191 protein-coding genes and 4 tRNA genes (1 of these 195 running past the window's edge) are annotated in these 230,686 nt (G+C 54.1%); 108 read left to right on the top strand and 87 right to left on the bottom strand.

Translation table 11 applies throughout. The features are described 5' to 3' along the window. The 5 genes from gcvPA to TURPA_RS14715 form a co-directional block, all read left to right on the top strand. On the top strand, window positions 1-1,085 hold the 3' portion of the coding sequence (gene gcvPA, locus TURPA_RS14735) for an aminomethyl-transferring glycine dehydrogenase subunit GcvPA (RefSeq protein WP_014804099.1). The gene continues 241 nt to the left of window position 1, outside the view; 1,085 of the gene's 1,326 nt are visible here — the last part of the coding sequence; the start codon falls outside the window, past its left edge; it ends in the stop codon at window positions 1,083-1,085. Between the two features lie 142 nt (window positions 1,086-1,227). Next, a complete protein-coding gene (locus TURPA_RS14730) occupies window positions 1,228-1,560 on the top strand; it encodes an arsenosugar biosynthesis-associated peroxidase-like protein (RefSeq protein WP_014804098.1) in 333 nt (110 codons plus the stop codon). Beyond that, window positions 1,557-2,546, top strand: coding sequence for an arsenosugar biosynthesis radical SAM (seleno)protein ArsS (gene arsS / locus TURPA_RS14725; protein ID WP_014804097.1), 990 nt, complete (start codon window positions 1,557-1,559; stop codon window positions 2,544-2,546). Before TURPA_RS14730 ends, arsS begins: the two co-directional genes overlap by 4 nt. Next, entirely contained in the window at window positions 2,543-3,838 is a 1,296-nt protein-coding gene (locus TURPA_RS14720; RefSeq protein ID WP_014804096.1) for an NAD(P)/FAD-dependent oxidoreductase, read from the top strand. The genes arsS and TURPA_RS14720 overlap by 4 nt, the downstream gene beginning before the upstream one ends. After that, window positions 3,835-4,554, top strand: coding sequence for a DUF547 domain-containing protein (locus TURPA_RS14715; protein WP_014804095.1), 720 nt, complete (start codon window positions 3,835-3,837; stop codon window positions 4,552-4,554). The genes TURPA_RS14720 and TURPA_RS14715 overlap by 4 nt, the downstream gene beginning before the upstream one ends. Window positions 4,555-4,608: 54 nt before the next feature. Here TURPA_RS14715 and TURPA_RS14710 read toward each other — a convergent pair whose 3' ends face one another. Together TURPA_RS14710 and TURPA_RS14705 are read right to left on the bottom strand one after the other, a co-directional pair. Next, the gene (locus TURPA_RS14710; protein ID WP_014804094.1) at window positions 4,609-5,058 is read right to left on the bottom strand and encodes a hypothetical protein; all 450 of its coding nucleotides are present in this window, start codon (window positions 5,056-5,058) and stop codon (window positions 4,609-4,611) included. 72 nt (window positions 5,059-5,130) lie between these two features. Further along, window positions 5,131-6,537 carry a hypothetical protein gene (locus TURPA_RS14705; RefSeq protein ID WP_041948550.1) on the bottom strand — a complete coding sequence of 469 codons (1,407 nt, stop codon included), beginning with the start codon at window positions 6,535-6,537 and terminating at the stop codon, window positions 5,131-5,133. 194 nt (window positions 6,538-6,731) lie between these two features. On the opposite strand from TURPA_RS14705, the gene TURPA_RS14700 reads away from it, so the two are divergent. Then, on the top strand, window positions 6,732-7,139 hold the full coding sequence (locus TURPA_RS14700; protein WP_014804092.1) for a hypothetical protein: 408 nt from the start codon (window positions 6,732-6,734) through the stop codon (window positions 7,137-7,139). Between the two features lie 8 nt (window positions 7,140-7,147). On the opposite strand, the gene TURPA_RS14695 is transcribed toward TURPA_RS14700, so the two are convergent. Both TURPA_RS14695 and TURPA_RS14690 read right to left on the bottom strand, forming a co-directional pair. Next, window positions 7,148-8,068, bottom strand: coding sequence for an SAM-dependent methyltransferase (locus TURPA_RS14695; RefSeq protein ID WP_014804091.1), 921 nt, complete (start codon window positions 8,066-8,068; stop codon window positions 7,148-7,150). Then, window positions 8,065-9,066 (bottom strand): alpha/beta hydrolase, encoded by a 1,002-nt coding sequence (locus TURPA_RS14690; RefSeq protein ID WP_014804090.1) that lies wholly within the window; start codon window positions 9,064-9,066, stop codon window positions 8,065-8,067. The genes TURPA_RS14695 and TURPA_RS14690 overlap by 4 nt, the downstream gene beginning before the upstream one ends. 95 nt (window positions 9,067-9,161) lie before the next feature. On the opposite strand from TURPA_RS14690, the gene TURPA_RS14685 reads away from it, so the two are divergent. Further along, a complete protein-coding gene (locus tag TURPA_RS14685; RefSeq protein WP_014804089.1) occupies window positions 9,162-9,617 on the top strand; it encodes a methylglyoxal synthase in 456 nt (151 codons plus the stop codon). A 1-nt stretch (window position 9,618) separates the two neighbouring features. Here the strand turns inward: TURPA_RS14685 and gatB are convergent, their stop codons facing one another. Together gatB and TURPA_RS14675 are read right to left on the bottom strand one after the other, a co-directional pair. Further along, a complete protein-coding gene (gene gatB, locus TURPA_RS14680; RefSeq protein ID WP_014804088.1) occupies window positions 9,619-11,052 on the bottom strand; it encodes an Asp-tRNA(Asn)/Glu-tRNA(Gln) amidotransferase subunit GatB in 1,434 nt (477 codons plus the stop codon). A 158-nt stretch (window positions 11,053-11,210) separates the two neighbouring features. Then, window positions 11,211-12,116: a metal-dependent hydrolase gene (locus tag TURPA_RS14675; RefSeq protein ID WP_014804087.1), complete on the bottom strand. Its 906-nt coding sequence runs from the start codon at window positions 12,114-12,116 to the stop codon at window positions 11,211-11,213. A 341-nt stretch (window positions 12,117-12,457) separates the two neighbouring features. Between TURPA_RS14675 and TURPA_RS14670 the strand changes: the two genes are divergently transcribed. The 3 genes from TURPA_RS14670 to TURPA_RS14660 all read left to right on the top strand — a co-directional run bounded on the left by TURPA_RS14670 (window position 12,458) and on the right by TURPA_RS14660 (window position 17,326). Beyond that, a complete protein-coding gene (locus tag TURPA_RS14670; RefSeq protein WP_014804086.1) occupies window positions 12,458-12,745 on the top strand; it encodes a hypothetical protein in 288 nt (95 codons plus the stop codon). Window positions 12,746-12,807: 62 nt separating this feature from the next. Beyond that, window positions 12,808-14,982 carry a carbonic anhydrase gene (locus tag TURPA_RS14665; protein WP_014804085.1) on the top strand — a complete coding sequence of 725 codons (2,175 nt, stop codon included), beginning with the start codon at window positions 12,808-12,810 and terminating at the stop codon, window positions 14,980-14,982. A 265-nt stretch (window positions 14,983-15,247) separates the two neighbouring features. Beyond that, on the top strand, window positions 15,248-17,326 hold the full coding sequence (locus tag TURPA_RS14660; protein ID WP_014804084.1) for an ATP-dependent helicase: 2,079 nt from the start codon (window positions 15,248-15,250) through the stop codon (window positions 17,324-17,326). A gap of 19 nt (window positions 17,327-17,345) precedes the next feature. On the opposite strand, the gene TURPA_RS14655 is transcribed toward TURPA_RS14660, so the two are convergent. Both TURPA_RS14655 and TURPA_RS14650 read right to left on the bottom strand, forming a co-directional pair. After that, the gene (locus TURPA_RS14655; protein WP_041948549.1) at window positions 17,346-17,813 is read right to left on the bottom strand and encodes a multiheme c-type cytochrome; all 468 of its coding nucleotides are present in this window, start codon (window positions 17,811-17,813) and stop codon (window positions 17,346-17,348) included. A 9-nt stretch (window positions 17,814-17,822) separates the two neighbouring features. Then, window positions 17,823-18,125 carry a hypothetical protein gene (locus TURPA_RS14650; protein ID WP_041948548.1) on the bottom strand — a complete coding sequence of 101 codons (303 nt, stop codon included), beginning with the start codon at window positions 18,123-18,125 and terminating at the stop codon, window positions 17,823-17,825. 89 nt (window positions 18,126-18,214) lie between these two features. On the opposite strand from TURPA_RS14650, the gene TURPA_RS14645 reads away from it, so the two are divergent. The 11 genes from TURPA_RS14645 to TURPA_RS14595 all read left to right on the top strand — a co-directional run bounded on the left by TURPA_RS14645 (window position 18,215) and on the right by TURPA_RS14595 (window position 30,167). Then, the gene (locus TURPA_RS14645) at window positions 18,215-19,432 is read left to right on the top strand and encodes a vitamin K epoxide reductase/DsbA family protein (RefSeq protein ID WP_041948547.1); all 1,218 of its coding nucleotides are present in this window, start codon (window positions 18,215-18,217) and stop codon (window positions 19,430-19,432) included. Then, complete coding sequence (locus TURPA_RS14640; RefSeq protein WP_014804080.1) at window positions 19,432-19,821, top strand: hypothetical protein; 390 nt, start codon at window positions 19,432-19,434, stop codon at window positions 19,819-19,821. Before TURPA_RS14645 ends, TURPA_RS14640 begins: the two co-directional genes overlap by 1 nt. Beyond that, window positions 19,818-20,756, top strand: a complete 939-nt coding sequence (locus TURPA_RS14635; RefSeq protein WP_014804079.1) for a shikimate dehydrogenase family protein — start codon at window positions 19,818-19,820, stop codon at window positions 20,754-20,756. Before TURPA_RS14640 ends, TURPA_RS14635 begins: the two co-directional genes overlap by 4 nt. Next, window positions 20,753-21,355 carry a shikimate kinase gene (locus TURPA_RS14630; RefSeq protein WP_014804078.1) on the top strand — a complete coding sequence of 201 codons (603 nt, stop codon included), beginning with the start codon at window positions 20,753-20,755 and terminating at the stop codon, window positions 21,353-21,355. The genes TURPA_RS14635 and TURPA_RS14630 overlap by 4 nt, the downstream gene beginning before the upstream one ends. Window positions 21,356-21,449: 94 nt before the next feature. Then, complete coding sequence (locus tag TURPA_RS14625) at window positions 21,450-22,940, top strand: helix-turn-helix domain-containing protein (RefSeq protein ID WP_014804077.1); 1,491 nt, start codon at window positions 21,450-21,452, stop codon at window positions 22,938-22,940. Beyond that, window positions 22,937-23,548, top strand: a complete 612-nt coding sequence (locus tag TURPA_RS22100; protein ID WP_014804076.1) for an RsmD family RNA methyltransferase — start codon at window positions 22,937-22,939, stop codon at window positions 23,546-23,548. Before TURPA_RS14625 ends, TURPA_RS22100 begins: the two co-directional genes overlap by 4 nt. A 76-nt stretch (window positions 23,549-23,624) precedes the next feature. Then, window positions 23,625-24,407 (top strand): enoyl-CoA hydratase/isomerase family protein, encoded by a 783-nt coding sequence (locus TURPA_RS14615; RefSeq protein WP_014804075.1) that lies wholly within the window; start codon window positions 23,625-23,627, stop codon window positions 24,405-24,407. A gap of 1 nt (window position 24,408) precedes the next feature. After that, a complete protein-coding gene (gene hslU, locus TURPA_RS14610; RefSeq protein ID WP_041948546.1) occupies window positions 24,409-25,776 on the top strand; it encodes an ATP-dependent protease ATPase subunit HslU in 1,368 nt (455 codons plus the stop codon). Then, on the top strand, window positions 25,776-28,661 hold the full coding sequence (locus TURPA_RS14605; protein ID WP_014804073.1) for a tetratricopeptide repeat protein: 2,886 nt from the start codon (window positions 25,776-25,778) through the stop codon (window positions 28,659-28,661). The genes hslU and TURPA_RS14605 overlap by 1 nt, the downstream gene beginning before the upstream one ends. 2 nt (window positions 28,662-28,663) lie before the next feature. Beyond that, window positions 28,664-29,389 carry a 5'/3'-nucleotidase SurE gene (gene surE / locus TURPA_RS14600; protein WP_014804072.1) on the top strand — a complete coding sequence of 242 codons (726 nt, stop codon included), beginning with the start codon at window positions 28,664-28,666 and terminating at the stop codon, window positions 29,387-29,389. Then, window positions 29,352-30,167, top strand: coding sequence for a tetratricopeptide repeat protein (locus TURPA_RS14595; RefSeq protein WP_014804071.1), 816 nt, complete (start codon window positions 29,352-29,354; stop codon window positions 30,165-30,167). The genes surE and TURPA_RS14595 overlap by 38 nt, the downstream gene beginning before the upstream one ends. A 3-nt stretch (window positions 30,168-30,170) precedes the next feature. Here the strand turns inward: TURPA_RS14595 and TURPA_RS22095 are convergent, their stop codons facing one another. Then, a complete protein-coding gene (locus TURPA_RS22095) occupies window positions 30,171-30,968 on the bottom strand; it encodes an AraC family transcriptional regulator (protein ID WP_053332207.1) in 798 nt (265 codons plus the stop codon). 215 nt (window positions 30,969-31,183) lie between these two features. Here TURPA_RS22095 and TURPA_RS14585 point away from each other — a divergent pair, with 215 nt between their 5' ends. After that, complete coding sequence (locus tag TURPA_RS14585) at window positions 31,184-32,611, top strand: aldehyde dehydrogenase family protein (RefSeq protein WP_014804069.1); 1,428 nt, start codon at window positions 31,184-31,186, stop codon at window positions 32,609-32,611. A gap of 156 nt (window positions 32,612-32,767) precedes the next feature. Here TURPA_RS14585 and TURPA_RS14580 read toward each other — a convergent pair whose 3' ends face one another. Both TURPA_RS14580 and rsmG read right to left on the bottom strand, forming a co-directional pair. After that, entirely contained in the window at window positions 32,768-33,616 is an 849-nt protein-coding gene (locus tag TURPA_RS14580) for a class I SAM-dependent methyltransferase (RefSeq protein WP_014804068.1), read from the bottom strand. After that, window positions 33,613-35,103, bottom strand: a complete 1,491-nt coding sequence (gene rsmG, locus TURPA_RS14575) for a 16S rRNA (guanine(527)-N(7))-methyltransferase RsmG (protein ID WP_157210511.1) — start codon at window positions 35,101-35,103, stop codon at window positions 33,613-33,615. The genes TURPA_RS14580 and rsmG overlap by 4 nt, the downstream gene beginning before the upstream one ends. Between rsmG and TURPA_RS14570 the strand changes: the two genes are divergently transcribed. Continuing rightward, on the top strand, window positions 35,088-35,873 hold the full coding sequence (locus tag TURPA_RS14570; protein WP_053332206.1) for an RluA family pseudouridine synthase: 786 nt from the start codon (window positions 35,088-35,090) through the stop codon (window positions 35,871-35,873). The two genes, rsmG and TURPA_RS14570, sit on opposite strands and share 16 nt — an antisense overlap. Window positions 35,874-35,904: 31 nt before the next feature. Further along, entirely contained in the window at window positions 35,905-38,385 is a 2,481-nt protein-coding gene (locus TURPA_RS14565) for an LPS-assembly protein LptD (RefSeq protein ID WP_041948545.1), read from the top strand. Here the strand turns inward: TURPA_RS14565 and nadC are convergent. Genes nadC through TURPA_RS14535 form a run of 6 tightly spaced genes read right to left on the bottom strand, consistent with a single transcriptional unit; the run spans window position 38,382 to window position 45,997 of the window. After that, window positions 38,382-40,043 carry a carboxylating nicotinate-nucleotide diphosphorylase gene (gene nadC / locus TURPA_RS22605; protein ID WP_014804064.1) on the bottom strand — a complete coding sequence of 554 codons (1,662 nt, stop codon included), beginning with the start codon at window positions 40,041-40,043 and terminating at the stop codon, window positions 38,382-38,384. The genes TURPA_RS14565 and nadC overlap by 4 nt on opposite strands. Window positions 40,044-40,049: 6 nt before the next feature. Then, a complete protein-coding gene (ttcA, locus tag TURPA_RS14555; protein ID WP_014804063.1) occupies window positions 40,050-40,865 on the bottom strand; it encodes a tRNA 2-thiocytidine(32) synthetase TtcA in 816 nt (271 codons plus the stop codon). Then, window positions 40,855-41,274, bottom strand: coding sequence for a hypothetical protein (locus TURPA_RS14550; RefSeq protein ID WP_014804062.1), 420 nt, complete (start codon window positions 41,272-41,274; stop codon window positions 40,855-40,857). The genes ttcA and TURPA_RS14550 overlap by 11 nt, the downstream gene beginning before the upstream one ends. Next, window positions 41,275-42,165 (bottom strand): ankyrin repeat domain-containing protein, encoded by an 891-nt coding sequence (locus TURPA_RS22090; RefSeq protein WP_014804061.1) that lies wholly within the window; start codon window positions 42,163-42,165, stop codon window positions 41,275-41,277. It abuts the gene before it with no gap. Between the two features lie 59 nt (window positions 42,166-42,224). Then, window positions 42,225-43,598 (bottom strand): DNA polymerase III subunit gamma/tau, encoded by a 1,374-nt coding sequence (dnaX, locus tag TURPA_RS14540; protein WP_014804060.1) that lies wholly within the window; start codon window positions 43,596-43,598, stop codon window positions 42,225-42,227. Continuing rightward, complete coding sequence (locus tag TURPA_RS14535; RefSeq protein ID WP_014804059.1) at window positions 43,595-45,997, bottom strand: penicillin-binding protein 1A; 2,403 nt, start codon at window positions 45,995-45,997, stop codon at window positions 43,595-43,597. Before TURPA_RS14535 ends, dnaX begins: the two co-directional genes overlap by 4 nt. A gap of 99 nt (window positions 45,998-46,096) precedes the next feature. On the opposite strand from TURPA_RS14535, the gene TURPA_RS14530 reads away from it, so the two are divergent. Further along, complete coding sequence (locus TURPA_RS14530) at window positions 46,097-46,438, top strand: Hpt domain-containing protein (protein WP_014804058.1); 342 nt, start codon at window positions 46,097-46,099, stop codon at window positions 46,436-46,438. On the opposite strand, the gene TURPA_RS14525 is transcribed toward TURPA_RS14530, so the two are convergent. After that, window positions 46,435-47,379: a creatininase family protein gene (locus TURPA_RS14525; protein WP_014804057.1), complete on the bottom strand. Its 945-nt coding sequence runs from the start codon at window positions 47,377-47,379 to the stop codon at window positions 46,435-46,437. The two genes, TURPA_RS14530 and TURPA_RS14525, sit on opposite strands and share 4 nt — an antisense overlap. Before the next feature lie 83 nt (window positions 47,380-47,462). Between TURPA_RS14525 and TURPA_RS14520 the strand changes: the two genes are divergently transcribed. The 7 genes from TURPA_RS14520 (at window position 47,463) to TURPA_RS14490 (ending at window position 51,927) form a co-directional block, all read left to right on the top strand. Beyond that, window positions 47,463-48,614 carry a PASTA domain-containing protein gene (locus tag TURPA_RS14520; protein ID WP_014804056.1) on the top strand — a complete coding sequence of 384 codons (1,152 nt, stop codon included), beginning with the start codon at window positions 47,463-47,465 and terminating at the stop codon, window positions 48,612-48,614. An 8-nt stretch (window positions 48,615-48,622) separates the two neighbouring features. Continuing rightward, on the top strand, window positions 48,623-49,276 hold the full coding sequence (gene rpe / locus TURPA_RS14515; RefSeq protein ID WP_014804055.1) for a ribulose-phosphate 3-epimerase: 654 nt from the start codon (window positions 48,623-48,625) through the stop codon (window positions 49,274-49,276). Window positions 49,277-49,283: 7 nt separating this feature from the next. After that, window positions 49,284-49,757, top strand: a complete 474-nt coding sequence (locus TURPA_RS14510) for a hypothetical protein (protein WP_014804054.1) — start codon at window positions 49,284-49,286, stop codon at window positions 49,755-49,757. Further along, window positions 49,757-50,557 carry an MqnA/MqnD/SBP family protein gene (locus tag TURPA_RS14505; protein WP_014804053.1) on the top strand — a complete coding sequence of 267 codons (801 nt, stop codon included), beginning with the start codon at window positions 49,757-49,759 and terminating at the stop codon, window positions 50,555-50,557. The genes TURPA_RS14510 and TURPA_RS14505 overlap by 1 nt, the downstream gene beginning before the upstream one ends. 76 nt (window positions 50,558-50,633) lie before the next feature. Continuing rightward, window positions 50,634-51,032, top strand: a complete 399-nt coding sequence (locus TURPA_RS14500) for a hypothetical protein (RefSeq protein WP_014804052.1) — start codon at window positions 50,634-50,636, stop codon at window positions 51,030-51,032. After that, entirely contained in the window at window positions 51,019-51,525 is a 507-nt protein-coding gene (locus TURPA_RS14495; protein ID WP_014804051.1) for an RNA polymerase sigma factor, read from the top strand. The genes TURPA_RS14500 and TURPA_RS14495 overlap by 14 nt, the downstream gene beginning before the upstream one ends. A gap of 54 nt (window positions 51,526-51,579) precedes the next feature. After that, complete coding sequence (locus TURPA_RS14490; protein WP_014804050.1) at window positions 51,580-51,927, top strand: hypothetical protein; 348 nt, start codon at window positions 51,580-51,582, stop codon at window positions 51,925-51,927. Window positions 51,928-51,966: 39 nt separating this feature from the next. On the opposite strand, the gene TURPA_RS14485 is transcribed toward TURPA_RS14490, so the two are convergent. The 4 genes from TURPA_RS14485 to tsaE all read right to left on the bottom strand — a co-directional run bounded on the left by TURPA_RS14485 (window position 51,967) and on the right by tsaE (window position 55,634). Continuing rightward, a complete protein-coding gene (locus TURPA_RS14485) occupies window positions 51,967-52,302 on the bottom strand; it encodes an STAS domain-containing protein (protein ID WP_014804049.1) in 336 nt (111 codons plus the stop codon). Window positions 52,303-52,364: 62 nt separating this feature from the next. Beyond that, window positions 52,365-54,572 (bottom strand): RNB domain-containing ribonuclease, encoded by a 2,208-nt coding sequence (locus tag TURPA_RS14480; protein WP_083847810.1) that lies wholly within the window; start codon window positions 54,570-54,572, stop codon window positions 52,365-52,367. Beyond that, window positions 54,562-55,215: a hypothetical protein gene (locus tag TURPA_RS14475; protein WP_014804047.1), complete on the bottom strand. Its 654-nt coding sequence runs from the start codon at window positions 55,213-55,215 to the stop codon at window positions 54,562-54,564. Before TURPA_RS14475 ends, TURPA_RS14480 begins: the two co-directional genes overlap by 11 nt. Next, the gene (tsaE, locus tag TURPA_RS14470) at window positions 55,212-55,634 is read right to left on the bottom strand and encodes a tRNA (adenosine(37)-N6)-threonylcarbamoyltransferase complex ATPase subunit type 1 TsaE (protein ID WP_041948543.1); all 423 of its coding nucleotides are present in this window, start codon (window positions 55,632-55,634) and stop codon (window positions 55,212-55,214) included. The genes TURPA_RS14475 and tsaE overlap by 4 nt, the downstream gene beginning before the upstream one ends. Before the next feature lie 126 nt (window positions 55,635-55,760). Here tsaE and TURPA_RS14465 point away from each other — a divergent pair, with 126 nt between their 5' ends. Next, the gene (locus tag TURPA_RS14465) at window positions 55,761-56,150 is read left to right on the top strand and encodes a Fur family transcriptional regulator (protein WP_014804045.1); all 390 of its coding nucleotides are present in this window, start codon (window positions 55,761-55,763) and stop codon (window positions 56,148-56,150) included. On the opposite strand, the gene TURPA_RS14460 is transcribed toward TURPA_RS14465, so the two are convergent. Both TURPA_RS14460 and TURPA_RS22085 read right to left on the bottom strand, forming a co-directional pair. Then, window positions 56,138-56,584, bottom strand: a complete 447-nt coding sequence (locus TURPA_RS14460; protein WP_014804044.1) for a MerC domain-containing protein — start codon at window positions 56,582-56,584, stop codon at window positions 56,138-56,140. The genes TURPA_RS14465 and TURPA_RS14460 overlap by 13 nt on opposite strands. Before the next feature lie 24 nt (window positions 56,585-56,608). Beyond that, window positions 56,609-57,547, bottom strand: coding sequence for a CE1 family esterase (locus TURPA_RS22085; protein ID WP_014804043.1), 939 nt, complete (start codon window positions 57,545-57,547; stop codon window positions 56,609-56,611). Window positions 57,548-57,626: 79 nt separating this feature from the next. On the opposite strand from TURPA_RS22085, the gene TURPA_RS14450 reads away from it, so the two are divergent. Further along, a complete protein-coding gene (locus TURPA_RS14450; RefSeq protein WP_014804042.1) occupies window positions 57,627-58,976 on the top strand; it encodes an adenylate/guanylate cyclase domain-containing protein in 1,350 nt (449 codons plus the stop codon). On the opposite strand, the gene TURPA_RS14445 is transcribed toward TURPA_RS14450, so the two are convergent. Next, window positions 58,964-59,440: a hypothetical protein gene (locus TURPA_RS14445; protein ID WP_014804041.1), complete on the bottom strand. Its 477-nt coding sequence runs from the start codon at window positions 59,438-59,440 to the stop codon at window positions 58,964-58,966. The two genes, TURPA_RS14450 and TURPA_RS14445, sit on opposite strands and share 13 nt — an antisense overlap. Before the next feature lie 135 nt (window positions 59,441-59,575). Here TURPA_RS14445 and purD point away from each other — a divergent pair, with 135 nt between their 5' ends. Both purD and TURPA_RS14435 read left to right on the top strand, forming a co-directional pair. After that, complete coding sequence (purD, locus tag TURPA_RS14440) at window positions 59,576-60,880, top strand: phosphoribosylamine--glycine ligase (RefSeq protein WP_014804040.1); 1,305 nt, start codon at window positions 59,576-59,578, stop codon at window positions 60,878-60,880. A gap of 9 nt (window positions 60,881-60,889) precedes the next feature. After that, complete coding sequence (locus TURPA_RS14435) at window positions 60,890-61,708, top strand: hypothetical protein (RefSeq protein WP_014804039.1); 819 nt, start codon at window positions 60,890-60,892, stop codon at window positions 61,706-61,708. On the opposite strand, the gene TURPA_RS22080 is transcribed toward TURPA_RS14435, so the two are convergent. Continuing rightward, window positions 61,656-63,818, bottom strand: coding sequence for an ATP-binding protein (locus TURPA_RS22080; RefSeq protein ID WP_014804038.1), 2,163 nt, complete (start codon window positions 63,816-63,818; stop codon window positions 61,656-61,658). The genes TURPA_RS14435 and TURPA_RS22080 overlap by 53 nt on opposite strands. A 30-nt stretch (window positions 63,819-63,848) precedes the next feature. After that, entirely contained in the window at window positions 63,849-65,846 is a 1,998-nt protein-coding gene (locus TURPA_RS14425) for a tetratricopeptide repeat protein (protein ID WP_014804037.1), read from the bottom strand. A gap of 90 nt (window positions 65,847-65,936) precedes the next feature. Here TURPA_RS14425 and TURPA_RS14420 point away from each other — a divergent pair, with 90 nt between their 5' ends. Together TURPA_RS14420 and nadA are read left to right on the top strand one after the other, a co-directional pair. Further along, window positions 65,937-66,662 (top strand): hypothetical protein, encoded by a 726-nt coding sequence (locus tag TURPA_RS14420; RefSeq protein WP_014804036.1) that lies wholly within the window; start codon window positions 65,937-65,939, stop codon window positions 66,660-66,662. Between the two features lie 37 nt (window positions 66,663-66,699). Beyond that, window positions 66,700-67,671: a quinolinate synthase NadA gene (gene nadA, locus TURPA_RS14415; protein WP_014804035.1), complete on the top strand. Its 972-nt coding sequence runs from the start codon at window positions 66,700-66,702 to the stop codon at window positions 67,669-67,671. Window positions 67,672-67,692: 21 nt separating this feature from the next. Here nadA and TURPA_RS14410 read toward each other — a convergent pair whose 3' ends face one another. After that, window positions 67,693-68,211 (bottom strand): PsbP-related protein, encoded by a 519-nt coding sequence (locus TURPA_RS14410; protein WP_014804034.1) that lies wholly within the window; start codon window positions 68,209-68,211, stop codon window positions 67,693-67,695. 160 nt (window positions 68,212-68,371) lie between these two features. On the opposite strand from TURPA_RS14410, the gene TURPA_RS14405 reads away from it, so the two are divergent. After that, entirely contained in the window at window positions 68,372-69,454 is a 1,083-nt protein-coding gene (locus TURPA_RS14405; protein ID WP_157210510.1) for a hypothetical protein, read from the top strand. Window positions 69,455-69,511: 57 nt separating this feature from the next. Here the strand turns inward: TURPA_RS14405 and TURPA_RS22075 are convergent, their stop codons facing one another. Both TURPA_RS22075 and lepA read right to left on the bottom strand, forming a co-directional pair. Then, entirely contained in the window at window positions 69,512-70,198 is a 687-nt protein-coding gene (locus TURPA_RS22075; RefSeq protein ID WP_014804032.1) for a purine nucleoside phosphorylase YfiH/LACC1 family protein, read from the bottom strand. 3 nt (window positions 70,199-70,201) lie between these two features. After that, window positions 70,202-72,013, bottom strand: a complete 1,812-nt coding sequence (gene lepA, locus TURPA_RS14395) for a translation elongation factor 4 (RefSeq protein ID WP_014804031.1) — start codon at window positions 72,011-72,013, stop codon at window positions 70,202-70,204. Between the two features lie 158 nt (window positions 72,014-72,171). Between lepA and TURPA_RS14390 the strand changes: the two genes are divergently transcribed. Continuing rightward, complete coding sequence (locus TURPA_RS14390) at window positions 72,172-73,275, top strand: aminopeptidase (RefSeq protein ID WP_014804030.1); 1,104 nt, start codon at window positions 72,172-72,174, stop codon at window positions 73,273-73,275. Window positions 73,276-73,322: 47 nt separating this feature from the next. On the opposite strand, the gene fusA is transcribed toward TURPA_RS14390, so the two are convergent. From fusA to TURPA_RS14315, 15 genes are all read right to left on the bottom strand, one after another. Then, window positions 73,323-75,434 (bottom strand): elongation factor G, encoded by a 2,112-nt coding sequence (gene fusA / locus TURPA_RS14385; RefSeq protein WP_014804029.1) that lies wholly within the window; start codon window positions 75,432-75,434, stop codon window positions 73,323-73,325. 128 nt (window positions 75,435-75,562) lie between these two features. Further along, the gene (gene rpsG / locus TURPA_RS14380) at window positions 75,563-76,036 is read right to left on the bottom strand and encodes a 30S ribosomal protein S7 (protein ID WP_014804028.1); all 474 of its coding nucleotides are present in this window, start codon (window positions 76,034-76,036) and stop codon (window positions 75,563-75,565) included. A 27-nt stretch (window positions 76,037-76,063) separates the two neighbouring features. After that, window positions 76,064-76,438: a 30S ribosomal protein S12 gene (rpsL, locus tag TURPA_RS14375; protein ID WP_014804027.1), complete on the bottom strand. Its 375-nt coding sequence runs from the start codon at window positions 76,436-76,438 to the stop codon at window positions 76,064-76,066. A 57-nt stretch (window positions 76,439-76,495) separates the two neighbouring features. Then, window positions 76,496-80,794 carry a DNA-directed RNA polymerase subunit beta' gene (gene rpoC, locus TURPA_RS14370; protein WP_014804026.1) on the bottom strand — a complete coding sequence of 1,433 codons (4,299 nt, stop codon included), beginning with the start codon at window positions 80,792-80,794 and terminating at the stop codon, window positions 76,496-76,498. Between the two features lie 28 nt (window positions 80,795-80,822). After that, complete coding sequence (rpoB, locus tag TURPA_RS14365; protein ID WP_014804025.1) at window positions 80,823-84,563, bottom strand: DNA-directed RNA polymerase subunit beta; 3,741 nt, start codon at window positions 84,561-84,563, stop codon at window positions 80,823-80,825. A 119-nt stretch (window positions 84,564-84,682) separates the two neighbouring features. Beyond that, window positions 84,683-85,057, bottom strand: coding sequence for a 50S ribosomal protein L7/L12 (rplL, locus tag TURPA_RS14360; protein WP_014804024.1), 375 nt, complete (start codon window positions 85,055-85,057; stop codon window positions 84,683-84,685). A gap of 54 nt (window positions 85,058-85,111) precedes the next feature. Next, window positions 85,112-85,639 (bottom strand): 50S ribosomal protein L10, encoded by a 528-nt coding sequence (gene rplJ, locus TURPA_RS14355; protein WP_014804023.1) that lies wholly within the window; start codon window positions 85,637-85,639, stop codon window positions 85,112-85,114. A gap of 1 nt (window position 85,640) precedes the next feature. After that, window positions 85,641-86,324 carry a 50S ribosomal protein L1 gene (gene rplA, locus TURPA_RS14350; RefSeq protein WP_014804022.1) on the bottom strand — a complete coding sequence of 228 codons (684 nt, stop codon included), beginning with the start codon at window positions 86,322-86,324 and terminating at the stop codon, window positions 85,641-85,643. Between the two features lies 1 nt (window position 86,325). Then, a complete protein-coding gene (gene rplK, locus TURPA_RS14345) occupies window positions 86,326-86,754 on the bottom strand; it encodes a 50S ribosomal protein L11 (protein ID WP_014804021.1) in 429 nt (142 codons plus the stop codon). Between the two features lie 60 nt (window positions 86,755-86,814). Then, window positions 86,815-87,351, bottom strand: a complete 537-nt coding sequence (gene nusG, locus TURPA_RS14340) for a transcription termination/antitermination protein NusG (RefSeq protein ID WP_014804020.1) — start codon at window positions 87,349-87,351, stop codon at window positions 86,815-86,817. Between the two features lies 1 nt (window position 87,352). Then, window positions 87,353-87,538, bottom strand: coding sequence for a preprotein translocase subunit SecE (gene secE, locus TURPA_RS14335; RefSeq protein WP_014804019.1), 186 nt, complete (start codon window positions 87,536-87,538; stop codon window positions 87,353-87,355). A 71-nt stretch (window positions 87,539-87,609) separates the two neighbouring features. Continuing rightward, a tRNA-Trp gene (locus TURPA_RS14330) sits at window positions 87,610-87,680 on the bottom strand. Between the two features lie 52 nt (window positions 87,681-87,732). Next, a tRNA-Thr gene (locus tag TURPA_RS14325) sits at window positions 87,733-87,805 on the bottom strand. A 159-nt stretch (window positions 87,806-87,964) separates the two neighbouring features. Continuing rightward, a tRNA-Ser gene (locus TURPA_RS14320) sits at window positions 87,965-88,053 on the bottom strand. A 57-nt stretch (window positions 88,054-88,110) separates the two neighbouring features. After that, window positions 88,111-88,197, bottom strand: a tRNA-Ser gene (locus tag TURPA_RS14315). Between the two features lie 148 nt (window positions 88,198-88,345). Between TURPA_RS14315 and TURPA_RS14310 the strand changes: the two genes are divergently transcribed. The 3 genes from TURPA_RS14310 to TURPA_RS14300 are packed head-to-tail and all read left to right on the top strand — an operon-like array spanning window position 88,346 to window position 91,965. Further along, window positions 88,346-89,329, top strand: a complete 984-nt coding sequence (locus tag TURPA_RS14310; protein ID WP_217157575.1) for an ABC transporter ATP-binding protein — start codon at window positions 88,346-88,348, stop codon at window positions 89,327-89,329. 16 nt (window positions 89,330-89,345) lie between these two features. Continuing rightward, window positions 89,346-89,783 (top strand): ribonuclease HI family protein, encoded by a 438-nt coding sequence (locus tag TURPA_RS14305; protein WP_157210509.1) that lies wholly within the window; start codon window positions 89,346-89,348, stop codon window positions 89,781-89,783. A gap of 7 nt (window positions 89,784-89,790) precedes the next feature. Then, window positions 89,791-91,965 carry an ATP-dependent DNA helicase gene (locus TURPA_RS14300; RefSeq protein ID WP_014804016.1) on the top strand — a complete coding sequence of 725 codons (2,175 nt, stop codon included), beginning with the start codon at window positions 89,791-89,793 and terminating at the stop codon, window positions 91,963-91,965. Window positions 91,966-92,029: 64 nt separating this feature from the next. Here TURPA_RS14300 and TURPA_RS14295 read toward each other — a convergent pair whose 3' ends face one another. Further along, the gene (locus TURPA_RS14295) at window positions 92,030-93,418 is read right to left on the bottom strand and encodes an MBL fold metallo-hydrolase RNA specificity domain-containing protein (protein ID WP_014804015.1); all 1,389 of its coding nucleotides are present in this window, start codon (window positions 93,416-93,418) and stop codon (window positions 92,030-92,032) included. 66 nt (window positions 93,419-93,484) lie between these two features. Beyond that, the gene (locus TURPA_RS14290) at window positions 93,485-94,522 is read right to left on the bottom strand and encodes an Lsa36 family surface (lipo)protein (RefSeq protein WP_014804014.1); all 1,038 of its coding nucleotides are present in this window, start codon (window positions 94,520-94,522) and stop codon (window positions 93,485-93,487) included. Window positions 94,523-94,765: 243 nt separating this feature from the next. Here TURPA_RS14290 and TURPA_RS14285 point away from each other — a divergent pair, with 243 nt between their 5' ends. The 3 genes from TURPA_RS14285 to TURPA_RS14275 all read left to right on the top strand — a co-directional run bounded on the left by TURPA_RS14285 (window position 94,766) and on the right by TURPA_RS14275 (window position 97,156). After that, entirely contained in the window at window positions 94,766-95,071 is a 306-nt protein-coding gene (locus TURPA_RS14285) for a flagellar biosynthesis anti-sigma factor FlgM (protein ID WP_014804013.1), read from the top strand. 97 nt (window positions 95,072-95,168) lie between these two features. After that, window positions 95,169-96,332, top strand: a complete 1,164-nt coding sequence (locus tag TURPA_RS14280) for an iron-containing alcohol dehydrogenase (RefSeq protein WP_014804012.1) — start codon at window positions 95,169-95,171, stop codon at window positions 96,330-96,332. Beyond that, complete coding sequence (locus TURPA_RS14275; protein WP_014804011.1) at window positions 96,332-97,156, top strand: adhesin OmpL37 family surface protein; 825 nt, start codon at window positions 96,332-96,334, stop codon at window positions 97,154-97,156. Before TURPA_RS14280 ends, TURPA_RS14275 begins: the two co-directional genes overlap by 1 nt. On the opposite strand, the gene lpxD is transcribed toward TURPA_RS14275, so the two are convergent. Beyond that, window positions 97,153-98,223, bottom strand: a complete 1,071-nt coding sequence (lpxD, locus tag TURPA_RS14270; protein WP_014804010.1) for a UDP-3-O-(3-hydroxymyristoyl)glucosamine N-acyltransferase — start codon at window positions 98,221-98,223, stop codon at window positions 97,153-97,155. The genes TURPA_RS14275 and lpxD overlap by 4 nt on opposite strands. 122 nt (window positions 98,224-98,345) lie before the next feature. Between lpxD and TURPA_RS14265 the strand changes: the two genes are divergently transcribed. Continuing rightward, on the top strand, window positions 98,346-98,528 hold the full coding sequence (locus tag TURPA_RS14265) for a hypothetical protein (RefSeq protein WP_014804009.1): 183 nt from the start codon (window positions 98,346-98,348) through the stop codon (window positions 98,526-98,528). Window positions 98,529-98,568: 40 nt separating this feature from the next. Further along, entirely contained in the window at window positions 98,569-98,853 is a 285-nt protein-coding gene (gene ppnP, locus TURPA_RS14260) for a pyrimidine/purine nucleoside phosphorylase (RefSeq protein ID WP_014804008.1), read from the top strand. Window positions 98,854-98,899: 46 nt separating this feature from the next. Here the strand turns inward: ppnP and TURPA_RS14255 are convergent, their stop codons facing one another. Then, a complete protein-coding gene (locus tag TURPA_RS14255; RefSeq protein ID WP_014804007.1) occupies window positions 98,900-102,454 on the bottom strand; it encodes a vitamin B12-dependent ribonucleotide reductase in 3,555 nt (1,184 codons plus the stop codon). 293 nt (window positions 102,455-102,747) lie between these two features. Here TURPA_RS14255 and TURPA_RS14245 point away from each other — a divergent pair, with 293 nt between their 5' ends. From TURPA_RS14245 to TURPA_RS14220, 6 genes are all read left to right on the top strand, one after another. After that, window positions 102,748-105,093, top strand: coding sequence for a glucosidase family protein (locus TURPA_RS14245; RefSeq protein WP_014804006.1), 2,346 nt, complete (start codon window positions 102,748-102,750; stop codon window positions 105,091-105,093). A 2-nt stretch (window positions 105,094-105,095) separates the two neighbouring features. Then, the gene (locus TURPA_RS14240; RefSeq protein WP_014804005.1) at window positions 105,096-105,959 is read left to right on the top strand and encodes an ion transporter; all 864 of its coding nucleotides are present in this window, start codon (window positions 105,096-105,098) and stop codon (window positions 105,957-105,959) included. Then, on the top strand, window positions 105,956-106,681 hold the full coding sequence (locus tag TURPA_RS22070; RefSeq protein ID WP_014804004.1) for a lipoate--protein ligase family protein: 726 nt from the start codon (window positions 105,956-105,958) through the stop codon (window positions 106,679-106,681). Before TURPA_RS14240 ends, TURPA_RS22070 begins: the two co-directional genes overlap by 4 nt. Before the next feature lie 66 nt (window positions 106,682-106,747). Then, window positions 106,748-109,081, top strand: a complete 2,334-nt coding sequence (locus tag TURPA_RS14230; RefSeq protein ID WP_014804003.1) for an alpha-hydroxy-acid oxidizing protein — start codon at window positions 106,748-106,750, stop codon at window positions 109,079-109,081. Window positions 109,082-109,126: 45 nt separating this feature from the next. Beyond that, window positions 109,127-113,053: a phospholipase D-like domain-containing protein gene (locus TURPA_RS14225; RefSeq protein ID WP_014804002.1), complete on the top strand. Its 3,927-nt coding sequence runs from the start codon at window positions 109,127-109,129 to the stop codon at window positions 113,051-113,053. Between the two features lie 67 nt (window positions 113,054-113,120). Beyond that, a complete protein-coding gene (locus tag TURPA_RS14220) occupies window positions 113,121-113,870 on the top strand; it encodes a hypothetical protein (RefSeq protein WP_014804001.1) in 750 nt (249 codons plus the stop codon). Window positions 113,871-113,918: 48 nt separating this feature from the next. Here TURPA_RS14220 and TURPA_RS14215 read toward each other — a convergent pair whose 3' ends face one another. Both TURPA_RS14215 and TURPA_RS23895 read right to left on the bottom strand, forming a co-directional pair. After that, a complete protein-coding gene (locus TURPA_RS14215) occupies window positions 113,919-115,016 on the bottom strand; it encodes a hypothetical protein (protein ID WP_014804000.1) in 1,098 nt (365 codons plus the stop codon). Window positions 115,017-115,025: 9 nt separating this feature from the next. After that, a complete protein-coding gene (locus tag TURPA_RS23895; protein ID WP_014803999.1) occupies window positions 115,026-115,715 on the bottom strand; it encodes a hypothetical protein in 690 nt (229 codons plus the stop codon). 133 nt (window positions 115,716-115,848) lie between these two features. Between TURPA_RS23895 and yidD the strand changes: the two genes are divergently transcribed. Next, entirely contained in the window at window positions 115,849-116,157 is a 309-nt protein-coding gene (gene yidD / locus TURPA_RS14205; RefSeq protein ID WP_245536791.1) for a membrane protein insertion efficiency factor YidD, read from the top strand. A gap of 1 nt (window position 116,158) precedes the next feature. Further along, window positions 116,159-117,124 carry a tetratricopeptide repeat protein gene (locus TURPA_RS14200; RefSeq protein WP_014803997.1) on the top strand — a complete coding sequence of 322 codons (966 nt, stop codon included), beginning with the start codon at window positions 116,159-116,161 and terminating at the stop codon, window positions 117,122-117,124. On the opposite strand, the gene TURPA_RS14195 is transcribed toward TURPA_RS14200, so the two are convergent. Together TURPA_RS14195 and TURPA_RS14190 are read right to left on the bottom strand one after the other, a co-directional pair. Continuing rightward, complete coding sequence (locus tag TURPA_RS14195) at window positions 117,121-117,534, bottom strand: hypothetical protein (protein WP_014803996.1); 414 nt, start codon at window positions 117,532-117,534, stop codon at window positions 117,121-117,123. The genes TURPA_RS14200 and TURPA_RS14195 overlap by 4 nt on opposite strands. 4 nt (window positions 117,535-117,538) lie before the next feature. Continuing rightward, complete coding sequence (locus tag TURPA_RS14190) at window positions 117,539-118,165, bottom strand: hypothetical protein (RefSeq protein ID WP_157210507.1); 627 nt, start codon at window positions 118,163-118,165, stop codon at window positions 117,539-117,541. A gap of 47 nt (window positions 118,166-118,212) precedes the next feature. On the opposite strand from TURPA_RS14190, the gene trxB reads away from it, so the two are divergent. The 8 genes from trxB (at window position 118,213) to TURPA_RS22060 (ending at window position 125,905) form a co-directional block, all read left to right on the top strand. Then, window positions 118,213-119,172, top strand: a complete 960-nt coding sequence (trxB, locus tag TURPA_RS14185) for a thioredoxin-disulfide reductase (RefSeq protein WP_014803994.1) — start codon at window positions 118,213-118,215, stop codon at window positions 119,170-119,172. A gap of 9 nt (window positions 119,173-119,181) precedes the next feature. Further along, window positions 119,182-120,105, top strand: coding sequence for a branched-chain amino acid transaminase (locus TURPA_RS14180; RefSeq protein ID WP_014803993.1), 924 nt, complete (start codon window positions 119,182-119,184; stop codon window positions 120,103-120,105). Between the two features lie 6 nt (window positions 120,106-120,111). Next, complete coding sequence (locus TURPA_RS22065; RefSeq protein ID WP_053332204.1) at window positions 120,112-121,062, top strand: hypothetical protein; 951 nt, start codon at window positions 120,112-120,114, stop codon at window positions 121,060-121,062. 98 nt (window positions 121,063-121,160) lie between these two features. Beyond that, window positions 121,161-122,219 carry an NADH-quinone oxidoreductase subunit NuoH gene (gene nuoH, locus TURPA_RS14170; RefSeq protein ID WP_014803991.1) on the top strand — a complete coding sequence of 353 codons (1,059 nt, stop codon included), beginning with the start codon at window positions 121,161-121,163 and terminating at the stop codon, window positions 122,217-122,219. A gap of 61 nt (window positions 122,220-122,280) precedes the next feature. Then, window positions 122,281-122,445: a hypothetical protein gene (locus TURPA_RS23470; RefSeq protein ID WP_014803990.1), complete on the top strand. Its 165-nt coding sequence runs from the start codon at window positions 122,281-122,283 to the stop codon at window positions 122,443-122,445. A gap of 46 nt (window positions 122,446-122,491) precedes the next feature. Continuing rightward, window positions 122,492-124,123, top strand: coding sequence for an NHL repeat-containing protein (locus TURPA_RS14165; RefSeq protein ID WP_014803989.1), 1,632 nt, complete (start codon window positions 122,492-122,494; stop codon window positions 124,121-124,123). 46 nt (window positions 124,124-124,169) lie between these two features. After that, window positions 124,170-125,429, top strand: a complete 1,260-nt coding sequence (locus TURPA_RS14160) for an argininosuccinate synthase (RefSeq protein WP_014803988.1) — start codon at window positions 124,170-124,172, stop codon at window positions 125,427-125,429. Window positions 125,430-125,449: 20 nt separating this feature from the next. Beyond that, complete coding sequence (locus TURPA_RS22060) at window positions 125,450-125,905, top strand: hypothetical protein (RefSeq protein ID WP_014803987.1); 456 nt, start codon at window positions 125,450-125,452, stop codon at window positions 125,903-125,905. 9 nt (window positions 125,906-125,914) lie between these two features. Here the strand turns inward: TURPA_RS22060 and murD are convergent, their stop codons facing one another. The 4 genes from murD to TURPA_RS23800 are packed head-to-tail and all read right to left on the bottom strand — an operon-like array spanning window position 125,915 to window position 129,778. Beyond that, window positions 125,915-127,330: a UDP-N-acetylmuramoyl-L-alanine--D-glutamate ligase gene (murD, locus tag TURPA_RS14150; RefSeq protein ID WP_014803986.1), complete on the bottom strand. Its 1,416-nt coding sequence runs from the start codon at window positions 127,328-127,330 to the stop codon at window positions 125,915-125,917. Between the two features lie 2 nt (window positions 127,331-127,332). Then, window positions 127,333-127,794 carry a PaaI family thioesterase gene (locus TURPA_RS14145; protein WP_014803985.1) on the bottom strand — a complete coding sequence of 154 codons (462 nt, stop codon included), beginning with the start codon at window positions 127,792-127,794 and terminating at the stop codon, window positions 127,333-127,335. After that, a complete protein-coding gene (locus TURPA_RS14140) occupies window positions 127,794-129,431 on the bottom strand; it encodes a CTP synthase (protein ID WP_014803984.1) in 1,638 nt (545 codons plus the stop codon). Before TURPA_RS14140 ends, TURPA_RS14145 begins: the two co-directional genes overlap by 1 nt. 32 nt (window positions 129,432-129,463) lie before the next feature. Next, window positions 129,464-129,778, bottom strand: a complete 315-nt coding sequence (locus TURPA_RS23800) for a hypothetical protein (RefSeq protein ID WP_169314424.1) — start codon at window positions 129,776-129,778, stop codon at window positions 129,464-129,466. Window positions 129,779-130,213: 435 nt separating this feature from the next. Between TURPA_RS23800 and fabG the strand changes: the two genes are divergently transcribed. Then, window positions 130,214-130,960: a 3-oxoacyl-[acyl-carrier-protein] reductase gene (gene fabG, locus TURPA_RS14130; RefSeq protein ID WP_014803982.1), complete on the top strand. Its 747-nt coding sequence runs from the start codon at window positions 130,214-130,216 to the stop codon at window positions 130,958-130,960. Between the two features lie 241 nt (window positions 130,961-131,201). Then, window positions 131,202-132,488 carry an FG-GAP repeat domain-containing protein gene (locus TURPA_RS14125; RefSeq protein WP_014803981.1) on the top strand — a complete coding sequence of 429 codons (1,287 nt, stop codon included), beginning with the start codon at window positions 131,202-131,204 and terminating at the stop codon, window positions 132,486-132,488. 37 nt (window positions 132,489-132,525) lie between these two features. On the opposite strand, the gene TURPA_RS14120 is transcribed toward TURPA_RS14125, so the two are convergent. The 4 genes from TURPA_RS14120 to TURPA_RS22050 form a co-directional block, all read right to left on the bottom strand. Further along, the gene (locus TURPA_RS14120) at window positions 132,526-134,049 is read right to left on the bottom strand and encodes an OmpP1/FadL family transporter (protein ID WP_014803980.1); all 1,524 of its coding nucleotides are present in this window, start codon (window positions 134,047-134,049) and stop codon (window positions 132,526-132,528) included. A gap of 29 nt (window positions 134,050-134,078) precedes the next feature. Beyond that, the gene (locus TURPA_RS22055) at window positions 134,079-140,306 is read right to left on the bottom strand and encodes a hypothetical protein (protein WP_014803979.1); all 6,228 of its coding nucleotides are present in this window, start codon (window positions 140,304-140,306) and stop codon (window positions 134,079-134,081) included. A gap of 155 nt (window positions 140,307-140,461) precedes the next feature. Continuing rightward, entirely contained in the window at window positions 140,462-142,606 is a 2,145-nt protein-coding gene (locus tag TURPA_RS14110; RefSeq protein WP_169314423.1) for an SBBP repeat-containing protein, read from the bottom strand. Next, window positions 142,494-144,287, bottom strand: coding sequence for an InlB B-repeat-containing protein (locus tag TURPA_RS22050; RefSeq protein ID WP_169314422.1), 1,794 nt, complete (start codon window positions 144,285-144,287; stop codon window positions 142,494-142,496). Before TURPA_RS22050 ends, TURPA_RS14110 begins: the two co-directional genes overlap by 113 nt. Window positions 144,288-144,633: 346 nt before the next feature. Here TURPA_RS22050 and TURPA_RS14100 point away from each other — a divergent pair, with 346 nt between their 5' ends. The 4 genes from TURPA_RS14100 (at window position 144,634) to TURPA_RS14085 (ending at window position 149,921) form a co-directional block, all read left to right on the top strand. Further along, on the top strand, window positions 144,634-146,496 hold the full coding sequence (locus TURPA_RS14100; RefSeq protein WP_014803976.1) for a hypothetical protein: 1,863 nt from the start codon (window positions 144,634-144,636) through the stop codon (window positions 146,494-146,496). Between the two features lie 51 nt (window positions 146,497-146,547). Continuing rightward, on the top strand, window positions 146,548-148,188 hold the full coding sequence (locus TURPA_RS14095; protein ID WP_014803975.1) for a GAF domain-containing protein: 1,641 nt from the start codon (window positions 146,548-146,550) through the stop codon (window positions 148,186-148,188). Between the two features lie 86 nt (window positions 148,189-148,274). Next, the gene (locus tag TURPA_RS14090) at window positions 148,275-149,207 is read left to right on the top strand and encodes a bifunctional 5,10-methylenetetrahydrofolate dehydrogenase/5,10-methenyltetrahydrofolate cyclohydrolase (protein WP_014803974.1); all 933 of its coding nucleotides are present in this window, start codon (window positions 148,275-148,277) and stop codon (window positions 149,205-149,207) included. Window positions 149,208-149,213: 6 nt separating this feature from the next. After that, a complete protein-coding gene (locus TURPA_RS14085) occupies window positions 149,214-149,921 on the top strand; it encodes a DUF2817 domain-containing protein (RefSeq protein ID WP_014803973.1) in 708 nt (235 codons plus the stop codon). Window positions 149,922-149,931: 10 nt separating this feature from the next. On the opposite strand, the gene TURPA_RS14080 is transcribed toward TURPA_RS14085, so the two are convergent. Beyond that, window positions 149,932-150,408 carry a Holliday junction resolvase-like protein gene (locus TURPA_RS14080; RefSeq protein WP_014803972.1) on the bottom strand — a complete coding sequence of 159 codons (477 nt, stop codon included), beginning with the start codon at window positions 150,406-150,408 and terminating at the stop codon, window positions 149,932-149,934. Beyond that, window positions 150,409-151,461 carry a M23 family metallopeptidase gene (locus TURPA_RS24160; protein WP_014803971.1) on the bottom strand — a complete coding sequence of 351 codons (1,053 nt, stop codon included), beginning with the start codon at window positions 151,459-151,461 and terminating at the stop codon, window positions 150,409-150,411. Window positions 151,462-151,575: 114 nt separating this feature from the next. On the opposite strand from TURPA_RS24160, the gene TURPA_RS14065 reads away from it, so the two are divergent. From TURPA_RS14065 to TURPA_RS14055, 3 genes are read left to right on the top strand one after another with little or no spacing between them, the layout of a single operon-like run. Next, window positions 151,576-153,252 carry a S49 family peptidase gene (locus TURPA_RS14065; RefSeq protein WP_014803970.1) on the top strand — a complete coding sequence of 559 codons (1,677 nt, stop codon included), beginning with the start codon at window positions 151,576-151,578 and terminating at the stop codon, window positions 153,250-153,252. 32 nt (window positions 153,253-153,284) lie between these two features. Beyond that, window positions 153,285-155,261, top strand: a complete 1,977-nt coding sequence (locus tag TURPA_RS14060) for a hypothetical protein (RefSeq protein ID WP_014803969.1) — start codon at window positions 153,285-153,287, stop codon at window positions 155,259-155,261. Beyond that, on the top strand, window positions 155,254-155,772 hold the full coding sequence (locus TURPA_RS14055) for a YqgE/AlgH family protein (protein WP_014803968.1): 519 nt from the start codon (window positions 155,254-155,256) through the stop codon (window positions 155,770-155,772). The genes TURPA_RS14060 and TURPA_RS14055 overlap by 8 nt, the downstream gene beginning before the upstream one ends. Here TURPA_RS14055 and TURPA_RS14050 read toward each other — a convergent pair. Genes TURPA_RS14050 through TURPA_RS14035 form a run of 4 tightly spaced genes read right to left on the bottom strand, consistent with a single transcriptional unit; the run spans window position 155,765 to window position 161,978 of the window. Continuing rightward, window positions 155,765-157,417, bottom strand: a complete 1,653-nt coding sequence (locus TURPA_RS14050) for a sodium:solute symporter family protein (RefSeq protein WP_014803967.1) — start codon at window positions 157,415-157,417, stop codon at window positions 155,765-155,767. The two genes, TURPA_RS14055 and TURPA_RS14050, sit on opposite strands and share 8 nt — an antisense overlap. Next, complete coding sequence (locus TURPA_RS14045; RefSeq protein ID WP_014803966.1) at window positions 157,417-159,132, bottom strand: gamma-glutamyltransferase family protein; 1,716 nt, start codon at window positions 159,130-159,132, stop codon at window positions 157,417-157,419. The genes TURPA_RS14050 and TURPA_RS14045 overlap by 1 nt, the downstream gene beginning before the upstream one ends. A gap of 45 nt (window positions 159,133-159,177) precedes the next feature. Next, window positions 159,178-161,040, bottom strand: coding sequence for a phosphoenolpyruvate carboxykinase (GTP) (locus tag TURPA_RS14040; protein WP_014803965.1), 1,863 nt, complete (start codon window positions 161,038-161,040; stop codon window positions 159,178-159,180). Window positions 161,041-161,096: 56 nt separating this feature from the next. Next, entirely contained in the window at window positions 161,097-161,978 is an 882-nt protein-coding gene (locus TURPA_RS14035) for an oxygenase MpaB family protein (RefSeq protein WP_014803964.1), read from the bottom strand. A 47-nt stretch (window positions 161,979-162,025) separates the two neighbouring features. On the opposite strand from TURPA_RS14035, the gene TURPA_RS14030 reads away from it, so the two are divergent. From TURPA_RS14030 to TURPA_RS14005, 6 genes are all read left to right on the top strand, one after another. After that, a complete protein-coding gene (locus TURPA_RS14030; protein ID WP_014803963.1) occupies window positions 162,026-163,264 on the top strand; it encodes a pirin family protein in 1,239 nt (412 codons plus the stop codon). Between the two features lie 293 nt (window positions 163,265-163,557). After that, entirely contained in the window at window positions 163,558-165,240 is a 1,683-nt protein-coding gene (locus TURPA_RS14025; RefSeq protein ID WP_014803962.1) for an ABC1 kinase family protein, read from the top strand. A 168-nt stretch (window positions 165,241-165,408) separates the two neighbouring features. Further along, entirely contained in the window at window positions 165,409-167,364 is a 1,956-nt protein-coding gene (rpoD, locus tag TURPA_RS14020) for an RNA polymerase sigma factor RpoD (RefSeq protein WP_014803961.1), read from the top strand. 75 nt (window positions 167,365-167,439) lie between these two features. Then, window positions 167,440-169,536, top strand: a complete 2,097-nt coding sequence (locus tag TURPA_RS22040; protein WP_014803960.1) for a 7TM diverse intracellular signaling domain-containing protein — start codon at window positions 167,440-167,442, stop codon at window positions 169,534-169,536. Then, window positions 169,526-170,176, top strand: a complete 651-nt coding sequence (gene nth, locus TURPA_RS14010) for an endonuclease III (protein ID WP_014803959.1) — start codon at window positions 169,526-169,528, stop codon at window positions 170,174-170,176. Before TURPA_RS22040 ends, nth begins: the two co-directional genes overlap by 11 nt. Window positions 170,177-170,231: 55 nt before the next feature. Then, complete coding sequence (locus TURPA_RS14005; RefSeq protein ID WP_014803958.1) at window positions 170,232-170,645, top strand: transmembrane 220 family protein; 414 nt, start codon at window positions 170,232-170,234, stop codon at window positions 170,643-170,645. Here TURPA_RS14005 and TURPA_RS22035 read toward each other — a convergent pair. Beyond that, window positions 170,583-171,257 carry a glycosyltransferase family 2 protein gene (locus TURPA_RS22035; protein WP_157210506.1) on the bottom strand — a complete coding sequence of 225 codons (675 nt, stop codon included), beginning with the start codon at window positions 171,255-171,257 and terminating at the stop codon, window positions 170,583-170,585. The genes TURPA_RS14005 and TURPA_RS22035 overlap by 63 nt on opposite strands. An 89-nt stretch (window positions 171,258-171,346) precedes the next feature. Between TURPA_RS22035 and TURPA_RS13995 the strand changes: the two genes are divergently transcribed. Next, entirely contained in the window at window positions 171,347-172,216 is an 870-nt protein-coding gene (locus TURPA_RS13995) for a fatty acid desaturase (RefSeq protein WP_014803956.1), read from the top strand. Here the strand turns inward: TURPA_RS13995 and TURPA_RS13990 are convergent. From TURPA_RS13990 to miaB, 4 genes are read right to left on the bottom strand one after another with little or no spacing between them, the layout of a single operon-like run. After that, on the bottom strand, window positions 172,213-173,193 hold the full coding sequence (locus tag TURPA_RS13990; protein ID WP_014803955.1) for a hypothetical protein: 981 nt from the start codon (window positions 173,191-173,193) through the stop codon (window positions 172,213-172,215). The genes TURPA_RS13995 and TURPA_RS13990 overlap by 4 nt on opposite strands. Window positions 173,194-173,208: 15 nt before the next feature. Further along, on the bottom strand, window positions 173,209-173,925 hold the full coding sequence (locus tag TURPA_RS13985; RefSeq protein WP_014803954.1) for an MlaD family protein: 717 nt from the start codon (window positions 173,923-173,925) through the stop codon (window positions 173,209-173,211). After that, complete coding sequence (locus TURPA_RS13980) at window positions 173,922-174,695, bottom strand: cell division ATP-binding protein FtsE (RefSeq protein WP_014803953.1); 774 nt, start codon at window positions 174,693-174,695, stop codon at window positions 173,922-173,924. Before TURPA_RS13980 ends, TURPA_RS13985 begins: the two co-directional genes overlap by 4 nt. Next, window positions 174,688-176,040 (bottom strand): tRNA (N6-isopentenyl adenosine(37)-C2)-methylthiotransferase MiaB, encoded by a 1,353-nt coding sequence (miaB, locus tag TURPA_RS13975; RefSeq protein WP_041949382.1) that lies wholly within the window; start codon window positions 176,038-176,040, stop codon window positions 174,688-174,690. Before miaB ends, TURPA_RS13980 begins: the two co-directional genes overlap by 8 nt. A 173-nt stretch (window positions 176,041-176,213) precedes the next feature. Between miaB and TURPA_RS13970 the strand changes: the two genes are divergently transcribed. Next, window positions 176,214-176,558, top strand: a complete 345-nt coding sequence (locus TURPA_RS13970; protein ID WP_014803951.1) for a hypothetical protein — start codon at window positions 176,214-176,216, stop codon at window positions 176,556-176,558. A 38-nt stretch (window positions 176,559-176,596) separates the two neighbouring features. Here the strand turns inward: TURPA_RS13970 and fliM are convergent, their stop codons facing one another. Continuing rightward, window positions 176,597-177,625 (bottom strand): flagellar motor switch protein FliM, encoded by a 1,029-nt coding sequence (fliM, locus tag TURPA_RS13965; protein ID WP_014803950.1) that lies wholly within the window; start codon window positions 177,623-177,625, stop codon window positions 176,597-176,599. Window positions 177,626-177,633: 8 nt separating this feature from the next. Beyond that, a complete protein-coding gene (locus tag TURPA_RS13960; protein ID WP_157210505.1) occupies window positions 177,634-178,641 on the bottom strand; it encodes a hypothetical protein in 1,008 nt (335 codons plus the stop codon). A 168-nt stretch (window positions 178,642-178,809) separates the two neighbouring features. Between TURPA_RS13960 and TURPA_RS13955 the strand changes: the two genes are divergently transcribed. The 8 genes from TURPA_RS13955 (at window position 178,810) to TURPA_RS13920 (ending at window position 192,204) form a co-directional block, all read left to right on the top strand. Next, window positions 178,810-180,525: a putative PEP-binding protein gene (locus TURPA_RS13955; RefSeq protein ID WP_014803948.1), complete on the top strand. Its 1,716-nt coding sequence runs from the start codon at window positions 178,810-178,812 to the stop codon at window positions 180,523-180,525. Beyond that, the gene (locus tag TURPA_RS13950; RefSeq protein ID WP_014803947.1) at window positions 180,512-181,312 is read left to right on the top strand and encodes a cobalamin-binding protein; all 801 of its coding nucleotides are present in this window, start codon (window positions 180,512-180,514) and stop codon (window positions 181,310-181,312) included. Before TURPA_RS13955 ends, TURPA_RS13950 begins: the two co-directional genes overlap by 14 nt. Before the next feature lie 5 nt (window positions 181,313-181,317). Further along, window positions 181,318-182,259 carry a prolyl aminopeptidase gene (gene pip / locus TURPA_RS13945; protein ID WP_014803946.1) on the top strand — a complete coding sequence of 314 codons (942 nt, stop codon included), beginning with the start codon at window positions 181,318-181,320 and terminating at the stop codon, window positions 182,257-182,259. A gap of 190 nt (window positions 182,260-182,449) precedes the next feature. Further along, window positions 182,450-189,817, top strand: coding sequence for a SpvB/TcaC N-terminal domain-containing protein (locus tag TURPA_RS13940; protein WP_041948534.1), 7,368 nt, complete (start codon window positions 182,450-182,452; stop codon window positions 189,815-189,817). 8 nt (window positions 189,818-189,825) lie between these two features. Further along, window positions 189,826-190,089 (top strand): hypothetical protein, encoded by a 264-nt coding sequence (locus TURPA_RS13935; RefSeq protein ID WP_014803944.1) that lies wholly within the window; start codon window positions 189,826-189,828, stop codon window positions 190,087-190,089. Between the two features lie 199 nt (window positions 190,090-190,288). Beyond that, window positions 190,289-190,786 carry a hypothetical protein gene (locus TURPA_RS13930; RefSeq protein WP_041948533.1) on the top strand — a complete coding sequence of 166 codons (498 nt, stop codon included), beginning with the start codon at window positions 190,289-190,291 and terminating at the stop codon, window positions 190,784-190,786. Window positions 190,787-191,344: 558 nt separating this feature from the next. Next, the gene (locus tag TURPA_RS13925; protein WP_014803942.1) at window positions 191,345-191,611 is read left to right on the top strand and encodes a hypothetical protein; all 267 of its coding nucleotides are present in this window, start codon (window positions 191,345-191,347) and stop codon (window positions 191,609-191,611) included. A gap of 380 nt (window positions 191,612-191,991) precedes the next feature. After that, window positions 191,992-192,204 (top strand): hypothetical protein, encoded by a 213-nt coding sequence (locus TURPA_RS13920; protein ID WP_014803941.1) that lies wholly within the window; start codon window positions 191,992-191,994, stop codon window positions 192,202-192,204. Here TURPA_RS13920 and TURPA_RS13915 read toward each other — a convergent pair. After that, the gene (locus TURPA_RS13915; protein ID WP_014803940.1) at window positions 192,199-192,657 is read right to left on the bottom strand and encodes a helix-turn-helix domain-containing protein; all 459 of its coding nucleotides are present in this window, start codon (window positions 192,655-192,657) and stop codon (window positions 192,199-192,201) included. The two genes, TURPA_RS13920 and TURPA_RS13915, sit on opposite strands and share 6 nt — an antisense overlap. A 61-nt stretch (window positions 192,658-192,718) precedes the next feature. Here TURPA_RS13915 and TURPA_RS13910 point away from each other — a divergent pair, with 61 nt between their 5' ends. The 9 genes from TURPA_RS13910 to TURPA_RS13865 all read left to right on the top strand — a co-directional run bounded on the left by TURPA_RS13910 (window position 192,719) and on the right by TURPA_RS13865 (window position 208,367). Next, complete coding sequence (locus TURPA_RS13910) at window positions 192,719-195,436, top strand: CHC2 zinc finger domain-containing protein (RefSeq protein ID WP_014803939.1); 2,718 nt, start codon at window positions 192,719-192,721, stop codon at window positions 195,434-195,436. Between the two features lie 113 nt (window positions 195,437-195,549). Next, window positions 195,550-197,532, top strand: a complete 1,983-nt coding sequence (locus tag TURPA_RS24155) for a tyrosine-type recombinase/integrase (RefSeq protein ID WP_083847805.1) — start codon at window positions 195,550-195,552, stop codon at window positions 197,530-197,532. Between the two features lie 50 nt (window positions 197,533-197,582). Then, window positions 197,583-202,295, top strand: a complete 4,713-nt coding sequence (locus tag TURPA_RS13900) for a peptidoglycan DD-metalloendopeptidase family protein (RefSeq protein WP_014803937.1) — start codon at window positions 197,583-197,585, stop codon at window positions 202,293-202,295. Window positions 202,296-202,300: 5 nt separating this feature from the next. After that, window positions 202,301-203,014: an SH3 domain-containing protein gene (locus TURPA_RS13895; protein WP_014803936.1), complete on the top strand. Its 714-nt coding sequence runs from the start codon at window positions 202,301-202,303 to the stop codon at window positions 203,012-203,014. A 264-nt stretch (window positions 203,015-203,278) separates the two neighbouring features. After that, entirely contained in the window at window positions 203,279-203,791 is a 513-nt protein-coding gene (locus TURPA_RS13890; protein WP_014803935.1) for a hypothetical protein, read from the top strand. Between the two features lie 255 nt (window positions 203,792-204,046). Continuing rightward, on the top strand, window positions 204,047-204,517 hold the full coding sequence (locus tag TURPA_RS13880; RefSeq protein ID WP_014803933.1) for a hypothetical protein: 471 nt from the start codon (window positions 204,047-204,049) through the stop codon (window positions 204,515-204,517). A gap of 102 nt (window positions 204,518-204,619) precedes the next feature. Next, window positions 204,620-205,282 carry a hypothetical protein gene (locus TURPA_RS13875; protein ID WP_014803932.1) on the top strand — a complete coding sequence of 221 codons (663 nt, stop codon included), beginning with the start codon at window positions 204,620-204,622 and terminating at the stop codon, window positions 205,280-205,282. 176 nt (window positions 205,283-205,458) lie between these two features. After that, on the top strand, window positions 205,459-206,340 hold the full coding sequence (locus TURPA_RS13870) for a glycine--tRNA ligase subunit alpha (protein ID WP_014803931.1): 882 nt from the start codon (window positions 205,459-205,461) through the stop codon (window positions 206,338-206,340). 8 nt (window positions 206,341-206,348) lie between these two features. After that, a complete protein-coding gene (locus TURPA_RS13865; protein WP_014803930.1) occupies window positions 206,349-208,367 on the top strand; it encodes a cation:proton antiporter in 2,019 nt (672 codons plus the stop codon). A 40-nt stretch (window positions 208,368-208,407) separates the two neighbouring features. On the opposite strand, the gene TURPA_RS13860 is transcribed toward TURPA_RS13865, so the two are convergent. From TURPA_RS13860 to TURPA_RS22025, 3 genes are all read right to left on the bottom strand, one after another. Further along, window positions 208,408-209,169, bottom strand: coding sequence for a hypothetical protein (locus tag TURPA_RS13860; protein ID WP_014803929.1), 762 nt, complete (start codon window positions 209,167-209,169; stop codon window positions 208,408-208,410). A 108-nt stretch (window positions 209,170-209,277) separates the two neighbouring features. Continuing rightward, window positions 209,278-210,174 carry an acetylglutamate kinase gene (gene argB, locus TURPA_RS13855; protein ID WP_014803928.1) on the bottom strand — a complete coding sequence of 299 codons (897 nt, stop codon included), beginning with the start codon at window positions 210,172-210,174 and terminating at the stop codon, window positions 209,278-209,280. A gap of 52 nt (window positions 210,175-210,226) precedes the next feature. Further along, window positions 210,227-210,550, bottom strand: coding sequence for a Sec-independent protein translocase subunit TatA/TatB (locus TURPA_RS22025; RefSeq protein WP_014803927.1), 324 nt, complete (start codon window positions 210,548-210,550; stop codon window positions 210,227-210,229). Window positions 210,551-210,670: 120 nt separating this feature from the next. Here TURPA_RS22025 and TURPA_RS13845 point away from each other — a divergent pair, with 120 nt between their 5' ends. Genes TURPA_RS13845 through TURPA_RS13820 form a run of 6 tightly spaced genes read left to right on the top strand, consistent with a single transcriptional unit; the run spans window position 210,671 to window position 217,424 of the window. Further along, window positions 210,671-211,129: a hypothetical protein gene (locus TURPA_RS13845; protein ID WP_014803926.1), complete on the top strand. Its 459-nt coding sequence runs from the start codon at window positions 210,671-210,673 to the stop codon at window positions 211,127-211,129. Window positions 211,130-211,132: 3 nt separating this feature from the next. Then, on the top strand, window positions 211,133-212,323 hold the full coding sequence (locus tag TURPA_RS13840; protein WP_014803925.1) for an AI-2E family transporter: 1,191 nt from the start codon (window positions 211,133-211,135) through the stop codon (window positions 212,321-212,323). Continuing rightward, window positions 212,320-213,135 (top strand): FtsQ-type POTRA domain-containing protein, encoded by an 816-nt coding sequence (locus TURPA_RS13835; protein ID WP_014803924.1) that lies wholly within the window; start codon window positions 212,320-212,322, stop codon window positions 213,133-213,135. Before TURPA_RS13840 ends, TURPA_RS13835 begins: the two co-directional genes overlap by 4 nt. Next, on the top strand, window positions 213,132-214,367 hold the full coding sequence (gene ftsA, locus TURPA_RS13830; RefSeq protein ID WP_014803923.1) for a cell division protein FtsA: 1,236 nt from the start codon (window positions 213,132-213,134) through the stop codon (window positions 214,365-214,367). The genes TURPA_RS13835 and ftsA overlap by 4 nt, the downstream gene beginning before the upstream one ends. 16 nt (window positions 214,368-214,383) lie before the next feature. Then, the gene (gene ftsZ / locus TURPA_RS13825; RefSeq protein ID WP_014803922.1) at window positions 214,384-215,547 is read left to right on the top strand and encodes a cell division protein FtsZ; all 1,164 of its coding nucleotides are present in this window, start codon (window positions 214,384-214,386) and stop codon (window positions 215,545-215,547) included. A 44-nt stretch (window positions 215,548-215,591) separates the two neighbouring features. Next, window positions 215,592-217,424, top strand: a complete 1,833-nt coding sequence (locus TURPA_RS13820; protein ID WP_014803921.1) for a ComEC/Rec2 family competence protein — start codon at window positions 215,592-215,594, stop codon at window positions 217,422-217,424. A gap of 92 nt (window positions 217,425-217,516) precedes the next feature. Here the strand turns inward: TURPA_RS13820 and TURPA_RS13815 are convergent, their stop codons facing one another. Together TURPA_RS13815 and map are read right to left on the bottom strand one after the other, a co-directional pair. After that, a complete protein-coding gene (locus TURPA_RS13815) occupies window positions 217,517-218,278 on the bottom strand; it encodes an SDR family NAD(P)-dependent oxidoreductase (protein ID WP_014803920.1) in 762 nt (253 codons plus the stop codon). Between the two features lie 53 nt (window positions 218,279-218,331). Beyond that, window positions 218,332-219,114: a type I methionyl aminopeptidase gene (gene map / locus TURPA_RS13810; protein WP_014803919.1), complete on the bottom strand. Its 783-nt coding sequence runs from the start codon at window positions 219,112-219,114 to the stop codon at window positions 218,332-218,334. Between the two features lie 185 nt (window positions 219,115-219,299). Between map and TURPA_RS13805 the strand changes: the two genes are divergently transcribed. The 4 genes from TURPA_RS13805 to TURPA_RS13790 are packed head-to-tail and all read left to right on the top strand — an operon-like array spanning window position 219,300 to window position 224,885. Next, complete coding sequence (locus TURPA_RS13805; RefSeq protein ID WP_014803918.1) at window positions 219,300-220,559, top strand: dihydrolipoamide acetyltransferase family protein; 1,260 nt, start codon at window positions 219,300-219,302, stop codon at window positions 220,557-220,559. Further along, window positions 220,556-221,437: an alpha/beta hydrolase gene (locus TURPA_RS13800; RefSeq protein ID WP_014803917.1), complete on the top strand. Its 882-nt coding sequence runs from the start codon at window positions 220,556-220,558 to the stop codon at window positions 221,435-221,437. The genes TURPA_RS13805 and TURPA_RS13800 overlap by 4 nt, the downstream gene beginning before the upstream one ends. Next, entirely contained in the window at window positions 221,427-223,550 is a 2,124-nt protein-coding gene (locus tag TURPA_RS22020; RefSeq protein ID WP_014803916.1) for an adenylate/guanylate cyclase domain-containing protein, read from the top strand. The genes TURPA_RS13800 and TURPA_RS22020 overlap by 11 nt, the downstream gene beginning before the upstream one ends. A gap of 51 nt (window positions 223,551-223,601) precedes the next feature. Continuing rightward, window positions 223,602-224,885, top strand: coding sequence for a protein-disulfide reductase DsbD family protein (locus tag TURPA_RS13790; protein ID WP_014803915.1), 1,284 nt, complete (start codon window positions 223,602-223,604; stop codon window positions 224,883-224,885). A gap of 18 nt (window positions 224,886-224,903) precedes the next feature. Here TURPA_RS13790 and msrB read toward each other — a convergent pair whose 3' ends face one another. The 7 genes from msrB to TURPA_RS13755 form a co-directional block, all read right to left on the bottom strand. Next, entirely contained in the window at window positions 224,904-225,371 is a 468-nt protein-coding gene (msrB, locus tag TURPA_RS13785) for a peptide-methionine (R)-S-oxide reductase MsrB (protein ID WP_041949376.1), read from the bottom strand. 147 nt (window positions 225,372-225,518) lie between these two features. Then, complete coding sequence (locus tag TURPA_RS13780) at window positions 225,519-226,502, bottom strand: NAD(P)H-dependent glycerol-3-phosphate dehydrogenase (protein ID WP_014803913.1); 984 nt, start codon at window positions 226,500-226,502, stop codon at window positions 225,519-225,521. 82 nt (window positions 226,503-226,584) lie between these two features. Next, entirely contained in the window at window positions 226,585-227,085 is a 501-nt protein-coding gene (locus TURPA_RS13775) for an NUDIX hydrolase (RefSeq protein WP_014803912.1), read from the bottom strand. Continuing rightward, complete coding sequence (locus TURPA_RS13770) at window positions 227,082-228,431, bottom strand: phosphohexomutase domain-containing protein (protein ID WP_014803911.1); 1,350 nt, start codon at window positions 228,429-228,431, stop codon at window positions 227,082-227,084. The genes TURPA_RS13775 and TURPA_RS13770 overlap by 4 nt, the downstream gene beginning before the upstream one ends. Further along, entirely contained in the window at window positions 228,428-228,745 is a 318-nt protein-coding gene (locus tag TURPA_RS23795) for a hypothetical protein (protein ID WP_014803910.1), read from the bottom strand. The genes TURPA_RS13770 and TURPA_RS23795 overlap by 4 nt, the downstream gene beginning before the upstream one ends. Beyond that, window positions 228,742-229,221 (bottom strand): hypothetical protein, encoded by a 480-nt coding sequence (locus TURPA_RS13760; RefSeq protein WP_014803909.1) that lies wholly within the window; start codon window positions 229,219-229,221, stop codon window positions 228,742-228,744. Before TURPA_RS13760 ends, TURPA_RS23795 begins: the two co-directional genes overlap by 4 nt. A gap of 120 nt (window positions 229,222-229,341) precedes the next feature. Further along, window positions 229,342-230,583: an acetyl-CoA C-acetyltransferase gene (locus tag TURPA_RS13755; RefSeq protein WP_014803908.1), complete on the bottom strand. Its 1,242-nt coding sequence runs from the start codon at window positions 230,581-230,583 to the stop codon at window positions 229,342-229,344. Window positions 230,584-230,686 lie beyond the last annotated feature (103 nt).

Raw genomic sequence — 230,686 nt, 5'->3', positions numbered from 1 at the left:
CGCTGAGCGTCGACCACCTCGGCAGCCGGCGCGAATTCGTGACGAGCTATACGCCTTACCAACCCGAGGTGGCGCAGGGCACGCTGCAGGCGCTATTTGAATACCAGTCGTTACTCGCCATCATGACGGGCATGCCCGTCGCCAATGCGTCGCTCTATGACGGGTCGACCGCGCTCGTCGAGGCGGTGCGCATGGCGATGCGCCAGAAGGGGCTCGGCAATGCCCGCATCTATTTTTCAGCCGGCGTCAACCCGAGATACGAACAGGTCTTTCAAAGTTACTTTCTCGATGCAGAGGGCAAACGTTTTGCCGAAACGATTCGTCTAGGTCACGACGCGAAAAGCGGCGTGACCGAATGGCCGACAGAGAGCGCCGACATTGTTGTCGTGCAAAATCCTCATTATCTCGGTGTTGCCGAACCCGTGCAGAATCTGGCGACGCTCTACCCTCAGGCAACGGTCATCTACCTCACAACAGAAGTGCTCTCGACGGTAATTCTCGATAACCCGGCTGCGTGGGGCGCTGAAATCGTCTGCGGTGAAGCGCAGTCACTCGGGCTGCCGGTGCATTATTCAGGGCCGGGGCTTGGGTTTATTGCCGCGACGAAAGACTACCTGCGCAACATGCCGGGTCGCCTGGTCGGAAAGACAACGGCGAAAGATGCGTTCGGGCGCGACACCGATGCATTTGTGATTACACTCGCGACCCGCGAGCAGCACATTCGCCGTGAAAAGGCGACGAGCAACATTTGCAGCAACCAGACGTTAATGGCAGTGCGCGCTGCGATCTTCATGTCAGCGCTCGGCTGGCAGGGCATGCAGAAGCTCGTCGCGCGCTCCATGGAAAAAGCCCATGCCTTTGCCGCAGAGCTCAGGGCAAAAAACCCCGCGGCGCTGCTTTTTCCCGAGGGTACGGTCTTTCACGAGGTCGCATGGCGCTCTGACAAGCTCGATGCCATTATTCAGCGCTGCGTGGCGCAGGGTTTTTACCCCGGGGTTCGCCTCGACAGCACCACCATGCTCTCGTACTTTCACGACGACTTCAGCGATTCGATGCTGAATTTTCTGACTGCTGAGTTACTCTGAAAAAACCAGAACCCGGTATGGGCGGCGATTCGCCGCCCGCACTGGGTTTTGAGCTCTAAATAGTCCGTAAGATCGGCGGATTTCAATCGACACAGCATATAGCCGCTGAGGCTGCACCTATACCATAACGAAGGACTGCAAAATGGCAAACTATTTCGAATCTGAAGACCTGAAAAAATTCGGCAACATCGGCCGGGTAAACAAAGAACTCGCCGACAAATTTTTCGATTATTACAATGCGACCATGAAGGCCGGCGCGCTGTCTGAGCGCGAAAAGGCGCTGATCGCGCTTGCCGTGGCACACGCGCAGAAGTGCCCTTATTGCATCGACGCTTACACGAACACCTGCCTCGAAAAAGGCGCCGATGAAGCGCAGATGGCCGAAGCGGTACACGTGGCCGCAACGATGCTGGCAGGCATTACACTGGTGCACAGCGTACAGATGATGAACCACATAGACGCCGTCAGCGTATGAAACTTTCGACGCAAGAGCAGCTGCACCTGCTCGGCGCCGCCGCCGAGCCCTTTAGCGCCAAAGCCGGTGCCGATGGTTCGCGCTACCTGAAGCCCGAATCGATCGCGACATTCCAGATCAACCTGGGGCGTTGGTGTAACCAGGCATGCCGGCATTGCCATGTCGATGCCTCACCAAACCGCACCGAAATCATGAACGACGAAGTGTTTGAAAAATGCCTCAATATTATCGCAGGGCATTCGTCGATTAAGACCGTCGACATTACCGGTGGTGCCCCCGAGGGGCATGCGCGTTTTCGCGAACTCGTCGAACGCTCGCGCGCGGCGGGTAAGCACGTCATCGACAGGTGTAACCTGACGATCTTGCGCGAAGAAGGTTATGGTGACATGGCAGAGTTTCTCGCCCGCCACCGAGTTGAAATCGTCGCTTCATTGCCGCACTTCGCAGAATCGCGCACCGACGCGCAGCGCGGCGCAGGCGTATTCAGCAAATCGATCGCGGCGTTGCAGCATCTGAATGCATTGGGTTACGGCGATTCACTCACGCTCAATCTGGTCTATAACCCTACCGGCATATTCCTGAGCGGCAACCAGGGGCAGCTCGAGCGTGAGTTCAGAGAGAAACTTCTGGCAGATTATAACATCAGGTTCAACAACCTCTTCTGCATAAACAATATGCCCATCAACAGGTTTTTGTTTGCTCTCGAAAAAGGCGGCAAGACCCACACCTACGTCTCGACGCTCGTGAACGCGTACAATCCTCAGACTTTGCCTGGTCTCATGTGCCGCTCGCAGATTTCGGTGGGTTATGACGGCAAAATTTATGACTGCGATTTTAACCAGATGCTCGAGATGACAGCTGAGCCTGTCGCGCATATCGATCAGTTTGATGAAACAAGATTTCTTGAACGCACGATACGCACTGCGAACCACTGCTACGGCTGCACCGCAGGCGCGGGGTCTAGCTGCGGGGGTGCCGTCGCGTGAAAAAAGCGCGTGTCGTTATCATCGGCAATGGCATCGCGGGAATCACGGCAGCGCTCAGCCTGCGCGCTGCGAATTCAGAAGCGGCGATTACTGTTATTTCAGACGAAACCGAACTCTTTTACTCCCGTACAGCGCTCATGTACGTTTACATGCGCGAGCTGCAATTTGCCGATACGGTCGTGCATCCGCGCGAATTCTATAAAAAGAAGAAAATAGACCTCGATTTTGCAACGGTGAAGCGAATCGACTGTAATGCGCGGCGGGTTGAAACGGCCACCCAGAATATTCACGAGTTCGATTACCTGCTCATCGCACCGGGGTCACGGCCGCGTCTACCGCAAATCGCCGGTGTGCAGCTCGCCGGGGTTCAAGGGCTCTACGGCAAAGAGCATCTGGCAAATCTCGAACAGCTCACCGCGAAACCTATACGGAGGGCGGTGGTTGTCGGCGGGGGGCTAATAGGCGTCGAACTCGCCGAGATGCTGGTGAGCCGCAAGATTCCCGTGACGTTTCTGGTGCGCGACGACCTCTATTTCAGGGGCGTACTGCCGGCAGCTGAAGCCGGGCTTGTGACGCATGAAATTCTGTGCCACGGCGTCGATCTGCGGCTTCGCACTGAGCTTGCGTCGCTCGGGGGAAACAGCGAGGGCCAGGTCACGGCAGCGATTACCGACAAGAATGAACGCATCGACTGCGACCTTGTCGGCCTGACAATTGGCGTCGAACCCCGCATTGAACTCGCTGTGCGCACACCGCTAAAGACATCGAGAGGATTTCTGACCGATACGTTTCTCGAAACCAACGTGCCGGATATTTTTGCCGCCGGCGACGCGGCTGAGGTGACTCTGCCCGACGGAAACGTCAAGGTGCAGCAACTTTGGTACACGGGGCGAATGCAGGGCCGTATTGCCGGGCAAAACCTTGCCCGCAAAATTGCCGGTGAACCCCTGCTGGCCTATGACCCGGGAATCTTCTTTAACTCTGCAAAATTCTTTTCGCTCGAATACCAGACGTATGGCATTGTGCCGCCGGGTGCCTCAGAAAAAGACAGTATTCTGTGGCAGAATACAGATGCGCAGAAACTGATACGTATTGCATTTGATGCATCGACGCCTGAACGCAAAGTCACAGGCTTCAACGTGCTCGGCATTCGCTACCGGCACGAGGTATGTGAAAAATGGATTCGCGAAAAAACTCCGTTGCAATCGGTGGTGGCATCGCTCGGCGACGCCAATTTCGACCCGGAATTCTATCCTCAATTCGAAAACGAAATAAAGAGGCAACTCGCATGAGACAAATCAGAATAGCGATACTCACGGCGCTGGCGCTTAGCGCCCCGATGGTTTATTCTGCCGAACCCGACTATTCGGCGCTGAATGCGCTGCTCGCGAAACATGTCAAACCCGGCAGCAAACAGGGAATCACAGCGAACCTCGTGAACTACCGCGCGCTCAAGAGCGACCCGCAGTATGCGGCCGCGCTGCAGAGCATTACCGATTTCGACATCAAGAAGCTCGCATCAAAGCGCGAGAAAATGGCGTTTTACATCAACGCCTATAACATCGGGGCAATCAAAAAGGTGCTCGAAAAATACCCGACGACGAGTATTCGCATCGCCGGCGACGGCGTCTGGAAAGAACCCGCGCTCACCATAGCGGGAAAACCGCTTTCACTCGACGCAATCGAAAACGAGATCTTGCGTAAGATGGGCGATGCGCGCATCCATTTTGCGATTGTCTGCGCGTCGCTGAGCTGCCCTGACCTGCGGCGCGAAGCCTACACGGCGGCAAAACTCGAGCAGCAGTTGCAGGCACAGACAAAACTGTTCTTGACCAACCCGGCGAAAGGGATTCGCGCAGAATCGAACCGCGTCTACCAATCGGCGATATTCACATGGTTTGCGGCTGATTTCAAAGACGTCGATGCCTTTCAGCGCCGCTACCGCAAAGACCTGCCCCAAGCTGCTGAGCGCGCAGAAATACCTTATAATTGGCAGCTGAACGAATAAGGCGGGCAAAAAAAAGGCGGCCCAGGGCCGCCATTTCAAACGAGCCGGAGCCCGTTATTTCTTTTCAATCGGCGTTACGGTCAATGTGCCGTCGCCGTTGAATGTGACCTTTTTGCTTTTGGCCGGCAGCACCACTTCTTTGGTCTGGTTTTTTGCCTGGTCTAGAGTCGCGTCACCGCGAACTTCTTTGCCGTCTTTATTGAAGACCTTTACGGTTTCTGGTTTGCCGTCTTTGAAGCTGACCGCCTTGGTCTTGTTGCCACTTTTGTCGTCGAAGTACTCGACATTGACGATTTTCTTGTCTTTGTACGAAGCCACGCGCTCGCTCACGCCGTTTTGGTTCGCGTCAAACGAAGCGCGCGCTTCGCTGTCGCTGAGCGTGTCGTAACGGCCGATCACTTTGCCCTGTGGGTCTTTGAGTACCTGGCTCTTTTCTGAAGTTCCGCATTGCATTGCGAAAACTGCTGCAGCTGCCAGCGCAGCGTATGTTGTTGATTTAACCATGGTCTAGCTCCTCTCTGCCTATTGTATCGTCAAGTCTTATGCCTTATATTTAACTGCAGGTGACAAAAGTGTTCAAAACCGGTATACCCACGCAACCGACCCCGTGAAAAAGAGTCCCGGTGCCGTCTTGTCGATCACGTACTGCGTGTACGAATTGATGCTGATGCCCCACTTGGGCGCGAGAAAGATGGTATACGCGACCCCAGCCCCGATGGTCGGCAGGTAGAAGCTGATATCCGCCGCGGTATTGCGGATAACCCCGGCGAACACGCCACCGAGTGCGTACGGCGTCAGCGCCATGCGCGAACCGGAGAAATAAAAAGTGTAACCGAGGCCCGCTGCGAGGCTGCCGCCGGCGAGAAAATTGACGGGTTCTTTTTTCAGAATGTAATAGCCCTCGAACCTGATCTGGGGCTGTAGCCATGGTTTCCAGACACGCATGCCGAATTGTGCGCTGACACCCGTCAGCACACCCAGGTTGTCGCCGGCGTCGAGAATGCCTTTGCCGCCGAGCAGGCCAATGTGCAGCAGATTGACCGAATCTTGCTTAAAGGTTTCTTTCTTAAGTTCGACTTTTTCTCCTTTAGGAGTGACTTCTTTCGAGGCCTTGGCGATACTTTGCTTTTTCTCTTCGGGTTTCGCATTTACCGCATACGTGACCTGCGTCGCGGGCTTACCCTGCGAAACGGGAGTAATGCTCACCTTCTTGTCGTTCACAAGAACGATAAAGGCATTTTTGACGCCATAACCTTCTAGCCAATTGATGATGCGGTCGCGCTCGCGGTTGCGGGCATAGCCTGTGGCTTTTTCCTGCTCTTCTTTGGTGACTTTGTACTCTTTGTAAAACTCGTAGATTGTCAGGTAGCGCCCGAGATAGGTGTCGCTGAGCTCATCTTTCAGCACTTCGAGCTCGCGGATAGCCGCCTTCTCTTCGTCGGCCGTCGCATAAGTCGGCACGAGCACCAGAATCTTGAGTTCATTGACTTTACCCTTTTCGCGTTCAGCGGCGAGTGCGAAGGCATAGATGCGTTCGACGATGCCCGCCGCCATGCGATCGATCGCCTTAAAAATTTTGGAATCGAGCGAAGTCGTGTCTTCGACGATACCAATAACTTTTTTGCCCTGCGCGTTGTAAATGACCGCCCGCAGAACGAGTTTGTCGCCGGTGTCATTGAGGCGAAAGTTGCCGAAAATCAGAATATCTGACTGCGACTCGCGGGCGATCTTGTCGGCATCGGCCTGCAAGTATTCGCCGTTGACCAGTTTGTATTTGCCGGCGACTGCTGCGACCTTGTTCTCGTCTTGCCGAATGAATTCGAACCGGGCTTTCATGGAATCGTTGATCGCATCGGGCAGGCTTTTTTCGACCCACTCATAGTTTGCGCTCTTGCTATCGTTTTCGAATTGCATGATCGCAACCCGGGCAAGATCTGACGCTGCAGGTGATTCTTTGGCAGCGGCGAGCGCTGTCGCAGACATTACAAAGAGGCAAAACAGGCGAACCATAAAGAAGGCACAGCCGTTTGCCGCCTTGATACAGCAACTCATATATAAGCACGGCGAGCTGAACCCGCGGGCCCGGTAGCGCGAAAGCCGCAGGCTAACCAATTGGTTAATATAAAAAGTCGACAGGTGGTTCGACTCTGTTTATATTACCAGCGTACAAAAGCCATATGGGTATCATCAAAAAGACCGCGAAAAAATCGGCCGTGAGCTCACCCAGAAAAGGCGCTGCCGAACCGCTCTTTCAGCCCAAATGCAAGAATTGCTCGGGTTTTGAAGAAAAACTCTCCGTCGTCGAAACCAACGAAGTTAAAGACGAAGTTTCGCTCATGCATAAGCATGAGATCATACGCCAGATGTCGGGCTTTATCGGCGAAGACGCCCAGTCGCTGATGCAGGCCGAAGAGCTCTTTGAACGCTTCAAATATATGATTTCTGAATACGTGCTCAAGCACGAATTCAACTGCGAAAGCAAACTTTCGGTGCAAATGGTGCTCTGGCTCGAGCAAAAGTGCGCGCCAGACGCAATGAACCCTCTGCACAACGTTATATCTCAATATCTGACAAAGCGCGCCTGAGGCATTGCCTATAGATTTCTGCGCTGCCATACCCATGTCAGCTCGTGCCCGTTATGAAACAGGTGAAAAATCTGTGAACCGGGTATATCCGCAAATTCTCTGATCAGCGCCTTGTCTGATACCCCGTGAAATTTCAGCGTACAAATGATTGCCCTCACCCCGCCGAGACCGAGCCAGCGCCGAATCGAATGCAATAACTTCTGCGGTTCGCATGCCATGTCACTCATGATAATCGTCGCCGTTGCCAGCTCATTTTCGGGGGGATTCAGACCGTCACCCGGCAGAAAGCGCAGCTGCCTGAATTTTTTCAGAAGTTTTGCATCAGGTTCGCTGCGGTCAATCATGAGCGCCGGCGTACCACACGAAGCTGCCACGTAGCTCCAGCCGCCGGGGGTCGCGCCCAGATCGATCACCCTGTCATCGGCCTCAAACCGCAGGCCCGTCAGCGTGAGCAGCTCCCACAGCTTGAGGTAGGCGCGGCTCGGCGGGCCAACTTTGTCCTCGACGAAGCGCAGGGTACCGCCGGCAAACTGTCCCTTCAGGGGGTTGAGGCTGTAAAAAAGTGAATTGCCGTCTTTCAGCGTGAAGGCAGCTGCAGTTTGTTTCGCCGGCGGCGGCGGAAAGACTATAGGTTTGGGTGGCCGTGCGCGCAGCTCTTCGGCAATCAGCTGACCGCGGCGGTAATTTTGTGATCCGGCATAGGCCCAGAGTTTTGCTTTCTGCCGTAATTTTTTTGCGGCGTCGCTGATCGAAACAAAATCGAGCGTATCGACCGGCCAGAAATCGAGCACCCAAAAGACACGTATCGCCTGTTCGCTGAAGATGATGCCGGGCGCAACCTCACGGCTCTTCAGATTCAGAAACCTGGCTTCGTCTGCAAACTCAGCTTTGAGCTCATCGCGAACAAAATAGAGCGCACCTGCACTCACGAGAAATAGCCGCGAAATTTTTTGAGTTTGTCAATAAAGCGGCTTTTGTCGCCGCCCGGGTTGAAGATTACGGGTTTCAGATCGAAGCCGCGCAGCGTGTCGTGCACGAAGCGCAGTATATACTGAAAAACCTTATCGCGTACCAACTGGTGCGTTACCAGAACGTGGTGTGTGCTCAGGTCTTCGTTGAGTTCAAAGACATACGCGCGTTTTTCAGTCGCCGATATTTTGCGAAAGATATAGTGCATGTTTTCAATGTGCACAGTTTTGTCGCCGGTCGCATGAATAAGGCAGGTGGGCTGGCGAATGCGGTAAAGCCGCGATTTGACTCTCTGTACGCCGAGCTTGAAAGAGTGCAGCGGCGCGAGCGTATACGCTTCGCTGTACCCCACCCAGGGTATCATGACGTTTTCGGCGACCGCCGACTGCACTTTGGGAATATGCGAAATAAAATTCTTGAGCAGCCCGGACAAAAAGAGCCTCGGGTCTTTGACGATCGGCCTGCCGTTCAGAATGCCGTTCAGCGCCACCGGCGCGGCGATCGAGATGATGCCGGTCGGCTGCGAATCGCGGCGCAGCTGGCTTGAAAGCGTGAGGCACAGATTGCCCCCCATCGAAAAACCAATCAAAAAGAAGTGCCTGAAGCGGGGCCGCTCGCGCGCATAGGTTTCACGCACGGCACTCAGCCAGTGCTCATAGCGCGTCTTGGCGAAATCTTTGATAGTCGTGCCATGCCCCGGCAAGAGAGGCGCGATCACTGTGTGCCCTTCGCGGTGCAGCAGTTCGCCGATATTGCGCATGGTGAACGGCGAATCTTCGAAACCGTGCACCAGCAAGAAACCGACGTCGGTCTTTCCCTGTAGCCGAAACGGCTCGGCCCCGCGCATGATCTTGATCGCCGATGGCGCCTCCTGGTAAGCCTGAGGATTTACCGTTTCGGGAAGCCCGTAATGCCCCAAAATGAGAATAATCGTAACGAGTGCGACGAGCCAGAGCATCTGCGGAAAAGAATCGTTTCAGATTACCTGCGTAAAGTAAAGAGAGTTCTTTCGCATTCAGTTGCCAGGCTGAGAGAGAATTTGGCTCTCAGTGTATGACCGAAAAGAAACGTATTGCGCTTGTGGCGCATGACAACTGCAAGGCAGACCTCATCGAATGGGTTAAGTATAACTGGCAGACGCTCGCGGCCCACGACCTCACGACAACGGGAACAACGGGCTCGCTGATTGAAAAAGCAGTTGCGGCAGACGGCCAGAAAGAGGTGAAACTCAGAAAGCTCAAATCAGGCCCGCTCGGTGGCGACCAGCAGCTCGGCGCGCTGATTACCGAAGAGAAAATCGATGCCATCTTCTTTTTCTGGGATCCCATGCACGCGCAGCCGCACGACGTCGACGTCAAGGCGCTCTTGCGCATCGGTGTGCTCTATAACGTGATTACCGCGTGCAACCGGGCAACCGCCGACCTCGTGATCTCGTCGCCTTTCTTTGCAGGCGCGTACGAGCGCCGCCGGCCCGATTTCAGCGCCTATTTGGGCCGAAAGATAATTTAAGCTACTTTTTTAGTTCTTCTTCGAGCAGCTTGTTCGCCACCTGCGGGTTCACCTTACCGCGCGTCTTTTTCATAATTTCGCCCTGCAGGTGCTTGAGCGCGCGGTCTTTGCCCGCCTTAAAGTCGGCAACCGACGCGGGGTGTTCGCCCATGACCGCGAGCACGATTTCGCGAATTGCACCCTCGTCGCTAATCTGCGACATGCCCTTCTCGTCGACGATCGCTTTCGGCTTCTTGCCGGTGGCAATCATGTCGGCGAAGACCTCTTTGGCGATCTTACCCGAAATGACGCCTGAGTCAATCAGCTGAATCAGCTCGGCTAGGTTCGTGGGGGGAAACAGTTCTGTCAGCGCCTTGTTCTTTTCTTTAACAATCGCAAGCATCTCGACCATCACCCAGTTTGAAGCCTTTTTCGCCGGGGCGCCTGCGCGAATGACATCTTCATAGTAGAGCGCTGTGCTGCGGTCGGCAGTCAGCACACCCGCGTCATATTCAGGTAAACCAAATTCGGCGACATAGCGCGCGCGTTTCTGGTGCGCGAGTTCTGGCAGGTCTTTACGAATCTCTTCGATGTCTGCAGGTTTCAGAATCAGCGGCACGAGGTCGGGGTCGGGAAAATACCGGTAGTCATGAGCCTCTTCTTTGCTGCGCATCGACTGCGTCGTATCGCGCACGGCATTATAGAGGCGCGTCTCTTGCACGATCTTACCGCCCGATTCGATGACTTCGGTATGCCGGCGGATTTCGTATTCAATCGCTGCTTTGACCGCTTTGAAAGAGTTCAGGTTTTTGATTTCAACGCGTGTGCCGAGTTTGTCTGAGCCTTCGGGGCGAATGCTCACGTTTGCATCGACACGCAGCGAGCCCTGCTCCATGTTGCAGTCAGAGACGTCGATGTATTCGAGAATTTTCTTGAGTTCTGTGAGATAGAGCACTGCTTCATCTGAATTGTCGATCTCTGGCTCTGAAACAATTTCGATGAGCGGGGTGCCCGCACGGTTGAGGTCGACATAACTTTCGTGCACCAGCGGATCTTCTGAGTGCATGAGCTTGCCCGCGTCTTCTTCGATGTGAATGCGCGTGATACCGATGCGCTTTTTGCCCGACTCGATTTCAATGTCGATCGCCGCTTTGGTGCAATAGGGCTCAAAGAACTGCGAAATCTGATAGCCCTTCGGTAAGTCTGGGTAAAAATAGTTTTTACGGTCAAATTTACTGCGTTCGTGAATCACTCCCCCCAATGCAAGGCCGGCTTTGACAGCTTTTCGTACCGCTTCGTAATTGAGAACGGGTAATGCGCCGGGAAGCCCGAGGCAGACAGTCTGCACTTCAGTATTGGCATCGGCGCCGAAAGAGGTGGCAGCGGTCGAAAAAAGTTTGCTGCGGGTGTTGAGCTGGCAGTGTACCTCAAGACCAATCGTGGGAATGAATTTCATGGTTCAGTTTTACTCGGCAGTCAGCACGTAAAAAAGAAAAGGCCTCACCCCGGCTAATGGCTTTGCTTGGCAAAGCCATTAGCCACCCCTCTCCTAAAGGAGAGGGGTTACCAACTCCCCCTTCTCCTTCAGGAGAAGGGGGCCGGGGGGTTGAGGCTCTACGCCACCTTTTCTATTCGTGAATCGATCAGATTCGCGAATTCGTCAAACAGCGCCTGATCGTCCATGTCAGAGGGGTGAAAGTTGGGCTTAAAGTACGTCACGAACGCTTCGGCGAACTGGCGGAACATGCCGTCTTTTTCGAACGATTCGTAGCGCAGCGCTTTCAAGAACTCTGGCCAGTCGATCTTGTCTTCTTGCTTCAGAATGTGTGCGAAACCCCAGATCGACAGCCCGCCGATGAGCGCGGTCGTGATCAGCATCGCGCCGGTGCGCAGAAAATAGTTCGGCGAGACTTCGCGCATCACGTCGAAGGCGACGTGCTTGTGTTCGATCTCTTCGATCGCATGCCAGTAAACGAGGTCACGAATGCTCTGGCTGTCGAATGCCGCAAACGAGGGGGATTTCAAAGCCGCCGCGCCCCAGGTCGCGGTAAAATGCTCCGCAGCCGCGGTTACAGCAACCTCAAGTTTACCGCCGCCGAAAGGCAGGTATTTTTCGGCAAAGTTCTCGAGAAAGCCGAATGCAAAGCCAGTCCACTGGTCGAGAAAACTTTTTACTTCATAACGCGAGCCAAATATCTGTTCGTTCAGAATCTCGTGCTGGCGGCCATGCTGCGCCTCTTGCGCGATAAAGCCTTTGACGTCTTTTTTGAGCTGCGGGTCTTTGATTTCGTTGGCGTAGCGTCTCACTGCCCTGATGAAGAAGCGCTCCCCCTCGGGAAACAGCAGGCTGAGCCCCACCAGGTAGGCGCGGCGAAACTGGTTGTTCTCGGTTGCATTGGGGTTAGGCGACGAAAAATGGAAATCGCTGAAATCCCAATTCGGTGAGCGCACTTTCGGGTGCGGCGATGCCTGCACGGGGCGGTCGGGGTTCTTTTCATTAAAAATTTTGGTTATGTCCATACGCCGAAGATCGTCAAAGTTGACGCAAGCGTCAATATATTTTTTGAGCACGGTTAGACGACGGGTGACTCGGCGGGAACTCGCGAAGCCAGAACAACGAGCAATTTTTTTTCGCAATTTTCGGCGCGATTTCGCCAAGAGGCGAAAAATCGGCGTGAATTCTGGCGTCTTCGCCACTTGCAGAGCGAATCGCTACCGATTCGCGGGGGAATTTGCGCCGATTAGCACCGAAAATTGCGGAAAAAATCGCACCAGCGAGTTCCCGCCGAGTCACACGGGGCAGGCGTCGCCGAGCAAGTTGCGCTTGTCGGATTGAAGGCAATCGGCTGTCCGTAACGCACATGCTGCGTTTGCTGCTGATTCTACAGGTTGCCGTCATGGTTATGCTGTGCTTACCGGCGAGCATTGCGGTAGAAGATATCGGCGCACCCGAGCAGCAAGCAGCAGAATCTGTCGCAGAAGAATTCGACCTCGCCGAAAGTGCAATGCACAGCAACCCTGCCTACAGCGGCCTTGAACGCACAACGCCATTTATGCGCATCATCAGCCAGACAACTGCGCACAGGCCACACGTTTGCCTGGCGTCACAGCACTGCGAAGACGTCTATACTCCGCCCCCACTTTCTTAACTCTTCATCTGGCACGCGGATGCAGAACGTCACAAGCGTGCACATTCGATTGAGGAGCTTTCATGTCATCAGCAATTAAACAAAATATACCATCTGCAATCGTACTCTTTCTCGTGGCTCTGCCACTCTGCCTCGGCATTGCGCAGTCTCAAGGGGCACCGCCCATCGCGGGATTAATCACCGGCATAGTCGGCGGCATCGTCGTCGGTGCGCTCGGCGCATCGCCGCTCAGCATTGCGGGCCCGTCAGCCGGGCTCTCGATGGTCGTGATTTCGGGTATCGCCGCGACCGGCGGCTTTCAGGCCTTTTCAGTCGCCGTGATCATTGCTGGCGCCATACAAATGGGGCTTGCGTGGCTCAAATTCGGCATGTTCAGCAAGTTCATACCGGGTTCGGTAATCAGGGGACTTCTGGCTGCAGTGGGGATTATCATAGTTCTGAAACAGATTCCGCACGTTTTCGGCTATGACGGCGACTTTATCGGAGACCTGCAGTTCACACAGGGCGATGGACGTAACACCTTCACCGAACTGTGGTTCATGACCGGTTATATGAATGCGACGACCTTCTTGATTTCTGCCGTTTCGCTGAGCGGCATGCTCGTCTGGGAAAAACAAATCGCGACACGCTATAAGAGACTGGCTGCTGTTCCCGGTGCGCTCGTGGCTGTCGTGTTGGGTATTGCCGTGAACGAGCTTGCCGGGCATGTCGCGTGGCTGAACCAGGTCGGCGAATCTCACCTGCTGCGCCTGCCCGGTAATATTGGGCCGAAAGATCTTTTTTCGCACTTTTATACGCTGAACTTTGCGCAGCAGCTGCAAAAACCTGAAATCTGGAAAACTGCGGTTGTCATCTCTCTGCTGGCGAGCACCAAATCGCTCATCGGACTCGAAGCGAGCGACAAAATCGACCCGCAGCGGCGTGTCTGCGACAAGAACCGCGACCTGCTGGCGCAGGGTATCGGTAACGTTCTCTGCGGTCTTTTCGGCGGCCTGCCGTTGACAACAGTCTTGATCGGCACAATCGCAAACGCAAAGGCCGGTGCGACAAGCCGCATCTCGGTGATTATACACGGTCTGCTGCTGCTCGCGGCGACTCTGCTGATTGCGCCATTTTTTAAACTGATTCCGCTGACAACCTTTGCGGTTATTATCGCAGTCGTCGGCTACCGCCTGACGAGCTATACTGTTTTCAAAGAACAATGGGTCGCGGGCCGTGAACATTTTCTGCCGTTTCTGGCGACATTCGTGGCGGTAATCTTCACCGACATTATCACGGGTGCGGCGATAGGCTTTTTGGTCGCCCTTGCCTTCATTCTGAAAGGGACGTATCAAAAAGGCTTCTACAGTTCTCAGCAGAACAATGTCTACACAATCCGCCTCGGCGATTCGATTAGTTTTATCCACAGAGCAGGCCTCAGCGAAGAGCTGCGCAAAATACCGAGCGGCTCCCGGGTGAACCTGATCGCCGACAGCACGCAGTCGGTTCACCACGATATCGCAGAAGTCATTAATGAATTTCAGGCGGGCGCGCAGAATCGCCAGATTTCGATCGTGAAGAATAACATTCCCTATATTCCAGACCGCAAAGATCTAAAGAGCCTGAAGAACGTTACCTATCGCAAGATGCTCTACGGCAACAGGCAGTGGGTTGAAGAAAGCCTGGCGCGCGACCGTCTCTATTTCGAAAAGCTCGCACGCGGCCAGGCGCCCCAGATTCTGTGGATAGGCTGCGCAGACAGCCGGGTGCCGCCGAATGAAATTACGAAAACTCAGCCAGGCGAAATATTCATGCACCGGAATATCGCCAATTTGGTTGTGCACACCGACCTCAACATGCTTTCTGTATTGCAGTATGCCGTCGAGGTGCTGCAGGTCAAGCAGGTCATCGTTTGCGGTCACTATGAATGCGGTGGCGTTGCGACCGCGATGAAAAATGCCGATGTCGGTCTCGTCAATAACTGGCTGCGGCAGATCAAAGAAGTCTACAGCGCCAATGTAGCCGAGCTCGAGCGCATCGGAGACACAAAAATGCGCGAAAGACTGCTCGTTGAACTGAATGTACGCGAACAGGTGAGAAATCTGGCGATGACCTCGATCATTCAAAAAGCGTGGAAAAAGCGCCAGCTCGAAATTCACGGTTGGGTCGTCGACCTCGGCACGGGATATATAAAGGAGCTTCCGATCAGCCTGAATGGCGCCTCAGATCTCGAACCGATATTCCGCTACAAAGTCTAAGGGACTCGGCGGGAACTCGCGAAGCTATAACATTGGGCGTTTTTTTTTCGCAATTTTCGGGGCGATTTCGCCGCGAGGCGAAAAATCGGCGTGAATTCTGGCGTCTTCGCCACTTGCAGAGCGAATCGTTACCGATTCGCGGGGGAATTTGCGCCGATTAGCGCCGAAAATTGCGGAAAAAAATCGCACCAGCGAGTTCCCGCCGAGTCACCTAACAGATGCCCACTTCTGATCGCCGCATTATGTCACATTAGTAAACTGGCCTGTGGCCTACCCGCTGAACGACATGCAAGCCGCCTGCGTCGACCACGGCGAAGGCCCACTTCTGGTGCTGGCCGGCGCGGGTTCTGGCAAAACCGGGGTCATTGTCAACCGTATCGTGGCCTTGATGCGCCGCGGGCTCAAACCGTCTTCGATCTGCGCAGTGACCTTCACAAACAAGGCGGCGCGCGAAATGCGCGAACGCGTGCGCGATCTCGTAGGCAAGTCGGCGCGCGGTTCAACCGAAAAAAAACCGCCTGGTCTAAGTACGCGGGGCATGTTCATCGGCACCTTTCACAGCCTGGGCCTGATGATTCTGCGCGAGAACATCGAGAAGGCCGGTGTCGGCAAAAACTTCTCCATTCTGGGACAAGACGACCAGCTGACGCTCGCGCGCGAAGTTCTTGTACAATCGGGCGTCGACACCGACATGTTCGATGAAAAAAAACTCATCAAGGCAATCTCAGACTGGAAAAACAGCGGCGAAGCGATGGGCGATTATTTCGCCGATGACATCTGGCGGCTGCGCGTGCCGGCGCGCCCGATCACCGAAATTGTCGACACATATGTTAACCGCGTCGTCGGCATGAACGCACTCGATTTTGACGATCTGATTCTCTTGCCCGAGCGACTGCTCAAACACGACGATGAGGTGCGCGGGCAATACCGCGCCCGGTTTTCGCATTTTCTGGCCGACGAGTTTCAAGACACGAATCCCCTGCAGTTTCGGTTTTTGAGCCACCTGATGCGCGAGCCTTTCAACCTGTGTGCCGTCGGCGACGATGACCAGTCGATCTATTCATGGCGCGGGGCCGATACGCGCATCATGCTTGAGTTCAAGCAGCGATTTCCGCAGGCTGATATTATCGCGCTCGAGCAGAATTACCGGTCAGAGCAATACATTCTCGACATCGCCAACAAACTGATCGAAAATAACACGGCCCGGCACCCGAAGCGCCTGTTCAGCGAAAGGCGCACGCCGAACCGGGCAATCGTCTTTGAAGCGGCCGACGGCCTTGCAGAGGCTGAGTACGTCGCCGACACAATCATCGCCGAAAAAGTGAGGCATCAGGGGGAGTACTCAGCGTTCTGCGTGCTCTACCGCACAAACTTTCAGAGCCGCTCTTTCGAAGAGGTTTTGCGGCAACGCAACATACCTTACCACGTGAGTGGCAGCTACCAGTTCTACGACCGTACAGAGATTAAAGACGTTCTCGCCTATTTGCGATTTTTTGCCAACCACGCCGACGACCGCTCGCTGTCGCGTATTCTCAACATGCCAAAGCGCGGCATCTCTGAAACTGCGATTCAGCGCTTATCTCAGTATGCCCAGCTGAACAAGAAACACCTGTGGGATATTCTTGCCGAAATCGAAATGTGCGAAATCGACATTAATGCCGCAACGCTTGCCGGCATCATGGAATTTAAGGAGTTTATCGCAGCGCATGAACATGAGATTCGCAAGACCGGCAACCTCGCCAAAGCGGCGCAAAACCTGATCGATGCACTACAGCTTGAACGCGAATATGTGCGCCAGGGAATCGACGCACAAAAAATCATCAATAAGCTGCTCAACGTGCGCGAGCTCATGCGTTCGATCGATGATTTCGAGAACAGCGATCGCCAGTTGCCGAATATGGGTGAAGGTGCTGAACGCAATATTTATACGTACCTGCAGTTTGTAGCGCTGCTCACCGCAGACGACAAAGAGAATGAATCAGAGACACCCAAGGTGCAGCTCATGACGATACACCAGGCCAAGGGACTGGAATTTCATACTGTATTCGTGACGGGGCTCGAAGACGGTATTTTACCGCACCAGCGGTCGATTGACAATGAAGTAGAAGCCAATGAAGTACAGGGTATTGAAGAAGAGCGCCGCCTGCTCTATGTTGCGCTGACGCGAGCCAAAGCAAGGTTGTACCTCACGCTTTCGCGCACGCGCAAGAATCGCGGGCTCATTACCGACTCAACGCCGTCGCGTTTTCTCGACGAGCTGCCAAAAGAGCTGCTCGAATGGGAGAGCACAACCGCCGAGGCGGGAGATCTCGCTGCACTGGAAAGTATGCTTTTGAACATCTGACCGGGCCACTGGGTGTTGCCTAGTAGCCGGTTTTTTTGGCAAATTTTGTGAGACGTTGAAACTCTTTGCCTGCGTTGCCGGGTATATGGCATGAACCGCATTGCAACGTTTTGCGCTTCTCGCGTTTGTACTTTCTCATGAATTTCATGTCCTGGTGAGTGCGCTCGCCCGCAGCCGTGAGCTCATTGCCGGCATGGCAATACGAGCACTCCACCTTGTATTTTGCGCTGATCGGAAACATCGCCTCATGTGCATATTCGCCTTCGCGGGTCAGAAGTGTGTAATCACCTTCTTTCAGGCCACGCTCAGCATCGCTGTGGCAATACTCACAGCGCACATCGAGCTGCTTCGAGATTTTTTTCATCTCGACGGCAATTTTTTCTTTTTCTTCAAATGTTTTGGGCGCCTCGAACTTTTTTGTTTGTTTGGCCGCTACCAGAGCACCCGCGAGCAAGAGCACCGAAGCAGCCAGATGAGCGTGGCGCACCTTGAGATATTAGCCTTCGCCGGCGATGCGGTTACTCAGCAGCGCCTCAAGCCGTGCGAGATGGTCTTGATTTCGCGCCTGTATGCGCGCAATTTCTTCTGAGATCAGAGCGTATTCTTCGGGCTTCAGTTTTTCGCCGGCGCTGAGCCTATCCATAAGGCGTTCGATCGGTAATGCGTGCTCGGCAAGGTTGTTGCGCGCAATCTGTTCTTCAAGCGCCCGGCGCAGAGCTTCTTCACGCTGCTCAGCCTCGCTGCGCTTGTTCTCGATGAAGCCCGGTGTCGAAGCCGACATGACAACCTCGACATTCATTTCGCGGCGGTCACGTCAATCGAATTGCCAGATACAGTTTCAAAAATGCTTGCCCGCTTATGCGAAATTAGAGATTCCTCATGCAACTCATGTTCAAAAAACCCCTCATACTCCCGGCGGCCCTCGTAATCACCGGGGCACTCATCGGCATGCTCTTTTCTGGCATATTGATCTACGAACACAACGGCGCAAAAACTCAAATCGGCTCTGCAGTGTGCGACGTCAACCAGGCGAGCAGCTGTGAAAAGGCAAAAGATTCGGCCGTGGGTAAAATTTTCGGGTTACCGCTGGCGCTCTATGGTTACGCATTCTATGGCACAATGGCAGCGCTCGCTCTGTTCTTGCTGCTGGCTCTCAATGACATTGTGCTCAGCCTGCTCTTTTGGGGAGCAATCTCTGCGCTTTTATTCGATGCGTTTCTGCTCTTATATTCGCTGGTTGTGCTGCAGGGCATTTGCCGGCTTTGCGCCATTACCTACATCGCCACAGTGATACTCGCTGTGGGTGCATACCTTTTTAACCGCGACGGAGCTAAAATGATCAAAGCCGAAACTATCTCAATTTCAGCCAAGGCGGTTCTGGGTCTTGTGTTCGCTGCAACGATTGGATCGGGTCTCTTTTTTCACACTGCTTCGCTGCAGGCACAGAGCACGCCGGTTGCCGGTGCCACGGAACAAGAGCAGAAACTGCGAGAACAGCTGAACAATGAATTCTATAAACAATGGAAAGCGGGCGAGATCGTCAAACTCGATAAACCCCGCTCGGGCAGCAAGGGCGCTGCGAATCCTGTTCTGACCATTATGGAATTTGCCGACCCACTCTGCCCGCATTGCAAAGACATGGGCGTAGTGCTCAACGAATTTGTGAAGAAGCATGGCGATAAGGTGCGCGTCATTTTTCGCCACTACCCTCTCGATATTCAGTGCAACGACGCCATGAAGCGGGCATTTCACGTCGGTGCCTGCGATCTGGCCCGTGCTATGGAATGCGGCGAAGCCCAGGGCAAATTCTGGCCGATGCACGATGCAATATTCTCGCAGCAAGAACTGTTCTTCAGAAACCCGGTTTCAGAGCGGGCGATTGAAAGCCTCGCGGCAGGCGCAGGCCTCAATACAGCGGCGATGGGTGCTTGCTTCAAAAGCCAGGCGACGATGGCAAAGGTGAAGGCCGACATCGCTGCGGGTAACAAAATAAAAATCACCGGCACCCCCACGACGATCATCAACGACAGACGGCTGCCGGGTGTGCCGCTTGAATTCGTACCGGGAATTCTCGAAAAAATTCTACTCGAAGAATCGCGCAGGTAATGCTCGTTGAAGTCAGGCGCGAACTCGTAAAGCAGGATCACCGGTTTCTGCAGAAGCGCTTTCTTCAAGACGCACACAACCGGCTGGCAATCTACATCTGGCAGCTGCCAGAAGACGACGAAGGCGAGATGCTGCGTTTTCAGGTGGCTTACCGTGAAATCGCGCTCGACTGGGCGGCCGAGCGCGGCATGCGGCTGGCGATTGTAGACGACGGCGATAACCCAATGGGTATGAAGCGCTCTCCCGTTCTCACCGCCGAAAACAAAATCAGCCAGCAATCTGTGCAGCGACTCTGCGAATATCTTGACGAGCACTCAGAAAAAGTTTCCCTGCGCTTCATTCGCGAAACGATCACCAGCGAAGTGATGCAAGGCAGAATCAAAACATGAAAATCGACGCGGCGACAAAAGTTTATGGCATCATCGGCAACCCGCTCAGCCATACATTCTCGCCGGCGATGCATAACGCCGCTTTCGCCGCGCGCAAGATCAATGCGGTCTACCTTGCGTTTCCTCTGAAGAATCTGATTCAGCTGAAATATTCGATGAAACAGTGGAACATACAGGGTCTTTCGGTAACGATTCCGTATAAAATCTCTATCCGCCGCCTGCTCGACCGCATTGACCCGCTCGCGCTACAGATCGGTTCGGTGAACACTGTCGTCTGGGGAAAAACCGGATTACTCGAGGGGTATAATACTGACGGGCCGGGCGCGATGATGGCGCTGAGAAAATCTCAAGTTTCTCTCAAGGGTAAGAAGATTCTGGTGATCGGGTCAGGTGGTTCGGCGCGAAGCATTGCGTTTGCGCTAACACAGGAAAAACCCGCCGAGATCGGCATTCTGGCGCGCAACCCGATGATGGCGATGCAGCTGGCGCGCAATCTCACTCTCAACAGCGAAAACCCGCAGGTGGCGCTGCATCTGCAGCCGCAGGGCAAAAGCCTGCAAAAATCGCTGATCGACCTGATGCCGCAGAGCGGGCGCAAGTGGCTGAGCCAGCCCTACACCAGCGCCGAACAGCTGCACCACTACGACATCGTCATCAACACTACCCCAATGGGTATGCGGGGGTCGAGCGCTGCCGCTGAATCCCCTCTGAAATCAGCTGAACTGGCGAAGCACCAGACAATCTTCGACATCGTTTATAATCCGGCTGAGACGCCTCTCATCAAAGCAGCGAAGAAGCGGGGATGTAAAATTGTGCTGGGTTATAAAATGCTGATGTACCAGGGTGTACTGCAGTTTGAACTCTTCACGGGTAAACCTGCGCCCGTTGACGCGATGGAAAAAGCTCTGCTCGCCGAAATCAAGAGGCTCAGATGAGCGACCGCGGCGGGCGCAGGCGAAAACCCCATGGCGCGCGGCCGCATGCGCGCGTGTCTGCGCCGTCAAAACCCCGGCTCGCTCTCATCGGCTTTCGCGGCGTCGGTAAATCGGCGATTGCGCGCCGCCTTGCTGAGATCTGGCAATTGCCGCTGCTGTCGCTCGACGAACAGATTGAACGTAACGCCGGCATGAAAATAGACCAGATTGTGCAGACGCAGGGCTGGCCGGCATTTCGCGATCTTGAATACGCAGCGCTGCAAAACGCCGCAGCGAGTGATCGCCTGCTGCTCGATTGCGGCGGGGGCATCGTTGAAGAGGCCAATGGATTGCGCAGCGAGCGCAAGATTGCCCTCTTGCGTGAAAGATTTTTCTGTATTTATATCGCAGTGAGTGAAGAAAAAATGCGCTACCGGCTTTCTTCGCTTTCGCGCAACGCTTCGCGACCCGATTTGACCGGCGCCGATTCGCCCGATAAACTTCTTGAGGTTTTTCGGCGTCGCGAGCCGATGTATCTTGAATTGGCGCACACGGTCGTCGATGTATCCGATACCAATATAGGCGAAAGTGCCCTGCGTATCACGCAGATGTTCAAGTGAGCATCTGAAATTTCAAAGCATCGCGTACTTTTTTTTGTAAAATTTTCACCGGTTGGTTGACGCTTTGTGCGACTTCTGAACTGGGTCGGATTCGATGTTTCGTGTCTTGCTGATAACCCGAAATCGCGCGCTCGCTCAGCACTGCCGCAAAAATCTGCCAGAAGGTTATCGGCTGCGTTCAATCGGCAAGCTCAATCTTCGCAACGAGACTCTCGCCGGCAGCATCGTCGTGTTCGATTCGGCATTATTGATTGAATCGACCGATGCAATTATCGCTTCTGTCGCCGGGCAATACGCTGCCGAGAGTGGTGGCGTTTCGCTCGGACTCTTGCTGAATGAAGAAGACCGTACGAAGGCGTTTTCGCTTTTTCCGCAGAATCTGAATCATATCGATGCGATCGGCCACTACCGCCTGCAGGCTGGCCGAGTGCACGGGCTTGGCCGGGCCGAATGGTTTTGGCTGCTTGATTCACAACGAAAGAAATTTGAACAATTCGGCGAGCGGCTGCTCGTCAGAGATGAAAATGAAATGCTGGTGCGCCGTCTGGAGCGCATTGAACCCGAATCGCACACCCTGAAAAGGTTTCCGGCATTTATGCAGGGTCGCTCGCCTGCCATTTTAAAATTCAGAGAGCAGGTCATCGAAATGTCCGCTGCGCACAGTTACCTGACTCTGGCCTGCAGCGATGCAATACCGTCTGATGAGTTCATGGAATATTACGCCGCGCTGATTCATCCTGCGCGGCCGCTGCGCTACCAGATCGTCGATCTGGCGAAAGTACCCGCGGGTCTGCACGCTGCCGCGATCTGGCCGCAGCGCAAGACGACGCATAGATCTGGCGGCACAAACCCGGCGCCGATTGTGTGCATCAAGAATGTTCAGCTCATGGGCTGGCAGAACCAGGGTTTATTGCTGCAACAGATCAAGAACCTGCGTGACGCCGATAAATCCGCACCTGCGCCGCGCGAACGTTATGTGCTCGAAGTTTCACAAGACATCTCGCAGCATGTTCGGCGCGGGGCTTTCAGGCAAGAGCTGCTGTCGGTTCTGCGCAAAGCGGCGACGACGCTGCCAGCACTGCACGAGCGCCCGCAAGACATAACCAAAATTGCCGCTGACTACATCTTCAGGCGCAGGTTTACTCCGCTCATTGAAGGGCAGGTAGAACTTGCGGCGAAGATACTCGAACGTTTTGATCTTTCGAGTGGGTACAACGGGCTCTATTTGACGCTCGACTTGTTACACGATCTCGCGAAAAGCAAGGGTATACCGGTTTTCGAGCTGTTTCGTGCCGGCGATGATGCAGAGGCGTTTCGGGCAGCGAAAAGTTTTCTGCGCGAGCAGGTCGAACCCGAACCGACAACGCTGTTTCAGGGCCTTGCGAGCAGTGAAAAAGCGCCGCTCAGTCTTGATTCGGTGGAGCGCAACTACATCGCCGCCGTCTGCGAACGTTATGGTTGGCAGGTGACCGAGGCGGCGCGGCATCTCTCGATTTCGCGCAAGACCCTCTATGACAAAATGCGGCGCTATAAACTGATGCGGCCTGAAAACACCTCAAGGCGCAGCGGTCGCCGGGCGTCGTGAAACGTGCCTCGCTGCGCGTCGGTTCTGGCCGGCTGAAGCGTACAGCAATACCCGCGGCGAGATCGCATAAACAGCACCAGAATTCAACGAGTGCACGCGTCAAAGAAGCGGCGTTTCAGCTAGTGCGCAATCATGTGGATATCGATGAGCCATGGGTGTTTTACGACCTGTTTGCCGGCAGCGGCCAAATGGGAATCGAGGCGCTGAGTCTCGGCGCGGCGCACGTCACCTTTGTCGATCTCGTACCCGAGCGGCTCAGCGACATTCAACACACGCTGCAGTCACTTGACATCGATCGCTCAGCGTACACGCTCGTCAGATCGCGCGCGAACAAGGTTCTCGGCGAATCGTTCAGTGTAAAAGAAATGCCGGTGGTTGTCTGGGCCGACCCACCTTACACGTATGGCAACAGCGCCTCGAACGACCCCGCGAACCTGATTCTGCTCTACCGTTCGGCCGCAGCCGAGTCGGGCCCGCCCTATCCGGTACTACTCATGCAGGTTCATGAAAAGAACCCGGCAATGGCGCAGGAATTTCTCGATTCAAACCCCGACATTCAGGTCTACCGTTACGGGTCGAACTGTCTGTTGCTGCTCAAATTGCATTGATTTGAGACTGCCCAGCAGCCCAGCCCCAACGGGACTTCTCCTTTACCCGGCGTGCGGCGCATTGGAACGGTTCACCATGAATTTCAAACTCAGTGACCACGGCAGCGGCAAAAAAGTTGCGCGTTTTGTCGATATCTGCACGAACGAACAGAACTCTTTGACGCGAGCGAGTCTTCTTGAGCTGACGAAGATTCTGCACGATACGCAGGCAGACGAAAAATACGCTGCGCTTGTCTTCACATCGGGAAATCCTAAATTTTTTTCGAACGGCCTCGATGCTTCCAATGTGGCTTCGGTGCCCGACGACAAACTCGCCGAAGAAGTCGGTGAAATCGTGCTCTTCTTTAATCACCTGCTGCGCTTCGACAAGCCAGTCGTCGCCGAGGTGACAGGTTATGCGATGGGCGGCGGTGCGGTGATTACCGTGGGCAGCGACTACAAGTACATGCTCGAAGGCAAGGCGCGCATTTCTTTCAGCGAAGTGCTCGTCGGTTTACCCCTGCCCGGCAACTTTATCGATAAGATTGCCCGCACCGTTTACCCGCCGTTTGTCAATGCCATCTGCGCTGCTGAGAACTATAAGGCGGGCGAAGCGAAGGCAATCGGACTCATCGACGAAACGGCGCCTGACCTCGAAGCGCTGCGCAAACTGACGCTCAAGAAACTCGATTACCTGAACCGAATACCCCTCTCGGCGCTTCAGCGCACGAAGCAGGCGATTAATGCTCCCATTCTCGAGCGGTCAGAAACGACGCTCAAGCACATATACGAATCATTTACCACCCCTGTGATCGTCAAAAACTTTCGCGAAGCCATGAGTGCGCTTGCCGAAAAGCGCCGGCCGCAGTATCTTGACTGAGATGCTTTCTGAGTTTAAGCCCACCGAGATCGTTCGCCATCTCGACGGCTTTATTATTGGTCAGGCGGATGCAAAACGTGCAGTCGCCATTGCGCTGAGAAACCGCGAGCGCCGTCTTGCTTTGGGCGAACACCCGCTACGCGAAGAGATACATCCGAAAAATATTATCATGATCGGGCCCACGGGCGTCGGCAAGACCGAAATTGCGCGGCGTCTCGCCAAAATGGCCAACGCCCCCTTTATTAAGGTCGAGGCGACAAAATATACCGAGGTCGGCTATGTGGGTCGCGATGTCGAAAGCATGATACGCGACCTGCTCATGACCGCCATGAAGATCGTGCGCCAAGAGTTTGAAGAGAGATATAAAGAAGACGCTGAAAAGCGCACTGAAGAAAGACTGCTCGACCTTTTGCTTTCGGGCAAATCGGCCGCTGAAAAGCCCAAAGATGAGAACGCGGTAACGAGTACAGAAGACGACGACGAAGCCATCGCGCGCGATATTTTTCGCAAAAAGCTGAGAGGCGGCAAACTCGAAGACCGCGAAGTCGAGTTCAGGGCGCCACAGGCTGCGAGCCCGCAGGTTGCAGTGCAGATGATGGCGATACCGGGAATGGAAGAAATCGAGAACCAGATGCAGAACATGCTCGGTGATATTTTCCCCAAAAAGCGCGAGAACCGCAAGGTCAGCATCGCGCAGGCACGCAAACTTATTTATCAAGAAGAGCTAGAACAGCTGATCGATCAGGAGAAACTCAAAGAAGAAGCGATTCGGCGCACCGAAAATACCGGCATCGTGTTTATCGATGAAATCGACAAGATCGCCAGCCGCGGTGGCAAGGGTTCGCCCGATGTCTCGCGCGAAGGGGTGCAGCGCGATATTCTGCCTCTGGTCGAAGGTTCAACGGTGAACACCCGGCATGGCGCGGTCAAAACCGACCACATTCTGTTTATTGCGGCCGGCGCGTTTCACATTGCTGCGGTCACCGACCTGATACCCGAACTTCAGGGGCGGTTTCCGATTCGTGTAGAGCTGAAGCCGCTGAATAAAGAAGACTATGTCAGTATTCTGAAAACTCCGAAAAATGCACTCGCAAAGCAATACCAGGCATTGCTTTCGACCGAGAATGTGAACATTCAGTTTGAAAATTCGGGTTTTGAAGCAATTGCAGAAATCGCCTATGAGATGAATTCGCGCAACGAAAATATCGGGGCAAGACGACTGCACACGATTCTGGAAAAACTCTTTGAAAAACCCTCGTTTGAACCTGAAAAATATTCAGGCAAAGATGTTGTTGTCGATCGAAATTTCGTGACCAGCGAACTCGGTGACATCGTCAAAAACCAGGACCTGTCGCGCTTTATACTCTGATGCAGAGTTCAATCAGGGCGTTTTTCTGCTGCCTGCTGCTCGCCGCTTCACTGCCGGGCCAGGGTGTTTTCGCGGACTCGTTCGATTCAGAGCAGAGTTTTCGCACCGCGATGGTCGCGTTTAAAGAAAAGAGTTTCTATTCGGCGCGGCTCTTGTTGCAAGAAATAATACTCAAAGACCCCAAGGGTGAATATGGCGACGACGCGCAGTACTATCTCGCGATGACCTACTATTACGAAAGCGATTACAAGACCGCGCAGTTCGAATTCAAGGCACTGCAGCGTGATTTTCCCGAATCGCCGTTTGTCGTGCGCGCCGCATTCTGGAACGGCGAGGCCTGGTTTTACCGCAAGCAATACCGCGAGGCAATCGAGTCTCACTCGGCGTTTGTGCGCAAGAACCGGGAGAACATTCTATCGGCTTCGGCGCTCTATACGATCGGCTACATCTACAACGAGCAGAGGCGTTACGACGAGGCAATCATAGAATTTACGCGCGCGCTGAAGAACTACCCCGAAAGTACCGCTGCGCCCGCACTGACGCTGCAACTCGGTATTGCGCACTTTAATTCGGGTGGCTATGCGGCGGCGCGGCGCCAGTTTGAAACATTACTCGTCAAATACACCGCAGCCGATAACCTCGCGGCCGCAAGATTCTGGCTCGGCAAGAGCTTCTACGCCGAAGAGAAGTTCGGCGATGCCTTGCGTGAATTCAGCGCAGTACTCAAAGATTACCCCGCGGCCGAAGAGGCCGCCGAGGCGCTCTACCTTTCGGCGCTCTGCCAGTATAAGCAGAAAAAGGCTGCAGAGGCTGTTTCGACACTCGAAGACCTGTTCGGCCGATATCCGAAGCATGCGATATACCCGTTCGCACGCTACCGCCATGCACAGCTCAAGGCCGAAGCGGGCGACGACGGCGCGGCTCTGCCCTCGCTGCTCGAAATTATCAACCAGCACCAGACGCATGAAACCTTTGCCCCTGCGCTCGGGCTGCTCGCAGAAATTCGCAGACGCCAGGGCAAAACCGACGAGGCGATTCTCACCTTCGAAGCGCTCGGCAGCGAAAAATCGGTCAGCGGCAAAAGCCGCAAAGAATTGTTGCGGCGACACGGCGACCTGCTCTACCAAAGTCATCGTTACGCCGATGCATCGCTTGTGTACGGAAAACTCGCCGAAGAGTTCTCGGCCGATCAAGAAGGTGCGACTCACTACCTGCTGCTCGCGCGCTCGCTTTACCGCGAAGGCAGGTTTGACGACGCGCTGACGCGGCTCACGCTGCTAGACAAAAAATTCGAAGACAGCGAAGCCCGCGCCGAAGCACTTTTTCTGCGCGCCGAAATCACGTATTCTCTGGGTAAGTTCACCGAAGCGCTGCAGCAATACGCGCGGTTTGTCAAACGGCACGGCGACCATGCACGTGTGTTCGACGCCGAACTCGGCATCGGCTGGGTCTATTTTGAACTAAAACAATATGCGCGCGCCGCCGATACGTTTCGCCGCCTGCTGAAAAAATACAAGAAGCCGGCCGAAGAGGCCCGGGCGCAGCTCGCTCTTGGTGCCTGCCTGTACAACCTGCGCGATCTCGAAGGGGCACGCACCACCTACCAGAATATTATCAAGAGCTTTCCCGCTTTGACAGAGCATACGTCTGAGGCGTATTACCAGCTCGCATGGCTCGAATTCAGAAAAAATAATTTTGAGGGTGCTGAAAAAACTTTCAGACAGTACCTTGAGCGCGACAAGGGGGATATCCCCCGTGCTGCAGAGGCCATGTATTTTGCAGCCCTTTGCCGCTACCAGCTCGGCGATTATGCGGCCGCAGAGGCGCAATTTACCGAACTTTACGCCGACGCCACCAAACCCGCGTGGATTCGCGAACGCTCAGCGCAAGATCTCGCCCGCACCAGGCAGGCGCGAAAAGATTTCACCTCGGCCGCAGCAACTTACCGGCAGTTCATCGCAGATTTTCCCGAATCGCAGGGCGTTGACGAAGCGCTCTATCACTTAACCGAGCTTGCATTCAAGGCCGACGCGGTCGGCGACGCAGAGGCAGCGACCAGCGCCCTCAGGTCTCGCAATAAGAATTCACCCTGGATGGCAGAGTCGCTGCGCGAACACATGGTCTACCATCGCCGTAAACAGAACTTCAGGCAGGCGGCAGCGGCGCTCAAAGAACTCGAAGCGCTGCAGACAAAACCCAACCAAAAGCTCGAGCTGTTGCTTGCGCGCGCCGAGCTGCTTGCCGACGAAAAAAAATACGCCGAGGCAACGGCCATCGTTCAATCAGTGCTCGGCGATGAAGATGCCCCCGAACCGCTGCTCTTAAGGGCGGCCAACCAACTTTTTGAAATTCACGAACTGCAGGGCGAATTTTCTGCGGCTGCGCAGACGGCAGCGAAACTGGCGAAAAAATTTGAAGGCAGCGACACACTCTTCGCCGAGCTGACATTTTTTGAAGGCAAATACCAGCTGCTCGCCGGCGATACTCTTGCTGGGCGCGAGACGCTGAGCGGTCTTCTGAAGTCGCGCAGCCTGGGCCAGCGCGCGCGCTACCTGCTTGCCGAATCGCACCAAAAGGACGGCGATTCGGCACGCGCGCTCGATTTTTACCGCCAGATTACCCAGAAGCCCAACGAGGCGCTCTACCTGAAAGCACGCCTCAATATCGGCGAGCTGCTCTACGCGAAACAAGAATTTGAACCGGCCGCACGCGAATTCAGCCGGGTTGCCTTCTCAGATTCGCGCGACGAGGTGGTCTATGAACGAGCGCTCTACAGGGCCGCGCAGTCGTTTCGCGCGATCAAGAAAACGGCCGAATTCGAATCATTTCGCAAAAAACTCAGCGAAGCTTTTCCGCAGAGTCGATACCTGAAAGAACTGGAGTAACTATGCGCATTCTTATTTCAAACGACGACGGCCTTAAATTTCCCGGGCTCTTGCGCCTGCGCGAACGGCTCGAGGCGTTCGGCGAAACCTGGGTGTTCGCACCCGCCGAAGAGAAAAGCGCGACGAGTATGGCGCTATCTATACACACCGATGTGCCGGTGATTCGCCTCGACGAGCGCACCTATGAAGTCGACGCTTTTCCGGTCGATTGTGTCAACGTGGCGCTGCATTCAGGCCTAGCGCCGCAATTCGACTTCTGCGTTTCAGGTATCAACAAAGGCGTCAACATGGGCCAGGATATCTGGTACAGCGGCACGGTCGGCGCCGCCCGCCACACCTTTATACATGGGGTGCCCTCTTTCGCCGTCTCGTGCGGGTATCTCGATGCATCGGGTGATTTTGCCAAGGTTGCTGACATCTTTGCTGAAATTTTCGCCCGTTTCAGCGCTGACGCCGACCAGAATTTTCTGCTGAACGTCAATATTCCCATGACGGCCGAAGATGCGGGAGACATAAAATGGGCTAAATTGGGACGCCGAATCTACCGAGATAACTATAGGCGCGAACAGCAAGACGACGGCAGCATGCTGCTGAATTTGGGCGGTTCGGTACTAAGTCACGGAGGTGAGGCGGAGACCGATTTCTACTGGTACGACCGGGGTTGTACAGTCATCACTCCGCTCTCGATCGATGCAACAGACCACGCAAAACTTAAAGAACACGACTAATGCAGGCAAGCCCGCTAAAAAAACCGTTTCGATCGGCGAATATATGGGCCTTGGCAAACCGAACCCCTTGATCAAGAAACAGGCAGATGGCCCGACCGAACTGTCGCTGCAGCAGGTCGAAGAGCTGTCGCGCATCAAGAGCGAAGCGAAGCGCGCTTACCGTCGCAAAGACTTCGTGCAGGCACTCGCACGCTTTGAAGACGCCGCACAGATCGTGCCGGGCGACCTCGAGTTTTCTTATTACGAGGCCCTTTGCCTCTTTCAGCTTCACCAGTGGGAAAAAGCCGAAGAACTTTTTCGTAAGATTATCGAACTCGATGAACTGAGGCTTTTACCCGATGTACGCAAAATGCTCGCCTTGACTCTGCTCAAGCGCCGCCGTTTTGCCGAGGCCGAACAGATTCTGAACGAAGCCTCGCGTGATCGCCGTAACGACATGCAGCTTCTGAGCATGCTCGGCTATGCGCTCGAAAAACAGAATAAACTCATGGAAGCCGAGCGCGTGCTCGCGCGCCTTATGGAAAACGACCCCGAGAATGCGAATGGCATGAACTCGCTGGCTTTCGTCTATTGCCGTCTCGAAAAGAACTACACCGAAGCGCTCGCCCTCGTCAAAAAAGCCCTGACACGCGAACCCAAAAATCCTTCGTATCTGGATACGCTCGGCATGATCTACGCCAATCGCGGCAATACCGCAGCGGCGCGCAAGACACTCAAGAAAGCCCTTGAACTCGCGCCGGGGCATCCCGAAATTCTCGCACACCTGACGCGCATCTGAAATTTACGCGAGCGCTGCCGCGGTGGCACTCGCGATGAACCATTTGAGAGCCCGCTGCTGTCCGAACACGGCAGAGGGCGGCAGGCCGAACGTGTCGCGAAAGGTATTCGCGAAGTGCGCCGAATCGTAAAACCCCGCTCGCAACGCCGCTTCGGTGAGCAGCATACCTTCGCTCAGATACTGCGCGGCGGTTTTCAGCCTAATCCAGGTGCGAAACATGCGTATCGGTATGCCTACCTGTTCTTTGAAAAGATGCGCGAGGCGCGAGGCGGATATATCAACCTGCTGCGCCAGGCGTTCGATCGGCACGCTTTCGCCCGTGTCGTTCACGAGCAGCTCGATAACAGCTTTGATGCGCGCATCTATCACAGGTTTTGCGCCTGAAGAAGTGGCGAGTTCGAGCCCGGTGAGCAGCGACTGTGTCGCCGCAATCCCCTCGGCGGCGCCGATCGCATGTAAAATCTGAATCCAACTTTTTTCTTCTGCAAAATCGACAAAGACTCCCGAAACGGCCTCGTCGCCTGAACCCGAGCGCAGGTATTCATAGTCGGCAGCATCGGGGTCGAATAAGAGGTATGCGCATCTGCCCCCGAAAGTTTCGACTGCATGCATGATCTGCGGGCCAACCAGCGCGCTGCGCGTGAGCACTGCCTGCCCGGTCTCAAGGCGCACGCCGAAAGGCCGCTCTAAGCCCACGCACAAAAGTGCCGCGGCCTGCCGGTGCATCTCGAGATCGGGCAGTGCGCCGATGTAGAGCACGCGGCTTGCCCACATGCAGATGGTATCCGTCGTCTGCGCCACGTTGCACAAAGACTGCGATCGGCCATCGTAAAGCCTTTTTGTGCCCGACCCGGCAGTCGGGCTCTGAAACCAAAAAAAATGAGGATTTAGCAGGTTTTTACAAGTCTGGCCGCACAGGCTATCGTATACTAAAGCTCGAAATCCGCTGTCGGCCCGATTTGCGCCCAACGACGCAAAATATCTTGTCGCCATCGGTGAAATTGTCAGGGGAGTTTATGTCAGAAAAAAATACCAAGGCTGAAATACTGCGGGTTTTCGAGCTGCAGAAAAAATTCAAATGGAGCCTGCGCCAGACAACTGCGCAAGAAAGGCGCGAAAAACTCAAAAAACTGAAAGAAAAGATCTTTGCCGAAAGCGAAAATCTATACCAGGCGCTGTGGCAAGACTACAAAAAACCCCGCGAAGAGGCTGACCTCGCCGAAGTTCTGCCGGTTATCGCAGAAATTCACGATTCGGTAAAAAACCTGCCCGACTGGATGAGGCCCAAAGTAGTCGAGACACCGATTCATCTCGGTACCGCGCGCAGCGAAATTCATTACGAACCGCTTGGCCAGACACTCATCATCGCCCCGTGGAACTATCCTTTTAACCTCAGCATTGCTCCGCTGATCAGCGCTATTGCTGCCGGCAACACCGTGATGCTGAAGCCCTCTGAATACGCACCGCACACGGCCGAATTTCTGGCACGCATTCTCAAAGATTTGTTTTATGAAGAAGAAGTTGCAGTTTTTCAGGGCGATGCATCGGTTTCCACCGAGCTGTTAAAGCTGCCCTTTGACCACATGTTCTTCACCGGCGCGCCATCGATCGGCAAAGTGGTAATGAAAGCCGCGGCCGAGCACCTCTCAGTCTGCACACTTGAACTGGGCGGCAAATCGCCCGTGATCGTCGAGAATACCGCCGATGTGCGCGAGGCCGGCAAGCGCATCGCCTGGGGCAAATGGGTCAACGCAGGGCAGACCTGCATTGCCCCCGATTACGTTCTCGTTTCTGAAGACAAGAAAGAGGCGCTCATCAACGCCATTCATGACGCGGTGAAAAGCTTCTATGGACAGACGCCGATAGAATGGCGCAACTCGGCAGACTTTTGCCGCATTGTGAACAAACGCCATTTTGATCGAGTGAAAGGCCTCATAGACGACGCCAAAAAGCGCGGTGCGCAGGTTGCTTTCGGCGCCGACACCGACGAGCACGATAACTACATTTCGCCCACAGTCATTACCGATATTGCCGAGGGCAGCCGCATTCTCGAAGAAGAGATCTTCGGGCCCGTATTGCCGATTGTCACCTACCGCCATCTCGACGAAGCCCTCGAATACATTCGCCGAGGCGAAAAACCTTTGGCCCTCTATGTTTTCTCTTCGTCTGAAAGCACGATTGAAAACGTTTTGCGCAACACCGCTGCGGGCGGTACCTCTATCAACGATTGCCTCATGCAGTTTGTCAACCCCAAGCTACCGTTTGGTGGTTGCAACAACAGCGGCCTGGGTCGTTACCACGGCCACCACGGCTTCAAGGCATTCTCACACGAACGCGCGGTGTTCAAGCAGTCACGGCTCTTCAACCCGATGCAGATTTTCTACCCACCCTATGGCGGGCAGTTCAGGGAAACCTTTCAAAAGTTTATCCGACATATTATGTAATGCGCGCCGAAAAAATCGTGCTCCGGCCCGAACGGCCGGAGCGAAACCCGCGGGCAGCCCGTAGGGCGCTTTAGCAGCAATTCGTAAAACGAATTGCGAGGCCAGCGGGTTTCAGATTTTTTGGGCCGCCACGGTTATGCCGTCGGGAAAATATGTTTACTCGACGACGAATTCGACTACAATCATATCACCCGTTAAGAAATAGCGCGCGAGCCGGTCGGCTATGTGCTTTTTGAAATTATACCACCACGGCGCGTTTTCGCGTGTCGTAAAGCCTGAGCCATAGCTGAAGGCGCGTACAACTTTTAATCCGCATTTTTTTGCCAGGCATTGCAGCGACCTGTGGTTAAAGTAGAACACATGTTCGGGTACATTGAGGTAGCGCCAGCTAATGCCATAACGACGGGCAAAATAGCCCGTGTTGCACGTGCTCAGATAAATTCTGCCACCGTCGGCGAGAAGTTTCGCCATGCGCTGCAGAAACATCTCGGCCTGCGGCAGGTGCTCGAGCGTTGCCCAGTGCGTGATGAGTGAAAACTTTTGCCCGGCAAAGTCATGCTGTAGAAAATCGGCTTCCAAGAGTGGCCGGCCCGCGCTCTTGCCGGCTTCGATCATTTCGTGCGCAATGTCGATGCCGAGCGCCTGCCAGCCGCGCGCAGCAAAATAGGCGACGGCGTGGCCCGCCGCGCAGCCGACTTCGAGCAGGTGTTTGGGTCCGTTCAGCGATTTTTCCCAGGAGAAAAAATTCAGATCGCGCAGGTTTTTTTCGAGCGTCGAAACCACTGATCGATAGATTTTGTCTGACGCATAGTCTGCGTAACCCCGGTCGCTGCGCACCTTAAAGTAATCGCTTTGATAGAGCGCGTTCAGTTCAGCCTCAGACGGCATGGGAGCAATCTGCCAGACCCCGCAATTCAGACACTCTGCTATATTGTAGTTTTTTGCATCGCGCCCCGCTTTGCTGAGACGCGGTGTCAGCCTGCCCCCGCAGAGAATGCAGCTCATTTTTCTGCCAGTTGCCTTCGCTGTATTTCGTAGAGCGCAATACTCAGCGCGGTTTGCGCGTTCAGTGATTCGACGCCGGTCTGCATCGGTATGGTAATCGGTATGCTGCCACCGCGGTCGGTGAATCCATAACCCTCGACGCCCGCGAGCAGATTCACCGCAGCGGCAAACCTGACGCTGTGCAGCGGCTCGCCCTGCATGTCGAGCCTGAAGATTCCCGGTACTGATTTCACGACCTCAGACAGGCGCGGCCCGCGCATCAGTTCGACGTGAAAGAGCGCATTCGCCGCCGCGCGCACCGATTTGGGCAAAAAAGGTGAAGCAGCCTCTTCGGTGAGCACAACCCGGCGCGCGCCGAACGCGGCGGCCGAGCGAATCGCGGCACCGATGTTCGCAGGGTCTTGAAACGGTAAAAACACGGTTACGCCGCTTGTCTCAGCGGTCGGCTGCCAGGCAGAAATGCCGGGCAGCTGCATCACGCCGATCGCAGAGCGAGTACCCGATACATCCACCTCACGAAATAAGGCTGGCGAAAGCACCAGGGTATTCGCGCCCGTTTCGGCGCGGGGCATCTCAGATGACACGAGCAATGTTTGCAACTGCGCCCGAAGCCGGTCTGTCGTGAGAATTTCTTGCACGAGTTTTTCGCCGCTGACGAGAAAGAGCTTTTCTTTGCGAATGCCCTTGGCCTCGGTGAGTGACAGAAGGCTTTTGAACTGCTCATTTGCGCGCGAGGTAATTTCTGTCACGCGCCCTGTTGATTTCGGCGCGCCCGTGTTTGACTCGCCGGTTTTTCTGACACTCTCGCGTTCGCGGCGCATAATCACCAGACGGCGCTCGTTTCGGGTATCGGCGAGGTTGTAGCTGTAGGTCTTTTCGTGCGCAAAATCTTTCATCTCGGCAAGCGCTTCGGCGATTTCTTCGTCGCCTTTCGGCCCCTTAAGCAGCAGCACGCGCCCGCCGGCCGGCAAGAACGGCGCAACCCGGTAAAGCGTGTCGCGGCAACTCTCGAGCGCCCGCGTCGCCACACCCTGAATTTCAAGGGGAAACTGCGGCCCAATGCGGTGCGCAAAGACCTGAACTCCGGTCAGGCCAAGCTCGTCGATTACCTGCTGCAAGAACCGCGTGCGCTTCGGGCGCACTTCGCCGAGAATCACCTCGGTTTCGGGCGATAGTATTTTCAGAACCAACCCGGGAAACCCCGCGCCGCTGCCAATGTCGAGCAGGGGCGAAGGCAACGAGGTGAATTTGAGGGGCATGGCACAGTCGAGGTAATGCTTGATGGCAATTTCATGCGTCGATTCGAGTCGCGTGAGGTCAGTTTTGTCGTCTGATTCGACCAGCATTTGCCAATGGCGGCGCAGCTGCCCCGCTTTCTGTTCAGTGATGCCGGGAATCTCTCGCAGCAGGCGCAGAATTTCAGCGGTTGAAAATACTCTTGGTTGTGTGTCCGGCTTTTGCACCGGGGTACGTGTTTGACGCTTCACAGATATTCGGGTCAGACGGTGGCTTCGATCTGCGTCGGATAGTAAAAATAACAGGGTCAGCGGGGATTATCGCGGCCGTCAGGCCGCTGATCGTGCACGAAGACAATCATCTGCTCGTCATCTTCAAGCCGGCGGGTTGGCTTTCGCAAAGCGATGAAACGGGAGATGCGTCGGTGAACGATATTTTCGCCGCATACCTGAAACACAAATTCAACAAACCTGGAAATGTCTTCTGCGCTGCGGTGCAGAGGCTCGACCGGCCCGCGTCGGGGCTAATGGTACTCGCGCGCACCTCGAAAGCTGCGGCCCGCCTCTCAGAACAGATTCGGCAAGGCCGATTTGAAAAACGCTACCGGGTAATGACGAGCACTGCGCTTCAGGGCGCTAAAGGGAGATCTGAACGTATCATACTCACAGCGACCATGCGCAAAGTCGACCGTATGGCCCGGCGGGTTGGCCCCGACTACCAGGGCGCTGATGCGGGCGTCTACACGCTGACGGCGACGCTCTGCAGTTCTGCGCACGGTTTTCACGAATATGAAGTGGAAATTGAAGGCGGCAAATTTCACCAGATCAGGGCACTTTTTGCTGCACACGGCTCACCCCTGCTGGGAGATCTGAAGTACGGCGGCCAGAAACTTAAAAAACACGGCGACCGCATTGCCCTCACTTGCACCTGGCTGAACTTTCTGCATCCGACTCTGAAAACACCCATGATCGAGACGCTGGATGCTCAATCGCTCTCGCGTCTCTACACATACTTTATTTGACGGCGTATCGGCCCGCCCCGCTCTACATTGCGTGTTTCAGCGGCTGGCGGCTATCCGCGGTTTATCTGCCGCAATTCTCTTTTGCAGCTTTTGGGTGAGCTCTCCCATAGGTGCGCAAAACAACCAAAACGGCAACGGTGCAATAGAAATCATCAGGGCTTCTGAAGCCGAATATGTGACCGTCGGTGAAGGCGACGAAGGTATCTTTATTCTGCGCGGGGGCATTATTGTGCGCTCGGGCATGGCATACCTGCGGGCCGAAACGGTAAAAATCAACACCCGCACGGGCGAAATTTTCGGCGAAGGCAAAGTGTCGTTCGAAGCCGGTGAGAACCGGTTGTCGGGCGAAAAATTCTATTTCGACAACAAGCACAGCGCCGGGGTTGTCTATTCGTCGCGCGCGGCCGCCGATCCGTTTTTTTTGTCGGGCAGCGTCATCAAACAGATCGAGACGAACCGCTATATCGCGCGCGACGCCTTCTTCACGACCTGCGATGAAAAGTACCCGCACTACTACTTCAAGGCGAAAAAACTGTGGATCTATAAAAATAACGAGATTGCCGCGATTTCGGCGATCTACTACGTCGGGCAGACACCGGTCTTTTACTGGCCTTTGCTGCTGCAGTCCGATACCGGCACGGGGGTTATCACTCAATACGGTAACAATCTCACGCGCGGGCATTTTCTGCAGAACACCTGGAACTTCTCGAACCCTGCGGCCGAAAAAAATCAGTTCACCCCGAAAAAAGGGAAACTCATGTTCGACTGGTATGAAAAGACCGGCTACCTGTTTGGCACCGTTCTGCAGCGCGACGACCCTGACCTGAAGTACACATTCGATCTGGCGATTTCAAACTTCAAGGCGCGGCGCACGACGACCGACAGCACGGGTACGACTGTGGTGACAAATCAGGTGCTGCAGCCAGACGGCAGCTATGGCACGAGCGAATATTTCTGGTACAAAGTGCGGGCAGATGTTAAGGGCAATCTGCACAGGTCGTTAAAAGACGACTCGGTGACATCGGCCTATGCGCGCTTTCAACATTACAAGCACCGTAACTTTGAACTTGAGTTCGGCGAGCGCTATGAGCCCGACATGACGCTGAACGCGATCTACAGGCCACGCTTCACGCAGCAAACCCTGCAGACGAATATTCTCAACTGGGAGGCCGGCATCACGCATACGAGCAAAGACACGCAGATTTCGCTGCGCGCGATCAGACAGCTCGCCTGGTACCAGGCCTCCAATGACGCCGATTCAAAGTATGCGCCGATCTACGACCTCTCGCCTGAGCTGACAGTCTCGCACCGCACCTACCTCGTGCGCGGCAGCGAAGGTTTTTTTAAGGGAATCATGAACCGCATTCATCTGAACTCGCAGTTCAGCCGCTATTACCGTGACATCAATTCGGTACCGGTCAAAGCCTTTATGCGCAATGATTTGTTTGACCAGGTCAGTTTCTATTTTGCTTTTCTGCCCTGGATCAATTTTGTGCCGTCGGCTGGCCTCGGCACCCAGTACAACTACACCGACCTCGACGACCCGCTGCTGCGGCGCGAAATGGCGCGACAGACGTATGGTTACCTTTTCACCAATAACACGCTGCGTATTGGCTATCCGCTGCTCTATGCGCAGGGTGTTCACGTGCGCCGCTATTCGTTTGCCGACCAGGGGCAAGACCTGACCTTTAACCACGACCGCGCCCACGCGGTGACTGCGTCGGTGGTCTCAGACCTCAACCCCTATGCGCTCATTTCTTTTTCGGCAACGCGCGATCTGCGACCCTACCCGATACCCCTCAAAGAACAAGAACGCTGGTCTGATCTTTTGTCGCGCACTCAGGCGGATTACGATTTTATACGCGGTTTCACGGTTAATCTCTATGGGCTCAACCAACGCAAATACAACCACTTCAACGGAGTCGGCATTCTGAACAATGCGGCGTACTCCATACAGTTCGATACAATGAACACGAACGACTTTCAGTTCTATTATCGCCTGGGCGGCTATCGCCTGCCACTCATGCGCGAACTGACGCTTTTCAAAATTACTTCAACCTACCGCCACAACTTTATCAATATTGCCGAGTCGAACCTGCGGCTCGGCTTCGAAACCGACATTCAGTTACACGATTTCTGGCGACTGCGGCTTGCACTCAATTCGATTGCCGATCAGTTTGAACGCTACCAATCGGTTAACCCTGCGCATGTGCCGTTCTTCGACGACCTCGTGAAATCGCTGAATCCGTTTGACCCGAATGCGCGCAATAACCGCATCTTGAACATGGAGAGCTTTTTCGCCAGCATCGAGCACGACCTGCACAAATGGCTGCTCAGGATAAGTTTTGCCTCTAACCGCCGCACCATCTACACGGGCACTTACCTGCGCGACCGAACGAGTTTTCTCGAACAGACAGTTTTTATCAGTTTCACACTGAAAGATCTTGGCGGCCTGGGTCTGCCTTACACAGAAGTCTACCGCTACAACCCGACCGACGCGGGAATCCGTTAATCGAGTATTTCCAAGCTGAAATCGGGTGGTTCTATGACATTTGTGATTGAGCCGAGACTGACATAATCGACGCCTGTATTTTTCAGACGGTCGAGGTTATCGAGGGTAAAGCCGCCCGAGGCTTCTGCCGTGATTTTGGTGCCATTCGTCAGATTGGCTGCGCGGATCATTTTCATAGCCTCGGCCATCGTCGCGTTATCCATATTGTCGAGCAGCACCATTTCGGGCTTGAGCGGCAGCGCTTCGGCTAACTGCGCCAGTGTGTCGACTTCAACTTCGAGAGGTGTGAAGGGCGCATGGCGTTTAAACGCCAGAATCGCCGCGGTGACCGACCCCGCCTGCGCAATGTGGTTGTCTTTGATGAGACCCATTTCAGAAAGATCGTGGCGATGATTGAGACCTCCGCCTTTGACGACGGAATATTTTGAGACAGAACGCAGCATCGGTACCGTCTTGCGCGTATCGAGCACGCGCACGCCATATTGGCTCGCATTGAGCTGCACGCGGTTCGTGCGTGTGGCGATGCTGCTCATGAACGCGAGAAAATTGAGCGCGACACGCTCACCGCGCAGAATCGCCCGAATATCACCGTTCAGACGTAAAACTGTGGCGCCGGCCTTAAGCGTATCGCCATCGGCCGCTTCGACCTGAAATTGCATTCCCTGATCAAAATAGCGAAAAGTCTGCAGCGCAACATTCACGCCGCAGACGACACAATCACTTTTGACGAAGATTCTGCCACCCGCGCGCGCCGGGGCTGCAAAGATTGCCTGCGTCGTGATATCGGCGCTGGCCTTGTCTTCGGCGAGCGCATTTCGTACGACGCGGGCAATCTCAGTCTCGCTGAGCTCGGCCATGGGTGACGCATAGACGGGACGGTCTGTCTCCCGGTATTGCTGCGGCGTTATTTCAAAACCTTTCGCCGACACCTGGCTCGTGTAATACTGCACAATCGCGAGGTCATTCTGCGTGAAAAATTGCAAGATCTCGCCTTCTGCTTCGGCAGGTCTGCCTTCACGAATCAGCTTCAGCACTGTGCGGTAGACGCCCACAGCATTTTGCATGTTCCAGAAGTTCTTGTTATAAGCAAGCACTGAATCCAGGTAATCGCGCCGTATGCGGTTAAGCACAAACCGGGCGGTCGTGAATCGCGACATGTTCGCAATTTGTAAGAAGAATTCAAATTCCGTTTCGTGAAAACTCACCCAGTCCCATGCATTGTTTTCGCTCAAGAACTGAAGGTCGTCGAGCAGGTCGTCGATTACGCGCGCCTGCTTGCGCTCAGCGTGTTGAGGTTTCCAGTTTTCAGCAGCTTTATAGACGACTGCCGCCGTGAAATACCTTCGCATTTCGAGAAATTCGGCGAGCAGATCGGGGTGAACGGGTTTTTCGGCCGAAATACCGTTTTCAAACGCCGTGCGAATCGCACGCAGATTTTCGGTCGCGACAATGCGCAACGTGACAAGCGCGGGTATGAGGCTCCAGCCGATGTGCCGCTCTTTGGCGCGGTCGCGCACGTAGCTGACCATTTGCCGAAAGAGCTGCGTGCCGGTCTGTTGCACGGTCGCATCGGGTTCTGCCCGGCGGCGGCGCAACCCGGCAAATAGCGGCAGAATACGACCTTTGCGCTTTTCACCGCCGGGGGTTTTGGTCGCCATAAGTATTTATTCTTCCCGGCGGCTGAGGCTGAGGTCCCAAAGGTGAGAGGGTTTAACATTCGCCATTGCACGCTTTGCCGAGTGAATCAGATTTGTATTGCGTTTGCTTTCGTCTTCAATGAGAGCCTTGATGCGGGCCCGCTGCAACCCCTCCTGGTTGTTGCAAAGGTTGCACGGTAAAATCGGAAAATTCAGCGCCCGCGCGAGTCCCGTAAGTTCTTCTTCTGCCACGCGCATCAGCGGCCTGATCACCGTATTTCGTGCATCATCGCTGACCAGTTTCGGCGGCATCGCGGCGAGTTTGCCGCTGTAAAACAGGTTCAAAAGCAGCGTTTCGAGCGCATCGTTGGCATGGTGCCCAAGGGCAATTTTTGTGGCGCCGAGCCTTTCGGCTTCGTCATAGAGTATGCCGCGGCGCAGCCGCGAACACAGCGAACAAAACGTCTGCCCCGCAGGTATTTTTTCGGTTACAACCGAATACGTGTCGCGCTCGCCGATGATATATTCGACACCAATCTCTTCATAGTATTGTATAAGCGAGCTGGCATCAAAGCCCGGCTGTTTTTGGTCGAGCGTATAGGCAAAAATCGAAAAATTTACCGGTGCCTTCGCCTGCAGGTCGAGCAGAATGTGCAGCAGCGCGTGCGAATCTTTGCCACCGGAAACAGCGACCATGATGCGATCACCCTCGCCGATGAGATCATGTTCGGCGATCAGCGCGCCGACTTCGTGCAGAATATTCTTGTATTCTTTGCGAAATTCGGCGGGTATTTTTCTCAGACGGATTTCCCGCTTTACGAGTGTTGCCGCTTCAGACAGCATTGCCCGTTGCCGTGCGCAGCCGGTCGCGCAGCTTCTGAACCGGGGCGTAGAACGTCACGCGACCCTTCTGCCATTCTATGAACTGCCGCACTGTGGCGTACAGGTAAGCTGCGGCCAGCAAAGAGCGGGTGATGCCCAGTACCAGAGGCCAGCTGCTGAAAAACAGCGAATCAAGGCCCTGCGCGACAGTCAGAGATGCCAGATAGGCAACGAAAAACACCAACGATTGAAATCCGCATTCGAATGCCTGCTCACCCGGTGCATAACGCGTTAGCCCCACAATAAACCCGATCAGCGTGGGGCCCGCGATTACAAACTTCACAATCTCAGGCCATAAAGTTTTCTGCAGACGCAAAAAGGTTGCGTTTGCAAATATCTGAGTGCGCAGGTTTTCGAGAATGCGCTTCATTTATTTTTCGAGGTAGACTGAGTCACCCTTTTCGGCGCCCTTCTTCACTGCTGTCGCCTTGATCTTCGAGTGCAGGGTTTCGCCGACAGTCGCTTTGATATCCCCTGAATCAGTCTTGATGATGATACGCGCGCCGCGTTTCGCATCTTTGATGCCCGAACCGGTGATCTCGATTTTCTTGCCTTCGGCGCGAAAGACCTTGCCGATGAGTTTGCCTTTGCTGCGGCTTTCGGCACCGCTGAGAAGCGCGATCGTGCGCTTGAATTCTTCTGCCCGGTACCCTGCATTGGCGGTTTCACCCTCACGCGCGAGGGCGAGCGCGTTTTTTTGTGAAGCGGCTACGAGCGCCTTATCTGCGCCTGCGGCGAGCAATGCCTTGACGGTCGCATCATGGCCTTGCTGGGCTGCGAGCATCAATGCCGTGACACCGCCCTGATCGGGTTCATTAACCTTTGCCCCCTTTGAGAGCAGGTATTGCACGACTGCCGTCTGCCCATGGTATGCCGCGCGCATCAGCAAGGTGCGGCCCATGCGCGTGCGGGCATTGAGGTCTGCCTTTTTCGAGACCAGATATTTGAGAACGGGCAAATGGCCGTTATCGGCGGCAGCCATCGCCGCGGTCCAGCCGCCCGATGTGCTGTAGTTCACGTCTGCGCCGGCTTCGACAAGCGCCTGCACCGATTTTAGCGTGCCGCGAGTGGCCGCGATACCCAGAAAATGCCCCGAATAGTTGCCACTGTTCGCGCCAGCACCGGCCTTAATCGCCGCCTTGATTTCGGCAGCGTTATCGCTGTAGACGGCTGATTCGAGCCGCTCTTGCGGCGAAGGCGTCTGTGCAGATAGCACTGTAAAGATTGTGAGAATTAAGAATAAACCTGTTTTGCGGATCATGATCCCTCCGGGAGAATTTGGTTCGTATCAATGATCGAAGTCAGGCTTTCAACCGCAATTCACGCCTGCCCAAAAAGCTTCTCTGATTCAGGTGTGACTGCAACCTCTTCGGCCAAAAAAGCCTTTTGCAGCAGCGTCGACGTATCTGGTGGCGGCCCTGCGTCTTTCGGCGCGGTTCTGGCGGGGGGCTCTGCCGGTGCCGCAGTCTGCGGCTGCACGGCACTTTCGCGCGGCGCTGCAGTCGCTGTTTTGGGGGCAACTGCGGTATCATCGAATGCCTTGCCGGTCTCAATTGCCTGCTTGAGGCGCTCGATCTTGCCGACGAGTGCGCTGACCGACGGTTCTTTGAGTTTGTGCACCAGATCGACGAGCGCAATTTCAAGCGACATCTTGAGCTCGCTGCTCTTTGCCGACAGCATGAGAGAGAAATCCTGATTGAGTTTGAACAGCTGTTGAAAAACGCGTATCAACGCCTGCCTGTCCCATGCGCGGGCGGCTTCGGCGACGAGTTCGGCCTCGTCTTTGGCGAGACTATGCACCTCGACCTTCTCGCTGACGAGCACCACCGTGCGCAGGTATGCCAACAGGTCTTTTAAGAATATGCGCAGGTTTGCGCCGCCCTGCGTCAGTTCATGCACTGCATTCAGCAGAGCGTGCAGATCACCGGTGCGCAGCCCCTGAACAAAACGGCTATAGACTTCAACCGGCAGAATGTCGAGCGATTCGCGCACTGCAGCGAGGGTCAGCGCGTCGCTGCCCGAAAAAGCCAGCGTCTGGTCGAGCAGCGAAATCGCATCGCGCAGCGACCCTTCTCCGCGTTCGGCAATCGGCAAGAGCGCGTCGCGTTCAAACGCAATCTGTTCTTTTTCGAGTATGTGCGCGAGCCGCTGCGCGATTTCGCGTGCGTTAAACTTCTTGAACGTGAATACCTGGCAGCGCGAGGCGATAGTCTCGGGAATCTTATGCAGCTCGGTTGTCGCCATGATAAAAACAACGTGGTGCGGCGGTTCTTCGAGAGTCTTGAGCAGAGCGTTGAATGACTCGGGGCTCAGCATGTGCACTTCGTCGAGTATGTAGACTTTGTAGCGCGACTTCATCGGCGCGAAGACTGCCTGCGCACGCAGCTCGCGAATGTTATCGATACCGCGGTTTGAAGCGGCGTCGATTTCGATCACATCGGTCGCACGCCCTTCAGAAATTTCAACGCAGTGTTCGCAGACATTGCAGATTTGCGAAGTTGGCCCATTGACACAGTTGAGGGCCTTGGCGAGAATACGCGCCATGGTTGTCTTACCGACGCCACGGGCGCCATGAAAGAGGTATGCATGGCCGATCTTGCGAAACTCGAGCGCGTTCTTGAGACTCTGCGAGGCTGCGAGCTGGCCGACCAGATCTTCGAAATCGCGCGGCCGGTATTTGGTCGCAAGGCTCATTCGTCGTCTCCCTCAAAGAAGTCGGGCGCCTTCGTTTTTGATTTTTTTTCAATTGTCACCGGCATCGAAATATCGGTCTCTACAGATTCGCCGAGGTCAATCTTGTTGCCGGTTTCAGGCCCCGTGCCTTCGAGAAAAAGTTCGCGGTATGTCTCAGAGCAGCTTTCACGCGCCGGCAACCCGTTCGAAGCGCAATAGGTCACCTCTGTCAGCTCGGTGCTGCGCAGGTAGGGCTCGTCGTCGGCGATCGCCTGCGCGATACGGTTCTGGTAGTTCGCCCAAATCGGCGCAGCAACACCAGCGCCCGCCTGCCCTGGCCCCAATGACAAACTCGGACGATCGTAGCCGACCCAGACTGCGGCGGTATAGCGTTTGTTAAAGCCCACAAACCAGGCGTCGCGGTAGCCATTCGTCGTACCCGTCTTGCCTGCGGCATAACCTTTATAACCCACCTTACGCACTGAATTGCCCGTGCCGGTATTCACTGCCGTCTCGAGCAGCGACCGCGTGATCGTCGCTGCGCCTGCGCTGATCACCTGCAATTTTTTCTGTTGAGGAGTGAAATCTTTCACGAGTTTATTGTTTCTGTCGAAAACCTGCTTGAGCAGCACAGGTTCAATACTTTCGCCGCCGCGTGCAAAATGCGAAAACCCGCGCGCCATGCCAAGAGGCGAAACCTCATGGCTGCCGAGCGCAATCGAAAGGTTGTACGGTATCTGCTGCGGTGTCACATAGAGCTCGCGCGCAATGGTGGGTATCACGTTGCCCAGCCCCACTTCGCGGGCCACGACAATACTCACCGTATTCACCGAAAAGCGCAAAGCATCGCGTAAGGTGATAAATCCGCGAAAGCCTGAAGAATAATTCTCGGGCATCCACAGGTCGCCCTGTTCGTCGATCGAGACAATCGGCGAATCGGGAAACTGCGTCGCTGCCGTAATCTTGCGTGTTTCGAGCGCCGCCGCGTACAGCAACGGTTTAAAAGCCGAGCCCGGCTGGCGCTCCATCTGCAGCGCGCGGTTTATCTGGTTCTGCGTGCTGAACGGCAAACCACCGACCACCGCCGTCACCTCACCCGTCGCATTGTCGATTTCGGCGAGCGCGCCCTGCACCGCGAGGTAGCGGTTAGCAAAAGGATTATCAGCCCTAAGGGCAAGCAGCATCGCGTCGAGCTTTTCGTCGCCGCCAAAACCAAGATTCACGAGTTCGAGGGGGTCCAGAAAGTCTTCAAAAAAGCTCATGTGCAGTTCGTACTGGTCGAACCGTTTTGCGGGGTTCAGCTCTGGCAGGTTCAGTGCTACCTGTGCAAGTGACAATAGCGGCGCGTATTCACGCGAGAGTTCAAGCTGCTTTGAGAAGAAATAATTGCGCGAAATCGCATTCTGCTGCCTGAGCCCGCGCCACAGTGCCTCTTGCGCCGCCTTTTGGTGGTCGAGGTCGAGGCCCGAATGGATCTTCAGCCCCTCGTTGTAGAGCGCCTGCTTGCCGAACTCTTTTTCCAGCAGCGGGCGCACATATTCTGAAAAATAAGGAGCATGATCGACACGGCGGCCGAACGCAGTCTCGGTCGGCGAAATATTGAGTGCTCCGTAATACTGCACTGCCTCGGCCTCGGCCTTGACCGCATCGGCGATCTTCAAAAAACCCAGGTCGATCATTTTCATGAGCGCATGCTGCAGCCGGGCGCGCGACAGGTGTGGGTTTCTCAGCGGCGAATAGCGGTTTGGTGAACTCGGCAGCGTCGCCAGAATCGCCGCCTGCGCGACGCTGATCTGGCTCACCGGGCTCTCGAAATAAAATTGAGACGCGGCTTCTACGCCATAGTTACCGTGGCCAAAATAGATCTGGTTCGAGTAGAGGTGCAGAATCTTGTCTTTCTCGTAAATCGCGTCGATGATGAGAGCGAGCGCGGCTTCTTTAATCTTGCGCGTGAACGTGCGCTTCTGGTCGGTCAGAACCACTTTGGCGAGCTGCTGCGTAATCGTCGAGCCACCCTGTTTCACCTGGCCCGCCTGCAGGTTGATCAGAAAGGCACGAAAGATTCCCTGCGGCGAGATACCCATGTGATCGTAGAAATGGTTGTCTTCCATCGCGATGAAAGCCTGCCGCAGATGGGCGGGTATGTCTTTTTCAGGCACGAGAATGCGCTGGTCTTGAAAGAATGTGGTGATCAGCCGGCCTTTGCGGTCATAGAGCTCGCTCGGTACCGCGGGCCGGTAGGCCTCGAGTCTGAATGCCCGCCAGGCCTGGCTGAGCACCGAAAGACTGGCAATCGTGACCACGAAAACCGCGAGGATAAGCGGCAACAGGCGAATAGCACCGCCCACCGAACGCACGGCGTGCAGCTGCCCTGCGAGACTGCAGGCAAAACGTGCATATGCTGAAATTACGGCCCGCACAACAGGGCAACGACGCCCGTTCAGACGCGCTGTAAACCGATATGCAAACGCCACGCGGAATGCTTTGACGCGAAGTGGGCATTTACCACACTAGTTTCGATGGCCGCCGAAATTTCATCCGACAAACTCGCCGAACTACAAGCGCTCGGCGGCGCCGCGCTCATCACAAAGCTGCTCGACAAATTTCTCGAAAACTCAGCCCGCCTGATTGCCGATGGCCAGGCGGCGGTTGCGGCAGGCGATGCGACCAAGGTCGATTATTGTGTGCACACGCTCAAAGGCAGCGCGCTGAGCCTCGGACTCAATGAAATGGGCGAACTTTTAACACAGCTCAACGTGCGCACCAAAGCCAAAAACCTTGATGGTGCCGAAGCGGATTTTGTGAAGCTTGCCGCGCAGCTCGAAGAAGTGCGCGCGTACAAAGCCAAACACTTTGCCTAAAGGCCTGCAAGCCCGGATAAAAAGTCTGTCACGCTGAGTTCGGGCTGCGGCGCGGCCTTGCCGTCGACGAACACCGCGCGCACTGCCTCTTCATAAATATCCAGAATTTCGTTCACGAATATATCTCCGCTTTTGCGGTTTGCGTAGCGCGGCATACCCGTATACCCGGGAAACGGCTCGAGATTCAGCCAGGCCATCGCCTCTGCGGCAAAGGCAAGTTCGCGCGCGGCACTCGCCTGCCCTAATGATTTTATGCCGTGAATCGCCGCGCGCTGCCACGCGGGTATTTCGATTTCAGGGCAATCGGGCAGTTCAGTATATGACGGGTCAACTGTCTGCGGTGCGAGCGCCAGTGTCAGCGAAGTCTCAAAAAAACCCGCATGGTAATCGTGACCCAGATGCGCCGACAGCTGCTCGCGCGCCTTTGCGTCTTTGACGGGCGCAAGCGCCGCGGCAAAATCACCCGGTTTATAGGTCAGCATGCGCGAGAGCAATAAATTCAGCGGATTGAGCGCCGAAATACCGGCTGATGCCAAACGATCGATGAAACGCTGAATCGCATGGTTATGCCTGGGGGCGCCGTGAAAAGTCATGACGATTACCCGGCTAACCCCGATGAGCGGCAGCTTGCGCGCAAATTGTGCAAGATAGGTGTCAAAGCGCGCCGCCGAAGTCGCAATCGTGCCGGCACCGGGCGTCGGGTCAAGCCCCAGATTAATGAGTGGCGCTGCGATAAACTTTTCAGTCAGCCCTGCCTTTATGAGGCGCGGTGCGAGCCGTGCGGCGAGGCCCCGGCTGATAATGTAGTCGTTGGCGAGCGGCAGGTGCGGTCCATGGTACTCAGTCGGATTTATAAAGAGAAAAAGTATATTGCCGTGCATGAGCCCTTGAAGCTGTTTTTCAGGCAGTTCATCGTAGAAAATCAATTCAGGTGCACCCATGCGGCCAACGCGGCTAAGGCAAAGTCGCACCGTCAATCCCGAATCACTTTACACGGCGTTTTCGACCCGGTTTCTAACCCCAAATGGCGACCAGCGAAGACTCTGCCCCCGTACCCAAAATGCTCTATTTCAAGCACGTGGCACGAATACTCATCTTTTATTTTGTCGGGCTTTCGATCTTCTTCGTTTCGGGGTTCACCATTTTCAAAGTGCTGTTTGCCGATACCGAGCGCACGGTCGTACCCGATGTGGTGGGCCGGCTGTTTCTGGGTGAGCACAACAAGCTGCGCGAAGATTTCAAAGTCGATCTGAAACCCGCGTATCTCGTACAGTACCCTTATGGTTACATTCTCGCACAGAACCTGACTCCGGGAAAAAGCGTCGATAAGAACACCAAACTCGAACTTCTGGTAAATTTTTCCGATGCGATCGTGCAGGTGCCCAAACTCGTGGGCTTCTCAGAAGACCTCGTCGATGGCTCGATTGCGAGCCTGCCGGTCGGTGGCCGCATCTTTTCACTGCGCAAGGGTGTCATCACGCGGGTATTCTCGGCGCAGCCAAAACGTGAGGTACTGGCGCAGTTTCCCCCCGCGGGTACCCCGGTGATTCCGAACACCCCGGTATCGCTACTCATCTCTGACGGCCCGGCCCCGGCCGGCGCACCGCAGGCAAGCGCCGCGCCGAAACTCGAGAAAGGCCTCGCCGTCTCGATAGCTCTGAATGCGGCCTACCACCTGAAAAAGCCCGCCGTGATTTCACTCAAAAAAACCGATAAGGCCGATGAAAACGCGGCGCTGCTCAGCGATGCAGTCGTCGGCGAAAAAGAAATTCAACTCGAGGTCGGCACTCTTGAAGAGTCACTGGCAAGCGGCAAGTCAGCGATCGACCTCGAAGACCTGCCGTTTACCCAGCTCGTTGTCGCAGCGAAAAAATGGGGTGAGGCCGATGCAGTGCTGACCATTGCACGCCGTGAACCGGTAGCCAACGAAGATGGTTCGCTCTACAGCGAATATTACCTGGTTCGCAATAGCTCCCCCTTGCCGGTCTTTCGCCGCCGCGACGATGCATTCGACGTTTACCGGGACTATTATACGCCAGTGACCGCCGCCCCCGTAGCTGCCAAAACAAACGAACCCGCGCAGACCACGATCGTGGGCGAAACGCAGCAGGCCGCGCCTGTTGCCGAAGTGCAGAAGCCAGACAAGACAGTGCGGCTGAAAGCTGACACGCTCTGAGAAATCGCATGGCAACACAGATATCACCCAGCATTCTGGCTGCACCCCTCGCACACCTCGCAGCGGCGGCAAAACAAATCGAAGCAGCAGGCTGCGAGTACATTCACATCGACGTCATGGACGGGCATTTTGTGCCCGCGCTCACCTTCGGCGACCAGATCACCGCGGCCATACAGGCCGAATCGTCTGTGGCACTCGACGTGCACCTGATGGTCGCTCGGCCCGAAGTCGAGGCCCCTAAGTATTATGCCCTGAAACCCAAAATTATTACGTTCCATTACGAAGCGACGACGGCTCCGATTCGCCTCGCCGAGCAGATTCGCGCGCAGGGTATTCGCGCGGGCATCGCCTTAAACCCCTGCACGCCCGTCAGCGCGCTCAAGGACATAATCCATGCGTTTGATCTCGTGCTTTTTATGTCGATTGAACCGGGTTTCTATGGCCAGAAATTCATTGAATCGTCATGGGAGAGGCTCGCAGAACTCAAGGCGCTCAAAGAACGCGAACACGCAGCGGGTCGCAGGCTCGAAATTGAAGTCGACGGTGGCGTCTCCGATGTGAACTGCAGGCGTCTGACAGAAGGCGGCGTTGATATTCTCGTTTCGGGCAGTTATCTTTTTAAAGGTGACATGAAAGAGCGCGTACAAAAGTTGCGCGCGTGAGAAGACCATGCTGAACCGTCGCTTCGTGCTAATCGCCCTGCTTGCTGCCGCAACGGTGTCGTGCAAACGTTCGTCGATCTTCACTGAAATCGACGCCAACTTCAAATCGCTCGACGATGTCTTTATCGCAGAATTTCGCAATGAGCAGAAATTCGTTGAAAAAAATACCGAACTCGACCTCGCCGCAGAAACCGCGCTCACGGGCCGTTACGGCACGCTGCTCACGCTCGATGTGTGGGAGTTCAATTCTGACAGCGAAGCAAAAGCTGCGTATGAAACTCTGACCGCTGTCGAGAAACAAAATGCGCCGCGTGAATTCGACCAGACCCGCGCCAATGAACTGCGCTACAAGGTTGTGCGCGCGACGGGAATCGCCGGTGAAATTTTTACCGTCAAAAAGGTCTTGTTCAGAATTCTCGGCGAAAACACAGCGACGATTCAAGAGTACCTGATATCGAGCAAACTCGCGCGCCTGCGTTGATGGCAGAGCCGCTCGACATCGCGATCTCACCCTGCCCCAACGACACCTTTGCTTTTTTTGGTTTCAAAGATAACCCTCACTACCGCCTGCATTTTCTCGATATTGAAGAGCTGAACCGCGCGCTCATTGCCAGGCGCTATGCGATCGCGAAAGGTTCATTTGCATTGATGCATAAACTCGCGCCCGATTATGATTTCGCGGCGCGCGGGGCGGCGATCGGTCGCGGCGTCGGCCCGGTGCTCGTCGGCAACATGCACGCGAATGCCCGCGTTGCTCTGCCCGGCGAGAACACCACCGCGAACCGGCTCTTTCGCTTCTGGCGCGAACGGCACCCGCACCTCGCGCAGCTTGAGATTATGCAGATGCCGTTCTTCGAAATGTTGCCGGCGCTAAAAGCCGGGCGGGCTGACGCAGCAGTGCTGATTCACGAAGGCCGCTTTGTCTATGCCGCTGCAGGTCTGCAGCTCATCGAAGACCTCGGCGCCTATTTTGAAAAGCACATGCACGTGATGATTCCGCTTGGCTGCATTTACGTCAGAAAAGACCTGCCCACGGCGACGCAGCAGCAGTTCAGCGAAGATTTGCGGATTTCCCTCGAATCGAGCCTTACCCACTACCGCGGCCGAACTGCCCATTACCTCGGCGAGATTCTGCCGTTCATGCAACACCACGCGCAGGAGCATTCGGTGAACGTGGTCGAGGCACATGTCGATACCTATGTGACCGCCGACACATTAGAACTCAGCGCCGAGGCCCGAACTTCGATCACAGCCTTCGCGCAGTTGATATCCTCACCTTAGCTTTACGCCGCATCGCCATTGTGGCGCGTTTATTTGCAACCTTCGGGGGCAAATCTGCATCTAACAGGTGGTTCGTATGGATTCTCAAAATATAAAAGGTCTTGAGGCGATGCTCGAACGCTGCATCAGCACCTCGCATACGGGCGATATTATTCTCTCTATCGTGCCGATGGTCGCGGTGGTTTTTGGCTCTGTTCTTGTGTTTTTTCTGATGCTCTATAACTACCGCCTGCGCAAAGAGAAGATCAGGCTGCAGATACCTACTGACAGCGCGAGAGACCATCTGCGCTTTATCAGCCTGCTCACCGGCTGCCTCAGCTTTTCGGCGGGTTTGCCGCTGACTCTGTTCTTTCTGTTTACCCGCCCTGCTAACCCCGGCATTCTGGGGGGGCTGATACCGCTTTGCGCAGGTATAGGCCTCGTTGTGTTCTACTATTTATCAGATCGCAAAGCCGGAGCACATGCTGGCAAATGAGCCGCTTCTTGCAAAAGACGAGTACGACCGTGAATTCGAGAAGGCTCTCGATATGATCTATTCGATTGGCCTGAAACTCTACCGCGGCAATGAAGACGATGCGTCAGATTTTGCGCAGTCGGTCTACGTCTTTGCTTTGAAGCAACTCGGCAAATTCGCCGGGCGTTCGGCATTTTCAACCTGGCTCTACCGCCTCGCCTGGAACTTTGGCCTCGAAGACCTGCGGCGCAAGAAACGCTTCGTCACCGAAACTATTGAAAACTTCGACATCGCCGCCCATGAGCCCGAAACCTCATTCGACGAAGACGAAATTACCGAATTGAGGCAGCACATTGCCACGCTGCCAGACAATTACCGCATTCCGCTGATCTTGCTATTCTTTGAAAATATGCCATACAGTGAGATATCAGAAATTACCGGTATGAAAGAAGGCACGCTCAAGGCAAACGTGCACCGGGCGAAGCATATCTTGCGCCAAAAAATGGAAAAATGAAGGGCAAATTGTATATTAATACTGTCGAAAGGGCCACGTTGGCGAAGGGGTAATATGAAGAAGTACAAATATCCTGATGCCGTACACCGCGCGGTCGGTGACGAATATACCCGCAGGGCACCTGAGTCATTGCGGCTGAAGATTCACGAGTTGATGCGTATTCCGCTGATGCAACCGTGGAAATTTGCGGCGGCCGTCGTGCTGCTACTGGCGACGCCACTCTCATTTTACCTGTTCGGACGGACGCTGGTTTATTCCGAAGCGATGCTGCTTGTGCTGAATATTTCTTCGGGCGTCGCGGTCTTTTTTGTGATTTTCGCGGGGGTGGCGCACCACTTCAGCGATGCGAAAAACAAGGCAGACCTGATCGATCGCATCAACGCATTGCGCGCACGAATCTGAGAGACTAAAAAACTAGCAGGTTGCTTTTTGAGGCACCTGCTAGCGTTTTGACTGAATTGCGGCGACTGCCGCTTTTTCGTCGGCAAAAACCGTGAAATGCTGGTCTGACTTGGTCAGCTTAAACACCATTTCGATCGTGGCATTTATGCCCACCAGATAGAGGGCGCCGCCATACGCGTGCATTTTTTTCTGCACCTGAAACAGTACACCCATGGCCGAAGAATCAAGATATTCGACCCGGGTGAGATCAATAATCAGGTTATCGGGTTCGCTGCTCACCGTATCGAGCAGCTTCTCTTTCAGGTCGGGAATAAAGTACATGTGCAACTGCGCCGCGGTAATGCGCGCGCACGGTATGCCGTCTCTTTCATGCATCTCGACCACAATGAATAACCCTTACCGCGCCGCGCGCTGTCAATTACTTGTCGGTTTTTTTGTCAGAACCTTTCGGGTTCGAACTGCAGCGCCATCTCGATTGGGTCTGCCCGCAATAACCGTACCTTGAATTTATCGCCCAACGAGAGCGTTTTTTGCAGCTTACCGGCGTAGACGCTGAAGTCATCGATAATGCGAATTTCGCCGCGGCGGTCGACCGCCATGGCGCTGATCTCGCCTTCAGCGGGAAAATCAGTCAGGGCGACAAACAGCCGGTCAGGGGTAAATCCGCTTAGCCAGCAATTGAATGATTCACCGATGCGGTTGCCCATAGAACGGACAGCGAGCAGCTTTTTGTCAGACCTTTCGGCCTCAAAGGCAATGCGCTCGAGCCGCGAAGCTTCTCGCCCAAAGTATTCGAGCTCACCCATGTTGAAGGTGCGTTTTTGTTTTTCCAGGTGCGATGCGAGCTGCAGGTGCGTCACCAGATCGGCAAAGCGGCGAATCGGCGACGTGAAGTGCGCATATTCTTCAAAAGCCAGGCCCCAGTGCCCTTTTGACTCGGGCATGTAGTTTGCCTGCATGAACGACCGCAAAAGCAAGAACTGAAAGACTTCGCGCACCGGGTCAAGCCCCTCGTGCGCGAGCACGCGACCGATCTCTTTCTGGTCGACGGCGCGTATCTTGAGGCGCGAGGCATATTTCTCGAGATAGCGGTTCAGCTTCTCAAGTTTTTCGGGCGGCATGCTTTCGTGGTTGCGGTGCAACACGGGAATTCCATGGCGGTTGGCATAATTTGCCACCGCCTGGTTGGCACTCAGCATGCATTCTTCGACAAGCCGGTGTGAATCAAGTCGTTGCTGCAAATCGATGCCGCGAAAACGCCCTTGTTTGTCATAGACGGCCTTTTGCTCGGCGATATTGAGGTCAATGCGCCCTTCGCGGTCGCGCCGCTGAATCAGCACGTTGGCGAGTTCAAGCGCGGGCGCCAGCAATGACGATTTTTTCTTCAGATCGAGGTGCGCTTCTTTATAGGTGTAGCGCTTGTTGATGAATATCGATGAGCGAAAAATTTCATGGCCTGTCATGCGGCCCGTCGCGTCGAAAAACATGCGGGCGGTAAACGCAAGTCTGTCTGTCTTGGGTTTAAGGCTGCAGAACTCATTCGACAGTATTTCGGGCAGCATCGGTATCACGCCACCGGCGAGATAATAGCTATTGCCGCGCCTCAAAGCTTCGTCGAAAAGTTTCGTGCCGGGTTTCACGAAAAACGAGACATCGGCGATGTGCACATCGAGTTCATAGCCATTCGGCCTTTTGGTCACCGAAATTGCATCGTCAAAGTCTTTCGCGTCTTCACCGTCGATCGTGAAGATATAGCGGTCGGTCACGCGCTGGCGCGACTTATTCTTCATTTCGGCTTTCACCATGCGGTTCAGCTCGCTTTTTGCCGGTATCAGCTCTTTGCCAAAGTCTTCGGGCAGCATGAACCTGAGCCGCAGCCTCTCGAGATCGCCGCGGCGGTCTTCACGCACCGCCCTGCCCGAAGGTTCAAAGACGAATGCCTGCGCCCGGCTGTAACCACCCGATGAATGCTCGCGCATATACTGCTTTTGCTGCGTGGTTCGGGTCAGGTAGATCAGCGATTCATCGGCGTCACCCTTGCGTTTCTTCTTCGCTGCGTGCCGAGACTTTGCCACGAGTACATAAGGGCGGTCGGGTAAGTCGACGAGTTCTGCAAGCTGCAGCTCATCGGCCCCTCGTGCCGGGCCCGAAAGCCGTGCCAGGTATTCACCCGAAAATGGTTCAACAATCGCCTCGACCCGCGCGGTCATGCGGCCACGGCCAAAACCCGTGACGCGAATGCGCACCTTATCGCGGTGCAGAGCCCCGCCGCGTTCTGCAAAAGGCACGACGGCCTCGACACGCGAAGCAGCGGGCACAAAGCCAACCCCTGACTTCGCCGCGCTGAATGCCCCGGTAAACTGGTTCTGAATGAAGTACTGGTTGTTCTTCAGCGTCACGACACCGGCAGCCATGAGAAAATTCAGCGCTTCGGTGGTGTGCCGGTCAAAAGTGACCTGCACAGCCTTGGCGACTTCGGGATTCTTCTTTTTTGCCCGGCGCGAACTTTTTTTCGCAGGTACAGTGTTTTCTGCCTTCGGCTCAGGCCGTTCATTGCCCCGGGACAATGGCAGCTTCAGATCGCCCGATTTGGCGGCGTGAAACAGCCACCGGTCTATAAGTTTTTCAGTTTGTTTATCCATCATTATTTCCTTTTGCCAGTTTGAGATTCAGATCGTGCCCGTAGACTGGCTGCAGCGCATCGTGCTGCAGCGGTTCACCGGGATTCACATGAGAGAGCCAACCGTCTGGCAATGACCAGCTGGATTCGGCCATGTTGAGCATGATGCCGATTTTGGTTTGTGCTGTGCCCGCGGCATTTTTCGCCTGCGGTAGCCAACTGTCTTGCACACAGTAGAGCCCTCCGCCCAGGCTGAGCGCAGCATCAGCTTCTACCGCAAGCGCCTCGCGCTCGGGTGCGAAACGGTCAGCATAATAGAGTTTCGCGTTCGTGCGGGTGAGTAGCCACGCGTCGTCGGGTACAGAGAATATCTGCCGCCACAGCAACGACGACCAGAAAACTCTGCACTCCACATTTCTGAGCATCACGAGCATGCGCGCATAGGCAAATGACGACCTGAGCCCCACAAACGAGCCCGGGCCCTGCCCCAGCAAAAGCGATTGCAGGTCGCGCAGATCGGGAAAAAGTGCATGCACAGCGTTGTCGACTGCGTCTTCGCCCTGCACCATGCTCTCCGCTGCGGTGAGCTTTAACGGCCCCGTGTTTTCGATTCTGCCCGCGACGAGGTAGCGACTCGAAGTGTCGATGATGAGCGCCGGCAGTTTCATGCGCTCTGCCAGCTGATGCTGCGGCCGCCATCTGCCTTTAGGGCAATGTTGACCTGCAGCTTTTGCCCGAACGGAGCAAGTAACTGCGGCGGCGCCTTTTCTGGCCACTCGACAAAAACCAATGCATCGGAATAGTCTTCATCAGGCGGCAGCAGGTCGAAGGCACTGTCGCTTTCTTTCAATCGATAGAAGTCAATGTGCACGGCGCGCCAGGCACCTGCGGCATAATCATTGCGCAAATTGAATGTCGGGGATGTCACAGAGTCAATGCCGCGGCTTTTGAGCAGAGCAGCCACAAAAGTTGTTTTGCCGGCGCCAAGGTCGCCGCTCAGCAGCACCAGAGCAGGCGCGCTCAGGGTTTCACCCAATTTTCGGGCAGCAGACTCAAAGCCGGCAAGGTCATGAGCCTCAAATGTCACTCTGCGTGAAGCATGCCCGTTCGAGACAGGGCGCAAAGAACAATATCGACCTACGGCCATTCTCATCGGCGCGCGGCGGATCAATAAGAAATTGCTGCCTTGTCCCCTGATTGGTTGTGTATCCGCATGTCGAAGCTGAAAATCGGTCAAAGACAGACCAAACAGCGATCTATTATACACGAAATCATCATGCAGTCAGACCGGCCGCTGACAATTGCCAACCTCGTCACGCTCGCTCAAGAACAGCAACCCAAGATCGGCCAGGCGACGATTTACAGAACAGTCAATGCACTGCTCGAAGCCAACGAAATTCAGGCTGTACAGATGCCGGGCGGCGAGGCGCTGTATGAAAAAGCACACCTGCACCACCACCACCATTTCAAATGCAATACCTGCGGCAAGGTCTATGACCTGCCGGGTTGCCCGGGAATCGAATTACAGAAATTTCTGCCACCCGGTTTTCGCCTTTCGGCGCACGAATTTACTTTTTACGGTGCGTGCGCTCAGTGCTCGTGATGCGCGTGCCCGCGGTTATGGAGCAACAGATTGCGCACATGCGCAGAAATCAGTAGTGCAGAACCGGTAACGCTCACATAGTTGATCGATTTAAAGCCGAAAGCCGGCTCAAAAAGCTCGCCGAAAGCAAGCATCAGGTAACCTACGACGCCGCTCGCAACAATCGAATAGGCCCGGTGCGCCTTGAAGCTGTGGTGAAATGCAATACCACCGGTAATGCCGATCACCGGCAGAAGGTACCAATGCAGCTCTTTCACCCAACCGATCGAAGACTGCAGGCTGATCAGCAGCGTCGAAACAACGGGCAGCACCAGGCAATCAATGAGGCAGAGGCCCGACATGATGACGCCGAGCCTGTCCCAGGCGAGGGAGAAAACGGAAAACTTTGGTTTCACAGCGTCGTCGTGTTTTGTTTCAAGGGCGGCAACCGCCATAACGATAACGAAATATCATTATACTCAGCGTAAAGGCTTTTTGGGTTCGCGCCAAAACTGCCAGATGGCATCATTCAGGCTCAAAGAACTGCTCGCGCGCTCTGCCCCCGCGAGGCCCGCAAGCGCACCCGGCCACACATGCCCGTCTTCGGGAAAAACAATCAGCCGCAATTTGCCGCGCTCGCATGCATAGCGGGTGATTTCTGCGCCCTTTTCGTGCTTCGTTTTTTGCGCGACGCAGCCGTTGAAACGGCGCCAGAAGTCGACCGCGAACTCGACGGGCCGGCTTTCATCGTCGGCGAGCGGGCTTCTGCGATCGGGAACTCCGGTACCAAAGGGAATCGCCGGGTCTTTGCGCCCGTGCACGATCAGCATTTCGGTTTCGTGCGCCGGCCGGCAGTCGCCGTAATTGAATGCGCCGCCGATGTCGGCAAAACCCGTATAGATATCCGCTGCTTCACACGCGAGCAGGTACGCGAGCATGCCGCCTTTTGAGAAACCCAGGGCATAGATGCGTTCTCTATCCACCTCATATTCCTGAGTCAGGCGAATCGCGAGCAGCCGCAAAAAACCCAGATCGTCGACTTTGTTCTGCCATGCATAACCGCAGCAGCTGCCGGAGTTCCAGTTGAGAAAAGTTTTACTTTCTGCGCTCGTGCCGTTCGGGTAGACGATAATGAAACCTTCGCGACCCGCCTTTTCGGTGAGCGCTGTGAACTGTTCCAAATTTGCCGCGTCGCCCGGTGCGCCATGCAGTGCGACAACGAGGGGCAGACCCACTTCACTTTCTCGCCCCTGCGGCAGGCGGATTGTGTACGTTCTGTTGCGGCCCTGGTAGTGCAAGCTATATTCACCTGATGGCCTCGGCTTCTGCGCGGTGGCATTCGCTTCGGCAACGGCGCGGCATGCACCCGACATCAGCGCGAGCGCCAGAACCACCAGAGCTTTTGGGTTCGCCGGCATTTTCGTTAAAGCGGCGCCGCATGACTCAAGCGCAAGTAAATTTCGGTTGCCCCGACCGCCGCGACGAAAAGCTTTGTGCATGTTTTCACGTCTGAGGCAATTTGCCTGCGATATGCGCGCGATGCAGAGCGGTCAGCTCGAACCCGCGGTGCGCGATGCGCTCGTGCGCGAAGAAGAGAACGGGGCAAGGGCCCTGCTGGCTTTTCGCTTCGCGCTCTTCTTTGTGTTCGTGATCGCGAGCGCCACAGCACCCAGCGAACTCATTGACGTCATTGCGAATCTGGCCTTCTGCCTGGTCTATGCAGTCATCGTGATGATGCAATGGTACCTGCAGCGCAAGAATCTGCACCGGGCTATGCACCGCTTTAACTATTTTCTGATCACCGCCGACCATCTGCTGTTCGCGAGCCTTCTGTTTTTCTATTACAAAACTTATTCACCCGATAACTTTAACCATGCGATGAAATCGCCGTACATGGTGCTCATGCTGATACCGACGCTCACGACCATGGTGCAGTTCAGGCATACTTTGGTATTTTTCTCGGGGGTCGTCTTTGTCTTGATCGTCAGCTGTTTTTTCGCCTTTGCTCTCATCAGCGGGGCCCCGGGTACGAAATCTTGGACAAGCTATATTCTCGGTGATGCGCTGATCTACCCCGCGTGGTTAGGTCTGTGGTTGCTCTTGCCCCTGACGGTCACCTCGCTGGTCGCTTACGCCATATTCCGCTCGATTCGCATGGTGATGGCAATCGGCAAAATTGAGGGTGAACGCCGCCAGTTGTCGCGCTATTTTTCACCGGCGGTCGTCGAAGAAATCACCGCGGGCGGGTCGGCAGGCATGTCGCTTGCCGGCAGCGAGCGCCGCGAGGTCGCGGTGCTGTTTGCCGACATTCGCTCATTCACGGCGCTCTCAGAAAACATGGCCCCACACGAGGTCGCGTCGATGCTATCAGAACTGCGGCAAATACAGATGCAGGCAGTTTTCGAAAATGGCGGCATGGTCGACAAGTTTATAGGCGATGCGATCATGGCAGTCTTCGGCGCACCGCGCTCATCGGGTACATTTGCCCAAGACGTACAGAATGCCTGCGCAGCGGGCCTCGCGATGCGCGCCGCCCTCGCCCGTTTCAACGAAAAACGCAGCGCTGAGGGCAAGGCCCCGATACGCATCGGTATCGGCATTCACGCAGGCGAAGTTTTTGCCGGTAACCTCGGCGGTGAAGGCCAGCTCGAATACACAGTTATTGGCGATGTCGTCAACACCGCTTCACGCATCGAGCACCTGTGTAAGAAAGCCCAGGCCGATTTCCTGATTTCTGAAACCGTCGCTTCCCTCGTGCAGGACAAAATAGTCCACAGCAAAATTGGCCTCGTGAAAATTCGCGGGCGCGAGCAGCCGATGGCGATCCACAAGGTTCAGGGAACCTGAACAAACGCCGCCGCCGACCACGGCTCTTCGGGACGCTCAACGCGCGCGCGCAGCCCCACCCACTGTCCTGAAACAAGCGTGAGCGTGGTGATGTCGCAAATGGTCGAGCCGGTGGCATTGGGGCCCACCTGAATTGTACGCACGAGCCTGTATTCTGCCTGCTGCGGCACGCTGCAAAAACCCTGCGCGGCTGCAATGTCGGTCGACATATTCTTCGCGGCTGTTGAAACCGAAGCGGCGCTCGCGCCGGTAAAAACGCCGTATCCCGCAAAACCACCCTCGCGGTTGTCAGAGTAAAAACTCAACTGGTAGGTTTGTGTGGCGACGAGCGCAATCGAAAGGTTAATAGGGGGATTTATGTATTCGAGGGTCGGGTCGGCAACCTGCGCACAGCCTGCCGCCTGCGTTACGAAGCCTGCAATCAGCAAGAGCCGGGCCGCGTTATGTATGCGAGACATCCTCATTTTGTATCCGATGCCCCGGTGCCGAAGTTAGGATGTCAATCGATTTGAAGGCATGGGCATATTTCGGTCGCATTGCTATTGCCGTGTACTTCCCTAAATCTATTTACGCGCCGGCTGATTGCGAGAGTTGCACCTGTGCGCATTCTTATTTTGGGTTCTGGCGGGCGTGAACATGCGCTATACCGCAAAATCAAAGAGTCGAGCCATGCGAGAAAAGTTTTCGTGTGGCCGGGTAATGGTCTGATACCTGCAGAAGACAGGGTTCGATCGAAAGCTGTGGCCGATAGCTTCACCGAACTCGCCGAATTCATTACGCGCGAGAAAATAGATTTCACCGTCGTGGGTAACGAGGCCCCGCTCGTCGCCGGGGTGCGCGATTTTCTGAAAGATCGATTTCCCGGTCACCCGGTCTTCGGCCCCGACGCTTTGGGTGCGCAACTCGAAGGCTCGAAAGCGTTTTCTGACGACTTCATGCGCGAGGCGAAAATACCCCATGGCACGAGTGTCATCGCCGATTCGCTCGCTGCGGCCCTGGCCGCGCTGCCCTCACAAGATCTGCCGCTCGTTCTCAAAGCTGACGGTCTGGCTGCCGGCAAAGGTGTGAGCATTCACCACGATCTGAAATCGGCTGAAGAAAAGCTCAAAGAAATTTTCGATGGGCGTATTTTCGGCGATTCGGGTAACCGCGTGCTTTTGCAAAAATTTCTGCACGGCACTGAAGCATCGCTCTTTGCGCTCTGCAATGGGCGGGAGGCAATGTTGCTGCCGGTTGCGCGCGACTATAAGCGCGCCCTCACAGGAGACCTCGGTGACAACACCGGCGGCATGGGCGCATATTGCCCCGGTGAACATCTGACCGAAGCGCAGAAGATCTACGTCCATGAAAAGATTATCGAACCCGTTCTGAAAAAATTCGCCTACCGCGGCCTGCTTTACGTCGGCCTCATGATACGCAGCGAACGGGCCGACGATCTTGCGGTGGTCGAGTTCAACTGCCGTTTTGGCGACCCCGAAACGCAATCGATTCTGCATCTGATCGAGGGTGACCTGCTCGAATACCTGCTGTGGACAGACGACGCGCAGCCGCAGAATTTTCCGCTGATCAAAGCGGGTTCGGCAAGACTAGTGCCCTACCGGCGGGGCTCGGTGGTGAATGTGGTGCTCGCCGCGAAGGGGTATCCCGGCGCCATTGCCAAAGACATTCCGCTGGTGTTTCCAGAGCCCTCTTCGGCAGAGCTGCATGTGACGGGTGCAGGTATCGAAAGCCAGGGCGGCAAACTGCTATCGACCTCGGGACGCATCGCCAACGTGGTCGCCTGGGGCAAAGACCGAGATGATGCCCGTGCGCGTGTTTACGCATACCTCGAAGAATTCTCAAAAGCGAACAGCACCGTGACCGATCGTCTCTATTGGCGCGAAGATATTGCCGCATCGGTGTGAAAGCAGAGAATGCAGTCTCTGGGTGAAATATTACGCCATGACGATGCGCACTACCTCAAATACCTTTCGCGCAAGACGCAGTATCTCATAACCCGCGACAAGAGCGAGTTCATTCACCGCTTCTGGCAGCACCTGATCGTCGAATACCACCCCCGTCTGGTTCTGCCCCGGCTCAGCGCCACCGACAGAAAAACCTTCAACACACTTTTGAAGCAGTTTGCGCATGATACGCGCAGCGCAATTAAGCCTCGCTACCAGAAGTTAGAGAATAAGATTCCGTGGGTGCTGCAGCACCCGCATGGCGGCTACTTTATCCCATACGAAATTATTAAAACCCTGATGCCCCAGAACAACCTTGTGCCGCAGGGCCACCTGTTTCAGCTTCTTTACAAAATGCCCGAGGTAGAGCAGCAGTCGCTGCGCGCACTGCTTGCCAGGTCGCACCGTTCGCGCGAAGCCCTTAGCCACGAGAAACACCCGCTCGACCGGGCCCTGGCGATTTACATCTGGGCCGCCGACCACCACCCGGTGCGATTGAAGCTAAAGGCCCCGACGCAGACGCGCAGTGTATGGCAGGCTTTGGCTGAGAAGTTTCCCGCGCTCGCGGCAGAAATCGACGAATGGCAGTTTATTATGCAAAACGGCAAGCGCGGCTTCTACCGGTCGCTGATGCTGCTGCGCGGCGCTGAGGTGCTGAAGACCTTTGTGGCAACGATGCAGATTGTGCCCGTGGCCACACGGCGCAACCGCGTTTTTCCCGCGGCGAACCTGCGCTTCAGCGTTCCGCTTGAGTTTCAGCCGGACAAAACTGCACGAGAGAAGCGATAAGCTGGTCGCGCCGCACCGGCTTCGCGAGATGCGCGTCGCAGCCCGCCTGCCGGGCAGCTTCGACATCGTCGGCCATGGCATTTCCAGAAAGCGCGACAATCGGGGTGCGGGCTTTACCGCCTTCTGCCTCTCGCTTTCTGATTTCGCGCGCCGCTTCGAGTCCGTCAACTTCGGGCATTTGAATATCCATAAAGATCAGGTCAAAGTTCTCGTGGCTGAACTTTTCGATCGCCTGCGCACCGTTTTCAGCGATCACGACCCGCCCGACGAGGGTCTGCAGGTTTTCTGTCATGAGCATTTGGTTAATTTCATTGTCTTCGGCGACCAATATGCTGAGCCTAGCGAGGTGCTCAGGCACGCCGGGGCCCTTTTCACTGGTGACCGTTTCGAGTCTCGCCGAGACCTGCGGCAATGCCAGCGTGCACATGAAGGTCGTGCCTTTGCCGGGTTTACTGCGACAACTCAGCGAACCACTCATGAGCGAGGCGAGCCTCAGAGCGATACTCAGGCCGAGCCCGGTACCGCCATAAAGCCTTGTCGTCGACTTTTCTGCCTGTTCATACGCAGCGAAAATGCGGCGAATATGCTCGCGTGAGATGCCGATGCCGGTATCGTGTACATAGAGGCGAACCTTGTCAGAACCGGGTGTGCGGCGCAGCCGCAGCGTCACCTGACCTGCCTCGGTGAATTTCAGCGCATTGCTCAGCAGATTTACGATGATCTGGCGAATTCTCGTCGCATCGCCCAGAACTCGGGCACCGGCAGTGGGTGCGATTTCAACGACGATGCGGCTGCGCTGCCTCTGTGCCTTTTCGGCATAAAACAGCTGCAGGTCGGCCAGCATCGCTGCGAGATCCAGTTCGGCCGATTCGAGCGTCATGCGGTTTTTCTCGATCTTTGATATGTCGAGAATGTCGTTGATGATCTGCAGCAGGCTGTCGCCCGAATCGCGTATCAGCTGCAGATAGCGCCGCGAATCGGCATCGGTTGAACGGTCACGCAGAAGGTCGGCGATACCCAGAATTGCATTCAGCGGATTTCGTATCTCATGGCTCATGCTCGCCAGAAAATCGGCCTTCGCCTGGGTACGCCGCTCGGCATCGTCTCTCTCTAAACGGGCCCGCAACTCTTTATGCCGAATGGCAATGATATCAGAAAAAATCTCGGTACGCTCGTCACGAATCTGAAACGCGCGGCGTGCCTTTATGGCGGCGAGCTTGCCATCAATAAAGAGCCGCAATTTTTGTAAGGTTCTCAGCTGGTCGCGAAAAAAGTACATCATCAACATGAAAACTATCAATCCCACCAACAAAAAAATGACCGCGATTTCGATTGCCGTCTTTTCAACCGGCTGCATCGCCAGCGCATAAGGGCGCGCGAGGTACACGAGCAGTGGCAGGTCGCGCAGCCTGTAGCGTGCGACAATAAACCGCGTACCCCTGATCGTCAGGTCTTGCACGCCATTGATCTGGTTTTCCCAGAAAAGCTTGTGAATGCCTGCCTGCCAGTCGGCCGGCACACGGTATTCTTCTTCGATTGTATTCGAAAGAAAAGGTTGCTCATGCGCATTGTAGAGAAATATGCGGTCGTCGGTGCCGATATTCGGCGAAACATCGAGCAGCTTAGAGAGAAACGCCGCTTCAAAAATCAGGTAGAGCCTCTGCCGCTGCCGCTCAAGGTATAGAATCCGGGGAAATCCTTTTTCGCCGTCGATATAGAATTCGACGAGCGAAGCTCCGCCGGCGTCTGACGCCAGCCAGGCCTGCACGTTCAGCCGCACCGAATCTGGCACGGGCAAATCGTATGCGGTGGCAAAAGCCCCCCGCGACACCAGGTGCAGGTTACCCGGCTGCAGGTCTACCTTGTCTTTGAGAAAGGTGCGCACCTCGAGCGAAAAGGCATGCGCGCGCAGATAAAAATTCTGAAACAGCGATTCGCGTTCGCGCTCGGTGCTTTGTGTGACTGAATAGTAGCTTAAGCCCAGAAAAGGCAGCAAGAAAAACACAGTCATGATGACTGTGCCCTTCAGCCAGAGCGGCAGGTACCGCCGGCCAAGCCGACGTTTAAATCGAAATGCGATGCTGCGATATAGCCGCCCGAGCGGCTGCATACGATGCGTTAGAGCCGCGAGCGGCGGGGTCTATCCATTTTCAAGGCGGTCGGCCACCGACCGGCGGTTCTGAAACGCTTCTGAGTTGGCCGGGTCGAGCTCGAGCGCCCGGTTAAACGCATCGAGCGAGCGGTTGAGCTGGCCCTGCTTAAACCAGATGATTCCCATCAGTGTATGCGCGCGTGACGCAAGCGGCACCGAACGCACTTCTGCGGTAATGAGCCGCAGCTCTTCGATTGCTTTATCTTGCGCTGACATTGTTCCTTCGCGCATCAGCGCGCGCGCGAGCATAAAGCGCGCTTCGTCGGCCGCGGGTCTCAGCTGAATTGCCTGTACGAGCAGCGGATAAACAGTCTGTACCGGTCTTTCAGTTTGCAGCATCGCATCGGCCTGCGACAGCAGCGTATTGTAGCGCACATTCGCATCGGTCGACTGAGATGCCTTTTCGTAATATTGCATCGCCGTGTCGTATGCCTTGCGCTTCATGTAGAGGTCGCCGAGCATCTGCGAGGCAAAGTAGGCATCGTCGCTGCGGCGATTCGGGTGATCGCTGAGCCGCTTGAGAGCCGCTTCAGCTTCAGTGAGTTCGCCCAGATTCAGATAGAGCTGCGCCTGCCCTTTCAGAACTTTCAGATTGTCAGGGTTAATCCGAAGCGCTTCTTTGTAGAGGCTCACGGCCCGGTGCGCCTGCCCGTTCTGCACATGCGCTTCACCCAAGAGAACCAACGCGTCTTCGTTCAGCATGTCGAGCTGGTGCGCCGACTCGAGCGCCTGTGCTGCGTTGCGGTAGTCCCTGAGCCCCATGTAGACCTTACCCAGGTTATACAGAGCCTGCGCCTTTTCTTGCGTGCGCGGGCTTGATTCGTAGAACTCGCGAAAAATCTGAATTGCGGGCGCCCATTTTGCCTGCGCGACAAGCATGTCGCCCATCTGCGACAAGATAACCGGGTCTTTCGGCGCTTCGGCGAGCGCGCGCCGCAGCGCGGCTTCGGCGAGGTCTGGCTTGCCGAGCTCGGCGTAGAGTCTCGACACATACATATAGGTCTGCGGATTTTCACTGCCAAGCTTTATCGCTTCGCCCAGTTCGGCAAGAGCGCGTTCGTTTTCACCCGTCTGGTGCAGAATCAGCGCAAGATTGTAATGGTACTTCGCATTGCCCGGCGACAGGGCGACTGCCCGCTCAAAATAGTATTTTGCGTTCGGCAGGTCGCCCTGCGTTGCGTGTAGCATACCCAGTTGAGTCGCCGCTTTGTATGCGATTTCACCGGCCGACGCACCGTTCAATGCATCGAGAAAAGCTGCTTTTGCCTCGGCGAACTTTCCGTCTTTTTTATAGACCATACCCAGATTGTAATATGCCAGCGGGTCTTTTGAGGTTTCGATCGCCTGCTTCAGCGTCGACTCAGCACCTTTGAGATCCTGATTCTGGTATTGTAGCTGCCCTTTCAGATTCTGTGCCTCGACAAGATCGGGCCGCAGCTTTTGCGCGTTTTCGAGCGCAGACAGCGCTTCACGGTAGAGCCCTTTGTGGCGTAACGCAATCGCAAGATTGTAATGCGCGTAAAAATTCTGGCTGTCAAACTTGATTGCACGGCCAAAAAAGTCCGCCGCGAGATTGAACTTGCCTTCATCGTCGGCCATGATGCCGAGGTACGTCAGCGCCATGCTCTTGACATCGTTCGGTTTTGACGATTCAACCAGCTGCTGAAACTCTGCCTGAGCGGGCTTCAGGTAGCCGCGGTTATACATCTCGACGGCTTTTCTCAGTTCGGCGTCTTGCGGCAGCTGGTCGGGCGCCATCTTGCGCGAATTGGCGTCTTCAAAATCAGATGATACCTTAAGGCGCGTCTGGTCGAGCGTCTGCTTTTTCTGCCACAGAATATAATATACCCCGCCGGCAATGAGCGCGATGAGCAGCACCACAGCGGCCGAGAGCAGCAGGGTTTTTCGGCGACCAGAATCGCCCTCACCCCGGTACCGTGGCGATTCGAAATCCCCTGAATCGCTGATGTCTGTAATTCGCGCCATGTATCATTTTCGGCGATATTTTTTCTTTTCCATAGTGGGATTTATGGACGATACGTAACTTAAGCGCTTAGCCGCGCCATTTTCAGAACCATGAGAAATAAACTCGCCATTAGCATACTTTGCGCCTGTCTTGGCGCTGGTACCCTGGGTGCGACAGTGCCGCTGATCGATGCCGTGAACACGCAAACCGCCGTGACCCTGAAACGCGGCGAATTTGACGTCGCTGTCAGCGCCTACGATGGCGGTGGCCTTCTGAACCGCAACATTCTGGGCGTGCATGACAATGTCTATCTGGGTGTCGCCTTCGATGCCGAAAATGCCATTGGCGAGAACAACGCCCGATTCAATATTCCCGGGGTTCTCGGCAAGGTGAAACTCACCGACGGCTGGCAGGATTTCCCGATTCTGCTCGCAGTGGGTTACGATGCGTTCTATGCCGGCAGGCGCGGCAAGGCGCAGAACGAAAACCCGTACAATCGTATGATTCTGGGCCCCTACTTTACGGTTACCAAGCCCATATATCTTTTCGGGCAAGAGCAACACCTGCACACCGGTATTCGTACCCCGATTCAACCGACGTATACCCCCGAAGACACCGAACTCTACTTTGGTCTCGATTTTCCGATAGGCCAGTTCGTGCCGATTTTCGAGATTCAGCGCGTGTTTTTCGACAGCAATCGGCTCAAAGAAACACTGTTTAACGTGGGTCTGCGCTTTGATTTTTTCGACCACCTCGCGTTCGAAATCGACTTCATGATGGGCATCGGCCAGAAAACCAATCGCATGATTGTGTTTGAATACCTCGATCGGTTTTGAGGTTTGTCATATTTCAGCCGGCTCTGCTGGCTGAAGCATGACAAACGAAATAATTCAGAAATGGCGAGAGGGTGCGGGTAAGGTTTACCTGCCCGAAGAGCTCGACGCGCGCGAACCGCTGGTGCGCGAAATTCTTGAGCTCAAAAAAGAAAAGAATGCCATAATTCTGGGCCACAACTACATGACTCCCGACGTCTACCACGGCATTTCAGACGTCGTCGGCGATTCACTCGAACTGGCGCGCCGCTCGAAAGAAAGCAATGCTGACATTATACTCTTTAATGGGGTTCACTTCATGGCCGAAACTGCCAAGATTCTGAACCCGTCGCGCAAGGTGCTCATCGCCGATCTGAAAGCCGGTTGCTCGCTCGCCGAAAGTATGACGGGTGAAGACGTGCGGCAACTGCGGCGGCAGTATCCGGGTGTGCCGATTGTCTCGTATATCAACTGCACGGCAGACGTGAAGACCGAAGTCGATATCATCTGCACGAGCGCCAATGCTGTCAGAATCGTCGAGAGCCTCGATTCAGATACCGTGCTCGTCGTTCCCGACGGCTATTTAGCACAGAACATACAGAAACAGACAAAGAAGAAAATTATTCCCTGGCCGGGTAAATGTATGGTACACGAGCTCTATACAGAATTCGACGTCGACGTGGCACGCAAGAGCTTTCCGCAGGCGAAGATAATCGCTCACCCCGAATGCAAAGAGACCGTTACCGCAAAGGTTGATTTTACAGGTTCGACTTCACAGATGGGCAAATACATTCGTGAATCGGGTGCCGATCAGGTTCTGCTCATGACCGAATGTTCCATGGGCGACAACCTCAGGGCTGAGTTTCCCAAAGTGAGCTTCATTTCATCATGCCAAACCTGCCCGCACATGAAGAAGATTACACTCGAGAAGGTGCGCGACGCTCTGCGCGACGAAAAATACGAGATTGAACTGAGCGACGACACGATAAAGCGAGCACGCGCGTCGCTTGACCGCATGCTCGCCGTTGTCTGACGGGGGCTTTCAGAGCCGATTTCAATTCAGAATCTTAACAGAATCAGCGATTTTGATCGCAACGTCTTTATATTTATCCGTAGCAAGATCGGCGAAAGTTACCGTGACGGCATAGACAACTTCTGCCTTGCGCAATACCATAATGAACTGGTGAATCTTCTGCCCTTCGTGGTCGAGATCGTAATAGCCCGCAGAACCTTCGTCAGCGTTCATGTTTGCCAGATCGTCGGCAGGGGCATGGCGCTTGTCTTCGGGCAGCTGGTTCACGTGGGTTTCACCGATCTGCTTTTCGACTTCTTTCAGAAACGCGTCGGTCGTCGTGCCGGCTTCAACGTCTGCGCGAATTACCTGCACCATCGCCAGATTGTCTTTTGTCGCCAAAGTGACGTTGGTGCCTCCCTGATTGACGGTCTTTTTCCAGCTGCCGGGATGCTGAATTGTAAACTTCGCTTTGCGGTCAGTGTGCGTGCGCATTGCGTCGGCAAAAACGAGGCCGCCCACTGTGGCAATCGCACCCGCTATCAAAAACATTTTTTTCATGATACCTCTCTCTTTTGGGGAAAATTACCCCGCGCCCGTTTCCCCTGGCGGTGCGTGACGGTTACCCGTGCGGCACCTTGCGCGCGCGCCGCAAAAAATCAATCAGTTTCGTGCAGGGCTTGGTGTTGACGGGCAGGCAGGTTTTGCGCGCTCTGCCTTTGTGGTCAAAGCCCCCACCAGACATATGCGCCATGTTTTGTGCAGGGCAGCACTTGCCGTTGCATTGATAAATCCCCCTGTTGCGCAGGCCTCGACTGACATAGATCACCTTATATTTACTTCGCAGAATAGAAATAATTTATGTGCAGAAGCTGCGATAAACGCGGCAACCCTCATCAACAAGGCAGAATTTCCCGAATGGCAGGTGACCCGGGCATGGTCTCGGGAGTGTGCCGACAGCGACGAATGGAAACTCTACCAGCTCGCATTCGAACCCGATGGGTCAGCTGAAGCGCCCATCGATCGAAGGCTCAAGGCTCGCCTCGATGCTGCTCGCCGTGGCGACACGCTGCCCGATGCCTTCAGAGAACTGCTGCGCAGCAAAGCTGAAGCGGCAACGGTGACGACCGAAGACGGCAAAATCGTCAGAGCCTGGCTCATGAATGGCTATTTTGCCTACACGGCTGAGCTGAAGGCCGCGCGCGGGGGTAAACTGCGCGAATGGGCGCACGAAGACCTGATCGAACGTTCTGATAACCTGGCGTATGAGATGTCTGTTTCAGGCGGCACCTGGTTGCCCTCGAACAACCTTGCGCGCCTCGGTAACCAACCAAGCATCGGCATGCTGCTGTCTCTTTCGCTGATGAGGATCTCCATCGGCATGAAACTCGATTTCCGTTTTGGTGAATCGCCCGGGCCTTACGCCTACTTTAACCCCAACAGCAATTCGCTGCAGCAGACCAGCCGCGTGAACTCTCTTTATATGGGCTGCGATCTGCGTTATGATTTTCTGCGGTTTTCGGCCTTCTCGCTGCTCGCATCGCTCGGTGTCGGCTACGACAACCTCACCCACTACGCTGCTACTCGCTATTCGGGTGAAAAGCCCGCAATGAGCGATTCATTTAGCATCGCGCCAGGTTTAGTGATACGCTACCACTTCGATGAGCAGCACACTATATTTGCCGACGTTTCGTTCTACCGGCATTTCGTCGGCTTCGATGTCGCACCCGGTGCTGATTCGCTCTCGGGCGGCTATTCGACGATTCTTTTTGCAGTGGGTATGAAGCTACTGACGGTCGACTAACAGGTTCGCGAAAAAGAAACCTGTTAGCAGTCATGCATGAGCTTTTCCGGAGCCTGCTTATGCATGCCTTGCGATTACCGCAAAATTTCGCAGTTTGTCACCCCGCCGGGCAGAATACCATTCGGTCGAGGTGAATGTATCGGCCACATGCAAATCAATCTGTGGCTCACCGATCGAAAGAGCTCTAAGCTGTTCTTTAAGTGCATAGAGCAGGTCTAAAGAATATTTTCCATTGGGTCGCTGCCTGCTGGCGGCCGCAGAAAACTGCGAGGCGACCTCGTGACCCACTTCATATGAATCTGCAGCTATACAAGGCCCGACGAAAAACTGCAGGCAATCCCTTGCGGCCCCTTGATCGGCGCAGAGTTTTGTCACAGTTTTTGCGACGATGCCGGCTGCAAGGCCGCGCCAACCTGCATGCACGGCAGCGATAAGGCCACTCTGGCGGCAACAGATCAATATCGGAATACAATCCGCCGTGCGAATCACCAGCGCTGTGCCGGGGTCGCGCGTGATCATCGCATCACCCTCGCCCACGAGTTTAATGCGGGCGTCATCCGCACTGACCTCATGCACCTGGTCGCCATGCACCTGTTCGAGGTAGCGCAGCGCCGAAACAAATTCGAGAGAATTCAGAATCTCGTTATACGTCTCGGGTGAATTGACGCCGAACCCTGCACGCTCGGCACCATAGAAGCGGGCTTCGATTACACCCGCAGAGGTTTCATGCCGCAGCCGCAGCAAGTCTCAGTCTCCGGTTTTGAGTACAGAGAGAAAAGCTTCTTGCGGAATTTCAACCGAACCGATCATCTTCATGCGTTTTTTGCCTTCTTTCTGTTTGTCGAGCAGCTTACGCTTGCGGCTGATATCCCCACCATAACACTTTGCGGTGACGTTTTTTCTGAGCGCGCTGATGGTTTCGCGCGCAATCACCTTGCCGCCGACAGCCGCCTGAATCGCAATCACAAACTGGTGCTTTGAAATGTGCTCTTTGAGCTGCTCGATCACCTGCCGCCCGCGCGTTTCGGCCGCCGACTTGTGTACGATCATCGAGAGTGCGTCGACTTTGTTGCCGTGCACGAGAATATCGAGCTTAACCAGCGTGCTTCTGCGGTATTCGGCGAACTCATAGTCGAGGCTCGCATAACCCCGCGAAACGCTCTTAAGCCTGTCGTAAAACTCAAAGATCATTTCTGCGAGCGGCACGAGGTATATAATCTGTACGGTTGTGGTGTCGAGATAGTTCATCGACACATTCTCGCCCCGCTTGTCGGCGAGCAGCTGCAGAATCGCGCCCATGTGTTCGCTCGGTGAAATAATCGCAACCTTGACATAAGGCTCTTCGATACGGTCAATGTCACCGGGATCAGGAAACTCCGCCGGATTATTGAGCGTCATCATCGGCTTGTGCTGAAAATAGATGTGGTAAGTGACCGACGGCGCGGTTGTCAGCAGCGCAAGACCAAACTCGCGCTCGAGGCGTTCTTGCACAATTTCCATGTGCAAGAGGCCGAGATAACCGACGCGAAAACCAAAGCCGAGCGCTTCAGAGCTTTCGGGTTCGTAGATCAGAGCCGGGTCGTTCAGCGCAAGCTTATCCATCGACTCTTTCAGCAGCGGATAGTCATCGCCATTCACCGGAAAAAGGCCAGAGAAAACCATCGGCTTCACTTCTTTATATTTAAACAGCGGTACCGACGCAGGCTTCGCCGCGAGCGTGATCGTATCGCCGAGCATCACTTCAGCGACGTTTTTGATGCCGGTAACGACATAACCCACCTCACCCGCTTTGAGCGAATCTTGAGGCACAAGGCGCAGCTGCGAAATGCCGATTTCGTTTACCGGGTGAACCCCGCCTTTGCGCATAAAGCTGATCTGGTCGCCCTTCTTGATTTCACCGTCGAAGACGCGGATTTTTTCAACGACCCCGCGGTATGTGTCGAAATACGCATCAAAGACCAGCGCGCGTGCCCCCTGAGCCGCGTCTTGCTCGCGCGGGGCGGGTATCTTGTCGATAATCGCCTGCATCAACGCTTCGACATTAATGCCCGACTTACCCGATACGGGCACTGCGTCGGTTCCGCTGAGGCCCAGCGATTTCTCGATCTGCGCGCGCGTCTTTTCGACATCGGCAGACGGCAGATCGATTTTGTTGATGACGGGCAAAATGTAGAGATCGGCTTCGAGCGCGAGGTAGAAGTTGGCCAGAGTCTGGGCCTGCACCCCCTGCGTCGCATCGACGAGCAGCAACACTCCCTCGCAGGCAGCGAGCGAGCGCGAGACTTCATATGTGAAGTCGACGTGGCCGGGGGTATCTATCAGGTTAAAAAGGTATGTCTCACCGTTTTCACCTTTCCAGTAGAAGGATGCAGAATTGCTCTTGATGGTGATACCGCGCTCGCGCTCGATATCCATACTGTCTAAAATCTGATCTTTACCCGTGCGCTCGTCTGTCAGTTTACCCAGCGCGAGTAACCTGTCGGCGAGCGTGCTCTTGCCGTGGTCGATATGGGCAATGATCGAAAAATTGCGTATGTGCGAACGGGGAATATCGGGCATGTGAACGTCTTTTCCTGAGAAAAACTCTCTCGCTGGCTCCGTAAGCCCGCTATGAGTTTCCTTTTTCAGTAAACTGATAGCACTTTCAGGGATTTTTGACCCGCGGTAAAGGGATAAACGACTGACAGCTTCGCGGCAGACCAACCCTTGGTTGCGGCATGAGCTCGAGGCGACGGCGTATAACGATATTGATCTTTCTGATCGTGCCCGCTGTGCTCATTGGGGTCAACTGGCGCTGGTTACCCTATTTGTACCAGCTCGCCAAACACCAGAGTAAAGTCATACTCTACAAAGAGCCTATCGCCGAAAGGCTGCTCGCTACCAACTTGCCAATGGCCGAACGCAGGGCCCTGGAATCGACGTTAAAAATACGGGCTTTCATCGAAAAGCATTACGCGATCACTGACTCAAAAAGCTATAGATCTTACTTCGCGCTCGGCCGCGCCGAGCTGGGGTTCAACATCACGCTCGCCCCCGCCTTTTCCCTCAAAGCCGAATCATTCAACTTTTTTCCCTTTGGCAAATTCGACTATCTGGGCTTTTTTGACAGAGATCTTGCCGAAGCGTGGGCGCAGAGGTACCGCGAAGCGGGTTTCGATGTGCACATCTCTGAGATAGGCGGCTATTCGACACTCGGCTGGTTTGAAGACCCGCTCTATTCAAGCCAGCTCGACTGGGGTGACTATGGTCTTGCCAGACTGCTCGGCCATGAAATCGCGCACGAACGCCTCTATTTCAAGGGCGACACGACGAGTTCAGAGCTTTTGGCTTCTTTCATTGAACGCAAGATAGCGGCCGATTATCTGATAGCCGAGGGTCAGCCCTTTCCCGATGAGCGCGAACAGGCGCGCGCACAGGCCAAAGCAAAAGAATTCTATGGCCTGATAGATGCTCTGAAAGCGCGGCTCGAAGATTTGTACAAAACCGACCTGCCCGCTGCGAAAAAACTCACCGAAAAGCGCGCGGTGTTTCGGGCCTTTCAAGACGTTTTAAAGAAGCGCCAGAGCGAATTTGCGCAGGTGGGTGCAGCGCGTGAGCTAGCGCAGCGCCCGGAAATCAACAATGCGACGCTCATTCAATTCAGGCGCTATGCGGCAGTCAATGCCGCTCTGCAACGGACCTACGACGCCTGCCTCAAAAAGCCTGAAGGCAAATATGTCTGCTGGTTCTCTGAGCTCGACAAATTGCAGAGCTGCACCCCTGAAAAAAGAAAGGCATGGCTGAGCGCTGCCCAGGCAGCTGCTGCACCATGCCCTGATTAACCGACTCTGCTTGCCTCGCGGTAAAAATCCGCTGTACAAACGCCGGTCTATTTCTTCGCGGCGGCTTTTTCTGAAATTTCTTTCGAGATATTGGGCGGCACTTCTTCGTAGTGCTCGAACTGCATCGAAGATGCCGCACGGCCCTGAGTGATACTGCGCAGTTCAGTCGCGTAACCGAACATTTCGGCGAGTGGCACCAGCGCTTCGATCACACGTGCATTACCACGCTGGTTCATCGCGTTCACCTTACCGCGGCGGCGGTTGAGGTCACCAACAACATCGCCCATGTAATCTTCAGGAGTCGTGACTTCGACCTTCATGATCGGCTCGAGCAGCACGGGGCCGGCTTTGCGGCACGCATCTTTAAACGCCATTGAACCTGCGATCTTGAACGCGAGTTCTGACGAGTCGACATCGTGGTATGAACCGTCAAAAAGTTCAACTTTAACGTCGACAACGGGGTACCCCGCCATTACGCCCGAACCTAGTGCCTCTTCGATACCTTTGTTTACCGGCTGAATGAATTCACGCGGGACCGTGCCACCGACAACTTTGTTTTCGAATACATAACCGCCGCCGGGTGGCAGCGGTTCGAGACGAATCCAGACGTGACCATACTGGCCGCGGCCGCCGGTTTGTTTGATATATTTGCCCTCTTGCTCGACTTTCTTGCGGATTGTTTCGCGGTAGGCAACCTGTGGTTTACCGACGTTTGCTTCAACTTTGAATTCACGCTTCATGCGATCGACGAGAATCTCAAGGTGCAGCTCGCCCATACCCTGAATAATTGTCTGGCCCGTTTCTTCGTCTGTGTGCACGCGGAAAGTCGGGTCTTCTTCAGAGAGACGGTTGAGCGCCACGCCCATTTTTTCCTGATCGCTCTTGGTTTTTGGCTCAACGGCAACCGCGATAACGGGCGCCGGGAAATTCATCTTTTCGAGAATTGCCGGATTTTCTTCTAAGCAAAGAGTATCACCCGTCGTCGTGTCTTTGAGGCCTACCGCAGCAGCAATTTCGCCTGTTGCGACTTCTTCGATATCTTCACGCGAGTTTGCGTGCATCTGCAACAGGCGGCCAATACGCTCTTTCTGGCCTTTTGTACTGTTGAGTACATATGAACCTTTTTTGAGCGTGCCTGAATAAACACGAAAGTATGTCAGCTTGCCGATATACGGGTCGGCCATGATCTTAAACGCGAGCGCTGCAAACGGCTCAGAGTCGTCTGCCTTGCGAATCAACGCAGGCTCTTCGGTTACTTCTTGATCGAGTTTGAATGCCTTCACCGGAGGTATGTCGAGCGGGCTTGGCAGGTACGCGACGACTGCATCGAGCAGAGTCTGCACACCCTTGTTTTTGAATGCCGAACCGCAGAGCACAGGAAACATTTTCATGCCGATCGTGCCTTCGCGAATACCGGCAACCAGATCTTCTTTTGAGAGCGTGCCCGATTCGAGGTATTTTTCGGTCAGAGTATCGTTGACTTCGGCAACCGCTGACACCAGAATATTGTGGTACTCTTCTGCCTGCGCCTTCAGATCTTCAGGTATGGGTTTACGCTCAAATTTAGCGCCGAGCTCTTCGCCCGACCAGATTACGGCGTCCATCTGCACGAGATCGATCACGCCGACAAAGCCCGACTCTACGCCGATTGGCAGCTGAATGCACACGGCATTCGCGCCCAGACGGTCTTTCATCATGCTGACAGCACGAAAGAAATCCGCACCCATACGGTCGATTTTGTTCACGAAGCAAAGGCGTGGTACGTGGTAGCGGTCGGCCTGGCGCCACACGGTTTCAGTCTGTGGCTCAACGCCCGCAACGCCGTCGTAGCAGGTTACCGCACCGTCAAGAACGCGCAAACTGCGTTCAACTTCGACCGTGAAGTCAACGTGGCCCGGGGTATCGATAATGTTAATCTGAATTTGTTCACCTGCGAGGTCTTTCCAGAAGCAGGTGGTCGCCGCTGAGGTAATTGTGATACCGCGCTCGCGCTCTTGCTCCATCCAGTCCATCGTCGCTGCACCTTCATGCACTTCACCGATCTTGTGAGACTTACCGGTGTAATAGAGAATACGCTCTGTTGTTGTTGTTTTGCCCGCATCGATGTGCGCCATGATACCAATATTGCGGAGTTGTTTGAGGTTTACTTTACGTGCCATTATTTTTTCTTCTTGTTAATTTTTGATTTTGAGAATGATTGTCGAATATTCAGTTGTTGGGCACAAACGGTGGCTCACAAAGCAGCCACCGTCTGCATGCATCGATTCTGACGACGCATCTGGCAAGATTACCAGGCGTAATGAGAGAATGCGCGGTTGGCTTCGGCCATGCGCTTGACTTCTTCTTTTTTCTTCACGGCGCCGCCGTTATTGTTCACGGCATCCATGATTTCATTCGCCAGCTTATCTGACAGCGTTTTGCCCGAGCGGTCACGCGCCGCGCCGACGAGCCAGCGAATTGCCAGCGACTGTTTGCGGGCAGGATAAACCTCTACGGGAACCTGGTAAGTCACGCCACCCACGCGGCGTGATTTTACTTCGACCTGTGGTTTAATGTTTTCGATTGCCTTGAAAAACTGCTCGATGCCCGCGACACCGGTCTTCTGCTGAACGCGCTCAAGCGCGTCATAGAAGAGCTGTGATGCGGTCGACTTCTTACCATCAAGCATCATCGAATTGATAAATTTCTGGGCGAGTATACTGTTGTGTACGCCGTCACCGTTGATTTCGCGGGTGAGGCTCTTAGTTCTGCGTCGTGCCATTGTTCCTCTTTAAACCTGTTCTGCCGATTAAGCTTTCGGTCGCTTCGTGCCGTACTTAGAGCGCGCTTTGCGGCGCTTGTCGACACCGAGTGTATCGAGCGAACCGCGCACGATGTGATAACGCACACCGGGAAGGTCTTTCACCCTGCCGCCGCGCACGAGCACAACCGAGTGCTCTTGAAGGTTGTGGCCTTCTCCGGGAATGTATGCCGTGACTTCAACGCCATTCACCAAACGCACGCGCGCAACTTTACGCAGCGCCGAGTTGGGCTTCTTGGGGGTCGCCGTCATAACGCGGGTACAAACTCCACGCTTCTGCGGGTTCGCCCGCAACGCCGGAGACTTGGTCTTCGTCGTCATTTTTTCCCGGCCGAACCGGATCAACTGGTTAATTGTTGGCATACTTTTCCTTAAGTGGGCAGAGATTGAACTTTCGACACACCGTCAATGCATCTGCCATTATTCCTCATCAGACTCTTCTTCTTCAGCGTCTTCACCCACTGCCCTGCCGGGAGGGGCTAACGCCGCTACTTCTTCTGGCTTTTCGCCACCCTGGTAGAGCTGATCGAGCTCTTCTTCGGTATAGAAAAGGTCGCCCATGACAGCCTTATAGGCGCGAATATCGCGGTAATCTCGCATACCCGTACCTGCAGGTATCAGGTGCCCGATGATGATATTCTCTTTCAGACCTTCGAGTGGGTCGTCTTTGCCCTTAATCGCCGCATCGGTCAGTACGCGGGTGGTTTCCTGGAAAGACGCCGCAGACAAGAAGCTTTCAGAGTTCAGAGAGGCCTTCGTCAGGCCCATCAGAATCGGGGTTGCAGTCGCCTCGGCACCACCATCCCGCTGAACACGCAGGTTCTCTGCTTTGAATATCGCACGGTCGACCTGGCTCATCGGCACAAATATTGTGTCGCCTGGATCAGTCACCTCGACCTTTCTCATCATCTGGCGGATAATGATCTCGATGTGCTTATCGTTGATATACACGCCCTGAAGGCGGTAGACTTCTTGAATTTCCCGCGTCAGATACCGCTGTGTGAGCTCTTCGCCCATGATGCGCAGCAGATCGTGCGGATCCATCACGCCGTCGTCGAGCGGTTCGCCGCGAATGACCATTTCACCGTCGTGAACCTGAATCTGCTTGTGCATGGGGATAGAGATCGAAACTGCATTTTCTTCTGCATCTTCGCCTTTGAGCCCCTCAGGAATTATTCTGAGCACGCGCTTATCGCGCACGATTTCACCGGTATCGCGCAGCAGGCCGTCGATGTCAGCCAGATGGCAGGGATCTTTCGGGTGGCGTGCCTCGAAAAGTTCGTCGATGCGCGGCAGACCACCGGTAATATCCCGGGTTTTCTCGGCTTTCGATTCGATCTTCGCGAGAATATCGCCTTCTTGTACCGTGCTGCCGTTGTCGATGGTCAGAATCGCACCCACGGGCAGCGGGGTTTCAGCGACGAGTTTGCCTTTCTCATAAATGTGCGCGCGCGGCACGAGTTTTTCGTTCTTGTAAGCGACAATCTTCTTGAGCTTGCCTACAGTGCGGTCTCCCGTGTCTTCGATACGCAGGTTTTTGCCGTCTTCAACGTCTACGAGCTCAAGGCGACCACTGTGTGTCGCAATAATCAGAGCGTTGTATGGGTCGTACTCGCAGAGCAGCTGCGCCGCTTTGAGAACCTGATTCTCTTCGATGTGCAGAACCGAACCCGCACCGAGCTGAATTGCGTATTCAGGGCCAAGCAGGTAAATATCGTTCTTCTCGACGAAAATCGTACCGGCAGCCGGCGAATACAGCATCGCGTCGGGGCCCTGTTTGTCTTTCAACTTACCGAGAACCTCACCCTTAATGAGTTTAGCACCGGCTTCGAGAGTGAATTCTGCAAACTGATTCTTGGTGTAGCGACCGAGAATCTGTGCAATCACCACCGAACCGCGTTTTGCGAGTATGCGCTGTTTCTGGCGATTCACAACCTGGCGGCCCTGAATCTGCAAGACCACGGAGTCATATGGCGCTTTGATAGTGCTCTCAGCCGATTTGGTCGTCGCTGTACCACCAATGTGGAAAGTACGCATCGTCAGCTGTGTACCCGGCTGACCGATTGACTGCGCGGCAATAATGCCCACCGCTTCGCCCTTCTCGACCGGCTGCAGTGTCGCAAGGTCGATGCCATAGCAGCAACCACACACACCCGTCACCGACTCGCAGGTCAGAATCGAACGCACTTTTACGGTTTCATAACCCAAAGTTTCAATCTGCGCTGCCATCTCATCGGTAATGAGGGTATTGCGAATGTAGATCACTTCGTCAGTATTCGGATCTTTAATGTCTTGTTGCAGGTAGCGTCCCGAAATTTTCTGGCGCAGTGTCACGATGACTTTTTCGCCTTCTTTGTCGGCGCTCATGTTGAAGCCTTCGTTCGTGCCGCAGTCTTCTTCTCGCACAATAACGTCTTGTGAAACGTCAACGAGGCGGCGTGTCAGATAACCTGCATCGGCAGTCTTCAGGGCCGTATCGGCAAGACCCTTGCGTGCACCTGAGGTTGAGATATAGAATTCGAGAACGCCGAGACCTTCTTTAAAGTTCGAGCGAATTGCGAGTTCGATAATGTCACCCGATGGCTTGGCCATAAGGCCCCGCATACCGGCGAGCTGGCGAATCTGTGATCGCGAGCCCCTTGCACCCGATATCGCCATGGCGTAGATCGGGTTAAATCCGCCCTGGTCTTCACTGAGCAGAGCAAAAAGATCTTCAGTAATCTTCTCGTTCGCGTTTGTCCAGATATCGATAACTTTCTTGTAACGCTCTTCGTTTGTGATTACACCCTTGCGGTGCTCGGTCTCAACGCGTTCGACTTCTTTGTTGGCCTTATCGATGATGCGTGCCTTCGACTCGGGAATTTTCACGTCTTCGATTGAAATCGTCGGCGCGAATTTCGTCGCCGACTGAAAGCCGAGCTTCTTGATCGCATCGAGAAAACGTACGGTTACCGCCGCGCCTTTCAGTTTATAGAGATCAGCGATGATCTCGTTCACTGTTTTGTTGGTGAGCGGCTTATTGACGTAAGGGTAATTCTGGGGCAGCAGCTGGTTGAAAATCAAACGGCCTGGTGTCGTTTCAAAGATTTTGTCAGCCTGCGCAAAACGCACCTTCGCGCGGTATTCGACAATACCACGGTCGATCGCGTAGTGCAGTTCGTCCATATTGTCATAGATGAAACCTTCACCCTTGGCGCCGGCAAGGTCTGCCGTCAGGTAATAGAGGCCGAGAATCATGTCTTGCGTCGGGCCGACGATCGGGTGGCCGTTCGCCGGGTTCAGCAGGTTATGCGCTGAAAGAATCAGCAGCCAGGCTTCTAGCTGCGCGCGGGGCGACAGCGGCACGTGAATCGCCATCTGGTCACCGTCGAAGTCTGCGTTGAATGCATGGCATACGAGCGGATGCAGCTGAATCGCCTTACCTTCAACGAGAACCGGCAAGAACGCCTGAATGCCGAGGCGGTGCAGCGTCGGTGCACGGTTCAGCAGAACCGGATGCTCATGAATCACTTCTTCGAGGCCTTCGAAAACTTCGCGCTCCTCATTTTCGATCATGCGCTTAGCAGATTTAATGTTCTGTGTGTACTCTTTATCTACCAGCCACTTCATAATGAAGGGCTTGAAGAGCTCGAGAGCCATCTTCTTCGGCAGGCCGCACTGGTAAATTTTGAGTTCGGGACCGACGACGATTACGGTACGACCAGAATAGTCGACGCGCTTACCGAGCAGGTTCTGGCGAAAGCGGCCCTGCTTGCCCTTGAGCATGTCAGAGAGCGACTTGAGAGGACGGTTGCCCTTGCCCTTAATCGACTTTTTGCGGCGGCTGTTGTCAAACAGCGCATCGACGGCTTCTTGCAGCATGCGCTTTTCGTTTGAAACGATAATATCGGGAGCCTTCAGACCCAGAAGACGCTTCAGGCGGTTGTTGCGGTTGATCACACGGCGATAAAGGTCGTTCAGGTCAGATGTTGCGAAACGACCGCCCTCGAGCTGAACCATGGGACGCAGCTCGGGTGGCAGCACCGGAATCGTGTCGAGCACCATCCACTCGGGACGGTTGCTGCTGTCGCGGAAAGCTTCGAGAATTTCAAGGCGCTTCAGAATTCGTTTGTCGCTGATCTTTTTCTTTGATTCGATACGCGCACGAATGAGGCGAATCTCTTCTTCGATGTTGACCATCGAGAGCAATTCTTTCACAGCGTCGGCGCCGATCGAAGCGTAGAATTTGTCGCCGTAGAGTTCGACCAGGCGGCCATGCTCTTCTTGTGTGATGAGCTGCTTGAGTTCCAGGCCAGATTCACCTGGGTCGATGACAACGTAGCGCTCAAAATACAGCACACTCTTGATGTCGTTTGCAGACATGTCGAGAACCAGCGCGATGCGGCTCGGCACGGTGCGGTAATACCAGATGTGTGCGACAGGGTATGAGAGTTCAATATGCCCCATGCGCTCGCGGCGTACTTTCGAATGCGTAACTTCAACACCGCATTTATCGCACATGACGCCTTTGTAGCGAATAGACTTGAACTTGCCGCAATAGCATTCCCAGTCTTTTGTGGTACCGAAAATTTTCTCACAAAACAGACCGTCACGCTCGGGTTTCAGCGTACGGTAATTGATCGTCTCGGGCTTCTTGACTTCGCCGTGCGACCATTCGCGCACCTTGTCGGGCGAAGCCAGTTTAATTCTGATTTTGTTAAAGTCGTGAAACTCTCTCATTTTTTCTCCGTGCTGTATCGTGTCACGTTCAAGTATTCTCTACCGAATCGACTTTAATGCGACGTCTGATCCGTGAAAACTCGTCATCCATATCTGAAATCTCGATCGGTCTCCCTTCAGAGTCGAGAATCGTAATATCGAGCGCGAGTGAACGTATCTCACGAATGAGAACGTTAAAGCTTTCGGGTACGCCTGGCTTAATCGCGTGAATACCTTTCACAATCGATTCATAGACGCGCGCGCGGCCCTGCATGTCGTCTGACTTCACAGTCAGAAGCTCTTGCAGCGTGTGTGCCGCGCCGTACGCTTCAAGCGCCCAGACTTCCATTTCACCGAGACGCTGGCCACCAAACTGCGCTTTGCCGCCCAGAGGTTGTTGCGTGACGAGTGAATAAGGGCCAGTTGACCTTGCATGCATTTTGTCTTCAACCATGTGGTGAAGCTTCAGCATATAGATCGTGCCCACAAAAGCCGGCTGCAAGAAATAGTCGCCCGTACGACCATCGCGAAGCGGAATCTTTGAATGCGAAGCAAGCTTTGCCTTCTGCGCATAGTCTTGCACGTCTTCCCATTTTGCACCGTCAAAGACCGGGGTTTCAAAATGGATACCGAGCGTCTTGCCGATGTACGCGAGCTGCGTTTCAAAAATCTGACCGAGGTTCATACGTGAAGGTACACCGAGGGGATTCAGAACGATATCAATGGGCGTGCCATCGGGCAGCATCGGCATATCGGCCTCGTTCAGAATGGTCGAGATAACGCCTTTGTTACCGTGACGGCCCGCCATCTTGTCGCCGACAGAAATTTTACGCTTCTGCGCTACATAAACCTTGACTGCTTCGACAATGCCTGCTGGCAGTTCGTCGCCCTCGTCGCGCTTGAAGCGTACGATATCGACCACGATACCTGCATGGCCGTTGGGCACACGCAGCGATGAGTCGCGCACTTCTTTCGCTTTTTCGCCGAAGATCGAGTGCAGCAGTCGGTATTCAGGGGTCAGATCGGTTTCTCCTTTAGGAGTTACCATGCCCACGAGAATATCACCGGCACGCACTTCTGCGCCCACCCGAATGATGCCTTCATCGTCGAGATCGCGAAATGCACGCTCGCTGATATTCGGAATATCACGGGTGATGATTTCCCGGCCGAGTTTGGTTTCACGGGCCTGAATCTCAAATTCTTCAATGTGAATACTCGTAAATGTGTCATTCTTCACGAGCTTCTCTGAAAGAATGATCGCATCTTCGAAGTTATAACCGTCCCATGGCATGAAGGCCACGGTGATGTTCTTGCCGAGCGCGAGCCTGCCCATCTTCGTCGCGAGACCGTCAGCGAGAATTGTCGCTTTGCGCGCATTGTTGCGGTTGGGCTGGTCGAGACGGCCTTTGATGATTTCACCTGCGAGCAGGTCACCGCGGTATACAAAAGCGCCCTCTTGTACGAACGGCTTCATGCTGCCCTGAAATGTCACCATCGGAAAGCTGAAGATTTTGCCGTTCTCAGCTTCGAGGCGCATTTCCGTTTTGGAGATCGAAATGATTTTGCCGTTTTCGGGCGCATTGTGGCACCCGACGAGCGCCTGGTGGTTGAGCGTTGTGCTCTGGTTCGTGCGCTTGAACTTCACGAGACGGTATTTATCTTTGGTACCATCTTCGCGTTCGACTTCGATCGCGTCAGCGTCGACTTTCGTCACCACACCGTCGCGGTCTGCAATCACACACACGCCCGAATCATAGGCAATGGGCAGTTCCATACCCGTGCCGACAAACGGCATATCGGGGGTCAGAAGAGGCACTGCCTGGCGTTGCATGTTCGAACCCATGAGCGCACGGTTGGCGTCGTCGTGTTCGAGAAACGGAATAAGGCTCGTGGAGAGCGAAATAACCTGTGTCGGGGCTACATCCATCAGCTGAATTTCTTCAGGCGACTTCAGCGGAAAGTCACCGCGATAGCGGCAGCTGACAAGTTTGTCGAGAAATGCACCGTCTTCGCCCAACTTTGCGTTTGCCTGAGCGACGACGTAATGGTCTTCTTCGTTGGCAGACAAGAACATCGTCTTGCCGGTATCTTTACCCTTCTCTACAACACGGTAGGGTGTTTCGACGAAACCGTAGGGGTTAAGGCGCGAGTACGTCGCCATTGAAGTGATGAGGCCGATGTTTGGGCCTTCTGGGGTTTCAATCGGGCAGAGGCGGCCATAATGCGTGTAGTGCACGTCGCGCACTTCGAAACCGGCGCGTTCGCGCGTGAGGCCACCTGGCCCGAGAGCGTTGAGGCGGCGTTTATGCGTAATTTCAGACAGGGGGTTCGTCTGGTCCATGAACTGAGACAATTGGCTCGCACCAAAAAATTCGTTGATGACCGCTGTAATTGGCTTAATCGAGATGAGCAGCTGCGGCGTCATGATATCGACGTCATTCATGCTCATACGCTCTTTCACCACACGCTCCATGCGCGTGAAGCCGGCCTTCATCTGCGTGGTCAGAAGTTCGCCCACCGTGCGCACGCGGCGGTTACCCAAGTGGTCGATATCGTCGTATTGGTAACCAGGAACTTCATGAATCAGATTCACCATGTACTTGCAGGTTTCGACGATATCGATGGGGCGCAGGGTTTGCGTGTCCGCATTTTCGCCGAACTCTTTGCTGTTCAGGTGCTTGAAGCGTGCATTAATCTTGTAACGACCGACGCTGCCCATGTTGTAGGTTTTTGGGTCGAAGAACAGGCGGTGCAGCTCTGCACTCGCCCGTTCGATGTTCTTCACACGCTTTTCAGCGTCACCGTGGTCGGGACTGTAGTCGAGTGGCTTCTGGTGCTTGATGAACTCCATCAGCGCTTCTTCGGTTGAATTGACGCCGTCTTTGTCGAGCGACTGAAACACAACGCGGTGGTCTACCGCACCCTTGTTCACAATTACTTCGATTTTGTCAATTTTGGCGTCTTTGAGTATGTCAAGGTTATCTTCGTTGAGCGCCTGACCTGCTTCTATGAGTATTTCACCCGTTTCAGGGTTGGCGACGTCTGTGAGAATGCGGCGCCCGATAAATTTCTGCAACGCTTTTGACTGTACGCCTTTGATCGTCACTGATTCTGACTCGTAGAAGAGGCGCAGAATCTGCTCGTTGGTTCCGTAACCGAGCGCTTTCAACAGCAGCGTGAAAGGGAACTTCTTGCGGCGATCGATGCGCGCAATCAAGAGGCCTTTGGCGTCCATTTCGAATTCGAGCCATGAACCTTTATGGTCAGGTATAATGCGCGATGAGAAAATATTCTTCGCGTCATCAAAGAAAATAAAGATACCTGGAGAACGGTGAAGCTGGTTAACAATAACGCGTTCAGCTCCATTGATGATGAATGTGCCGGTTGGCGACATCATCGGCAGATCACCCATGTAGACTTCTTGTTCGCGCACTTCGCCGGTTTCAATCGCGATGAGGCGAATTGTCGCCTTCAGCGGCGCAGCGTAAGTTAATCCGTTTACTTTGCAATCCCAGATGTCGCGTTTTGGTTCGCCGAGAGTATACTCGACAAATTCAAGCACAACGTCGCCGTTTGAGCTTTCGATCGGGAAACTATCTTCAAAGACTGACTGCAGACCGATGCGCTTGCGCTTGGCCGCCGACGTGTCTACCTGCAGAAATTCGTTATACGAAGCAGTCTGCACCTCGATAAGAGGCGGGATATCCAGCGATTTGCTGATGCTCCCAAAATTGACAATCTTGAACGACGAGGTATCCTCGCCTACTCGGACGACATTAGAATCTGACATTTTGCTCCTCTGACCTAAGCTAAAAACAACATAAACCTAGCGGCTCCCCGGGGGCAACAATGCCACCCCCAAAAAGCCGGTAGGTTAATAAAGAAAATTGTAAGGAAGAAAAAGCTGCATTACTTGAGCGCGATCTTGCCGCCCAAGGCCTCAATTTCTTTCTTAATTTTTTCAGCTTCTTCTTTGGAAACGCCCTCTTTCAGAACGCCTGTACCGCCCTCAACGAGCTTCTTCGCGTCCATCAGGGGAAGGTTTGTGATTTCACGCACTTTCTTGATTGCGTCTACTTTCTTATCGCCTGAAAATCCTTCGAGTACAACATTGAATTCAGTCTTTTCTTCAGCTGCAGGGCCACCGGCCGCTGGTGCTGCAACAGCTGCAACCGCTACGGGTGCTGCCGCTGAAATACCGAATTTATCTTCCATCGCCTTGACGAGTTCTGCCGCTTGCACTATCGTGAGCGAGCCAATTTTGTCTAACAGTTCCTGTACCATACTAACTCCTTAAACTTTCCCCATTCGTTTCTCTAAGTATCTCTACTAAGACAATTATTTGCCGTTCTTCTCGGCGACACTCTGAATGCCACGCGCCAGTGACGCGATGACATTGTTAAGTGTACCAGCGATTTTGGTCGCGGGTGAATTGAGCATTGCAGCGATCTGAGCCAGAATCTGCTCTTTGCTTGGCAGATCGGCAATCGCTGTAACACCTTTTGCATCGAAATATGTGTTCTCCATGACCGCTGCGGTCACCTTGAGCTTCTCATTTTCTTTGCTGAAATCACGAAGTACTTTTGCAATCGCTGGCACATCAGCGCCAGTAAATGCGATTGCATTGGGCCCGCGCAGCGTCGTATCAAACGGAAATTCACCGGCGACTCCCGATTCTTTCAGCGCAATGCTGAAAACGTTGTTCTTTACGACTTTGTACGAAGCACCTGCTTCGCGCAATTTTTTGCGCAATGTGCTGATCTGCGCCACATCGAGACCCTGGTATTGGGTCACAATGAAATTTGGATGGCTTTTCAGCTCGTTTGCGTATTCGGCCTTGAGGTCAGTTTTAACTGCTGATGGCATATTAGCGCATTTCCTTGATGTTGATTTTGATAGCCGGAGTCATCGTGCCGGCGACGTACATGCCGACTACGTAGTCACCTTTCGCATCTGACGGCTTGTCTTTCAGTATTGCCTGGAACACCATTTCGGCATTGTCTTTCAGTTGGTCTGCGTTGAACGAGAGACGCCCCATGGGAACGTGAACCACACCCGTTTTGTCGGCGCGGTATTCGATGCGGCCCGAAGTCAGCTGCGCGATAATACCCTTCATGTCAGTTGTCACCGTGCCCGACTTTGGCTTCGGCATGAGGCCACGCTTACCAAGTACCTGACCGAGCTTACCGACATCTTTCATCATGTCAGGCGTTGCGACAACGAAGTCGAAATCTACCCAGCCACCCTGAACTTTCTGAATCATGTCGTCGTCACCCACGTAGTCGGCACCAGCTGCCCTTGCCTCTTCAGCCTTGTCGCCTTTTGCAAAGACGAGAATCTTCACCTTCTTGCCAGTGCCATGCGGCAACTGCACAATGCCGCGCACATTCTGCGAGCTCTTGTAGCGAACGTTAAAATGACCTTCGAGGGTTGAATCGAATTTCGTATAAGTCAGTTCTTTAAGCAATTTCATTGCATCGAGCAATGAATACTCTTTATCAGGATTTACTTTTTCAGCCGCTGCGCGGTATTTTTTGCCGTGACTTGCCATATTACCCCTGAACCGTTACACCCATTGAGCGAGCCGTACCTGCGATAATCAGCTTCGCTGCTTCGATATCATTTGCATTGAGGTCAGGCATTTTCTGCTTCGCAATAGCCTCGAGCTGCGCCTGGGTGAGCGAACCGACCTTTTCTTTATGTGGCACTTTTGAACCGCTCTCGATTTTAGCTGCCTTCTTAATGAGGTCACTCGCGGGTGGCACCTTAGTAATGAACGTAAACGAGCGATCTGAGAATACTGTGACGATTACCGGTATCATGCTCCCAGCCTGAGCCTGGGTTTTTGCATTGAACTGCTTACAAAACTCCATCAGGTTGACACCCTGCGGGCCGAGAGCGGTACCGACCGGTGGCGCAGGGTTTGCCTTGCCTGCCGGAATCTGGAGTTTTACCTGCGCGATAATCTTTTTTGCTGCCATAAATAATGCCTTAAGTGAACTTGCGAGCTACCATTTTCCAAAATTGTGACATGCCGCAAACTATATTTTACTTACTTGCAGGTAATCGAGCTCTACCGGGGTTGCCCGGCCGAAAATCTCTACCCTGACGCGAACTTTGCCCTTTTCTGGGTTCACATCATCGACTGTACCCTGAAAATTGGCAAAAGGACCGTCGATAATCTTCACAATTTCGCCTTCTGTGAAGAAAATACGCGTTGTTTGCTTCTCTTCTGCCGCAGCCGAGCCCATTTCGGTGAAGAGAGCATGCATCTCTTCTTCGCTTAGAACCTGAGGCTCAGCCCCGGCACTGACGAAGCCCATAATGCCGGGCAGCGCGCGAATGCGGTGCTGCAGCTCGTCGGTCAGGTCGCATTCAATAAATACATAGCCGGGCATGAGCTTTTTCTTAACGATGCGCTTTTTGCCACCGCGCAGCTCTGCCATTTCGTGCAGCGGAATCTTGATTTGGCCGACTTTTGAGCCGTCTGGCCACTTGTCTTTCTGCCGTTCGAGCAGCTTCTTGACCTTGTCTTCATGCGACGACAGCGTCGTCACGACATACCACTGCATTGCCATATCAGCCGCCAATCAGGGCGCTGAGCGCCCGCTCGACCCCGCCGTCGACGAGATAAATGAGAACAGCGAAGATTATAACGGTGACAAACACGACGAGAGTCGAACGCGATACTTCGTCCCACGATGGCCAGGTCGCCTTGCGCAATTCGGCGCGGGCTTCTGCGAGAAATGTCCAAATCTTTTTCATATCTCTCCTTTCTCAATGGCGGAGGCACTGCCTCACGCACACAACGCAAAGACTCGTCTTCGCGTTCACTTCAGGGCAGGAAGGAATCGAACCCTCATTAACGGTTTTGGAGACCGTCGTTCTACCGTTGAACTACTGCCCTAATAATTTCACATAACGTGTTCGGCTGCGCCGAACTCAATATGCTTCTGTTTAGCCCACAACCGGAATCGAACCGGTGACCTCTTCCTTACCATGGAAACGCTCTACCGACTGAGCTATGTGGGCAAATGCCCCGGAGGGGCATTTCACCCACATAGCCAGTCGGCCTGCCGACTGTGATCGTCTTCGATCTCCGGAGCGAGATGCTCTGCATTTCGCGGAGGTGCTATGTGGGCCAAGAGATTACGCAGCTCAGTCGGTTCGCGAGCCGCATAAACCCTTTTTCGGAGTGGGAGGGATTCGAACCCTCGGTACCGGTTACCCAGTACAACAGTTTAGCAAACTATCGCATTCGACCACTCTGCCACCACTCCACTAATTTTCACCAAAACACGCACCCCGCTTTAGCGGGGTGCGTGTTTTGATAATTGCGGAGGAGGTAGGATTCGAACCCACGAGACCCGTGAAGGCCTAACGGTTTTCAAGACCGCCGCATTCGACCACTCTGCCACTCCTCCAGAAAAATTACTGCCCGATGGTCTGAGCAATAAAAAAAGACACCTGCGTGTCTGCCTATACTGAAACTAAAAATTAGACAATGCGTCAATACATAAAGGTTTTACAGCGCGAGACAAGTTGTGTCTTTCGCTGAAGGCAAAGAGCTACATGACAACCAGTGCCCTGACCTCTGAAACACCCGCAATGACCGCCCCGCTGATCTCAATCCGCAATTTACGCCTCGAATTTGAAGCACCAGGCCGGTCGGTTTACGCGCTGCGCGGTATCGACCTCGACGTCGCACCCGGCGAAATTCTCGCGATCGTCGGTGAATCGGGCAGTGGCAAGTCGGTGACGGGGCTCAGCATTCTCGGCCTGCATGGCAAGAATGCGCGCGTCTCTGGCGAAGCGAATATGGGTGGTAAAAACCTGCTCGCACTCGATGAAGAAGCGATGCGAAAGTACCGCGGTCGGCGCATCGCGATGATTTTTCAAGAGCCGATGACCGCGCTGAACCCGGTTTTCACCGTGGGCTACCAGATTCTCGAAATTCTATCGCTGCACGCCGGCCTCAAGGGTGAGTCGGCCGAAGCCCGCGCCATTCAGTTGTTTCAAAAGGTGGGTATTCCCGAACCTGCGCTGCGCCTCAAGAGTTATCCATTTCAGCTTTCGGGCGGTATGCGGCAGCGCATTCTGATTGCGATGGCAATTGCCGCCGGCCCCGAACTCATCATTGCCGACGAACCCACGACGGCGCTCGATGTGACGATTCAGGCGCAGATTTTGAGATTACTCAGAGAAATTAATGAGACCGAACGAACGGCGATGATGTTTATCACGCACGACCTTGGCATTGTCGCAAAGCTTGCGCACCGCGTCGCAGTCATGTACGCGGGCGAAATCGTCGAACTGGGCAGCGTCGCTGAAATTTTTGCATCACCCAGGCACCCTTACACACGTGCACTTCTTGCCTCTGTCAACACCGCCGAACGCGGGCAAAAACTCAACGCGATACCCGGCGCCCCGCCGACGCTCACGGCTCGCCCCGCGGGCTGTGCATTCGCCGCGCGCTGCACCCTGAAAGAAGACCGCTGCGACACCCCCGTGGCGATGCAGACCGACGGCAGCCGTACCTGGCGCTGCATTCACTGAACTGGCGATGAACCCCGTGTCTGAACCGATAAACATCTATTGCGATGGCGCGTCGCGCGGCAACCCGGGGCCTGCCTCGTTCGGTGTTGCCGCCTTTTCGGGTAATGAGGATGTCTCCCTGGGCCGTTTCAAGAACGACGAGAAGACAGCTCTTTTCACCATAGAACAGAAACTCGGCAACAGAACGAATAACGAGGCCGAATACGCTGCGATTCTCGCGGCGCTGAATAAATGTATTGAACTGAAAATTGAGGCGCCGCGACTGATCTCTGACAGCGAGCTGGTGATCAGACAGCTGCAGGGGCGCTACAAAGTTAAGGGAGAAAATCTCAAGGGCCCGTATGCCGAAGCGCTCAGACTCGCGGCGGTGGTGAAGCCGCAGCTGGTGCATGTTCCGCGTGAGAAGAACCAGATCGCCGACTTTCTCGCCAACCGCGCGCTCGACACACCCTGAGTTTTCCATGGCAGAAGAAGATCAAGACGAGCTACCGTCGGGCCGTTTACCACCCTGGTGCAATGCCGATGAACTCACCGAAATTCAGGGTGATTCGATTGAAGTTGCGATAGCAGAACATTCGGTCGGCACGGCTGCCCTGGGTGCCGTCTGCGCAGCCGCGTTTGAACGCATCGGTGCGGCACTGCCCGACTACCAGATGCGCGATGCGCAGGTGCAGATGGCGCAGCAGATTCTGCGCTCGTTCTACCGCGAGCGTAACGCGGTGATCGAAGCCGCGACGGGCGTCGGCAAGTCTTTTGCGTATGTCGTTGCGTCTTTGGCCTACAATTACCTCACGGGCGAACGCGTGCTTATCGCGACCGAGACCAAAGCATTACAGTGGCAACTCTTTGAAAAAGACCTGCCCTTCATTCGCCGCGCACTCGACCCTGATTTGCGTTTCGAGCTTTGCCTCGGCTCTGCAAATTATTTCTGCCGCCTGCGCTACGAGCAGATGATCAACGAGGGTAGCTTTCGCGATCTGATCGAAGAAGACAAACTCGCCGAAGTGCGCGCCTGGGCAGGTGAAGTCATGACCGACTTTGCACGCTCGGGCAGCCGGTTCGAAGATACCCCCAAAATTCCCGAATCGGTGTGGCGGCTCGTGACGCGCGACAGCGATGGTTGCCCGGCAAACCGCTGCCCGCATTACGGCAACTGCAACTATTACCGCGAACGCAAAAAGTGGAGCGATGCGCAACTGCTGGTCGCGAACCACCACCTGTTGCTGTTTCATTTGCTGAACGACAAACACACGCTGCCCGAATATGGTGCGGTTGTCATCGACGAAGCGCACGGGCTTATCCGTACGGGTTACAGCATCTTCACTGCCAGCTTTGCCCGCAATGATTTTGCCGACCTGAAGAAGGGCATCGATAAACTGCTGATTTCGCATACGGGCATTCAGGGCGAACTCAAACAAGAAATCGAAGAGGTCACCGCAGCCTGCCTCACCCGCTGGGAAACTTTCTTCTCAAGGTGGGAGGTCGAAACCGACATGGTTTTTCAGAATTCGGGCACGGCGCTCATCAGGGCGAACATTGCCGACACTCCCGAAATCAACGCCCCGCTGATCGAACTCGCCGAGCGCTACGATTCTCTCAAAACAGAAGACACTGAGGCTTCGCTACTGGGTACAATCAACGCGCAACTTAAACAGATTCGTAAAATGGCGGCTTTCGCGGGTATGTACAGTAAGTTCGACTCTCAGGGCATTGTCTACTGGGCAGAAAAGCGCGACGACCGTTTTCTGTTGCAGGCGTGCAGGCTGAATCTGGGAGAAACCCTCGCCGACCTCATGCCCGAACTTCGCCTCTATACTTCGGCAACGATCGGCTATTGGCCATTCGCCGATTTTCCGTCCCGAAAATCTGATCTGATTCAGCGCGGTTTTTTTAACCGCTTTCTGGGAGACGCGCTGCCGCTCGCCGAAGAAGGCAGCGTCGACTGTAATATTTTCTTTTCTCCCTTTAACTACCGCGAACATGCGGCGCTCTATGCCCCCGAGCATCTGCTGATACCGGAGCATGGCTCACCGCCGCACGTACAGGCCGAATATTTCGACCGGTTGGCAGAAGAGATCGCGGCGCTGACGTCGGTTTCAGGCGGCGGGGCTTTGGTGCTTTTTACATCGAACTACAACCTGCAACAGATTGCCGAGAGGCTCGTGACCATGACCGACCTCGAGGTCATTTCACAGCTCGAAGACGGCGTACAAGATTCGCTTGCCCGCTTTCGCCGCAACAAAGAGGCAATTCTATTAGGGTCGCAATCGTTCTGGCAGGGCATCGACGTCGCAGGTGACGGCCTGCGGCTCTTGATTATCACAAAACTCTTGTTCACGCCGCCCGACGACCCGATCTTCAAGGCGCGTTCAGAAATTCTCGAAGCGAAAGGCAAGCGCCCTTTTTTCGACCTGTCGCTGCCGCACGCTTCAACGATGCTGCGCCAGGCGTTTGGCCGTCTCATTCGCACCGAACGCGATAAAGGAGTCATCGCGCTGCTCGACAGCCGCATCTGGCAGAAGACCTATGGCAAGACTCTCATCGCGAACCTGCCGCGTGTGCAGGTGCTGCGCACATTCGCCGAGCTCGAACGGGCAAATGACAAATTTGGATTGCTGAAATACTCTCAGGACTAATGCGTCACCCTTCGACGAGCTCAGGGTGACAACTGGTCATGGTGAGCCTGTCGAACCATGGCCATTACCCGCAGGGTAAGTAGTAAGTGCTTTGATACCTCGGCAGTTCGATCTGCGCGCCGCTCATGAAATTCAGATTCTTCGCCAGATTCTCACGCGAAGCATCTTCACCATGGTTGATGTAGATGCGCTCTACACCTTCGCCCTTGAAAGGTCGCATCCAGTCGATGAGGCCTGCGAGGTCGGCGTGCGCAGAAAACGACTGCAGCTGCGCGACCATCGCGCGCACCGGCACCTCTTTGCCATAGATATTCACACGATTTGCCCCTGTCATAATCTGGTGTGCGAGCGTGCCTTCGCCTGCATAGCCGGTAAAGAGCACAAAATTGCGCGAGTCACCCAGCCGGTGCTCGAGGTGGTGCACCACCCTGCCCCCGGTACACATACCCGATGCGCTCACGACGATCATCGGGCCCGGCGCTTCGACGAGTGCGCGGCTCTCATCGGCGTTCTTCACCAGAATCATATTGCGCGATTTGAGAAACTCAAAAAAGCCTGAGCCGGCAACCTCGGCGACGAGCTCGCTCTTGAAGCGACTGTACGCCTGCGTCGCCTTCACCGCCATCGGCGAATCGAGCACAATGCGCATCGTCGGTATCTTCTTCTCCATCATCATGCGGTAGAGAACGTAGAGGGCGATCTGCGCGCGGCCGATCGCGAACGCAGGCATGAGCAAAATGCCGCGCCGTTCGGTGACATAGCGCACCGCGTCGGCGATCTTCTTTTGGTAATCTTCTTCGACACGCAGCCGGTCGCCGTACGTTGACTCGATCACCACGTTCTGCGCCATCGGCGGCCTTTTGAGTGGCTTATGAAAAAAGGTGGATTCAGGCCCGATATCGCCGCTGAACACCATGCTGAATCCTTTGCGCCAGACGTTCAGGTGAGCGGCGCCAAGAATGTGACCGGCCCACGTATAGCAGAAACGAAACGGGCCGACCCGAAAGTTGCGGTTATAGCCGACAGTAACCAAAAAATCCAACGCTTTTTCGCCGTCTTCTTTGGTGAAGAGCGGGGCGTCGAGACCGAGCTTCTTGACTTCTTTGCGCGAAAGCTGCCTAAACTCTTCTTCTTGAATGTTGCCCGCGTCGGGCAGAATAATTTCGAGCAACTTCGCGGTAGGTTTCGTGCAGTAGATCTTGCCGCGAAACCCCTCGCGCACAAGCCGCGGTATCAAACCCGAATGGTCGATGTGCGCGTGCGTGAGCACGATCGCGTCGATCGTTTCAGGGTGGCTTTCGAGCGGCAGGTAGTTGCGTGCCTCGACATACTTGGGCCCCTGATAGAGACCGCAGTCGATATAAACACGGTAACCCTGGTATTCAAGAAGAGTGCGCGAGCCGGTCACAAAACCGGCCGCGCCAAGAAACTGCACGCGAACAGCGTCGCGCATCTGGGCGGGCGAAAGATCGTTAGGTGCTATGCGCGCCCCCGCACGAAAAGTTATTTCTCTGAATGTTTACCAGGCTGCCCTTATACCTGCGTGTACGCCGTAGTTGCCGCCCAAAGATACATTACCCTGCGCGTAAATGCTAAGCAGGTTAGTATTTCTCAGCGGCACGAGGTTGAGCTGCGGCCCCGCGAAAAAGCGCAGGTGACCAAATGCAGGCCCTTGTTCTTCGCTGCCGGTGAGACTCGCTGTTCCGTTTACACCAGCAGGTGTACTGGTCACCGGACCGTTGAGGTTTGCTGCAACTTTGGAATTTCCGAAATTCAAGTCTACCGCAGCGCCGCCAAATATTGAGAGAATATAGAGGAGCCTCGCGCTCGTCGAAATTTCGAGCGGAACACTGAATGAATTGGCTTCGAGCACTAAGTTACTGTTAGAATTGGGCGTCCAATTGTAGGTGATCCCACCCGAAGATGGTGATATGCTCTGTCCGACCTTATAGGTAAGCGAATTGCTGCTGACATCGAAGCCAGTAGTAAAGGCCACACCGCCCCAGTTCAAAAGGCCCAAACCACCAATATTTTTGCCGTCGATAAACTTATATTGCGCGTGAATACCAAAGGTGTTGGTCTTCACACTGAGGCTGCTGACGATCGAGTCATTGGAGTATCCCATGAAATTGACGAAAATGGTTAGCTTCTTGAGGTCTACCGGGCCTAATGCAGGCACGGGTAGTTTTGACAAAGACATACCGGCCATTATTGAACCCTGAACACCTATACCGACCGGTGGCAGACCATTGCCGCTGGTTTGCACGTCAAAGCCTGAGGCACTACTAAAGCCTACACCACCGCTGCCGCCAACGACAAAAAGGCTGTGATCTGTGGCATAGGAAACACCCTGCCCCTTATTCGAAAGAGACTGTGCATTAGACATGCGCCCAAGAAAGTCAGTCATAGTCGGAACCTGAAACTGCTTCTCGATTTCAGCTTTCAAGACCGCATTGGCAGTCGCATCACCCGTATTGACATCTAAAACAATAGCTGCGTGTGCCTGTGAAATGGTAGCTATTGTAGCCATTATTGCGAATAATGAATATTTCTTCATTCTATATCTCCTGTTGCGAGCAAGCAGCTTTTTCGGTCGGTATGCCACCAGCCATGACACCCAATACCCTTGCCGGTTCATAAGCTCAAGCATTTTCTTGCCCTTTTTGGCACCCGGCAGCCAAAAGGGCAAGAAATCCCACGGGGCCATTTTTTTTGCTTTAAAAAACTGCTTGTCCTGCCGATATTGAATACAGAGTTATAGGCTACCTGAAACAAGGGGCCGTAGCTGGCGAGGGAGACCATGAATATAGACAAAATTAACAATGCCGGGCAAGTTCAGGCATTGAACGACAAAACGGGCGTCAAAGCGCAAGAAACCAAGAGCCCAGCTCTGGGTAACGACACTGTCTCGATTTCACAGGCCGCACTGCAGGCACGTGAAGCGGCGCAGGTGCAGAAGGCCGTCTCTTCAGCAAGCGACGTGCGCGCTGACCGCGTGCGTGAAGTTAAAGAGAAACTGGCGCGCGGCGAATACGACAACCCTTCAAACGAAGTGTTGGGCCACATCGCAGCGAAACTCACCACTGCAGTAAAAGCGGGCCAGTAGGCCGGCCAAAAGTCTTATAGAGGGGCATATCTCGCCAATTCCCTTTTATCAGCAACCGAAAAAGGCGGCGTCAGCCGCCTTTTTTTTGTAGGTTTTCATGCAAGGTATCAGCTGGGCACAGTTTTCAATACCGACGCGCATTCAGTTTGAAAGCGATTCCATTTTCAAAATCGGCAATTACGTCAAGCAGTTCGGCACGCGCATACTGCTGCTAAACCTCAAATCGGAGAACAAGAACCCGTCTGAGCTCACGGTATTAAAAAACGGCCTCACGAAACATTCTGACGGGGTAATTCTTTACGACGATCTCACGGCAGACCCGACGAGCGATCAGGTCGACTCAGCCGCCTACTTTACTAAAAAGGCGCACGCCGACGCGATCGTCGCGTTCGGCTCGATGGAAACCTTTGCGACCGCCAAATTGGTCTCCATTCTGGTAACGAACGCCGTCTTTGCCTCTGATGTTATTAACGGCCGCGCGAAAATCAAGAACGCTCCCCTGCCCCTGATCACTGTGCCTGTCGAACCTTCGCTCGGCGAAGAAATTTCACCGAGCTTCACGATACGCGACGCGGCTGATGGGCACAAGAAATACTTCGAGCACGAGCTGCTTTTTCCGGTAGCGACATTCTACGACCCCAAGGTTTGCGAGCACCTCACGTCAGACAGCGCAGCCAGACTCGGCGGCGCAACGCTTGCGTACGCGATCGAAAGCCAGCTGTCGCCTAAATCGAACCCGATCGCGAGCGCGCTGGCACTGCGCGCCATCGAGCTCTTGCGCCGAAACATACCCCAGCTGTACAAAGACCCGAAAAATGACAAACTCATCACAACGATGCTCTGGTCTTCGGCGATGATCTCGATCTCTGCCGTTTCGTCGCCCGTCGGGGTCGCCTTTTCTGTGGCAAATGCGCTCAACGCCCACGACAAAGTCAACTTCTGCGACGCGCTCTCGCTCATTCTGCCGCACGTTATGGAATATTACCTGACCGCTGCCCCGGCGCAGTACATCAACATTGCGCGCGCGCTCGGCGAAGACGTGAAAGATATCTCGGTCATTGAGGCTGCGATCAAGGCTGTTGAAGGTGTGCGCCGCCTGTTTCTCGAGGTCAACCTGCCGACACGGCTCTCTGAATTTGACGTCAAAAAACACGAACTTGAGGATATATCACGTCTTGCGTCGGTTTTTCCCCATCTTGAAAATGCGCCGCGCATGCTCACGCGCAATGAAATCGAGTCGATTCTGCTCGCCGCCTTCTGATGAAACCGCGCGTCGCCACAAAAGCCGCTTTTTTGCTTCTTCTCTGCCTCTCGCCAGCTTTGGCCAACTCACCCGACCGCGCGTTTTGTGAAAAAATACTCGGCGAAAATAAGCACTTTATTGATTTTATCAATTCAGGTATTTCAAACTTCGCAGGCGCCGATCACCTGAAAATTTTTCGCTCCGCCGCGCTCGAGCACTATAAAGCGCATAAGGAATATCTCTCAGGGCACTACAAAGAAACCCACGCTCACATCAGAGAGTCTCAGAATATTCTCAAAGACCTGTACCTCGGCGTACTCAACGACTACTACCAGAAAGATACCCGCGAGCTGCTCGAACGCAACTCTGCCATGATCATCGAAACGAAAGATGTGCGCGCTGCGCATTTTATGCGGCTCGGCTACCGCGATCTAAAGGTTTCAGAAATTTATGAAGGCAAAGGCTTCAACCACAACAAGCACCTCTATTCCACGAAGATTTGGTTTTATATCGACGCCATCAAATATGCGCGCCAGGCAAAACGCTACGCTTTTCTCGCGATTATCGAGAGCCAGACGCCCTACGCCGATAAAGACGACTTTAAACAGCAAACGATCGACGACTACTTCAATAAACCCGAACCCGAAAAACAGCGTGACTTCGACCGGGTGCAGTCACGCCTCATTAATCTCATCAATCGCAAGCTCGTGGTAAACAATTACAATTTCTTTTTTCACCATTTTGACAACTACGGTTATATCAATAACGGCAAGCGCAATGAATTCGAAGCGTTCGTCTCAGAGATGAGCACCTCACAAGAAAACAAAGCCAAACCGCGTTAATCCGGCGATCTTTGCTCTTCGGCTCGGGCTACGCCCGCAATTTCTTCAAGGTGGGCGACGCGCTTCAAGAGCGTGGGCAAATAACCCAGCGCATTGTTGATCTTATGCATTTCGCGGGCCGGCCGTGCAGGAATGCCAAAATACATGCCCCCGGGCTCTGAGCTCTGCGCCATACCCGTAAGCCCCATGACAAAAGTACCTTTTGCCAGCCGCACCCTTCCCGAAATGGCTGACTGCCCGCCCATGGTCACATGGTCGTCGACGATAACAGAACCCGCGAGAACAGTGTTACCCGCAATGTAGACATATTCTCCCACCTGGCAGTTGTGCCCGATGTGAACCTGGTCGTCAAGTTTCGTGTAATTGCCCACACGAGTCGACTCGATCGTTGCACGGTCGATAGTAACACTCGCCCCGATCTCGACGTGCGAACCGATTTCGACATTGCCGATCTGGGGAATTTTATAGCGCTTGTTATTTTTATCGTAGAAGCCAAAGCCATCGGCGCCGATCACCGTGCCACTGTGCACGATGCACTGCTCACCGATGCGAGTACCGAATTTGAGCACAACATGAGGATGTATAACCGTACCGGCGCCAATCTGCACATTCTGCTCGATCACTGAATTGGCATGGATAATGCAGCCTGCGCCGACGACTGCATCGCCGAGAATTACAACGCCAGGGCCAAGCACCGCCGATTCATGTACTTTTGCCGTCGGGTGCACAAAGAGCAGCGGCTCAGGCGCGTGAACAGCAGGGGGCACTGCCTCGAAAAATTCGAGCAGCCGGATAAAGGCCAGCCGCGGCTCAAGATCTGGTACAACGAGTGCAATCTGAAAATTTGCAGCAAGAGCCTCTGTCGTCAGGACTACCTCGCATTCGCGTGCGACCGGGTTCTCGTTGAGAACCTTTTTGCTTTCGACATAATAAATCAGGTCGCGATCGGGACGCCTCTGCGTGTCACGAACGCGCAACAGCTCAAGATCGCCGACTCCCTTGACCGCCCTTTGCGAGTCTCCCTGTACGCGGGCACCGATGCGCCCCGCAAGCTCTGCCAAAACCATCCGCCGCCCCTACACTTCAGGCGCTCAGCCGTCAAGCTTCAAAAAAGTTGTCGGGCAACTGGCCGCGCCTGCCGATAATATAACAGGCCTGACCTTATACCTGAAGGCCGCAGAGCAAATCTATGCAAAATGACGTGAATGGTAAACTGATTGAATTTTCCAGGGTGTTCGCGCCACCTGCACAAAAAGCAGGTGCGGTAAATACAAAAGCCGGTCAGGCGCTGATTCTTGAACCGCGAACGATTCGCCACCAGGAAAGAGTTGAAGATCTCTTCTACCTGCTCTTTCGCCGCACGGGAACCTGAACACAACGCGACGCTCTGTCGCGGGTTTCGATTTTAACCCATGATCAACGTAAACGAATATTTCGACGGCAAAGTGAAATCTCTCGCACTGACGGTTGCTGGTAATAAAGCCACCTGCGGCGTGATGGCCGCCGGCGAGTACGAATTCAATACAGGTCTCAAAGAAATCATGACAGTCGTCGCGGGTAGCATGGACGTGCAGCTTCCCGGTGCTTCATGGCAGACTTTTGCAGCCGGCAGCAAGTTCGAAGTGCCTGCGAATTCTAAGTTTCAGCTCAAGATACCCGCCGACGCGGCGTATCTGTGTGAATTTATTCCAGAATAAATATTATCTTAAGGGGATACTGCGTATCCCCTTATGAATCCCCCTTTTAAGAACAACCTGTTGTCGCTCCGCACGTTTCGCACTTCAGGCACGAGCCGTTGCGTACCAGAGTCATCGAGCTGCACTCAGGGCATGAAGTACCTTCATAACCTTTTATGCGGGCTTCTTGAATCTGGTTTGCACTCACCTTGACCTGCAGTCCTGAACGCGTTGTGGTTTTACCCACGCTAATCGCCGGCTCTGGATTGCCGATGGGTTCAACAAGATCAGTCAGCTCTTCTTCATCGATAACTTCATCTTTCGTCGTGGTTTGGTCTACGACAAGCGCCTCAGGTGATACATGCGCCAGATCGTTGCGATCGAGGTACGTAATCGCCAGTTCACGGAATATGAAGTCCATGACCGATGTTGCCATCTTGACGCGGTCATGCCCCTGCACCACTCCGTTTGGTTCGAACTTGGTGAAGACAAACGCCTCGACAAATTCTTCAAGCGGCACACCGTATTGCAGGCCGAGAGAGACGGCGATTGCAAAGCCGTTCATGAGTGAACGGAAAGCTGCGCCTTCTTTGTGCATGTCGAGAAAAATTTCGCCAAGTGAACCGTCTTCGTATTCGCCGGTTCTGAGGTAAACCTTGTGGCCCCCGATCACCGCTTTCTGCGTATAGCCTGAACGGCGGCCTGGCAGACGGCGGCGTTCAGCCATTTTACGGACGATAATTTTTTCGACGATTTTCTCCGCAACCTGCTGCGCCTTGAGCGCCGCCGGTGCAGAAACGAGTTCTTCAACTTCAGATTCTTCGAGGCTTTCAAAAATATTTTCGCTCACGCTTGAAAGCGGCTGCGAAAGTTTCGATCCGTCACGATAAAGCGCATTCGCCTTGATCATGAGCTTCCACGAGGCCATGTAAGCCTGTTTGACGTCTTCTACCGTCGCTTCGTAAGGCATGTTGATCGTTTTTGAAATTGCGCCGCTGATAAAAGGCTGCGCTGCCGCCATCACGTTGAGGTGGGCCTGGTAAGGTATAAACCGCTTACCACGACGACCGCACTTGTTGGCGCAGTCAAATACCGGCAGGTGCTCGTCTTTCAAGAACGGAGCACCTTCGATCATCATGGTACCGCAGATCGCTTCGTTTGCCTGCATGACCTGTTCTGCCGTGAACCCGAGGTGTTGCAGCAGGTTAAAATCTGGCCGCTCAAAAACCTCTTTGGGAATTTTGAGCTGGTTCAGCAAGAACGACTCGCCGACCACATAGCGGTTGAATACATAGTTGATATCAAAGGCAGTCGGCAGCGACTCTTCAACCGTATCGAGCACTTCGTCGGTGAAGCCGCGCAGCTTCAGATTCTCGCGGTTCACATGAGGCGCGCCGGCAAAGGTCGCGCTGCCCACGACGTACTCGATGATTTTCGTAATCTGGTCTTTACCGTAGCCCAGGTGTTCGAGCGCCTGCGGAACCGACTTATTGATAATCTTGAAATAGCCGCCACCCGCGAGCTTCTTAAACTTCACGAGCGCGAAATCGGGTTCAATACCGGTTGTGTCGCAGTCCATCAAAAGACCGATCGTACCCGTAGGCGCGATCACTGTCGTCTGTGCATTGCGGTAGCCGTGCTTTTCACCGAGAGTGAGCGCGTCATCCCATGCGGTTTTGGCGTCTTTGATCAGGTAATCGGGGCAGAACTTGCCGTTGATGCCCATCGGGAAAATGCTGAGACCTTCGTACTCACTGTCGGGGCTGTTGTACGCAGCGCGGCGGTGGTTACGAATAACGCGCAGCATGTGCTCGCGGTTTTTCTCAAAACCCGGAAACGGCCCGAGCTCTGAGGCGAGCTCGGCCGAAGTCTTGTAACTGACGCCGGTCAGAATCGCCGTGACAGCGCCCGTAATTGCGTTTGCCTGCGCCGAGTTGTACGGAATTCCCGAAACCATGAGCCAGGTGCCGAGGTTGGCGTAGCCGAGGCCCAGCGTACGAAACTTATAAGAAAGTTCGGCGATGCGCTGCGACGGAAACTGCGCCATGAGCACTGAAATTTCGAGTACAACCGTCCAGATGCGGATTGCATGCTTATACGCTTCTACGTCGAGGCGGTTTTTCGCCGCATCGTAGAACTTCATCATGTTCAGTGATGCGAGATTGCAGGCCGTGTCGTCGAGAAACATGTACTCGCTGCAAGGGTTTGACGCATTGATGCGGCCGTCTTCAGGGCAGGTGTGCCATTCGTTGATTGTCGTATCGAACTGCAGGCCCGGGTCTGCGCAAGACCAGGCAGCATACGAGAGACGCTCGAACAGATCGCGCGCCGGCATCGTCTTGTGAACCTTGCCATCGATACGGCGTACGAGCTCCCAATCTTTATTTTCTTCTACTGCCTTAAGAAATGCATTCGAAAGGCGAAGCGAGTTATTCGAATTCTGGCCAGCAACCGTGAGGTATGCCTTTGATGTCCAGTCGGTATCGTACTCTTCAAAGTCGATTTCGGTAAAGCCCTGGCGCGCCAGGTGAATAATACGCTGCACATAGCTGTCGGGCACGTTTGCAGCGCGTGCCTTTTTCAGCGCGAGCGCCAGATTTTTATTCTGCTTTGGGTCAAGCAGCGAAGGTTGTTTCACGCAGCCATTGACCGCGCCAAAAACCTCGTTGATAACCTTGCGGATTGCCTTCGAACCTGCGACCAGACTCGCGACTTTAGCTTCTTCTGTGACTTTCCAGTCGATGAACTGCTCGACATCGGGGTGATCGATGTCAAGGCAGACCATTTTCGCCGCGCGGCGCGTGGTGCCTCCCGACTTGATCGCACCGGCGGCTGTGTCGCCGATTTTGAGAAAGCTCATGAGTCCCGAACTCTTGCCGCCGCCCGAAAGGCGCTCGTTCTCACCGCGCAGCGCCGAAAAGTTAGACCCGGTGCCTGAACCATATTTAAAGAGGCGCGCTTCACGCACCCACAGATCCATGATGCCGCCGGCGTTGACGAGATCGTCGTCGACTGCCTGAATAAAGCACGCATGCGGCTGCGGGTGTTCGTACGATGATTTTGATTTCACGAGTTTACCCGTGACCGGGTCGATGTAGAAGTGCCCCTGAGAAGGGCCATCAACGCCGTATGCCCAGTGCAGGCCGGTGTTAAACCATTGCGGCGAATTCGGCGCCGCCATCTGGTTCATCAGCATATAGCAGAGCTCGTCATAGAATGCACGCGCGTCTTCTTCAGTGGTGAAATAGTTGTGCTTATAGCCCCAGTAAGTCCAGGTGCCGGCAAGGCGGTGCATCACCTGCTTCGCCGACATTTCACGCGTGTAGCGCTCTTCTTTGGGGAACTTGGCGAGCTGCTCTTCGTCAGCCTCTTGGCGGCGCAGCCAATCGGGAATATTTTCTTCAGCAACGGGTTTCAGCGCGCGCGGCACCCCTGCTTTGCGAAAATATTTCTGCGCCATAATGTCGGTCGCGACATTGGACCATGACGACGGAACCTCCACCTCATTGGCTTCGAAAGCAACCGAGCCGTCGGTATTCGTGATTTTCGATGTACGTTTCTCAAAAATAATATCTGAATAAATGTCTTTTCCCTTTTGTGTAAAGTGGCGCGCGATTTTCATAAGTGGTTCTCCCCCAAGATAATAAAGGCGGGCATCGCCCGCCGCTTTATCTCAGGGCCACAAATAATGTTATGTCACATTACGTCAATCCTGATCAGAAAAAGGAGAGAAAAAGCGGCAAAGTATTTCGCACAAATCCACATATGGCGCGATGCACAAAAGGCGATTGATGGTTTATTAGCTAACTTTCCTCCTTAATTTATGATTGAACGGCTGATTGAGAGCTATATGCCGACGCTCAAGGCTCTGGTCGCCGTTTTTCGCGGTGCTCATTGCTGCCTTTTAGAGACGAAATGAAACCACTCAAACCCCCGCGCGCACCGCTGCGCCGCCAGACCGACTACCTGCTGCCGCACGACTCACGCTGGTCACGCTTCAAACTATCGGTCGTCAGATTCTTGATGCGCCGCTTTGGCGTACCGCACGACGCGACCGACATGATTCGCTCAGCGATGAAACTCGGCAACCCGACCAAGACCGAATGGCCCGCTGAAACGCTGCCGATGAACTCGCGCCTTTTTGCCTCAGGTTTCTGGAACTACAGCTTTTTTCAGTTTAACCGAAAGTTTTTGCCGCCGCTTTGGGCAGTCGAACAATACAACCCCGAATCTGAATCGTTTCTGCCGCGCTCGCACAACATTCTCTCGATGAACCAGACGCAGCGCAACTGGGTCGGCATTGGTTTTCCGGGCCGGTCGATCGAAGCGTCGGTTGACATGGCGGGCGCGCTGATGGTTTTTCCCGGCTCGTATACCGTTGAATTTGCCACGGTTGAAGGTGGCCGCGTTATTCGTCCGCAAAACCGCTCGGCCGAGGTGAAGCTCGTGCTCAAAGGGCCTGAGCGAGTACACTGTACCTGGCGCGGCATCGCGGTTGAATATATCGCAACCGAGCACGGCGTCCGCGTCAGAGCGTCGGGCAACAAGCCGGTGCTCATCGCCATCAGACCTTTTAACTTCGAGGGCCCCGCTCTGCTCTATCGCCTTGCATTCGCAGAGAAAAAAAAGCATCTGAGCGGCGGCGCCGACCTGACGTTTGACAAATCACCCGACTTCAGTCTCGTCTCAGACTGGAAAAACGGCGACGCCCTGCGCCGCATCGGTCCACTCGTGCGCAGGTTGCGCAACGGCAAACAGCACAGCCATGAGCGGCACTCTGCGAAAGACGCGATCGGGCTCACAACTGCAGCATTTTACTTCGCACGCGCCGACAACTGCGAAGCCGAAATTGCCGATCACCAGCACGATGCTTTGCCCGCGCCGCTGAAAGGCAAAAGCGCGAAACACATTATCAGTGAATATTTCGAGAACTCGCTGAGCGCCGAACTTCCCGGTGAATACAGCGAATGGCTCGCCCATGCCAAGAACCATCTGATCGCGCTGTGGGATTTCGACTCGATCAAACCCGGCAGCTACACCTACCACCACTTCTGGATTCGCGACGCGGTGATCATGATGTATGCCCTATTGCTCATGGGCGCCAAGAAAGCAGTGAAGCCGATTATCGAACGCTTCACCGGCATGGTGCGCTCATCGGGTCTTTTCGAATCACAGACCGGCGAATGGGATGCCAACGGCCAGGCATTGTGGATTCTCGCACAGTACGTGCGCTATACGCATGATTCGAGTATCATTCTGCGCATGAAAGGCCAGATTGAAAAGATGATCAGCTGGATTGAGAAATCTGCAGGTCAATACGGCGGGGTGCTGCCGCCGGGCTTCAGCGCCGAGCACCTTGGCCCCGCCGACTGGTATCTGTGGGACAACTTCTGGGCGCTCGGCGGCCTGAAAAAGATCGCGCCTTTTCTGAAGCCGATCGGTCTTGAAGAGCGGGCGCTGAAGCAGCACGACCGCCTCGCCGGCTCGCTCAACCGCTACCTCGCCGAATATTCGTATCTGCCGGCGGCCCTCGGCCGCGGCAAAGACGCCGGCATGATTGGCTCTATCGCCGCTGCCTACCCGTTGCAGGTTGCGGAGTTCTGTGACAGCCGCATGCTGCGCACGCTCGACCTGATACGCGATAACTATTTTTTCAAAGGCTGCTTTTTTCAGGATAACATCCATTCAGGGCTGAACCCCTACCTGACATTGCAGATGGCCGAGAGTTACCTTTACCTCGGCCGCACGCGGCAGGCGAGGCAGATCGTGCGCAGCATCAAAGACCGCGCGCAAAAAGCATATACGTTTCCCGAGGCGATTCACGTGCGCACCGGCGGCGGCTGCATGGGCGACGGCTTTCACGGGTGGGCCTCAGCAGAATCGCTGATTCTGATTCGTAACCTGATTGCACGCGAGGTCGTGCTGGCCGATGGCAGCGAGGCGATTGTGTGGCTCAGCGGTTTCAGGGAAAAATGGCTGAAGCAAAAGATCTCTGCGACCAATATCTACACGCCATGGTCGGTAGCCTCGGCCTCGCTGCAAGAGGGTCTGCTCGAAATCGGCGGAATTTCAAATTCAGCCAAGCAGATTGTTTCTGTGCCTGCAGGCACTTTGGTCATGGGAGCAGACAATAGCTCACCCCTGCCGCGGGTGTCGCATGAAATTATTGGCCGCTCGGTCTCTGCCGAACGCGACTATTTTCTGATCGACAACCACAAACATTCAGCCAGAGTTCGTATTGTTTTGCCGACCACTGCATAGCAATGAAAATTCTGAAGCGCATACGCAACGCAGCCTGGTGGCTGTGTGAAGACACCACAAAGCCCGTAGCGCGCATCTTCAACGTGACTATGATGCTGCTGATTCTGGCATCAATTCTTTCTTGGCTTCTCGATACCGACAAAGACCTTTCGGCCCGTTTTGGTCACATCTTTCGTCTTGTCGAAAACGTCGCGATGGTTGCTTTTGTCGCCGAATATCTGCTGAGGCTCATTGCGTTTGACGGCAACGTCATTCGCTTTATCTTCAAACCTTTCTCGATTATCGACGCATTAGCAATTCTGCCCTATTTTCTGACAGGTTCAGGCGATACCGCAGTTCTCAGAATTCTGCGTCTGTTCAGAATTTTTCGTATTGTAAAGCTGGCCCGCTATTCAGAAGCGCTGCACCGCCTGGTTGAAGTTTTCAAAATGAACCGGTCTGTGCTTGCTGCCTTCGTCTTTGTGATCTTCGTGATTCTGGTATTGTCGGCATCGCTCATGCATACCCTCGAACCAGAACGTTTCGGGCAAATGTCCGACGCCCTGTGGTGGTCGATTGTGACGCTGACCACTGTGGGTTATGGCGATATCGTGCCCGCCACCGTAACGGGCAAAATTATTGCAGGCATTCTGATGATATTTGGCATCGGCATTATTGCGCTACCGACGGGTGTTCTGGGTGCCTCGATGACAAAACTGATGCTTGAAGCCAAAACGCGCAACCAGATCGTATGCAACCGTTGCGGCGAACAGAACCATTACGCCGATTCGCGCTTTTGCCACCGCTGCGGCGAACGGGTACAGAAGATTTCTGAATCCTCATCTGCTGCGATGCAAAATAGCGAGGCAACTTCAAAAGACCTGTGAAGCTGATCACTGCCTTTTTGCCGTCGCAGTGCTGTGCGGTTAACCTCGCGTTTGAAGAAAGTTTTTTTGCGGCTGTGAAACCGGCCAGCACCGCCTATCTGGTTTTTTATGAGAACAGAGAGGCAATCGTGCTCGGCAAATCCCTGACCCTCGATGAAGAGGTTTGCCTGCACAAGCGGGTACCCAATGTCTACCGCCGCATCTCAGGTGGTGGCACTGTCTTGCACACTGCGGGCAACCTTAACTATGCGCTCTTTTTGTCGCTCGACGACTACCCCGAACTCTTCAACGTCTCGCTGTCTTACGACCAACTGCTCACCGCCATCGCGGCAGCAATCGGCAAAAACGTCGCCGTCCGCGGCTACTCTGATCTGGGTTACGGTGTTCGGGGCGATGTGCGCAAGTTCTCGGGTAATGCGCAATGCCGCAAACGCGGCTGGCTAATGCTGCACGGCACACTCGTCTATGCCAAACAGGCATTGCGGCAAATTCCATGGTATCTGAAAATGCCACCCAAACAACCTGCGTACCGGGCGGGCCGCCCGCATCGTGAATTTATGACCAATGTGCTGCCCTGCTATAGCCGGGCCAAGCTGATGCACAACCTGCGCCTGGGGCTCGCACGCCATTTCGGCGCTTCGCTGGTCGCGACTGAGGCAAAAAATCTGCCCGGCTATTCGGTACTGAATGCCCCTTTTCAGCCCGAATACAAACACAGTTAAGGCACCATGATCTCTAGCCGGGGGTGCGCGCAACTGCGGAATAATTCGACGCGCGCATGGGTCTAAATGGCGGGCAACGAAAAAAACACTATCGTCCTGCTCGGTGCCGGGCTTTTGCAGATTCCGTTCATGCAGGCCGCGCGCGAGCTGGGCTTCAGGGTTCTGGCGCTCGACCAGAACCATGCTGCGGTGGGTCGCGAAACGGCCTCTGAATTTCTGCACGTGCAGATCGCCGATGCCGATGCGGTCATCGCAGCGCTCAAACCATTCGCCGGGCAGCTGGCGTTCGTAACAACCGTCGCAACCGATTTTTCCCACATCGTCGGCTGCGTCAACGACGCGCTGCAACTTCCCGGGCTGACGACAAAGCAAGGTGAAGTTCTGACACACAAGGGTAAGATGCGCGATTTCTGCAAGGCACATGGACATCTGCACCCGCCCTATACCTTTTCTGAATCGAAAGACGAACTCGCCGCCTTTATGCGGGCGAATCACTGCGCCGATGGGTTTGTGATCAAGCCCGTGCAGAATATGGGTGCGCGCGGCGTGATGCTCATAAAGAACGCCGACGACCTGGCCTACGCATTCGAGTTTTCAGCGGCCGCCGCCGGGCCCAATGCGCAGAATGCACAGGTCATCGTCGAGCATTTTGTACCCGCGCGCGAAATTTCAGTCGATGCGCTCTGCTTCGAAGGTCGTGTGATGCTGACGGGCGTAGCCGATCGCCTGATAGAGATCAAAGACGCGCACTTCTTTATCGAGAATGGCCACACTTTGCCTGCAGATATAAAGCCCCAGAATTTCGATACCATTCGTGAAACACTGCAGCGCTACGCAGACTCTCTCTCGGCACTGTCGGGAAAAGCATACCACGGCGCCCTGAAGGGCGACCTGCGGCTCACGGCGTCCGGCGAAATTGTAATCGGAGAAATCGCCGGCAGACTGTCGGGTGGTTTCATGAGCACGCACACCTACCCCGCAGCGCACGGCAAGAACCTGATGCAGCTGTTCATAAGGCTTATGATGTTTGACCGTAGCATCATGGCGCCTGCGGGCGAAGACACTGCAACGCAGGCAATTGCGATTGAACGCTCGCTCTACGCCGAACCCGGTGAGCTGGCTGGCATCAAATCACGTGCCGAACTCGATGCGCTGCAGGCAGAATACAAAGAGCGCGGATTAATTCTGGTTCACGGCAATTACCGCAGCGGCGATAGCGTGCAGAATTTGCAGAACAATATCGGCAAGGTTTACCATACGGTGATACGCTCGCAAACGCTCGCCGCAGCCGAAGCGTTGTTTGCTGAAATCAAACCGAAACTCGCATTCGCGAGCAAAACGCCCGATTACAACGCGCGCGCGATGGCCAAGATTGCACGCGAGAATTTTAACAACAGCTTCTGTTGGGTCTGCAAAGTCTGCGATGGCGGCTATTGCGCTTCGGGCGTGCCCGGCATGGGCGCGCGCGGCGAAATGAACACGTTTCGGGATAACGTGCAGGCACTCGCTGAGTACAAAATTGTACCAGGTTATTTATCCTCAAGTTCGAATGTCGCAGAGGTCGATACGACGCTGAAACTTTTCGGGCGTGACGCGCTCACTCTCGCGGCACCCATTTTGTCGGCACCGATCACCGGCAGCGTCACGAATATGGGCGGCTCGATTACTGAGTTCGACTACGCGATCGAAACGGGCAGCGCGATGGCGTCGCTCGGCCTCATGCCCACCTTTGGCGACGGCGCCTCTGCCGACAAATACCGTGTCGGTCTGCACGCGATCGAACTTATCGGACGCGGGTTTCCGGTTTTTAAGCCGCGCACCGATCAACAAGAACTGCTGCGTCGCATCGCCGAAGCCGAACGCGCCGGCGCGGTTGCGTGGGGAATCGACATCGACGGCGTTTCATTCAAGACCATGGTGCTCAAGAATGCCGCAACGTCGCGCAAGACACCGGCTGAACTTAAAGAACTTGTGCGGGCGACGAAACTGCCGGCAGTTATCAAGGGTGTCATGTCGATTGCAGACGCCGAAGCGGCCGCCGCAGCCGGTGCTGCCGCGATTGTCGTGAGCAACCATGGCGGACGCGTGCTTGACGGCATGCCCGGTACGGCACGCGTGCTGCCAGCTATCAGCGCATGGGTGAAACAACATGCAGGCCAGATGCAGGTATTCGCCGATGGCGGCATTCGTTCAGGCGCCGATATATTTCGTATGCTCGCGCTCGGTGCTGACGCGGTGCTCATCGGCAGGCCCATCGCAATCATGGCGGTAGGTCTAGGGCGCGTCGGAGTGCAGAGCCTCATGAACCACTATATCGCAGAGCTGAGGCAGACGATGCGCGTTCTGGGTATTTCACGGCTCGAAGAAATACGCCCGAATCATGTTACCAGGTTAGTTTGAAATACTATTTGACGCCCGCCTGTATGCGCCTGAGATTAACGTGGCGTGCGGCGTTTTACCTCACATGCGATCTGGGTGCTTCTACCCCTGTTCACGCTGAACTATTGCTCCGCGAATTTCGGTTTTGGCGACCCGGGCCTCGGCGACGGCCGTGAACGCTTTTCAGTCTTTTATTCTGAACCTGGCAAAGACCAGGACACCATGATCGACCGCAAGGTCGATGACGAGCTCGTGCGGCTGATCGACGGCGCCGAGCGCTATATGTACTTCTCGGTTTACAACTTCAACAAAACGTCGGTGGTTCAGGCCGTCTTGCGCGCGTTTCAGCGCAACATCGACGTGCGAGTTGTGGGCGACATCGACGAGTTCTACACGAGTGGCTACCAGACGATGTACCACAGCAACATCAACATGACGCTAGGTAATGCAAACGGCATTCAGCACAATAAATTCGCCGTGGTCGACGACAAATATGTCTTCATGGGTACCGGCAATATTTCTGAGACAGACATGGTGCGCAACAATAACAACTGGTATATAATTCAGAACGATGCCCTGGTAAAACTTTATAAAGATGAATTCTTGCAGATGCACAACGGGCTTTTCGCCTCACAAAAGCGGCAGCGCGCCGCATCCACAACGATTATTCTGAATAACTCGCCGCTCGAAGTCTATTTTTCACCCTATCAGGGTGACGAAGCGATGGACCGGATAATTGCGCTGGTCGAATCGGCGACAACCAGCATTCACTACATGATCTTTGCGCACACGCACGACGAACTGAATGCCGCGATGATCAAGATGGCGCGGCAGAGGGGAATTCCCGTTTACGGCATTCACGATTCGACATTCGTCTCGGGCGTTTCAGAAGAAGCGCCGAAAATATATTCGGCAGGCTTTAACAACAGCGGTACCCTGCAGGCAACCGGCCCTTTCATAAGATGGGACGGCAACGAGAACACCTCGATCAAGAACAACCCTGCCCACGGCGGCAAGATGCACTGCAAAACGGTGCTCGTCGATGCCGGTACACCCAATGCGCGCATGGCAACCGGATCTTTCAACTGGTCGAATAATGCAATCAACAACAACGACGAAAATGTTATCATCGTAAACCAGGCGCGCGTCGTGAATACCATCTACGAACAGTTTAAGGGCGCATGGGGTATCGCGAACGACATGGCGCTTCGGGTTCGCCTGCGGGGTCATACTGCGGCAGCAGGTGATGTCATTATTTCAGAGGTTGGCTGGGCAGGTTCTTCAGACGGCAGTTCGGTCGACCGCGGCGACGACTTCATAGAAATCTTCAACAACACCAACAACCCGATCGACCTCTCGCATTGGGCGATACAGTGGGGTACGAACGACAAACGTAACCTATACCCGGTGCCCGACAGCCATAACTGGTACTATGAAAATTTGGAGTCGTGTGGGGTTGCGGGTTATACGACCGCGTTGCCGAACATCATCTGTGCGGGTCAGGTTCGCCTCTTTTACAATAAGAAACCTTCTGCCTTTGCAGAGACTGGCGCTGATGAAGTAATTACCTATAATGACCAAGGCGCAGAAATCAACAGCTCCACCGGCGGTTCGCTTTCAACCGAACACTTTAAATTTTCGGGCACAAAGAACTTCAAGATTTCGGACGCGAGTTTCAAGATCAGGCTCTACGACAAGGCGATGAACCTCATAGACGAGGCCGGCGACGGCGAAAAGGCGCCAGCGGGGGCAATTGTCGATTACCCGACAGGTGGCACCTTCTCAACCTATTCAATGGAGAGGCGGGGATATAACAGCGGCACGCAGCGTTTCACCACACAGCAGTCTGGGCGGCTGCAATCGGCATGGTTCACACACCCCGCTGCGCAGCCATATACCTGCTCGAGCAGACAAGATTACAGCGCGAGCGCGCCACCCGACGGCTGCCTTTCGAAATCTGCTCAGACATTTTCGTCTGCCGGTTACATCTATACGGCCGAAGCGAACCCACAGATCAAGAAGGTGCAGGCCATTTCAACGAGCCAGATTCGCGTGACGTTTGACGGAAATGTTTCGGGCGCTGCTGGCCCCAATAATTGTCTCAGCACGGGGGCAATAACCATTCGAGAAACTGAAGACCCCAGCAGCCTGTGCCCAACACCAGGTATTTCGAGCCATTCAGCCGGAGCTAATAGTTCAGAAGTCATTTTAACCTTGGCAAGTGCGGCAATGGTCTCCCCCACTTGCCGCTACAGCATCGGGGCAAATGCAACCTGCCTCGATTCTGCCGGCAGACGCGTGGGACTAATCATGGCCGTCGCGACAGCGGGCGGCGTTTCTACGTCCTTGGATGGTGGCACGTCGTTCACAAACCGAACCACAGCAAATGGTCTTGGCGCCAATACAATTGTTTCAATAAACCGCGTGGGCGCAACAGACACAGATTTAAACAGCACAGTCTTTGCTGCGACTGCCAGCGGACTTGGCATCTCCGTCAACGGAACTTTAACCTTCAGCAACCTGACTGCCGGTGCTGGTCGGTTGAGCAGTAATAATGTTCGCATGGCCGATGCATGGGGTAATTATTATTATGTTGCGACCGATGCCGGCCTGAGCATTTCTTCTAACGCGGGCGCAACCTATGCATTGAGCACAACCACGTCTGGTTTTGGTTCAAACGATATTCGCGCAGTGCGCACATACGGCAGTCAGGTCTTTGTCGCTACCGCCAATGGTCTTGGAATCTCCACAAACTACGGTTCATCGTTTATTAATCAAACTACTGCAAACGGTCTTGGCAGCAATGATGTGCGAAGCATCGCCTTTTCCGGCAATCGGTTTTTTGCGGCCACTGCTGCTGGCCTCGGCGTTTCGATAGATGGTGGCACTAGCTTTTCAAACCGCACAACCGCAAGCGGATTGGGTAGCAACGATGTTCAGAACGTGCATGTCTCTGGAAATCTTGTCTTGGCTGCAACCACAGGTGGCATTTCAATATCAACCGATGGGGGAACCACTTTCACAAATCGGTCAACTGCAAATGGATTAGCGAGTAATAATGTTCGAAGCGTCTCTTCTGTCGGCGATACAATTTTAGCAGCCACTGCCGCTGGCCTTGCGGTTTCAACCAATGGCGGCACTAGTTTTACGAACCGCACCACCAGCGACGGCTTGGGTAGCAACGACGTGACAGGTGTCACAACATCGGGCGAACTGCACCTGAACGGCTATACATCCTCATTAGCGACGGCGATAATTAACGAAGTGCGCGTCACCGGCACGCAGACTGCTGCGCCGTTTGGCGACAAAGATTGGGTTGAGGTCAAGGCCACAAGTAACGGCTCGCTGCGCGGATTAAAACTGTATTACTATAACGACGAAGATCTGAGACTCGTATACGAACTCGGCGATATCTATGCAACGACGGGTTCAATCGTGGCGATCGGTATTGCGCAGGGTTCGTTCGTGCAGGGCGATCGCACCAGCGGCACGCTCGCCTACCCGCTCGCGATTCAGCTGCGCGACACGACGGGTTTTGATGCAACCGATGGCACGTTCATTTTGACGTATTGCGCAACAGGGGAAAATGACACTGTCGACACGACGCGCGCTGAATGCAATCTTGCTTACAAGGGCATACAAGACACTCTGGTCTACACCAATCGCGATGGCACGCTCACCAAAGGCATGGTGCAGGGGCCGCTGTCGCATTTCTATTATAACCTGCAGTCTTTCTGGCCGATCAGCGAGAGGCCGATATTCGGATTAAACGACCGAACGATACAGCTCGCGGGGGCATGTGTTGCCGCCGACAGCACAACGGCAGAAAATACCGCGTACCTGTGCACGAACTCTGGGGGGGGCGTCAGCCGCGCAGCCGCAGATCTCGGGACGATTCGTAACGCGGGTAAATCCGCATGGAAAAACTACACGGCGAGCACGGCAGCGGCCCCCGCCGCGCTTTCGCCTGCGGCGGCAAACACCGCCTGGTAAATAAACACTTGTTTACTCTTAAATTGGCACAGGCGAGGCCTCGCGAGCCATTTTCATATGGTTAAGTATGCTCGTGCGCGCCGCATTGTTTCTATTGCTCGCCCTGCCGGTTTTCGCTGGTGAGGGTGGGGTATCGTACCAGATAGCCGGCAAGAGCTACACGCTCACCGGTGCACAGGCGGCGCTGGTGAAGCGCCACGGCAAGCTGCAGCTCGTGATTGGCGTGAAAGACCAGGCTGCGCGCAGCCAGCTTGCGATTACCGCAGAACTCGACGGTAACAGCCTCGAGGCGCCGGTCGACCTCAGTTCTGCTTTTTCGGCTGTGTCGGCGGTGATCGTCAATGCGCAGGGCATCTACAGCGTGGCACCACATGTGACTCTCGCGCGCGATGAATTTATGCGCTATACGAAAAAAGAAGAAATCGAGACCAACGAAACAGAGCTAGACCCCGACGACAGGTCTTTCGAAGACCGCAAAGAGTGCGGCAACGGTATGACAGATGCATGCCTGCGCGCCCGGCATGGAAACGGTCGCCGGCGCAAGAAAGTGCGCGTGCGGTATGTGCAGCACAGGCCCACCTGGGTCGGCAAGAGCCGGCAGCAGCGCATCGACACCGGCGACGGCATCATGCGTGAAGAAAAATACCGCGATACCTCTTTTATGGTGCGGCTGACACCGGTGCACGTGAATGGCAAACTTGTCAGACTCGACGGTACGTTTGCGGGCGTGCTGATCTATAACGAAGGCATGAAACCCGGTACGCGCATTCCGCTGCAGAACGGACAATTCTCAGTTCGCGTTGAAAATCCGAAATAGTTTCAATTAGAGGTGTCGTGGTTGCGCCGCAACCACGACTGCAGAAGTTTATTCGCCGCGACCGGGCGTGACTTCTTTGTAACCGAAGATGACGCTGAGGGTTTTGAAATCCCACTTACCGTCGCGCCTGAGTGACTTGCTGAGCGTGTGCGCGCAGCGTTTTGCATTCGCAGGAAACTTCACGATCATATCACCCTTGCCCGAATTGGCGCGCAAGAACGGCCAGATTTTGGCAGGCGTCTTCGCGCACATCGCAGTCATGTCATAGGTCACGCGCTTATTGGTCATGTCCATAACGTTGGCAGTGGTGCCGAGAGCCTTGTTGTAGCGCGCCGGCAGCAGCACAAAACGTTTCTCTTCGGCTTTCATCGCGGCGAAGATCGCGCGCGCCGAAGCCACCGTGGTCGTGAGATTATTCAGATCGCGTATCACGAAACCCCAGACATCACCGGTCTGTTCGAGCGAATTTTTGATGTGCGGGCCGATCATATCCTGTTCGATAACATCTTTGATCGATGCGCTCTGGTCGGGCTCTGAAAAAGCCCCCTGGCGCAGGTCGAGAGAAAGCCACGCCTCTTGCTTGTATTCTTCGATCTGTGACGACAGCTCTTTTGCGCCATCAGCCGCTTTGAGGCCAAAGGTCAGCGGTACACCCAGCGTCTGCCAGGCGGTAAGTTCGTCTGCGGTTGCAAGGTTGTCGACGTAGACAGCAATGCGCGCCGGTGGTTTTACAGAACCCCAGAGCGCGCCCTGGCTGGTGACGTGCAGGCGCACATAAATAGCCTTGATGCGGTTGCCGTCGCGGCGATCAAAACGGTACCAATAGTGACCGGTCGTGCCGCGCACATCGTACGATTCTTTGCGAAACTGAAAGCCCTTCTTAAAGAGGTAGTCGAGTACCTTGTCGCGCTCGGCAGAGGTATACTCGGCATTGCAGGCTATCGAGATGACGGGTTCTTCGAATTTGCTGGTGAGTTCGGCGGCGCAGGCTTTTTCTTCCCACAGGCCCGCCATTTCGTTGCCTAAAAGGGCATAGTCGTCGCCCGATGATTCTTCGGCTGAATCGGCATCGGCCGCGCTCACAGAGAACAGGGCGGCGATACAGACGAAGACGAATGCGGTGAAAAATTTACGTTGCGTTATCATGGTTTCCTCTTAAAATTCGATCTTGGGTGGCTTGGTGCCCGTCGGTGCTGCCGGTGCCGCGGGGGTAGTTACGGTCGGGGGTGTCACCGTGACGCCCGGTACGGCAGGGGCTGCCGGTGCCGCGGGCGCAGGGGCTGCGGCTGCTGCTTCAGGTGCGGCAGCCTCTTCTGCCTTGCCACCACCGCCGCTGCCGTCAGAGAAATCAAACGAGAGCAAGGCGTTATCGAAAACATATTCGTATTCTTTTTGGCGGTTTTTCGGTGCAACGCACACAAGTTGGAGCACCTTATCGTCAGAGACGACGAATGCAGTCGTGATGATGTAAAGCTGCTTGCCGACCCGCGCGCTCCACACCTGTTTTTCTATACCTTTGCGAAAGCTGAGTTCTTTGCGCTTCAACAGATACAGTCTGTCATATTTCACGGCAAGTCGCGTTCTCAGCTGCAGCACCAGCGATTCGAGCTCGGCGCTGTCGCTCGAATAGGCACGAACCTCAATCGCGACGCGGCCCGCGCGGTCTTTCTTTTCGAAATGGACGTTCGCGACTTTGTCGCGCGCCCGTGAAGCCTGCGCCCACTGCGCCGGAATATCGATGCTGAAGCCAGGCTCTTCGCCTTTTGGCTCCCAATTGAACGGCAGCGCCGCCAGCTGCCCGGCGGTCGCCAGGGCAATACAATACAGGGTAATAATGCGCAGCATATAGTCTCTCCTTTAGATAATCGGTAAACGCACAACCCAAATTGAATTATCCGGCGTTGTTTATCCATTGACAGCGCCGTGTCTCTGCCGGTGTACGCAGAGGCGGATGTATTGGCGAAGCTGTTTATTGATCGTGTGCACAGCCCTGCACGCTGAAGACCCGTGGAGCCTCAGCCGCTCTCACCCGGTGACACAAGACGCGCTGCCCGCCGAACACCACCACGCGGCGCCTGCCACCAACGGACTCATTCGCTTTTACCAGGCCTATATCAGCCCCCTGAGCGGCTCGACCTGCCGTTACACCCCGACGTGCTCGCGCTACACTGCAGAGGCAGTCGCCAAATTCGGCATTTTCAAGGGAATCGTCATGGGTACAGACAGGCTGATACGCTGCCACCCGGGCCAACGCGAGTACCCGGTAGATCCCCCTGTTGAATACTGAAATGCGAAGATTCGCCACCGCACTCTTTCTGTCGTTGGGCACCGCGGTCTTCGCCGAAGCGCCGGCCGGCGTGAAGACCAGCAAGGCAGCGGCGAAAGCGCCCGATTTCACCCGGCCGCAGACGTTCTTGCAGCTCGCCGATGCCTTCGCCGACGAACAGGATTATTACCGCGCGATCACTGAATACAAGAAGGTGATTCATCTTTTTCCGCAGTACGACAAACTTGAATGGGTGCATTTTCAGATAGGTAAAATGTACTACGAAGGCGGCAGGTTTGCGCAGGCGAAGCATGAGTTCTTGCCGCTCACCGATTCGGCCGACAGCAGGCTGAAATTTCTGGCGCACAACTTCATGGCGCTCAGCTATTATGAAAATGCGGAGTACTCAAATTCGGCAAGGCTTTTTGCCGAGCTGAAAGAAAACCCCGCTGGCAAACCCTATCTGCTCGACTACACGATCTACGCGTCGATGGCCGATGCCGGCGATAAGAAATTTTCCGAATCGCTCGAAAAGATGAGGGCAGCAAAAACCGCGTGGAAGGCGAAACAACCCTCGCCCGAAACGGCCAGCGTGCTGCCTCAGTACGAACCTTTTTTCGCGAAATCGATTGAGGTACTCGAGAAGGCAGAGAAGCTCTCGACGAAGAGCCCTTTCTGGGCGGTATTCTTCTCAGCGATTTTGCCGGGTGGCGGCCATTTCTTTCTCGGCGAATGGGATACCGGTATCGTGAGCCTGAGCCTTGTCGGCGGGGCGGCGTTTCTCGCCTATGACGGTTTTATGCGCGAGAGCACCGTACAGTCGATATTGTTCACCACTTTCGCGACGGGCGCGTACATCGGCCAGGCCTATTCAAGCTACCGCACTGCACGCAAGTATAACGAAGAGCTGGGCGATGCTGAATTCAGAGAGCTGAACCGCCAGTTCAGAAGCCTCAACATCGCACTGCAATTTCAGACAAGGTTTTAGGGATATTCAAACGTAATCATGTTCTGCCCGGTTATCGCTGACTCACGATAGCCGTCGAAGCCCGTCAGAATCACCGTCATGGGGCTGTAGGGAACCGAAGTGAGATACACGCTGCGCGGGCTGGGCGGTGAGATCGCGCGGTCGATGAAACGTGCTTCGTAGAATTTTGTCGGCACTGACGGGTAGACATAGATAAAATAGGTCGGTACTTCTGCTTGCGATTCTGGGTCGATCGAAGCGGTGAAATCAAACCGCAGGTTCGCCTTATCAAACGTAACGACGGGCACTGACGGCGCACGGCCCCCCGCGATCTTGTCGGTGCCACCGTAATAGTTCTCGTCGACCGGCGCACTCATGGCACAGGCGCCGAGTTGCAGAGTGACGATAAGCAGCGCGAAGACGCGGTACATCCGCCTATTTTTTCTCTGGCTGCGCCTGCGGTTTGCCGGCTTCGGGCTGCGGCGTCTGGCCAGACACAGGGGCCGGAACGACCTGCGGCTGCTGCATCTTTTTATACGTTGTATGCGATTCGTTCAGGTAAACGCTGATGCGGTGGTTGTGGCGAATCTCTTCGGCATCGGTGAGCATGCCTGCCTGCACGAGCAGTTCGTCGGCCTCGCGGTAACGGCCTTCGAGAATAAAGCACACGGCCACATCGTTCTGCCAGTAGCCGCGTTGCACGTCGGGCAGATTGCCGCCTTCGGTGCGCGACAGCAGATTCAAAGCCTCAGCGGTCTTGCCTTCGAGCAGAGCGTTGTAGGCAATGCTGGTATCGGGCACGTTGCGGTCGGTAAAAAAGAACAGTGTCGCAAACTGCTTGGCGGCGCCCTTCTGCCCCAGGTGTGGCGTGGGCAAGACCACATTTACCGAATGCGCTACCCCCGCAGTACACGAAAAACCGGCAGCGGCGACGACTAAAAGCACAAGGTGACGTTTGAGCACAGTGAACCCCGATTGCGGGTAATGTATGTGCAGAAAAGACAATTTCAGATACAGTGGCTGATTCTCCATATGCCTCGGCAGGTGAAGAATGGGTCGCATAACTATTTATTGTCCGCATGAGTCAATTTCCGTTATTTTCATCTATCATGAGCGCAAACCATTACGACACGATCATCATCGGTTCAGGGCCTGCGGGCTATACCGCGGCCATCTATGCCGGCCGGGCAAACCTGAAAACACTCGTGCTCGAAGGCATCGAACGCGGCGGCCAGCTGATGATCACGAGCGAGGTCGAGAATTTTCCCGGGTTTGCGCAGGGTATTCAGGGCCCCGAACTCATGGACCACTTTCGCGGCCAGGCCGAAAGGTTCGGCGCAGAGCTCAAATCGGTGCTCGCCGATAAAGCAGAACTCTCGGGCGGGGCGCCATTTCGCATAACCGCCGAGGGCACGACCTATACCTCTGACACAGTCATCGTCGCCACCGGCGCAACCGCGCGCTTTCTGGGGATTCCCTCTGAGCTCGCGTACAAAGGCAAAGGTGTGTCTGCCTGCGCCACCTGCGATGGTTTTTTCTTTCGCGGCAAAGAAGTTGCCGTTGTCGGCGGCGGCGACTCGGCCTTTGAAGAAGCCAACTTTCTCACGAAATTTGCCAGCAAAGTGACATTGCTGCACCGGCGCGATACGTTTCGTGCCAGCAAGATCATGATCGATCGCGCCAGGGCAAACCCAAAGATAGTCATCAAGACCTTTGTCGAGGTTGCAGAGGTTTATGGCGAAGCGCAGACAGGCACTGTTACCGGCGTAAAACTCAAAGACACCCGCAGCGGCGCCATCGAAGACTTCGCCGTACAGGGGCTGTTTATCGCCATCGGCCATGTGCCCAACACCGCGCTCTTCAAGGGCCAGCTGAACATGGATGAAACGGGATATCTCGTGACACAGCCAGACCGCACCGCGACCAACATACCCGGCGTTTTTGCCGCGGGTGATGTGAAAGATCACTATTACCGTCAGGCCATCACGGCCGCTGGTTCGGGCTGCCAGGCGGCAATTGAAGCTGAGCGTTATCTCGAAAGTGTCCACGCGGCCAAACAGACAGCTTGAGAAAGTAATATGCAGGATTTCGAAAGTAAACCCGCCTGGTTCGACGGCAAATTCGTGGCGCTCAAAGATGCGAACCTGAATATTCGCACGCACGCGCTGCAATATGGCACAGCTTATTTTGGCGGTATGCGCGCCTATTACAATGAGGGTAAAAAAAACCTGTATCTGCTGCGATTGGAAGACCACCACGCACGACTTGCGCAATCGGGTCGCATCTTGCGCATGCACTGGAATATGCCGTTCAGCGAATTTCGCGACATCACCGTAAAACTACTGAAAGACGGCGGCTGGCGCGAAAACTGCTACTTACGCCCCTTCATCTACAAGTCAGAACTTTCGCTCTCGCCCCGCCTGCATAACGTCGAAGACAAATTTGCCCTGTATGCAATTCCGCTGAACGACTACCTCGATACCACGCGCGGCATGCGCGCCGCTGTTTCATCGTGGACACGCCTTTCAGACAACCAGATTCCTGCGCGGGCAAAGGCCACGGGCGGCTACATCAACTCGGCCCTCGCGAAATCTGAAGCACTCGAAAACGGTTTTGACGAGGCGATCTTTCTCGACCACCGTGGTTTTGTCTCTGAAGGTTCTGCCGAAAACATTTTTCTGGTGAGGGGCGGTAAGCTTATTACACCAGGCACCTCGTCTTCCATTCTCGAAGGCATCACGCGCCGCACGGTGATCGAAATTGCCGCAGATCTTGGCATTGAAACAATTGAACGCGACATCAGCCGCACCGAGCTCTATGTCGCTGACGAGGTTTTCTTCACGGGTACGGGCGCTCAAATCGCGTGGATTGAGAGCATCGACCGTCGGGAAATCGGCGAGGGCAAAATTGGCCCGATTACTGAAAAATTGCGCAGTACATTTTTTGCCTACGCATCCGGTGAGCTACCGCAGTACATGAAGTGGCTGACACCGGTCTATTGAAAGAGCGTGCTGCGCATTAACGCAGAAAATTCACCGCAGACCGTTATCTTCGAGGGCGACATGTCTCCCGAGAAGGCGGCAGAGCTGAGGCAACTCGGCTGCGACATTCTGCACTTAAACCGCAGAGAAGAATCTGACAGCGCGGCGCTGACGTCGCAGCTGGTGCACGAAAACCGCCACCCCGACCTGATTGAATTCACCGGCGAGACTGTGCTGATTGGTAGTGAGAAAGATACGCCACCCGGCACCATTCGCCACCTGCAGAAGAAGATTCTGCCCTATGCCCCGTGGAAATCTAAGGCGCGCGTCGTCATCTTTCAGAACGCCGCAGGTATCAAAGACGAAGCCGAAACCGCAATGCTCAAAACACTCGAAGAACCGGCACCCAAGCACTTCTATTTTCTGAGCGTACCGACCGCAGAAATTCTGAAAGAGACAATCAGGTCACGCGCCGTGATTTCTCGCATCCATCTATCCCCCTCGCCGCAGGGGCTGCCCGCTGACAGCTGGCTTAGGTTCTACCACCTTGCGGGAGTGCGCGATTTCATGCTGCAATACCCCGAAGCGACCGAAAAGCTCATCGCTGAAACGCGTGCTGCCTGCGATACGCTAGCCTACTCTAACGATGATTTTCTGGCGCTTGAGAGAATTCTGTACTCAATACCGCGCCAGCTCTTCGATAAAGAGACCGTTACGGTACAGACGCGGGCGTTGAAGTTTGCGGTTTTACCTTTTTTTGCAGCGCTGAGAGATCGCCTGACAGAAGGCCATGTGCCACCGCTCGCGCCGCTTGTGCTGAGCCGCATACCGGTTGCCGCCGCACTCAAGGCCACCGATCACATTCGTGCTTACCTGAGATCGCTCGAAACCCGCATCTTCGGCAACCGCCCGCTCAACCAGCAGGCGGTTTTTTACAGCTTCTACTTTCGCTTTTTTCCGCTTTGGAGCGCTCGCTGAAGGCTATTGTAGCGGCCTGCAGCGTAAAACGCTGCTGCAAGCTACAGTTCATTTAGGCTCGACGCTCGCGACGAAAAGGCCGGGCTGACCCAAAACCTATGTGGTATCACAGCGAAATTCTCTGGGTCATCATCAAAATAGTTCTGATATTCGGGGCGATGATTACCGGCGCCGCGTATTATACGCTGCTCGAACGTAAATGGGCAGGTTATATTCAAGACCGCTACGGGCCGAACCGCGCGGGGCTCTGGGGGCTGTTGCAGCCTCTCGCAGACGGTATCAAGTTTCTCACCAAACAAGAGACGATACCGAGAAATGCCGATGCATGGCTGTTTCTACTCGCGCCGGCGCTCTCAATGACCACGGCGATTTTGCTTTGGGCGGCGATTCCGTTCTCACCGGTCATTACGCACCTGCCTGAATTTGTCGAATCGGCGACAGGCAACAAGACTTTTGTTTTTCAGGTAATGAACCCAAACGGCGGCCTGCTCTACATGTCTGCTGTCGCTTCGCTCGCGGTCTACGGGATCATGCTAGCGGGCTGGTCGAGCAATAACAAGTACGCTCTTTTGGGCGCAGTGCGCGCAACGGCGCAGATGATTTCTTACGAACTCGCACTCGCGTTGAGCCTTGCAGTTGTCGTGATTCTCGCTGGCAGCCTCGATCTGACCCGCATCGTCAAGGCGCAGCAAGACGGCTGGTTTATTTTCACCTTACCCGGCGCGATTGCCTTTGTCGTCTTCTTGGTAACCATGTTCGCTGAAACGAACAGGTTACCTTTTGACCTCGCCGAGGCAGAAAGCGAACTCGTGGTAGGATTTCACACCGAATACGGGGCCTTCAAGTTCGCGCTCTTCTTTATCGCCGAATACATGAACATGATTACGCTCTCGCTGTTGGCGGCTCTGCTTTTCTTCGGCGGCTATAACCTGCCCTCATTCTTGCCCGAGACCGTGAAGGCCAGCTGGTATGCACCGCTCATCGGCTCGGGTCTGTTCTTTTTGAAGGCCTTCGGGTTCGTTTTTCTGTTTGTGTGGGTGAGGTGGTCGATACCGCGCTTTCGCTACGACCAGCTCATGAACCTCGGCTGGAGAAAGCTCGTGCCTATCGCGATGGCCAACCTGCTCGTCGCGGGTTTTTGGGTGTATTATACCTAACGAGCCCGAAAATAGTGAAAGGCCCGGCCGTGACGAAGAGCAAACGCTCGACGTGCGGCAAATGGTCTTAATCTTTCTGAACTCCGTCATATTTATCAAGATACCGCTGCTGATATTCGGCTTTCGTATGTCTGAAGAGGCAACACCCTTCAATATCGCCGGCTTTGCCCTCTGCCTTGCTGTATCAATCTTCACCATGGCACGGTTTGTGTTGAAAAAGAAATAATGGTTGCAGCTCTTGTCGGCCAGCCGTCTCATGTAACAGATTGAACATGCCGAGCGCCAGCTTTATTGCGTTAATTGCCCTCGTGGCAGCCGGCTGCGGTCAATACCTGCACCAATTTGCCGATGAAGACAGCGAAATTCAGCTCGAAATACTCAGCGATACTGCGGCAAACCCGACCTTCTCAGTCGCCACACGCCAGGTCAGCTTTGATATATCGTTTCGGGCAGACCGTAACGGAAGCTACCGCGTTCTGCACGGTGCTGGCTGTTCTGGCACACAAGCTGCAGGCGGCACAAACGTATCTGGCAACCTGAGCAAGGGAAGCACAGTCGCCTCTGCGATATCATTGCCATATGATGACCTCGCCACCTACGGCAGGCAGATAACAATCTGTATGCAAGATACCGCAGCCTATAAGACAACTGCAGCGATCAGGTCGTTCAGCTCGGGACTCGACACCGTGCTGCTGAATTTGGCGACCCTTTACAATGAAAACGGCGGTGGCGGTGCAAATATCAACTCAGGAACCAGCGCCGCATTCATGCTTTTTCAGACAAACTGGACCAATGTTCTAGAGAACCGCAACAACGGTAATGGCGGCCCATACGCGGGCAATGGTGTCGATAGCCCCTACTCGCATGGCGTGTACATCGACCCCAACCATGGCTATCGGCTCAAGTATTTTGTCGCCGATCGTGACAACCACCGCATACTCATTTTCAATTCGTTGCCAACGTCGAATGCCGCAACCGCTGACGTCGTTGTGGGTCAGACGGGTTTCACGACAGGTTTCACCACCGCGGCAAATGCCGGCGGTGCGATCAGTGCGCAGGGTTTCGATCAGCCTCAGCACGTCAGCGTATCTGCGAACGGCACCATGTTCGTGACAGACCTGATGAACCATCGGGTGTTGATCTACAATTCTGTACCGCAGACGAATGGAGTTGCCGCCAATACGGTAATTGGTCAGCCAGGCTTTACGACCGGCGTGCTCAACAATGGCACGCTGGTCGCAGCAGCAAGGCTCAACAGCCCCGCCGCTGCTTCGATGATTCAGGGGCGGCTCTACATTGCAGATCAGGCAAATAACCGCATCGTCGTCTTTAACTCGATACCAACCGGCCCCGGAGCTTCGGCCAGTTTTGCCATTGGCCAGGGCGATACTGCGACCACGACGAGCGGCACCGATTATTCGACTCAGAGCAGCTACATGAACAGTCCTTACGACATGTTTGCGGATCAAAGCAGCCCACAGCGACTTTACGTTGCGGACGGCGGTAACCACCGGGTACTCGTCTATACGGCGTTACCCACTGGTGCCGACGTGCGAGCAAATTTCGTCATCGGCCACAGCGGCCCGAACTTTGCTCTTGCCAACCGCGGCGCAGCGCAGCCAGCCAACAACAGCCTCAATCAGCCGCGCAGCATCGTTGCGCAGAATAATAAACTGGCCATCGCAGATCAGGGCAATAACCGTATACTCTTCTATGATTTACCAGTCAATGCCGACGACCCTGCAGCGACCCACGTGCTCGGGCAGACCGATTTTATTTCAGGCGGCGCTGGCACAACGCAGACCACCTTCAATATCGTCAAAGGGCTGATTTTCGACAACGGCTACATTTGGGCGGCCGACCAGGCCAATCACCGCGTAAAGGTTATCGCTTTGCCCTATTGATCACCACTTTCATTTACGCGCCGTCTCGCCCCTGCGAAGCGGATGAATGAAAGTACCTGAAATCAAGAAGTTGGTGCTCGCCTACTCCGGCGGGCTCGACACGTCGGTGATTCTGCACTGGGCGAAAAAAACCTACAAATGCGAAGTCATTGCTTACTGCGCCGATATCGGGCAAGAAGAAGAACTCACCGGTCTTGAAGAAAAAGCTGCGCGTACCGGCGCCTCGAAATGTTACGTCGAAGATCTGCGCGCAGAGTTTGTCAGCGAATATGTTTTTCCGATGCTGCGCGCTTCGGCCGTCTATGAGATGCGTTATCTGCTCGGTACCTCGATCGCGCGCCCTCTGATTGCCAAGCGCCAGGTTGAAATTGCCCAGAAAGAAGGCGCCGACGCAGTGGCGCACGGTGCGACGGGCAAGGGCAACGATCAGGTACGCTTTGAGCTTACGTTCATGGCGCTGAAGCCCGACCTCAAGATTGTCGCGCCGTGGCGCACGTGGGATTTCAAAGGTCGCGAAGACCTGATACGCTATGCAAAAGAAGAGAACATTCCGGTGACGGCTTCGGCAGAGAAGCCGTACTCCATGGACCGCAACGCGCTGCACATCAGCTACGAAGGCGGCGTTCTCGAAGACCCCTGGCATGAATACAAAGAAGATATGTTCATTCTCACCAAAAGCGCCGACCAAGCGCCCGACAAAGCCGAAATTCTTGAAATCGAATTTGTCAATGGTAATGCGGTTGCGGTGAACGGCAAGAAAATGGCTCCTTTCGAACTGCTCATGCACCTCAACAAAGTCGGCGGCGAACATGGCGTCGGCAGGGTTGATATAGTTGAAAACCGACTTGTCGGCATCAAGTCACGCGGCGTGTATGAAACACCCGGCGGTACAATTCTACACATCGCACACCGCGATCTCGAATCGATTACGCTCGAACGCAACCTGCAGCACCTGAAAGACGAGCTGAGTCTCAAGTATGCGCGCCTGGTTTATAACGGCCAGTGGTTCACCCCCGAACGCGAGGCGCTGCAGGCATTCGTCGACCAGACGAACCGCGCGGTCAACGGCACTGTAAAAGTGAAGCTGTACAAGGGCAGCGCGCAGGTTATCGCCCGCAAGTCGCCAAACTCGCTCTACAGCGCAGCGCTGGCTTCTTTTGAAAAAGAGAACGTGTACAACCAATTCGATGCCGAGGGCTTTATCAAACTTTTTGCGCTCACGGCGCGAAACTCTTACTCAGACTATAAGAAGCTCATTGCAGGGCAACACGATGTCGCCGGGCTCGTCGCAGACAGGGATGGCTGACCGCCGGCGAGCGTTAAATTATGGCTTCGACGCAGACTTTTGTTTCGCCCGAAAACTGGTATTCTCTGCAATACCCCCGCACGTGGGAAATGGAAGTTATAGAGGGCATACCCAGCTTTTTTGACGGCATCAACCCCTATGGCGGCGCGCTGCAGGTGTTTGCAGTTAACCAGGTAGGCGCGCCAAATGCCGATCTGATCAAACAATCGCCTTTCATGGTGGGTAAAACCCTGAACGAGAAGCTACGCATATTTCTGAGTAAACAGGGCATTTCTGACGAAGGCGCACAGTTTTTCGAACGTGACAAAACTCTCATGGGTGCGTGTGAATACCGCAGCGGCGGCCACTTCTACCTGATTCTTATGGCCGAACGCGGCAGTATTTTCGTGCTCGCCCTGTATAATTGCAAGGGCGAGCCCGAAGCCGAAGAAGCGGCAAATGTCGGTAGAATTCTGCAATCGGTAACTATTCTTTAGCAATTCTGTCTAAAGGGTCTCGAACCGCGCCCCGCCAGAGCTAAGGCCGGCAACGAGACTACGAAAATAGTCTCCGCGTTCTTCGAAACTCTTGAATTGATCCCATGAAGTTGCGGCGGGCGCGAGCAGAACTGTCGCTGAATTCAGACCACGCTGCAGCACGAGGCGCTTTGCGGTATGAAAAGCCTTGAACAGGTTTTCATGCAGCGTAAATTTTTCAAAGCCGATCTCCCGAAAATCCCGTGCCATGTCGTTACGGCACTCGCCATAAATGAGCGCGTGGGCGTCTTTTAGTTTCAGTCTGAGTCCTAATTCTTTATAGCTTTCGCCTTTACCCTGCCCGCCGAGCAGCATGAAAACCGGCGGCGCCGAATTTTCGAGCGCAGTGATCGCTGCCTGCGTTGTCGTCGCCTTGCTGTCGTTGATGAAGTGCATCTGCGGATACACAACCTGCCTGATGCTTTCAAAGCGGTGCGGCAAAGCCGTCAGCTTCGCAACAATACCGGCGAGATGAGCCTCGAGATCAGATGCCCGCAAAGCCGAAACTGCCTCAAGCGCGAAGAGCAGATTGGCAAGGTTGTGGTGGCCCGAAATAGCCAAGCCTGAAACAGGCGCGAGAATATGCTGCGCGGCGTCGCAGATATTGTCGCCGATAATCTGAAAATTCTTGCTGTGCAGGTTTTGCGTATCGATCGAAATGACAGGGCCGTCGAATTTCAGCAAAGGATGCACACCCTGCCAAAGTTCAGTATTTTCAGGCAGCAAAGCTGTGGTAACAATCAGGGGAGCGGCGGGCTTCAGCAGTTTAGCGATATTCCATTTCGCGAGCCCGTATTCTTCGATGCCTGAATAACGATTCAGATGATCGGGCGCGAGGTTCAAATAAATTGCCGCGTCAAGCGCAAGGTCTCCCGGCTCTTCGAGCTGGTAGCTTGAAAGCTCACAGACTAAAATCGCGCCGATAAAGCCCGCCTGGTTCAAGGCAATTTCAGATAGAGGCAAACCGAAGTTGCCGCACTCGACTCCTTTTTCACCCGATAGCCTGATGAGCTGGGCTGCAAGCGTCGTGGTCGTGCTCTTGCCATCGGTACCCGTGATACCGATGATGCGCATGCTCTTCAGGTATGGCGCACAATAGGCAACTTCGCTGATGACGTTCTTGCCTTTTTGACGTGCCGTTAAAACAAACGGGTGGCGAAGCGGTACACCTGGTGTCAAAGTCAGCACATCGAAACGGTCTTTCAGATTTTCCCAGACGAGCGAGTCAGAAGGTATATGTTCAAGCAGGCCCTCGTCGAGCCCCGTGGGCCTCACCTCGGCATTCTTGTCGTACCAGAGCACAAAGTGCCCGTGAGACTGCAGCAGCCGCGCGTACGATTCACCGGTTTTGCCACCGGCCCCGATGAGCAAAAACCGCTTCGCCATAATCAAAGTATCAGAATTTGAGTCTGCGCGGTGGCAACAAGCTTGCCGCGCGCATCGAAAAGCGACGCAGTCATATAGAGAGTCTTGAGGCCTCGCGCGACGACCTCTGCCTCGCAGTATATGCGTTCATCGAGTTTCGCGGCGCGCAGATAGGTCTGCGTCATGTCGAGTGTCACTGCGGGCTTCTGTGCTGCCAGATACGATAATGGCCCCAGAGTATTGTCGAAAGCCGCAGCAATATAACCACCCTGCATGACGCCGATCGGGTTCAGTTGTTTTGCCAGAACCGGAAAACCCACAAGAATGGCCTTGCGCGAATTGTAACGCAAGAATTCACCCTGCATATCGTGAAAGCAAGGAGGCGGCAATTCAAGCGGCATCGCCGCTTTCGCTTTCATGGCATTCATTTCACGCCACAGCAGCTGCAGCTCGTCTTCTGACTTCTGGCGGTCGGCAAAAACCACTAGAGCCCTGCACTCTTTTCGATGAAACGCTTGAAGAGCGGGTGTGGCGAGAGCGGCTTGGACTTGAATTCAGGGTGGTACTGCGTACCGACAAAAAACGGATGTGCGGCCCGGTCTAACTCAACCGTTTCGACAAGCGTCTCGTCGGGTGAAAGCCCCGAAAGGCGCAGACCCGCATTCTCGAACGCCGACCGGTATTTGTTGTTAAACTCGAAACGATGCCGATGGCGTTCTTGAATCACCTGCTGCATATAGGCCTCGGCGATCAGCGAACCTTCGCGCAGTTTGCACGGGTAAGCCCCCAGCCGCATCGTACCACCCTTATTCACAATTGCTGTCTGCTCTTCCATGAGGCTGATTACCGGGTATGGCGAATCAGGGTCAAACTCGGTCGAATGCGCATCTTTGTAGCCGAGCACATTGCGCGCGAACTCGATGACTGCGCACTGCATACCCAGGCAAATGCCGAAATATGGCACCTTGTTTTCGCGCGCATACCGAATCGCGAGAAGCTTACCTTCGACGCCGCGCTCGCCAAAGCCGCCCGGTACTAAAATGCCATTCGCTTCTTTGAGCAAATGCCGGTAGTTCTCGGCATCGACTTTTTCAGAATCGATTTTCGTGAACTCGACAGAAATCTTTTTCGGAAAGCCGCCATGCGTCATCGCCTCGTAGAGCGAGCGGTACGCGTCGTGCAGCGCCATGTATTTGCCCACCACCGCAATTTTGACATGATGGCGTGGATTTACAAAGACATCGACGACCTGTTCCCATTTCGCGAGCATCGGATTCAGATCGAGCAAGTATTCGCCCGACTTGCTTTCCATGCGAAAGTAATTGATTATCTCTGCATCGAGGTTTTCACTGTGAAAAATCTGCGGAATCTCATAGATCGTGTGATCGATGTCGGGCGCCGAGAACACGCGGTTTGGCGAGACGTTACAAAAGAGCGAAATTTTCTCTTTCACTTCGGCTTCGAGGGGTTCAACGGTGCGGCAGAGCAGAATGTCTGGCTGAATACCCTGCTGCTGCAGCTCTTTCACAGAGTGCTGTGTTGGTTTTGTCTTGATCTCCCCGCCTTTCGTAATCGAAGGCACCAGGGTTAAATGAATGAACATCGTGTTATCTTGCCCCTGGTCGAGACGAAACTGGCGGATTGCTTCGAGAAACGGAACTGACTCGATATCGCCGACAGTGCCGCCAATTTCGACAAGTATGAAATCCAACTCGCTATCCATCTGCGAGAGCAACAAAATGCGGTTCTTGATCTCGTTGGTGATATGCGGAATCACCTGCACGGTGCGGCCCAGGTATTCGCCACGGCGCTCTCGCGAAATAACGCTGTGGTAGATCTGCCCCGTTGAAACCGAATTTTCGCGGCCCAGAACGGCGCTCGTAAAGCGCTCGTAATAGCCGAGGTCGAGGTCAGTTTCGGCGCCGTCTTCGGTCACGTAAACCTCACCGTGCTGAAACGGGCTCATCGTGCCGGGGTCAATATTGATATAAGGGTCGAGTTTTTGAATCGTCACCTTAAACCCACGCGCCTCGAGCAGCGCACCGATAGAGGCGATGGACACGCCCTTGCCGAGTGAGCTGGCCACCCCACCCGTCATGAAGATGTAGCGCACTTTTTTCACCTACGGATTATGTCTCCAACCCGAATGCACCGTCAAAAGGAAAACGAAAAGGGGTTATCTGGCATACGCCTGCCCCACCAGTTGGTGGGTGGAAAAGAACTAAAGCTGAAATGGCGAAATGTGGGTACGCCTAGGTTATTGATTTTTGTCTGCGCGACTTGTATCCAGCGTTTGATGCCAAGCCAAAAAAGTTCTTGAGCAGTGACGGCCTTTTCGTTATGGATTTCCATTTCAAGCCGTGGCAGATAGAGCATTAACGCAAGCCGCACAAGCGTCGAAACAGTAACTCCCATCTCCAAGGCCGCCAACCGCACAAGTTTGATATCCTCACCGTAGAAACAAACCATATGCCTGTGCAGCGCAGCCTTGCAAGCATGCGTTTCCCTTAGGTCTGCAAGAATTTTCTTGAACCTTTCTTTCTTTAATCCGCAGCCTTTCTCAGCTAATCTGAATACGCAATACCGGGAAATTTCCGAAAAGGAAACGCCATATTTTCGGCTACTCCTGCCAATGCGATTCCACAACGGCTCGGCAAGCCTGACTTCCCAAATATCTTCAATCTTTGCAGGTCGGTGCTTGAGAAAGGCAGGTTGTGATTTGCATTTCATATACCCTCTAATTACTAAATACCAGGAAACTCTGTTTTTTTCTCATTTCACGAGAAAAAAATGTGCAGGAGCGACCGCCCTCATAAGTGCATTAATCTGGTACCAGTTATGGAAATCCGCAACTTATGCCCGAAAAACCTTGTCACGATGTAACAAATTCACGAACAAACCGTCATGTTTAAAGACAGAGTGGCCGTAATCACAGGTTCAGCGCGAGGCATTGGCCGTGCTATCGCAGAAGCGCTGGCAGAACAGGGTTGCAGCATCGTCATTTCAGACGTTAACGCAGAAGGTTGCCAGAAAACAGCAGACGAAATCGCCGCCAAGTATGGCGTCAAGGCGATCGGGCATGCTGCCAACGTCACCAAAAAAGACGACATGACTGCACTCGCGAACGCGGCGGTTGAAAAACTCGGCAAACTCGACATCTGGGTGAACAATGCCGGCGTGCTGCGCGACGACCTGCTGATGCGCATGTCAGAAGAAGACTGGAACCTCGTGCTCGATGTGAACCTCAAAGGTGTCTTTTTCGGTATTCAGGCAGCTACGAAGGTGATGATGAAAGCCAAGTATGGCAAAATCGTCAATATCTCTTCGGTAGCGGGCCTCATCGGCAACGCGGGCCAGGCAAACTATTCCGCGGCAAAAGCAGGCGTGATCGCGGTGACAAAAACTGCAGCGCGCGAATATGCTTCGCGCAACATCAACATCAACGCAATCACGCCGGGTTACATACAGACCGATATGACCGGCGCGCTGCCTGAAAAAGTTCAGGTTGAACTCGCCAAAATGGTACCGCTGCCCAACAAAGGCGCACCCTCTGACATCGCGAAAGCGGCACGCTTTCTTGCCTCTTCAGACGCAGACTTCATCACCGGAGTAATCCTTCGTGTTGATGGTGGTATGGCCATAGGTTTCTAGCCTTAGGCTAGAAACCGAGGGGCGATGAAAAACGGGCGATTCAGCTAAGCCAGGCCAAAGGCAGCGCAGCGCTTTAGCAGCACTTTTCGTCAGAAAAGTGCGAGGCCTTTGGCATGGCAGCCCGTTTTTCGTTGAACCAATTTTCAGCATCCGAATCTATTTTGGGATTTGCCTTTTCTCTGCAGCGAATTTATTTGCCCAGCCTCAGGTTCTCACCGCCGAAGCAGGATTTATCCCCGAAATGGGGGGTAGTTTCCGTGCCGGCGGTAGCCACTATTTTTACGTAGGCCGCAAGAAACAGCTGCTCATCTTTGATGAGCGGCTGAAAACGGTTCAGAGCATTAACCTTCTGAACGACACGGCAGCGATCGATTTTGCTGACGTCTATAAATCAGGGCGCGACAGTCTGCTCGAATTTTCGCAAACCGGCGTGCACGTGCGCCTGTTCGGTAAACAGGGCTACGGTGAGCCCCAGCGTATCGTCACGGAGCGGCTGGCGTTTCCGCTCTACGTCGATAACCTCGAACAAAGCCGACTTTCTGTTGATATCAACAATGACGGCTACTTCGATCTGTTTTTGCCCGCAGAAGGTAAATTCGTCGTCTACGAGAACAAAACCGGCAGGGGTTTCGCCAGAGCGGCTGAACTACCCTACCAGCCGCGCGGCAGCTTTACCGGCCGGTTGTGGGCAAACTCAGATCTGCCGTCGAACAGCATGCGGTCGACGATCATTATTCCGCAGCCGATTTTTCTGGATTTTAACGGTGACGGCCAGTTAGACGCTGCGGCACGCATTGACGAACGTATCTATTACTTCTTGAGCGGCAAAAACCAGCAGGGCCAGATTACGCCGTTTTCAGAAACCCTTTTGCGCATCTATCCGATGCCGCAAGAAGACATCTACGTTGCCTATTCTGAATTTGAAGATTTCGATGGCGACGGCAACCTCGACCTGATCTATTCAGCCGTGAAGGGGCTCGGCCTCAATATCCGCGTGGATATCAAAATTTTTCGAGGTGTTAAGGGAGTCGCAGATCCGAACTCCATGGTTGAACATAGTATCAAGGGTGGGGTTTTTTCTCCGCTACTGGCAACCCTGGGTAAGCAGAAATTGCTGCTCGTACCCACAATCGACACGGGCATTGGCTTCTTCATAAACTACGTTGTGCGCTCGCGCGTCTCTTTGACCATGCAGCTGCTGAGCCCCCTGAATACGAAAGACAATCCGCTGGAGAAGACAACGCTTTCGTTCAGCTCGAAAGAATCGGCTATACCGGGCTTCACGTACGGCGACTATAACAACGACGGCCAGACAGATTTTATTCTCGGTACAGAGCTCGACAGTATTTCTGTCTTTGCCGGCAATGCCGACCTGTCGCGCAAAGAGATTACAAAAATCAATGCGCCTTCATACGGCATATTTCGCACCGTAAAGCGGCACGATGGGGTCCATTTGCTCTTCATTTACATGACGCAGAAATCGAAAGCCGAAAAGAAAAGCGCGGTCTATCTGGCTCCGATTCGTTGAGTATTCTTACCGCGAACGCAGTTCGCAGTAAGAATACTCAGAACTTCATTAACGCACCGAGCGAAACGATGAAGACGTGCCCGCCATAGGTATAGTTCGGCTGATTGCCGGCGGCATAGGCGTTCGACCCGAGCACGGCACCCGATTTGGTCGACTCGCGCGTCATCATGATCTGGTGTTGAAAGCCGAAAATCAGCTCGACCGGCACCTTGACGACTTTATTCGCATTCAAGAAGAAAGAGGCACCAAGAGAATAGCCGATCTTATCGTTGTCGAGAAAGTTTGAAAAGCCGTTCTGGTCGGGTGTAAACGCGGGAATATAGGTAAAACCGGTGCGCACAAAAAGAGGCACATCGCGCAATTTGTTTATGTATCTGCCAGGTCTGCTTTCAGCCCCGAATTTCACAATGATGATATTCTTGAATGGGTCGAAAGATTCGTTTACCTTTTTCAGGTATTCAGAGCGGGCGCTGTTGACCTGAAACTGGCTCCACATCTGAAATTCACCGTCGAGCGAGAGCTTAAGCGCCTCATCGTGCAGGTAGGTGAAGCCGAAGGTAAAGGTATGCGGAGAGTAGAAATCAAGAATGGCGAGCCGCAATGGCAGATTCACAGCCAAGAGCTGCGTCGTCGCATTCGCATCGAGCGGGTCGATCTGCATGAACGTTTCACCGCGCCACGAGAAACCCACCATCAGAATGCGGTTCTTGATATTATGACGATATTGAATGCCCGCAACGGGTGCACCGGCAGGAGTCAGGTCCATTTGCGTCTGCGCATTGGGTACCTGGGTATTTCCTGTGGGGTCAATTTCAACGTTAGACATTTCGAAGCGACCTTTGCCCCCGGTAAACATATTGAAGCCGACACCGATACTGAGGCGGTTTTTCCAAACCTGTGCCCCGAGCCCCGAAATAATGGTAATGCGCTGTGCTTCGCGGCCGAGGCGCAGAAAGTTGTACGATTCGATACTCGTGTCGCTCACTGTCGCGATGTTACCGTTGTCTCGAATCGACAGCGCAACGCCGAGGCGAATCGGCATGTTCTTGGGCGTATTGATGATCGTGCGCGTGTCGAAGACGAGCCCCATTTGCACGACACCGTAGGTCATGTTTTTGGTCGCCAGCGCCACATTGTTGGCGACCCGGTCATTCGAGGTGGCAGTTGTAATTTTAGGCAAAGACGCCTGAAAAAGGTAGTTCATACCGACCTGGTGGGTCGGTCGGTCTTCGCGCGCAAGCACTTCGGCTTCGAGTTTTTTATCGATTGCGTCTTTATTGCCCTTCTCGTCGCTCGATTCTGCTCCGTCTTTTAATAGTTTAATCTTACCAGAAGCTTCTTCTGATTTCTCCTGATTACCGAATATGGCGCGTTCGCTGATGGGTGAGGTCACTCCGGCGATGTTATAAAAACCTGAAGTCCAGTCGTTTACGCTCGCGACGCCTGCGCCCGAGAAACCGACCATACGCGGCCCCATTCCAAAACTTTCGGCCATGTCTGCATATGCCGCAGTGGCTGTGAGAAATAACGCCGCCGCTGCGACTCTGCTGCCTTTATTCAAAGAGAACTCCTTTTTTATTTTTCGGTCGGCTATTCAAAGATCGAAACCAGACGATTATAATAGGGCGTATCCATCTGTCCAGACCATTGCGCCTTGTATTTGTTGTACGCCGCTGTCGAGAATTGGTCCATCAAGAGACCGAACTGCCCCCAGAACGTATCGAGCGCTTTGTACTTCTTACAATGCAGCGGCCCGCCGGGGTATTCACCCGTTATGCCTGGGTAACAGCGCATCACTTGCGTGTTAAAGAGGGTTCTCACATCGGTGAGCACGTCGAGTGAGGTGTACGGTGCCTTGTTCGTCAGGTTCGTCGAGAAGTACGTCATGAAGCCGTTCGGCTTGAAGCCTTCAAGACCCATGTTCAAGAGATCTGCGTAGTCGCCCTGAAACTCTTGCAACACCGTCACCAGATGCGGGCCCGTGCGCTGCAACAGATCGGTATACGTGTCAGTTTCTGAATCGTACAAGAAATTGCCGACCACGTTCTTCACCGATTTCAATTCTGCCGAAGTGAAGTTCGTGCTCGCATAGAATGTCTGCCGCGCTGCGTTCAGGTCTGCCGTCAGGTACTGGCTGTTGACGCCGCAGTTGAGCCCCTGCGCATCGCAGATTGTCGGCGACAGCAGGTCTTTCATCGCCTGCGCCGCAAAATGCACGTAATTCTTGTTCGGGCTGAGCGGGTCGGGCGAAATGTATTCGTCGTATTTCGGCATGAACACGTCTTCAAGGTAATAGTGCATCACCTTGCGCAGGTTCATGATTGCGCCGCCGGTCGCCGTCTTGTCGTCGTATTGTCCGTTTTCATTGATGTCGGTGTATTCACCCGCTTCAATCACATTATTTCCATTACGATCGTAATGCGGCTCGTCGAGTTTTTTGTTATAAATTTCGCACAGAATCAGGTTCTTGATCGCCTTGATTTCGTTGTCGAAATTGATGCCACCACCCGAGCCAGACGAGGTGATATGGCACTCCACCTTGTTGCCGTTGTTCGGGTTCGCGGCGTAAACGACGTCTGCGGGCGAGCCGGTGAGCGTGCGCCCGTAGAGCCAATCGAGTTTTGAGTCGATGTCGGCCACGGTCAGCGAGTTGACGGATTTCTCAAGGTTACGCGCCACGCCGCCCATATCAAACATATAATAGTCTTTGTCATAGATATTGGGTATCTGCGTGGTGATCGAGCAGCTGCCCCCCACGTTGGCTATGTCTGTGTAACTGGTCGCGCCGGTATATGCTGCGCTGATGAATGTGAACGTGCCTGGAACCCAAACACCATCTTCGTTGTGGTCATAAAAACCATTCGCTGAACCACCCGGGCACGTCGGCTCACCGAGCATGAAGGGGCTATAGAGCAGGTCTTTCTTGATGTCGACCTCGAAGTATTTGTTCACCTTATCGTTCATGTCGTCGAAGACGCTCTGGTACGAACCGAGAGTCTTAAACTGGTCAAAGTTGAAACTGCGCAGCGTATTAAGGTCGTCCATTTTGGTAGCGACGAGCATGTCGAGAAAGCTATCGACCGAATAGTCACCCGATGTGTTCGTGTCACGAATGAAGTCGACAATGTGGTCGATATCGGCATCGGTGAGAGAAATCTGCGACGAACTGTTCTGCACATTCGCGAGGTAGTTGTTGAGCATCGGTATCGCCGCTTTCACCGCCGCGACGATTTCTGCGTCAGAGGTGAGCGAACGCAGATAGCTCACGAACTGTTTCATCATGTTAATCGGTATGCTGTTCAGCGCCACGCCGTTCACGCTCTGGTCGAATCGGTTGGTTCTGAAGAGCGCCGGGTGCAGCGTATGCACTCCCGACCCCGCGCTTGTCGTGTTCACAGCGGCGCCACCTATCGTTTCACTCAGCCTGAACGAATCGGGAGTCACCGGCGCTTTCACATAATAGAAATTTGAGGTCGGTGTGCCGGCATTTAAACCTGCCGGCAGAGTACCCGTGGTGGTCAGGTATACCTTGTCGTTTGCCTCGAGCCCATGGCCTTTGAGGCTCACGATGCCGGGCGAACTCTGTTTAATGTCGACAACCATCGAGGGGTTCACAGCGTTCTTGGTCGAAAAATAGCGCAGGCGGTCTTTGTTTTTCATGCCCGATGCTGTCTGAATGAGCCCCGAGGTCACATCGAAGTTATCTTCGGCTTTGCGCACGTTGTCGGCAATCAGTGCCTCGAGGTCGCGAATCAGCGGATCGATATAAGCCACATTCGCGTATTTGTTATTCGTCAGCTTCGGCACTAAGCCGTTTCTGAGCCCCGCCGCAGATTCGGTGAGTATGTTGGTGAGTGCATTCGGGTTATACTGTGGTAGGTTGTTGTTTGCCGCAGCGTTGTTAAACATTACGCTTTCATTGAGTGATGAGAGGGCAGTGAAAAGCGTGTCGAGTTCTACGCGATAGCCAAGGTTGGCCGTCGGGCAACCCGGTGCAGCAGGCGAACAGAAGTTGCGAATTGTGACGTTGTCACGGTTTTCACCAGCAGCAACGGCCGTTGCAGCGGGATACGTCGTTACCTTCATGACCTGGCCATCTTCGTGCAATGTTCCGAAGAGCATGATGAGTGGTGTTAACATTCCCGTTAGCTTTCCATCAGAAGGGCCACGGTAGTCGAACCAGGTCGCCACCGTGCCATTTGCGTTGTATGTGGCAGGGTATCGAATGCAACCAGTTACGACGAATTCATTGCAAGTATTTGTATCAGGATTTACTTTGGGTATAGGGGGCAGATCACGCGCCGTAACTCCACAACCATTGTTATAATTTTCTATCAGGTCCGGCCCGCCACCTGCCCCTGGGGTTAACACCCCACCAACACATGTCGTTTCATCCGTGGGAAAAAATGTGTTGAAGAACGGCGTAAAGTTCGCCATGCTCGGTGTCGCTCTATGGGCCGCAACGGTTCCGGAGAGAATTTCATTGCTTCTGTAACGAGCCTCAGCCAGTGTCAGTACCGAGTCAAAGTTATCCTTGATCATTGCCGGCGTCACTGGTCCATCGCCTAAGCTGCCCCAAATCTCTGCCCAGAGGTCTACAATCCAGTTGGTTATCCCAAACGATCGAATCGTGATATCAAGCAAGACCATGGAATCGCCCTCGATAAAAGATGATACGCCGAAACGTGTTGTGCGCGCGATACTAACGCCATTCTTGCCACCTGCAGGGGTTTCGTTTACAAAACCTCGGGTTGCACTTTCCACATAGCCATCGCCATTTGCACCCATACCGAAATTACCTTTGTTCCAACGACCGTTATCTGAGGCATTGGCGCCTGCGCGTTTGGCCGTCGTCACACCCCAGAGTCCGTTCGCGTTGATCGTTGAGAAAACTGCGAACGATGCGCCGCTCCAAGCAATAGCCTCCGCAGAACTGTGTATCGGAATGACAAAAATATACTTCTTGTACTTTAACGTCCATTCTATGTTCGCGCGAATAGCCTCATCGCGGGTGTCAAAATCTACGCGCACTGCTGAGTTGATATCGCAATTATTTGTGACGATGTTCAAATTCGTGTAGTTTGTGTTATCTGAAGGACGTATCCAACCATACCGTGCGTAGCCATAGGTCGTTCCCTGTGCAGCTGCCCAACATTCATCGCCGCTGTTCATGGGGCGATAAATGCGCTCGTACATGTGATGGTTGCCATTGCGATTCATACCAAGTGTACCGCCTTCACCTCCGTTCTCACCCATAGCAACTTCAGAGTAACTCTCTGGTAATCCAGAAAAACCGTAACTCGTGCCGATAGCTGCACGGTAGGCGTCCGTGTAAAAATCGTTCTTGTATTTCACCTGACTGCCATTTGCGGCGCGGCCATTCACTGAATATGGGCCATACCCCTCCCAGGCGTTGAGCGAGAATTCAGCAACCATCCAATTCGAAGTCTTGAGATTGGTCGATTCAATATCGCCCTGGTGCTGAGAAAACACACCGCGAAATTTTCCGTTAACGTTATCAGCGGCGAAAACCTCAGAATCTGTTCGCGGTATGAACCGGCCTGGAGTAATAAGCTCAAAGGCAAACATATTGAGAGAGCTCGAAAAAGGCTGATTTTCACGGACTGAAGCATATATCACTGGCGACGCGGATACCGGGGGTTTATTCGTAATACCAACGGTCATAGGGTCTAATGGCCAAGGCATCGATATCGTAATGGAGCCATTGGTTCCGAGTGGGCTGCCCATCGATTGCAGACAGCGTTGCAAGGTCAGCTGTGCGGGTGCATTGACTGGATCCACATAGCCATTCGCTGCCGCTATGGTATACAAGAAAGCGGTAAGATAGGGTACGCGATCAGGATCATATCCGGCATCGTTCGTTGCATTGTATCCGGGCAATCCGGGACTCAGCTTGCCATACTTGTCGAGCAAAGCCATATTTCGCATCGAATACTGCATCCGCGCAACATAACCCTGCAGATTTCTTTCTGGATTTCCGTAGGCCGCCTGGGCTTCTTCAGGTGTCAATGTCCATTGGGTATTCGTTTGATCGTAAAATCGATCGAGAACATGATAATAAAAGTTCTTGAGTGCCGATTCCAGATAGATCTCATTGTTATAATTCGCAGGCACAGTCACAAGTGAATTGACTCGAGTGCTCATGAAATTTCTAAATGGGTTAAAAGATGCCTCTGTCGATCGCACCTGGGCCAGACGGGAGATGTAGCCATCACCAGCAAAACCTGTCGCCCCATCACTGTACAATAAACCGCTAAATACAGCTGGCGGCTGTGCAGGCGTACAATTGCAAGTGTACGAAGATCCAGCCCACAACTTTTGCTTGAGGTTTGCCTTTGTATACCGCATCGTCACCGAATTCAGTGTATTCGGTGCCGGCGTGCTGGCCCAGGGTACGCCCACGATCTCTTTACCAAAAATATACATCGCGCTCGTCGTGTCGATTTCTGAGAAGTTCTCGAGGTCGTCGAGCTTGGGCGCGTCGGCGTAGAGTGCTTTGAGCAGCCATTCGGTGAGGTACTGGTCTTTGTTCAGTAACGTGCCGTCGGGGTTCAGCATCGAAAGGTGTTCGGCCTCGCGGTCGAGCACCTCTTTGCCATCATTAAATACAAAATCTTTGCGCGTGATTGGGTAGACGTGGTCGATCAGGTAGTCGGTGACAGCAACCTGTGACTGAAACACAACATTCGATTGGTTCACTGTCCAGTCTGCGATAGTTTTTTCGCTCGCAGAATAATCGGCGAGTTTGTTCTGCAGGTCGAAAATAAGGTTTCTGATTCTGAGCTCCACATCGCCCGAATTTTTGAGCACCGCGGTCGCATTGCGCATGAAAGCGCCCGGCGAGTTGTCTGACTTCGGCACATACGCTGCGCCGCCAGATGTCACAGTAATGCCGGTAATCTGCCCGCTCGCAACAGTTGCTGTCGCGGTTGCGCCAGAACCTGGCCCTGGCGATGAGTCAATGTTGACAACGGCGGATGTATAACCGGTACCGGGGTTCGTGACCGTGATGCCGGTGATCACGCTTTCGACAATCGTTGCTTCGGCCGTGGCGCCGATGCCGTCGCCGATGATTTCGATGCGCGGGCCCGAACGGTTCGCATAGATGCAGAAGCCAGTGCGCAGAATATCATAAAGCGCCCACAGCGTATCGCGCCCTTCTACGTCTGTCGCGTCAGATTCGGGACGCGCGTTTAAGAAGACAGAACCCGGGTCGTCGCAGACCTTCCACGTTGTCAGCACGGGAAAATGGTATTCGTTGACGCGCGTCACGTCGGGGTGCGCTACCGAAATCGGGAAAAGCGAATCGCTCTCGCCCATATAGCGCACCGCGCGCGCGCCGAGGTATGCGCCGTCGGTGATCGCCTTCGGGTCGACGTCGAGCAGGCGCTCAACCAGATCGATCGCGGCGTTATATTCAGCCTGGCGGGCGGGTGTGGCCTGATAATAGCGCGCGAAGCGATCAATAACTGATGAGACTGAATCTGCCAGCTGTGGTAACGCCGGGCGCTCTTTCGAGAGCATGCCGAGCGCGTGCATCGATTTGACGCCCATGACGGGGTCGGCCTGAATCAAACGATCGAGGCGCGCGTTAAACTCACTCGCGTTGACCGTGGTGAAAGCGGCGCGAATGGCTGGTGTGTTATTAAAGAGGTCTGAGAGTGCGGTGTCTGATTTAGGTTGAAAGGTTTGAAATTCGAGCTCGCTCGGCTTGCAGGCCGACCAAAGCATCGCCGTGGCCAGCAGCAATGCCAGCCTCGGTGCTTTTTCAACAGGTATTTTCAGTCTTTTCACCATTATTCACCTTAGGGTCGCCCGTGAACCGAAACGCCAAACGGCGTAATTCGAGCCTCGTCGGGCTATACGTATCCCCGATGAAAAATGACACCTGTGGCACCTTATGTGCCAAAAAAGTGAACAAGGTGTTTAGTGATTGTGAACGAGTGTTTACATCAATAGCCGAGTTGGTTAGTTACAAAGCTATCTCCGATGCCGGTTAAAGTCTGCCCGTCAATAGAACCGCGAGTCATCCCCCCAACGAACCAGACACCGAGAGGACTCGCAGCAAAGGTTGTTGAGCTAAGAGTGACCCCCGATGCGCCATGGGTGACAACGCGATTATCGTTCAGTGCGTTAAAGGGAGAAAATAGCATTGCGAAAGCGGGACCGGGAGAAGTCTGCGCGCCTTGAAGGCCCCACGCCCAATAGGCTGAACCATAAACCTGTAGCAAAGCAGTCGGTCGGTTGTCTCTACACTGGATTGCAATGGGATAAACGCTGCCCTCGCTTTCAACTATCGATCCTACGGGGATAGGCATTTCGGCATTTGTCGAGAGAAGCGCATTGCCAGCATCATCATAACTCGTGACAAAGGCGAGGTATCGCCGCGCAGTATTTTTCTCTCCCCTTGAAGTGTATATTTCGCCATTTGTTAAACCGGTTACAAACGTTGAGGAACACCCGACACGCGCGACGCCACCATACCAAGTGATTGAGCCTGAGGAGAAAGTTCGAAGCCATGCAGTGGCCCCTGTGTTGGTCGCCATACGCGCGATGAATCCCGTAAGGCTAGAGTTTGCGGTATGCAAATAGCCTACCACAAAAACGGACAAACCGCTAACATCTAGGTCGCGGCCATTGACAAAATGGCCGCCTCCATCTATATAGCGCGTCCATAGAACAATGCCAGCTTTTGTGTATTTTCGCACAAAGGTGCCTGCTGCGCCGGTTGCGCCGCTGCCATCTAATTTCTGGTTGGCAATGCCCATGATATAAATATTGTCCTGTGTATCGAGCTTGATTCTTTCAGCAAGCGTGTTGCCGGCCGATACGCCTAACCGAATAACTTGAATGAGAATACCGGCTGGCGAATAGATCGCCACAAAACCGTCCATGTGGCCAATCTGACTTGAGCCGCTTACACTGCCGTTTGTGTAACCAGCGACCAAGATACGCCCCTGCGAATCAACAACAAGAGACCGACCATAAGTCTGATTGCCATCGGTATACCCGGGCCGACTCCAAATCAGATTGGCTGCAGCATCCCGTTTCTGAATATAAAAGCCGCTTCTATCAGCAGGTAACTCACCCAAGAAGCCTTGCGGTGCATGATTAAGCGAGTATACATGCCCATCAGCAGAAGCGGCAATATCTACTGAGAATACATCTTTACCAGATTGACCAAGCAGGCGTGTCCATTTTGTTTGCCATTGACTGTGTAGCGTCTCCGCGCTGGGCCCCATGCTGAATTGCTTGCCGGGCAGGCGCCTACTGCCAGAGCCATCGCTTTGCGTGTTCCAGCCACCAAAGGCAAAGTTGTTGCGGCGGAAATTGGCAGTGCGCGCTTTCACGGTGACCGGCGCACCATGCACATATGTATTCGTATCTACCGGTACCGTGCCAGAAGTGTGCCCGTTGCCGATGTATGTTACCGTAGATATGTCAGTGCCTGAAGTATCCATAAGATTGTCGGTAATAAACAAATCTTCTATGCCTGAAAGCGTTTGTCCATCCAGATTGCCGCGGGTGTAACCCACCACTGCGACATTCCCCGGAGCACTCACTGCGACAGAGGTGCCACCGGTCTCAACCGAGGGAAAGCCCATTAACCGTGTGTACTTTCTTACGCCGTCTGGATCATACCTAATGAGGAACGCATCCTTCGCTCCTGTTTTTATCTGGCTGTGCATATTTTCAGTCACAATGCCAGCAACATACAAGTGGCCAAATGCATCAACCACGTGGTTGCCGGCAAGCGTCTCACCGCCAGCAGCACCAAACAATCTTGTCCAGATTTTTGTCCCGTCGGCTGCATACTTGATGGCAAATGAGTCCGTAGTACCAGTCTTGGTTTGACCATCAAGATTTCCTGTCGTACGGCCACCAATAATGCAATTACCAGCCGAATCAACCGTCAAATGCGTTGAAAAACTGTTACCACCAGACACGCCGGCCAAACGCGTCCATATCTTGGTGCCATCGGCGTCATACTTGATCAGAAATGCATCCTGCGTGCCAACTTTTACCTCTGAATCGAGATTTCCGGTTGTACCCCCCGGATACGTAATAGTTACCGGCGGAATCTGCCCGAACGCCATAGGCCCCAGTGCTAGCTGCGGCAACGCTGGAAAGGCGCGTCCATTCGCGGACACCCTCGGTATCATATTTGATCAGGAACGCTGCGCCGGCACCGGTCATAGCCTCACCATGGAGCGAGCCGGTCGTAGTGCCAGAAATAAGGCTATGGCCATTGGCATCGATGGCGACAAACATTGCAATCGCACTCCCAGCTACAATGCCTACAATCCGCGTCCAGATACGTGTTCCCGCCGAGTCGTATTTGACGAGAAAAGTATCGTTCGAACCCACGCAAGACTCGCCATGCAATACGCATGAACCGCCAGCCAAGACTCTGCCCGTCACAAATAAGTTTCCTAAGGTATCAACAGCCACACCGGCCCCCAGTACCTGTTTCCCTGCGGTTCCGATCAACCGAGTCCATTGGCGAACTCGTGTCGGGCTGTATTTCGATACAAAAGTATCTATGGTGCCGTTTAGATTCTCACCATGCAAATTGCCATCGGTGATGCCCACAACATATGTATTGCCCAGGCTATCATATATGCTGTTGGTACCTCGAGTCGTCTTTCCGGCAACCCCTTCGAGTCTTGTGAATTTTGACTGCCAATGAGCATACAGGGTCATGTGAGCCCCGGGCATGACTAACGGCTGCCCCGGCACATAGAGGGTTCCACCTCCATCCGCAGCCGTGTTCCATCCTAAAAGGATGGCACCTGACTTATGTAATCCCCCCGTATTCGCCGACACGATTACACTCATCCCGGCATAATATTGCCCGACATCGACCGGCACTGTGCCACCTGTGCTGGTGTTCGCGTGGTACGTGATCGTATACTTCGCATCTTCGACCCATTGTGCGTGCAGCACCACGTTTGCCGAGGCGATGGCGAGCGATGCACCAGCGACGTAGAGAGTGCCGCTGCCGTCGGCTGCTGTGTTCCAGCCAGCGAAAGTGTGGTACGCGCGCGTCATGCTGCCCGTGTTGCCAAGAATTGTTGCGTTGTTGCCAGTGGGATAAATAGTTGAATCGGAAGGTGCGGTACCTGATTCAGCACCGTTCGCATTATAGATGATGTTATAGCCGCCGGTCGTTCCCGTGGGAAAGATTCCTGGAAAAGCCTGAAATAGCGGGTTGTAACCCAGAATCTGTTCTGTCTTTGCCACGAAGGCATCGATCAGCGTCTGGTAAGCAAGGTATTCGGCCTGCCGTGCTGCATCATCGGCCAATTGCGCAAAATGCAACACCAGATCGTTCGCGGTATTCTGTACAGGATTCGTATTGGAAATAGTGCCATCGATCACCTTTTCAATGCGGTTGGTCAGACCATTGGCTATAGAAAAATGCTGCATCGCTGAGGTCGCCTCATTTAAGGCAGCATTGACAGTGGTGCGCGTGCGCTCGAGCTTCGAATCGTCATGCACGTAGTGCATCGCGACGAGTTTCTCTTGTAAACTACCCTCAGGCATGTCACCTTGTTCATACTTAAACCAGAAGTTGGCGGGCTGTTCGAAGAAAAGTCCGTGCGGCTCGAATTTGAAGGCTTTGCTGACTTTGCGGTATTCTGCCCCCACCGTACCGACAGCTGTTGCGTCAGAGGTAATCGTAATTTCTTGCGGAAAACGCAATGCGAAAGCGGGAACAGTGAGTTTCCAGCTGCCATCGTCCGCGACAATTTCGCCGCCTTCGATGCCGATCACCTGGGTTTTGCTGACTGGGGCCGAATTAGACCCACCTGCGGGGGCAGTGGTCGAGCCGCCGCCACCTGAATCAGAGCCTTTGCTGCAGGCCGTGCTCAGAAATAGGAGCAACAGGGTAACCGCCAGTGTGGCCCTGTGGGGGGCATTAAGTCGGCGCATATTTAGATCCTCTTCACGTATTGATGGGTTGGTCGCGGTTCAGAATCAGAAAAGACAGAGCGTCAATGCCTTTTACGCTTTTCACGCCGTTCAAACTGAACGAAGCGTCAAATACGTACCCGGTGGACGAGGCCCGATTTAAGATTGTTCGCACAATGTACCGATAATAAATGGGGCAGAAAGAAAAATGGCAAACGCAGTCGCGGATAAAAAGAAGATTGAAGAAGATGAATTCGGCATTCACGGTGACCTCGCCACGGCGGGTGCACCCGACGACGATTTCGTTGTCTTGTACGATTCGTCGCAGGGCGGCAAACCTGCCGAGCCCACTGCCCCCAGCCTCGACGACCTGAACGAAAGCCATGCCCTCGAAACTGCCCCCGAGCGCCACGCCGAAGACGCCTACATCGACGACATACTCTCATCTGACGACATTGATACCTCTGAACCCGCACCGGCCAGCCAGGCTGCAGCAGCTGCTTCAATGGATGCTTCAACCCCGTTCGGCGGTGCTGAGGGCAACTCGGCAGGCGACAATGATGATGATGGCCCGATTGCGCTTTCGAGCGAAGAACTCGACGGCATTCTCGAGATGGGCCCTGGTGCCGAAGAAGAGTTTCATCCTGATTTTCCCGTAGAGGGCGCCCCCGCAGCTGAAGCGCGGCAGAGCGAAGCGCCGGCCCCGGTGCTCGACCCCGAAGAGGCGACCGACTTTGAACTGCCGCCTGCTGACATGCACGACGCGGGCTTTGACGACGACGAATTACCTATCGCGATTTCTGACGAAGACCTCGACGAGATTTTGTTAGAAGAAGAAGGTGCGGATCTACCCCCCACACCTGCCCCGGCCGCAAGACAATTCGACGCACCAGCAGCGCATGAGCCGGTACATGAAACTGAGAAATCCTCACCTTCGTCTTCTGACTTCTTTGAGCCGATGCAAGACGAAGAGCCGATTGCGCTCTCTGACGACGAACTCGACCATATTCTCGCCGATGCAGAGGCGGGCCATGACGACCACGCTGCGGCAATCGCGCCAGGCGTTGAAGATGAAATTCTCACCCTCGATGAAGACCCTGAACTGACGCTCATCGACGACGCAGGGCTCGACCATGCTGACGCGCATACCGAAACCGACAGCGCCGCTGAAACCACGGGCGAAAGCTCAAGTTTCTTCGACAGCGACGAAGACGAACCGATTACGCTTTCTGATGAAGAACTCGACGGAATTTTAAGTTCAGCGCCCGAAGAGGCGCCGAAATCAACGGACGAAATTGCGCTCGACGATGCTGCCCCCGCAGGGGGTCTCGAAGTTGAAGACGACAACGAACCTGTATCTCTTTCTAACGAAGAGCTCGACGGCATTCTCATGGATGCCGATGAGCCGGCTGATGGCCTTGCCGAACTGCCCCCAGAAGAAGGCGCTGAAAGTTCAGCCGACGCGCACAAAGACTTTTTCGATGCCGACGACGACGAACCGATTGCGCTCTCGGCCGACGAACTCGACGGCATTGCCGCTACGGCCGTAGAAGAAGATGCACCGGTCACAGCAGAAGCGGGCCTTGCAGAACTGCCCCCTGAAGAAGACACTGCGCTGCCTGCGCTCGACGACCGCTACAGTGACATCGACCAGATGGAGTCTTCTGGCGAGCCCGGCGCCCCTGCGGATGCAGGCGATGACGAAGACGGCCCCATCGCCCTTTCGGCCGATGAACTCGACGGCATCGCGGCTGATTCTCACGAGGTGACACCTGAAGCGCCGATGGTGCCGCTGGCGCCACTCGATGCCGGCAGCCACGAACCCAGCCTCGCCGAAAATACGGATAAGCCGGCCACGGTTTTCGAAGAAGATCTCGAAGCGGCGACGCTCATTCACGAAGACGACAAAGCCGCCGCGGCAGCACCTGCTCCCGATACCGAAGAGCTCAAGTCGGTAATGGGTTATCTCGACAACCTTCTGGGCGAATTGCCAGACGACGTTATCGAAAAGTTCGCCCAATCAGAGTACTTCAAACTATACCAGAAAATCATGGACAAGCTCGGCATATAACAAAAGGAGCAATTATGAAAGTGCTACGCACTTTCATAATTGCAAACGGATATGGGATTACGCGAGCGGGCAAGCGACTTCTCTAAAACGACGCAGGCTGCGCACGGCATCGACCTGGGCCTGGAGCTGCGCCCAGACCTCAACAAACGCGTTGCCGATTCACAGGCGACCAGCGCAAAGCCAGCGGGTCTGCAGCAAAAAGCTGAGGCCGTATCTGCCCGCACAACTGCTGTGCCCAAACCCGAGCTACCCAGCGAACGCGAGGCGCATGCCGCCGCCGGCATCGGGCACAAGACACAGCTCGACGCGGTTTTAAATCTGATAGAAATCTATAAGGAGTTTGGCTCGCTGCGCTCGGCTGCCGATCTCTGGCAGGTGATTGCCTATTCGCTCATGGCGCAGCTGGGCACAAAAAATATCGCGATCTTCATGGAAGACGACGGGCGTATGCAGCTCATGCATGCACTGGGTTTCACGCTGCCCGCAGACTTCTCGTTCTCTGCGGCCGGCAAACTCGCGAAGCTGCTGGCAAGCGCCAAAAAACCCGAATTTGTCTCAGACCTTCAGGGTGCACTCTCTGATTCTGAAACCCGGTTTCTCGACAGCTGCGGCGCGCGTTATGTGGCGCCGGTTTTGCGTTATGAAGAGCTGCGCGGAGTTATCGTTATCAATCCGCCGCAGGGTGAAGCGGCGTTCAGGTCTGACGACCTGTTTTATCTGAAGATCTGCGGCGAACTTTTGGGTGCAATGGAATCGCAGCTGATGCTCATTGCCGGCGCTGAAGAGAAGCGTGCACAATATAGCGTCGCGCAAAAATACCGCGATTACGCCGCTGAGTTTGTCGCGCGCCTCGGTCGCGCAGACAACAACGAACCACTCAAAGACGTGCTTGAAGAAGAACTCAGCATGCATTACCCCGACACCTCTGTGTTGCTGATGACACGCGAAGATTTTTTTCTGCGCACGCATCTCGCGACAGGCTTTCAGCGCGAGAACACAGCGCACTTAGAAGTCGGCCTCGTCGACGCCGTCATAGAGAAAATCAAACAGGGACAGGTGTTTTTCACCGCGACGGATTTTGAAGGTTCTGAAGCATTCGCCTTTCTTGCGCGTTACCGGCAGATTCACACGCACAAGGTTCTGCACCGGCAAGAGTTTCTCGCGGTCGCCTTTATCGCTGAAAATGAGATTGAGAAAGTCGCGGCGCTGCGCACCACAATCGACCACTACGTGATGCAGAACCATGCCTCACGCCTGCGCGACCACGCCACTGCATCTCTGAACCACGCCGACAACCCGGTGATGGCTATCAAGAACTACATCGCAGCCTGCGAAGAACACCTGCAGCGCGCAGACGAACCTTTCGCCGTGGTTGTCTCGAGCATCGCCAATTACGCGCGGCTGCACAACCTGCACGGCGACGGCGCGGCGGCGGCGGTTCGCGACTTCACGCGCAAGACCCTACGCGAAATCATGGAAGCGCAGGATTTTTCGACTGAAGTTTTTCACGGCCATTTTGTGAGCGTGCTGCGGCAAAAAGAGGCGGGTGACGCCTGGCGCCTGTCGCGCATGCTGCAGAAGCAGGCGGCGAAACAGTTTCCCGATGAAGATATGCGCCCGGTCTACCAGCACAAGATCTACGCAAGGCCGCACATTCAGGCAATACCTTTCGAACTGTTGTTCAAAGGCTAACGGGTTACCGGGCGAGTAACTCGAGGCTGCGCGTTGTTCACCAAGTTATTATTGAAACCCTGTTTCGCTCTCTCGCTGCTACCCACGTGCCGCTGTTCGATGCCCTGCCCCAGACAACTTTCGACCCTGCCCTCTGGGTTGACGGCAAGCGGCTCATGGGCAAGAAGCTGGCAGAACTCTTAAGGCAGCATATTAAAGAAGAAACAGCGAAAACCGGTTTAAAACCCGGGCTTGCGGTGATTCTGGTCGGCGACGATGCTGCCTCACAGATCTATGTTGCGGGCAAAGAGAAGGCCGCGCTCGAACTGGGTTTCGATTCGCGTATCGTGCGCCTGCCCGCAAACACGACGCAAGAGGCGCTGGTTGCTGAAATCCACAAGTTTAATGTCGATGCATCTGTGCACGGTATTCTCGTTCAATTGCCGCTGCCGGCGCACCTCAACGAAAGCCAGATTCTACAGGCGATTGTCGCCGAAAAAGACGCCGACGGCTTTCACTATCTGAATCAGGGTAAGCTCGCAGCGGGTATCGCCGCAACCCTGCCCTGCACACCTGCCGGCATCGCGCTGATGCTGCGCGAACTCGCGGCGGCAAAATCTCACCCTGCTGCAGACCTCACTGGCAGGCATGCGGTCGTCGTCGGCAGATCGAACATTGTCGGCAAACCGATGGCCCAGCTGCTGCTCTCGGGGCTCAACATGACGGTGACGATTTGCCATTCAAAGACGCATAACCTGCAGCGCTTCGTCGCAGACGCCGATGTGCTCGTGAGCGCAACGGGTGTGCGCGGGGTAATCGATGAAAAGATGGTTAAGGCCGGTGCCATCGTGATCGACGTTGGCATGCACCGTATCGACGGCAAGGTGACGGGCGATCTGATCATGAGTGAAATTGAAAACAAGGCAAGTTATTATACTCCGGTACCGGGCGGGGTTGGCCCCATGACGATTGCGATGCTGCTTTTTAACACTTACCAGAACGCGCAGCGCATGCGCGCTGCCGGTACCAGACTCGCCTGAGGTATTATGGCTGATGAAGTAAAACCCTCAGAACAATTTGCAGAGCCCCGCGAGATTTTGCAGAGCTTCAGCTCGCTGGGGAGCGTCGGTACCTCGGCTGGCGGTAATGCCATTTGGGGTAAACGTTTTCACGGGCCAGGCCAGAGAGTGCTCTTTATCGGCGGCGTGCACGGCAACGAAACCGAAGGCATCGCAGCGACGAAAGGTTATTTCGACGAGTTTGTCGTAAACGGCAATACCCCCAAAAGTGGGCGCGATATTCTGTTTATTCCGGTTCTGAACCCCGATGGGCTTCTCGCCTTCTCACGGCATAACGGCAATCGTGTGGATCTCAACCGAAACATGCCGACTGCAGACTGGAAAGCCAACGACCCGGGTGAAAAATATTATTCGGGGCCTGCAGCCGCCTCTGAGCCTGAATCGCAGCTGCTCTTGCAGATACTCGCCGACTTCAAACCTGAGTTTATCGTTTCATTGCACTCATGGAAACCCATGTTCAATGTGAACGGGCCCGCGCACGAATACGCAAGGCGCATGCACGCAGCACTGCCATATGAAATAACTGAAGACATCGGTTACCCGACCCCAGGTTCACTCGGCACCTATGCCGGGTGGGAGAGAAAAATACCCACGATCACGTTCGAGATTGAACGCGGCCTGCCGCTTGCAGATGTCTATCGCATCGTGCGCGGCGCTCTGCTTGCGGTTATTTAACCTGCTGGTTTCAGTTCTCGTCGGTGCGCGTCAGATTCTGCGGCACGCGGTATTCGATAAAGCGCACGCGCTTGTCATCGATCGCTGCTTTTAGCGATGCTTCGTTTCGGTTCATTTTGCTGCCGCCCGATTTTACCTCGACAAACACAACCTCTTGAACTGCGCCCTGTGAGAGCCCTTTGAACACGAGAAAGTCGACAGGTTTGCCAATGAAGCGCGCCTCTGTCGGGTCGAACGGAAAATCGGGCAGATAAGGCGCCAGCTGCTCGCTGAAATTACCGCCAATAATCTGGCGTGAGCGGGCAATCGCCAGTTTGCGCCGCTGTTCTTCGCCTTCACCCCACTCGGCCTCTTTCTGCCGCAATATTTCGACGTACGCGCTCTCTGCCCGATAGCGGGCAAGGCGCATGCCAATGATGAATCCTGCCAAAAGAAAAAAGACAGCCGCCGCGAGCAGCAGAACCAGACGCAGCTCGGCGAATTGCATCTAGTTACGCGCCCGAATCGGCAAAACGAGCAGGCTCAGCGGGTCGGCTTTGACTCCGTGCACACTCAGAAAAATATGCAGGTGCGGGCCCGTCACCATGCCGGTGTTGCCCGAGCGGCCGATCTGCTGACCTGCGACGACACGATCGCCTTCTTTGACGAGCAGCTCGCTCTGGTGCAGGTAGCCGCTAATGATGCCGTTGCCGTGATCGATCATGACGATCTTGCCGTCGTAATAGAGGTGCTCGGCGAGCGTGACAACGCCATTCGCGACGGCAAAAATCGGCGCGCCAGTTAGACCCTTCAGGTCGGTGCCCCCGTGGTAAGAAGTGCGGCCTTTCAGCTTTTGCTTCTTGCCCTTAACCATTTTGAAGCGCTCGTAAACCCTCTTGATAAAGAAAGGAGAGGTAATCTTGTGTTCGTCGCGCGGGTATTTCAGCTCTTGCGTCAGATAGCTACCATCTACTGAAACGAAAGCCTTGAGTTTTTTCTTGCGGCCTTCTTCGATCCAGTCGATAGTTTTCTGCGACATCGGCTTGCTCTGGTTCGAGAAATTCTGAACGTTCATCTTTGAAACGGCGACCGGGTACTCTTTCTGTACCACCGGCAGCGTGAACTCTGCCACTGGCGTTGAACCGCGCGAGACGAGCAGCTTGTTCTCTTTGCGCTGGCTGTCGGGTGAATTGGCGAACAAGGCAAACACGCAGCCCTGCCCTTCGGTGAGTTTCAGATCTTTACCGTTAACGGCGAGCTTCAGGTCAGACAATGATTTGGTCGACTCAAGTTCGAGCAAAAGTGCGCTGCCCCGGGCAAAATCACGCGACCAGGCGAGCAACGTCACGTCTTCGTGCGTCATTTTTTTCAGCTGTGCGAGGCTGCGGTCGGCCCCTTCGGGAAAGCCCGCCACATTCTTTTCCATGATCGCGCGGCTGACTTCAGTGCCCGGTGGCAGCCGGGTCGCCTTACCGGCGCAGCAGACGAAACCGACAATCACCGCAATAACGGTCGATTGTGGCAACCATAAGATTCGGTATTTCTTCTGTGAACGGGCCATGCGAGGTATTGCGCCAGAAGCAAAAGTGCCGCGGCGATCACTTTCAATATCGACACATTGGCCGCAAAACTGTTTTCTTGTTTTCGCCGCAGCTCGCGGCCCCGTGAATACAGAATGCTTCGAATTTGCGCACTGGCGGTGATCTGGCCGTTTCGCCTCTGCGTTTTTCTCTACATGCGCGGCCGCGGCCTTCACCGCAGACTCATAGTCGACCTCGATATTCACGGGGACTACCCTGAAACTCCTTTGTCGCACGGCATCTGGGCAATGCTGAAACCCGCGCGCGACCGGTTTTATCTGCTCGCGCTCGATCTGCAGAATATTCTGAACGGCGTCACCACGGGCAAACTCAGACTGCAGCGCCTGCGCATTACCTTCGAGTCTCACAGTCTCGGCTGGGCGCAGGCATGGGAACTGCGCAGCCTGATCAAAGCGATTCGCGCAGCGGGGGTCGAGACGCATGCTTACCTCTTGAACGAATCGCGCGTGTCGCTTTACGTCGCCACAGCCTGCGAGCGCGTCGTCGCGCCAGAAAGTTCAGGTTTCGATCTGACACCCTTCACCAACGAGACAGTTTTTTTACAGTCTCTGCTCGCGAAGCTGGGCGTGAGACCGCAGTTCTTGTCCGTGGGGGATTTTAAAAGTGCTGCCGAAATTTTTACCCGCAAGGGCTACTCGCCAGAGTCGCGTAAACAGACTGAAGAGCTGATCGGCGACCTTGAATCACAGTTCTGGCAGGCAATCGGTGAAAAAACCACAAAGCTGACGCGGCAAAAACATCGCAGTCTTTATTCGGCGACCGCGGCGCAGCGCGAGAACCTGATCGATGAAATTTCTTCGTATACAGAATTTTGCGAACAGAGCGGCGAAGCCAAGAAGTGGCATGAAGTTGACATCTACCGGGCCACGCAGATTTTGAGGCGTCGAACTTTTGCCCTGACGAATTTTCGTCGGCGCAAAAAAATCGCCCTGCTCGTCGCCGAAGGCAACATCATTGAAAGCCATGAATCGCGGCCGGGAACAATCAACTGGCACGACTACCGTGAAATCGCCGGCTTTTTAAAGCGCGAGCAGATCGACGGCGCCGTGCTGCGTGTCAACAGCCCCGGCGGGTCGGCGCTGGTTTCGCAACTGCTGTGGCGCGAGTGGATGCTCGCGATCGGCAGAAACAAGACCCAAGAGACAGAGAGCAAACAGGTGCCGCTTTATGTTTCGCAGGGCAATGTCGCCGCATCGGGAGGTTATTACCTCTCTGCTGCGGGCGAAAAAATCTTCTCCGCCCCGACCACCGTGACGGGGTCAATCGGCGTCGTCGGTGGCAAATTAAATGTCAGCCCTCTGTTGCAGAAATGGGGTGTGTCGATCGACCGCGCCCCGAAGGGAAATCCTTCGCCGGTATTTTCGGCTTTTTCCGATTTTAGCGCGGCTGATCGCAAGACGATTGCCGCCACGATGCAAGACATCTATCAGCAGTTCATTCGTGACGTGGCGGCAGGGCGCAACATGAATGCCGAAACGGTGAAATCTTTGGCTTCGGGACGTGTCTACTCGGGCGACCGGGCGCTCAAAAACGGACTCGCCGACGAACGTGGCGGCCTGACGCAGGCACTCACCGCACTGAAAACTGAGCTGAAAATCAAAGCAACTGACCCCGTTGATCTCATTATTCTGCCGGGTGTGAAAGAACCCCTCTTTTCGCGGTCGATGCTGCCCCTGGGGCTGAGCCGGGCGCTGCAGCTCACCGACCTTGCCCGCCCCGGAGTTTATGCCGTTGAGACGCGCTGCCTTTAGCACAGGGTCATAAAAAGCCGATAATACGATCAGTGGCTTCAGACACTACGCCATTTTACGTTGGGCTCGAAAGCCAGGAATTTCGCGATTTCGCGCGCGCGATACCCCTCATGGAAGACGAGCTACTGATGCTTGAGTCTTACGCGCGTTTTGCCGCCGAAAGCGGTACAACTGCGTTTTCGAGTTCACGTGTGACGGATTTTCTGCTGGCACGGGGGCAAGACGAAAACCTCGCCAAACTGAAGACCCTGCCGAATGTGCGCCGGCTTATTTCGCAGACCGCCTTTCCGCTGCGCGAGAAAAAATTTATCGAGATGGAAATCGATGGCGGCGAGGTAATGCGCATTCGCCTCACCGACCCGGCAAATATTTTTATCGAAGACTATTATTCACAGATGCTCTCGAATTCGGCGCTGCCTTTTCCCGATGAAGAGATGCTGCAGAAGTTCTTGTTGCCGCAGAACCATGTCACCGTACCGGTTTCTGAGATCAGTTCGGGCACGAACCATCGGCTCAAAGAAGAAAAGCGCCTGATTATTTTCCGCTTTAACGATGTCGCGCAGGGTGTCTGTGCGAGTGCGGGCACCATCGACATTATGCTCGAAGTGTGCCTGCTGAAGCTGCGCAACACGATTATGGTTTCGGCGCAGAACCGTCTGGGTGAAGACCTCGTCAAAGACATGCAGAACATCATGCCCCAAAAAACGACGACGGTCGACCGCATCGGGCGCATTCTTTCGCATCAGGAAAATGAAGTTCCGCACTATTTCGTCAATCTCGCAAACCGCCTCGCCGCTTACTTTCTCATCGACAAAGAAAAAAGGGGGATGTCGACTCTGATTCAGGCGGCCCGCCTCGTCGAAGGATTCAAAGGTTACGAAGCCTGGCTCGAATCTGAGCGCAATAACCATGACCGCCTGCGCGAGAATGCGCAGAAGCTGCTCAACATGATGGCCGATTTTCCCGCGCTGCTGAACCGAGATGGCATTATTCAGAAGGTAGTTAAAGGTTCTTCGGGCCTCGAAATTATGGCGTCGCTGCTCAACCAGAACGAGATTGAACTCGTCGTGCAAGAGATGCTGAGCGAACACACGGTTTTTCAGGCCGACGAGCGCGAGCTTTTGCCTGCGCTGCTGCGCTTTCGCATGAATGAAGAAGAGTTCTTTATACACCGCGAAGCGGTACTTATCTTCTTTGAATCTGAACGCAAGCGCGTGCGTGCCGAACTGCTTGCCCGCTTTCGCAAGATGTGGTATGCGCTGATGCTGAAGAACGAAAGCCGCTCGTCGATGGAATTCGACGAATTTTTTGCTGAAGACATCGATAAGTACGTAAAGGCGCATGAGCCCGTGTTCACGACGATGTTACAGAACCCGCAGGCGATTATCAACGCCTTTCATGTCGTCAGCCGCCACCCTGTGAGCCCGGGCCTTCAGGATAAATATTTCATCATCAACAACCGGGTCATCTTTAAACCGGTGCACGTTCTGCTCGAACTCGTCAGGCGAGACATCTATGCGCAGGTTCGTGGCGAACTGCCATTTCTATACCGTTACCCGCTCTTGCGCTGGCTGGCTGCGCTGTTTGGCTTTGTGAATGCCCCGGCCGAGCCCCCCGAGAAAACTGAAGAAAATGGCGCCGCGACCCCCGCAGCTGGCAAAGACACCGACTGGCACCGTACGCTACACATGGTCGAAACCCGGCTGACCGGTGAAAAAAACACCTATGATCTGATACAAAAATACGGCGATCTGTGGAACATCAAACTCGGCGAAGCACGCCGCCAATTACAGGAAAGAGTTGACGGCGAGGTCGCGCAGCGCGCAAAACGCCTATATTCGATGACGCGCAAACTGCCTGAAATCACGCAGAGTTTCTTAAGCGGCGAAATTGGCAACGCCGCGACGCAACTCGTGCGCAAATATGGCAACGAAACCGCAGACACGCGGGCGCTCAGTCAATATATTCAACTTTCGCTTGTTGAGCAACTGAAGACTATCCATGGCTGACGAACTCGCGCTCAAAGGCAAGCTGCTCGTCGCGAGCTCGGCCATTCTTGATGGCAGCTTCAACCGCAGCGTCGTGCTGATTATCGACCACGACAGCCGGGGTTCGCTCGGTATCGTACTCAACCACCCGCTGCCGGGCGATGGCGGGCGAAAACATCCCCTCTACCAGGGTGGGCCTGTAGACCCCGACCAGCGCTCGCTGCTGCACAGCGCCGGCCACCTTGCAAGCAGCAATGAAATCGTCGACGGCGTGCATTTCGAAAGCTCAGACGATCTTTTGACCGAACTCGCTGCCACAGACAGCGCCTACCGCCGTTATGCCGGTTATGCCGGCTGGGCCACCGGCCAGCTCGAGTACGAGCTGCGCACGCAGAGCTGGTTCGTGCTCGAGGCGCGCGCCGACCTGATCTTTCACAACGATGGCTACGACCTTTGGCGAAAATGCCTCATCGAAAAAGGCGGAATCTTTCGTTATTTCGCGAGCACGCACAAGAGCGTGATGCTCAATTAAGGCGGCGTTGCCTGATCAGCTGCACTAGCGCATAACACGCGCCCGAGGCAATGGCGACATTCACTGCAGCCGCCGCGAAATTCTGCTGTAGAATTTCGCCGAGCGCGAAGAATGAAGCATAAGTGAGCGCCACTGCCGAAACAAATGCAGCAACATCACGCCAGCCCCAACTATCGGGCCTGACCTTCGCCTTAAACGTCTGCCACGCGCCACCGTCAGGCGCGCGCATGAGCAGTGTCAGAGAAACCCACACGAAAGTTGCACCGGCGGCCACGACACACAGCTTCAGCTCTTGCGCGAGTTCAATCTGCGCGAGTGCCAGCGAAAGCACAAGAGATGCGCACATCGCGCTGATCTCACTCGCTGCGCTCATGCGAGGCCAATACCAGCGAATGAGGTAAACGGGGCCCGTGCCGGCTGAGAGCATCAAAATGAGCTCCCAACCCTGGCGAACCGACTGCATCATGCGCGATACCGCGATTGCACCGATCGCCAGAGCGACGATCGCGAGTCTAGAAACGATAATTTCACCGCGGTGCGTGCGCGGCGCAAGGCGCGTTCCAGGCAGTACGTCGCTCACGAGGTACGCTGCGCCCCAGTTGAGGTGCGTGGCGATTGTCGACATGAACGCCGCGAGAAAGGCAGCGACCATAAGACCCTTTAGCCCCGCAGGTAACCACGCCGCAATCGCACGCGGGAACATCAGCTCATGGTCTGCAGACTGCGGCAATGCCACCGCCGCAGCGACGGCTGTCAGAATCCAGGGCCAGGGGCGTACGACAAAATGCAGAATATTGAAGAGAATCGACGCGCCGACCGCGTGGTTTTCGTCTTTGGTCGAGAGCAATCTCTGCACGACGTAACCACCACCGCCTGGCTCAAACCCAGGATACCACGACGCCCACCACTGTACTCCGAGCCAGACAACGACGACATAGACCGGCCCGGTAAAATACCAAGGGTAGATTTCGGTGTGACCCTTCGGCAGCTGCGACGCAGCCTTCGCCCACATTTCGGCGAGACCGCCCGCCTCGCCGACTGAGACGAAGGCGAGCACGATGCAGCCGACCATCGCGATAAAAAACTGCAGCACGTCGGTGACAACGACGCCCCAGAGACCTGAAAAAACAATGTAGAGTACAGTCACGGCATAAAGTGCCGCGAGCATCGCCCAGGGCGGATAGTCGAGAAAAACGCCCAGCACCTTGGCCATGCCGGTCGTCACCCAGCCCATGATAATGAGGTTCACAGGCAGAGCGAGATAGAGCGCGCGAAATTTGCGCAAAAAAACCGCACCCGTGCCTGAGTAGCGTAAGGTTGCGAACTCCGCATCGGTCATCGCGTCTGACCTGCGCCACAGCCTTGCGTAGACAACTGCCGTTAAGAGTCCCGAAGGTATCAGCGACAGCCATAGAAAGTTGCCCGCAATACCCTGACCGAGCGTAATGCCCGTTACGGCGAGAGGTGTGTCGGCGGCAAACGTGGTGGCGACCATCGATAAACCAGCGAGATGCCAGGGAAGTTTTCTGCCAGAAAGAAAATAATCTTCTTTAGTTTCATGTTTTCGCCTGAGCGCCAGCGCGCCAACGGCGAAGGTGATCACGAAATAAAGAGCAATGACGACAAAGTCGAACCCGACCATCATCAGTCGGCCTCAGGCGTGACGATGAGTCCCAGCCCCTCGCGCCGCAGGTCAGATGCCGCAGTGAATCTTTTTGAACCGGCGTCGAATTGCACGGCCTGCACCGAACCCAACGAGATGACGCGGCGCCGCAGGTCTGCTTCGATGCCCGCAGCTTTTAAGGATTGCAGAAACTTCTGGTTTCGCCTGAGCGGAAGCTCAACGAGCGCCTTGCCATGGGGCATCATAAGTGCGCGGGGTGCATTCACTGCCTGCTGCAGTTCGACCCCCGCGAGCACCTGCGCCGCAACACTGACGTTAGCGCCAATGATCGTTGGCCCTCCCGGACTGCCCAGCGCCGTCAGGCTGCCGTCACGACCGACAATAATCACCGGAGCCATCGAGCTTTTCGGCCTTTTGCTGCCTTTTGTTTCGCGCGCCTCGTCGTTGAGGGCCGTCACCCTGTCACGCCGGCCCGGTTCAACTGCGTTTACCACGCGTGGCTCTGCGGCAAAATCACTTAGCTGGTTATTGAGTACAAACCCGCGACCCCTGACAAACAGAGCCGACCCCATGCTGGTTTCAACGGAAGTCGTGTAGCTGACTGCATTGCCTTCGGCGTCGATGACCGAGATATGCGAAGTATTTTGTGCTTCTTTTATTTCAGAGCCGGGCCGGCGGCCGCCGACGAAGTCGGGGTCTTGTAGGTTGCGCTCACGCTCTGCAAACGCTGATTTCTCAAAGCGCAGAAGTTTTCGCAACAGCGCTTCGGCTGTCGTTGATGTCGCGAATGGGGCAGCTTCTTTGAGCACCTTGAGCACAGTCGCCCCCGATGCCGGCGCAGATATCGAATAGAGTTTTGCACCGTTCGCAACCGCCTTTTCTGTTGGGCGCTCGACCACGCGATACGCTGCCAGATCTTCGAGGCTCAGCTGTGACGCATAGTGCCGGCTGGTCGAAGTTGTCGCGACAATATCGCGCGCGATCTTGCCGGTATAGAATACAGCGCTGCCTTCACGGGCAATCAGACGCAGGGTGTCTGCCAGATCGCTCTGGTATAAAATTTCACCGATAGCATAAGCTTTCTCTCCCTTAAGATAAGGATTTCTGCCGTTCTGTTCAATTAGCCGGTCGCGGTTCAGCGACATCGCCTGGCTGAGGCGCGGTGACACCCTGATGCCGCTTTCGGCGAGTTGAATGGCCCGGTCAAGAGTCTCGGCGAAACTGATTTTACCCGACCCAAAACGCCGGTGGGCATATTGCATAAGCGCCACGGTACCGGGCACACCGACTGCCCGTGCCCCGCGAATGCGCTCGCTAAAGGGCAACGCTTTGCCCGTTACGTCGAGAAACAGGTTTTCGGGCGCGGCAGCTGGCAGCTCTTCGCGCGCGTCGAGCGCATGAGCCGTCTGCGTGGCCGCCTTGAAGACGAGCATAAATCCACCGCCGCCAAGCCCGGATGATTGCGGTTCAACGACTGCCAAAACCCATTGAATGGCAATGGCAGCATCGACCGCGTTACCACCGCGTCGCAGTATTTCGATACCTGCCTGCGATGCGAGAGCATTCGCCGTTGATACCGCCCCACCAGTGCCGACGGGCGCCCAATGACCGGGCATACCCTGCACTTCGCCGTGCAGTTCTGCGGGCAGAGCCTGCCAATGCGCGGCGAAACTATGCTCAACCTCGCCGCGGCAGGCAGCCAGAACTGCTAGAATCAGAACCGGGAAAATCCGCATTTTAAGCACGGGGCGTGGCGGTGCAGAGGGCCACCACTCTAAAAATCAAAACCCGCTCGTGGTGTGCGTGGGCACGCTGGCCTTGCTGCCGACGAGCCACTTGTCGCCCGAACGCCAGAGGCTTGAAAGCAAGAGCTGGCGAATGAAGAAGAGTTCTTTGGGCAGCTTATCGTAGATGCGGTCAAAGAATTCTTCATGCTGCAGCACCTCGGCTTTGTAGAGGCTCGTGTCGATCGTCATGAGTTCATTGAACTGTTCGCGGGTGAACTTCATACCTTCCCAGTCCATTTCTTCGTAGCGCGGCATCCAGCCGAGCGGGCTTTCGGTCGCAGTGCCCCGGCCATGGACGCGATCGACAATCCACTCGAGTACGCGCATGTTTTCGCCAAAGCCGGGCCAGATGAATTTGCCTTCGTTATCTTTTCTGAACCAGTTGACAAAGAACATGCGCGGCGGGTTGCCGAGGTTACGGCCCATCTGCAGCCAGTGGTTGAAATAATCTGCCATATGATAGCCACAGAATGGAATCATCGCGAACGGGTCGCGGCGCACCTGGCCGATGGTACCTGCAGCGGCGGCGGTCATCTCTGAACCGATCGTCGCGGCAAAATAGACGCCGTGGTTCCAGTTGACTGCCTGAAACACCAGCGGCACCGTTGTCGAACGGCGGCCACCGAAAATGAACGCGCTGATTTTCACGCCGTTGGGGTTGTCGTATTCAGGGTCGATCGCCGGGTTTTGAATTGCGGGTGAGGTGAAGCGCGCGTTAGGGTGAGCTGCCTTACGACCACAATCAGGGGTCCACGGCTGGCCTGTCCAGTCGGTGATGCCTTCGGGTATTTCTTTCGTCATGCCCTCCCACCAGACGTCGCCGTCTGAAGTGAGCGCCACGTTGGTGAAGATGGTGTTCTTGCTGATAATCTGCATCGCGTTGCTGTTCGACTCTTTCGAAGTGCCCGGCAGAACGCCAAAGTAACCCGCTTCAGGGTTGATCGCCACGAGGCCGCCGTCGGTTGCCGGGTAAACCCACGCAATGTCGTCGCCGACTGTTGTGACTTTATAACCTTCGTAGTGTTCGGGTGGTACCATCATCGCGAAGTTGGTCTTGCCGCAAGCCGACGGGAAAGCTGCTGCAACGTAGGTTTTTTCGCCGTTGGGTTTTTCCATGCCGAGAATGAGCATGTGTTCGGCGAGCCAGCCCTCGTCGCGGCCGATCACTGAAGCGATGCGCAGAGCAAGGCATTTTTTACCGAGCAGCGCATTGCCGCCATAACCCGAACCATAAGACCAAATGGCCCGCTCTTCGGGAAAATGCACGATGTATTTGTCATCTTTATTGCATGGCCACGGCACATCTTTCTGCCCGGGTGCGAGCGGTGCGCCGACAGAGTGCATGCAGGGTACAAAATTCTTGTCGCCGATTGCCTCAAGCGCGGCTTTACCCATGCGCGTCATGATTTTCATGCTCACGACCGCGTAGGCCGAATCGGTGATCTGCACACCGTAGAGAGACATTTCTGAGTTGAGCGGCCCCATACAGAAAGGAACGACGTACATCGTGCGGCCGCGCATACAACCGTTAAAGAGCGTGTTCAGTTTATGCTTCATCTGCTGCGGCTCGACCCAGTTGTTGGTCGGGCCTGCATCGGCAGGGCGCTTGCTGCAGATATATGTGCGGTCTTCGACGCGCGCAACGTCTGACGGGTCTGACCAGGCCAGGTAGCTGTTCGGGCGCTTTTGCGGATTCAGCTTTTTCAGAGTGCCTTTCGACACCATCTCGGCACAGAGACGGTCGTATTCTTCTTCTGAACCGTCGCAAAAGTGTATCGATTCGGGCTGGGTGAGGTTCGCCATCGCTTCGACCCAGGCGATGAGGCGTTGGTTTTTAATGAATTCGGGGGTATCCATGGAGACATGAGCGACCCCGTAACAAATTCAATCTGTCAAGTGCAAGTATCTGCGCATCAACCTGCTATCGGTGCCCGTTTGCTGTCCCGCAATTGAGGCCCCAGCTCAGCAATTTTGTAGCCATTCGGGTAGGTTGCGAAACGCCGTTTGGTGACATATTGCGGCTCGGTGGTCACGGGCCCCCAATACCGCAGCGCGAGTGCGCGCGCCCGAAATGCGGCATCCACTGCGGCCTGAACCATCGGGTGAGCAGCTGGAAAACCCACAGCACGACGCAGCGGCTCGTCGAGCAGTGCGTAGACGCCCTGGCAGGCCAATTCACCCAAAAAAGGCAAAGGCGGCAAGAACCCCACGAGCACCTTGAGGGTAGCACGGCTCACACGTTCTGATTCGGGCGTGTAGCGAAATGTCTTGCGTTCGTATTCGATGTTAAACTTTTCCATCGCCTCATAGGTTTCAGGTAGTTCACGAATGCCCATCATCTGCCCCACCCGGCGCCACATGTAAAAAGCCGCAAGCTTCTCTTTTTCGACGAGCGGTCGCCAGCCGTAACGGTCTATCCAGCGAATGGGTTCAAAGATGAAGGTGGTGAGTGTATAGATAAAGTCGTCGTTGGCAATGTCGTAGCGCGCGTGAATCTGGTTCATGCGCCGAATCGCCTCGCGCCCGCGATCGCTGTCGAGACCGTTTTCCAGAAATTCTGCGAGCAGCAGCGCCGTGTCGTCGTAGCGTTTCTGCCCGAAGTTTTCAAATTGCTTTGTTTCGTCGAGAATGCGCGCTATCGACGGCACCGCGAAGGTTCTGAAAAACGCCAGCCCGAGAGAAATCTCCATGTCTTGCGCGAAGTCGAAGGCACTCGACACGGCGACGATCTGGTGCGCGTCTTTTTCGGGGTCGAGCGTCTGAATATGCTTCAGCGCGCCGTAGCGGTCTGCCATGCAGTTAGCGCGGGTGACTCGAACAGCTCGTCAATAATTGCGCCGAAATGGGGATGCACGCCCGCAAGAGATCTCAGCAGCATTTTGTGGCTGCGCGCGTTCGGCCACAGTACATTCTTATCACGATGAGCGGGCAACATCTTACGCGGCAGGGCTTTATCGCGAAAGGCCTTGCAGCGCTCAGTTTCATCGGCGGCGGCGCGTGGGCGCTGGCCGCCTGGCTGCGAAACCGCAGCACGACAGAGGTAAAACGCATGCACGAAGCGAATGGTTCTGTAATTTTAGAAATCCACCCTCTGGGTTTTCAGTGGCAAGTGGCAGACCCGTTTTTATTTTGCGTGCACCATCTCGATCGTTATCCCGAAGGCAATGCAGTTCTCGGCCCCAAAGCGAATCTCGCGGGCCGTAACATCGGGCAAGATTTCACACCCAAAGATGGCTGGCGCATGTACCATGGCGAACGGGTTCCGGGTTTTCCCGGTCACCCGCACCGAGGGTTTGAAACCATAACCGTGGTGCGAAGCGGCTTCGTCGATCACTCCGACTCGATGGGCGCTGCGGGGCGCTACGGCGCAGGCGACGTACAATGGATGACGGCAGGCGCCGGCGTGCAGCATGCAGAAATGTTTCCGCTGATCGACAGCAATGGCGGTAACACACTCGAACTTTTTCAGATATGGCTGAACCTGCCGCGCGCAAGCAAATTTGTGAAACCACATTTCAAAATGCTCTGGCAGAAGAAAATTCCGGTGGTCGAAGTCCCCGACGCGGGCGGCATCAAGACGAAAGTCGAGGTAATTGCCGGCGATTACCTGAACGCAAAGGCGAGCGCCCCCCCGCCCGATTCATGGGCTGCAGATGCACAGAACGCGGTGGCGATCTGGCATATTGAAATACCGGCCGGCGGCAAGTGGCAGCTGCCGGCAACTGAAACCCGCGCGAACCGATTTCTTTATTTTTATTCGGGCGAGGCTCTGCAGGTCGCGGGCGCAGACGTGCAGCAAGGTTATGGCCTGCGACTCGATGCGCAAAAACCGGTTGAAATCGCCGCGCGGGGTAAAGATGCGAAACTGTTGTTGCTTCAGGGCAAACCGATTGCCGAACCCGTGGTACAATACGGGCCTTTCGTGATGAATACGCGGCAAGAGATTGAGCAGGCATTCGCCGACTACCAACGCACACAATTTGGCGGCTGGCCGTGGCCCAGCGCCGAGCCGGTGCACGGCAAAGAGCGTGGCCGCTTCGCTCGGCATGCAACCGGCGAAGAAGAGACAGCGTCGCTTTAGTCTGAAAACTGTGTTGTGAATAGGCGGAAACTCGCTGATGCGCATTTTCTTGACAATACGAATTGCTAATCAGCGCAAATTCCTCCGCGAATCGAAACGATTCGCGATGCAAGGGGCACAAAGCCGCCCGAATTTGCGCTGATTTGCCGCTTTTGGCGGCATCGCAATTCGCATCGCCAAGAAAATGCGCTCTATGTTTTAGGCTTCGCGAGTTCCCGCCTATTCACTATAGAATCTCCCAACCAGAAATTTTCTTGTCTCGCGCGGTCATTGTTTAACAGTGTTTACCGCGCATGAATCTCAAGACCTATGCAGAAATTCGACGACTCTTGTCGGTCACGTCGATACTGATTCAATTTGCCCTCGACATGATCGTGTCGACGCTGTACCGCCCGCGTGGGCTGAGACGGCGTTCGTTTGCGCGGCGCATGCTCGCGATCACTGCGCGCCTCATTCTGCGCCGCCCGGCCGGCATTATTCGTTTTCCTGTGCGCCTGCGGCAAACCATCGAACGCCTCGGGCCGACGTATGTAAAGCTGGGCCAGATTCTTTCGCTGCGCGAAGACCTGCTGCCACGCCGCATTACCTACGAGCTGAGAAACCTGCAGACGAAAGTACCGCCAATTTCATACGAAGAAGCCAAAAAGGTTGTCGAGGGTGAATTTAACGTTCCGCTGCGCCACATCTTTAAAGAATTCGCTCCTAAACCTGTGGGCGCTGCCTCGCTCGCCCAGGCGCACATCGCATATTTAAGAAACGGCCAGAAGGTCGTCGTCAAGGTGCAGCGCCCTGGCATAATTCCGATCATGACGAGTGACCTGCGCATTATGCAGCGCCTCGCATGGGTCTTGCAACAGATTCCCTATATTCAGGATTTTCAGCCGCAAAAACTCATTCAAGAGTTCTCAGACTATACGATGAAAGAACTCGACTTCACGCAAGAAGGCAAACATGCGGATATATTCCGCGAGAATTTCAAAGACGACAGCGATGTCATTCTGCCGAAAATCTACTGGGAATACACGACTAAAAAGGTTTTGACGCTTGAATTTATCGAAGGCGTCAAACCCGACGATACCGAAAAACTCAAGAAACTCGGTATCAACGGGCCGCGCGTGGCGGCGCTCGGCGCGCGCGTGGTCATTAAACAACTTTTCGTCGACGGTTTCTTTCACGGCGACCCGCACCCCGGCAACATCTTCATCGTCGGCACCGAGAAGTTCTGTATGATCGACCTCGGCATGATCGGGCAGTTCACGCAGAAGACCATGAATGCGATGTTTCTGTATTACTACTACCTCATCATTCGCGATTACGAGACAGCCTCTAAGTACATGGTCGGACTCACCGAAACAACCCCGCATTCTGATATTGCGGGCTTTCGAGCCGAGATCGAAGAAATCGGCAAACGCTGGATAGGCGCAGGCTTCAAGAACTACTCGCTCGGCAAGCTGATTCTGAATTCGATGAACATGGGTGCGCGCTACAAGCTTTATTTCAATAAAGACATTATGCTCGCGATCAAGGCGATTGTCACGATCGAAGCGGTAGGGTATATTCTCGACCCGAAAATGGACCTCGCACGCGTCTCATTGCCGATGATGAGCGAAATCTTCATCGGCCGCATTTCGCCCGCCCGCATGGCGAAGCCGATTCTGCGCGCGCTGCCCGACTACCTCGACTTTATCGAACAGGCTCCGGCGACGCTGCTGAAAACCCTCGGCATGGTTTCGAGCGGCAAGTTCCAGATTGAAATGGTCGAAAAGACGGTGAGCAAAGCACCCCGCGAACCGGTCTGGAAGCTGTGGATTCCGCTCGTCGCGCTGTTTTTGGGCATTGTCGCGATGTCTGCCGACAGCCCGCCCGGAGGCGACCTGGCGCTGGGCCGCAGCGTTCACCTGCCCTGGGCATCGGCCCTAAGTTTCGCGATAGCCGGCTGGTATTCGCTGCGCTTCTGGCGTATGAGAAAAGCCTGAGAAAACCCAATAATCCTGCAAACCCTTAGGGTTTGCAGGATTATTGGCACATGCTTTACGCGGCGTCTAATATCCAATTATTGGTGTTTCGGGTAAACTTGGCCGTGACGGGTTCCCGATACTAGAAATGGCATGTTTCTTGCGGCGCATTTATAGAAAGGGGTCTTAGTGGAACTCGAACAACTTCCGGAAATTCAGAAAATCATCCATATTGGCAAGGCCAACGGTGAAATCACCTACGACGAAATCAACGACATCTTACCCGAAAAGCTCACCAACTCAGACAAGATTGACGACGTTTTCATACTGCTCAACCAGTATGGCATAGAAATCGTTGAGGAGTACGAAAAGAAGCAGGTCGGCCGCCGTGGCGACACTTCTTCGGCCGTTGTGCCCGGTAACTTCGGTTCGCTCGGCGAACAAAAGGTACCGAAGGCGCTGGTTGCAGAACTCAAGGCCCAGGGCTATGAAATTAAGCAGCCCGAAAACAAAGTACCCCTCACGATTCAAGATCTCGCGATGCAGATGCTCACGCGGGGTTACGATCTCGACTCGCTGCAGCTTTTGCTGCAAAAGCCCGAATTTCGCCCTGCTGCCGCAAAGAAGAAAAAATCAACAGGCGCTGCCGGCGCGAGCGCTGCAGACGACCCGATTCGCCTTTACCTGAAAGAAATCGGCAAAATTTCGCTTATTTCTGGCGACAAAGAAGTTGAGCTCGCGCGCCGCATCGAAGGCGGTGAGAACATCATCGAAGACGCGGTGCTGCGCTCATCATTGCTGCGCAGTGCATTCATCAAGGCATACAACCGCGTCGACAAGGGCACTCTGCGCATCACCGATATTGCCCGCGCATCAAAGACCTATTACATCAGCACGAATGAACAGAAAGAGCTGCGCGAGAAGTTTTTGCGCGAGATCAAGCCTGTAACCGATTTCGACAAACAGATTTCGTCGCTGAAAGCAAAACTCAAGCGCTATACGCATAAGAGCAAAAAACACCAGGAAGTCTGGGCGCAGATATTAAAACTCGAAGGTCTCGCAGCAGAGCACGTGATTCGTGTCGGTGTGTCGCAGAAAGAGCTGCAAAAGCACGTCAACAAGATCAAGAGCATGGTCTTTCGTATCAAAGAGATCAAGCGCCACTTCTTGAAACTGAAAGAACGTTATGGCCATGACGTCAAAGGCATAAAGGCATTCAACCGCTACATTGAGCGCAATGAAGACCTGCACATCGTCGAGCGCGAACTCGGCTGTACCGTAGAAGATGTGAAAAACATCATTAAAGACATTCGCAACAACGAACGCAAACTGCGCCGCATGGAGCAAGAGGCGGGTTCGCCGACGCTCATTATCTTGCTCTGGGGTGAAAAAATTGCGCGCGGCCAGCGCGAGATCGACGCAGCGAAAAAAGAGCTCATCAATGCCAACCTGCGCCTTGTCGTTTCGATCGCGAAACGTTTTGCCAACCGCGGCATGCACTTCTTCGACCTGATTCAAGAAGGCAATATCGGCCTCATGCGTGCGGTCGAAAAATTCGAATACCGCAAGGGTTATAAATTTTCAACGTACGCCACCTGGTGGATTCGCCAGGCGATCACGCGCGCGCTTTCAGAACAGGCGCGCACGATTCGTATACCTTCGCACATGATCGAACAGATCAACAAGGTAAACCGCGAAGCGCGTATTTTCTTGCAAGAAACAGGCCGCGAACCGTCAGATGACGAGATCGGCGAACGCCTTGGCTGGCCGGTCATTAAGGTCAAGCAGGTCAAGTCGGTTGCGAAAGACCCGGTATCTCTCGAAACACCGGTCGGCGAAGACGAAGATTCAGAACTTGGAGATTTTGTCGAAGACAAGAAGGCACCAAGCCCATTGCAGTCTACGGCGCAGTCGATTCTCGCAGAACAGTTGAAGCAGGTTTTGGCCACGTTGCCAGCCCGCGAGCAGAAAGTAATCCGCATGCGTTTTGGTCTCGACGATGGTTATACGCATACCCTCGAAGAAGTCGGTTACGTCTTTAAAGTGACACGCGAGCGCATTCGCCAGATTGAAGCAAAAGCGCTGCGTCGCCTCAGGGCGCCGACGCGTATGCGCCGCCTGCGCGACTTTCTCGACCAGACCTGATCGACCGTTGGTCGCCCGGGCGGGGGGTTCAGAAAACTTCGTTTACGCCAAGCAGATTCTTTGTTAACTGCGCGTATGCGCTTGCGGCTATTTTTTTCGGCGCTTCTATTCAGCACAGCTGCGCATTCTCTCGATTTCGCAGAATACAATAATGCGCAAGGGGCTTTCGACCTCAAAGGCCACGTATACTATTACTTCGAAGAATACAATGAGCAGCAGCCGCATGAAGCGCTCGACCTCTTAAAGGGCGGCTATTTCACCCGCAGTGAATCGGCGCGCTTGTCGCTCGGCTACACGCGCAAACCCGTTTGGGTGGCGGTGCCTTTTGTGTGGAAAGGCAAAGGCGCAGCCACCTTCATGCTTGAGATCACAGCGCTCATCGACAGAATTCAGTTCAACTATGTGAGCGAACGAGGACTCATTCTCGACAGCAGCGTCACGGGCCGCGATTACCCGCTCAGCTCACGCGCGCTGCCAAATCACAACTTTGTGTTTCCCGTCAGAATCGAAAAGCCGGCGACCGCAGCGGTTCGCGGCAAACCGGCAGGCGACAGTGAGGCCCCTGGCATCGTTCTGATGCGGCTTGAGAGCCAGGGCAGCATGCTCGTGCCGCTGCAGCTGATGCATGAAACACAGTTCTACAAGACCGACCACATCGAACAGCTGGTGTTTGGTTTTTACTTCGGCATCATGCTCGTCATGGTGCTCTACAACCTTTTTCTCTATGCTTCAACCCGAGAGCGCTCTTACGCATTCTACGTTTTCTACATTCTGTTCTTCGCCCTCTTTCAGTTTGCCCTCTGGGGATATTTTCATGAAGTTGTCTTACCCGAGTCACCGAAACTGGCCAAATACCTGCTGCCGGTATTTTTGCATCTGGCGACCGTCTTTCAGCTGCTGTTTGCGACGCAGTTCTTTCAGGCCCAGCCACTCATACCCAAACAATACAAAGTTGCCGGTCTGCTCTCGTTTATCGCCTTTATTTCATTGATCGCCGGGCCTTTCTTGCCCTATAGGATTTTTATTGCGATAGGAATATTTTCGGGCGCCGGTGCTGCGCTCGCGATTTTCTTCATGGCCCTCACCCTCTATATCAAGAAGGTAAAGGCCGCACGCTATTTTTTGATTGCGTACACCACATTGATTGTGGGGGTTATCTTTTTATCGCTGAGAAATCTCGGCATTATCAACTATTCGTTTATCAGCACCTATTCTGCGCAGATCGGGTCGGCGCTCGAAGTTATCTTGCTCTCGCTGGCGCTTGCAGATAAGATCAATATCTGGCGCGATGAAAAAGAACGGGCGCAGAAACAGGTGATCGACCGCGAACGCGAAATGAACCGGGCATTTCAGCTCTTCGTGCCGCAAAAGTTTCTTGAATTGGCGGGCGAAACCGATTTCACGCGCCTTGAACTCGGTAAATCAACGACTCGCGACATCACCATCCTTTTCTCTGATATCCGCAGTTTTACCGCGCTTTCTGAATCCATGTCGCCCGAAGAGAATTTTCGCTTCTTAAACTCATACCTAAGGCGCATGGGCCCGATCATTCGTGAACACGGTGGTTTTATCGACAAATTCATCGGCGACGCCATCATGGCGTTATTTGCCGAAGGGCCAGGAGGCCCAAGTGACGGCACCGCCAAGGAAGGCGTCTTGGTGCCGGCTGAAGATCATGGAGGATCAAAGCCAGCTGCGGGCACGACGCCCTCAGCGCCGCTGGCCGAAGGGCTAGGAGGCCCGAGTGACGGCACCGTCAAGGAAGGCGTCTTGGTGCCGGCCGAAGGGCCTGGAGGCCCGAGCGAGCCACCCACAATCCGTGCCGCGCGGGCGGCACTCGCGATGCGCGCAGAACTGATTCGCTACAATGAGCACCGCCGTGCACAGGGGTATCAGGCGATCGATATCGGCATCGGCATTCACACAGGTTCGGTACGCCTCGGCACAATCGGTGAAAACGAACGCTGGGAGGGCACGGTGATCGGTGATACTGTAAACCTGGCCTCACGCATCGAAAGCCTTTCATCGACTTTTCACGCAGGAATCGTCATCAGCGAGGCATTGCTCAAAGAGCTGCCGCATGAGCTGGCGGCCCGTGAACTCGACACAATACGGGTCAAAGGCAAGAAAAAGGCCGTCAAAGTGTACGAACTGATGGAACATGACGGCTGAGACCAAAGTCAGGCAGCTCGCGAAGAAAGTTTTCAAGGCGCTCGAGGCTGAATTTGGCCGCCCTGCATGCCCATTGAATTTTCGCAGTACTGAGCAGCTTGCGGTCGCAGTTATACTTTCGGCTCAGTGTACCGACGAGCGGGTTAATCTCGTGACTCCTGCCCTGTTTGAACGCTATGCTGATATGCCCGCTCTGGCAGCGGCGCCCGTTGAAGAACTCGAAAAGTTGATCTATAGCACGGGTTTTTACCGCAACAAGGCGAAGAACATTAAGGCGCTGGCTGAGATTCTGGTGCGCGATCATGCGGGCCTTGTTCCTGAAGATTTTGCCACGCTCACTAAACTGCCGGGTATCGGGCGAAAGACGGCCAATGTCATCATGGCAGAAGCTTTTGGCAAAGCGCCGGGCATTACCGTCGACACACATGTAAAGCGCATTGCGAAGCTGCTCGGGTTTACGCGCAGCGATAACGCGGTTGTGGTCGAACGCGAGCTGATGCAGATATTCGAGCCTGCACTGTGGCGTGACCTGCCTCTGCTCTTGATTTTTCACGGGCGCCGCACCTGTATTGCCCGAAGGCCGCGCTGCAGCGAATGCACGCTCAGGAAAATTTGCCCTTCAGCAAAACCGGCTCAATGAACTCTCATTTGCGTAAAATACTTGGCGAGAGCTGCGACGGGTATGAATTAGCGTTATGCTTTCTCTCAGGTTCTACATCCGCCTTGTTCTTCTTTATATAGGCGCTGCTTATTTTGTTTTCGCCGGTGCGGTACAATACAACGACCCTGACCCGCTGCACTGGATGCTTTTGTATTTCATGTCGGCGGTCATGTGTGTGCTGCATGCCTTAGGCAGAGCGCCGACGGCCCTGCTCTACCTGACTGCGGGAATGGCTGCGGCCGAAATGGCGACAACGGCAGGGGGGCTGCTCGACTGGCTGCGGCTGGGTAACGAGAATGTACTGACCGCACAGATGTCTGCGGCAAAGCCCTATATCGAACTGACACGCGAATTTTTTGGCGCGGCGATTAGCCTCATCGTGATGCTACTTATAGTGTCGCAGGTGAGTCGCCGCCCGCAATCGAAACCAGAAGATACCGAGGGTTAAGGCGGCTAATCGCCAGATGTTGTACGTTGACCGCGCTTGCCGCTGCGGGCGTGTAGGCAGCGCGATTTCAGTGTAACCGTTGCTGAGCGAGACCATAGCGAGTTTGATCGGGCTGGCCGGCAGCTTTGATTCAGCATGGCGAATCACCAAAACCTTTCTGACGGCATTCGTTCCACAACCAAAATCGCGCAGGCGAAAACGAAAGAGCAGACGAATGATGCAACTCACAGCCCATGAACCCAATGCACGGACGGGTGAGCTGTGCGAGTAACCCTCTCTTGCCCCGAGTGCCAGATCTAACTGCGCGTCTGAACGCAGGGCCTCGACCAACCGCATAAAATCTGCCGGCAAAATCGGCAAATCGGCGTCGGTCGTAACGGCAATATCAGCTGCGGCGGCGTTGAGGCCGATGGCGATTGCCTTTTGCTGGCCCACATTTGCTGGCAAGCGCAAGAGGCGCGCAGCCTTTGCAGCCGCAGGCAATTCGATCGCCAACGGACTGCAGTCGTCGACACAGATTATTTCGTAGGCGAGGTTCTTCGCGGTGAAGAACTTTTCGATTTCGACGATGCACTCTGCCAACTGCGGGCCGTTCTGATAAACAGGAACCACAATGCTGATTTCAGGTTTTCGTTGCGCTGGCATCAGATTATTGTAAGCCTGCCACCGGCGGCTATTTGATGACAAGAAGGCAAACGTCAATGAGATTCGCCATTACCCTCGCTGCGGCGCTCGCCGACTGGCTGATCGTTGCGGTGACAATCTGGTCGGCAGAGGTCGTGCAGAGTTTCTGGTGTCACGCTGCCGCAGTCATAATCATTGCTTCGCGCCAGCATGCGTTGGGTGTGATCGCGCATGAGGCGATTCACTGGCCAAAAGGTCACTTGCAGCGCGTGGCCGTTTTGACGTTCAAATATGCCTGCGCGTGGCCGATTCTCATGCATTTTGAATTCTTTCGCGAAATTCACCTTGCGCACCACCGTCACCTGAATACCGGCGCAGACCCCGATTTTTCGCGCAACCGGCCGGGAGACCTGGTCGCCGCAGAATCACTCTGGCAAATCATGCGCTATGTCCTCGGCCTCAACCGCAGGCAAGATCGTTCTGCCCGTGGGGCACCGAGCGGTATATTGAAGATGAGCGCCGGTATGCTCTTATTCTGGTGCGCAGGTTTGTCGCTGGTGTGGATCTATGGGTATACCCGCATTTTTTTGCTCTATTGGCTGTTGCCGCTCTTCACATGGTTCATTGCGGTAAATCGCCTGCGGGGAATTCTCGAGCATGCAGGCATCGCTGCTACTGTGACGCAGGCGACGCGTACGACGCGGGGTAATATCATCAGCAATTTTCTGTTTTTGCCCCATGCGATCGGCATGCACGGCGAACACCACCGCAGCCCGCAAACGCCGTTTTACAGGCTGAAGAATTTACGGTCAGCCAATGCTGACTGGCACACGAGCCACGGCGTTACAAACGCCGCGTTCGAAGTTCTCGCCGCAACTGCGTGGTTCAGGCGAAAATTTGCGAACAGGTTCGTAAAAAAGGCGCGTGCCAGTGAGAAGAACGGTTAGCTTGAAAAGGCCGAGGCAACGGCGACTACGCGGTCACTGTCATCGTAACCGGCAAAGAAGAGTGCTCTGGCACCGTCGCGGCGGGGCATACTCAGCGCCCTGTATTTCACAGGTCTGCTCCCGGCCGGGGCATACAGGTGCAGCTTCTGCAACGGTGCCTTGTTCATGACCGTCACCGCGTAAGACATCACTGTCTCGCGCAGATTGTCCTGGCTTAAGATATCCTCACCCCTCTTCGCGATCTGCCCCAGAAAGAGGTGAACATGCGCAGTTGCGAGTGTCGCAGCCGGTTCGCAGTGCACATACCGCACAAGGTCGCGTTGAATCGACAGATTTGTCGCCTGTGTTTTCGCCAGAAATTTCTTAAAGCCACGCTGCATGAGCTTTTGCTCGACCCGGCGCGTCGCTTCGACCAGCAAGAGGTTGCGTTGCCTCACGCCGGCTTCGGCTGAAATTGCGGCGATTGCGAGCTCGGCTACCTGTTTCTCAAAGCTATACCCCAATACCCCCATGGTCTTTTCACCCTGCCTGACGACGTAAACACCCTCGCCGTCTTGCTGCTGCAACAGATCAAGCCAGCTGAGCATGCCCTGCGCGGCCGTGGCGTCAGCCAGATAGGGGCTCAGCTGGTAGTGCCCGGGATAACCGGAAAAATTTTCAAGACAGATTTTTTGAATTGCAGGCGCATCTGCAGCACCTGCCACTACGACCTGGCACTCGACGCCGGTTGCCGACATGGTATTGTCATCGTGCAGGTCTTTTCTGAAGGTCAATATCAGATCGCGCAGCGCGGCATCGATTGCACCGTTCGAAATGATTGAATTTTTCTGCACCTGCGCCACCTGATCGCGCAGCACGACAATGTCTGCAGCGGGGGCTGTGCCAAGCAGCAAACCGATATCTGCGCCGGCGTCTGAACGCCAGATGTTCAACCCAAAGGTACGCGTTTCATCGGCGGCAAAGTAGAGGCTCGCCACAAGGTCAGCCCGTTTCTAAGGTAGAGCCGCTGAGTCGGCGGGCGGGCCAGACGAAGGTCGTTTGTCCAGAACCTTCCATGGGTTTTCTGCGAGTTCTTTGGTGAATTTGTCGAGTGTACCCGATGTGCTGCGAATATTGCGCATAATCGCGACGATTTCTCCCTGCGATGAATCGAGCAGACCGTTCACCTTTGCGATAGAGCCGTTGAGGTTTGTCAGCAGCATTTTGACGTCGTTCTTGTTGTCGCCGGCGAGCGTTGCAAAGGTTTCGACGAGCCGGTTAATCGTGCCGACGAGATTGGATATCTGCGTCACCATCTGTTCGAGGTTGACGATATTCGTCGCGAAAAGTGTGTCGTCTCGCTTCAGAACGTATTTTTTCGACAAAGAGGGCAGAATGTCGAGTACTGCATCGCCGATCACGTTCTGGTTGGTGATGTTCACTTTTGTGCCCTGGTATATCTTGAATTCTTTGTTGATCAGAACCCTTGCCTTAAACTGCAGGTCACTGCCATAGATCGGGAGCACGTCTTTGACTTCGCCGATAGTGAAGTTCTTGATTTTGATCGCCGTGCCCTTTTTCACACCTGCGAGTTTTTCAAACCGCACCCAATATTCGGTGCGGTCGTCGAGCAGGTTATAACCCGCGATAAACAGCAATACCGAGAGACCGAACACGGTGCCCACGAGCACAAAAAGACCCGTAAATATGTCGTGACGCTCAAATTTCATACTGCCCCATTAAATGCCTGCATCGCGCCTTTGGTCGCAAAGTTGCGGTACTGGGCAAGAAAAACATTATCTGCAGTATTAAGATCGGCAATTTGCCCGTCAAACACAACCTCGCCCCTGTAGAGCAGCATGAACTTTAGCTGCCGCGACTCGAACACCCGGGGATAATACGTTGATATTATATGCGCAATCTGGCGCGCCTTAATGTCTTCAAAAACCAGCTCGAGAATACGGCGCGAGGCCAGAGGACAAAGGCCATCGAATACCATATCGAGCAGCAGCAGCCGCGGCTCGACGATGAGCGCCCGAATAAGGGCCGTGCGTATGTTTTCGGAATCAGAAAGGGCGACCGGGCGCGCTTTAATTTTATGGCGCAGCTCGTAGCGGTCTATCCAGAACTCTGCGGCTGCAAACAGTGCATCATCTTTCATGTCGGTATGGTAACGCAGCGGCAGAATGATGTTCTCCATCACAGAAAGATTATTGATGAGGCCGGCTGTCTGCGTCACATAACCGATTGAAAAGCGCAAGCGCTCGATTTCTTCGTCTTGCTGCAGCCTCAGATTGGCGCCTTCGTAATAGATCTGCCCCGAGCGCGGCAAATATTTCGCCATGATAAGGCCCATAATCTGGTTCTTCCCGCTGCCTTCAGGCCCTGAAAGCACGAGGCCTTCACCTTTGCCGAGTGCAAACGAGATGTTGTCGACGTGGTCTTGTACAACATCGTTGCCGTACCAGACATTCTCGAATCTGAGTATTTCGTCAGGCATGAATCTCTTTGCCGTGCAGAACCTGACTCGACGCCCCGGTTATCTGCAGCTGCACAAGGCTGCCGGGCAGCGCATCTGCAACAGAAAGAGGCTGAAAAACAACCTTGCGGCCATTGCTCATGCGGGCTATCCAATCGCTGGCATCGCGACGCGACGGCTGCTCTGCCATGGCCTCAACAACCTGACCTACATAACGCAGGTTATTCGTGTGCGATCTTTTCAGCTGCAGGTCGATCATGCGAGCGAGCCGCTCTTTTTTGACAGCTTCGGGAACATCATCGGGGTAGAGGCGCTGTGCAATTGTACCCTTGCGCTCAGAATAGGCAAACATAAAAGCAGAGTCGAAATCTGCAAGGCGCATCATTTCAAGTGTCTCTTCGAAATCCGCATCGCTTTCGCCCGGAAAACCCGCAATGACATCGGTGCTGATCGCGACGTCGTGAACGCGCGCGCGCACGCGCTCAACGATTTCGAGAAATTCTTCGCGCGTATAGTTGCGCTTCATTCGCCTCAGCGTGTTATTTGCACCCGCCTGCAACGGCATGTGAACCTGGTTGCAGAATCGCGGTTCTGCCGCCATGAGGTCGATAAGTTCAACGGGAAAATCTTTCGGGTGCGGCGAAGAGAAATAAATGCGCGCGATCGTGGTACGTGCGAGCAACGCTTCAATCAAATCGATAAACCGCGCCTTTTCATGGTGGTACGAATTAACGTTTTGGCCGAGCAGAATGACCGTCTTGACGCCGCTTTCGGCGAGCGCCTGCACTTCGGCGACGATGCTGTCGATCGGGCGCGAGCGTTCACGGCCGCGTGTATAGGGCACAACACAGAACGCGCAAAAATTATCGCAGCCGCGCTGTATCGTCACCGAAGCAGTGATCTTGCTGTCACGGTAGCGCATGTGGTGCTCGAAGGTCGGCACAATGTCGTCGTAGGTTTCGATGCGCGAAAGATTCAGAAAACTGCGGCCCGTATCGGCCGTCGGCGAATCGACGAGTTGCGCCAGATTGCGCAGGGCATCGGGCCCCATGATAAAGTCTACGGGCAGATTTTCGTACAGCAGGTCTTCACGCAGGTTCTGCGCCATGCAGCCCAAAATGCCAACCTTGGCCCCCGCTTTGTGAAATCGGCTGAGCTCTCTGAGCCGGTTATAAACTTTCTGGTGTGCGTTTTCGCGTATTGCGCAAGTATTCAGCAAGATAATATCGGCCTCTGCCGGGCTCGCTGTCTGCGTCGCATTCGATTCGAGAATCTTGCCGGCGAGCAGCGAATCGTATTCATTCATCTGGCAGCCATAGGTCTCAATATAGAACTGTCTGGCAGGCGCCTTCGGCGCAGTCGGCATCTCGGTTTCAGTCTTGCTCACTCGAGCTGAAACTGCCGCTTTGAAACAGCGCGAAAACTCTTTTATCATAGGGGGATTGATAAAGATTGACGTTTCAGAGCGGCCGTGCCAGAGCTGCCACTCAGGCAGAGACGCGTCAGCGCCCTGACCTTGTTTCAGGAGGAAATCCCACTATGAAAAAACTCTACGGCATTGCGCTCTGTGCGCTTCTCTTGCCCATAGCTTCGGTCTTCGCCGAGGTTGGCGGCACCTACACCTGCGAAGGCAAAAACCCCGGTGGCGGTGGCCGTTACGAAGGCACAGTCGTCATCTCGGGCGATGCGTCTTCGGGCTACACGTTCAACTGGACAATCGGCGACAGCCAATATTCAGGTACCGGTACGCTTTCGGGCGATACGCTGACCGTCGACTGGGGCCAGCCCGACCCGGTTGTCTATAAGGTGAAAGACGATGGCGCTGTGCTGAAAGGCAAATGGGGCCCTGGCGGCAAAGGCCGCGAAACCCTCACCCGACAATAATGGCATCAGGGTGCCGCTGCGGCGGCGCCCTGAAACTTTTAGCCCTCTTCTTCGCTGCGGTTACCGATCAGTAGTTCGTCTGGTATATCGATTACCGGTTCACCGATCTGCACCGCGAGGCGCGAACCAATTCGGCCCGGACGGCACTTGAATTTCGCACGCTCTTCAACCTTAAACGTAAATTCTTCACGCACCGTCGTTTTCGGCATCTTGATAATATTGCCGACCTTGAGGTTCATGATATCCTTAAAGCCCAGGCTGACGGTACCGATCTCAACCGAAATCTGCACCTGAACATTGTCGAGCCGGCTCTGTATCATCGTACGGTTAACTTCGCTTTCACCGCGGCGAATCGAAGAGAACCAGTACTGCGCCGAGAGTTTCTGAATGATTGGCTCGATCGTGATGTAGGGAATACAAAGGTTCATCATGCCCTCTGATTCGCCGATCTTTGTTTCCAGAGTAATCAGCATCACCATCTCGTTCGGCGGCACGATCTGCGCAAACTGTGGGTTCGTCTCTATTGTGCCGAGGCGCGGACGCAGGTCGATAACCGTCGACCACGCTTCGCGCAGGTTACCAAGAATATGAACGATAATGCCTTCGACGACCGACATCTCGATATCGGTGAGTTCACGCGTCAGCTTCGCGTGTTCGCCGGCACCGCCGAAGAGGCGGTCGATAATCGTGAACGTGATCGAAGGGTCGACCTCGAGAATCGCTGAACCCTTGAGCGGGTCCATGTTGATGAGTGAGAGCGTCGTTGGGTTCGGTATCGACCGGATAAATTCTTCGTATGTCAGCTGGTCGACCGATTGAACGTGTACCGAGACCATCGCGCGCAGTTTCGCCGACAGCGCAGTGGTCGTCAGACGCGCGAAAGTTTCGTGCATCATCTGAACCGTACGAATCTGGTCTTTCGAGAATTTGTCGGGGCGCTTAAAGTCATAGATTTTGACTTTTTTCTGCTCGGCCTGTGTCGCCGAGAAGTCTTCTTGCTGCGCGTCACCTGACGAGATCGCCGAGAGTAACTGGTCTATTTCGTCTTGTGAAAGAATATCAGTCATGATCTACCTCAATCTGCCAGTCTCGACTCGACGCCTGTAATTTGCCATAAGGCATCGCGCTTCGTCAAATAATAAGTCGTCAGATATTCCCGTTCAAAACCTTCGACGTCGCGCCGCGCGCGTACACGTACCTGCGCGGTGTCGCTCGTCTCACGGCTTTCGCCCGCGAGTACGCGAAAGCGTATCAGTTTGTGGTAGCCGCGGCCGCTGAGGTACTTTCTGAACTCCGCCAAAGCTTTGGTCTGCAATTCGGTAGAATCCTGAGCATAGAGCCGCATGAACTCGGGATAATCGCGCACAATGTCACGCAGCGACACGTACTTAAAGTATTGCGACCAGTCGCGGGTATATTCGGCCGAAAGCATCAGATAGACGATTTCGCGTGCGCTGACCCTGAGGGTTTCGGTCGAGGCATCGCCCACATTGTCGCGCTCTTTCGGCACCTCACGGGTTTGATCGTAAATCAGATTGAGTGAGCTCGAAGATGCCAGAAAGTAGCGTTCAGCCTGCACCGGGTTCGGATAAAAGTGTGCAGTCACGTTCAGATCGCGCACCTTCTCCGAAAAAGAATCCCAGTCCACATAGTCGGCGAGGCGAATACGTTTTTCATACTTTTCACCGGCGTGCAGAATCAGCTTGCGCATCGGGTACATTTCGCCCGAATACCGCGTGTGGTGGGGGTCGCGGTAGTCTTTAGATCCCTGAAAATACATTTCTTCTTTAACGTTGAGCGAGCGGCCTTCGGCGTCGCGCGCGATTATCGTGAAATTCTTCAGCGGGTTTTCGTGCAGGTAGATCGTCACGGGGTATGCGCCCTCATTGACGAGCGACGCATGAAAGGCCACCTCGTCGTTTTTGGCAAAGCGCAACCGCGGCGCAGTCACGTAGAGTTTCAGGCCACTCGAGCTGAAATTCTCGGTGGCATTACCGTGGTGATCGACTTTGTTATTTCGCCACGAAGCGGCATTGGCCACGGCAGGGCCGAGCAGCAATAATGAAAGAACAGACCAACCCACCCGCGGCATAGCTCAAATATCGGTAATAATATGTCTCTTTTTTAGGTGATTTTTCGCCGGGGGCATGGCGCAACTCGATCGTTTTCTACTATACGTTACCACTAACTACCCAAGGTGAGCTGATTCGAGTGCGGGACAGGCGGTGTAGCCGTTGGGGCCCGGCAGCAGATGCGGCATATCAGGGCAAAAAGCATATTTCCGGGTAGAATTCGCGGCTTCGCCGCGGAGTTCAGACGCGAGCGCTTCGCCGCAGACGAAAGGCGCGACATTAACCCCCGAAACGAATACCGCACGTTCAAGAGCGCGCTGCGCTCAGCGCAGCTACAGCTCGCGGGCGAGAAAAAGATGATGCTCGACCGCCGTAAGAAAAACCCCGGTGAAATCTTCGCCATAGACGATGCGATCGACGTGCTCGAGTCGCATTTAATGACACTCGAAGATCCGTATTTTCTGGGCGAAATCAAGACCCGCATCTTCAAGACCGGTGCCACCGCTGCCGCCGCGCTGGGCGCCGTCATCTCGATGGTTTCACGGCAATTCAGCTTTGAGGCGACCCCTTCGCGTTTTGACGGCAAACCGCAGAACCGGCACTTTCTCAAAGACATGAACGACATGAAGCGGCGCATTCAGTTTTTTCTGGGCATGCAGCAAGAGCTGAAGCTACCCGAGGGAGTCACCATTGTCGCTGCCCCGAAGCTCACGGTCAGCGAAGTTTTGGCGCTGAAGCGGGCCGGCGCGCGTGGCATCATTATCGGTGAAACCAGCGACACGGCGCACGAACTCGTGATGCTGCGCGCGATGCGCATACCCTGCGTTTCAGTCAACGACCCGCGCTTTTTCAGGCTCAAGAAATCAACACCACTTCTACTCGATGCAGATATCGGCTACATTGTACTGCACCCTAAACGCAGCGCCCGCTTTATCGAAAGTGTACCCGAAGATGGCGCGCAACGCTGGTCGCTCGGCGCGAAGCTCGGCAAAGGGGCAAACGTCGATTTTTCAGGCACGCTGCACTTTACTAACGAACTTCAGCAGGTGGCAGCGCAGAAACAGCGCATCGGGCTCTACCGCACCGAATACCAGGTGAGTGAGGCGCGCGAGCTGCCTTCTGCGCGCGCCCTGCAAAAACAATACGAACACATCATGCGTGATTTTCCGCAGCTCGAAGTGACCTACAGGCTCTTCGATTTTTCAGACGATAAAAATTTTCTGAACAGCGCAGCCATTGAAGCCAATCGCGAGCTGCGCGGCATACGCTTTCTGCTGCGTGAGCCAAAAGTGCTTACGAGCCAGCTCACGGCACTGATGCGCGCGGCGCGTGAAACCAACGCGCAACTGAACGTTCTTGTGCCCTACGTTTCAGAGCGGCGCGAAATTTTCGCGATCAAGGCGCAGATCGCTGAAATCAACGCCGGTAAAAAGCCGGTCAAAATGCGTTTGGGCGCGATGCTCGAAAATACCGCAGGCGTGCTCGCCGCCTACCGCTGGGTTAACGAGGTCGACTTCTTTTATGTCGGCACGTCAGATCTCTTGAGTTCGCTTGCCTCAGAACGCCGTGAAAACGCCGATGCACTGCACCGGGCGCTGGTGGGCGATGCTTTCGCGGCTCTGGCGAAGCAGCTGAAGGCCCTTACCCTCAGGCGGCCTCTCACCATCTGCGGTGAAGTGGCGGGTGAGCCCTGGGCCCTCGCGTATCTCGTGAGTCTGGGCTTTCGGCATTTCACAGTGCCGACGCACCGCATGCCGATTGTCGCCAACATGGTACAGGCACTGGGCGCAGGCCACCTCGACTTTGCCCGCAAAATTCTCGCTATCAGCGATGAAGCTGAGCGCGTCGAAAAAGCACGCGCGCTGGCGCTCGATATTCTCTATGGCCAGTCCTGAGCGAATTGTCTGCCTCACCGAAGAGACGTGTGAATGGCTATACCTGCTCGGCGAAGAGCAGCGAATCGTCGGCATCAGCGCATACACCGTGCGGCCTGAACGCGCGCCGAAAGAAAAGCCAAAGGTCAGCGCTTTTCTGACCGGCAACATACGCAAGATCAAGGGTCTCGCCCCCGACCTCGTAATCGGCTTTTCTGACATACAATCAGAGCTGGCAGCAAAACTGATCAAAGAAGGATTAACCGTTCTCATCACTAACCAGCGCTCGCTGCAAGAGATCGACGCCACCCTCATGCAGGTTGCCCGCCTCGTCGGTAAAGAAGCACTCGGCGCGAGACTCCTCAACCGCTGGCACCGCAAAGCCGACGCGATTCGAAGCCTCACCTCGGGCCGCAAACGCCCGCGCGTGTTCTTTCAGGAGTGGAACGAACCCGTCATCAGTGCGATCAGGTGGGTTACTGAACTCATCGAAATTTGCGGAGGTGAGAATATTTTCGCGGCACGCTCTGCAGCAATGGCAAAAGACCGCATCGTCACTCTCGCCGCAGTCAAAAAGCATGATCCCGAAGTAATCATCGGGTCATGGTGCGGTAAACCGGTCGATTTTGAATGGATACGCAGCCGGCCAGAACTTGCAAAGGTAACCGCCGTTGTGAACGACAAACTCTTTGAGATTGAATCTGCTGAAATTCTGCAGCCAGGCCCTGCGCTCTATCTCGACGGCATAAACCGAATCTACGCGGCAATTCACGGTCAAGAACTGCCCGCAAAACTTCGCCAGAGGTAAAAAACATGAGAGAACTATATCCTGAAATTACGCGCGTCAAAAAATACAGCCTAAAGGTCTCGTCACTGCACACGCTCTATGTCGAAGAATGCGGCAACCCTAAGGGAATACCCGCCCTCTTCTTGCACGGCGGCCCGGGTGCGGGCATCTCACCCAACCACCGCCGTTTCTTTAACCCCGAAAAATACCGCATCATTCTGTTCGACCAGCGCGGCGCCGGCAAGAGTAAACCCTACGCTGAACTTGCCGAGAACACAATCTGGGACCTCATCGCCGACATCGAGTTGATTCGCCTGAAACTCAAAGTTTCGAAGTGGCTGGTTTTCGGAGGCTCATGGGGCAGCACGCTTGCACTCGCATACGCGATCAGCCACCCCGAACGCATTCTGCACCTGATCGTGCGCGGTATCTTTCTCTGCAGACACGAAGAGATTCTCTGGTTCTACCAGTATGGCGCGCACCAGATTTTTCCCGACCACTGGAAAGACTATGTGAAGGTGATTCCCGAGAACGAGCGGCACGACATGCTCTCGGCGTTCTATCGCCGCCTCACGTCGCCCGACAAGAAGGTGCGCCTCGAAGCCGCGCGCGCCTGGAGCCTGTGGGAGGGCGCGACCATCTGCCTCGAACCCAACAAGGCGATGCACCACGAGTTCGGCGAAATCGCCGTCTCGCTCGCGCGCATCGAATGCCACTACTTCATGCACAACTGCTTTTTTCCCGATGATAACTATCTGCTAAACAACGCGCACAAACTGCAGAACATCTCAGCCGAGATTATTCACGGCCGATATGATATTGTCTGCCCGGTCAAAAATGCATTCGATCTCAAAGAAAAAATGCCCCGCGCGCGCCTGACGATCGTGCCGGCATCGGGGCATGCGGCGTTTGAGCCGGGAATCCGTTCTGCGCTGATCGAGGCGACGGATAGATTTCGAAAGAAGTGAGCTGCCCGTTGCCACCGAATTAATTCGGTGGCAAGGGAGGAAAGTACACCGGCATGCTACACTGGAGAACGAAACTACTGCTCGCCAGTTAGTTTGCGCGGCGCACTAGAATTCATTTACGGCCTGTTTTGTTAGCGGATAGCGCAAACGACCAGCAGATTTGCCGGAATAATTTGTGTGTGCATGCCGATTGAGCATTCGGTTTGCCGGGGGCAATTTGGCTCAAAGTCTATCAGCGCAGAACCTGATTCTCGCCAAAGGAAAAAAAATGGCAGCAAAGGTTGTCTTTTCTAGTATTAGCAGCACGATGCTTTGCATGCGCTGCTTGCTGCTGTTTATTCTGTTCATGTCTATCATGCCGGTTCATGCCGGCGTTAACCCAGACGGTAGTTTTTCTGAGACATTGCCGATTGAAATACCCGTGGGGCGCAATGGCGTGCAGCCGCAGCTGGCGCTCACTTACAATTCGAATGCTGGTAATGGAATAGTGGGTGTTGGTTTTAGTCTGCAGGGCTTGCCCGCAATTACGCGCATCAGCTATGGACGCGGCATCAACTACGATGGGCAAGATACTTATGTCGGGCCTGAAGGGCGGCTTGTCCCCCTCCCGACCTCCCCCACGAGTGGGGGAGGTGTGTACCATGCTGAGAATGAAACGTGGTCGAAGTATGAGCCGTTGGGTAATGATGGTCAGGCGCTGACCGTCAGCAATCGCTGCGGCCCTTCGACAGGCTCAGGGCAGGTGGAGCCGCCTGTGGTGAGCCCCGTCGAACCATGCCAGTGGCGTGTGACCGATCGCAGCGGCGTCGTCTATTCGTATGGCGCGAATAGTCAATCTCGCGCGCTGGCAATCGATGCGGCGGGAAATCCGCTTCATTCGGGTGCCGTGCGCCAATGGGCGTTAACGCGCGTGACAGACCTCAACGGCAATTATTACGAAGTGGAATATTACCAGAACGCCGGGCAGATTTACCCGAAGCGCATTCGCTACACCTATGGGCCGGGTGCGTCGAAGTATTACACGATCACATTCGCGTATGACGAAAGCAGCCGCCCCGACAAAGAGATCAGCTACGCGTCTTCGTCGTTCGTGCAAACCAATTGGCGCCTGCGCGAAGTCTTAGTCGACGCAGAGCAGCCGATCTGGTGGATTTTCAGTTGGACCGTGCAGGTGAGAAGGTATGAGTTGGGATATGATACGAACCACAGCAATACCTCGAGCGAGCTTGCTAGCTGGTCTGTGACGGCTGGCAATCAGGTTTCGACAACGCAGTTACGTTGGCTGCAAGAATCTCAAGGGTTTGAGACCAGCTCGCAGTATAGTCCGCCTTGGGTTCAACATTACTGGGGGGTTAGCAACGGGGTACAGGGTGACTATGTGGATTTTGATGGTGATGGCTTAGTCGATTTCCTATTGAGTTTTCGTGATCTGCCGGGAAATAATTACCAGGTGGCCTACCGAAACACAGGTCATGGCTGGGTTCAAGATGCCCGATATACCCCCCAGTGGATTCAACATTTTTGGGGAGTTACCAACGGCCGCTACGGGCACTACGTGGATATTACTGGCGACGGGCTGATAGACTACGTAGTTAGTTCACGAGATTTAGCCGGGAATGTCTCGAAGATTGCCTATATCAATACCAGAAACGGCTGGCAGCTTAAGGCGGAGTATACACCACTCTGGGTTCATGCATACTGGGGAGTCGAAAACGGAGTTCAGGGCGATTATTTAGATTTTGATGGTGATGGTCTGACAGATTACGTGGTCAGCTTCCGTGATTTGGCTGGACAGAATTATACAGCAGCGTACAGAAACAATGGTCATGGCTGGGTGTTAGATTCACGCTTCGCACCCGGTTGGATACAGAATTACTGGGGAAGAACGACCACCATCAACTCACCGGGGGGCCCTTGGCTACAGATAACCGGCACAATCAACGGTCGATTTGGTGATTATATTGATGTAAACGCCGATGGTTTGCCGGATTTCATTGCCAGTTCTCGCGATCTGGCAGGGAACGTATCGCGACTTGCATACATAAACACAGGCAGCGGCTGGTTAGAGACAGCGGAATTTACACCGCCTTGGATTCGACATTATTGGGGTGTAACTAACGGTACAACTGGCGACTATCTTGATGTCAATGGTGATGGGTTACCCGATTATGTTGCAAGTTTTCGTGACTTGGCTAATAACCACAGCCAAACAACATGGTTGAACACCGGCCGCGGGTGGCGTGAAAATACTGCATTCAGGGCTTCATGGACTCATTATTACTGGGCATGGGAATGTGCAACCTGGTGTCATCAGAGTACGGCGGCTTGGGGTGGTGGCAATAGTGGGGAATATATAGATATCAATGGTGATGGTCGAGTGGACTATGTCTTGAGCTTCAGCGATTTGCCCGGAAACAACACGGTAGCAGCTTGGATCAATACAAACGCTGGCTGGACTTCATCGTCAGATTATGTGACTTCATGGATTCACAACTATTGGGGTGTTTCGGCGCCTTACGGCGACTTCGTGGACTTCAATGGCGATTATGTCCCTGACTACATGATTAGCTCTCGTGATTTGCCTGGCAATATTGCGATCGCTGCTGTGGCAAATCGAAAAAAAATAGGCAAATCGCTTCTGCAAGAAATTTTGAGCCCAACAGGCACCAAAATCATAATCCAATACAAGACCGCGACCAAGCTCCCCAAAGCCATCTGTACCACCGCCTGCACTGGGCCACAAGGCGAAGCCTTGGGGACCAGTGCAGGCCTACCCAACTCTTCACCCCGCTATCTCGTGACCGAAGTTACGACGACTGGCGACCGTGACCTGACGGGCGATGGTGTGGTAGATAGTTTCACGACGCGGTATGAATACTACAACGGGCGCGTGGCGACGGGTACGGTTGCGGAGAGGGCGTCCTTAGGATTTGAGAAGATCGTCACGAGGGATGTAAATAGCGGGAATTACAAGATCGATACTTACCGGCAAGACAAACCTTTCCAGGGGTATATGTCTGTCAGTCGAAGCTATTTAGCCGATAACACGCTGGTTTCGGAACAATACTCGCCTACGACATTGCAACAGTATTATTGTTCAGAGGTTGGCTGTTCCACCAATGCGGCAAATGACCCAACGCCTTCATCGCCCCGCCAAATTCGCGCAACGGGTGAATCAGAAACACGTTCTTATGAAAATGGCATATTGATAGGCCGCAAGTTTCAGGAAGTTCTGAGTCAAGATATATACGGCAGTCCGTTGATTATGAAGACTGGGGTTACCGCGAATGGTACCACGCGCACCGTTTACAAATTCATTCAGTACATTAATGAGAACACCGCGACTAATCGGGCGCTGGGTGTCGCTTATTCTGAAAAAACCTGCTACACGGCGACGGAATGCGCGACCGGGGACAATGATTTTATTTCTGAAAGCCGTATCTCCTATGACGGCGGCGCTTTGGGAACGATTGGGTCAAGACATCTGCCGACAAAGCGGGAAAACTATGTTTTGACCGGTGACGGTGTCGGCGTCTGGCTTGCTGAGCAATATACTTACGATACAGCTGGAAATATTTTGACGCATCTAGATGCCCGAGGATTTTTAAACACTATCGTTTATGACCCAGATTACAACCAATTTCCGGTAAGTGTGACGAAAAGTCATGCGGGTAAATCATCAACCGTAACGGCGGCGTATGACCCAAGATATGGAAAGAAAATCCTGGAAACTATCGTCGATGAGGGAACTACAATTACCACCAATCTGGACGCTACAGGTTTTGTTACCCAAGTCACCGTTGAAAACGGTTCAACCACGCTTGCAAAAAATTCTTCCCATCGTGCCGCTGCCGGCGCCTCGCCGATCTGGGGAGAAAGCTGCACACACTTTGGTGCGGCTTTTACGCAGAGCCGATGCACAAAGAATTTCAAAGACGCGATGGGGAGGACTTATCGCGAAGAATACCCAGAGCTAGTAAATGGCGTCGAAAAGCAGATGGCGATCGAGCACAAGTACGATAGCCGTGGTCGCGCAGTTGCAATTTCGCAGCCATTTGACGCCACGAGTGGTAGCGCAAGCCAATGGAGCACAAGAACTTACGACATTTACGGTCGCGTTGTACAGGCACAATCTTTCGATGGTAAAACGACAAGCACAGTTTTTCAAACAACGGGCTTACCGGCAGGCATAGTATCATGCACTGTTGCCACCGATACCGATGGCAAGCAGCAACAGGCGTGTAATAACATTCATGGCAAAGCTGCATTCACAGTGGAAAGCTATGGTGCGCCAGAGGCTACGCGGATAGATTACATCTACGACGGTCGTGGTCGCTTGGCTGCCGTGACTGCACCGCAGGGAATCACAACTATCGGTTATGTGAGCATATCCGGCATACAGGCTTTCGTAGACGACCCCATTTCGGGACGGACGGATTTTACTTATTACAATGTTCCGGGTTCGGCAAGTTTCGGACAACTTGCAAGCGAGACCCGCGCAGGCAAAACGACGAGTTTTGAATATAGCGCGTCATTTGGCCGCATGTCGAAAATCACCCGACCTGATTCGGTCACAACTTTCACCTATGACGAGACCGACGCAGAGGTGGGTAGCCATGGCATCAACAAACCGACTACGTTGATTCATCAGGTAAACGGCTACACACTTCGGGAACGCTACAGATACAACGCTAAGTCGGATATCACGGAAATGAAGCGCTGGATTTCGCACGCAACTGAAACACTTTGCTCTGATCCCGGTGCCATGCCTTGTTTTCAAAGGTATGCCTTTAGCACTGATAATCTAGACCGTGCAGAAACCATCACTTACCCGGACGGCAACACGACAGAACTCACCTATGTAGGGGCGACCGAGCACGTCGCAGAGATTAAGCACGCCGGATTAACCTTCGCCACGTACAGCAACTACACTTATGATGTCATGGCGCACATTGGCAAAGTGACGTATGGTAATGGCTTAGTACACGACTACACCTACCAGCCAGCAACGGGCGTAATGCAGACAGTAAGCATCGGGAAGGCAAATCAACCTGAAAAACTTAATCTGACATATGCTTACGATGCTTCGTTTAACATATCGAGTATTACTGACAATGTAATCCCCGACCTTTCTGTAACCTATCAATATGACGTATTGAACCGGATACGACAGTCGTCGTATGGCTCTGGAAAAATAAGAGATTTTCGTTTCGATCAAGATGGCGCTGGCAATAGCAAAGGTAATCTTTTGCGCAAAGGCAACCGCCGAATGACTTACGCAGTGGGCAAAACATATCCTGTTGCAGACGAACTTTATAACGAGACCACGAGCCAGTGGGAGCCACACCAGACAATGACTTGGTCGGCGGCAGGCAGTCTCTTAACCAAGGGTAATTTCAGCTACGAATACGATTCAAACCAGATGATGACGAAGGCCGTAGAAGCCAATACGGCAGAAACAGAGTTCGTTTATGATCACACCGGCCAACGTTTTCTGAAAAAACATACGCGTGACGGCGTTACCATTAAGACATGGTATGTCGCCGACGGGCTTGAGTTGAGAGAAAAATACGTCGGTGTTACAAGCGGCAATCCTCCCGGAATCTTCGACAGTTGGCAGGCGACGAAATACATTTATGGCCAAGATCGTAAGCGCATTGCTTCGATCACAGGCAATGTGAAGACGTCTGCAATTTCGCCAACCCCAACCGAGCTTTTTGCTTTAGCTGAAGGTTATTCGGCTTCGACCTTTGGCGGCATGGCCATGAAAACCTATTATACATTCTATGGTATCTATGCACACGAGAATTTAGGCAGAGTTCTGCGAATCATTCTTTTGAGCGCATTAGCTCTGGTGCTTCTGTTGTGGCTTTATTACAATTCGCTAAGTGCGGATGAAAATTTTGGCGGCGCATTTTTCCGGCGTTTGATCGCTGTTTCAATGATCACTGTTTTCGTTTCGGTAAATTGCGGTCAGAATGCCCCGCCGACCGGCGTCACACCGGGGCAAATCAGCACGATTATTTCTGAACTCTACACGGGATTACCAGCAGGAACAGTTTACTACTCACACAATCATTTAGGCAGCGGAAGTTTAGTCACGGATACGAACGGCGATGAAATTTTCCGCATTACTTACACAGAGTATGGTGAAATCGATCTAGAAAATTCAGGCAAATGGAATTCAACGACACAGACGCTTGAACAGAACATGAGCGACGCGGAGATCTTGATTACTGCGGTCAAATTTACGGGACAGGAATACGACCCGGAGACAGGGTTCTACTACTACAACGCACGATACTATTCTGCAGAGCTTGGCGTATTTACGACCAGCGACACGGAATTCGATTCGGGTAGCGGCTACGGGTTTAATCGGCACATGTACGTGGGCGGCAATCCGATTATGGCAAGTGATCCGTCAGGACATTTCGTTTGGTTCATCGTTGCAGCGGTTGTTATTGGTGCGATCATGGGCGGCACGAAAGGAAACCCATTCAAAGGCGAGAACTGGAAGAATTTCAGTGGTACGGGCGCATTGATCGGCGCTCTTGCTGGCTTAGCAGGCGCACTCACCGGCGGCGCAGCGGCAGCAGGGTTAACAGGACTTAACGCTGCCGTGGTTGGCGGCATGGCTGGCGGTGCAGCTGGTGGCTTTGTCGGTGGCGCTGGGACTGCTTGGGCGAACGGCGCGAGTTTTGGTGATGGGTTGCTTGCTGGTTTTGCAGGTGGGGTTATGGGTGCGATAGTCGGCGCTGCTGCCGGCGCTGCGTTCTACGGTGCTGGTCAATTATTTGGCGGTTCCGGCGGTGGTGCCGGTGCAGCCACAGCAGATGCCGGCGGAAGGCCATGCCCGATAGGGCAATGTTCTTGGGGCGGCGAAGTAACTGCAACAGACGCCGGTAGTGGTATGGCCGCTGCTGCGCCTGCGGCTGCCCCCTCGACGGCTGGCGGCGCCAGTGGTGCAGCCGCCAATGCGGCAGCTCTGGGTGGTGGCACCGGTGGTTCGTATGGTGGCGCCCAAGCAGCAACGCTCGTATCACGCTCTAATTCAACGAGCAAAGCACCGCCAGGTAAGACGGTCTACGGCTTTGATCAAGAGACAGGTGTACTATATCCAACGCAAATGGGTCGGGAAACGTTCGCTAGTCTAAAGGACTATTGTTGGTCGGCACCATATGATTCTATGCGCGGTTGCAGTGAGCCGGGAATTACGAGTGCCCCAGTGTTTCCTTCAGATTGGCTGCCGTTTAATTTGAAGAGCCTTTTTAAGTTCGGCGCAACGCGCGGCGCTCGCATGGTACCACAAGCATATAAATTTGGTAAACATGTGCTTGGCCGAATGGAGTCGAGAGGTGTAAATAGCGCAATGGTAGATAAGGCTCTGAGACTGGGGAAGCGGTACTATGATCCCAAAAATAAAACGACAAACTTTGTCCTGAGCGGTGGCTTTGCCAGCGGGAAAGATTTGCTTGTAGGTGTTGGGCCTACTGGTACAATAAGCACTGTGATTCGCGGCTCCAAACTGGTAAGACCGCGTTTTGTGCCGATAAATTAGGTAATTTTATGAATTTGAATGAATTTAAAGATTGCTTAGCCAAAATTAGAGAAAACAAGGAAAATCGAGCAGCGCAAGTGCAAAATTTCCAGAATAAAATTTGGAACGATGAATTCGACAACATGCCAGAGAATGAAAAAGAGATTCTGAGAACCCTTGCTTACGATCTAGATTATTACGAACCTGCTCAAGAGCTGCGGAGCGAAGACCCAAGTTACTATGGCGATGAACGGCTTGTTCTGGAAATAGAGAAAGTGCTATCGTTGCTCTAAACAAGATGCCTTCTAACCAAGCAGAATCAGCCCCACGCCCGCCCCGCATCACCAAAATGGGGCCAAACTGTTCAACATCGCTTGCAAACGGCTTGAATATCGCGAAAGCTTGGACACCATACAATATATACAGCCAGTATAACTTTCCGCAATTCGGGAATCATATTTACAATTTCAGATGAAATATTCTATAATATTCATGTTTACCTTCGGTTGTTCCTCATGCGCTTCGCTGCCGCAGATAGAAGCCGATTTAGATTTGAGCAAGCAACCGCCGGTTGACGTACAGATAGAAAATGTCGAAGTGAAATCGACGTTTTTTAATTTTACGAAAATTATCAGAATGAAAGGGCATGTAAATATTTCGCAGCATGGTTGGCGCATTAAGGGTTTTCAAGTAGTCTATTCTGAACTAAAGGGCAAATCAGAGTACCTGCAGAGCTTTAAGAGAAAAATTCAGACCTACTATGAAACGGATATGGATGGTCAGCGCGATGCAGAACAGAGCATAATTGATCCTGGGCAAATACAGATGCACGAAATTAGATTAATTTTCGAGCGGACAGAAAAAAAACAGATTTCTGGCCGAGTCCCTATTGATTTTGAGTTTGAGACAGGTGCACCTTGGGGACACAATTTTTGCATTTTTGAAATCAACAAGCAAAGGTTTTTTGAATATTGGTATCGGATGAAGTAATTTGCAGCGTACCCACGCCCGCACCGCTTCACCGGCTTCGCTCACCACTTCGCCCAACAACGTTTGCATGACGGAAGACCTTCATGCCTTGCCCTTCGACTTCGCTCAGGGACCGCGGCACGACATGTAAACGCGCGTTGGGGCGAAATGGCGCTTTTCTTTTAGTTGAGTCTCTTTCGTGGCTCGCCGGTGGTTTTACCGACCGCTGCAACCTCCTGTTGCATCGGCCGTCGCAGCGTCCTTGCTGCGACGGTAGCTTTTAAGCGGTGCGGGCGTGGGCATTGTCTTCGACAACAATAAGGATTTGGCATGTGCAAAACCGCACGGCTCTTTCCTTTAGCTGGGGTTTTGTTTCTGCGGTTTTACACTTTTCAAATCGTTGTTATTGCATTTTTTTTGCATTTTTGCCTGAAAAACGGAAAAGCCGCTTAAATTATGAGAAAACTTTATTATAGATACTGTGGCACCAGAGGAAAGGCGCAGGCAAAAAAGTGCGTTCGCTTTGGCCTCTGGTGACTAATTTAATGGGGTGAGCGAATATGCTCAAGGAGAAAAAGAATGAAGAACCAAAAAGCAATAGATAAGGAACTCTACAGCATTTTGCAGTCGAAGGAAACAGATCAATTGCACATTTTTATTTCGTATTTGGACGCCGAAAAAAAGTGTGCAGCCGAAGATCTGTCGATTTGCGAAAAGATGTTTCTAAGTGATCAGGGCAAAAATCACACGCAGTGTCAGAATGCCGCCATGACTCGAGCGGTTGCCGCCAAAATTGGTTGGCCAGTTTGCGGTACCTGTGTAAGTCACTTGTACGCAGATTATTAACCACCCCCGCGCCAGGGCGGGCGGGTGCAGGCAGTCTGTGTCAGCCGGCGCACACGACGTGCGCCGGAGCCTTACAGCTGGCGAAGGCATGGAGGCCGAGACAGCTGTAAGGCAGTGTAAATCAGCGGGCGCGTTTTTTGCAATGCGCGAAGATTCTTCGCGCGTTGGCAAAGCCCCTCCCTTTTTGAGCGCCCCCGCAAATTAAAGCATCCTCTTGGATGGGGAGGGATAAGCCGGGGGGTGCGGGGGGCGGCAAAGGGAGGGGCGCAAAACGTGACCGCGTTTCTGCCTGCGGGAGGCGCGGGGGTGTGGGTGGGTGTTATGTCGCAAATGTATAAGGATTTTTTGACGGTTATCAGCTGGCTAAGTATAGTCACGAGATGGAAGAAAGAATTTTAGATGCCCTGCGGCACATTGTAGGCGAAAATAATCGCTCGGGTTATCGTGTCATGTATAAGATGTTGCAAGACCATGTTGTGGGTCAGGACAAAGCCGAGTTAACGGAATTCAGTACAGTTCTTCATCAGCTTGCGAGCGCGGATGTTTTTGATATCGATGGCTTAGCATACATCGTGCTACGCAATCCGCTATGAGGCTTTGTTCAAAACTGTCGTCATTTCTCTGGTTTTTATAAAAGCATCGAGCAAGGCTTTAACGTGATCCTTGTCATTTTCAGAGAGTTTTTCAGTTCGTTGAAACATTGTTAAGAGTTCGCGGTCTGACAGGTTTGCCATCGCAGCGTTTTGTTCATCACCTTCCAGCAGATAATCGACGCTTACACTAAGCGCATCGGCAATTTTTGGTAGTACATCAGCAGAAGGTTTGCGATCGCCCTTTTCATAACGATTGTATTGAACATAGTTTATGCCCGTTTTAGTGGCAAATTCTCTTTGAGACAAGCCGCGCTCCATGCGCAGTTTTTTCAACCTTTGAGCAAAATTCTTTGGCGCAACGACTGCCATAATCAACCAAGTGGCATATATTAGTGGCTTGTCTATCAAAATTAGGACGCCAAGTGCTTTATTTAATTGACCGGTTGGCTGCATTTGAATATGCCGTTTGACTAACTAAATATGCCGAATGGCTTATTTGTCAAAAGAGGTGGTTATGCAGTCAGAAAACGACGAAATTGGTCGAATCAAACGTGAAATCAGTGTTTTCTCTTTAGCCGAGCGTTCAGGCATTAAACTGAAGAAGATCAGCGCCGATGAATACGCGGGGCTGTGCATTTTCCACAAAGACAAAAATCCCTCGCTTCATGTGAACCCGGTGAAGAATACCTTTCACTGCAAAGGTTGTGGCAAAGGCGGTTCAGTCATCGACTGGATTAAGCACGAAAAGAACTGCTCGACGCACGAAGCGATTGTATTTCTGAAAAGCCAGCTATCGAGCACAAGCCCCGCTTTCACGCCGCCAGCATCCGAACGCGTCGAAGTTAATCTACGCCGCCCCGAGCTACAGCAGGCATTACGCATCGCCGTTGATTACTACCACAAAACACTGAAAGAGCAGCAGGCCCCGATTGAATACCTGATGAAGCGCGGGCTTAGATTTGGCGAGCTGGTCGAAGATTTCAAGATCGGTTACGCCGACGGCACCCTTTTAGAGAAACTGACGCCCGAAATAACACCGCTACTCTTAGAAATCGGTATTCTGAGAAAAAACGGCACGCTTGTCGAACGCTTCAAGGGCGCGCTGATCTTCCCCGTCATGGATGAAAACGGCATCATCACCGAAATCTATGCCAGGGCAATTTTACCGGGCGCAGAGAAGCACCAGTATTTACCCGGCGTACATCGCGGCATTTTCAACAGCCGGGCGCTGATCGCCAAAGAGATTATCATCACCGAATCGGTGATTGATGCACTAAGCCTGATGACCTTGGGTTACCGCAACGTCATCGCAGCCTATGGGGCGCAGGGCTTTACCGAAGAGATGAAAGAGCGGTTGAGTGCCGCCGGCACCGAACGGCTCTACGTTGCTTTCGATGCCGACAACGCCGGTAACCGGGGTGCCGAAAAGATCGTTGAAAAACTGCGCGGCACAGAAATTCAAGTCTACCGTGTCCAGTTTCCCGACGGCTTCGACCCAAACGAGTTTATCCGCAAAGTTGAAAATGCCGCTGCGATCTTTAAAGACCTTATTATAAATTCTTCTCTTATATCTTTAGCAGAGGAAGCGAAGACCGAAGCAACAGCGCCGAGAGACTGGGAGAAAAAAGGCAGCGAATACCATTTCACTTTCGGCGAACGCCTCTATATTGCCAGAGGGCTGGAAAAGAACGCCGACGACACGACGCTGAAAACACTGCTTCGAGCTTCGTTGGGTGAAAAGTTCCACATCGACAACCTTGATCTGTTCCATGCGAAAAGCTGCTGGGGCTTTGTGAAATCGACATCAGAGCGCCTTGGGTTAGATGACAAAGTAATCCGCGCCGACCTGGACAAGATCACGACAACGCTGGAACCTGAATTAAAAATAGTTCTGAGAAAAGAAACCGCGCTTGAAATCGCCAGTAAATACAGGGTAAATCTGCTGGTGCAACAGAAGGCAGAAAAGGCTCTGAGAGAACCCGACTACCTGATTCATTTCTTAAGAGAAGTCGAAGAATGCGCGCTTGTCGGTGAAAATCTAAACGTGCTTTTCGGTTTAGCTTCCACAATCACCCGCAAATGCCGCGACCAAATACACATCATTATTCAATCCGAATCGTCGTCAGGAAAATCGACTTTGCTCAACCTCTTAGCCGATTTCGTACCTGACGAAGACAAGCTCTACTTCACGCAGATCACGCCCAAGAGCTTTTACCATGCCGAAGAAGGTTCGATGAAAAATAAATCGATCTTCGTTGTTGAAATGCAGGGGCTGGCCGAAGCACAATACCCGATTCAGCAAATGATGAGCGAAAAGAAGCTGGTGAACATCTACACGATGACCGACCCTAAAACGGGTAAATTCGTCAATGAAACCCGGCTTGTCGAAGGCCCCGACCAGTTTACGATTACCTGCCCCACAGAGAACATTTCAGACGATATCAATAACCGTTCGGCGATCCTTTCGATGATGCAAAATAAAGATCAGTTAGAAAAGGTCATGCAGTTTCAGCGCCGCTTACTTTCCGGTGAAGGCGTGAAACTGCGAAAACGCCGTTTCGATTTGGTCGAGTTAGCGCAACACATTCAGAGAGCACTGACAATCACCCGCACCGTAAATCCGCACATGGCACACCTGCATTTCGGCGCAGAGACAAACCGCAGTTTAAGAGACCACCAGCGCTACCTGAACGTCATAGAGGCAATTACGATCTTATTTCAAAAGCAACGCGAAATTGTCACGATCGACGGCGAGCCGCATATCAGAACGCATGTCATAGATATTGCGATCGGTAACTTTCTCTGCCAGCGTGTTTTCGGCCGGAGCTTGACCGTTCTGCCACCACAGACCAACAGCTTTGTAAGCAAGATTGCGCAGCACTACCTTAGTTATGCCAAAGAAAAGAAGATCGAATTCACACAAATCTGGTTCTACCGTCGCGACATGCAAGAGATTATGAAATTGTCGATGAATCGCGTACACGAACACACTAACCGTGCCGTCATGGCGGAATACTTTACCACCCGCCGTGACCAGAATGGCATCGCCTACCGTTTCCTTTTTGAACCCGCGGCGAATGGTAGCTTTACGCAGCTTCTGCAGTTGGCAAACATGGCGGAGCTTTTGCGCAAGTGCAGCAAGAAAGAACGCGAGGAGTATCAGACATATAAGCCGGTACTTGATGAGCTTTTCAATCTCTTAGACCCGACCTGGGCAAAAGAGCAAATCTAACCCTACGGGGTTACCCCCTAAAACCAGAGGCGTTTTTAGGGGGTGATTCGCCCCTGTTTCGGGGCTTCATAATTCACTTTAACCAATAAAGATAAGGGTTTCAGCGTTTACCCATGAAAAACGCGAAAAGGGAGCTGGGGATGCTGAAAATTTATGTTGAAAAATACCTTCTTTATCTAAGGCAAAACAACGCGTCGCCGTACACGGTGCAAATCCGCCATGTCGGGCTTAAACTATTTCAGCGGTTCTGCGAGACCCGCCAGGTTCAAAGCGTTTTCGATATTGATTATGCCGTTATCGACGCGTTCGCGCGCTACGTGCGTTACGAGTACATCGGCAAGCATAAGCAGGGCCTGTGTGCTTCGACCCAGAATAACTATTTCGCGACGGTGCGCGCATTCTTTCTCTTTTTAGCCGAAAACAATCTTCTGCTCTATAACCCGGCGGAACGGCTGACCTATACGAAAGGCGGTCGCAAGCTGCCAGCGTATGTCTTGTCAAAGACCGATGCGGTTCAGATATTTGAGCACCTGCGTACGACGACGCTTTATGGTTTAAGATCCCGCGCGATCGTGGAGCTTCTTTATTCAAGCGGCCTTAGAAAGAAGGAGCTGGCGAATCTTAAAATTTATGATCTGGCTTTCGAGAACGGCGTTGTACATGTCAGGCAGGGCAAAGGCGGTCATGATCGTTTTGTACCTGTCACCGAACGCGCGCTTTTCTGGCTAAGACGCTGGTTTAATGAGGGGCACAAAAAGTATTCACAAAAGCAGGCATCAGAATACCTATTCATCCGCAAGGATGGCAGTCTTTTAGGCGCTGCCGCAGTCAGTCGCATCGCAGGCAACGCGATCAGCCGGGCACACATCGGAAAAATCGGCGGCTGTCATTTGTTTCGTCACTCGATGGCAACCGCGATGCTTGAAGCTGGCGCTGACGTGCGCTATGTTCAGGAAATGCTGGGGCACAGACGTATTTCGACTACTGAGCGTTACACACGCGTTGACCGGTCGTTTCTAAAGGCAATGCACAACCGCTTTCATCCCTTAACTGCAGATGGTTCGGCTTCGCTCACCAACCAGAGCACAGCGGCGGCAACACAGCCAATAAATCGCGAAACGCCGGCGAAAGAAGATTTCAAGGACGCTTACCTTAAACGCAAGATTTTTTATCCCTTAGCTGAAAGTCCCTTTTACGCAGCTTTCGTAGGCCATATAGAGGCCTGCCAGGCACGTGGTTGGTCTGTGCAGAGCATTTACACGCATTCGTTTCGCCTGTTGAGCTTCATTCGCTATTTGGCGGAGCGCGGATTCAAAGAAATCACAACGATCACGCGTACCGATCTGGAGGCCTACAGGGAATTCATTTTCCAGTACCGCAAGCCCAATGGTGCCCCCTTGTCTTTCGCTTCCCAGAGTCAGTATCTTATCACAATGCGGGTATTCTTCAGCACGCTGGCAGAAGAAGGCCGGATTTTATGCAACATCGCAAGCGGCATAAAGCTGCCGAAATTAGGCAGGACTTTACCCCAGGTCATTCTGAGCACTACAGAAGTTGAAAAATTGCTGGGCCTGCCCGATATGACAATTCACAGCGGCAGGCGCGCACGGGCAATTCTGGAAACCTTTTATGCGACCGGCTTACGATTAAAAGAAGCGACGCTCTTAAAGATCGCCGACATCGATTTTGAGCGCGGCCTTGTGTATGTTGCGTCAGGCAAGGGAGAGAAAGACCGTTACGTACCGATAACCAGCCGCGCCTTGGGTGTGCTAACAGACTACATCGCTAACCGAAAGGAAAAGAGCGCCTATCTTTTTGCTGGCCCATTCGGGAAACTGACGGGTGACGCGATTCAGGATATTGTGAAACGCCACATTCGCCAGCTTTTTGGTGAAAAGAAAATCCGCGGGGCCTGCCACGTGCTGCGCCACACCTTCGCCACGCATCTTTTAGAAGCTGGCTGCGACACACGGCTTATTCAGGAGATGCTGGGACACGCGAGTTTAGAGACGACCCAGCGTTATACGCACGTCTCTATCCGACGGCTGAAAGAGGTTCACACCGCAGCTTTTCAACGCATCTACAAGCGGGCGTAAAAAGCCCGTTTTGCTTGCCCGTGTATTTTACCCCCATTTTTAGCTGATTTGTGAACCCTTTCCCGGGTCAATTTCTGCTGTGTCTGGTAATCCGCCGGGGCGATACCGTTGCGTTAATAACCCCCTTTGGGGTGCGTATATACGAATACTACAACGGGCGCGTGGCGACGGGTACGGTTGCGGAGAGGGCGTCCTTAGGGTTTGAGAAGATCAAAACGACGGATGTCAATTCGGGGAATTATTCGATTACGACGTACCGGCAGGATAAGCCGTTTCAGGGGATGGTGACAGCAAACCGAAGTTACTTAGCAAACAATACGCTGTTGAGCGAGCAGATCGCCGCAACGCCACAACTATGGCTATGTGATGAGACCGGCTGCACGCATGATGTGACGAATAACCCAAATCCAATACAGCCCAAGCAAATAAGGCAATCAGGTGAAACGGGTTCGCTATCCTATGAGAGCGGGATATTGACTGGCGGCAAATTTGAGCAGATATTCAGTCAGGATGCCTATGGCAATCCGCTGAAGACCAAAAGCAGAATTTCGGCGAACGGTGCAGAACGCAGCGTTTATAGGTTTATAACATATCTTAACGAGACCAGCACGACAAGGGCCATTGGTATACCCGTTTCTGAAAAAACCTGCTACACAGAAACTGAGTGCGCGACAGGTGATAATGACTTTGTTTCGGAAAACAAAGTATACTACGATGGTGGTGCTTTGGGCACTATTGGCGATCATCATTTAGTGACAAAGAAAGAATTCTTTTTACCAATTGCATTGGGAACAGGCGTCTGGGGGGCGGAGGAATTTACTTATAATTTTGCGGGCGGCATTTTGACGAAATTGGATGACCATGGCGTTTTGACAAGTATCGCCTATGATACAGATTACAATCAGTTCCCAGTAAGTATCACCAAGGCCCATGGTGGTAAGTCCTCGACAGTGACAGCAGCTTACGATCCGAGATTCGGGAAAAGAATTAGCGAAACGCTTGTTGATGACGCAACGGTAACAGCAACAACGTTTGACGCAACGGGGTTTGCTTTTGAGATTATTACTCAGAATGGCTCTACTATTCTGGCAAGAAAAACGGCATCGCACTCGATGCCCGGCGTGTCCCCGATATGGGGCGAAACTTGCACACATTTTGGTAATGGCTTTACGCAGACGCGATGCCGACGAAAATTTTCAGATGCTATGGGTCGCGTTTACCGTGAAGAATTTCCTGAATTGGTGGCCGGTGTTGAAACGCAGATGGCGATTGAGTATAAATACGACAATCAGGGTCGTCAGGACCGAGTTTCTCGCCCATTCGATGCGGCGAGCGGTAGCGCGGTGCACTGGGATACAAAGACATATGATAACTATGGTCGAATCATTCAAACACAAAGTTTTGATAACAAGATAACATCAACAACTTATCAAGCAACGGGATTGCCCGCTGGTATTGTTTCTTGCATGATCGGCACCGCTATTGACGGGAAGCAACAGAAGACGTGCAACAATATCTTTGATCAACCTGCTTTCACTATTCAAAATTTCGGCACTACAGAAGCAATAGAGGCTACTTATATCTATGACGGCCGTGGCCGTTTGGTGTCCGTAGGTGCGCCGCAAGGGGTTACGACAATTGGTTACGTCGGTATCTCCGGGCTACAGGCTTTCATTGACGATCCGGTCTCCGGTAGAACTGAATATACATACTATGCGCAGTCAGGTCAAGCCAGTTTCGGTCAGTTGGCAACAGAAACAAGCAATGGCAAAGTTATTAGCCTGGAGTATAACGCCGCATTCGGTCGCTTATCAAAAATAACACAAAATGAATCGGTAACTACTTACACTTATGACGAAACAGACCTTGCGTTTGGCAAAAACAAACTGACGACTCTGACTTATTCCGTAGATGGATACATTTTGCAAGAGCGGTACAGTCATAATGCGAATGGTGATGTCGTTGAAATGACGCGTAGATTTTCGCACTCGACAGAAACATTGTGCGCAGATATGAACGCAATGCCTTGTTTGCAAATCTATGGTACGACGGCCGATGAACTTGGTCGCACTAAATCAACAATCTATCCAGATGGCAAAATTACGGCGTTCAGCTATGCCGGGGCGACAGATCATGTTTTGGGGATTAGTCATGATGGGACGACTTATGCCACCTATAGCGACTATAACTACGACGTTATTGCGCAAGTCGGAAGGGTGACTTACGGCAATGGTTTGAGACACACCTACGGCTACCAAGCAAACACCGGACTGCTGAGCAACGTCAATATTGGCAAAGCCAATGAACCAGCGCAGATGAACTTGACTTATGCCTATGATACTTCGTATAACATTCAAAGTATTACTGATTCTGTAATGCCGAATCTTTCGGTTACTTACCAATATGATGGCTTAAACCGTCTGCGGAAAACGACTTACGGTTCAGGATTAATGCGCGATTTCCGGTTCGACCACGACGGCGCCGGCAACAGCAGGGGAAATTTGCTGCAAAAGGGTAACCGTCGAATGACGTATGCACCGGGGAAAACCTATCCCGTGAGTGACGAGCTTTTGAATAAATCAACAGGCATCTGGGAAGTGCACCAAACTATGACTTGGTCTGCTGCCGGCAGTCTCTTGACGAAAGGCAATTTCACCTATTCTTACGACAGTAACCAAATGATGACGAAAGCCGTAGAGGGTACGACGGCCGAAACGCAGTTTGCCTACGATCACGCCGGCCAACGATTTTTAAAGAAGCACACGCGCGACGGTGTGACTATAAAAACCTGGTATTTAGGTGATGCGATCGAACTGCGAGAAAAGTATGTCGGCGTGACAAGCAGTAACACTATTGGTATTCTTGATTCATGGCAGGCAACGAAATACATTTATGGTCAGGACGGTAAGCGTATAGCATCGATCACAGGCAATGTTCAAGCTGGCGCTATTGCTGCGACATCTTCAACGCTTTTCGCCTTAGCTGACAGTTATTCATCTTCAACAAGCAGTGGTTTGGCGATGAAAGCTTATTACACGCTATACGGCATTTATGCACACGAAGATTTTGGCAGAGTTCTTCGTATAGGCCTCTTAAGTTCGCTCGCCTTAGCACTTTTACTCTGGCTATACTTTTCAGGGGTGTCGTCAGCAGAACGCGTAGTGCATGAGTTCTGCCGACGTGTTTTAGCGACGTCGATGCTTATTGTTTTTGCTTCGGTATATTGTGGCCAAAATTCGCTTCCGCCAGGCGTAACGCAGGAACAGATTAACACTCTAATTTCTGACCTCTACACAGGGTTGCCGGCGGGCACGGTATACTACGCACATAATCACTTAGGCAGCGGCGCCCTGGCTACCGACATGGCTGGTAATGAAATCTTCCGCATAGGCTACACTGAATACGGCGAAATCGATTTAACGAATTCAGGCAAGTGGAATCCAACGACACAGATACTTGAGCAGAACATGAGCGATGCAGAAATGATGATTGTCGCCGTTAAATTTACCGGTCAGGAGTACGATCCGGAAACTGGCTTTTATTATTTTAATGCGCGCTACTACTCTGCGGAGCTTGGCGTGTTTACCACTAGCGACACAGAATTTGATTCTGCAGGTGGCTTCGGGTTTAATCGACACATGTATGTTTCGGGCAATCCGATTATTGCAACTGATCCGTCCGGCCATGGCTGGTTTAGTGACTTGGTGAATATCGTATCAACCGTAATAAATCCCGTTGGCGCATTGACAACAGGGGCTGTGGGCGCTGTGACGCGTGGCGCGATCACCAAAGATTGGAGCTTGGACTCCATGAAGCAGGGGTATGCCATGGCCAACATGACTGCTGCTGCAGTCGCGTTGGGTGTCATGACGGGCGGTGCTGCCTTTGCTGCGTATGGTGGTGTGTCTGGTGGCCTGAATGCCGCGATTATCGGTGGTATGGCAGGTGGTGCGGCTGGCGGCTTTGCGGGTGGTGCCGGAAATGCATGGATAGGTGGTGCAAGCTTTGGTGATGGTCTTATGGCTGGCTTTGTCGGTGGCGTAACAGGTGCGTTGATTGGTGGCCTGACTGCAGGCGTCGGCTACGGCCTGGGGCAAGCGCTTGGTGGGGGCGGCTCTAGCTCCACGGCTTTGAATCAGACGTGTGCACAAAATCCGTATTTTTGCGCAAGCGGTCCGAATGGCGGTTCTTATCCCGGTGCTGAGATTGCGCTTACGGATGTGCCCATTGCAACCGGTGGTTCTGTTGTGCCGAGCGCGGGCGCGTCCACAGGTGGTTGGGGCGGAGCTGCAAGCACCTTTTTTGGCGGCACATCTGGCGTTATTTCAGGCAGCTTAGCGGGTGCCGGGACAATTCAAACTGGCTATCTGGGTGAATCAAAAGTGCTTCCGAAAGGTCGAGTGACATCGCCTTATGGGCCACGAACTCACCCCGTCACTGGCGAAAAAAAGAAATTCCACCACGGTACTGATATTTATGAACCTGTAGGGACGCCGGTGCGTGCAGTTATGCTTGGGCGAGTTTATAAAGTAGGCTACAATTCTGTCCGTGGCAATTATATAATCATTAATCACCTTCGCGGCGGACAGACACGATATCTGCATCTTTCCAAAATATACGTAAAGAAAGGTCAGTTGGTACATCGAAATGATATCATCGGCAAATCAGGCAGAACGGGCAGAGTAACGGGTCCACATTTGCATTTCGAGCTTTATCTTGATGGCAAGAACGTAAATTCTGAAAATTATAAATACGGATACTAAACAGCATGCGTCATATTCGGGACTTAATTTGCGCGGGCTTTATTGCCTGCATCATTTTTCCGCAATGCCAGGCGCAAACCTTTGCCGGCAATGGTGCGGTTGGCAGTAAATATTATTATACGAATAATCATATTTATTTTTTTGCAGAACCCGAGGCGAAACCCGGCAAACAAGTCGATGTTATTCCGTTTAACAGTAAAGTTGAGTTTCTAGCTGCCGACACGAGACGATTTAAGCGACTAAAGATTGCTTGGTATCAAATCAGATGGCAAAATCAGATTGGCTGGGTGCCGAAAAAATATTTGCAAAAAGAAAAAAGTCCTGCCGAGCATGCGGAGCTTTACCCGGCGAAAAGCAGCAACGCGGGTAGTGAAGTAATTGAATTCGAATTTGATCGAAAAAAAGCGCATCGAATTGCAATAGAGGAAATTAGAAAGTTTGAGAGCGACCCAAGTTATCCGAACTACAGTCACGAGATCGACTACTATGAATTGGCAAAGCCTACATTCAGCGCCGTCATCAACATCGATAAGAACAAAGAAAAACATCAAGTAATCATTGTTCTTTTTGAAGACTACTTTGTGCCGACCGACTGCGCACATGTTATTTTAGAGGTGAAAGGTGGCAAATATGTACCGTTCGGGCGTGGCTTTGCTGGGCAGCCCAGAAATAAATTGATCAGCGAAGTTAAGAATGACCCTGACTATTTTGTGGAATAATTCTGGTCGTATATGGCTAGCCCACGCCCCGCATCACCGGCTTCGCTCACCACTCCGCCCAACAACGTTTACATGGCGCAAGGCCTTCATGCCTCCGGCACGACATTTAAACGCGCGTTGGGCGATTAGATGCACTCCCGGCAGGAGTAACTCTTAAGAGAGTGTCAAAGGCAGGTGAAACGCAAATTCGTGCCGAATGGGCAAGTCTCGGCTTCACGATTCCATGATAACCTAAGGTCGTTAAATCTGTAAGGCGAAGAACTTATGAAAGCCATAATGTACGCTTTTTGCTTAAGCGCTGTTATGCCCGTGATGATTCGGGCTGAGCCACGCTACTGTCAGATAGCAGCTGAAAACATCATAAGCGCAATCAATAGAAAAGACGTGGTCCAGTTGGCCGAAATGTTCTCAGAGAGAATCTATATTCTGGAATCAGAGTATGACCACCCAGAAGATTTTAATTTTTCACGCAACGAACAGCAAGAAACTTTTAGGAGAAAGAAAGGTAAGTTGTATGAAGTCTTCTTCGCACCTAATGCTGCTAAAAAATATGGGTTTAACTTCAGAAGTATCCATCAGTCGATACAAAATCAGCAAACTGTGACTTTCTTCTGTAAGCCTACGGAGCAGCATGGCTTGGAGAATTATGCCGTCAGCGCATATGGGGCACATATTTTCGAAAAGGACGGTGCTCAACTTTCACTGTTTCTTGACTGCCGGCAGGAAAGTTGTCGTCTGAAGTCATTTTACTATATACCCAGTCTGTCGGCACCATGATTGTCGCGCGATACACCGGTTTCGCTCGCCAAGCCACCCAAGAACGTCAAAAAGGCCTTCTTACATGCCGGCCTGAGCGGTATGGGTGGGACTGGCAAATGGTCAGATGGCATTCACCGGCACTATCAGATAATAGAAGCCTATACCAAGCTCAATAAACATATGGCCGATCATAAACAATCTTATAAAACCGTTAATCCATTTCAACCTTGGTAATGCTTTCATAAACGAAGTAGAGAAAGAGAGGCGAGTATAATGAAAACAGTTAAATTTTCCGCATTGTTCATCTTTTCGATAGGGCTAATGTGCGCTGAAGACATGACCGTGAAGTTATTGAGTCTTACGTGGCGAGGCAATCCAGAAATCCAAATTGACCTGCAGATTCCACTAAAATGGGAAATAAGCGGAACAATGGCACGTGATGAAAAAAGCAAAAAACGGGTTGAGCTAAGTGTTTCCGAAGATTTTAATGATTCTGAAATTCGCGGCAAGAAAATCATTTATAAAAATGCCTATGACAAGGAATTCGAAATTATCACAATCATGGAAAAAAATGATGCAGAAACTGGCACAGGTGTTGTGAGTGGTACAGTTTATGAATGTTATGTGATTCATAATAGAAAGAAAGTACAATTGATTCATTTCTTTGACTGGCAAGGTGCACCTTCGAACAAGAAATTGTACATTGAGATGATGAAAAATATTAAGATTCGAAAGGCTCGATAATGTTGCCGGTCTAAACCGTTTCAGCCCCTCTGCCTGCGGGTGACTGCTCTGCGGTCTCCGTCTGCGGAGAGGGGCCGGGGGTGAGGGCAAAAAGGAGAAAACATGAAACCAAAATACTTGTACCTCGGAGCACTATGCACGCTCGTCGCCTGCATGCCCGGCCAGCGCGTTCGTTACGTACCGGCAGAACAGCTGCCAGCGGCAGATAAACGGATAAGGTCGATCAAGATCAACCGCTTTGAAGATACGCGCAAGCTGAACCCAGAAGCGAAACTGTTTATTGAGCCACAATACGGCGCAGACAATATTTGTCGCAACACCGAAGATTCTTATAAGCAGTTAGATGTCGCCAATGCAGTGAGCATGGCATTAGTTGAGCATTTGAGATTACGTGCGATTTACCCGGCAGTCTTTTCACCCGCAGATACGCAGGCGGCTGACTATATTTTGAGCGGTGAGCTGCATGCGTTCTTTACCGAGCAGAACACGTCAGGTCGTGCGCAGGCCTCTTCACAGTTGGGTCTTGTTGGGGCGATTGCGGGTGCAGGGGCGAAGAGCGCGGGCAAAGTGACGATTGAGATCAAGAACTTGAAATTGCAGAACACACGCACCAAGAAAACCCAAAATCTGCAGCCGCTTGTATACAAATTTGAAGGGGATTTGCCGATCGACGGTTATTGCAATTCTGTTTACTGGAACGTCAATGAGCACATGGCGCTGGCGTTTCAGCAGTTAGAGGCGCAGCTTCTGGCGAATACGAAATAAGAATTAGGCGAGTTTAAACGCCTCACCCCCCGGCCCCCTCTCCATCAAATGGAGAGGGGGAGAACACAAGTTAAGCTGCCGCCCATACGTCTTGGCTCCCCTCTCCCCCCGGGAGAGGGGCTGGGGGTGAGGGCCCATACCGCGTGACGCGCTGAATCGGCGTGGCGGTTTAGCCCATGTATTTTCAAGACATCATCGCCACCCTGAACAAGTATTGGGCCGATCAGGGCTGTGTCATCGCGCAGGGCCTCGACATGGAGGTCGGGGCCGGAACCTTTAACCCGCACACCTTCTTGCGGGTCTTGGGGCCGAAGCCGTGGCGTGTCGCCTATGTCGAGCCGTCGCGAAGACCCACCGATGGCCGTTACGGGGAAAATCCCAATCGCGGGCAACACTACTACCAGTATCAGGTAATCATGAAACCTTCGCCGGCCGATGCGCAAGATGTCTATTTGGGTTCGCTGCGCGCGCTCGGCTTTAAGCTCGAAGAACACGACATTCGCTTCGTGCAAGACGACTGGGAATCACCGACGCTAGGCGCGTCGGGTTTGGGGTGGGAGGTCTGGCTGAACGGCATGGAAGTGACGCAGTTCACCTATTTTCAGCAGTGCGGTTCATTGCCATTAAAGCCTATCTCAGTCGAATACACGTATGGTCTCGAGCGCCTCGCGATGTACCTGCAGGGTGTCGAAACGATCTACGACATCCGCTGGAACAAAGATATGAAATACGGCGATATTCACAAGCAGACCGAATGGGAATATTCGCATTACAACTTCGAGGTCGCCGACACCGCGAAACTCTTCAGGTGGTTCGACGAATACGAAGCAGAAGCGAAAGCAATTCTCGCGTGGGAAAAAGAACCGCTGGTTTTTCCCGCATACGACTACATGCTGAAATGTTCGCACACGTTTAACCTGCTGCACGCGCGCGGCGCGGTTTCGCCAACTGAACGGCAGACCTATATAGCGCGCGTGCGCCACATGGCGCAGCGCATTGCCGAGCGCTACGTCGCGATTCAAGAAAACGCAGAAGCCAACACACCCCGGTCTGCCTGAACTTCGCAATGCCTGACACGCTGCTGCTGACGACCTTGTCTTTTCTGTTCATCGTCAGCGGCGGATTTTTAGGCATTTCGCTCGCCCGCCTTACGCGCGTTCACCCGGCGTATTTTTTTCTGCTCTTTGGCGGCGTGCTCGCCTTTACACTGCGCTTTGTCTTGCCGCAGCGCAGTTTACTCAGCGAACTTGCCGAACTCGGCGCTATCTTCGTTATTTTTCTCGCTGCGCTCGAAACCCAATGGGATGCCCGGTTCTCATGGCGGTTTGACGAACTTGTCGCGGCGCTTTTGACGCAGCTCGCCGTTGCCATGCCCGTCGCAGCGCTCTTCTATTTTTGGTTCAAAATCGATATGACCGCCGCGTGCTTTACCGGACTTGTCGCAGCGGCGCATGCTCCCGAACGCAGACGCCAGGTCGTGGGTGATTCATTTCGCCACAACATGATATCGGGTGAAGCAGGATTCTTTGGTTTTGTCTCAGAAGTTTCACTGCTGATTGCGCTCGCGCTAATGGGCGCGTTTGCCCAGCGAGAGACGATCAGCGCCGATCTGTTGCAGGTGGCAGTCGGTATTCTGCTGATTCTCATTCTGCTCATCACCTTTGTTCCGCAGATGCTGCGGCTGCTGCTGCGGCGCGTCAGCGAAGAATCTTACGCAATCTATTATCTGATGCTCGTGTTGCTGATTGGCATCACGCTCTTGATGCGGCGAGCAGCGATCGAACCATTGCTCGGTGCCTTCGCGGCAGGTTTCGTGCTGGCGCGCTTCGTGACAGAGGGCTCAAAGGTTCTCGAGCGGCTACGCTTCACCGGGCATAGCCTGCTGGTGCCTTCTTTCTTTATTATGTTCGGCTTCACGCTGGTGCTCACTGGCCCGTTAACCGCGCCGCATCTTTTTGCCGCGGCGGCCATCACGCTCGCGACCTGGGTTTTGCGGTTTCTCGCGGTCAGGCTGCTGAATATGCGCGCGGCACCTGCGAGATTTTCTGTGCTGCACCTGACACGAAAAAATCCGTTTGTGATGGTTCTGCTCTATGTCGGCGCAGCCCGAGGTGTAATTCCCGTGAGTTTGCTGCAACCGCTGCTACTCTATCTCGTTGCCAACGAACTTCTTTGCGTGCTGCTGGGCCTGAGCGAACCTCAGGGCGAAACGCCCGGTGAACCCAAAGCAGATGCACGCGTCTTACTGCCGGTCAGCAACCCTGAAACGATGCTGCCGCTCTTAAATTTGGCATCGCATCTGGGACATTCGGGCCGGGCCGCGCGCATTCACCCGGTGAATGTCGTGAGCGACACGGGTGAGACCGAAGCAAAGATCAGATCGGTAGAAGCACAGTTCAATGAGATTATTCCTCTTTATGCGGCGCGCGACCAGGTCGTGCAGCTTTCAACCCGAATCGACAACAACCGCATTCGCGCGGTTGCGCGCACTGCCCGTGAACTATTGGCCGACCGCATTCTGCTGGGCCTGGGCGCGATACCCACTTTGCAGAGACCGCAAGGCTATTCGTTTCTTGAATCTTTGAGCGAAATTGCCCTGCAGAACACCATTCTCGCGGCACACCTGCAGGCAGATCTGGCGCTGACGAGCCACATTAATGTGATCGTTGCCAACCGCACCCTGCTCGAAAGCCGTGAAGTTTGGCTTCCTCTGGTTGTACAGATTGCCCGCCGGTTGCACTCTGAAATCGTGTTCTTTGGCGATCAGGCGGTGCTCGCTGAAATAGAACAGCACATGCACGCAGACGAAAGAAGCACGCCCTATTCGACACGCGCAGGCCAGATGCACGCAGGTCTCGATCTCGTGACCCTCGATGCGAATGCCAATGCATTCTCGATCGCCGTGCTCGAACGCACCTTCAGATACCCAGATGAAAAGATACACGCGCGGTTGCCTGAAATGATGCTGCGCGCCTTCTCAGACAGAAATTTTATGCTGCTCTACCCGGCGGTTGCTGCCGGTGTACAAATAAAAAAGCCACGCTCTGCGTGGCGAAAAATCAAAAGATTTATGGGTTTTTCTTAGGTCTTTTTCCGGTGCGCCATTAGGCGCACCGGAAAAATCATTAAAACCGGGCGCCGAAGACCGCGCCGATCGCAAAACCGCGTTCGTCATCGAGCGCATCGGTCATCTTAACATTCACGTCAAACTTGAGGTTACTCATGTGCTTGAGAATCGGAATGCGAAAACCGGTATTAAAGGCACCTCGTGAACCCGCGCGCGTCGGCGCATTGCCGTAGAGGTAGTCGTAATTGGCAATTTCATTCAGCCAGCGCACGTAACCGTTGAACAGGCCGGGAAAGAAATTCAGGTCGAAGCCCATGGAAAAATCCAGATCACCCGAGCGTGTACCGGTGCCGAAGGTCTTGCCGAGCACAACTGAGGTATCGGCCTCCATACCAAAAAAGTTCGCCTCGTATGTGGCGGCGAGGTATACCTGCCCTACAGTCAGAGCGCCTGGTTCAAGGCTTTGGTAGTTACCGCCGATTGCGAGCGCCGAATTACCGCGCCCCGACCACGGCGAGAAACGTAGCTTGCTGTGCAGCATAAAATCATTGTTGCCGCTGCCTTCGACTGCGTTGAAGATGCCGCCAACTTCGAAACGATCGAACAGCGCGACGTTCACGTTCGGCGCATGGTAGCCACGACCGTTGTTGGCATAGCTGTAGCCACCCATGACAGCTGCGGTGCTGTTGTTGCCTTCCCACACAATGCGGGCAGAAGGGGTTGAAATAAGACCGGTCTGGCCAGCCATATTGGTTGAAGTGTATGCCGAAAGTGAAAACGGCATGGCCGCGAGTGCCGCGACAAGTAAGTGTTTTTTCATGGTAGCTGTATAGCATTGAGGTTAGATCGGCGCGTCAACCAGAACAGAGCACAACAGAGAACAGCGAGTGAATTAAGGCACATTTTTCAGGTTAATGAATAATCCCGCTTAGCGCAAGATCATCGTACCGACCCCGGTGTCGGTGAAAATCTCAAGCAGCAGTGCGTGCGGCACGCGCCCGTCGATGATGTGCGCGGCGGTGACGCCGTGCTCAACAGCTGAAACCGCGCAATCGGTTTTCGGAATCATGCCACCCGAGATGACGGCTTCGTTCTTGAGCCTCTCGACATCTGCAGGCGTCAGGCGCGTCAGCGTCTTGCCTTCGTGCATGACTCCCGAGGTGTCGGTTAAGAGCAGAAGTTTTTCTGCACCGAGCGCCGAAGCGATGGCGCCTGCCATTGTGTCTGCATTCACATTCAGCGAATTGCCGTCTTCGTCAAAAGCGACCGGCGCTATAACGGGTATAAATCCACCTTGTTTGAGAGCGGTCAGCATCTGCGTGTTGACCCCCTCGGGCTTCACGTTGCCCACTCTGCCGAGATCAACGTGAACGGTTTTTGTGCCTTCGTGTTTTTCGAGTGCATGGCGCTCAGCGCGCGCAAGGCCGCCGTCACGGCCCGAGATGCCCACGGCTTTGCCACCCGCACGCGCAATCTGCGCGACGATCTTCTTGTTGACGTCGCCCGAAAGCACCATTTCGACCGCTTCCATTTCGGCGTCACCGGTGACCCGATGGCCGTCGACAAATTCAGATTTTACCCCGAGGCGGGCGAGCAGGCTGTTGATCTGCGGGCCACCCCCATGAACGATCACGGGGTCGATACCGCAGAGTTTGAGCAGCACCACATCTTGCGCAAACTTGTCGCTGAGGTCGGCCTTTTCCATCGCGTTGCCGCCATATTTGATGACTATGGTTTTGCCGGCGAAACGCTGTATGTAGGGCAACGCTTCGAGCAGCGTGCCGATGCGTTCGAGCGAATGTGAGCTGGTTTCGGCGGGTTGCATGCAGAAAGCGAACGCGATTCATCTGGCGCGGGGCGCCAGACAACTGCGCAATTTATTTCTTTTTCTTTGTGGCGGATTTAGTACGCGTCGCAGTCTTGCGGGCCGAAGGGCGGCCGCCGCGCGCCTTGGGTTCGGGCAGAGACCGCGGCTTGCGTGACTCTTCGCGCTGAACAGGAGTAATGTCGCGCTCGGGTATATGTTCCTGCGTGGTCTGCACGGGCTCATTGCCCTGATTCATGCCACGACGAAATTCATGAATGCCGGCGCCGAGGCCGCGTGCCAGCTCGGGCAATTTTTTGCCGCCAAAGAGCAGCAGAATAATCACCACCAGAAAGATCATTTCGCCCATATTGGGCATGCCGAATAAAAGAACCATGCATGACCCCGGCCTAAAAACTCAGGCTGTAAAGGAGAATTCAAATCAGAGGCCATTACCGGTATCGCTCTGCCGAATAGTGGTGTACGCCGCCGGTCTTTGGCTTTATTATGTCACATCATGCGCGGGATTCGTTGGCATCATTTCATTATTGCAGCGGTGCTCGCGCACACGATTGCCTGCTCTGAAAAGCCCGCTGCACCAGCAGAAAGTGTGGCGCCGGCTGCGGGCGCAGGCAAACTGCCCCCGATCGGTTCGGCGGCAGACGCACCGGAGTTCCTTCGCAACCTGTCGCTGCTTTATCCGCAGGCTGAAATTTACCGCGTTGAGAACCGCATTCTGCAGAAGACGAACCACCCGCTTGCCACGATCACCGATTATTACAAAAAGACTCTCGCGAAACATGACTTCACGCTGACGACCCGACTTGAACAGACTTCGGGCGCGCTGTTGCAGTTTGAGCGCGCGGCGAAATCTGAAGTTGTGTCAGTTGATATCAGCAAGTTACCTTACGCAGACAACTATCTGATTCGCATCGGCAGATCAGAGGTGGATTACGAACGCGGAAAAAACCCATAACCGATGAGGGAGAAACAACCACAGCCGAACGTGAAGCTCGACCGCAGCTACAGCTTTCTCGACTTTCACCGTTTTCTTCCCTATGTTTTTTTTGGCCTGTTTCTTTTTCTGCTCGGCCTAGTCAGTTTCGTCTATTACAGCTATATCTATGCGTTTTTTATTTCAGGAATCCTCTTCATTCTCTTTAGAACACCGCACCGCTGGCTGCTGAACAAAATGCACGGGCGCCGCACGCGCGCAGCGGCGATTTCGACAGTGAGCGTCATTCTCGTGCTGATTTTGCCAGCGATTTTCCTGGGCATCGCCCTGGTTACCGAAGCACGCCATGCATCAGAACTTGCGCGCGAATGGTTCACACCCGAAAAACTATTCGAGATTCACCGCAACAACCCGTGGATACAGGGCCAGCTCGACATCAGCGCCGAACAATTGCTCGCGTACCGCCTGCAGTTTCTTGAAGTCGTGCGCAACAACCAGCTCGAAACCCTGCGCCGCGGCTGGACATGGGCCCTCACGGGCATGAAGTTTTTCGTCGATTTCACCTTTGCCCTTTTCATTTTATTCTTTTTGTTTCGCAGCGTCGACCGCATCGGCATGACCGTTTACCGCAACCTGCCTTTTCCTGATAAAATCGAAAAGCATATCGGCGACCGCATGGTGCAAATATTCGATGCTGTGGTGAAGGGAAACCTGCTGGTGTCGATTGCGCAAGGTGCCGTCATCGGCATCGTTTTCTGGTTATGCGACCTCAGCACGCCGCTGCTTTGGGGCGCAATCGCAGCGCCGTTTGCGTTAATACCCGTGATCGGCACGGCGGTGGTCTGGCTGCCCGGTGCTGTCTATCTCTATACGCACGACCACCAGACAATGGCATTGACGATGGCTGTCACCTGCCTGGTGTTTTATTTCTTGCTCGAAAATTTACTGAAGCCCGTGCTGCTTGACCGCGACCTGAATCTGCATCCCCTTTTTCTGTTTCTGGCAATCGTCGGCGGCCTGAACGCGTTTGGCGTCAAAGGGCTCATTCTCGGACCCTTCATTGTGACGATGTTTGTGACAATCTGGGAACTCATCAGCGAATGGAACCGAAATTTTTCCGAAGAACAGGATGTTCTCGGGTCGGCGCCTGACAGGATGTCAGTCCGGGCGACGACCGAAGAACAGGATGTTCCCGGATCAAACAAAGATCTATGACCTGGCAAAAACGTCTGCTTTTCACGGGTCTCGCCCTCTTCGCGCTCGGCGGCATTCTGCTCGGCTGGTTCATCTTCAAGCGCCACAGCGGCAGCGGCGACTGGCAGATTCAGGTTGAAGGCAACCGGGTACTGAGCGAAAAAGATATCCAGGAAGTCGTGCTCTACCTTCTGCGCGCCGCCAAAGACGGCGTGAGTTCCGATGAAATTCGCGATGCGCTGCTGCTCAATTCGCGTATCGCGACGGCGAAAGCGACGGTGCTGCCGGGCCGCCGCATCACGATCTCGATCACTGAGCGCCTGCTCGAGCACCTGCAGAACGAAGGTGCGGGTATCGCAGAAAAAGATGCAGCCGGATCAACCATCGTCGAAAACGCCGCTTACCTGCACAAAGACCTCACGCCTGACAAAGTCATTTTCTACTTGACTTTTCGCACCGAATCGATGACTGCGCAGGCGTCGCCAAAAAGTGACATAATACGGTTGTGGAAAGACACGCAGAGAAAGTATGCATTTCTCTGGCAGCGTCTTGCCGAAATCGAGATCAGACCGCTGAAAGAAAACAGCAGCGCCACACCTGACCCGACGGGAAAATCAGGCATCTGGCGGTACCGAATCTATTCGGCGGGTATAAGGTCATGCGTCGTTTATGAAGGGCGCTTTTCTGAAGAGACGCTGAGGCGACTCTGGGCCGTGTACGCTTATCTCGAGGCAAAACTGCCGCGTTCTGTGACGCTGGTTGACCTGCAAGAGAACAGCGCCATTATAAGAGAAATGAAACAGGCCAAAACCACCGCAGAGGCAGGCACGTGAGTTACGATTCGGGTATCTCGGGCGGTCGCATCATCGCAGCGCTCGATCTGGGTTCGAGCAAAACAGTCGCAATCGTCGCGCGTGTACAGTCTGCCGAAGAGGTCGAGGTCATTGGCCTCGGTGTGGTTGAATCGCGCGGCGTAAAATCGGGGTCGGTCACGAACATCGAACTCACGGTTAAGGCAATTCGCGACGCAATTGAAGAAGCCGAACTCATGTCGGCGCTAGACATCGATGAAGTTATAATCAATATTTCAGGCAAGAACGTGCATGGTGCAAACCACAGCGGCATGGTAACGATCACCGGGCGCGACCGCATTATCACGCACGCCGACGTTTTCAGGGTAATCGACACGGCGCAAAATGTGCGCATACCCGCTGACCAAGAGGTCTTGCACGTGCTCTCGCGCGAGTTCAAGGTAGACGATCAGGCAGGCATCAAAGACCCGCTCGGCATGGTTGGGGTGCGGTTAGACGCGCAGGTGCACATTGTCACTGCCCCGATTTCGCAGCTGCAAAATACCGAAAAGGCCGTCGAGCAGGCAGGCGTCAGGGTTTCGAACAAGGTGCTCTCTGCACTCGCATCGAGCCAGGCGCTTATAACCGAAGCGGAAAAAGATCTGGGTGTGGCGATTTGCGACATCGGTTCTGGCGTGATCGATCTCATCATCTACGTCGACGGCGGCGTGGAATATTCGGCGACAATCTGCCTCGGCGGGCAGCATGTCACGCAAGATCTGTCGATTGGTCTCAAAACACCCATCGACGCAGCCGAGATGCTCAAAAAACGCCGTGGCACTGCGCGTGCAGCAGACGTCGACCCGATGGAGATGGTCGATGTGCCTTCAGTCGGCGAACGGCCCGCACGGCAGATACCCCGCCGAGACCTGGCGCTCATCATCGAAGCGCGCATGCGCGAGATGCTCGAGCTGGTAGATATTGAAATTATGAAATCCGGCAGAAAAAACATACTTGCCGGCGGTATTATTTTTACAGGCGGCGGCGCGCAGCTTGAAGGACTCGTCGGCTTGGCCGAAGAGGTTCTGCAGCTAGGCGCTTCGGTCGCTTATCCAAAGGGCTTGTTGGGAATTTCAGACAAGGTTGCTTCGCCACCCTATAGCACGGCTACGGGCTTATTGCTCTACCAGGCGCGTTATGGTGAAACAGAAACACAAAAAGGCACACGCAACCTGTTTGGCAAAATGAAGAATTGGTTACAAAAGAATTTATGAAACCCAGGAGCACGCAATGCTAGCATTTGAGGAAAAAAAGAAATCACCGGCAACAATCAAGGTTGTGGGTGTCGGTGGCGGCGGCATGAACGCGATTGAGCGCATGGTGTCGATGAACCTCGAAGGTGTCGAACTCATTGCAATGAATACCGACGAGCAGGTGCTTGAACGTTCGCACGCGCCGATCAAGGTCGCGCTCGGTGCGAAGCTCACGCGCGGCATGGGCGCAGGCGGCATACCCGACATTGGGGCGCAGGCGGCGATGGAAGACCGTGAAAAGATCATGAATGTGTTGAAGGGCGCAGACATGGTGTTCATCACTGCCGGCATGGGCGGCGGCACGGGTACGGGAGCCGCACCGATCGTCGCCGAAGTGGCGCGCGAGCTGAAGGCGCTGACTGTCGGGGTGGTGACGCTACCCTTCATCGTCGAAGGCGACAAGCGCATGAGCTATGCGAAGCAGGGACAATCGAATCTGCGCGACCGCGTCGACACTCTCATCACGATTCCCAACGAGGCGATCTTCAAAGTCATCGATAAAAAAACATCGGTGGGTGCGGCCTATAAGCTCATCGACGACATGCTGTACCGTGCAGTGCGCGGCATCAGCAACATCATCAACTCGACGGGCTTTGTGAACGTCGACTTCGCCGATGTGCGTACCGTCATGGGCCAGAACGGCGATGCGGTTATCGGTCTCGGTGAGGGTACGGGTGAAAACCGCGTGGCCGAAGCGTTACAGAGTGCAATCCACCACCCGCTGCTCAACGGCAAGACCATCGACGGAGCTCAGGCAGTTCTGATCAATGTGGTGGGCGGTTCAGACTTCGCGCTCTACGAATACCATGAAATTCAGAAGCAGATTCATGAGCAGGTATCCAAAGATGCCGTGATCATCGTCGGCTTCACCGAAGACGAAACCAAAGATAACCACGTTTCGATTACCGTGATCGCCACGGGCTACCGCCGCAAAGACGCGGCGGTCGGCACACCGGCCACGCAGCAGCAGGCACAGCCACAGTTTAAGCCGCAGATTCTGCCCCGCACGGGAACTGACGACGGTGGCTACCGTTCGCCAGCGCAACAGGGCCTTGACTTTCCCCGTGTCGACGCGACGGTGCAGGCCGCGGCTTACGATATTCCAACTTTCTTAAGAAAAATGCCAAAAGTAGAAGGGTAATCTGGTTTACATCTGCGGCAATGCCGCAGATGTAAATCAGAACGATGCCCTTTCCGTACATCTTCTTCACGTTTTTAACGCTTAGCCTCTTTCGGGCTGGTTTCAATGTTGCTGCGGGCGTCACTGCTCTGTGCCTCGTGGCGTGGTTGGTCTATGACCTGAGACGGACGCCAAAACAGTTCATTCTTGCTATTATTATGGGTTTAGCCCTCGGCGCCTGGCTCTTTAGCCTGCGCAGCGTTGCCCTGAGCGATACCTCTGAAATGCCAACTGACGCAACCGGGCGCGTAGCAGCCGTCTCGCGGCGTTCGGTGATTGTCGAATCTGAGGGCGGGCGACGTCTGCGACTCATCGGTTTCGGCAAGATGCCGCTACCGCAAAAGCACGCCCAGGTTACCTACAGATGCGAACTGGCTGAAGTTCCCCCTTCGACGTTTGCCACGTTTGAGCGCCTCTCGGGTACGCGCAGCTGGTGCCGGGTCAAGGCGCTGCAGGTTCTGCCCGCCCCACCCGGCAAGGTGATCGAGCTCAGGCAGCGGGCGCTGTCGTTTCTGCAGAGCCGATTTGAGGCACTCGGCGAAAGATCGCTCGCGGCGGCTTTTCTGATCGGCGATACGGGCGATCTGGCCGAAAACGAGCTAGCGGCTTTTCGCGATATGGGCCTCATGCACCTCTTTGCCGTTTCGGGGCTCAACATCGCGCTGCTTTTTGCGCTGCTCTACCTGCCATTTCGCGCGCTGCGCCTGCCGGCCGTCGGCACGCTGCTCGGGTTTGCTGTCGCGAGCGCGTTTCTTGTGCTGCTTGATTTTCCGGTACCGCTTTTACGCGCCTGGCTTTTCATGGCCATTGCGGTCTTGATGCGGCTGCTCGACAGGCGCATCACGTCATTCACCCTGCTTTTTATCACGGCGATTATCGTCGAGGTGCTGTTTCCACTTTCGACGTTTTCGATGTCGTTTATTCTCTCTTTCGGGGTGACTGCGGCGATTCTGGTATTTTACGAACCCTTATATTTTTGCTTCGCGTCTGCAAACCGCTGGCTGAATTTTGCCTCGCAGCATGTTGCGCTGTCACTGGCTGCGGGGCTTCCCGCGATGCTGCTTTCGCATTTGCTCTTCGGCAGCGCGAACCCGCTCTCGCTCATCTATAACCTGCTGCTCGTGCCATTTTCGGGGCTATACCTCTTTTCGGCGCTGCTCTACCTCGTTCTGCCCCCGGCGGCCCATGTGTTGCATTCTCTCGATTGGCTTTACCTGAAATTCGCCGCGTTGCACGGCGATCACGCCATGCGGCTCTTGCCGGCAGCTGAACCTCTGGCACGTGCGGTCTCTTTCATCTTCATCGCTGCTCTGCTCGTCACGCTCATCTATTTGAAATTTCGTGGGCGGCTTTGGTCGGCGCGCCGCAATTTGCGTTTCGTCATGCCGGTCTCTGCGTTGGCGCTTGCGGCACCGTGGTTTCTCGTCACGTACCCGACTTACGCCTTTTATGCCATACCCAATAAAGTGTGGATCTATCACGAACGCAAAATCGTTACGCTGGGTAAGCCGGTATTTGCCGACACAGAAAAGACGAAACCGCAGTTTTGCTTTCCGTGGTCTGGCGTCACAAACGAGCAAGAAAGCATCAAAGATCTCTATAAACTGCACGGCCAGTGCTTCGTCTTCACCGGCCGCATGCGCCCTGACTTATGGGGCGCCACCGCCCTTTTAGACTGCCGCATGCTTCACGTCTATCAATCCTCAAAAACCAAAACAACCGCAAACGATTGGAAAGCGCTGTTCAGCGTTTTCGGTTACAAGGGTGAGGTAACAGTACGCCGCTTTTACACCTGGTACGGCGACCGTCTGGGTAACTGCATCAAAGAAAAACTGTAGAGACGCCCTTCACGGGCGTCTCGCTAAATTCAGAAAAATGTCATCTCGGCTTAGGTGCCACCCTTCGATAAACTCAGGGCGAGTCTGCGCCGTTACCTCGGCTTAGGCGCCATCTGCGCTGTCACCCAGATCGAAAAGTCGCGAAACATTTCGGCGGTTTTGTATACAGCGGGATAGATAACCTTACCGCGGCGCTTTTCGTACGCAATACGAATCTCTTTCGCAAGCCCTTCGGGTGTGCCAAACGGAATATTTTTCATCGCGTCTTTTTCGAAACGATCGCCTGCGTATTCTGACATCGGCGTCTCTACCGGCCCCGGATAGACCGTCAGAAACTGCAGAGGCGTGTCTTTGTATTCACCGGCGAGCGCTACGGCAAGTGATGCAAGCGCCGCTTTTGAGGCGCAATATTCAGACATGAAGGGCGTCGGCGTGATGCCGCCAAGGCTCGCGATGTTGATAATCGCTCCGCTGCTGCGTTTCAGCATCTCGGGCAGAACGCGGCGCATGAGCCTCGTTGGGGTCGTGTAATTCAGCTTAAAGAGCTTGTCTGCGTCTTCATTCTTGATTGCTTCGAAGCGGTCGATGTTCTGCATGCCCGCATTATTGATCAGAATGTCGACCGGCCCATTCTCTTTGACGGCCCTGTCGAGAGTCATTTCTGCAACCGAGGGTTCAGAAAGATCGGCCGCATAAACTGCCGATTTGCTCTTGAGTTCTTTACCGAGGGCTTCGAGCAGATTTTGTTTGCGCGAAACCAGTGAAAAAGTGGCTTCACCTTTGAAATGTGCGTCGAAGTCGCGCGCAATAGCATTGCCGATACCAGTCGATGCGCCTGTGAGAAAGATGTGCATGTGGTTAAGTGCCACCGACCGCCTGGTGTGTCGACAGATATTATTGGCTGATTTCAGATTTTGAAGACGTCGGTTTCGGCGCCTTTCGGCAGCGTGCAGTTGACCGGGCCTGAAGCGGTCAGCGCGACCGTGTGTTCGAAGTGTGCGCTTAGGGAGCCATCGCGCGTGCGAATCGTCCATTTATCTTTGTCGGTCGTGACGTCGTGTGTGCCCTCATTCACCATCGGTTCAATCGCGAGCACGAGGCCTGACTTGAGGCGCATGCCATTTTTTCTCTGGCCGAAATTCGGCACCTGCGGTTCTTCATGCACCGACTTGCCGACTCCATGGCCCACTAGGCTGCGCACGACAGAGAAACCAGCTGCTTCGGCATGTTTCTGCACCGCTTCGCCGATCGCGCCCATACGGTTTTCGACGCGCGCTTCACGAATTCCCCTGAAGAGTGATTCTTGGGTGGTTGTGATAATTTTTCGCGCCTCTTCTGAAACCTGCCCCACAGGCCATGTCCACGCTGTGTCTGAGAAGTAGCCATTCAAGATGACGCCGAGGTCGATGCCGATGATATCTCCCTCTTTTAAAACTTCTTCGCGTTTGGGCAAGCCATGCACAACAGCGTCATTGACCGATGTGCAGATCGCCCCGGGAAAACCGCCGAAGCCGAGAAAAGAGGGTTTGGCGTTTTTGCGCCGAAGGTAGTCGCGCACGATGGCATCGAGCTCTGCGGTATTCGCGCCCGGCTTAATGTAGCTTCGCAGCATCATGTGCGTCTCGAACGCGAGCATTCCCGAGGCCTGAATTTTGGCGATTTCAGCTGATGTGTAGATATTGATCGCCACTGATAACCCGTGGCTGACCAAGCGCTTTCGGCGAGTCAGCGCGTCGCTTCTTCTGCCGAAAACATCTGTACAAGACCTTCTACCTTGTCAGCAAAAAATGAAATCTGAATTGCGGGCGGCGTCGTTCTGAACTTAGCCAGCGTCTTGTTTGTCTTGACAGACCCCGCTTGCGACGATTCTGAGCTATGGCGAAACTTGCAACCATTACCCAGCTTTCACCGACTATGAAAGAAGGTGTGTTCGTCGAATGGGTCAAAAAAGAAGGCGATGCAGTCAAACCGGGCGACGTCATTGCGGCTATCGAAACCGATAAAGCAGTGATGGATCTCGAAGCCTTCGATGCCGGTACGCTGCTGAAGCAACTCGCGCAAAAAGGCGACAAGCTACTCGTCGGTGCACCGGTAGCCGTGATTGGTGAGCCCGGCGAAGATTTTTCAGCACTCGTTGCGGGTGCCGGTGCGAAAAGCCCCGCGAGCGCAGCGCCTGAGACACCGGCCGCGCCCGAGCAGAAGCAGCCTGTGAATCGTGCGCCCGCTGCAATACCTGCAGAAAGCGTGCCTGCAAAGCCCACGGGCCGAATTAAAGCCTCACCGCTGGCGAAAAAGATTGCGGCACAAACCGGAACCGATCTCTCGCAAATCGAAGGCACGGGGCCGCAAGGCCGCATCGTCAGCCGCGATCTCGCAGGCGCGCCTGCAACCGGCCCTCGGGTTCGTGCGGGTACGCGGCAGAACAACACGAAGATTCCGATGACGCCGATGCGGCAAACGATCGCAACGCGGCTCAGCGAGTCGAAACAGACGGTGCCGCACTTTTACCTCAGCCGCACCGTGAATTTCAGTGCATTGCTGAAACTGCGGCTCGAGACGAACGCCGGTCTTGAAAAGCTGCATGCAGCCGGCAGCGGTGCGCACCTGCCCAAAAAGGTTTCGGTCAACGACTTTATTATCGCAGCCGTAGCCGCAACTCTGCCCGACCACCCGGCCGTGATGCGGCAATTCATGGGCGATCACTTTCTGCAACTCGGCAATGCCGACGTGGGTTTTGCGGTCAGTCTTGAAGACGGGCTCATTACCCCGATAATCAGAAATGCTGATCAACTGACGCTCTTCGAAATTGCCGCGGCTTCTGCAGACCTCGCCGCGCGCGCACGGGCGCGTAAACTAAAACCCGAGGAGTACACCGGCGGCACGTTCACGATCTCAAATCTGGGCATGATGGGAATCACCTCGTTTCAGGCGATTATCAATGCCCCCGAAGCGGCGATTCTGGCGGTGGGCGCAAGTGAACGCCGGGCAGTCGAAGGCAAAGACGGCAGCATCGTTTTCGCTGACATGCTCACGCTGAATCTTGCGTGCGACCACCGGGTGGTCGACGGGGCTGCCGGTGCCGCTTTTCTTGGCGACCTTGCAATCTATCTCGAAAACCCTGGAGTTATTCGATGAACCTGTTCTTGCTGCGCGCCATAATGCTGATTGGTCTCTTGCAATTGGCCAACTGCCACCTGCGCGATCGGGCGCGTGCGGCTTCAGATGTCGAATACCACGATGACCTGCAATATGCGGCGCATGCAGGTGCACTGCTCGATCTTTACACACCACGAGCGGCTGCCGACGCGACACCGGCGGTTATTTTTATCCACGGGGGCTATTGGCGCAACCAGTCACGCAGCTATTACCGGGCGTTCACCGGCCTCTATCAGAATTTCGGCATCGCGCTCGCGAAACGCGGCATTGCGACAGCGGTCATCGATTACCGATTGCACCCGCAGGCAACTCTGACCGACCAGCTCGCCGACGTGACGGCAGCAGCCAGCTTTATGCACGAGAATGCGGCCCGCTACAAAATAGATGCCTCGCAGATTTTTCTCGCCGGCCATTCTGCGGGCGGCCACCTTGCCCTGATGGTGCTCTGGGGAAAGGGGCCGACTTTCATTAAAGGGGTAACTGCGCTCTCACCGATTCTCGATATCGCGCATATGCGACTCTCGAAAGACGCTGAGTTTAACGCCTCTCTGACAACTCCCTTCTTCGGCTCGGGAGAAGCTGACATGCTCCATTCACCGGCGACGTATTTAAAACCCACATCCCGACCGGCATTGCTGCTTTATGGTGAAAAGGACGATGACTATTTGCTGCAGCAGCAGCAAAAATACCAAAGCGCCTTTGCCGAAAAGAAGTTGGCGAACGCGAAATTTGTGACCATACCGGGCGCAGACCATACAACAATGGTAATGCACGTCAATACCGACAAAGACAATATCAGCGATGCAATCGCCGCATTCGTTAGAACCAACACCGGGGAGATATCGCATGCCAAATAGATTAAAGGGGATTGCGACTCTCGCCCTGCTCTGCGGCGCGCGCCTTTTTGCCGAAGTGCCGGTGGCCGCCCCCGATAAGGTCACAGCCCTCAATTCTGCCGAAGGCCATGCCTGGGTCGCCAAAGCCGGCTTTTATAAACCTGCAGCATTGAATGAAAAACGTGGTAAAGAGATACCAGAGAGCTTCACGACTCCTGCTTACAGCAGCGTCAAGGTACCGGCGAATCTCGCGCCCCAACTGAATATCAGCGGCCTTGAACCCGCGCACTATGCGCTGCAGTTTCAAGTCGCTGCCGTGCCCACCTTACCGTTTGCAATCCGCATTGGCGAAATCAACGACCGCGACCGCGTCTACCTGAACGGCCGCCTCATTGGCGCAACGGGAGATTTTACGAGCAATGAGCCGCAGGCATACGACAAAGTGCGCACCTATGCGATACCCGCGGGGCTGATGCGTGCAGGCACGAACACGCTCGTTGTCGACGTGCAGGGTGTACTCGAAAAAGAATCTGGCATTTACCGCGACCGGGTCGAAATCGGGCCCGCCGATAAGATCTATGGCGCCTATTACCTCGAAAACCTGTGGAGTTCGCTTGCGCTGGTTGCTTACCTGACATTCGGGCTGTACTTTTTACTTTTCTTTATCAGACGCAGGCATGAGCGTGAGAATTTTTACTTTGCTGTTTTCGCAATTGCGCTGGTGGTCTACAGCGGCCTGCACACGCAGATAAAATACGAATATGGCCTGCAGCTCTACTTTTGGAAACGCGTACAATACCTTGCGCTGTTTTTACTCGTGCCGAGCTTTTATTACTTTATCAGAAACTATTACAAGCCCAAACGTGCGCTGTGGTTAAAGATAATCGACATTGCCACTTACACCGCCAATGCGATAATCGCAGGTGTTGGCGTTGCTGTCTGCGTGAGCAGCGACGTGAAACTCTGGGACCATCTGCAGAACAACATCGTCACTTATACCTGGTTGATATACATCGTGGGTATGGCAATCGTGCTGATACGCGAGGTTGTGCGCAAGAACAAAGACGCGATTATCATGAGTGTCAGCTTCATTATTCTGCTCGTGACGATGTTTCTCGACATTCTGAGCGGACAGGCAAAAATTAATCTGCCGCCGCTTTTAACCTACGTGTTTATCTTTTTTATCCTATCGATGGCTCTCGTGTTGGCGAACCGTTTCGTGCGCCTGCACGACGAAACTGAAGAACTCAACGAAAACCTCGAAAAATTCAACGCGGCCTCCCGGCGCTTCGTGCCATTCGAGTTTCTGAAGATGCTCGACAAAGAAAGTATTCTCGATGTCAACCTGGGCGATCAGGTACAGCGCGACATGGCGGTGCTATTTTCTGACATCAGGGGGTTTACCTCATTATCAGAGAAGATGACGCCCAAAGAGAACTTTGATTTTATCAATTCGTACCTCGATAAGGTCGGCCCGGTCATCAGAGACCACCGGGGATTCATCGACAAATATATCGGCGACGCGGTGATGGCGCTTTTCCCCTCTTCTGCAGAAGACGCACTCGAAGCCGCGCTCGCGATGCACGAGCGCGTGCGCATCTGGAACGACCGCCGCGCACGGCACGACTACGCAGCCATCAGAATCGGTATCGGTATTCACCAGGGCCGCGTGATGCTCGGCACGATCGGCGAACACCAGCGTATGGACGGCACCGTCATCGCCGATGCCGTGAATCTGGCATCGCGCATCGAAAGCCTCACCAAGAACTACGGCGCCGGAACCCTCATCTCAGACATCTCATGGAACACCGTCGCGAACAAGTCACAGTACGAATGGCGGCCCGTTGACCGCGTTGCCGTCAAAGGTAAGAACGAACCCGTTGACCTGATCGAAATTTTTAACAGCGATCACGACGAATTGCGTAAGCTGAAGCAGCGGCAAAAAGACACGTTCTCAGAAGCGCTGCAACTTTACCGTAAGGGCAGCTTCGCCGACGCGAAATCGGCTTTTTTACAGCTTGCGGCAGAAAATCCGCAAGACAAGACACTGCGCCTCTATCTCGAACGCCTCGAGCGCAATATTCAATACCCGCCGAAAGAGTGGCTCGGTTTCGAAGTGCTCACCGAGAAATAGCCGCCCCAACTTATAGTCGTCGCGGCGACTCGCATTTGATATATTGCTGTCATGTCGATGTTCTTCGCGGCTTTCGGTTCGGGGCTACTGGCTTCGTTTTCGGCCTGCGTTTACCCTCTGATTCCCATTACCACCGCGATTTTTGCCGGTGGCGAACGCAAATCGTGGTACCAGGGCTTTCGCGCGGCCGGCGTCTATACGCTTGGCATGTCGCTGACCTATGGCACGCTGGGGGTAGCCGCTGCGCTCAGCGGCTCTGTCTTCGGCAAATATCTGGGTGACCCGCGCGCAATTGCAACGATCGGTTTAGTTCTCATCTATCTTGGTCTGGCTTATGCGCACCTGCTACCATTGCCGCTGCCCAATTTTGCCAACCGGCTTCGGGCAGACCACGGCCGGCACAAACCCGACGGTGTGCTTTATCCGCTGGTGCTCGGCATCTTTTCGGCTTTTATCGCAGCCCCCTGCACCGCACCTTTCTTCGGCAATCTGCTCGTGCAGATCAGCAAGAACGCTGCTGAAAACGATTCCATTTTTTTACCGGCGGCCTCGGCGTTCGCGTTTGCCTTTGGTATGGGAGTTCCGTTTTTTCTGATAGGCACTTTTTCGATTCGCCTGCCAAAACCCGGTATCTGGCTGAAGGCCGTGGAGTATGGCGGCGCCGTCGTGCTCATGACCGCAGGCTTTCACTACCTTGAAGATCTCGCAGGTGACTTTCCACCGGTTGCGCAGGCGTTTCCGTTTGCGGTCATCGGCATTGCCATGTGCATTACTTTCTTCATTCTTGCAGAACCCCTCAAATCGGAGTACCACATGACGAGACGGCTCAGACTCAACACTGCCGGCATGCTGCTGATTTCGGCGCTTGGCCTTTTTCTCTTCACGTCGCCATTCGTGAAATACTGGGGGGTCGAAACAAAGACCAACACCGGCGCAACGCCAGATACCGCACGCAAGAGCGGCATGACGCTACCCCAGGGTAAACTCAAGTGGTACAAAGACATCGAAGAAGCCCGGGCGGTCGCCCTCAAAGAAAAGAAAATACTTTTTGTCGACTTCTGGGCCGACTGGTGCACAGCCTGCGAAGAGATGGAGCGCAAACTCTTCGTCAAAGACGAATTCATCAATTTTGCGCTGGCGAATAACATTTTGCCAGTGAGGATCGATTACTCAAACCCGACTGACGCGCTCGACAAACTGGCGAAAGAGTATAATATCCGGGGCTTACCCACCGTCGTGCTCACCAAAGCCGATGGTGAACTCATTCACACGATCACCGGCTTTTACAACAAAGACTACACGATGCGCGAGCTGAAGGCTGCGTTGAAAGATTGATCCTGACCGATCAATCTTTCAGCGCGGTGGTGCCGTTCGCCCTTCAAAATTCAGCGATACTGAATTGATACAATACCTTAAGCCTGTAGGTCGTGGCCCGTCGGTCTGGCGCGCAGACGACCTCGTGTCGGCGCCAGACCCTAAGGGCCCTCGTGGCCCGTCGTCAAACACATGCCCCAAATGTCCGCCGCAGCGCGCGCAGCGCACTTCGGTGCGGCGCATGCCGTGGCTGTTGTCGGTCAGCTCGACGACATTCTCCGCTGCAATCGGGGCAAAGAAGCTCGGCCAGCCGGTGCCTGAGTCAAATTTAGTCTTCGAGCTGAACAGCGGCAGTTTGCACCCGGCACAGATATAGGTGCCCTGCCCGTGATGGTCGTGGTACCGCCCTGTGAACGGACGCTCAGTACCTTGCTGCCTTAAGACGTAAAACTCTTCGGCAGTGAGTATTTTTTTCCATTCGGCTTCGCTACGGTTGATTTTGGTGATAGTGGCGCGCCCCGGTTTCTTTTCGGCGGCAGTCGCGGCGCTGAAAAAAATAGAGCCGGTCAAAGCGATCACCGCCGCGAATGTGATTTGAGAAATCCTCATTTTGGTCATGCCCATTGGTCGCTGAGGCGATGTGTTTATTACTGCCTATTCAAATTTAATCGAACGCGACATCAGTTCTTTGATCGCTTCGCGAGCCGGCTTATTTTCATAAAGAATTTTATAAACTGCCGTCGTAATCGGCAATTCAACACCGAGCTGCTGCGCGAGTTCGTACGCGCTTTCGGTAGTCGGCACGCCCTCTGCGACCATACGCATTTCGCTCTGAATTTCAGCGAGCGTCATGCCTGCCCCCAACTTAAGGCCGACTGTACGGTTGCGCGACAGATCGCCGGTACAGGTGAGCACGAGGTCACCCATGCCGGCGAGTCCCATGAATGTAATCGGCTTCGCGCCAAGCTTTTCGCCGAGGCGGGCGATTTCTGCAAGGCCCCGCGTAATGATGGCTGCGCGCGTGTTGCTGCCGAATTTGAGACCATCGGCAATACCGGTCGCGATCGCCATGACGTTCTTGAGCGCCCCACCGAGTTCAACACCGGTTACGTCAGGGGTTGCGTACGCGCGAAAATAATCGTTATGAAAAACTTTCTGAATTTCGGGCAGCCGCTCTGTGTGATAACCGGCAATCGTGATCGCAGTGGGAATCTTAAGCGCCATTTCGCGGGCAAACGACGGGCCACTCAGAAAAAACAGGTTCTGCTCGCGCTCTTTGCCGAAAATTTGTTTGAAGACTTCGCACACCAGCAGGTGCGTCTTTTTCTCGATTCCCTTTGAGGCAACGACGACCGGCACAGCCAGGTTCGTGTTCGCGTAAACTTCACGAATCGCCTGCGTGGGGGTCGCACTCACGACCAGTTCTGCATGGTTCACAGCCGCTGCGAGATCGGTTGTGACTTTAATCGACTCGGGCAGAGCGATACCCTTCAGGTAGATCGTATTTTCGTGCTGAGAGCTAATAGCATCCGCGGTGTCTTTTGAATGGCTCCACAGCAGTACGTCGTGGCCATTTTCGGCGACAAGTTTAGCGAGCGCCGTACCAAAAGAACCGGCGCCAATAACTGAGATACGCATAGCACCGCATAGAGAGTTGCCCCTTACACGGCAAATGAAATAGCACTGTTTCGGTGTGCTGAGCACACCGAAGCAGTATTATTTATAGTTTATCGAAGTAATGGAGCGCAAGCAGCGTTTTGCCGTCGCTGATCTTGCCGTTCTTCATCATGCGGCCGAGTTCTTGGTGGCTGAACGCTTTCTTGTTCGAAAAAACTTCGTCATCGTCATGGTCCGCAACCTTTTCGCTCAGCTGGCGCGCCGCAAAAAGGTGCAGCACTTCGGTTGAAAAGCTGATCGCCGGGTGGTACTGCAGGCATTTTTTCCAGTGGCGGGCAGCAAAACCTGCTTCTTCGGCCAATTCTCGCTTCGCACATTGCAGAATCGTTTCGTTGTTCTTCTTTTTACCTGCGGGAATCTCCCACGATTTGGCGCCCGAGCCGAGACGGTATTGCTCGACCAACCATAGGTACGTTTTTCCCGAACGCAGCTTTTCGACCGGCATAATCGCCGCCGCATGCGGGTATTGCAGCAGGGGCTTTTCACCGAACCGGGTCTTGACCAGCGTGAACGAAATTTCTTTGTCGCGATAAAGAACTTTCACAGCCCCAGCCCCGCCAACAATGTTTCAACTTCTGCTTTCGAAGCTGCTTCGGCAATAATGCGCACGAGCGGCTCGGTATTCGATGAGCGTAAATGCACCCAGGCCTTATCTCCGCCCGCAAGCGTACCACTCAAATGAAAGCCGTCTGTGGTGTCGAGCGCCGCTGTCTTGAAGAGACCACGCGCCCGATCGACCGCCGCTGACATCTGTGCGGCGGTGACGTTATGCGCGGTACGCTTCACCATGACTGTCGGTGCAATCGCCGCAACGTGCGCTGACAGCGGTGCGTGGCCAGAGGCGATCAGCGCGACTATATGCGCAACGCCCGCGAGGGCGTCGCGGCCCAATGACGGTATGCGCGCATCGATGACGCCGCCATTACCCTCACCGCCAAACGGGGCTTTCAGCTGCTGCATTTTTGCCACCACGTTCGCTTCACCAACCGCAGAGCGCACAAACTTGCAGCTGCGCATCGACGCGGCAGTTTCACTCAGCATCGAGGTTGAAAGGTTTATCACAACGGTAGACTTCGGCTTCACAGCCGACAGAATTGCGAGTGGCAGCGTATACTCTTCGCCGATCGCGCGCCCTTTTTCATCGACGATCGACAGCCGATCAGCGTCGGGGTCGAAGGCAAACCCGACATCGGCCCGGTGCTTCTTGACTGCAGCCGCTAGCTTCTTCAATGCCGGCGCCGTAGGTTCAGGTGGTCTCGGAAATGAGGATGTCTCAGCCAAATGAATCGCCTCGCACCTGACGCCAAGGCGCGCCAGAAGCTTCACGGCGATCTCTGCGCCGCATGAACCCACGGGGTCGATCACAGCCTTTAGCCGGCGTTTCGGCTTTTTCACCACTTTCATGATCGAGGCAATGTGCAGATCAATTGCGGCATCGTGTGCATCGACCACTCGCCCCTGTTTTTTAAAATCTCCCCAGAAAGCAGTGGTATTCAAGGCGCTGACAAACTTCTCGTTATCTTCAGCGTCGAAGAACATGCCGTTTTTCTTGATGAATTTCAGCGCATTATAGGCCGCAGGGTTGTGCGAGGCACTCACCATGAGCCCGCCTGCGAGTCGCCTCGCGTTGACGTACGCCTTGATCGTCGGCGTCGGCACGAGCCCCAGGTCGTGCACGTCACGGCCGAGCAGGGTCAAAACTCCCGTCGCAACTTTGAGAAGGCCTGGCCCGGTCGCACGGGCATCGCGCGCAATCGCCACGGGCCCCGCAGGCAGCACGGCGGCAAAGGCGCGCACGTACTGAATCCACTGGTCGGGTGAGATATCGTCAGGGTAAACACCCCTCAAACCCGAAATCGAAAACTTGAGCGTCGGCGATGCGGTATTCACTTGAGCTCCTGATAGATGGCTTTTCGGTCGGTTTCGATGCTGTCGCGAAATTGTTTTGTACGGTAGGCCGTGTAGAGCGTACAAAACATGTTCAGCGCAAAGCCCAGAAGAAACACGAGGCATGCGAGCAAGAATGCCCCCCTTGTCACAACCTCATGCGGGGTTTTATCTTCGAGTATAAAAACACGGTAGAGCACGTAACCCACGACGGGCAATGCGCCAAAAGCTGCGTAGTAGCCTGTTAACGGCAGTAACGCAAGCACGAACAAGATAATCAGATAGACGAAAAGCGCAATGCGGAGCGTCTTCTTCAAGGTGCTTTCTCCCCCGATTCGGCTGGCTTCGCCTCGTTATCGCCATCCACTGAAATTTTGACTGCCCCCTCTTCGGGTGCGTTTACGGTTTCGGCGCTGACTGCCGGTATGGTCGCAGCCGATGGCTCCGGCGGTTTTGGCAATACTTTTGGCTTTTCGATAATGCCATTGGCAATCAGAATCTGGCGAATTCCATGCACAACCGACGATGAATCTTCGGGGTTTTCATTGGGTAGCGTGACCACGGTAAAGATGCCGATGCTCAGCATAAAAAAGCCGGCCTGCAAAACGAGCACGAGCCCCGCAAAAATCGGCAGTTTGGCTTCACGGCGACGACGTTTGAAGTGCCAGATAGCCGCAATCAACGCGATGAGGCAAACCGCCATCGCGGGAATATTGATAATGACTGGGGTAAAAAGCTGTATTACCAGCGCAATCAGCGCAACAGCCACGAGCAGAATATTGACGAGCAGCACGGGAAAACCTGAGAAACGCAGAGTCGTCGTCTATCGAGAAAAGTGGGGAGCGACCATAAAAAAACCCGGCACCACCGGTGCCGGGTTCTTGGCCTCGACTTGAATCGATCTGCCTGAAAACTAACCGTCTACGCGTTCGATAACAGTCGCAATACCCATGCCGCCACCGATACAGAGTGTAATCAGCGCATAACGGGCCTTGCGGCGTTCGAGTTCGTCAACCGCAGTCCCCAGTAAAATTGCTCCCGTGCCCCCGAGCGGGTGACCGAGCGCAATCGAACCGCCGTTCACGTTAATTTTTTCAGTAGGGATGTTCAGTTGCTTCTGCACGTAAAGTGGTACGGCAGCAAAAGCCTCGTTGATTTCCCACAGGTCGATATCTTCAACTTTCAGCCCCGCTTTTTCGAGCGCGAGCTTTGAAGCCGAAACCGGGCCTGTCAGCATGATCGTCGGCTCTTCACCTGAAACCGCCATCGAAACGATGCGCGCACGCTTCTTGAGGCCGTGCTCTTTTACCGCCTTTTCAGATGCGAGCAGTACGACACCGGCGCCGTCGACAACGCCCGACGCATTGCCACCGCCGTGAATGTGGTTGATCTTGCCGAGTTCAGGATACGTCTTCAGCGCCATAGCATCGAAGACTTTTTCGCCCACACCTTTGAAGAGCGCCGGCATACGCGACAGGTATGCGAAATCCCATTTTGCGTTTGGGTACTCATCTTTATCGACAATGGTGCCGTCGTCTTTTTTGACCGGCACAATCGACTTCGCAAAGCGATTATCTTTGATCGCTTCGTCGGCCTTCTTCTGCGACGAAGCGGCGAACTGGTCGGCTTCTTCGCGCGTAATGTTATACTTGGTCGCAATGATGTCAGCCGAAATACCCTGCGGCACGAGATTATAGTGAGCAGCAATTTTCGGATTACCAATCGACATGGCTGTGCCCATGTTTTCTTCGGTGGTTTCGCCTGCGTCAGAACCCATTTTGCAGCGGCTCATCGATTCGACACCACCGGCGACGACCAGGTCAAACGCCCCACTCTGAATGTAGGCTGCTGCATCGTTCACAGCCTGAAGACCCGAACCGCAGAAACGGTTAACCGTGTAACCGGGAACTTCTTGCGGCCAGTGTGCAGCCATGACGCCGTAACGCGCGATACACGCCGCCTGGTCGCCCACCTGCGTGACGCAGCCAAGAATTACGTCGTTGATTTTTTCGACCTTGAGGTCTTTGTTACGTTTCGGCAGCTCATTTAAAAGCCCCGCCACCAGCTCTTGCGGATGTACATCTGCGAGAGACCCTCTTTTGTTGCCGCGCGCGCGCGGCGTGCGAATTGCATCGACTACATATGCTTCTGCCATGTTGCCCCACCTTATTTTAACTTTTCATGATCTCCCCGCTTCGCGCGGATATCATGAAAAGCATTAGTATCGTGTGTATGCACGATCGAACCCCTTTTTGGTG

Source organism: Turneriella parva DSM 21527, assembly GCF_000266885.1.
In the GTDB taxonomy this organism is placed as follows: domain Bacteria; phylum Spirochaetota; class Leptospiria; order Turneriellales; family Turneriellaceae; genus Turneriella; species Turneriella parva.
Note: the sequence above shows the minus strand (reverse complement) of the source record. Positions and strands in the feature narration are given on the sequence as shown.

What these genes read in the sequence shown, in the direction of transcription:
- TURPA_RS14215 (WP_014804000.1), bottom strand. Translation starts at nt 115,016, where the DNA reads ATGATAACGCAACGTAAATTTTTCACCGCATTCGTCTTCGTCTGTATC.
- TURPA_RS14300 (WP_014804016.1), top strand. Translation starts at nt 89,791, where the DNA reads ATGGCAGAAGAAGATCAAGACGAGCTACCGTCGGGCCGTTTACCACCC.
- TURPA_RS14125 (WP_014803981.1), top strand. Translation starts at nt 131,202, where the DNA reads ATGGGGGGTAGTTTCCGTGCCGGCGGTAGCCACTATTTTTACGTAGGC.
- TURPA_RS14255 (WP_014804007.1), bottom strand. Translation starts at nt 102,454, where the DNA reads ATGAAAATCGCGCGCCACTTTACACAAAAGGGAAAAGACATTTATTCA.
- TURPA_RS14280 (WP_014804012.1), top strand. Translation starts at nt 95,169, where the DNA reads ATGCAAGGTATCAGCTGGGCACAGTTTTCAATACCGACGCGCATTCAG.
- TURPA_RS14685 (WP_014804089.1), top strand. Translation starts at nt 9,162, where the DNA reads ATGACCGAAAAGAAACGTATTGCGCTTGTGGCGCATGACAACTGCAAG.
- TURPA_RS14650 (WP_041948548.1), bottom strand. Translation starts at nt 18,125, where the DNA reads ATGAATGTCGAGGTTGTCATGTCGGCTTCGACACCGGGCTTCATCGAG.
- TURPA_RS14160 (WP_014803988.1), top strand. Translation starts at nt 124,170, where the DNA reads ATGAAAGTACCTGAAATCAAGAAGTTGGTGCTCGCCTACTCCGGCGGG.
- ftsZ (WP_014803922.1), top strand. Translation starts at nt 214,384, where the DNA reads ATGCTAGCATTTGAGGAAAAAAAGAAATCACCGGCAACAATCAAGGTT.
- TURPA_RS14310 (WP_217157575.1), top strand. Translation starts at nt 88,346, where the DNA reads ATGACAACCAGTGCCCTGACCTCTGAAACACCCGCAATGACCGCCCCG.
- rpe (WP_014804055.1), top strand. Translation starts at nt 48,623, where the DNA reads ATGGCAACACAGATATCACCCAGCATTCTGGCTGCACCCCTCGCACAC.
- TURPA_RS14710 (WP_014804094.1), bottom strand. Translation starts at nt 5,058, where the DNA reads ATGGTTAAATCAACAACATACGCTGCGCTGGCAGCTGCAGCAGTTTTC.
- TURPA_RS13925 (WP_014803942.1), top strand. Translation starts at nt 191,345, where the DNA reads ATGAAGAACCAAAAAGCAATAGATAAGGAACTCTACAGCATTTTGCAG.
- TURPA_RS14005 (WP_014803958.1), top strand. Translation starts at nt 170,232, where the DNA reads ATGCTTTCTCTCAGGTTCTACATCCGCCTTGTTCTTCTTTATATAGGC.
- nadA (WP_014804035.1), top strand. Translation starts at nt 66,700, where the DNA reads ATGACAAACGAAATAATTCAGAAATGGCGAGAGGGTGCGGGTAAGGTT.
- arsS (WP_014804097.1), top strand. Translation starts at nt 1,557, where the DNA reads ATGAAACTTTCGACGCAAGAGCAGCTGCACCTGCTCGGCGCCGCCGCC.
- TURPA_RS14285 (WP_014804013.1), top strand. Translation starts at nt 94,766, where the DNA reads ATGAATATAGACAAAATTAACAATGCCGGGCAAGTTCAGGCATTGAAC.
- trxB (WP_014803994.1), top strand. Translation starts at nt 118,213, where the DNA reads ATGAGCGCAAACCATTACGACACGATCATCATCGGTTCAGGGCCTGCG.
- TURPA_RS13880 (WP_014803933.1), top strand. Translation starts at nt 204,047, where the DNA reads ATGAAAACAGTTAAATTTTCCGCATTGTTCATCTTTTCGATAGGGCTA.
- rpoC (WP_014804026.1), bottom strand. Translation starts at nt 80,794, where the DNA reads ATGAGAGAGTTTCACGACTTTAACAAAATCAGAATTAAACTGGCTTCG.
- fabG (WP_014803982.1), top strand. Translation starts at nt 130,214, where the DNA reads ATGTTTAAAGACAGAGTGGCCGTAATCACAGGTTCAGCGCGAGGCATT.
- TURPA_RS14190 (WP_157210507.1), bottom strand. Translation starts at nt 118,165, where the DNA reads ATGCGACCCATTCTTCACCTGCCGAGGCATATGGAGAATCAGCCACTG.
- TURPA_RS13970 (WP_014803951.1), top strand. Translation starts at nt 176,214, where the DNA reads ATGAAAAAACTCTACGGCATTGCGCTCTGTGCGCTTCTCTTGCCCATA.
- lepA (WP_014804031.1), bottom strand. Translation starts at nt 72,013, where the DNA reads ATGCCCGATATTCCCCGTTCGCACATACGCAATTTTTCGATCATTGCC.
- lpxD (WP_014804010.1), bottom strand. Translation starts at nt 98,223, where the DNA reads ATGGTTTTGGCAGAGCTTGCGGGGCGCATCGGTGCCCGCGTACAGGGA.
- TURPA_RS14730 (WP_014804098.1), top strand. Translation starts at nt 1,228, where the DNA reads ATGGCAAACTATTTCGAATCTGAAGACCTGAAAAAATTCGGCAACATC.
- TURPA_RS13865 (WP_014803930.1), top strand. Translation starts at nt 206,349, where the DNA reads ATGCCTGACACGCTGCTGCTGACGACCTTGTCTTTTCTGTTCATCGTC.
- TURPA_RS13870 (WP_014803931.1), top strand. Translation starts at nt 205,459, where the DNA reads ATGTATTTTCAAGACATCATCGCCACCCTGAACAAGTATTGGGCCGAT.
- ppnP (WP_014804008.1), top strand. Translation starts at nt 98,569, where the DNA reads ATGATCAACGTAAACGAATATTTCGACGGCAAAGTGAAATCTCTCGCA.
- TURPA_RS13895 (WP_014803936.1), top strand. Translation starts at nt 202,301, where the DNA reads ATGCGTCATATTCGGGACTTAATTTGCGCGGGCTTTATTGCCTGCATC.
- TURPA_RS22040 (WP_014803960.1), top strand. Translation starts at nt 167,440, where the DNA reads ATGCGCTTGCGGCTATTTTTTTCGGCGCTTCTATTCAGCACAGCTGCG.
- TURPA_RS14615 (WP_014804075.1), top strand. Translation starts at nt 23,625, where the DNA reads ATGAATTTCAAACTCAGTGACCACGGCAGCGGCAAAAAAGTTGCGCGT.
- TURPA_RS22080 (WP_014804038.1), bottom strand. Translation starts at nt 63,818, where the DNA reads ATGCAGCCGCTCGGGCGGCTATATCGCAGCATCGCATTTCGATTTAAA.
- TURPA_RS14245 (WP_014804006.1), top strand. Translation starts at nt 102,748, where the DNA reads ATGAAACCACTCAAACCCCCGCGCGCACCGCTGCGCCGCCAGACCGAC.
- TURPA_RS14240 (WP_014804005.1), top strand. Translation starts at nt 105,096, where the DNA reads ATGAAAATTCTGAAGCGCATACGCAACGCAGCCTGGTGGCTGTGTGAA.
- TURPA_RS13950 (WP_014803947.1), top strand. Translation starts at nt 180,512, where the DNA reads ATGGCCAGTCCTGAGCGAATTGTCTGCCTCACCGAAGAGACGTGTGAA.
- TURPA_RS14520 (WP_014804056.1), top strand. Translation starts at nt 47,463, where the DNA reads ATGGCGACCAGCGAAGACTCTGCCCCCGTACCCAAAATGCTCTATTTC.
- TURPA_RS14290 (WP_014804014.1), bottom strand. Translation starts at nt 94,522, where the DNA reads ATGAAGAAATATTCATTATTCGCAATAATGGCTACAATAGCTACCATT.
- pip (WP_014803946.1), top strand. Translation starts at nt 181,318, where the DNA reads ATGAGAGAACTATATCCTGAAATTACGCGCGTCAAAAAATACAGCCTA.
- TURPA_RS13920 (WP_014803941.1), top strand. Translation starts at nt 191,992, where the DNA reads ATGGAAGAAAGAATTTTAGATGCCCTGCGGCACATTGTAGGCGAAAAT.
- TURPA_RS14460 (WP_014804044.1), bottom strand. Translation starts at nt 56,584, where the DNA reads ATGGCGGTTGCCGCCCTTGAAACAAAACACGACGACGCTGTGAAACCA.
- TURPA_RS14665 (WP_014804085.1), top strand. Translation starts at nt 12,808, where the DNA reads ATGTCATCAGCAATTAAACAAAATATACCATCTGCAATCGTACTCTTT.
- TURPA_RS22025 (WP_014803927.1), bottom strand. Translation starts at nt 210,550, where the DNA reads ATGGTTCTTTTATTCGGCATGCCCAATATGGGCGAAATGATCTTTCTG.
- TURPA_RS14625 (WP_014804077.1), top strand. Translation starts at nt 21,450, where the DNA reads ATGTTTCGTGTCTTGCTGATAACCCGAAATCGCGCGCTCGCTCAGCAC.
- ttcA (WP_014804063.1), bottom strand. Translation starts at nt 40,865, where the DNA reads ATGCTGTCTGAAGCGGCAACACTCGTAAAGCGGGAAATCCGTCTGAGA.
- TURPA_RS14410 (WP_014804034.1), bottom strand. Translation starts at nt 68,211, where the DNA reads ATGAAAAAAATGTTTTTGATAGCGGGTGCGATTGCCACAGTGGGCGGC.
- TURPA_RS14485 (WP_014804049.1), bottom strand. Translation starts at nt 52,302, where the DNA reads ATGCATGAAAGAGACGGCATACCGTGCGCGCGCATTACCGCGGCGCAG.
- TURPA_RS14640 (WP_014804080.1), top strand. Translation starts at nt 19,432, where the DNA reads ATGCTCGTTGAAGTCAGGCGCGAACTCGTAAAGCAGGATCACCGGTTT.
- nusG (WP_014804020.1), bottom strand. Translation starts at nt 87,351, where the DNA reads ATGGCAATGCAGTGGTATGTCGTGACGACGCTGTCGTCGCATGAAGAC.
- TURPA_RS13780 (WP_014803913.1), bottom strand. Translation starts at nt 226,502, where the DNA reads ATGCGTATCTCAGTTATTGGCGCCGGTTCTTTTGGTACGGCGCTCGCT.
- TURPA_RS14690 (WP_014804090.1), bottom strand. Translation starts at nt 9,066, where the DNA reads ATGCTCTGGCTCGTCGCACTCGTTACGATTATTCTCATTTTGGGGCAT.
- TURPA_RS14220 (WP_014804001.1), top strand. Translation starts at nt 113,121, where the DNA reads ATGCTCGTGCGCGCCGCATTGTTTCTATTGCTCGCCCTGCCGGTTTTC.
- TURPA_RS13980 (WP_014803953.1), bottom strand. Translation starts at nt 174,695, where the DNA reads ATGCCTGACGAAATACTCAGATTCGAGAATGTCTGGTACGGCAACGAT.
- TURPA_RS14585 (WP_014804069.1), top strand. Translation starts at nt 31,184, where the DNA reads ATGTCAGAAAAAAATACCAAGGCTGAAATACTGCGGGTTTTCGAGCTG.
- TURPA_RS14100 (WP_014803976.1), top strand. Translation starts at nt 144,634, where the DNA reads ATGGCAAACGCAGTCGCGGATAAAAAGAAGATTGAAGAAGATGAATTC.
- hslU (WP_041948546.1), top strand. Translation starts at nt 24,409, where the DNA reads ATGCTTTCTGAGTTTAAGCCCACCGAGATCGTTCGCCATCTCGACGGC.
- TURPA_RS13985 (WP_014803954.1), bottom strand. Translation starts at nt 173,925, where the DNA reads ATGAAATTTGAGCGTCACGACATATTTACGGGTCTTTTTGTGCTCGTG.
- TURPA_RS13820 (WP_014803921.1), top strand. Translation starts at nt 215,592, where the DNA reads ATGCCCTTTCCGTACATCTTCTTCACGTTTTTAACGCTTAGCCTCTTT.
- TURPA_RS14200 (WP_014803997.1), top strand. Translation starts at nt 116,159, where the DNA reads ATGCGAAGATTCGCCACCGCACTCTTTCTGTCGTTGGGCACCGCGGTC.
- TURPA_RS14490 (WP_014804050.1), top strand. Translation starts at nt 51,580, where the DNA reads ATGAAGAAGTACAAATATCCTGATGCCGTACACCGCGCGGTCGGTGAC.
- TURPA_RS14165 (WP_014803989.1), top strand. Translation starts at nt 122,492, where the DNA reads ATGCCGAGCGCCAGCTTTATTGCGTTAATTGCCCTCGTGGCAGCCGGC.
- TURPA_RS14055 (WP_014803968.1), top strand. Translation starts at nt 155,254, where the DNA reads ATGGCTGACGAACTCGCGCTCAAAGGCAAGCTGCTCGTCGCGAGCTCG.
- TURPA_RS14530 (WP_014804058.1), top strand. Translation starts at nt 46,097, where the DNA reads ATGGCCGCCGAAATTTCATCCGACAAACTCGCCGAACTACAAGCGCTC.
- rplL (WP_014804024.1), bottom strand. Translation starts at nt 85,057, where the DNA reads ATGGTACAGGAACTGTTAGACAAAATTGGCTCGCTCACGATAGTGCAA.
- TURPA_RS13800 (WP_014803917.1), top strand. Translation starts at nt 220,556, where the DNA reads ATGAACCTGTTCTTGCTGCGCGCCATAATGCTGATTGGTCTCTTGCAA.
- TURPA_RS14195 (WP_014803996.1), bottom strand. Translation starts at nt 117,534, where the DNA reads ATGTACCGCGTCTTCGCGCTGCTTATCGTCACTCTGCAACTCGGCGCC.
- TURPA_RS23470 (WP_014803990.1), top strand. Translation starts at nt 122,281, where the DNA reads ATGGTCTTAATCTTTCTGAACTCCGTCATATTTATCAAGATACCGCTG.
- TURPA_RS13845 (WP_014803926.1), top strand. Translation starts at nt 210,671, where the DNA reads ATGCGCGGGATTCGTTGGCATCATTTCATTATTGCAGCGGTGCTCGCG.
- TURPA_RS13995 (WP_014803956.1), top strand. Translation starts at nt 171,347, where the DNA reads ATGAGATTCGCCATTACCCTCGCTGCGGCGCTCGCCGACTGGCTGATC.
- TURPA_RS22055 (WP_014803979.1), bottom strand. Translation starts at nt 140,306, where the DNA reads ATGGTGAAAAGACTGAAAATACCTGTTGAAAAAGCACCGAGGCTGGCA.
- TURPA_RS14705 (WP_041948550.1), bottom strand. Translation starts at nt 6,537, where the DNA reads ATGTCTGCGACAGCGCTCGCCGCTGCCAAAGAATCACCTGCAGCGTCA.
- TURPA_RS23800 (WP_169314424.1), bottom strand. Translation starts at nt 129,778, where the DNA reads ATGGTTTGTTTCTACGGTGAGGATATCAAACTTGTGCGGTTGGCGGCC.
- TURPA_RS14110 (WP_169314423.1), bottom strand. Translation starts at nt 142,606, where the DNA reads ATGGCGTTCGGGCAGATTCCGCCGGTAACTATTACGTATCCGGGGGGT.
- TURPA_RS14435 (WP_014804039.1), top strand. Translation starts at nt 60,890, where the DNA reads ATGCAGTCTCTGGGTGAAATATTACGCCATGACGATGCGCACTACCTC.
- argB (WP_014803928.1), bottom strand. Translation starts at nt 210,174, where the DNA reads ATGCAACCCGCCGAAACCAGCTCACATTCGCTCGAACGCATCGGCACG.
- TURPA_RS14630 (WP_014804078.1), top strand. Translation starts at nt 20,753, where the DNA reads ATGAGCGACCGCGGCGGGCGCAGGCGAAAACCCCATGGCGCGCGGCCG.
- TURPA_RS14035 (WP_014803964.1), bottom strand. Translation starts at nt 161,978, where the DNA reads ATGGCAGACCGCTACGGCGCGCTGAAGCATATTCAGACGCTCGACCCC.
- secE (WP_014804019.1), bottom strand. Translation starts at nt 87,538, where the DNA reads ATGAAAAAGATTTGGACATTTCTCGCAGAAGCCCGCGCCGAATTGCGC.
- TURPA_RS14025 (WP_014803962.1), top strand. Translation starts at nt 163,558, where the DNA reads ATGAATCTCAAGACCTATGCAGAAATTCGACGACTCTTGTCGGTCACG.
- TURPA_RS14050 (WP_014803967.1), bottom strand. Translation starts at nt 157,417, where the DNA reads ATGATGGTCGGGTTCGACTTTGTCGTCATTGCTCTTTATTTCGTGATC.
- TURPA_RS14595 (WP_014804071.1), top strand. Translation starts at nt 29,352, where the DNA reads ATGCAACAGACCACGCAAAACTTAAAGAACACGACTAATGCAGGCAAG.
- TURPA_RS14390 (WP_014804030.1), top strand. Translation starts at nt 72,172, where the DNA reads ATGAGCTCGAGGCGACGGCGTATAACGATATTGATCTTTCTGATCGTG.
- rpsL (WP_014804027.1), bottom strand. Translation starts at nt 76,438, where the DNA reads ATGCCAACAATTAACCAGTTGATCCGGTTCGGCCGGGAAAAAATGACG.
- TURPA_RS14450 (WP_014804042.1), top strand. Translation starts at nt 57,627, where the DNA reads ATGTTTTCACGTCTGAGGCAATTTGCCTGCGATATGCGCGCGATGCAG.
- TURPA_RS13955 (WP_014803948.1), top strand. Translation starts at nt 178,810, where the DNA reads ATGCGGCATATCAGGGCAAAAAGCATATTTCCGGGTAGAATTCGCGGC.
- TURPA_RS14475 (WP_014804047.1), bottom strand. Translation starts at nt 55,215, where the DNA reads ATGAAACTGCCGGCGCTCATCATCGACACTTCGAGTCGCTACCTCGTC.
- TURPA_RS13840 (WP_014803925.1), top strand. Translation starts at nt 211,133, where the DNA reads ATGAGGGAGAAACAACCACAGCCGAACGTGAAGCTCGACCGCAGCTAC.
- TURPA_RS14500 (WP_014804052.1), top strand. Translation starts at nt 50,634, where the DNA reads ATGGATTCTCAAAATATAAAAGGTCTTGAGGCGATGCTCGAACGCTGC.
- TURPA_RS13875 (WP_014803932.1), top strand. Translation starts at nt 204,620, where the DNA reads ATGAAACCAAAATACTTGTACCTCGGAGCACTATGCACGCTCGTCGCC.
- TURPA_RS14550 (WP_014804062.1), bottom strand. Translation starts at nt 41,274, where the DNA reads ATGAAGCGCATTCTCGAAAACCTGCGCACTCAGATATTTGCAAACGCA.
- TURPA_RS14645 (WP_041948547.1), top strand. Translation starts at nt 18,215, where the DNA reads ATGTTCAAAAAACCCCTCATACTCCCGGCGGCCCTCGTAATCACCGGG.
- TURPA_RS14275 (WP_014804011.1), top strand. Translation starts at nt 96,332, where the DNA reads ATGAAACCGCGCGTCGCCACAAAAGCCGCTTTTTTGCTTCTTCTCTGC.
- TURPA_RS13930 (WP_041948533.1), top strand. Translation starts at nt 190,289, where the DNA reads ATGTTTACCTTCGGTTGTTCCTCATGCGCTTCGCTGCCGCAGATAGAA.
- TURPA_RS14715 (WP_014804095.1), top strand. Translation starts at nt 3,835, where the DNA reads ATGAGACAAATCAGAATAGCGATACTCACGGCGCTGGCGCTTAGCGCC.
- TURPA_RS14420 (WP_014804036.1), top strand. Translation starts at nt 65,937, where the DNA reads ATGAGAAATAAACTCGCCATTAGCATACTTTGCGCCTGTCTTGGCGCT.
- dnaX (WP_014804060.1), bottom strand. Translation starts at nt 43,598, where the DNA reads ATGAGCCTTGCGACCAAATACCGGCCGCGCGATTTCGAAGATCTGGTC.
- TURPA_RS13755 (WP_014803908.1), bottom strand. Translation starts at nt 230,583, where the DNA reads ATGGCAGAAGCATATGTAGTCGATGCAATTCGCACGCCGCGCGCGCGC.
- TURPA_RS14675 (WP_014804087.1), bottom strand. Translation starts at nt 12,116, where the DNA reads ATGGACATAACCAAAATTTTTAATGAAAAGAACCCCGACCGCCCCGTG.
- TURPA_RS14045 (WP_014803966.1), bottom strand. Translation starts at nt 159,132, where the DNA reads ATGCGGATTTTCCCGGTTCTGATTCTAGCAGTTCTGGCTGCCTGCCGC.
- TURPA_RS14085 (WP_014803973.1), top strand. Translation starts at nt 149,214, where the DNA reads ATGGCTGATGAAGTAAAACCCTCAGAACAATTTGCAGAGCCCCGCGAG.
- TURPA_RS13860 (WP_014803929.1), bottom strand. Translation starts at nt 209,169, where the DNA reads ATGAAAAAACACTTACTTGTCGCGGCACTCGCGGCCATGCCGTTTTCA.
- TURPA_RS14265 (WP_014804009.1), top strand. Translation starts at nt 98,346, where the DNA reads ATGCAAAATGACGTGAATGGTAAACTGATTGAATTTTCCAGGGTGTTC.
- murD (WP_014803986.1), bottom strand. Translation starts at nt 127,330, where the DNA reads ATGGCGAAGCGGTTTTTGCTCATCGGGGCCGGTGGCAAAACCGGTGAA.
- rplK (WP_014804021.1), bottom strand. Translation starts at nt 86,754, where the DNA reads ATGGCAGCAAAAAAGATTATCGCGCAGGTAAAACTCCAGATTCCGGCA.
- TURPA_RS13915 (WP_014803940.1), bottom strand. Translation starts at nt 192,657, where the DNA reads ATGCAGCCAACCGGTCAATTAAATAAAGCACTTGGCGTCCTAATTTTG.
- TURPA_RS14635 (WP_014804079.1), top strand. Translation starts at nt 19,818, where the DNA reads ATGAAAATCGACGCGGCGACAAAAGTTTATGGCATCATCGGCAACCCG.
- TURPA_RS14510 (WP_014804054.1), top strand. Translation starts at nt 49,284, where the DNA reads ATGCTGAACCGTCGCTTCGTGCTAATCGCCCTGCTTGCTGCCGCAACG.
- miaB (WP_041949382.1), bottom strand. Translation starts at nt 176,040, where the DNA reads ATGCCGACTGCGCCGAAGGCGCCTGCCAGACAGTTCTATATTGAGACC.
- TURPA_RS22020 (WP_014803916.1), top strand. Translation starts at nt 221,427, where the DNA reads ATGCCAAATAGATTAAAGGGGATTGCGACTCTCGCCCTGCTCTGCGGC.
- TURPA_RS23895 (WP_014803999.1), bottom strand. Translation starts at nt 115,715, where the DNA reads ATGCTGCGCATTATTACCCTGTATTGTATTGCCCTGGCGACCGCCGGG.
- TURPA_RS14670 (WP_014804086.1), top strand. Translation starts at nt 12,458, where the DNA reads ATGCTGCGTTTGCTGCTGATTCTACAGGTTGCCGTCATGGTTATGCTG.
- TURPA_RS14040 (WP_014803965.1), bottom strand. Translation starts at nt 161,040, where the DNA reads ATGGATACCCCCGAATTCATTAAAAACCAACGCCTCATCGCCTGGGTC.
- TURPA_RS14180 (WP_014803993.1), top strand. Translation starts at nt 119,182, where the DNA reads ATGCAGGATTTCGAAAGTAAACCCGCCTGGTTCGACGGCAAATTCGTG.
- fusA (WP_014804029.1), bottom strand. Translation starts at nt 75,434, where the DNA reads ATGGCACGTAAAGTAAACCTCAAACAACTCCGCAATATTGGTATCATG.
- nadC (WP_014804064.1), bottom strand. Translation starts at nt 40,043, where the DNA reads ATGGCGACCAAAACCCCCGGCGGTGAAAAGCGCAAAGGTCGTATTCTG.
- TURPA_RS13815 (WP_014803920.1), bottom strand. Translation starts at nt 218,278, where the DNA reads ATGCACATCTTTCTCACAGGCGCATCGACTGGTATCGGCAATGCTATT.
- TURPA_RS13890 (WP_014803935.1), top strand. Translation starts at nt 203,279, where the DNA reads ATGAAAGCCATAATGTACGCTTTTTGCTTAAGCGCTGTTATGCCCGTG.
- TURPA_RS14525 (WP_014804057.1), bottom strand. Translation starts at nt 47,379, where the DNA reads ATGGGTGCACCTGAATTGATTTTCTACGATGAACTGCCTGAAAAACAG.
- TURPA_RS24155 (WP_083847805.1), top strand. Translation starts at nt 195,550, where the DNA reads ATGAAAAACGCGAAAAGGGAGCTGGGGATGCTGAAAATTTATGTTGAA.
- rplA (WP_014804022.1), bottom strand. Translation starts at nt 86,324, where the DNA reads ATGGCAAGTCACGGCAAAAAATACCGCGCAGCGGCTGAAAAAGTAAAT.
- TURPA_RS14425 (WP_014804037.1), bottom strand. Translation starts at nt 65,846, where the DNA reads ATGGCGCGAATTACAGACATCAGCGATTCAGGGGATTTCGAATCGCCA.
- gatB (WP_014804088.1), bottom strand. Translation starts at nt 11,052, where the DNA reads ATGAAATTCATTCCCACGATTGGTCTTGAGGTACACTGCCAGCTCAAC.
- TURPA_RS13935 (WP_014803944.1), top strand. Translation starts at nt 189,826, where the DNA reads ATGAATTTGAATGAATTTAAAGATTGCTTAGCCAAAATTAGAGAAAAC.
- TURPA_RS14080 (WP_014803972.1), bottom strand. Translation starts at nt 150,408, where the DNA reads ATGCAATTCGCCGAGCTGCGTCTGGTTCTGCTGCTCGCGGCGGCTGTC.
- TURPA_RS14605 (WP_014804073.1), top strand. Translation starts at nt 25,776, where the DNA reads ATGCAGAGTTCAATCAGGGCGTTTTTCTGCTGCCTGCTGCTCGCCGCT.
- nth (WP_014803959.1), top strand. Translation starts at nt 169,526, where the DNA reads ATGACGGCTGAGACCAAAGTCAGGCAGCTCGCGAAGAAAGTTTTCAAG.
- TURPA_RS14445 (WP_014804041.1), bottom strand. Translation starts at nt 59,440, where the DNA reads ATGAGGATGTCTCGCATACATAACGCGGCCCGGCTCTTGCTGATTGCA.
- surE (WP_014804072.1), top strand. Translation starts at nt 28,664, where the DNA reads ATGCGCATTCTTATTTCAAACGACGACGGCCTTAAATTTCCCGGGCTC.
- fliM (WP_014803950.1), bottom strand. Translation starts at nt 177,625, where the DNA reads ATGACTGATATTCTTTCACAAGACGAAATAGACCAGTTACTCTCGGCG.
- rpoB (WP_014804025.1), bottom strand. Translation starts at nt 84,563, where the DNA reads ATGTCAGATTCTAATGTCGTCCGAGTAGGCGAGGATACCTCGTCGTTC.
- TURPA_RS22085 (WP_014804043.1), bottom strand. Translation starts at nt 57,547, where the DNA reads ATGCCGGCGAACCCAAAAGCTCTGGTGGTTCTGGCGCTCGCGCTGATG.
- TURPA_RS14505 (WP_014804053.1), top strand. Translation starts at nt 49,757, where the DNA reads ATGGCAGAGCCGCTCGACATCGCGATCTCACCCTGCCCCAACGACACC.
- TURPA_RS24160 (WP_014803971.1), bottom strand. Translation starts at nt 151,461, where the DNA reads ATGGCCCGTTCACAGAAGAAATACCGAATCTTATGGTTGCCACAATCG.
- TURPA_RS14495 (WP_014804051.1), top strand. Translation starts at nt 51,019, where the DNA reads ATGCTGGCAAATGAGCCGCTTCTTGCAAAAGACGAGTACGACCGTGAA.
- TURPA_RS14065 (WP_014803970.1), top strand. Translation starts at nt 151,576, where the DNA reads ATGCTTCGAATTTGCGCACTGGCGGTGATCTGGCCGTTTCGCCTCTGC.
- TURPA_RS22090 (WP_014804061.1), bottom strand. Translation starts at nt 42,165, where the DNA reads ATGATCCGCAAAACAGGTTTATTCTTAATTCTCACAATCTTTACAGTG.
- TURPA_RS13835 (WP_014803924.1), top strand. Translation starts at nt 212,320, where the DNA reads ATGACCTGGCAAAAACGTCTGCTTTTCACGGGTCTCGCCCTCTTCGCG.
- nuoH (WP_014803991.1), top strand. Translation starts at nt 121,161, where the DNA reads ATGTGGTATCACAGCGAAATTCTCTGGGTCATCATCAAAATAGTTCTG.
- TURPA_RS14580 (WP_014804068.1), bottom strand. Translation starts at nt 33,616, where the DNA reads ATGAGCTGCATTCTCTGCGGGGGCAGGCTGACACCGCGTCTCAGCAAA.
- TURPA_RS14465 (WP_014804045.1), top strand. Translation starts at nt 55,761, where the DNA reads ATGTCGAAGCTGAAAATCGGTCAAAGACAGACCAAACAGCGATCTATT.
- TURPA_RS14095 (WP_014803975.1), top strand. Translation starts at nt 146,548, where the DNA reads ATGGGATTACGCGAGCGGGCAAGCGACTTCTCTAAAACGACGCAGGCT.
- TURPA_RS14230 (WP_014804003.1), top strand. Translation starts at nt 106,748, where the DNA reads ATGGCGGGCAACGAAAAAAACACTATCGTCCTGCTCGGTGCCGGGCTT.
- TURPA_RS14700 (WP_014804092.1), top strand. Translation starts at nt 6,732, where the DNA reads ATGGGTATCATCAAAAAGACCGCGAAAAAATCGGCCGTGAGCTCACCC.
- TURPA_RS13790 (WP_014803915.1), top strand. Translation starts at nt 223,602, where the DNA reads ATGTCGATGTTCTTCGCGGCTTTCGGTTCGGGGCTACTGGCTTCGTTT.
- rplJ (WP_014804023.1), bottom strand. Translation starts at nt 85,639, where the DNA reads ATGCCATCAGCAGTTAAAACTGACCTCAAGGCCGAATACGCAAACGAG.
- TURPA_RS14295 (WP_014804015.1), bottom strand. Translation starts at nt 93,418, where the DNA reads ATGCGCGACGCTGTTCGCGTGCAGTTTCTTGGCGCGGCCGGTTTTGTG.
- rpsG (WP_014804028.1), bottom strand. Translation starts at nt 76,036, where the DNA reads ATGGCACGACGCAGAACTAAGAGCCTCACCCGCGAAATCAACGGTGAC.
- TURPA_RS14480 (WP_083847810.1), bottom strand. Translation starts at nt 54,572, where the DNA reads ATGATGGATAAACAAACTGAAAAACTTATAGACCGGTGGCTGTTTCAC.
- TURPA_RS13805 (WP_014803918.1), top strand. Translation starts at nt 219,300, where the DNA reads ATGGCGAAACTTGCAACCATTACCCAGCTTTCACCGACTATGAAAGAA.
- TURPA_RS22060 (WP_014803987.1), top strand. Translation starts at nt 125,450, where the DNA reads ATGGCTTCGACGCAGACTTTTGTTTCGCCCGAAAACTGGTATTCTCTG.
- TURPA_RS14030 (WP_014803963.1), top strand. Translation starts at nt 162,026, where the DNA reads ATGGGGATGCACGCCCGCAAGAGATCTCAGCAGCATTTTGTGGCTGCG.
- TURPA_RS13910 (WP_014803939.1), top strand. Translation starts at nt 192,719, where the DNA reads ATGCAGTCAGAAAACGACGAAATTGGTCGAATCAAACGTGAAATCAGT.